This is a genomic window from Pseudoalteromonas arctica, from assembly GCF_012927645.1.
Classification (GTDB): domain Bacteria; phylum Pseudomonadota; class Gammaproteobacteria; order Enterobacterales; family Alteromonadaceae; genus Pseudoalteromonas; species Pseudoalteromonas arctica_A.
The window spans coordinates 115344-346029 of sequence record NZ_JABBMT010000001.1 but is presented as its reverse complement, the minus strand read 5'-3'; the positions used below and the strand labels follow the sequence as shown (position 1 = coordinate 346029).

The 230686-nt window shown below is 40.1% G+C and carries 206 protein-coding genes, 4 tRNA genes, 2 pseudogenes and 2 riboswitches (2 of these 214 only partly in view); of the genes and pseudogenes, 122 read left to right on the top strand and 90 right to left on the bottom strand.

Features of this window, described 5'->3' with window-relative positions; all coding sequences use genetic code 11:
* From aceK (HHO47_RS01595) to HHO47_RS01580, 4 genes are all read right to left on the bottom strand, one after another.
* Nucleotides 1-1136: the 5' portion of a bifunctional isocitrate dehydrogenase kinase/phosphatase gene (gene aceK / locus HHO47_RS01595; protein ID WP_169018222.1), read on the bottom strand. It extends 583 nt beyond the left edge of the window; only the first 1136 of its 1719 coding nucleotides appear in the window; it begins with the start codon at nucleotides 1134-1136; its stop codon lies beyond the left edge, outside the window.
* Between the two features lie 82 nt (nucleotides 1137-1218).
* Nucleotides 1219-1695, bottom strand: a complete 477-nt coding sequence (locus tag HHO47_RS01590) for a DUF4124 domain-containing protein (RefSeq protein ID WP_169018221.1) — start codon at nucleotides 1693-1695, stop codon at nucleotides 1219-1221.
* Nucleotides 1696-1770: 75 nt separating this feature from the next.
* Nucleotides 1771-3267, bottom strand: a complete 1497-nt coding sequence (locus tag HHO47_RS01585) for a DUF3413 domain-containing protein (protein ID WP_169018219.1) — start codon at nucleotides 3265-3267, stop codon at nucleotides 1771-1773.
* A gap of 5 nt (nucleotides 3268-3272) precedes the next feature.
* On the bottom strand, nucleotides 3273-3485 hold the full coding sequence (locus HHO47_RS01580; protein ID WP_016707302.1) for a DUF1414 domain-containing protein: 213 nt from the start codon (nucleotides 3483-3485) through the stop codon (nucleotides 3273-3275).
* Nucleotides 3486-3547: 62 nt separating this feature from the next.
* On the opposite strand from HHO47_RS01580, the gene yejK reads away from it, so the two are divergent.
* The 4 genes from yejK to HHO47_RS01560 all read left to right on the top strand — a co-directional run bounded on the left by yejK (nucleotide 3548) and on the right by HHO47_RS01560 (nucleotide 6458).
* Nucleotides 3548-4561 (top strand): nucleoid-associated protein YejK, encoded by a 1014-nt coding sequence (gene yejK / locus HHO47_RS01575; protein ID WP_169018217.1) that lies wholly within the window; start codon nucleotides 3548-3550, stop codon nucleotides 4559-4561.
* Between the two features lie 466 nt (nucleotides 4562-5027).
* Nucleotides 5028-5285 carry a hypothetical protein gene (locus tag HHO47_RS01570; protein ID WP_169018215.1) on the top strand — a complete coding sequence of 86 codons (258 nt, stop codon included), beginning with the start codon at nucleotides 5028-5030 and terminating at the stop codon, nucleotides 5283-5285.
* 65 nt (nucleotides 5286-5350) lie between these two features.
* Entirely contained in the window at nucleotides 5351-5692 is a 342-nt protein-coding gene (locus HHO47_RS01565; protein ID WP_169018213.1) for a hypothetical protein, read from the top strand.
* Between the two features lie 367 nt (nucleotides 5693-6059).
* Complete coding sequence (locus HHO47_RS01560) at nucleotides 6060-6458, top strand: GFA family protein (protein ID WP_169018211.1); 399 nt, start codon at nucleotides 6060-6062, stop codon at nucleotides 6456-6458.
* 127 nt (nucleotides 6459-6585) lie between these two features.
* Here the strand turns inward: HHO47_RS01560 and rne are convergent, their stop codons facing one another.
* The gene (gene rne, locus HHO47_RS01555; protein ID WP_169018209.1) at nucleotides 6586-9753 is read right to left on the bottom strand and encodes a ribonuclease E; all 3168 of its coding nucleotides are present in this window, start codon (nucleotides 9751-9753) and stop codon (nucleotides 6586-6588) included.
* A gap of 622 nt (nucleotides 9754-10375) precedes the next feature.
* Between rne and rluC the strand changes: the two genes are divergently transcribed.
* Both rluC and HHO47_RS01545 read left to right on the top strand, forming a co-directional pair.
* Nucleotides 10376-11335 (top strand): 23S rRNA pseudouridine(955/2504/2580) synthase RluC, encoded by a 960-nt coding sequence (gene rluC, locus HHO47_RS01550; RefSeq protein WP_169018207.1) that lies wholly within the window; start codon nucleotides 10376-10378, stop codon nucleotides 11333-11335.
* Nucleotides 11336-11354: 19 nt separating this feature from the next.
* A pseudogene (locus HHO47_RS01545) lies at nucleotides 11355-11534 on the top strand (HAD family hydrolase); the annotation flags it as partial.
* 17 nt (nucleotides 11535-11551) lie between these two features.
* Here the strand turns inward: HHO47_RS01545 and HHO47_RS01540 are convergent.
* Nucleotides 11552-12154, bottom strand: a complete 603-nt coding sequence (locus HHO47_RS01540) for a Maf family protein (RefSeq protein WP_169018205.1) — start codon at nucleotides 12152-12154, stop codon at nucleotides 11552-11554.
* Nucleotides 12155-12296: 142 nt separating this feature from the next.
* Here HHO47_RS01540 and yceD point away from each other — a divergent pair, with 142 nt between their 5' ends.
* The 14 genes from yceD (at nucleotide 12297) to HHO47_RS01470 (ending at nucleotide 24095) form a co-directional block, all read left to right on the top strand.
* Nucleotides 12297-12821: a 23S rRNA accumulation protein YceD gene (gene yceD, locus HHO47_RS01535; RefSeq protein WP_169018203.1), complete on the top strand. Its 525-nt coding sequence runs from the start codon at nucleotides 12297-12299 to the stop codon at nucleotides 12819-12821.
* A gap of 9 nt (nucleotides 12822-12830) precedes the next feature.
* On the top strand, nucleotides 12831-13001 hold the full coding sequence (gene rpmF, locus HHO47_RS01530; protein ID WP_002962381.1) for a 50S ribosomal protein L32: 171 nt from the start codon (nucleotides 12831-12833) through the stop codon (nucleotides 12999-13001).
* 12 nt (nucleotides 13002-13013) lie between these two features.
* Entirely contained in the window at nucleotides 13014-14057 is a 1044-nt protein-coding gene (gene plsX, locus HHO47_RS01525; RefSeq protein WP_169018201.1) for a phosphate acyltransferase PlsX, read from the top strand.
* A 59-nt stretch (nucleotides 14058-14116) separates the two neighbouring features.
* Nucleotides 14117-15043 (top strand): ACP S-malonyltransferase, encoded by a 927-nt coding sequence (fabD, locus tag HHO47_RS01520; RefSeq protein ID WP_169018199.1) that lies wholly within the window; start codon nucleotides 14117-14119, stop codon nucleotides 15041-15043.
* Between the two features lie 12 nt (nucleotides 15044-15055).
* Entirely contained in the window at nucleotides 15056-15802 is a 747-nt protein-coding gene (fabG, locus tag HHO47_RS01515) for a 3-oxoacyl-ACP reductase FabG (protein ID WP_169018197.1), read from the top strand.
* Nucleotides 15803-16042: 240 nt separating this feature from the next.
* Nucleotides 16043-16279, top strand: a complete 237-nt coding sequence (acpP, locus tag HHO47_RS01510) for an acyl carrier protein (RefSeq protein WP_016707440.1) — start codon at nucleotides 16043-16045, stop codon at nucleotides 16277-16279.
* Between the two features lie 118 nt (nucleotides 16280-16397).
* Entirely contained in the window at nucleotides 16398-17636 is a 1239-nt protein-coding gene (fabF, locus tag HHO47_RS01505; protein ID WP_169018195.1) for a beta-ketoacyl-ACP synthase II, read from the top strand.
* A 62-nt stretch (nucleotides 17637-17698) separates the two neighbouring features.
* The gene (gene pabC / locus HHO47_RS01500) at nucleotides 17699-18532 is read left to right on the top strand and encodes an aminodeoxychorismate lyase (RefSeq protein WP_169018193.1); all 834 of its coding nucleotides are present in this window, start codon (nucleotides 17699-17701) and stop codon (nucleotides 18530-18532) included.
* On the top strand, nucleotides 18526-19527 hold the full coding sequence (gene mltG, locus HHO47_RS01495) for an endolytic transglycosylase MltG (RefSeq protein WP_169018191.1): 1002 nt from the start codon (nucleotides 18526-18528) through the stop codon (nucleotides 19525-19527). Before pabC ends, mltG begins: the two co-directional genes overlap by 7 nt.
* A gap of 54 nt (nucleotides 19528-19581) precedes the next feature.
* Nucleotides 19582-20211, top strand: a complete 630-nt coding sequence (tmk, locus tag HHO47_RS01490) for a dTMP kinase (RefSeq protein ID WP_169018189.1) — start codon at nucleotides 19582-19584, stop codon at nucleotides 20209-20211.
* A 1-nt stretch (nucleotide 20212) separates the two neighbouring features.
* Complete coding sequence (locus HHO47_RS01485) at nucleotides 20213-21109, top strand: DNA polymerase III subunit (RefSeq protein WP_169018187.1); 897 nt, start codon at nucleotides 20213-20215, stop codon at nucleotides 21107-21109.
* 8 nt (nucleotides 21110-21117) lie between these two features.
* Nucleotides 21118-21444, top strand: coding sequence for a PilZ domain-containing protein (locus HHO47_RS01480; protein WP_169018185.1), 327 nt, complete (start codon nucleotides 21118-21120; stop codon nucleotides 21442-21444).
* Between the two features lie 11 nt (nucleotides 21445-21455).
* Nucleotides 21456-22235 (top strand): TatD family hydrolase, encoded by a 780-nt coding sequence (locus tag HHO47_RS01475; protein ID WP_169018183.1) that lies wholly within the window; start codon nucleotides 21456-21458, stop codon nucleotides 22233-22235.
* 6 nt (nucleotides 22236-22241) lie between these two features.
* The gene (locus tag HHO47_RS01470; protein ID WP_169018181.1) at nucleotides 22242-24095 is read left to right on the top strand and encodes a metallophosphatase; all 1854 of its coding nucleotides are present in this window, start codon (nucleotides 22242-22244) and stop codon (nucleotides 24093-24095) included.
* A 185-nt stretch (nucleotides 24096-24280) separates the two neighbouring features.
* On the opposite strand, the gene HHO47_RS01465 is transcribed toward HHO47_RS01470, so the two are convergent.
* The 4 genes from HHO47_RS01465 to HHO47_RS01450 form a co-directional block, all read right to left on the bottom strand.
* Nucleotides 24281-25606 (bottom strand): O-antigen ligase family protein, encoded by a 1326-nt coding sequence (locus tag HHO47_RS01465; RefSeq protein ID WP_211183559.1) that lies wholly within the window; start codon nucleotides 25604-25606, stop codon nucleotides 24281-24283.
* A gap of 88 nt (nucleotides 25607-25694) precedes the next feature.
* The gene (locus HHO47_RS01460) at nucleotides 25695-26309 is read right to left on the bottom strand and encodes a hypothetical protein (protein WP_169018179.1); all 615 of its coding nucleotides are present in this window, start codon (nucleotides 26307-26309) and stop codon (nucleotides 25695-25697) included.
* A 26-nt stretch (nucleotides 26310-26335) separates the two neighbouring features.
* Nucleotides 26336-28342: a bifunctional diguanylate cyclase/phosphodiesterase gene (locus HHO47_RS01455; protein WP_169018177.1), complete on the bottom strand. Its 2007-nt coding sequence runs from the start codon at nucleotides 28340-28342 to the stop codon at nucleotides 26336-26338.
* On the bottom strand, nucleotides 28326-29024 hold the full coding sequence (locus HHO47_RS01450; RefSeq protein ID WP_169018175.1) for a transglutaminase-like cysteine peptidase: 699 nt from the start codon (nucleotides 29022-29024) through the stop codon (nucleotides 28326-28328). Before HHO47_RS01450 ends, HHO47_RS01455 begins: the two co-directional genes overlap by 17 nt.
* Nucleotides 29025-29573: 549 nt before the next feature.
* On the opposite strand from HHO47_RS01450, the gene wecB reads away from it, so the two are divergent.
* The 17 genes from wecB (at nucleotide 29574) to HHO47_RS01365 (ending at nucleotide 50861) form a co-directional block, all read left to right on the top strand.
* Nucleotides 29574-30707 carry a non-hydrolyzing UDP-N-acetylglucosamine 2-epimerase gene (gene wecB / locus HHO47_RS01445; RefSeq protein WP_169018173.1) on the top strand — a complete coding sequence of 378 codons (1134 nt, stop codon included), beginning with the start codon at nucleotides 29574-29576 and terminating at the stop codon, nucleotides 30705-30707.
* A gap of 33 nt (nucleotides 30708-30740) precedes the next feature.
* The gene (wecC, locus tag HHO47_RS01440) at nucleotides 30741-31991 is read left to right on the top strand and encodes a UDP-N-acetyl-D-mannosamine dehydrogenase (protein ID WP_169018171.1); all 1251 of its coding nucleotides are present in this window, start codon (nucleotides 30741-30743) and stop codon (nucleotides 31989-31991) included.
* A gap of 53 nt (nucleotides 31992-32044) precedes the next feature.
* Nucleotides 32045-33223, top strand: a complete 1179-nt coding sequence (locus HHO47_RS01435; protein ID WP_169018169.1) for a VpsD family glycosyltransferase — start codon at nucleotides 32045-32047, stop codon at nucleotides 33221-33223.
* Nucleotides 33216-34631: a lipopolysaccharide biosynthesis protein gene (locus tag HHO47_RS01430; protein WP_169018167.1), complete on the top strand. Its 1416-nt coding sequence runs from the start codon at nucleotides 33216-33218 to the stop codon at nucleotides 34629-34631. Before HHO47_RS01435 ends, HHO47_RS01430 begins: the two co-directional genes overlap by 8 nt.
* The gene (locus HHO47_RS01425) at nucleotides 34621-35826 is read left to right on the top strand and encodes a VpsF family polysaccharide biosynthesis protein (RefSeq protein ID WP_169018165.1); all 1206 of its coding nucleotides are present in this window, start codon (nucleotides 34621-34623) and stop codon (nucleotides 35824-35826) included. Before HHO47_RS01430 ends, HHO47_RS01425 begins: the two co-directional genes overlap by 11 nt.
* An 89-nt stretch (nucleotides 35827-35915) precedes the next feature.
* Nucleotides 35916-37247 carry a phenylacetate--CoA ligase family protein gene (locus HHO47_RS01420; protein WP_169018163.1) on the top strand — a complete coding sequence of 444 codons (1332 nt, stop codon included), beginning with the start codon at nucleotides 35916-35918 and terminating at the stop codon, nucleotides 37245-37247.
* Nucleotide 37248: 1 nt separating this feature from the next.
* Nucleotides 37249-38328: a glycosyltransferase gene (locus HHO47_RS01415; protein ID WP_169018161.1), complete on the top strand. Its 1080-nt coding sequence runs from the start codon at nucleotides 37249-37251 to the stop codon at nucleotides 38326-38328.
* Nucleotides 38328-39521, top strand: coding sequence for an aspartate-semialdehyde dehydrogenase (locus tag HHO47_RS01410; protein ID WP_169018159.1), 1194 nt, complete (start codon nucleotides 38328-38330; stop codon nucleotides 39519-39521). Before HHO47_RS01415 ends, HHO47_RS01410 begins: the two co-directional genes overlap by 1 nt.
* 14 nt (nucleotides 39522-39535) lie before the next feature.
* Nucleotides 39536-40279 (top strand): WecB/TagA/CpsF family glycosyltransferase, encoded by a 744-nt coding sequence (locus HHO47_RS01405; RefSeq protein ID WP_169018157.1) that lies wholly within the window; start codon nucleotides 39536-39538, stop codon nucleotides 40277-40279.
* A gap of 2 nt (nucleotides 40280-40281) precedes the next feature.
* Nucleotides 40282-41274, top strand: a complete 993-nt coding sequence (locus tag HHO47_RS01400) for an acyltransferase family protein (RefSeq protein ID WP_282435188.1) — start codon at nucleotides 40282-40284, stop codon at nucleotides 41272-41274.
* A 378-nt stretch (nucleotides 41275-41652) separates the two neighbouring features.
* Complete coding sequence (locus tag HHO47_RS01395) at nucleotides 41653-43854, top strand: choice-of-anchor A family protein (protein WP_169018153.1); 2202 nt, start codon at nucleotides 41653-41655, stop codon at nucleotides 43852-43854.
* A gap of 211 nt (nucleotides 43855-44065) precedes the next feature.
* Nucleotides 44066-45469 carry an undecaprenyl-phosphate glucose phosphotransferase gene (locus HHO47_RS01390; protein ID WP_169018151.1) on the top strand — a complete coding sequence of 468 codons (1404 nt, stop codon included), beginning with the start codon at nucleotides 44066-44068 and terminating at the stop codon, nucleotides 45467-45469.
* Nucleotides 45459-46673: an outer membrane beta-barrel protein gene (locus tag HHO47_RS01385; protein WP_169018150.1), complete on the top strand. Its 1215-nt coding sequence runs from the start codon at nucleotides 45459-45461 to the stop codon at nucleotides 46671-46673. The genes HHO47_RS01390 and HHO47_RS01385 overlap by 11 nt, the downstream gene beginning before the upstream one ends.
* Nucleotides 46663-47184, top strand: a complete 522-nt coding sequence (locus HHO47_RS01380; RefSeq protein WP_169018265.1) for a polysaccharide biosynthesis/export family protein — start codon at nucleotides 46663-46665, stop codon at nucleotides 47182-47184. Before HHO47_RS01385 ends, HHO47_RS01380 begins: the two co-directional genes overlap by 11 nt.
* A 23-nt stretch (nucleotides 47185-47207) precedes the next feature.
* A complete protein-coding gene (locus HHO47_RS01375) occupies nucleotides 47208-49415 on the top strand; it encodes a GumC family protein (RefSeq protein WP_169018148.1) in 2208 nt (735 codons plus the stop codon).
* Between the two features lie 11 nt (nucleotides 49416-49426).
* Nucleotides 49427-50155, top strand: coding sequence for a tyrosine-protein phosphatase (locus HHO47_RS01370; RefSeq protein ID WP_169018146.1), 729 nt, complete (start codon nucleotides 49427-49429; stop codon nucleotides 50153-50155).
* Nucleotides 50148-50861: a VpsP family polysaccharide biosynthesis protein gene (locus HHO47_RS01365; protein ID WP_169018144.1), complete on the top strand. Its 714-nt coding sequence runs from the start codon at nucleotides 50148-50150 to the stop codon at nucleotides 50859-50861. The genes HHO47_RS01370 and HHO47_RS01365 overlap by 8 nt, the downstream gene beginning before the upstream one ends.
* A 77-nt stretch (nucleotides 50862-50938) precedes the next feature.
* Here HHO47_RS01365 and HHO47_RS01360 read toward each other — a convergent pair whose 3' ends face one another.
* Both HHO47_RS01360 and rsmF read right to left on the bottom strand, forming a co-directional pair.
* Nucleotides 50939-51757, bottom strand: a complete 819-nt coding sequence (locus HHO47_RS01360; RefSeq protein WP_169018142.1) for a polysaccharide deacetylase family protein — start codon at nucleotides 51755-51757, stop codon at nucleotides 50939-50941.
* Between the two features lie 367 nt (nucleotides 51758-52124).
* Nucleotides 52125-53561: a 16S rRNA (cytosine(1407)-C(5))-methyltransferase RsmF gene (gene rsmF, locus HHO47_RS01355; protein WP_169018263.1), complete on the bottom strand. Its 1437-nt coding sequence runs from the start codon at nucleotides 53559-53561 to the stop codon at nucleotides 52125-52127.
* Nucleotides 53562-53825: 264 nt separating this feature from the next.
* Here rsmF and HHO47_RS01350 point away from each other — a divergent pair, with 264 nt between their 5' ends.
* The 5 genes from HHO47_RS01350 to prpF all read left to right on the top strand — a co-directional run bounded on the left by HHO47_RS01350 (nucleotide 53826) and on the right by prpF (nucleotide 60560).
* Nucleotides 53826-54530 (top strand): GntR family transcriptional regulator, encoded by a 705-nt coding sequence (locus HHO47_RS01350; RefSeq protein ID WP_169018140.1) that lies wholly within the window; start codon nucleotides 53826-53828, stop codon nucleotides 54528-54530.
* Nucleotides 54531-54600: 70 nt separating this feature from the next.
* Nucleotides 54601-55473: a methylisocitrate lyase gene (gene prpB, locus HHO47_RS01345; protein ID WP_169018138.1), complete on the top strand. Its 873-nt coding sequence runs from the start codon at nucleotides 54601-54603 to the stop codon at nucleotides 55471-55473.
* Between the two features lie 24 nt (nucleotides 55474-55497).
* A complete protein-coding gene (prpC, locus tag HHO47_RS01340; RefSeq protein ID WP_169018136.1) occupies nucleotides 55498-56622 on the top strand; it encodes a bifunctional 2-methylcitrate synthase/citrate synthase in 1125 nt (374 codons plus the stop codon).
* A 146-nt stretch (nucleotides 56623-56768) separates the two neighbouring features.
* Nucleotides 56769-59375, top strand: a complete 2607-nt coding sequence (gene acnD / locus HHO47_RS01335; RefSeq protein ID WP_169018134.1) for a Fe/S-dependent 2-methylisocitrate dehydratase AcnD — start codon at nucleotides 56769-56771, stop codon at nucleotides 59373-59375.
* A 9-nt stretch (nucleotides 59376-59384) separates the two neighbouring features.
* The gene (prpF, locus tag HHO47_RS01330; RefSeq protein ID WP_169018132.1) at nucleotides 59385-60560 is read left to right on the top strand and encodes a 2-methylaconitate cis-trans isomerase PrpF; all 1176 of its coding nucleotides are present in this window, start codon (nucleotides 59385-59387) and stop codon (nucleotides 60558-60560) included.
* Between the two features lie 197 nt (nucleotides 60561-60757).
* Here prpF and HHO47_RS01325 read toward each other — a convergent pair whose 3' ends face one another.
* The 5 genes from HHO47_RS01325 to HHO47_RS01305 form a co-directional block, all read right to left on the bottom strand.
* On the bottom strand, nucleotides 60758-61648 hold the full coding sequence (locus tag HHO47_RS01325; RefSeq protein WP_348981623.1) for a substrate-binding periplasmic protein: 891 nt from the start codon (nucleotides 61646-61648) through the stop codon (nucleotides 60758-60760).
* A 321-nt stretch (nucleotides 61649-61969) separates the two neighbouring features.
* Nucleotides 61970-62046 (bottom strand) — tRNA-Val (locus HHO47_RS01320).
* Between the two features lie 19 nt (nucleotides 62047-62065).
* Nucleotides 62066-62142 (bottom strand) — tRNA-Val (locus HHO47_RS01315).
* Nucleotides 62143-62254: 112 nt separating this feature from the next.
* The gene (locus tag HHO47_RS01310) at nucleotides 62255-63319 is read right to left on the bottom strand and encodes a DUF3080 family protein (protein ID WP_169018130.1); all 1065 of its coding nucleotides are present in this window, start codon (nucleotides 63317-63319) and stop codon (nucleotides 62255-62257) included.
* A complete protein-coding gene (locus HHO47_RS01305; RefSeq protein ID WP_169018128.1) occupies nucleotides 63300-64652 on the bottom strand; it encodes an MATE family efflux transporter in 1353 nt (450 codons plus the stop codon). The genes HHO47_RS01310 and HHO47_RS01305 overlap by 20 nt, the downstream gene beginning before the upstream one ends.
* Nucleotides 64653-64827: 175 nt before the next feature.
* Between HHO47_RS01305 and HHO47_RS01300 the strand changes: the two genes are divergently transcribed.
* Nucleotides 64828-65457 carry a riboflavin synthase subunit alpha gene (locus HHO47_RS01300; RefSeq protein WP_169018126.1) on the top strand — a complete coding sequence of 210 codons (630 nt, stop codon included), beginning with the start codon at nucleotides 64828-64830 and terminating at the stop codon, nucleotides 65455-65457.
* Nucleotides 65458-65475: 18 nt separating this feature from the next.
* Here HHO47_RS01300 and HHO47_RS01295 read toward each other — a convergent pair whose 3' ends face one another.
* Both HHO47_RS01295 and HHO47_RS01290 read right to left on the bottom strand, forming a co-directional pair.
* Nucleotides 65476-65679 carry a CPXCG motif-containing cysteine-rich protein gene (locus HHO47_RS01295; protein WP_169018124.1) on the bottom strand — a complete coding sequence of 68 codons (204 nt, stop codon included), beginning with the start codon at nucleotides 65677-65679 and terminating at the stop codon, nucleotides 65476-65478.
* Nucleotides 65680-65862: 183 nt separating this feature from the next.
* Complete coding sequence (locus tag HHO47_RS01290) at nucleotides 65863-66723, bottom strand: fructosamine kinase family protein (protein WP_169018122.1); 861 nt, start codon at nucleotides 66721-66723, stop codon at nucleotides 65863-65865.
* Nucleotides 66724-66852: 129 nt separating this feature from the next.
* Here HHO47_RS01290 and HHO47_RS01285 point away from each other — a divergent pair, with 129 nt between their 5' ends.
* From HHO47_RS01285 to HHO47_RS01270, 4 genes are all read left to right on the top strand, one after another.
* Complete coding sequence (locus HHO47_RS01285) at nucleotides 66853-67548, top strand: DUF445 domain-containing protein (RefSeq protein WP_169018259.1); 696 nt, start codon at nucleotides 66853-66855, stop codon at nucleotides 67546-67548.
* A gap of 152 nt (nucleotides 67549-67700) precedes the next feature.
* Complete coding sequence (locus tag HHO47_RS01280; RefSeq protein ID WP_169018120.1) at nucleotides 67701-68486, top strand: hypothetical protein; 786 nt, start codon at nucleotides 67701-67703, stop codon at nucleotides 68484-68486.
* A gap of 95 nt (nucleotides 68487-68581) precedes the next feature.
* Complete coding sequence (locus HHO47_RS01275; RefSeq protein WP_169018257.1) at nucleotides 68582-69964, top strand: amidohydrolase; 1383 nt, start codon at nucleotides 68582-68584, stop codon at nucleotides 69962-69964.
* A gap of 12 nt (nucleotides 69965-69976) precedes the next feature.
* Entirely contained in the window at nucleotides 69977-71218 is a 1242-nt protein-coding gene (locus HHO47_RS01270; RefSeq protein WP_169018118.1) for an amidohydrolase family protein, read from the top strand.
* A 160-nt stretch (nucleotides 71219-71378) separates the two neighbouring features.
* Here HHO47_RS01270 and HHO47_RS01265 read toward each other — a convergent pair whose 3' ends face one another.
* Complete coding sequence (locus tag HHO47_RS01265) at nucleotides 71379-73601, bottom strand: NADP-dependent isocitrate dehydrogenase (protein WP_169018256.1); 2223 nt, start codon at nucleotides 73599-73601, stop codon at nucleotides 71379-71381.
* Nucleotides 73602-74120: 519 nt separating this feature from the next.
* Nucleotides 74121-74336 carry a cold shock domain-containing protein CspD gene (cspD, locus tag HHO47_RS01260; protein ID WP_054204685.1) on the bottom strand — a complete coding sequence of 72 codons (216 nt, stop codon included), beginning with the start codon at nucleotides 74334-74336 and terminating at the stop codon, nucleotides 74121-74123.
* Between the two features lie 209 nt (nucleotides 74337-74545).
* Here cspD and clpS point away from each other — a divergent pair, with 209 nt between their 5' ends.
* Both clpS and clpA read left to right on the top strand, forming a co-directional pair.
* A complete protein-coding gene (gene clpS, locus HHO47_RS01255; protein ID WP_248290894.1) occupies nucleotides 74546-74854 on the top strand; it encodes an ATP-dependent Clp protease adapter ClpS in 309 nt (102 codons plus the stop codon).
* Nucleotides 74855-74923: 69 nt separating this feature from the next.
* Nucleotides 74924-77188, top strand: a complete 2265-nt coding sequence (gene clpA / locus HHO47_RS01250; RefSeq protein WP_169018114.1) for an ATP-dependent Clp protease ATP-binding subunit ClpA — start codon at nucleotides 74924-74926, stop codon at nucleotides 77186-77188.
* 177 nt (nucleotides 77189-77365) lie between these two features.
* On the opposite strand, the gene infA is transcribed toward clpA, so the two are convergent.
* The 5 genes from infA to trxB all read right to left on the bottom strand — a co-directional run bounded on the left by infA (nucleotide 77366) and on the right by trxB (nucleotide 83291).
* Entirely contained in the window at nucleotides 77366-77584 is a 219-nt protein-coding gene (gene infA, locus HHO47_RS01245) for a translation initiation factor IF-1 (protein WP_002962494.1), read from the bottom strand.
* Nucleotides 77585-77674: 90 nt separating this feature from the next.
* Nucleotides 77675-78379, bottom strand: a complete 705-nt coding sequence (locus HHO47_RS01240; RefSeq protein WP_169018112.1) for an arginyltransferase — start codon at nucleotides 78377-78379, stop codon at nucleotides 77675-77677.
* Nucleotides 78372-79088 (bottom strand): leucyl/phenylalanyl-tRNA--protein transferase, encoded by a 717-nt coding sequence (gene aat / locus HHO47_RS01235; RefSeq protein ID WP_169018110.1) that lies wholly within the window; start codon nucleotides 79086-79088, stop codon nucleotides 78372-78374. The genes HHO47_RS01240 and aat overlap by 8 nt, the downstream gene beginning before the upstream one ends.
* 129 nt (nucleotides 79089-79217) lie before the next feature.
* Complete coding sequence (locus tag HHO47_RS01230; RefSeq protein WP_169018108.1) at nucleotides 79218-82031, bottom strand: bifunctional aconitate hydratase 2/2-methylisocitrate dehydratase; 2814 nt, start codon at nucleotides 82029-82031, stop codon at nucleotides 79218-79220.
* Between the two features lie 309 nt (nucleotides 82032-82340).
* Nucleotides 82341-83291 carry a thioredoxin-disulfide reductase gene (gene trxB / locus HHO47_RS01225; RefSeq protein ID WP_169018106.1) on the bottom strand — a complete coding sequence of 317 codons (951 nt, stop codon included), beginning with the start codon at nucleotides 83289-83291 and terminating at the stop codon, nucleotides 82341-82343.
* Between the two features lie 288 nt (nucleotides 83292-83579).
* On the opposite strand from trxB, the gene pssA reads away from it, so the two are divergent.
* The 3 genes from pssA to HHO47_RS01210 all read left to right on the top strand — a co-directional run bounded on the left by pssA (nucleotide 83580) and on the right by HHO47_RS01210 (nucleotide 85995).
* Nucleotides 83580-84905: a CDP-diacylglycerol--serine O-phosphatidyltransferase gene (gene pssA, locus HHO47_RS01220; protein WP_169018104.1), complete on the top strand. Its 1326-nt coding sequence runs from the start codon at nucleotides 83580-83582 to the stop codon at nucleotides 84903-84905.
* Between the two features lie 106 nt (nucleotides 84906-85011).
* Nucleotides 85012-85464 carry a GNAT family N-acetyltransferase gene (locus tag HHO47_RS01215; RefSeq protein WP_169018102.1) on the top strand — a complete coding sequence of 151 codons (453 nt, stop codon included), beginning with the start codon at nucleotides 85012-85014 and terminating at the stop codon, nucleotides 85462-85464.
* On the top strand, nucleotides 85465-85995 hold the full coding sequence (locus HHO47_RS01210; protein WP_169018100.1) for a GNAT family N-acetyltransferase: 531 nt from the start codon (nucleotides 85465-85467) through the stop codon (nucleotides 85993-85995). It begins immediately after the preceding gene.
* Between the two features lie 55 nt (nucleotides 85996-86050).
* Here the strand turns inward: HHO47_RS01210 and HHO47_RS01205 are convergent, their stop codons facing one another.
* Entirely contained in the window at nucleotides 86051-86827 is a 777-nt protein-coding gene (locus tag HHO47_RS01205) for an outer membrane protein OmpK (RefSeq protein ID WP_169018098.1), read from the bottom strand.
* Nucleotides 86828-86925: 98 nt separating this feature from the next.
* Complete coding sequence (locus HHO47_RS01200) at nucleotides 86926-88239, bottom strand: Na+/H+ antiporter NhaC family protein (protein WP_169018254.1); 1314 nt, start codon at nucleotides 88237-88239, stop codon at nucleotides 86926-86928.
* A gap of 262 nt (nucleotides 88240-88501) precedes the next feature.
* Here HHO47_RS01200 and dapB point away from each other — a divergent pair, with 262 nt between their 5' ends.
* From dapB to HHO47_RS01160, 8 genes are all read left to right on the top strand, one after another.
* Nucleotides 88502-89299 (top strand): 4-hydroxy-tetrahydrodipicolinate reductase, encoded by a 798-nt coding sequence (gene dapB, locus HHO47_RS01195; RefSeq protein WP_169018096.1) that lies wholly within the window; start codon nucleotides 88502-88504, stop codon nucleotides 89297-89299.
* A gap of 207 nt (nucleotides 89300-89506) precedes the next feature.
* The gene (carA, locus tag HHO47_RS01190; RefSeq protein ID WP_169018094.1) at nucleotides 89507-90643 is read left to right on the top strand and encodes a glutamine-hydrolyzing carbamoyl-phosphate synthase small subunit; all 1137 of its coding nucleotides are present in this window, start codon (nucleotides 89507-89509) and stop codon (nucleotides 90641-90643) included.
* Nucleotides 90644-90659: 16 nt separating this feature from the next.
* Complete coding sequence (gene carB / locus HHO47_RS01185; protein WP_169018092.1) at nucleotides 90660-93878, top strand: carbamoyl-phosphate synthase large subunit; 3219 nt, start codon at nucleotides 90660-90662, stop codon at nucleotides 93876-93878.
* A 48-nt stretch (nucleotides 93879-93926) separates the two neighbouring features.
* Complete coding sequence (gene greA / locus HHO47_RS01180) at nucleotides 93927-94403, top strand: transcription elongation factor GreA (RefSeq protein ID WP_169018090.1); 477 nt, start codon at nucleotides 93927-93929, stop codon at nucleotides 94401-94403.
* Nucleotides 94404-94531: 128 nt separating this feature from the next.
* Entirely contained in the window at nucleotides 94532-95578 is a 1047-nt protein-coding gene (locus HHO47_RS01175) for a S66 family peptidase (RefSeq protein WP_169018088.1), read from the top strand.
* Nucleotides 95579-95849: 271 nt separating this feature from the next.
* Entirely contained in the window at nucleotides 95850-96329 is a 480-nt protein-coding gene (locus tag HHO47_RS01170) for a hypothetical protein (RefSeq protein WP_169018086.1), read from the top strand.
* Nucleotides 96330-96358: 29 nt separating this feature from the next.
* Entirely contained in the window at nucleotides 96359-96694 is a 336-nt protein-coding gene (locus tag HHO47_RS01165; protein ID WP_169018084.1) for a hypothetical protein, read from the top strand.
* Between the two features lie 399 nt (nucleotides 96695-97093).
* The gene (locus tag HHO47_RS01160; protein ID WP_169018082.1) at nucleotides 97094-98134 is read left to right on the top strand and encodes an AI-2E family transporter; all 1041 of its coding nucleotides are present in this window, start codon (nucleotides 97094-97096) and stop codon (nucleotides 98132-98134) included.
* Here HHO47_RS01160 and HHO47_RS01155 read toward each other — a convergent pair.
* The 5 genes from HHO47_RS01155 to HHO47_RS01135 form a co-directional block, all read right to left on the bottom strand.
* Complete coding sequence (locus tag HHO47_RS01155) at nucleotides 98127-98534, bottom strand: hypothetical protein (protein WP_169018080.1); 408 nt, start codon at nucleotides 98532-98534, stop codon at nucleotides 98127-98129. The two genes, HHO47_RS01160 and HHO47_RS01155, sit on opposite strands and share 8 nt — an antisense overlap.
* A complete protein-coding gene (locus HHO47_RS01150) occupies nucleotides 98521-99858 on the bottom strand; it encodes an ATP-binding protein (RefSeq protein WP_169018078.1) in 1338 nt (445 codons plus the stop codon). The genes HHO47_RS01155 and HHO47_RS01150 overlap by 14 nt, the downstream gene beginning before the upstream one ends.
* Nucleotides 99852-100526 (bottom strand): response regulator transcription factor, encoded by a 675-nt coding sequence (locus HHO47_RS01145; RefSeq protein WP_016709350.1) that lies wholly within the window; start codon nucleotides 100524-100526, stop codon nucleotides 99852-99854. The genes HHO47_RS01150 and HHO47_RS01145 overlap by 7 nt, the downstream gene beginning before the upstream one ends.
* A gap of 3 nt (nucleotides 100527-100529) precedes the next feature.
* Nucleotides 100530-100793, bottom strand: coding sequence for a PepSY domain-containing protein (locus tag HHO47_RS01140; RefSeq protein WP_169018076.1), 264 nt, complete (start codon nucleotides 100791-100793; stop codon nucleotides 100530-100532).
* Between the two features lie 218 nt (nucleotides 100794-101011).
* Entirely contained in the window at nucleotides 101012-101314 is a 303-nt protein-coding gene (locus HHO47_RS01135; RefSeq protein WP_169018074.1) for a YciI family protein, read from the bottom strand.
* Between the two features lie 189 nt (nucleotides 101315-101503).
* Between HHO47_RS01135 and HHO47_RS01130 the strand changes: the two genes are divergently transcribed.
* A complete protein-coding gene (locus HHO47_RS01130) occupies nucleotides 101504-102928 on the top strand; it encodes a sodium-dependent transporter (protein WP_169018072.1) in 1425 nt (474 codons plus the stop codon).
* A 66-nt stretch (nucleotides 102929-102994) separates the two neighbouring features.
* On the opposite strand, the gene HHO47_RS01125 is transcribed toward HHO47_RS01130, so the two are convergent.
* Nucleotides 102995-103636, bottom strand: coding sequence for a CPBP family intramembrane glutamic endopeptidase (locus HHO47_RS01125; RefSeq protein WP_169018070.1), 642 nt, complete (start codon nucleotides 103634-103636; stop codon nucleotides 102995-102997).
* A 60-nt stretch (nucleotides 103637-103696) separates the two neighbouring features.
* The gene (locus HHO47_RS01120) at nucleotides 103697-104290 is read right to left on the bottom strand and encodes an inner membrane-spanning protein YciB (RefSeq protein WP_169018069.1); all 594 of its coding nucleotides are present in this window, start codon (nucleotides 104288-104290) and stop codon (nucleotides 103697-103699) included.
* A gap of 175 nt (nucleotides 104291-104465) precedes the next feature.
* Between HHO47_RS01120 and HHO47_RS01115 the strand changes: the two genes are divergently transcribed.
* On the top strand, nucleotides 104466-104735 hold the full coding sequence (locus HHO47_RS01115) for an HU family DNA-binding protein (protein WP_169018066.1): 270 nt from the start codon (nucleotides 104466-104468) through the stop codon (nucleotides 104733-104735).
* A 63-nt stretch (nucleotides 104736-104798) separates the two neighbouring features.
* On the opposite strand, the gene trpA is transcribed toward HHO47_RS01115, so the two are convergent.
* The 6 genes from trpA to HHO47_RS01085 are packed head-to-tail and all read right to left on the bottom strand — an operon-like array spanning nucleotide 104799 to nucleotide 111444.
* Nucleotides 104799-105629, bottom strand: a complete 831-nt coding sequence (gene trpA, locus HHO47_RS01110) for a tryptophan synthase subunit alpha (RefSeq protein WP_169018064.1) — start codon at nucleotides 105627-105629, stop codon at nucleotides 104799-104801.
* Nucleotides 105626-106810: a tryptophan synthase subunit beta gene (gene trpB / locus HHO47_RS01105; RefSeq protein WP_169018062.1), complete on the bottom strand. Its 1185-nt coding sequence runs from the start codon at nucleotides 106808-106810 to the stop codon at nucleotides 105626-105628. Before trpB ends, trpA begins: the two co-directional genes overlap by 4 nt.
* A 7-nt stretch (nucleotides 106811-106817) precedes the next feature.
* Nucleotides 106818-108182, bottom strand: coding sequence for a bifunctional indole-3-glycerol-phosphate synthase TrpC/phosphoribosylanthranilate isomerase TrpF (gene trpCF / locus HHO47_RS01100; protein ID WP_169018060.1), 1365 nt, complete (start codon nucleotides 108180-108182; stop codon nucleotides 106818-106820).
* Entirely contained in the window at nucleotides 108175-109203 is a 1029-nt protein-coding gene (trpD, locus tag HHO47_RS01095; protein ID WP_169018252.1) for an anthranilate phosphoribosyltransferase, read from the bottom strand. The genes trpCF and trpD overlap by 8 nt, the downstream gene beginning before the upstream one ends.
* A gap of 53 nt (nucleotides 109204-109256) precedes the next feature.
* The gene (locus HHO47_RS01090) at nucleotides 109257-109874 is read right to left on the bottom strand and encodes an aminodeoxychorismate/anthranilate synthase component II (protein WP_169018058.1); all 618 of its coding nucleotides are present in this window, start codon (nucleotides 109872-109874) and stop codon (nucleotides 109257-109259) included.
* Between the two features lies 1 nt (nucleotide 109875).
* The gene (locus HHO47_RS01085) at nucleotides 109876-111444 is read right to left on the bottom strand and encodes an anthranilate synthase component 1 (RefSeq protein ID WP_169018057.1); all 1569 of its coding nucleotides are present in this window, start codon (nucleotides 111442-111444) and stop codon (nucleotides 109876-109878) included.
* A 421-nt stretch (nucleotides 111445-111865) separates the two neighbouring features.
* Between HHO47_RS01085 and rnm the strand changes: the two genes are divergently transcribed.
* From rnm to HHO47_RS01070, 3 genes are read left to right on the top strand one after another with little or no spacing between them, the layout of a single operon-like run.
* Entirely contained in the window at nucleotides 111866-112723 is an 858-nt protein-coding gene (gene rnm, locus HHO47_RS01080) for an RNase RNM (RefSeq protein WP_169018055.1), read from the top strand.
* Entirely contained in the window at nucleotides 112716-113336 is a 621-nt protein-coding gene (locus HHO47_RS01075) for an L-threonylcarbamoyladenylate synthase (RefSeq protein WP_145233655.1), read from the top strand. The genes rnm and HHO47_RS01075 overlap by 8 nt, the downstream gene beginning before the upstream one ends.
* A gap of 15 nt (nucleotides 113337-113351) precedes the next feature.
* A complete protein-coding gene (locus HHO47_RS01070; RefSeq protein ID WP_169018053.1) occupies nucleotides 113352-114185 on the top strand; it encodes a segregation and condensation protein A in 834 nt (277 codons plus the stop codon).
* Between the two features lie 65 nt (nucleotides 114186-114250).
* On the opposite strand, the gene tnpA is transcribed toward HHO47_RS01070, so the two are convergent.
* From tnpA to nadK, 6 genes are all read right to left on the bottom strand, one after another.
* Nucleotides 114251-114550: an IS66 family insertion sequence element accessory protein TnpA gene (gene tnpA / locus HHO47_RS01065; RefSeq protein WP_169018051.1), complete on the bottom strand. Its 300-nt coding sequence runs from the start codon at nucleotides 114548-114550 to the stop codon at nucleotides 114251-114253.
* A gap of 172 nt (nucleotides 114551-114722) precedes the next feature.
* Nucleotides 114723-115046, bottom strand: coding sequence for a hypothetical protein (locus tag HHO47_RS01060; protein WP_248290893.1), 324 nt, complete (start codon nucleotides 115044-115046; stop codon nucleotides 114723-114725).
* Between the two features lie 100 nt (nucleotides 115047-115146).
* Nucleotides 115147-115572 carry a hypothetical protein gene (locus tag HHO47_RS01055; protein ID WP_169018048.1) on the bottom strand — a complete coding sequence of 142 codons (426 nt, stop codon included), beginning with the start codon at nucleotides 115570-115572 and terminating at the stop codon, nucleotides 115147-115149.
* Between the two features lie 109 nt (nucleotides 115573-115681).
* Nucleotides 115682-117355, bottom strand: a complete 1674-nt coding sequence (recN, locus tag HHO47_RS01050; RefSeq protein WP_169018046.1) for a DNA repair protein RecN — start codon at nucleotides 117353-117355, stop codon at nucleotides 115682-115684.
* A 92-nt stretch (nucleotides 117356-117447) separates the two neighbouring features.
* The gene (locus HHO47_RS01045; RefSeq protein ID WP_169018045.1) at nucleotides 117448-117987 is read right to left on the bottom strand and encodes a hypothetical protein; all 540 of its coding nucleotides are present in this window, start codon (nucleotides 117985-117987) and stop codon (nucleotides 117448-117450) included.
* A gap of 78 nt (nucleotides 117988-118065) precedes the next feature.
* Entirely contained in the window at nucleotides 118066-118950 is an 885-nt protein-coding gene (gene nadK / locus HHO47_RS01040) for an NAD(+) kinase (protein ID WP_169018248.1), read from the bottom strand.
* Nucleotides 118951-119050: 100 nt separating this feature from the next.
* On the opposite strand from nadK, the gene HHO47_RS01035 reads away from it, so the two are divergent.
* Both HHO47_RS01035 and grpE read left to right on the top strand, forming a co-directional pair.
* Complete coding sequence (locus HHO47_RS01035; protein ID WP_169018043.1) at nucleotides 119051-120016, top strand: HrcA family transcriptional regulator; 966 nt, start codon at nucleotides 119051-119053, stop codon at nucleotides 120014-120016.
* 58 nt (nucleotides 120017-120074) lie between these two features.
* On the top strand, nucleotides 120075-120683 hold the full coding sequence (gene grpE / locus HHO47_RS01030) for a nucleotide exchange factor GrpE (RefSeq protein ID WP_169018041.1): 609 nt from the start codon (nucleotides 120075-120077) through the stop codon (nucleotides 120681-120683).
* 27 nt (nucleotides 120684-120710) lie between these two features.
* Here the strand turns inward: grpE and HHO47_RS01025 are convergent, their stop codons facing one another.
* Nucleotides 120711-121910 carry a Bcr/CflA family efflux MFS transporter gene (locus tag HHO47_RS01025; RefSeq protein WP_169018039.1) on the bottom strand — a complete coding sequence of 400 codons (1200 nt, stop codon included), beginning with the start codon at nucleotides 121908-121910 and terminating at the stop codon, nucleotides 120711-120713.
* Nucleotides 121911-122100: 190 nt separating this feature from the next.
* On the opposite strand from HHO47_RS01025, the gene HHO47_RS01020 reads away from it, so the two are divergent.
* Nucleotides 122101-122898 carry a M48 family metallopeptidase gene (locus HHO47_RS01020; protein WP_169018037.1) on the top strand — a complete coding sequence of 266 codons (798 nt, stop codon included), beginning with the start codon at nucleotides 122101-122103 and terminating at the stop codon, nucleotides 122896-122898.
* 71 nt (nucleotides 122899-122969) lie between these two features.
* On the opposite strand, the gene ald is transcribed toward HHO47_RS01020, so the two are convergent.
* Complete coding sequence (ald, locus tag HHO47_RS01015; protein ID WP_169018035.1) at nucleotides 122970-124091, bottom strand: alanine dehydrogenase; 1122 nt, start codon at nucleotides 124089-124091, stop codon at nucleotides 122970-122972.
* 140 nt (nucleotides 124092-124231) lie between these two features.
* On the opposite strand from ald, the gene lrp reads away from it, so the two are divergent.
* The 6 genes from lrp (at nucleotide 124232) to serS (ending at nucleotide 131032) form a co-directional block, all read left to right on the top strand.
* Nucleotides 124232-124711, top strand: a complete 480-nt coding sequence (gene lrp, locus HHO47_RS01010; RefSeq protein ID WP_169018033.1) for a leucine-responsive transcriptional regulator Lrp — start codon at nucleotides 124232-124234, stop codon at nucleotides 124709-124711.
* Between the two features lie 187 nt (nucleotides 124712-124898).
* Entirely contained in the window at nucleotides 124899-127361 is a 2463-nt protein-coding gene (locus HHO47_RS01005) for a DNA translocase FtsK (protein WP_169018031.1), read from the top strand.
* Nucleotides 127362-128003, top strand: coding sequence for an outer membrane lipoprotein chaperone LolA (gene lolA, locus HHO47_RS01000; protein ID WP_169018029.1), 642 nt, complete (start codon nucleotides 127362-127364; stop codon nucleotides 128001-128003).
* A 5-nt stretch (nucleotides 128004-128008) separates the two neighbouring features.
* A complete protein-coding gene (locus tag HHO47_RS00995; RefSeq protein WP_169018027.1) occupies nucleotides 128009-129352 on the top strand; it encodes an AAA family ATPase in 1344 nt (447 codons plus the stop codon).
* Nucleotides 129339-129725: a fluoride efflux transporter CrcB gene (gene crcB / locus HHO47_RS00990; protein WP_169018025.1), complete on the top strand. Its 387-nt coding sequence runs from the start codon at nucleotides 129339-129341 to the stop codon at nucleotides 129723-129725. Before HHO47_RS00995 ends, crcB begins: the two co-directional genes overlap by 14 nt.
* A gap of 8 nt (nucleotides 129726-129733) precedes the next feature.
* Complete coding sequence (gene serS, locus HHO47_RS00985) at nucleotides 129734-131032, top strand: serine--tRNA ligase (RefSeq protein WP_169018023.1); 1299 nt, start codon at nucleotides 129734-129736, stop codon at nucleotides 131030-131032.
* A 94-nt stretch (nucleotides 131033-131126) separates the two neighbouring features.
* Here serS and HHO47_RS00980 read toward each other — a convergent pair.
* Both HHO47_RS00980 and HHO47_RS00975 read right to left on the bottom strand, forming a co-directional pair.
* Nucleotides 131127-131955, bottom strand: a pseudogene (locus HHO47_RS00980) (NRAMP family divalent metal transporter).
* Between the two features lie 304 nt (nucleotides 131956-132259).
* Nucleotides 132260-132916: a nitroreductase family protein gene (locus tag HHO47_RS00975; RefSeq protein ID WP_169018021.1), complete on the bottom strand. Its 657-nt coding sequence runs from the start codon at nucleotides 132914-132916 to the stop codon at nucleotides 132260-132262.
* Between the two features lie 114 nt (nucleotides 132917-133030).
* Between HHO47_RS00975 and HHO47_RS00970 the strand changes: the two genes are divergently transcribed.
* Together HHO47_RS00970 and ribB are read left to right on the top strand one after the other, a co-directional pair.
* A complete protein-coding gene (locus HHO47_RS00970) occupies nucleotides 133031-133969 on the top strand; it encodes a LysR family transcriptional regulator (protein ID WP_169018246.1) in 939 nt (312 codons plus the stop codon).
* A gap of 63 nt (nucleotides 133970-134032) precedes the next feature.
* Nucleotides 134033-134176: riboswitch (FMN riboswitch) on the top strand.
* A gap of 99 nt (nucleotides 134177-134275) precedes the next feature.
* Nucleotides 134276-134932, top strand: a complete 657-nt coding sequence (gene ribB, locus HHO47_RS00965; protein WP_169018244.1) for a 3,4-dihydroxy-2-butanone-4-phosphate synthase — start codon at nucleotides 134276-134278, stop codon at nucleotides 134930-134932.
* 44 nt (nucleotides 134933-134976) lie between these two features.
* Here the strand turns inward: ribB and HHO47_RS00960 are convergent, their stop codons facing one another.
* From HHO47_RS00960 to HHO47_RS00950, 3 genes are all read right to left on the bottom strand, one after another.
* Nucleotides 134977-136422, bottom strand: a complete 1446-nt coding sequence (locus tag HHO47_RS00960; protein ID WP_169018019.1) for a serine hydrolase domain-containing protein — start codon at nucleotides 136420-136422, stop codon at nucleotides 134977-134979.
* Between the two features lie 173 nt (nucleotides 136423-136595).
* Nucleotides 136596-139778 carry an efflux RND transporter permease subunit gene (locus HHO47_RS00955; RefSeq protein ID WP_169018017.1) on the bottom strand — a complete coding sequence of 1061 codons (3183 nt, stop codon included), beginning with the start codon at nucleotides 139776-139778 and terminating at the stop codon, nucleotides 136596-136598.
* Nucleotides 139779-139781: 3 nt separating this feature from the next.
* Nucleotides 139782-140954 carry an efflux RND transporter periplasmic adaptor subunit gene (locus tag HHO47_RS00950; RefSeq protein WP_169018015.1) on the bottom strand — a complete coding sequence of 391 codons (1173 nt, stop codon included), beginning with the start codon at nucleotides 140952-140954 and terminating at the stop codon, nucleotides 139782-139784.
* Between the two features lie 126 nt (nucleotides 140955-141080).
* On the opposite strand from HHO47_RS00950, the gene HHO47_RS00945 reads away from it, so the two are divergent.
* On the top strand, nucleotides 141081-141344 hold the full coding sequence (locus HHO47_RS00945) for a YkgJ family cysteine cluster protein (protein ID WP_169018013.1): 264 nt from the start codon (nucleotides 141081-141083) through the stop codon (nucleotides 141342-141344).
* A gap of 41 nt (nucleotides 141345-141385) precedes the next feature.
* On the opposite strand, the gene HHO47_RS00940 is transcribed toward HHO47_RS00945, so the two are convergent.
* A complete protein-coding gene (locus HHO47_RS00940) occupies nucleotides 141386-143182 on the bottom strand; it encodes a TonB-dependent receptor plug domain-containing protein (protein ID WP_211183565.1) in 1797 nt (598 codons plus the stop codon).
* Nucleotides 143183-143414: 232 nt separating this feature from the next.
* Here HHO47_RS00940 and HHO47_RS00935 point away from each other — a divergent pair, with 232 nt between their 5' ends.
* Nucleotides 143415-143915, top strand: coding sequence for a peptide-methionine (S)-S-oxide reductase (locus HHO47_RS00935; protein WP_169018009.1), 501 nt, complete (start codon nucleotides 143415-143417; stop codon nucleotides 143913-143915).
* A gap of 68 nt (nucleotides 143916-143983) precedes the next feature.
* Here HHO47_RS00935 and HHO47_RS00930 read toward each other — a convergent pair whose 3' ends face one another.
* The 4 genes from HHO47_RS00930 to HHO47_RS00915 all read right to left on the bottom strand — a co-directional run bounded on the left by HHO47_RS00930 (nucleotide 143984) and on the right by HHO47_RS00915 (nucleotide 149322).
* Entirely contained in the window at nucleotides 143984-144529 is a 546-nt protein-coding gene (locus HHO47_RS00930; protein ID WP_169018007.1) for a DUF4136 domain-containing protein, read from the bottom strand.
* 169 nt (nucleotides 144530-144698) lie between these two features.
* Complete coding sequence (locus tag HHO47_RS00925; RefSeq protein WP_169018005.1) at nucleotides 144699-147476, bottom strand: ATPase; 2778 nt, start codon at nucleotides 147474-147476, stop codon at nucleotides 144699-144701.
* Nucleotides 147476-148021, bottom strand: coding sequence for a condensin complex protein MksE (locus HHO47_RS00920; RefSeq protein ID WP_169018003.1), 546 nt, complete (start codon nucleotides 148019-148021; stop codon nucleotides 147476-147478). Before HHO47_RS00920 ends, HHO47_RS00925 begins: the two co-directional genes overlap by 1 nt.
* Nucleotides 148022-148026: 5 nt before the next feature.
* The gene (locus HHO47_RS00915) at nucleotides 148027-149322 is read right to left on the bottom strand and encodes a hypothetical protein (protein WP_169018001.1); all 1296 of its coding nucleotides are present in this window, start codon (nucleotides 149320-149322) and stop codon (nucleotides 148027-148029) included.
* A 178-nt stretch (nucleotides 149323-149500) separates the two neighbouring features.
* Here HHO47_RS00915 and nhaD point away from each other — a divergent pair, with 178 nt between their 5' ends.
* Together nhaD and lysC are read left to right on the top strand one after the other, a co-directional pair.
* On the top strand, nucleotides 149501-150748 hold the full coding sequence (gene nhaD, locus HHO47_RS00910) for a sodium:proton antiporter NhaD (protein WP_169017999.1): 1248 nt from the start codon (nucleotides 149501-149503) through the stop codon (nucleotides 150746-150748).
* A gap of 114 nt (nucleotides 150749-150862) precedes the next feature.
* A riboswitch (Lysine riboswitch) is annotated at nucleotides 150863-151034 on the top strand.
* Nucleotides 151035-151111: 77 nt separating this feature from the next.
* A complete protein-coding gene (gene lysC / locus HHO47_RS00905; protein ID WP_169017997.1) occupies nucleotides 151112-152515 on the top strand; it encodes a lysine-sensitive aspartokinase 3 in 1404 nt (467 codons plus the stop codon).
* Here the strand turns inward: lysC and HHO47_RS00900 are convergent.
* Nucleotides 152492-153226 (bottom strand): 4'-phosphopantetheinyl transferase family protein, encoded by a 735-nt coding sequence (locus HHO47_RS00900; protein WP_169017995.1) that lies wholly within the window; start codon nucleotides 153224-153226, stop codon nucleotides 152492-152494. The two genes, lysC and HHO47_RS00900, sit on opposite strands and share 24 nt — an antisense overlap.
* A 153-nt stretch (nucleotides 153227-153379) precedes the next feature.
* Here HHO47_RS00900 and HHO47_RS00895 point away from each other — a divergent pair, with 153 nt between their 5' ends.
* From HHO47_RS00895 to HHO47_RS00885, 3 genes are all read left to right on the top strand, one after another.
* Nucleotides 153380-154702, top strand: a complete 1323-nt coding sequence (locus HHO47_RS00895) for a sodium-dependent transporter (protein WP_169017993.1) — start codon at nucleotides 153380-153382, stop codon at nucleotides 154700-154702.
* 210 nt (nucleotides 154703-154912) lie between these two features.
* Nucleotides 154913-155467: a cytochrome b gene (locus HHO47_RS00890; protein ID WP_169017991.1), complete on the top strand. Its 555-nt coding sequence runs from the start codon at nucleotides 154913-154915 to the stop codon at nucleotides 155465-155467.
* Between the two features lie 3 nt (nucleotides 155468-155470).
* Nucleotides 155471-156049, top strand: coding sequence for a YceI family protein (locus tag HHO47_RS00885; RefSeq protein ID WP_169017989.1), 579 nt, complete (start codon nucleotides 155471-155473; stop codon nucleotides 156047-156049).
* Nucleotides 156050-156401: 352 nt separating this feature from the next.
* Here HHO47_RS00885 and HHO47_RS00880 read toward each other — a convergent pair whose 3' ends face one another.
* Entirely contained in the window at nucleotides 156402-156569 is a 168-nt protein-coding gene (locus HHO47_RS00880) for a hypothetical protein (RefSeq protein ID WP_211183556.1), read from the bottom strand.
* Between the two features lie 425 nt (nucleotides 156570-156994).
* On the opposite strand from HHO47_RS00880, the gene HHO47_RS00875 reads away from it, so the two are divergent.
* The 6 genes from HHO47_RS00875 to icd all read left to right on the top strand — a co-directional run bounded on the left by HHO47_RS00875 (nucleotide 156995) and on the right by icd (nucleotide 167315).
* Nucleotides 156995-157546, top strand: coding sequence for a dienelactone hydrolase family protein (locus HHO47_RS00875; protein ID WP_169017987.1), 552 nt, complete (start codon nucleotides 156995-156997; stop codon nucleotides 157544-157546).
* 68 nt (nucleotides 157547-157614) lie between these two features.
* Nucleotides 157615-158571, top strand: coding sequence for an acetoacetate decarboxylase family protein (locus HHO47_RS00870; RefSeq protein WP_169017985.1), 957 nt, complete (start codon nucleotides 157615-157617; stop codon nucleotides 158569-158571).
* A gap of 9 nt (nucleotides 158572-158580) precedes the next feature.
* Nucleotides 158581-160827, top strand: a complete 2247-nt coding sequence (locus HHO47_RS00865; RefSeq protein ID WP_169017983.1) for an NAD(P)-binding protein — start codon at nucleotides 158581-158583, stop codon at nucleotides 160825-160827.
* A 106-nt stretch (nucleotides 160828-160933) separates the two neighbouring features.
* On the top strand, nucleotides 160934-163204 hold the full coding sequence (locus HHO47_RS00860) for a TonB-dependent receptor (protein ID WP_169017981.1): 2271 nt from the start codon (nucleotides 160934-160936) through the stop codon (nucleotides 163202-163204).
* Nucleotides 163205-163234: 30 nt separating this feature from the next.
* Complete coding sequence (locus HHO47_RS00855; protein WP_169017979.1) at nucleotides 163235-165937, top strand: 7TM diverse intracellular signaling domain-containing protein; 2703 nt, start codon at nucleotides 163235-163237, stop codon at nucleotides 165935-165937.
* A 118-nt stretch (nucleotides 165938-166055) separates the two neighbouring features.
* Nucleotides 166056-167315, top strand: a complete 1260-nt coding sequence (gene icd, locus HHO47_RS00850; RefSeq protein ID WP_169017977.1) for an NADP-dependent isocitrate dehydrogenase — start codon at nucleotides 166056-166058, stop codon at nucleotides 167313-167315.
* Nucleotides 167316-167391: 76 nt separating this feature from the next.
* Here icd and HHO47_RS00845 read toward each other — a convergent pair whose 3' ends face one another.
* The gene (locus HHO47_RS00845; protein ID WP_169018242.1) at nucleotides 167392-167841 is read right to left on the bottom strand and encodes a hypothetical protein; all 450 of its coding nucleotides are present in this window, start codon (nucleotides 167839-167841) and stop codon (nucleotides 167392-167394) included.
* 147 nt (nucleotides 167842-167988) lie between these two features.
* On the bottom strand, nucleotides 167989-168936 hold the full coding sequence (locus tag HHO47_RS00840) for a LysR family transcriptional regulator (RefSeq protein WP_169017975.1): 948 nt from the start codon (nucleotides 168934-168936) through the stop codon (nucleotides 167989-167991).
* A gap of 104 nt (nucleotides 168937-169040) precedes the next feature.
* Between HHO47_RS00840 and aceK (HHO47_RS00835) the strand changes: the two genes are divergently transcribed.
* The 3 genes from aceK (HHO47_RS00835) (at nucleotide 169041) to HHO47_RS00825 (ending at nucleotide 172243) form a co-directional block, all read left to right on the top strand.
* Nucleotides 169041-170858, top strand: a complete 1818-nt coding sequence (gene aceK, locus HHO47_RS00835) for a bifunctional isocitrate dehydrogenase kinase/phosphatase (protein WP_169017973.1) — start codon at nucleotides 169041-169043, stop codon at nucleotides 170856-170858.
* A gap of 91 nt (nucleotides 170859-170949) precedes the next feature.
* A complete protein-coding gene (locus tag HHO47_RS00830; protein ID WP_169017971.1) occupies nucleotides 170950-171912 on the top strand; it encodes a zinc-binding dehydrogenase in 963 nt (320 codons plus the stop codon).
* 76 nt (nucleotides 171913-171988) lie between these two features.
* Complete coding sequence (locus HHO47_RS00825) at nucleotides 171989-172243, top strand: DUF2999 family protein (RefSeq protein WP_169017969.1); 255 nt, start codon at nucleotides 171989-171991, stop codon at nucleotides 172241-172243.
* 294 nt (nucleotides 172244-172537) lie between these two features.
* Here HHO47_RS00825 and HHO47_RS00820 read toward each other — a convergent pair whose 3' ends face one another.
* Nucleotides 172538-173236 (bottom strand): flagellar brake domain-containing protein, encoded by a 699-nt coding sequence (locus HHO47_RS00820; protein WP_169017967.1) that lies wholly within the window; start codon nucleotides 173234-173236, stop codon nucleotides 172538-172540.
* Between the two features lie 190 nt (nucleotides 173237-173426).
* Here HHO47_RS00820 and lepB point away from each other — a divergent pair, with 190 nt between their 5' ends.
* Nucleotides 173427-174077 carry a signal peptidase I gene (lepB, locus tag HHO47_RS00815; RefSeq protein WP_169017964.1) on the top strand — a complete coding sequence of 217 codons (651 nt, stop codon included), beginning with the start codon at nucleotides 173427-173429 and terminating at the stop codon, nucleotides 174075-174077.
* A 127-nt stretch (nucleotides 174078-174204) separates the two neighbouring features.
* Nucleotides 174205-174558, top strand: coding sequence for a terminase (locus HHO47_RS00810; RefSeq protein WP_169017962.1), 354 nt, complete (start codon nucleotides 174205-174207; stop codon nucleotides 174556-174558).
* A 230-nt stretch (nucleotides 174559-174788) separates the two neighbouring features.
* Here the strand turns inward: HHO47_RS00810 and metG are convergent, their stop codons facing one another.
* On the bottom strand, nucleotides 174789-176813 hold the full coding sequence (gene metG / locus HHO47_RS00805; RefSeq protein WP_169017960.1) for a methionine--tRNA ligase: 2025 nt from the start codon (nucleotides 176811-176813) through the stop codon (nucleotides 174789-174791).
* A 176-nt stretch (nucleotides 176814-176989) separates the two neighbouring features.
* Between metG and apbC the strand changes: the two genes are divergently transcribed.
* From apbC to HHO47_RS00790, 3 genes are all read left to right on the top strand, one after another.
* Nucleotides 176990-178069: an iron-sulfur cluster carrier protein ApbC gene (gene apbC, locus HHO47_RS00800; protein WP_169017958.1), complete on the top strand. Its 1080-nt coding sequence runs from the start codon at nucleotides 176990-176992 to the stop codon at nucleotides 178067-178069.
* A 3-nt stretch (nucleotides 178070-178072) separates the two neighbouring features.
* Nucleotides 178073-178660 (top strand): dCTP deaminase, encoded by a 588-nt coding sequence (gene dcd / locus HHO47_RS00795; RefSeq protein ID WP_169017956.1) that lies wholly within the window; start codon nucleotides 178073-178075, stop codon nucleotides 178658-178660.
* Between the two features lie 301 nt (nucleotides 178661-178961).
* Nucleotides 178962-181397 (top strand): putative bifunctional diguanylate cyclase/phosphodiesterase, encoded by a 2436-nt coding sequence (locus HHO47_RS00790; RefSeq protein WP_169017954.1) that lies wholly within the window; start codon nucleotides 178962-178964, stop codon nucleotides 181395-181397.
* A gap of 79 nt (nucleotides 181398-181476) precedes the next feature.
* Here HHO47_RS00790 and HHO47_RS00785 read toward each other — a convergent pair whose 3' ends face one another.
* On the bottom strand, nucleotides 181477-182082 hold the full coding sequence (locus HHO47_RS00785) for a tRNA-uridine aminocarboxypropyltransferase (protein WP_169017952.1): 606 nt from the start codon (nucleotides 182080-182082) through the stop codon (nucleotides 181477-181479).
* Nucleotides 182083-182234: 152 nt separating this feature from the next.
* Here HHO47_RS00785 and HHO47_RS00780 point away from each other — a divergent pair, with 152 nt between their 5' ends.
* Both HHO47_RS00780 and HHO47_RS00775 read left to right on the top strand, forming a co-directional pair.
* The gene (locus tag HHO47_RS00780; RefSeq protein ID WP_169017950.1) at nucleotides 182235-182579 is read left to right on the top strand and encodes an Hpt domain-containing protein; all 345 of its coding nucleotides are present in this window, start codon (nucleotides 182235-182237) and stop codon (nucleotides 182577-182579) included.
* 153 nt (nucleotides 182580-182732) lie between these two features.
* The gene (locus HHO47_RS00775; RefSeq protein ID WP_169017948.1) at nucleotides 182733-183950 is read left to right on the top strand and encodes a pyridoxal phosphate-dependent aminotransferase; all 1218 of its coding nucleotides are present in this window, start codon (nucleotides 182733-182735) and stop codon (nucleotides 183948-183950) included.
* Nucleotides 183951-184023: 73 nt separating this feature from the next.
* Here the strand turns inward: HHO47_RS00775 and HHO47_RS00770 are convergent, their stop codons facing one another.
* From HHO47_RS00770 to HHO47_RS00720, 11 genes are all read right to left on the bottom strand, one after another.
* Nucleotides 184024-184491: a glycine zipper 2TM domain-containing protein gene (locus HHO47_RS00770; protein WP_169018240.1), complete on the bottom strand. Its 468-nt coding sequence runs from the start codon at nucleotides 184489-184491 to the stop codon at nucleotides 184024-184026.
* 20 nt (nucleotides 184492-184511) lie between these two features.
* Nucleotides 184512-185147: a penicillin-binding protein activator LpoB gene (lpoB, locus tag HHO47_RS00765; RefSeq protein WP_169017946.1), complete on the bottom strand. Its 636-nt coding sequence runs from the start codon at nucleotides 185145-185147 to the stop codon at nucleotides 184512-184514.
* Between the two features lie 11 nt (nucleotides 185148-185158).
* Nucleotides 185159-185584: a YcfL family protein gene (locus HHO47_RS00760; RefSeq protein WP_169017944.1), complete on the bottom strand. Its 426-nt coding sequence runs from the start codon at nucleotides 185582-185584 to the stop codon at nucleotides 185159-185161.
* Nucleotides 185585-185592: 8 nt separating this feature from the next.
* On the bottom strand, nucleotides 185593-186957 hold the full coding sequence (locus tag HHO47_RS00755) for an adenine DNA methylase (protein ID WP_169017942.1): 1365 nt from the start codon (nucleotides 186955-186957) through the stop codon (nucleotides 185593-185595).
* Between the two features lie 170 nt (nucleotides 186958-187127).
* Nucleotides 187128-187829: a M15 family metallopeptidase gene (locus HHO47_RS00750; RefSeq protein ID WP_169017940.1), complete on the bottom strand. Its 702-nt coding sequence runs from the start codon at nucleotides 187827-187829 to the stop codon at nucleotides 187128-187130.
* On the bottom strand, nucleotides 187826-188956 hold the full coding sequence (gene dapE / locus HHO47_RS00745) for a succinyl-diaminopimelate desuccinylase (RefSeq protein WP_169017938.1): 1131 nt from the start codon (nucleotides 188954-188956) through the stop codon (nucleotides 187826-187828). The genes HHO47_RS00750 and dapE overlap by 4 nt, the downstream gene beginning before the upstream one ends.
* Nucleotides 188953-189300: an ArsC family reductase gene (locus HHO47_RS00740; protein ID WP_169017936.1), complete on the bottom strand. Its 348-nt coding sequence runs from the start codon at nucleotides 189298-189300 to the stop codon at nucleotides 188953-188955. The genes dapE and HHO47_RS00740 overlap by 4 nt, the downstream gene beginning before the upstream one ends.
* 5 nt (nucleotides 189301-189305) lie before the next feature.
* Nucleotides 189306-189800 (bottom strand): PTS glucose transporter subunit IIA, encoded by a 495-nt coding sequence (locus HHO47_RS00735; RefSeq protein ID WP_169017934.1) that lies wholly within the window; start codon nucleotides 189798-189800, stop codon nucleotides 189306-189308.
* Entirely contained in the window at nucleotides 189800-190198 is a 399-nt protein-coding gene (locus HHO47_RS00730) for an ACT domain-containing protein (RefSeq protein WP_169017932.1), read from the bottom strand. Before HHO47_RS00730 ends, HHO47_RS00735 begins: the two co-directional genes overlap by 1 nt.
* Nucleotides 190199-190424: 226 nt before the next feature.
* Nucleotides 190425-192575 carry a phosphate acetyltransferase gene (gene pta, locus HHO47_RS00725; RefSeq protein ID WP_169017930.1) on the bottom strand — a complete coding sequence of 717 codons (2151 nt, stop codon included), beginning with the start codon at nucleotides 192573-192575 and terminating at the stop codon, nucleotides 190425-190427.
* A 2-nt stretch (nucleotides 192576-192577) separates the two neighbouring features.
* Complete coding sequence (locus HHO47_RS00720) at nucleotides 192578-193789, bottom strand: acetate kinase (RefSeq protein WP_169017928.1); 1212 nt, start codon at nucleotides 193787-193789, stop codon at nucleotides 192578-192580.
* 318 nt (nucleotides 193790-194107) lie between these two features.
* Between HHO47_RS00720 and yfbV the strand changes: the two genes are divergently transcribed.
* Nucleotides 194108-194554: a terminus macrodomain insulation protein YfbV gene (gene yfbV / locus HHO47_RS00715; RefSeq protein ID WP_169018238.1), complete on the top strand. Its 447-nt coding sequence runs from the start codon at nucleotides 194108-194110 to the stop codon at nucleotides 194552-194554.
* Here the strand turns inward: yfbV and rlmA are convergent.
* Genes rlmA through xthA form a run of 3 tightly spaced genes read right to left on the bottom strand, consistent with a single transcriptional unit; the run spans nucleotide 194535 to nucleotide 196827 of the window.
* Nucleotides 194535-195347: a 23S rRNA (guanine(745)-N(1))-methyltransferase gene (gene rlmA, locus HHO47_RS00710; RefSeq protein WP_169017926.1), complete on the bottom strand. Its 813-nt coding sequence runs from the start codon at nucleotides 195345-195347 to the stop codon at nucleotides 194535-194537. The two genes, yfbV and rlmA, sit on opposite strands and share 20 nt — an antisense overlap.
* Nucleotides 195344-196015, bottom strand: coding sequence for an energy-coupling factor ABC transporter permease (locus tag HHO47_RS00705; RefSeq protein WP_211183555.1), 672 nt, complete (start codon nucleotides 196013-196015; stop codon nucleotides 195344-195346). Before HHO47_RS00705 ends, rlmA begins: the two co-directional genes overlap by 4 nt.
* A 5-nt stretch (nucleotides 196016-196020) precedes the next feature.
* Nucleotides 196021-196827 (bottom strand): exodeoxyribonuclease III, encoded by an 807-nt coding sequence (gene xthA, locus HHO47_RS00700; protein ID WP_169017924.1) that lies wholly within the window; start codon nucleotides 196825-196827, stop codon nucleotides 196021-196023.
* Between the two features lie 196 nt (nucleotides 196828-197023).
* Here xthA and scpB point away from each other — a divergent pair, with 196 nt between their 5' ends.
* Together scpB and rluB are read left to right on the top strand one after the other, a co-directional pair.
* A complete protein-coding gene (gene scpB, locus HHO47_RS00695) occupies nucleotides 197024-197626 on the top strand; it encodes an SMC-Scp complex subunit ScpB (protein WP_169017922.1) in 603 nt (200 codons plus the stop codon).
* Nucleotides 197623-198492: a 23S rRNA pseudouridine(2605) synthase RluB gene (gene rluB, locus HHO47_RS00690; protein WP_169017920.1), complete on the top strand. Its 870-nt coding sequence runs from the start codon at nucleotides 197623-197625 to the stop codon at nucleotides 198490-198492. The genes scpB and rluB overlap by 4 nt, the downstream gene beginning before the upstream one ends.
* Before the next feature lie 55 nt (nucleotides 198493-198547).
* Here rluB and HHO47_RS00685 read toward each other — a convergent pair whose 3' ends face one another.
* Nucleotides 198548-199291 (bottom strand): YciK family oxidoreductase, encoded by a 744-nt coding sequence (locus HHO47_RS00685; RefSeq protein ID WP_169017918.1) that lies wholly within the window; start codon nucleotides 199289-199291, stop codon nucleotides 198548-198550.
* Between the two features lie 249 nt (nucleotides 199292-199540).
* Here HHO47_RS00685 and HHO47_RS00680 point away from each other — a divergent pair, with 249 nt between their 5' ends.
* Both HHO47_RS00680 and sohB read left to right on the top strand, forming a co-directional pair.
* On the top strand, nucleotides 199541-202015 hold the full coding sequence (locus tag HHO47_RS00680; RefSeq protein ID WP_169017916.1) for a VolA/Pla-1 family phospholipase: 2475 nt from the start codon (nucleotides 199541-199543) through the stop codon (nucleotides 202013-202015).
* Nucleotides 202016-202112: 97 nt separating this feature from the next.
* Nucleotides 202113-203129 (top strand): protease SohB, encoded by a 1017-nt coding sequence (sohB, locus tag HHO47_RS00675; RefSeq protein WP_169017914.1) that lies wholly within the window; start codon nucleotides 202113-202115, stop codon nucleotides 203127-203129.
* 67 nt (nucleotides 203130-203196) lie between these two features.
* Here sohB and HHO47_RS00670 read toward each other — a convergent pair whose 3' ends face one another.
* Nucleotides 203197-204528: a dicarboxylate/amino acid:cation symporter gene (locus HHO47_RS00670; protein WP_169017912.1), complete on the bottom strand. Its 1332-nt coding sequence runs from the start codon at nucleotides 204526-204528 to the stop codon at nucleotides 203197-203199.
* Nucleotides 204529-204757: 229 nt separating this feature from the next.
* Between HHO47_RS00670 and HHO47_RS00665 the strand changes: the two genes are divergently transcribed.
* The 3 genes from HHO47_RS00665 to HHO47_RS00655 all read left to right on the top strand — a co-directional run bounded on the left by HHO47_RS00665 (nucleotide 204758) and on the right by HHO47_RS00655 (nucleotide 208645).
* Nucleotides 204758-204934 (top strand): hypothetical protein, encoded by a 177-nt coding sequence (locus tag HHO47_RS00665; RefSeq protein ID WP_169017910.1) that lies wholly within the window; start codon nucleotides 204758-204760, stop codon nucleotides 204932-204934.
* 287 nt (nucleotides 204935-205221) lie between these two features.
* Nucleotides 205222-207921, top strand: coding sequence for a type I DNA topoisomerase (gene topA / locus HHO47_RS00660; protein WP_169017908.1), 2700 nt, complete (start codon nucleotides 205222-205224; stop codon nucleotides 207919-207921).
* A gap of 175 nt (nucleotides 207922-208096) precedes the next feature.
* Nucleotides 208097-208645 carry a TIGR00645 family protein gene (locus HHO47_RS00655; RefSeq protein ID WP_169017906.1) on the top strand — a complete coding sequence of 183 codons (549 nt, stop codon included), beginning with the start codon at nucleotides 208097-208099 and terminating at the stop codon, nucleotides 208643-208645.
* A 205-nt stretch (nucleotides 208646-208850) separates the two neighbouring features.
* On the opposite strand, the gene HHO47_RS00650 is transcribed toward HHO47_RS00655, so the two are convergent.
* Both HHO47_RS00650 and HHO47_RS00645 read right to left on the bottom strand, forming a co-directional pair.
* Nucleotides 208851-209765 (bottom strand): M14 family metallopeptidase, encoded by a 915-nt coding sequence (locus tag HHO47_RS00650; protein WP_169017904.1) that lies wholly within the window; start codon nucleotides 209763-209765, stop codon nucleotides 208851-208853.
* Between the two features lie 95 nt (nucleotides 209766-209860).
* Nucleotides 209861-210445, bottom strand: a complete 585-nt coding sequence (locus tag HHO47_RS00645; RefSeq protein ID WP_169017902.1) for a hypothetical protein — start codon at nucleotides 210443-210445, stop codon at nucleotides 209861-209863.
* A gap of 514 nt (nucleotides 210446-210959) precedes the next feature.
* Here HHO47_RS00645 and HHO47_RS00640 point away from each other — a divergent pair.
* Complete coding sequence (locus HHO47_RS00640) at nucleotides 210960-212237, top strand: sensor domain-containing diguanylate cyclase (protein WP_169017900.1); 1278 nt, start codon at nucleotides 210960-210962, stop codon at nucleotides 212235-212237.
* A 35-nt stretch (nucleotides 212238-212272) separates the two neighbouring features.
* On the opposite strand, the gene HHO47_RS00635 is transcribed toward HHO47_RS00640, so the two are convergent.
* From HHO47_RS00635 to HHO47_RS00610, 6 genes are read right to left on the bottom strand one after another with little or no spacing between them, the layout of a single operon-like run.
* Nucleotides 212273-212932: a pseudouridine synthase gene (locus tag HHO47_RS00635; protein WP_169017898.1), complete on the bottom strand. Its 660-nt coding sequence runs from the start codon at nucleotides 212930-212932 to the stop codon at nucleotides 212273-212275.
* A gap of 2 nt (nucleotides 212933-212934) precedes the next feature.
* Nucleotides 212935-213264 (bottom strand): TusE/DsrC/DsvC family sulfur relay protein, encoded by a 330-nt coding sequence (locus HHO47_RS00630; RefSeq protein WP_169017896.1) that lies wholly within the window; start codon nucleotides 213262-213264, stop codon nucleotides 212935-212937.
* Nucleotides 213265-213267: 3 nt separating this feature from the next.
* A complete protein-coding gene (locus tag HHO47_RS00625) occupies nucleotides 213268-213534 on the bottom strand; it encodes a DsrH/TusB family sulfur metabolism protein (RefSeq protein ID WP_169017894.1) in 267 nt (88 codons plus the stop codon).
* Nucleotides 213531-213887 (bottom strand): sulfurtransferase complex subunit TusC, encoded by a 357-nt coding sequence (gene tusC / locus HHO47_RS00620; RefSeq protein WP_169017892.1) that lies wholly within the window; start codon nucleotides 213885-213887, stop codon nucleotides 213531-213533. Before tusC ends, HHO47_RS00625 begins: the two co-directional genes overlap by 4 nt.
* Nucleotides 213884-214237, bottom strand: coding sequence for a sulfurtransferase complex subunit TusD (tusD, locus tag HHO47_RS00615; RefSeq protein ID WP_169017890.1), 354 nt, complete (start codon nucleotides 214235-214237; stop codon nucleotides 213884-213886). The genes tusC and tusD overlap by 4 nt, the downstream gene beginning before the upstream one ends.
* Before the next feature lie 55 nt (nucleotides 214238-214292).
* A complete protein-coding gene (locus tag HHO47_RS00610) occupies nucleotides 214293-214958 on the bottom strand; it encodes a Bax inhibitor-1/YccA family protein (protein WP_169017888.1) in 666 nt (221 codons plus the stop codon).
* Between the two features lie 252 nt (nucleotides 214959-215210).
* Here HHO47_RS00610 and HHO47_RS00605 point away from each other — a divergent pair.
* The 14 genes from HHO47_RS00605 to HHO47_RS00540 form a co-directional block, all read left to right on the top strand.
* A tRNA-Ser gene (locus HHO47_RS00605) sits at nucleotides 215211-215301 on the top strand.
* Between the two features lie 52 nt (nucleotides 215302-215353).
* Nucleotides 215354-215444: transfer RNA gene (locus tag HHO47_RS00600), tRNA-Ser, on the top strand.
* A gap of 144 nt (nucleotides 215445-215588) precedes the next feature.
* Nucleotides 215589-215972: a hypothetical protein gene (locus HHO47_RS00595; protein WP_169017886.1), complete on the top strand. Its 384-nt coding sequence runs from the start codon at nucleotides 215589-215591 to the stop codon at nucleotides 215970-215972.
* A 137-nt stretch (nucleotides 215973-216109) separates the two neighbouring features.
* On the top strand, nucleotides 216110-216571 hold the full coding sequence (locus HHO47_RS00590) for a GAF domain-containing protein (protein WP_169017884.1): 462 nt from the start codon (nucleotides 216110-216112) through the stop codon (nucleotides 216569-216571).
* Entirely contained in the window at nucleotides 216568-216846 is a 279-nt protein-coding gene (locus HHO47_RS00585) for a hypothetical protein (RefSeq protein WP_169017882.1), read from the top strand. The genes HHO47_RS00590 and HHO47_RS00585 overlap by 4 nt, the downstream gene beginning before the upstream one ends.
* Before the next feature lie 15 nt (nucleotides 216847-216861).
* Nucleotides 216862-217512, top strand: coding sequence for an RNA chaperone ProQ (gene proQ / locus HHO47_RS00580; RefSeq protein ID WP_169017880.1), 651 nt, complete (start codon nucleotides 216862-216864; stop codon nucleotides 217510-217512).
* A 26-nt stretch (nucleotides 217513-217538) separates the two neighbouring features.
* Nucleotides 217539-219578 carry a carboxy terminal-processing peptidase gene (prc, locus tag HHO47_RS00575; RefSeq protein WP_169017878.1) on the top strand — a complete coding sequence of 680 codons (2040 nt, stop codon included), beginning with the start codon at nucleotides 217539-217541 and terminating at the stop codon, nucleotides 219576-219578.
* A 162-nt stretch (nucleotides 219579-219740) separates the two neighbouring features.
* Nucleotides 219741-221219 carry a Na+/H+ antiporter NhaC gene (nhaC, locus tag HHO47_RS00570; RefSeq protein WP_169018234.1) on the top strand — a complete coding sequence of 493 codons (1479 nt, stop codon included), beginning with the start codon at nucleotides 219741-219743 and terminating at the stop codon, nucleotides 221217-221219.
* 49 nt (nucleotides 221220-221268) lie between these two features.
* Nucleotides 221269-223863: an aminopeptidase N gene (pepN, locus tag HHO47_RS00565; RefSeq protein WP_169017876.1), complete on the top strand. Its 2595-nt coding sequence runs from the start codon at nucleotides 221269-221271 to the stop codon at nucleotides 223861-223863.
* Between the two features lie 3 nt (nucleotides 223864-223866).
* A complete protein-coding gene (locus tag HHO47_RS00560) occupies nucleotides 223867-224088 on the top strand; it encodes a DUF2835 domain-containing protein (protein WP_169017874.1) in 222 nt (73 codons plus the stop codon).
* 243 nt (nucleotides 224089-224331) lie between these two features.
* Nucleotides 224332-226431 carry a DUF1302 domain-containing protein gene (locus HHO47_RS00555; protein WP_169017872.1) on the top strand — a complete coding sequence of 700 codons (2100 nt, stop codon included), beginning with the start codon at nucleotides 224332-224334 and terminating at the stop codon, nucleotides 226429-226431.
* A gap of 10 nt (nucleotides 226432-226441) precedes the next feature.
* Nucleotides 226442-227806 carry a DUF1329 domain-containing protein gene (locus HHO47_RS00550; RefSeq protein ID WP_169018232.1) on the top strand — a complete coding sequence of 455 codons (1365 nt, stop codon included), beginning with the start codon at nucleotides 226442-226444 and terminating at the stop codon, nucleotides 227804-227806.
* A 153-nt stretch (nucleotides 227807-227959) separates the two neighbouring features.
* Nucleotides 227960-228961, top strand: coding sequence for a YCF48-related protein (locus tag HHO47_RS00545; protein ID WP_169017870.1), 1002 nt, complete (start codon nucleotides 227960-227962; stop codon nucleotides 228959-228961).
* Nucleotides 228961-230686: the 5' portion of an efflux RND transporter permease subunit gene (locus HHO47_RS00540; RefSeq protein ID WP_169017868.1), read on the top strand. Its footprint extends 599 nt past the window's final position; the window shows 1726 of its 2325 coding nt (coding positions 1-1726); its start codon is at nucleotides 228961-228963; its stop codon lies beyond the right edge, outside the window. Before HHO47_RS00545 ends, HHO47_RS00540 begins: the two co-directional genes overlap by 1 nt.

The following is a 230686-nucleotide window of genomic DNA, read 5'->3' as shown; positions in this document are numbered from 1 at the left end:
AATACGACGTTAGAATACTCTATGGTATCTGCCATACGACCAACGCGGTCATGGCTTTTAACTAATTGGTAGCGTTTGAGTACGGTATCGCGACCAAATGGTTTACTTTCACCAAATTTATCTTTAATTATTTTAAATACATAATCAAATGAAGGTAGGGTAAATACCATCATCACCATGCCCGGTGTGCCAGGGGCAATCACAAAATCATCACCTGAGCGTTGTAAATGGGTTAAAAACTCGCGATAAAACTCGGTTTTCCCTTGTTTATGAAAGCCAATAGCATTATAAAGTTCTGCTAAGGTTTTGTTGGGCATTAGTTGGTTTAAAAACCGAACTAATGCCGAAGGAGCGTGGGTTTCAACCATAAAATAAGCGCGGGCAAAGCCAAAAATAACTCGCATTTGCGATGAGTTAGTCAGTAAAGCATCAAGATACAGACCCTGCTCTTGATGATGTAACACCGCAATAATAAAAGGTTGCACACCACTTTGTGATACCACACGACCGACAATATAGGCTGCTTTGTTGCGATAAAACGGTGTTTGCAATATGTCAAAGCGCATTTGCCATGCCCGGTGATGAGTGTCAGGGGCTTGTTTATAAAATGCTTTTACTAAAAGTCGTATATCGCGCTCTAAATTAACAAAATTGGCTTTAAAATCAAATTGATTAATTATTTTTCGGATGGTTGGTTTTAATCCATCGACGACTGGAAAGTAACTACGATACTCAGCTTCAATCGGTAAAGCGGGTGCATCTGCCAAGGTGGCTTTTACAAAAATAAAATCATTATTAAAATAACGTCGGTGAAATAAGCGGCAAAATACCGAGTTATAAAATGTTTCGGCTAACTCGGCTTGCGGATGAAACGTTAAAAAGTGTTGGTAGATTTGTTTTGTTTGCAGCCAGAATGACTCATCCAGTTGATTGGCTAATTGCTGATTTTGTAGTTGTTGGGTGGTTTCGTTAACCCGATCATCGTAATAAGTGATCCGCAAGCGACTAATGTCGTGCATCTTTGTCCAGTTTTTATTGGCAAATGCCAGAGGTGCTTGTGCGGTGATCTGCTGAAATAATTTATAATGCTTTTTAAAGCCATTTAAAATTAGCTCGGCGATATTTTGTGGTTGCATGAACGGGTACTCCAAAATTACTTGTAGAGTATATGCTCTACCCTTGTTAAGAGTATGCTAAATATTGGTAAAACCCAATAGTTTATTCATAACGTTTCAGTTTTTTTTCGAGTGCGGAGAGCTGTTTGTTCGTTTTTTTGGTGTTTTTAGCAAACGTTTTATTGATCACTTTTAGCTGCTTTTTTATCTCTTTGCTAAGCTTTTTTTTATCGTCATCGCTCATTAAACGATTTAGCCGTTGCAGTTGCTGGTATTCAGCGCGATCACGGTCACGACTCAAAATGGCGAGTTTATATTTAACGCTGCGGATCTCAGCGTTGAGATTACGAATAATTTGTTCACGCTCAAGGGAGTTAAGCGTTTTAACATGATTGATATTGGCCGGGGTGACGTTAGGCGACACTGCTATTTTATGTTGCGTTGCCTGTCCGTCACAGGGAAATTGGCTAAAAATAGTGCCACTGTCGGTTACGCACTTGTAATATTGATCGGCGCAGACCGCCGGATCAGTAACGAATAGTAAACTAATAAAAATAACGAAAAGAGTACACAGTTTCATTACACTAGCCTTCCCTAGTTAGGGCATAATCAAATATAAAACTATAACCTAACTTGGGTAAATCGCCAGTGCTCGTTATTCGGTAAAGGTTTTTAACTTTTTAATACTTTGTGCTAAAAACGGAATATCCAAACCTTGCTCTATTGAAAAGCCTTGGGCAGCAGAGATATTTTTATAATTACCATCAGAATCAATTAATGTAATGCGGTCTTTCTTATAGGCAATAAATACGCCTTGTGAATAATTAACGCCCATATCGCCTTTTTTGTTATACAGATTAACGCCTAGCATACTTTGCTTTGCGATATCAGCACAATTTAAATATTGGCCAACGCTTGTGGCGATTAAATCGCTTGGCTGGATCAAGCCTTCAGTACGGGTTACTTTGCTATCCGTGCTGTATAAAGGTGAAGCACTTACAATACTGTGAGCAACCTCGGCTAAGCTAAAAGCGAACACTTGATTGACTCCCTCGCGAAGCTCGGTGCTTTCATCGGCGTTAATGATACGAATTGCTGCACCATCTGCTGCTGTACTATTGATATAGCTAAAATCGTCAAAGCCACTGACATTAATACTACGGCGATTACTTTGCCACACTGGCAATGTTTGTTCTGTCATTAAGGCTGGTTTGTAGTAAGCAGGTAAACCGTAAATCAAGCTAAATAGTGCATCTTGATGATGAACAGGTTGTAAAAGCTGCTCGGTTTTATTTAAATATTTGTGCCGTTTAGCAAAATTAGTTAACGCAGATGCAGAGCTAAATACTAAAATATCGACTGTCGCAGGTGTAAAGTCTTCACAGCGAGCAATTGGAGTTGGAGCCGTATAATCTACATTTTGTGTATTAAGCTTTACGTTATGTGCTTGTTCGTAACTTTCAATATCCAGTAAATCGTTTTTAGCCAACAAGCTTTTAGCTGTTGTTGGGTATGACAAGGGTAAAACATTGTCTTGCTTAGTAATATCAAACTTCAAATTTGCATCAGCCCAAATATGAATACTGTGGCTCATCGCAAAACACACCAATAACAATGAACTGGCGTAACGAGCAAATTTATATTGTTTTAAGCGAGCTAAATGATGCCATGTATAGTTACTTGCGAATAATTGAAATGCAAAAATAAGCATCACAATTCCGCCAGCTAGCAGGGTTGTCAGTGCTGGAGAACTAGTTAAACGATGCCATAACAAGGTGATTATTTCTGGTAACGCGGAGCTATTTAAGTGGTAGCCTAAATTAAAATACACATAGGCATCAAGCGTCAGTAGAGATGCACCACAGGTGGCAAATATTGCTGCCATACCGCGGATGTGACGCGGATAAGGAAATATCAAACTAAGCGGAAAAACCGTCAGCACAAAGGCAATAAAGGTAATAAAACTAGTGTGGCTAAGCCACGTTACTAGCATATAAAGCATACCCATAAAGCTAGTTGGAGGAGAGTCAGCAAACAAATAACTTAAACTGATAAGTAACACTAAGCCGATATTGGCAAACGTAAACAAATGCCCCCAACTTAATAATTGACTCGCTTTAGACGAAAACTGATTGTGCTGCGATAAATTCATAAAGTCTATTTAACCGATTGCGCAAGTGCTTTGGCAAAATTGTCAGCAACTGCTTGTCTTTTCCCTGTAGGTACATGCTCTTTTAAGATATGCGTGATAGAATTTCCTAAACACATAAGGCTTAAATCAACCGGCGCATTGTGCTTAGTTAACACATCAATGAGCTGATCGACGATTTGTTCTACTTCATCATTAGAATATTTTGATAAGATTGGCATCAGTTGGTTCAATAAAAGAGTTATATTCTCATATTTTAACACCAGAGGCGTGAAAAACAAAGATGGCAATAGATGTTAAAAAGTTAGTCGTTCATTATGTAGACAAAAAAGACGACGATACGCAAATTCATTTGCGCAATGATGAAATGGCAGTGAATGATAAAGTCGCTGTATTCATCGAACAACTTCATCACGCATACAACGGCAAACCCGGTAAAGGGTACTGTGCTTTTAGTGGCGATAAAAACTCAATAGTTGCATCAGCCATGCAAAGTTACCGCAATAGCGAGCTTGGCTTTTGGCGCATGACAGAGCAAGCTTCAGCAGTACTTAAAGAGGAACTTGATAAGTACGCGTTTAACGAAACTGGCTATTTAGTATTTTGTCATTATCAATATGTAGCAACTGATTATATGCTGATTGCAATGATCAACATCAAAGAGCATTACTCAATTACCTCTGAGCTTGATTTAGCCTCGTCACGCCATTTAGATATTTCCCGCATGCAACTAGCCGCACGGATTGATTTAACTGCGTGGGACACTCAAGCAGAAGACAATCGTTATATCTCCTTTATTAAAGGCCGAGCAGGGCGCAAAGTTGCCGATTTCTTCTTAGACTTTTTAGGTTGTGAAGAAGGTATCGATCCAAAACAGCAAAGCCAAGTGATGCTTAATGCTGTGGAAGATTATTTATCAGAGCAACAATTCGATAAATCTGAAAAAGACGACCTACGTAAACAAGTATTTGATTACTGTAATGATTGTGTTACCACTGGTGAAGATGCCAACGTTAGCGAATTATCGCAAACACTTACTAAGGGTGACGACAACCCGTTTGAAAGCTTTTGCAAAGAGCAAAGCTATGACCTAGAAGAGTCATTCCCAGTAGATAAAAAAACCGTCACCAGCATGGTTAAATTCTCCGGCCTTGGCGGCGGCGTGAGCATCAGCTTTGAACGTAAACACTTAGGTGAGCGCGTAACCTACAATGAAGCCACTGATACCTTGGTTATTAAAGGGATACCACCAAACCTTAAAGATCAGCTACAACGGTTTATGGAAAGTGATGACTAATACGTCAGTTTTAGCTTTAAGAAGCCATAAGCGATAAGTTTTAAGCAGATTTGAGTGAGTTGAAAGCGTGGTGTTTACACCGCGCTTTTTTGTTTTTGGTGTGTACCAGCATAGTTACAGTCGATATAAAATTAATTAAGTTGTTTAATAAAACCGCTGCGCATAAGAATATTACTCTAGCTTTCAATACAAAAAATAATTGAACCAAAATAGGAACTTGACTATGGTTCAATAATAAAAGTTAATTTTAAACCGAGTTTATCTACAGTTTCGTCACTCTTTAAGGAGAAGAAGTGAAATTTGGATTGTTGTTTTGTTGTTTTTTGCACCGGTAAGTGTTTGCTAAGCTAAGCTTTATCAAGGTTAATGGTTATGATGTTGAGTAATAAATAGCAGGTACTGGCAAGCGGTATTCAAGAATTGGTAACTTTGGCTTTAATTCAGCCAAGAAACAAAGGAGATTTAAGTGGAATTCACTTATTGGTACATCACTTTAGCAATTGTAATTTTAATAAATTTAGCTGTTTCTGTGTTCTTAGCTAAAAGGAACGATTTAGAGCGATTTCAAAAGGGAGCTCAAATAGCACTGGTTTGGTTAATACCATTAATCGCGGCAATAGGATTATGGCTATTTCACCGTACTCAAGATCCGCTTATTAGCTCATCTAAGTCCTTTGGTGGCGGTGCTAGCAAAAGTACAAATTTCACTGGAACAGGTGATTAAATGAAGTATGGCGAATTACTAAAGTTCGCAGATAATCGCTTTCTAAAAAAGTAGCAAATTTGCCTATGAAAATCTTACTACTTCCTGGCCTTGATGGAACTGGCCTTCTGTTCGAAAAAGTGACAGAAAACTTGCCTGAAAACCTCGATACAGAAGTAATTTCATATGAATTACTTAAAGGCGTAACTTATGCTGAGCAAGGTGCAGAGCTTGCGAAGCGTTTTAAAGATACTGATATTTATATTGTCGCGGAGTCTTATTCTGGGCGAGTGGCTTATGAATTTATAAGCTACTTGGCAGTCGTGTTCGAGGCATCGTATTTTTGGCCAGTTTTATCTCAGCGCCTTCTTTATTATCTAAATTGGCAGGATTTTTACCCGTTAGTTTATTGTCATCAAACTTTTTAAGTAACAAGTTACTTTATTTATTTGGGTTTAGTTTAATAGGGGGCCGAGTATTGGTTTATCCCGTATTTACTTCGTTGCAAGCAGCGAATAAACGTAAACTGAAATTAAGGTTATTAAACATAGCTGGCCTTTCAAAACAACAGTGCGAGTTAGATTGCCCAGTGACTTATATTCGCCCAAGCAGAGATTTACTGGTAAGCGCTAGTGCGGTGAAGTACTTAGCGTCAATATGTTCCAGCTTTACCCAGATTGAGATTGAAGGCGGACATTTTATAGCGCAATCAAACCCTGTAGCGTGTGCTAAGGTTATTTGTAATGGATTCAACGTAGTATGCGTTGATAAAACTGAATTTAAAGGGAGATTATAATGAAACAGCCAAAGGTTTTTGAAGGTGGGTGTTTGTGTGGCGATATCCGCTACCTTGTTACTGCTACAAAGCTGGCTTCACATACCTGCTCGTGTAAACAATGCCAACGTCATTCAGGCTCTCTAACGCAGGTGTGGGTTGAGCTTTCAAACGATCAAATAGAGTGGACAGGCCCAGGTGGCTTGCCAACTGTGTGGCGCTCATCTGAGTACTCGAGCAGGGCTTTTTGTTCTCAATGTGGAAGTACAATCGGCGCGATTGACGATAAACCGACAGTAGCAATTGCGCTTGGAACTTTTGATTCTCCAAATCGCCAAGGCTTGGCGCCACAATCTCATTCTTATATTTCGAAGTTGCCTAAGTGGTGGCGAATTGACCACTTAAAAACATGTGATTAGTTTAGGTGAAATAGCGCAAAAGCTTGGCCGCTATAATACTTAATTAAAGAAAATTTGAGAAACAAAAAGCCGCGTTAATTTTCATTAACGCGGCTTTTTACTGTGCTTTTAAGCTAAACCAAAGGTGTTAATCAACACTCATAGTTTTAGTCATTGCGGCGCTTGCGCGACCTGCTGGTTTGATAGAACCTGCACGTAGACCGCTATCAGGAATAGCTTCACGTTGGTCGTGTGCCATCGCTTTTGGTGTGTGGGTAACGTCGCTATCTGCAACGGTAGTTGGTTGTGCCATAGGTGCACTTGCTTTACCTGAAGTGATCACTGTTTTAGTGTGCGCTACAGGTTTTGCAGTAGGCTTAGTCTCTGCCATTGGTGCTTCCTCAACAACTACTTCTGGAGTTGGTTCAGCAACTGGCGCTTGTTCAACCACTTCTTCAGTTGCTTCAGCAGCAACAGGCGCTTGTTCAACCACTTCTTCAGTTGCTTCAGCAGCAACAGGCGCTTGTTCAACCACTTCTTCAGTTGCTTCAGCAGCAACAGGTGCTTGCTCAACCACTTCTTCAGTTACTTCAGCTGCAACTGGCGCTTGTTCAACCACTTCTTCAGTTAGTTCAGCAGCAGCAGGCACTTGTTCAACCACTTCTGGAGCTGATTCAGCAGCAACAGATGCTTGTTTAACCACTTCTGGAGCTGATTCAGCAACGGCAGGTTTTTCTTCAACTACTTCTGCAGCTTGCTTATCTTGCTTGGCCTTTAACTCAGCTTCATATTCAGCAGCGGCTTGATCGGCAACTGGAATAAATGCTGGCGGTTGTGTACCTTGTGTTGGCGTAGCTTCTTCACCCTCAGGGCGACGACGGCGTTGTCCAGCAGCACGTAAATGACGTGGAGAGCGGCGTGAACGTGTTCGCGTTTGGCCTTGCTCTTCATCAGTCGATGTTACTGTTTCTTGTTCGCTTGGTGCCGTCTGTTCAGCTTTTTGCTCAGATGCTTCAGTAACCGTTGTTTCAGCAGCTGTAGCTTCAACTGAAGTAGTCTCAACAGGGGCTTTCACTTCTTCCTGTTTTGCTACAACTGGCTTAGCTGGTTTTTCCTCAACAACTGGAGTCGCTTGCTGTTCAGCGTCATTATTAGTTGCAACTGCTTGTGCGTTTTCATCTTGCAAACGAACTTTTTTACGTAAGTTACGGCGTTGGCGACGTACTTTCGGCTTTTGCTCAGTTGCTTCAACGGCGACATCTTTAGCTGTTGCAGTGTTTTTAACATCAGCTTTTGCTTCTGTTTTCTCTGCTACAACCTTGCTGTCATCGTTACGAGTGTCGTTACGTTTACGAGAGTTAGGATTACGACGACGCTTATTGCGATTCTCGTTTCTTTCCTGTTGCTCGTTGTTTGTCGTAGCTGCTGGTTTTTCTTCAGCTACACGCTCGGTACGCTCGTTTTGTGGTTTAGTGCGTGAATTATTGTTACGACGACGTTGGTTATTACGACGACGTGTATCACCGTCATTGTTACGACGTTGATTATTACGAGGTTCACTCGCTGGTTTTTGTGGCTGTTCTTTACTATCTGTTTGCTCAGCAGATGTTGCAAATAAAGCCTTAAACCAATTACCAATAGCAGTGAACAAACTTACTTGCGGTTGTGCTGCAGCACTTTGTGGCGCTGGGGCTGCTTGAGCTTGTTGTGATGCTGGTGTTGATGGCATAACAACGCCTTTTAACACTGGCTCTTCACGTACTGCAACCGTTGGTGTTTTTGATGTTTCATACACTTCAGGCTCTGGCGCTGTAATTTGCTCGTAGCTTGCCGCTTCAATGGTTTCATCTTTACGTAAACGCATCACTTCGTAGTGTGGTGTGTCCATATGTTTATTAGGAATGATCACCACATCACAGCTGTGACGTTTTTCAATACGGTGTACGCTACGGCGTTGCTCATTTAACAAGTAAGAGGCCACTGCAACGGGGACTTGGGCGTTAACTTGAGAGGTATTGTCTTTAATCGCTTCTTCTTCGATTAAACGTAGGATTGACAACGCAATTGACTCGTTTGAACGAATAGTTCCTTGACCACTACAACGTGGGCATGGGCCTTGGCTCGCTTCACCAAGTGAAGGGCGTAGGCGCTGACGCGACATTTCAAGTAAACCAAAACGCGAAATTTTACCAATTTGTACACGGGCACGATCTGGGCGAACAGCATCTTTTAAGCGGTTTTCTACTTCACGTTGGTGACGCGGTGGTGTCATGTCGATGAAGTCGATAACAATTAAGCCACCTAAGTCGCGTAAGCGTAATTGGCGGGCAATTTCATCTGCTGCTTCTAAGTTGGTATTAAGCGCTGTTTCTTCGATATCGCCGCCTTTAGTAGCTTTAGATGAGTTGATATCGATAGAAGTAAGTGCTTCAGTTGGGTCAATAACAATTGAACCACCAGAAGGCAAGCGAACTTCGCGTTGAAACGCTGACTCAATTTGGCTTTCGATTTGATAATGCGTGAACAGCGGTACTTCACCTTGGTAAAGTTTTACTCGGCTCATGAAGTCAGGACGAAAACGCTCAATGTGCGCTTTTGCTTCTTCAAATACGCGAGGCTTATCAATGAGAATTTCACCGATATCACGGCGTAAATAATCGCGGATAGCGCGGAAAATCACGTTACTTTCTTGGTGAATCAAAAACGGTGCTTTACCACTGTCGGATGCTTTTTGAATGGCATCCCAGTGGACTAACAGCGCTTTTAAATCGTCGTTTAGTTCTTCAAATGACTTACCAACACCTGCGGTACGCACGATTAAACCCATACCTTTGGGCAGCTCTAAACGGCTTAATGCTTCTTTAAGTTCAGTACGCTCATCCCCTTCAATACGACGAGAGATGCCACCAGCACGAGGGTTATTAGGCATTAAAACTAGGTAGCTGCCTGCAACACTAATAAAGGTGGTGAGAGCTGCGCCTTTTTGACCGCGTTCTTCTTTGTCTACTTGGATAATAACTTCTTGACCTTCTTTGATCACGTCACGAATATTCGGACGACCATGGAAAGTATAGCCTTGCGGGAAGTAAGTACGGGCGATTTCTTTTAAAGGCAGGAATCCGTGACGATCAGCGCCGTAATCAACAAAGGCGGCTTCTAATGACGGTTCTATACGAGTGATTTTGCCTTTATAAATATTGGCTTTTTTTTGTTCGTGACCCGGGCTTTCGATATCTAAATCATACAGGCGCTGGCCATCAACCAGTGCTACGCGCATTTCTTCTTGCTGCGTCGCATTGATTAGCATACGTTTCATATTGTTACTCTACTGTGTTATGTCTCTGACATGACGAAACTTTTCGCCTGTTCAGTTGCTCCATCGCTTCTTTTTGTACAGTCTCACGACTGGATCTGTGGGGAGCTTGGTACTGTATTTATATTTTAAGTATCTTTATGGTGCTGGCTGACAATAACGTGTTGTCACGTTATTAAATTCTATTATGGTGGCAAAACTATCGGCTGTTTTTACAGTGACGTATTTGAGTTCTGTCCAGAGTCGACCATTTATTAAATTAACTTAGGTATTTTACAGTACATCTGCTGAACGGCGTATCGTACGCCGTCACGATCAGACAAATTATCTGTTCAAATTGCTTTTTTCATCAACATTTAATAACACTTCATGCTCAAACTTAACTGGCGATATATTACACGCATCGGAGTTAATTGAACGCACGTGTAAACTGGCTATATATAAAAGCTTTGGAAAACTTATCTCGGATCTGTATGATCAATTACCCAGAATGTGCATCACGAATGTTTTAATGTGTTAAAAAGCACCGTTGTTATTTGCAAATATATATTTGCGTCGGTGATTATCCCATTATTATAACTGTGTTAGCAACTAAAATTATTTTACTTAAATCAGTGATTAGGCAATGTCAGAAAAAACCGGCTTACAAGTATCTTTCGTCACGATTACCGAAGACCATTTAGGTCAACGGATTGATAACTTTCTTATTACTCATTTAAAAGGGGTGCCTAAAAGCGCTGTGTATCGAATTCTTCGTAAAGGTGAGGTGCGGGTTAATAAAAAGCGCATCAAACCTGTGTATAAATTACAACTCGATGACATCGTTCGTATTCCGCCAATACAAATAGCTGAACGTGAAGAGTTTGTGCCTAAAAACCTCGATGTAGTGACTAAACTTGAAGAGGCTATTTTATTTGAAGATAAATATCTTATCGTCATTAATAAACCATCAGGTATGGCTGTGCATGGCGGCAGTGGATTAAGCTATGGCTTAATTGAAGCATTACGCGTATTGCGCCCAGATGAGCGCAGTTTAGAGCTTGTACATCGTTTAGACCGTGATACATCAGGCTGTTTGTTAATTTCGAAACGTCGTTCAGTATTGACCAGCTTGCATGAACAGTTACGTGAGAAAACCATGGAAAAAAATTACTGGGCATTAGTTGACGGGCAATGGGATTCAAAAGATAAAAACGTTACCGAAGGGCTGTTGAAGAACACCTTGCAATCGGGTGAGCGTGTTGTTCGTGTTAATAACACCGAAGGTAAGCCATCTCATACTCGCTTTAAAGTGCTGGAACGTTTTGATGAATGCTCACTGGTGCAGGCATCCCCAGTGACAGGGCGTACTCACCAAATTCGTGTTCACACTCAGTGCCGTGGGCATGCGATTGCGTGCGATGATAAATACGGTAACCAAGCGTTTGATGCTGCGATGCGTAAAATGGGGTTAGGGCGATTATTTTTACATGCGCACGATTTGAGTTTTTATCATCCAAAAAATGAAACTACGATGCGTGTTGCAGCACCACTGGATAAAGCCTTGGTTAATTGTATTAAAACATTACGCGCTGCTAAATCGTGAAACCCTATAAATTAGCAATATTAGCCATGATGATGCGCTGATGATTGGTGATACAAAAATTGATATGGCAATGGCGAAAGCGGCCAATATTGACCGCTTAGGCGTAACTATGGGAGTGCATAACGCCCAGCAGCTCAACGAATTCACACCGATTGCGACAGTTGATTCATATCAGCAACTCGCTGCGTGTTTACTTTAAGCCGTAATAATAAATAGTTAGTCTTGATTACTTAATACATCAACACCAAACTCGGTCAATAATTGACTGAGTTTGATCAGTGGTAAACCAACCAAGCTGTTTGGGTCATCGCCGCTGAGTTTTTCAAATAAACAAATACCCAGGCCTTCACTTTTAAAACTGCCAGCGCAACTGTAAGGTTGCTCTGCGTCGCAATAGGCACTTATTTGCGCCAATGAGAGTGTTCTAAACGTTACGTTAAATGGCTCAACAAGGGTTTTTGTTTTATTATTTTGGATATCATAGACACATAAGCCGGTTAAAAATGTGACAGTATTACCGCTAAATAAACTCAGTTGCTTAATGGCATTTTCTTTATTATGCGGTTTACCTAAGATTTGTTGCTCAAATACGGCAACTTGATCAGAGCCAATAACTAAACCTTGTGTATCTTGTGTATAATGTTGCACAGCAGCACGCGCTTTTAGTTCACTTAAGCGCTTTACAAGCTGTGTAGGTGTTTCTTCAGGGAGTGCGGTTTCGTCTATATCAGGTGAAAAACTGTCAAACGGCAGATTAAATTTTTGCAATAAAGACTGACGAAAGGGTGAACTTGAGGCTAAAATAAGCGGGTGCTGCATGGATTGTTTTCCTAATGAAAATCAGATTGAGTTAGGATAAATCAGATCCGTTGGCAAAACCAAGAAATGAATCGCGAAAAACCACCTAAAAAAGGTTTTTTACTTTGACTAACCAAGTAACTATCTATATGATGCAGCCCCTATGCAAAAGGTGAAAATTCCCATCACTCTTCATCCAGGCAAGGCAGCGCAACACCGTTTAATGTATGACGGCATTGTACCGCTTGAAAAACTTACCCGTTTAAGGGAAGTTGTACAGGAAGAAGTAGGTGAAATAGCGGTAAAAATTCATTGCAAAAACGATGACCAAGGTTTCGCTGTGATTAGCGGTAATTTGTCCACACATGTTACTGTCACTTGTCAACGTTGTAATGGTGATTTAGGGTTGGATTTGGTTCAAGACTTTGTTTATTCACCAGTCGGTGAGGATACAGAGTCAGATGATCTTCCAGAAGACTACGATGAAGTAGCGCTTGATGAAAATGGTGAAGTTAACGTGTTTGATTTAATCGAAGACGAACTAATCTTAGCCGTGCCATTAGTTGCTACCCACAACGAAGCTTCATGCAGTTATTCAGCAAAGCCTGCCAGCTTTGGTGTTTTAAAAGCGGAAGATGATAAACCAAATCCATTTGATATTTTGAAACAACTTAAGAAAGATTCTTAGGAGAAGACTATGGCTGTACAAAAAAGCAAAAAGTCTCGTGCAAGACGCGGCATGCGCCGTTCACACGATGCGATCAGTGGTCCAACTTTAACTGTAGACCAAACATCTGGTGAGACTCATCGTCGTCACCATGTGACTGCAGATGGTTACTACAAAGGCGTTCAAGTAATTTCTAAATAAGAGATTGCTTTTATGCTGACCAATCTAACAATTGCGTTAGATATGATGGGGGGCGATTATGGCCCCCGTTCATCTATCCCCGCAGCCGTTAACGCGGTAAATGCAAATGCCAACCTAAGATTAATCTTATGTGGTAATGAACAAGTAATATCTAAAGAACTCGAGTCACTCGATTCTCTATCTCATCCCCGTTTAATAATTCGCCATTGTAGTCAAGTAGTTACCAATAGCTGTGAACCGTCTTCTGCTGTGCGATCTAAAAAAGATTCTTCAATGCGCGTTGCCCTTGATTTAGTTAAATCAGGTGAGGCACAAGCGTGCGTTAGTTCCGGTAATACCGGTGCATTATTATTTATGGCTCACTATGTGCTGAAAATGTTGCCAGGCGTAAAACGTCCTGCATTGATCTCGGCTGTGCCAACTGAGCGAAAAAACCCGGTTTACTTACTTGATTTAGGTGCTAACGTGCATTGTGATGCGCAAACTTTATATCAATTTGGCATTATGGGATCTGTGGTGGCCGAACAAGCACTGGGCTGTGATAACCCGAAAGTAAGCTTATTAAATATTGGCTCAGAAGACATTAAAGGCCATGAAGATATCAAACAAGCTGCACAACTGATGCAACAATGTAGCTACCTTAATTATACGGGTTACAGCGAAGGTAGTGATATTTTTACTGGAAAATCAGATGTGATCGTTTGTGAAGGTTTTGTTGGTAATGTAGCTTTGAAAACCTGTGAAGGGATTGCTAAGCTCATTATGTTTAAGTTAACAAAAGCGCTGCGTAAACATTTTTTCTATAAGTGCTTGGCTTTTATGCTGCGCCCAGTAATAAAAAAACTCTACAAAAGAGTGAACCCCGACCAGTATAACGGTGCTTCTCTGGTAGGATTGCGCGGTATTGTCGTAAAAAGTCATGGAAATGCATCTCCTAAAGCATTTTATGCTGCAATCGATGAAGCTGCCAGAGAAGTGGAACGTCAACTTCCTGAAAAAATAGCCGCTATCTTCGAGCAAACACATTCAACTAAAAAAGTCGCAACTGATGATTAATTACTTTGTCAGGTGTGTACTTAAATATTTATTTATTTGTTTAATTAAAAGAGCAAAGTATGGCACAAAAAATTGCACTTGTTTTTCCGGGTCAAGGCTCACAATCTGTGGGTATGTTAAGTGAACTTTTAGAGCAATCTGATATTGTTAAAGCGACGTTCGCGGAAGCATCAGCGGCACTTGGTTATGATTTGGCTGCATTAGTACTTAATGGCCCAGAACAAGAATTAAATCAAACTCATCGTACACAACCTGCATTATTAGCAGCATCAGTGGCGATTTACCGCCAATGGCTTGCTGCAAATCCAGATGCAAACGTAACGATGGCAGGCCACAGTTTAGGTGAATACTCAGCGCTGGTATGTGCCGATGTGTTGAGCTTAGGCGAAGCTGTAAAATTGGTTGAAAACCGTGGTTTATACATGCAAGAAGCCGTGCCTGCAGGTGTGGGTTCAATGGCTGCGATCATAGGTCTTGGTGATGACGAAATTAAAGCCGCATGTGTGGCATCAGCACAAGGTGAAGTGGTTGCGCCAGTAAACTACAATTCACCGGGTCAAGTTGTGATTGCAGGTCATAAAGCCGCAGTAGACAGAGCATCAGAAGCGTGTAAAGAAGCCGGTGCAAAACGTGCATTGCCTTTATCGGTAAGCGTACCGTCGCATTGTGAGCTAATGAAACCAGCGGCAGAAAAATTAGCAAAAGATTTAGCTGCTTTAACATTTAATACACCTAAGTGTGATGTAATTAATAATGTTGATGTAACAGCTGCAAGTTCAGCGGATGTCATTAAAGATGCATTAGTACGGCAACTATACAGTCCAGTACGATGGACAGAAACAGTACAAGCATTGGTAGCGCAGGGCATTACCCAAAGCTACGAGTTTGGCCCTGGAAAGGTGTTAACGAGTCTTGCTAAACGCATTGATAAAGCAATGGTATGTGGTTCGGTGAATAGCCAAACTGCCATTGACGAAGCAAAATAAGAGTAGGAAAAAATGGCAAATTTATTTTCGTTAGAGGGCAAAGTTGTCCTAATTACAGGCGCTAGCCGCGGTATTGGTAAAGCAATCGCTACTACATTAGTTGCACAAGGTGCTAAAGTAGCGGGTACTGCAACCAGCGAGTCTGGTGCTGCAAATATCAGCGAATACTTAGGCGAGCATGGTAAAGGTTATGCGTTAAATGTAACTGATCCTGCATCGATCGAGGCGACACTTGCTGCGATAAAAGCAGATTTAGGCGATATTGACGTATTAGTCAATAATGCAGGTATTACCCGCGATAACTTACTTATGCGCATGAAAGATGCAGAGTGGGACGATATTATTGATACTAACTTGAGCTCTATTTTTCGTTTATCTAAAGCAGTGTTACGCCCGATGATGAAAAAGAAAAACGGTCGAATTATCAATATAGGTTCAGTTGTTGGTACAATGGGTAATGCAGGCCAAGCTAACTACGCAGCGGCTAAAGCGGGTGTCATTGGTTTTTCTAAGTCGTTAGCGCGTGAAGTTGCTTCTCGTGGTATTACGGTTAACGTAATTGCACCTGGTTTTATTCAAACCGATATGACCGACAGCTTAACTGATGAGCAAAAAGCAGCTACGCTTGCTAACGTACCAGCTGGACGTTTAGGCCAACCTGACGAGATTGCAGCCGCAGTATGTTATTTAGCATCTGATGCAGCAGCGTATGTTTCAGGCGAAACTTTACACGTAAATGGTGCGATGTACATGGTGTAAGGAACTTTGTTGCTATTTTGTTTTTAGTCGGCTTGTCGAAAAATGTTGAATTTTTTGTTAACTTGCTTTAAACATACTTGAGTTCGTGCTGCAAATAAGCGATAAAAGACACAAATAACCGTCAAGAGGTTTGACCAGATAAAAAATTATCAGCAAATCCTTGAATCACAGAATTATGCGCCGTAAACTACGCCGCAATCTGAAAATAACGCATTGGCGTTTTTAATAAAGGAAAGAAGAATGAGCGACATCCAAGAACGCGTAAAGAAAATCATCATTGAGCAACTAGGTGTTAAAGAAGAAGAAGTAAAGCATGAAGCTTCTTTCGTTGATGACTTAGGCGCAGATTCACTTGATACTGTTGAATTAGTAATGGCTCTTGAAGAAGAGTTCGATACTGAGATCCCAGATGAAGAAGCTGAAAAGATCACGACAGTACAAGCTGCAATCGATTACGTAACGGCTCACGCTGAGTAATCAATCGCATATTAAGGGCAGCATTCGCTGCCCTTAATCTATCTATACCCTGTATTTCCACGCATTTGGGTATTAATACCCACCAGCAAAATAATAATTCCCATATTGGAGGCAAACCGTGGCTAAACGTCGAGTAGTCGTAACTGGCTTAGGAATGTTGACACCGCTAGGTAACGATGTTGAGTCAACGTGGCAAAACTTGTTAAATGGCAAAAGTGGTATCCAAACTATCACTCATTTTGATACATCTAGTTTTGGCACCAAGTTCGCTGGTTTGCTGAACGATTTTGATGCGTCAGCCTATATGCCGGCAAAAGATGCTAAAAAAATGGATTTGTTTATCCAATATGGCATTGCAGCGGGTGTACAAGCACTACAAGATTCGGGTCTTGAAATTACGGAGCAAAACGCAGCCCGCGTTGGTGTTGCTGTGGGTTCGGGCATTGGTGGTTTAACGCTTATTGAAGAAAACCACATAAAATTATTAAACAGTGGCCCACGTAAGCTTTCTCCTTTTTACGTGCCGTCGACCATCATCAATATGATCTCGGGTCATTTATCGATTATGCACGGTCTACGTGGTCCAAATATCTCTATCGTGACAGCCTGTACAACCGGTTTGCACAACATTGGTCACGCTGCGCGCATGATAGCTTATGGTGATGCTGATGCCATGGTTGCTGGTGGTGCAGAGAAAGCCTCAACGCCAATCGGTATGGGTGGGTTTAACGCTGCACGTGCGTTATCGACCCGTAACGATGATCCGCAAGCGGCATCGCGTCCTTGGGATAAAGACCGTGATGGTTTTGTACTTTCAGACGGCGCAGGTGTTATCGTACTTGAAGAATATGAGCACGCTAAGGCACGTGGCGCTAAAATTTACTCTGAGTTGGTTGGTTTTGGTATGAGTGGTGATGCGTACCACATGACCTCACCACCAGAAGACGGCGCGGGTGCAGCACTAGCTATGGAAAACGCATTAAACGATGCGCAAGTAAATGCAGAGCAAGTTGGCTACATTAACGCCCACGGTACGTCTACTCATGCGGGCGACAAAGCCGAAACGTCAGCGGTTAAAACCATTTTTGGTGATTCAGCTAAAGATGTAATGGTAAGTTCATCAAAATCTATGATGGGTCATTTACTCGGTGCAGCAGGGTCTGTTGAATCAATCATCACGATTTTGTCGTTACAAGATCAAAAAGTAACACCAACAATTAACCTTGATAACCCTGATGAAGGCTGTGATCTGGACTACGTTCCACACACCGCTCGTGACGCGAAACTTTATTACGCATTATGTAACTCATTTGGTTTTGGTGGTACTAATGGCTCGTTGGTATTTAAAAAGGTATAATCTTTTTAACAACGAGACAAAATAAGAGCCCAGTTGTTACTGGGCTTTTTTATATGCACAATATGCCAAAACAAAAAACTCACATAGCGCAAACAATAAAATTAGTCACGCCACAGCAAGATGTTAGCATAAGTAGCAATGATCGCGGCTTTAATTATGGCGATGGTTTTTTTACAACTGCAAAAATAGTTGATGCGCAAGTAGAGCATTGGCCTCTTCACAGTGCTCGATTAGTTGAATGCGCGCAGCGACTTAGTTTTGGTGAGCTGGATTTATCGGCACTGCAGCAAGCAATCGCTGAGTATATTAAGACGGTTTCGCTGGGCGTGTTAAAAATAGTGGTTACACGTGGTGAAGGAGGCCGTGGTTATGGCCTTCCTGAACAAAGCAATGTATTGATTGTACTGTCGCTATTACCGTTTCCTTCACACTACGCTCAATTAGCACAACAAGGTATTAAACTCGCTATTAGTCCTGTGCAACTGGCATCGCAACCACTGCTTGCTGGTTTGAAAACGTTAAATCGTTTAGAGCAAGTAATGATCAAACGCGCCATGCAAGGGCAAGATTGTGATGATGTACTGGTGTGTGATTATCACAATAATGTGATTGAAACCTCTGCGGCAAATATTTTTGCTATTAAAAATGGTCGAATTTTTAGTCCAAGTTTGCAAAACTGTGGTATTCAAGGGGTTTATCTGCAATCACTGTGTGATAAGTTAAGCATTGAATTTACAGATATTAAGCTAGAACAATTGCTGCAAATGGAGGCAGTATTTAGCTGTAATAGCTTAATGGGAATTGTGCCTGTTACCGCGATTGATGGTATGCAGTTTGAGTTAGCAAACAGTTTAGTATTATTGCATGGTTTATTTACCAAGGAGTTTGCGTGTTAAGAGTGATTATATCGATTGTGTTGCTAGCATTATTGGTAACTGGGGTTGTTTATCAACAGTTGCAAGCTACTATCAACAGTCGTTTAAAAGCGCCAGCGAATACGTTGTTTGAAGTTAAAAAAGGCACGGGGTTTAATCAACTCTGCCAACAGTGGCAAGCAAAAAAATGGTTAGATGAATGCTTACGTTATCAAATACTCGCGAAACTCGATCCGACATTGACGGATTTAAAAGCTGGTTTATATCAACTTGATAATGCCACGGTGCTTGATAACATTCGGCAAATCAATCAAGGTAAGCAAGTAAGCTTTAGTTTTACAATTATTGAAGGGCAGTCATTGCGTGACGTGTTAGCGGCAATAAGTAAAGCCCAGTATCTTCGTCAAGATTTAAGTCTTAGTGAGCTATCTCAGCAAATAGTCGGCTCTGATCAGCATTTAGAAGGGTGGTTATTTCCTGATACCTATTATTATCATGCGAATGATACGACCAGCTCAGTGCTCAAACGAGCGCATAAAATAATGCAGAATGTACTTGATGAGGCCTGGCAAAAAAGGGCTGCGGATTTACCGTTAAAAACGGCCTACGAAGCATTGATTATGGCCTCTATTATTGAAAAAGAAACAGGCCTTGCCAGTGAACGGCCATTAATAGCCTCTGTATTTACTAATCGACTGAATACCAATATGCGCTTGCAAACTGATCCAACCGTGATTTATGGCATTGGCGCTGACTTTGATGGTGATATAAAACGTAAAGATTTAATTAATCATACTCCGTATAATACATATAAAATTAATGGCTTACCGCCTACGCCTATTGCTATGCCGTCAAAAGCGGCGATACTTGCAGCGGTTAATCCACCGGAGACTGAGTACCTGTATTTTGTAGCTAAAGGCGATGGTAGTCATCAATTTTCTAAAACCTTAAAAGAACATAACAAAGCAGTACAAGATTACTTACGTTATCAAAAACAGTTAAGCAAATTAGAGTAAAGAATATAAAACGAGAAAGCCGATTAATGCTTTTTCAAACTAAAAAGAGAGATCATGACAGCAGCAAAATTTATTGTGATTGAAGGCTTAGAAGGAGCCGGTAAATCGACAGCTATAGCAATTTGCCAACAGTTTTTAGAGCAGCACAAAGTTGATTTTATTAATGTACGTGAGCCCGGCGGCACACCCATCGCTGAAGCATTGCGCACTATTGTAAAAGATAACCATGGCGAACAGATCGCCAGCGAAACAGAATTACTGCTGATGTATGCAGCCCGTTCGCAACTGCTACATAATGTTATTCGTCCAGCCCTTGCTAAAGGACAATGGGTGTTAGGCGATCGTCATAACTTATCATCGCAGGCTTATCAAGGCGGCGGACGTGAAATTGCCGCTACTACGTTAGATTCTCTTGCTAATATTGTACTAAAAGGTTTAAAACCAGATCTTACTATTTATTTGGACATTGAACCTGCGGTGGGTCTTGCCCGTGCGAAAGGACGCGGTGAGCTGGATCGTATTGAACAACAAGCATTAAGTTTTTTTGAACGTACCCGCGCACGCTATTTAGAACTTGCAGAGTATGATAACACCATTAAAACTGTTAATGCAGGCCAAAGTATGGAAGTAGTGCATCAAGATATTATTACCGTGCTTGAACAATTTATGAAAAGTAACAATTAACATGATTTATCCTTGGCTTAGCAATGTTGAGCAGCAATTAGCAGCCAGTTTTAATGCTGGGCGTTTTCACCATGGACAATTATTTAATGGTCAACAAGGTGTTGGTAAACGCGCCTTAGTGGAGCAGCTGGCTAATGCATTATTGTGCTTGTCTGCAACTAACTTAGTCCCTTGTGGGCATTGTAAGAGCTGCCATTTAAATCAAGCGGTTACTCACCCTGATAAATATGTAGTGCAAACCGATGGACAAAGCATTGGTGTGGATGATATTCGCAGTGTCAGCGATTTTATGCATCAATCAGCAGCGCAAAATGCCAATAAAGTGGTGGTGATCAATGATTGCCATAAAATGACCACAGCGGCGGCCAATGCCTTACTTAAAACGTTAGAAGAGCCCAGTCCGCAGCGATTTTTGTTGCTAACCACGAGTGCGACAACGCAATTACCGGCCACTATTTTAAGTCGTTGCGCGTTTACACAAGTAAAAGTGAATGACGACAATGTTGCTATGAATTGGATTGCGCAACTGCACGTTCCTGCATATCCATGGCTAAAGATGTTTACCCAGCAGCCATTATTGGTTGCCCGTTGGCAACAAGACGAACAGCTGGAGGTAATCGATCAACTGTATAAGTTTGCAACTGAGCTAAAACAAGGCCATAATTTCAGTGTGTTAGTTGATATTATCAGTAAAGATATAGAGCGTGTTCGCGTCTTTTGTTTATTTTTAAGCGAACAATTAAAACAACAACTCATTGCTGGAATGGATTTTGATTCATATCAGAGTGCGCAAAATGCATTGGCCGAATTTGTGCAAAACAGTACACAGATATTGGGGTTGAACTTGCCGTTGGCAGTGTCTCGTTTAGCGTATCGTTTACGTAAAAGCTATAAGTAGGATTGATTGTGCAAGAATTATTAGTCGATTTAGATGATCTAGATGAATTATACCGTTGCTATATGCCGTATTTAAAAAATGGTGGACTATTTGTGCGTACTAATATGCGTTATGAAATGGGTCATTCATTGGCATTAAAAGTGACGTTACCGGATGCCCTCGAAGATGATGTAATAACCGGAAAGGTTACATGGATCACGCCACAAGGTGCCCAAAGCTCTAACCCTCCGGGTATTGGTATCAGTTTTATTGATGATAAAACAAACTTGAATGCGAAGATCGAAAAACTACTAGGGACTATGTTAAGCTCTGGTAATCCAACTTATACCATGTAGTAAGCAGTAACATGATTGTAGATTCTCATTGCCATTTAGACCGACTCGATTTTGATAAACTTGATTTAAACTTAGACCAAGTACTTGATAATGCCAGAGCAAAGCAAGTAGAACATTTTTTATGTGTCAGTGTCACACTTGATCAATTCCCCAGTATGTTAGAAAAAATTCAAGGCTATAGTGATGTCTCTGCCTCGTGTGGTATTCATCCGCTTGATCAAAAAGACGCGCTTGATAAACAACGCTTAATTGATTTAGCAAGCCACGATAAAGTAGTAGCAATTGGTGAAACAGGGCTTGATTACTATTATTCGAAAGACACCCATGCCGTACAACAAGCAAGTTTTGTGGGTCATATTGAAGTGGCGAACGAGTTACAAAAACCACTTATAATTCATACTCGCGATGCACGCGATGACACCATAAACCTAATGCGTGAACATAACGCACAAAAGTGTGGTGGTGTATTGCATTGCTTTACTGAAGATTGGGATATGGCTAAAAAAGCCATCGACTTAGGCTTTTATATTTCTATCTCTGGCATTGTGACCTTTAAAAATGCCGTAGAGCTTAAAGATGTTGTTAAACAAATCCCTCTTGATAGATTATTAATCGAAACAGACTCACCTTATCTAGCGCCAGTACCGTATCGTGGGAAAACTAATCAGCCCGCTTATGTGCAAGATGTTGCTTATTACATTGCCGATTTAAAAGGTATTAGCTACAAAGAGTTAGCGACTGCCACTACAAATAATTTTTATTCATTATTTAATTTAGTGAACAAAGGATAATTAAGCATGAGTGATGCATCACTTCCTCTTTTATTAATGGGGCCGATGGTGCGCCGCGCAGATATAAACGAGGTTTGCATTCAATTTGCAACCTCTAGCCCAATTAACTGCCGTATCGAACTTGCTCATTATGATACCTATTGTGAACATGAGCCAGTTCGTTTAGGGGAGCAGTTATTCTTACATTTCGTTATTATAAAACCTATCGGTATTGAGTTTCCCCACGATGAGTTAATTAGTTACCGCTTGTTTAATAACAACAAAGAAATTGATCTCAGCGCTTTTTGTTACCCAAATAAAGTGACCCCAGAATTTGCAGTTCCTAAGACGTTAAATCAAATTTTGCACGGTTCGTGTAGAAACCCACATCATCCCGCAAAAGACAGTTTGGTTGCAGCTAATCACTTTGTGCAAGATAAGCGCAGTGATAATGAAATAGGGGCTGATATTTTGTTGTTGTCGGGGGATCAGGTTTACGCAGATGACGTTGCCGGCGCCATGCTAATTGCGATATATAGGCTGATTGATTTACTCGGTATTTATAAAGAACACCCCCTTGATATAACACTGCCTGAAAAATTAACCGACCAACTCTATCAGCGGCACTTATATTTACCGGCGGTCCCTTGGCAAAAACGCAATAAAATTGGGGTAGGGTATTGGCTGAAAAAAGATGTCCCACATTTTTCAAGTCTAAAAGCAGATAACCACCTCGTTTTTTTTGAAGAGTTTATTGCGCTTTACTTATTAAACTTTAGTCCGTCAGTTTGGCAGTTAATCGATTTTGAGAGCATTCACTATCAAGCTAGTACAGCGAAATGCCAGCAAATATTCGATAATGAGAAAGCGGCCTTATCAGTTTTTAAAGATGGCTTGAAAGATGCCCAAGTTTTATTTGCCAACATACCTAGCTATATGATGTTTGATGATCACGATGTAACCGATGACTGGAACCTAACCGCAGGGTGGGAGCAAGTTATCTACCAGCACCCAGTTAGTAGGCGAATCGTTAATAATGGTTTAATTAGTTATTGGCTATTTCAAGGGTTTGGCAATGATGCAGGGCATAAAACTAAAAGCCTTCTTACACTATTTCAGCAAAGCTTCACTAAAGATAAGCTCTGGCAATTTAAAGCCTTTGATAAAACCATTTTAGAGTTTAATCATTGGCATTATGAGCTAAATACTGTACCTAAAGTGGTCGTGCTGGATACCCGCACTCATCGTTGGCGCAATGAGCAAAACTTTAATGAGCCTTCCGGCTTATTGGATTGGGAGCGCTTAGTTGAGCTTGAGGGCAGTTTATTAACTCATGAGCAAGTGATTATCGTGTCGCCTGCGCCGGTGTTTGGCGTTAAATCAATTGAAGCTATTCAGTCATTGTTTAATATTTGCGGACAGCCATTATTAGTTGATGTTGAAAACTGGATGGCCCATGAAGGCTCAGCTAAAAAATTACTCGATACCTTTCGCCGTGACGACACTCCAAAAGAAACGCTGATATTATCAGGCGATGTACATTATTCGTTTTGCTTTTCAGTGCAAAAACGCTTTGGCAAACATCCGAATCGGATTTGGCAACTTACCGCCAGTGGCATTAAAAATGAATTTCCGCGTAAATTAATTAACGTGCTTGATAAGCTCGATTCAATTTTATATTCACCAAAAAGCCCGTTAAACTTTTTTACAAAGCGTTGGCAGATGGAAGTCGATAAACATCAAACTAAAAGCAAAGGGCAAAAGTATTTAGTGAGTGATTCAGCGATTAGCTTGATAACTCTTGAGGCCGGGAATTTAGCCTGTTACCAGCTGATACATGGAGACGGTCACATCACCGAATTTGATTTAGAAGAACAATAAATTAAAAACAGACTTTAGAGGGGCTGGTATCAGTTCGGTATTATTTTGCAATCGTAGCAGCGGGTTTACCCGCGTTATAAATCATTGCTGCTACTCTCACGCGATATTAAATTGCTGATACAAACTAAACCACTGCCTCTAAAAGCGCAGCGTCACTATGTCGCATTTGTTTTATATATCCATTATCAACTATATTCACTACGGCGTTTTTTAAGCCGTTTAGGAGCGGGTAATTGATTAGTTAATATAGCTAAACATAATACCACTATAAATAACATCGAATTTGCGCCAGCCTGTAATGAATAATCAACCGAGGAATGCAGCATCATTGCCACAATAGCTGTAGCACAACCAAAGGCTATCCCTTGATAAAGCGCTGTTTTACGAGTTCGCATGGTATTAATACACAACCACAAACAATAAAGTACCAGCAACCCTAATAACGCCGTAGTTGGGATACCAAGTTCAACCGCAAATTGTACGTAATCATTATGTGCATTATCGTAGTAGCCAGAATAGGGCTCAGATTGATACGTCGGAAACGCGGTATAAAAAGTGCCGCCGCCAGAGCCAAGTATAGGCTTATTTAGGATAAGCGGAATTGAGTCACGTACCACTTCATCGCGAGTTTCTGATTGTAAACTGGTTTCGCTAATACGTTGCTTTACTTTTTCTACATCAAAAATGGCACCAATGATGATCAAATCAATTATAAAAAAGCTCACGATAAGTAGTTTAAATGCTTTAGGTTTTTGCTTATAAACAAACATCGCTAGTAAGCTCACTATTATTAGGGCAATAAAAAATGCCGAGTTACCCATACGGCTGCGAGTTAATATAAGCGCCACAATAATAATTATTAATGATATTCGTAGAATTATTTTAGAGCTCAACGATACTTCAGCCCAGGCACGCAGTGTTTGTTTTAAAGTGAGTTGATGGCTATTATTCGTGCGCTTTAATTCACTAATTAATACACCTAGGCCTAAACATAAACATAAAGCTAAGTAGTTCGCTAAAAAGTTAGAGTAGGTAAAGGTGCCAATTGCGCGATCCGTGTGTTTGTAGCCAAATAAAGGGCTCACAATATCGGGTGATAAATTTAAGTAACTAGCATACAAGGCCTGAAATACACCGGCATAAATTACTACGTAAATTAATTTTTTAATTCGCTCGGCACCATTGCAGTAGTTAAATATTAACCAGCTCAGCATGAGTAAAAAGCAGCTTTTTAATAACATTTGCTTGGTTTGAAATACATCAATACTCACGCTAAACAGCTGTATACCACAAACTAAAACAACCGCACTTAAAGCAAAGAATAGAGGCCAAGAATAACGCGGCGGAAATAGCGATTGGTTGTTATTTAACACACTATGGGTAAGGTGAATAATAAAGGTAAAGCTAGTCAAAATACCAATAGCTAAAATTGCCCAAGGTCGGTAACTACCTAAAGGAAGGGGGAGTAAAAATAGGATCAAACAAATAAGAAAAAATATAAAACGATTCAAAATAAACTCAAACAAAGTAAAAACGCAGCCAATAGGCTGCATTTAAATATACTAAAAGTAAAACTTATATCAACCTGCTAGATTGGTATTAATTGCCGACTTCAGATATACCGTTATCACCGCCTGTACCACCAGAGCCTGGAGGTGTGGGTAATGTTGGTAAGCTTACTACTGGTGGCGGAGCCAGCTGACCTGTACTTGGACCTGCAGCCGTAGCTTCAGAAGCAATTGTTGCATCAACACCCGCAGTAATTGCAGCAAGTGTGATTGCATCAGAGTTTGAACATGTAGATGAAAGGCTGCTTAAAAAGTCAGAAATTAGCAGATTATCTGCACCTAATTCATTAACAACAGTATTCACCAAGATATCGATATCTGCGGTATTACAACAAACATCATTCGCGAATGATCCTTTCAACCAATTGCCTCCCTCATTATTTTCAGGTGAGTTATTGTCTAATTTATCTTCAGAGTCATTATTTAATATGTTGTTTTTGTTTGTACACGCTTGATTCAATGCAGCAACTAGCTCTTTACGTAGTTGCTCAGGTGCTGTATCTGCTGTTACATTATTAAGAATATCTATGATACCATCTGTATTTACTTCTTGAAGCACAGCATCATTATCTGGTTGTGCATAGCTTGGTAGAGCAATAAGAGCGGATACGGTAGCTATTAAGCCTGCCAGAATTAATTTTTTCATTTTTCGTCCTTGCTTGAACTTGAATACTAATTGCAAAATTTTAGCGCATCGGTGCAAAAAGTAAACTCTTTATTTACGCCATTTTCATTAGATTTAATGATTTTTGATGGTGGTAGTATCAAATTGCCTTGAACACCATCACACCCTAAAAATTCAAGTATTTCTAAAGTCTCAGATTTTTCAATTAAGCAGGCTAAAACTTTAATGCCAAAACCGTGGCAAATATTGTTAACCGTTTGAATATAAAATTGGCTTTGTGGATTAGCTACTAAATCTTGGATATAACTACCGTCAATTTTAACATATTCAATATCAAGGCCTTGTAAATACCTAAATGACGTTAAGCTAGTACCGAAGTGTTCAATACAGACATGAATACCCAGCTCTTTAATCGCATCTATATGTAACGACGCAATATGTACATTATATAACAAACTTATTTCGTGCAACTCAAACAGCAAGTTCGTTTTTATAACAGGCTTGGTATGCGAGTAAAGGGTAAGCCACTGTATAAAATCAGCTGAATACAAGGATGCCTTACTAATGTTTAATGCAAATGTCTGATTTGGATATTGCTCTTTTATAGCGATAAAGCTACGTATAATTTTTTTATCGAGTTCTACGGTTAAATTTAACTTTTCGGCCATTGCAAATAAGTGGCCATTATTTACTTTTTTACTATTATGGATAAAGTGTGCAAATACCTCAAAGTAACATAGAGAGTCAGTTTTATTGGCTTGCTTAATTGGTTGCACTGAAAAGCTGACTTCACCGGCATCTATAATCGATTTAATTAGCGTACGCCATTGGTTAACGCTAAATAGCGATTCTTTATCATGATCGCCTATAGCTGTGTCTTCGCCTAGTGTGCAGCCTATATCAAGCTGCGACAGCACCTCACCAACACTTGCGCCTTGCACAATGGCAACTAGCGCTAAATTAGCGTAACCATTTATATGCAGGCTATTTTCTTTTTGGCTTAATTTGTCACTAAGCTGAAGGCGAGCTTTATTTAAAAATAAAATGTCATACGGGGCGAGTAACAAAAATGTTCCCCCGTTAAGCCTAAATACAGTGGAGTTTGGTAACTCGTCAGCAACGCGTTTAAGTAATTCTGTCGCATCGAGTACATGCTGATCACCATCTTGATAGCTCACAACCTGGTTTATATTATTTAATGAGGGTAGGGTAAGCATCAACGCGGTAATTGGTGAATCGTCTGAAATATTATTAACGACAGAGTTAAAGTGGTTTTCAAACGACTTGCGGTTAGCAAGCCCAGTTAACGGATCAATGTAAACTTCTTCGGTGAGTGCTTGAGTTTGTTTTGTTAGTGAGTCAAAGGTACTTTGTAAGTTTATAACCATATTGTTTATAGCTTGAGTAACAGCGCGCAGTTCACGAGCAGCTGGTATTTCTTTATTTAAAGTAAAACGTTTACGAGTAACTAACGTTGCTTGATTTTCTACCGCTTTTAACGGCTTAAAGACCGCGCGTAATATTAAAAACGCAATAGCCAAAGAGGTTGCTAATAATAAAAATGAGCTATATAAACTGCGTAATGTGTGTTGCCATAAAGTCAAATATGATTGTCCTGTATGACTGGTTACATCAAGTGTACCAGCCATCATCCAACCGTTGTTTATTTCTGAGTGCATAGTGGGCGGACTAAGCTCAACAGCGCCAATAAACCACGTAGGAACCGATTCAACGCGTTTAGGGTTTTGCAACTCAAAAACCAGATTGTTTTGTTCATCGGTAAATTTAATTTCATTGTAATAACCAGAGTCAAAAATAGCCGTTGCCATTGTCTCTGCAATCATTAGGCTATCGTTTTCTAAATAAGGTGATATAGAAAGCCCTAGACTGGTAGCAGTATCTTGCGCGTGGCTGGCCATTTGCGTTTGTAGATAATTTCGGGTTGTATTTACATCGGTGATAATACGTACACCAAATGAAAGCACCGAAATTAATATGATTAAGCCATATACTTGGGTTTTTAAACTCAATCCATATTTAAAAATTCGAGACATAACTACTAGTTCCTTTATTGTTACCGTTGGCGGGTGCAAGCTCACCTTGTTCAATTCGCTCAAGCATAGTATTCCAAGCAGAAACACCACGACTATTTTTAACCTTATTACCCAAGCCTTTGGATTTTGCCAACCATAAACCTTGACCGTTAAAACTATATATAGGAGTTAAATCACTGCGGTTACTTGCAGGTACTAACTTAGTATGAAAGTTATCTAACACAAGCGGTATCTGATTAGGTTGTTCAAAGTATATTAACACCATATGTGGCTGATCAATCGTACGCTGGCGCACATACATAAACCGAATTTTATCTTCTGGAATACCTAAGGCAATTAATGTAAAGTATTTTGCAATAACATAGTCCTCGCAATCACCCATACCTACGCCTAAGCTTTCTAGTGGCGTGGCCCAGTAATCTGTTTTTTGCCAAAGCTCGTCATCGGTTTTGTACTTTATATGCTTATTAAAAAAATCATTCACTAAATGAATTTTTTGCCACTCACTTTTATCTGCTGAGTCGTCAATAAAATTTAGCCATGTTTTTATTCGTTGATGGCCAGCATCACCATAAAATTGTTTGGCACGGCTTATTATATCGCTATTACGCAAATGCAAAAGCATGTCTTGTGCACAAGCAAAAAAAGACACTAATATAATGATGCAAAATCCTACGCGCACAAAGCCCATCCATAAAAAGTTAACGCGGTAATTATATTCCCATTAAAACTAAAATGATAGGCTGTAAAAAAAGCGAAATCCATAAATGCAACAATTTATTAACATTTAGCAATAATAAAGACTGTTTTTAGCTTGAGTGGTTGTATGTCTTGTGTATAATATACACCCATATATAGTGTGTGGTATTCAAAGTTTAGTGGTTAGCTGGCGAATTTAGAAGGCTACGGAATAACTGAAAAGTTGCAAATATTAAAAGTAGTCTTGCCTGTTGTGGCACTAGATGCAGACTGTTATCAGAGTAACACCAAAGGAAATGGTACCCTTAATAGACAAACCGTTTATTCATTATGTTGTAAACGAATCAGTACAGGCCAGTATAAAAGAAACTATATTGCTTACTGATACCTCAAAAAATGTTATAAAAAAACCATTTTGATACCAGTTTTGAGCTAGGAGCTGTGTAAAGCGTAGTTTGCTAGAAGAGATATAAAATTATAGCGTAATGTATAAATTGATGCACAATCGGTTAGTAAGAAATTAAGGGAAATCATGGCTGTTAAAGTATTAAGTATTTTTGGTACGCGACCTGAAGCAATAAAAATGGCACCGCTTGTTAAAGCACTCAACGCAGCAGAAGGTATTAACGCACGAGTATGTGTTACTGCACAGCATCGTGAAATGCTTGACCAAGTTTTAGAGCTATTTGAAATTATACCAGAGTACGATTTAAATATTATGAAGCCGGGTCAAAGCTTATACGATGTCACAACAAATATCTTGTTAGATCTAAAACCTATTCTTGAAGAGTTTAAACCAGACTTAGTGCTTGTTCATGGCGATACCAGCACTACTTTATCTGCTAGTTTAGCGGCGTTTTATCAGCAAATTCCTGTAGGACACGTAGAAGCAGGGTTACGGACCGGTAATTTAAGTTCACCATGGCCTGAAGAGGGTAACCGCAAGCTTACTGGTGCTATTACAAAGCTGCATTTTGCACCAACGCAAACATCGCAGCAAAACTTACTCAATGAAGCAGTAAGTGCTGACGATATCGTAATTACTGGTAACACCGTTATTGACGCATTATTACAAGTGGTTGATAAAGTAAAAACCGACACCGCTTTAATTTCAACTCTAAAAGCTAAATTCCCAGAACTCGATGAAACTAAAAAGCTTATTTTAGTTACAGGGCACCGCCGTGAGAGCTTTGGTGGCGGTTTTGAGCGAATTTGTGAGGCATTGGTAGAAATTGCAACTGCCCACCCAGATACACAAATTTTATACCCAATGCATTTAAATCCTAATGTACGCGAACCAGTAAATCGCATATTAAAAAATGTTGATAATGTGCATTTAATCGAGCCGCAAGACTACCTACCATTTGTGTACTTAATGAATCAAGCTCACATAATCGTAACCGACTCAGGTGGTGTACAAGAAGAAGCACCAAGCTTAGGCAAGCCTGTACTTGTTATGCGTGATACCACTGAGCGTCCAGAAGCGGTAAAAGCAGGCACAGTTAAATTAGTAGGTACAGACAAAGCCCGCATTGTGAGTGAAGTGAATAACTTACTAACGAACGCTCAAGAATATCAATCAATGAGTCGTGCACATAACCCTTATGGTGATGGTAAAGCGTGTGAGCGCATTGTAGCTAGAATTAAGCAACACTTTAAAGATTAAAATAAAGTTTAAAACTTTTTTAAGGATTTAATAATGACAATTAAAACAGTTTCAGTTGTTGGTTTAGGCTACATAGGTTTACCAACTGCAGCGGTTATCGCATCGCGCGGTATGCAAGTAATAGGTTTAGATATAAGCGAAAAAGCAGTTAATACCATTAATGCCGGTGAAATACATATAGTAGAACCCGATCTCGACATAATTGTACGCGGCGTAGTGTCTACCGGAAATTTAAGAGCGACTACAACGGCAGAAAAAGCCGACGCGTTTATAGTAGCCGTACCAACACCGTTTATTCACAGTGAAAGAGGTAACCACAGTGCAGACTTAAGCTATATTGAATCGGCTGCAAAAATGATTGCCCCAGTGCTTGAAAAAGGTAACTTGGTTATTTTAGAAAGTACGTCACCAGTAGGTGCAACAGAGCAATTAGCCGCGTGGTTAAGTGAGGCTCGCCCTGACTTAATGTTCCCGCAAGATAAAGGCGATGCCGCCGACATTAATATTGCTCATTGCCCAGAGCGTGTATTACCTGGTTATGTATTACAAGAGCTAGTGTCAAATGACCGCGTTATAGGTGGTATGAGCAAAGCATGTAGCGAAAAAGCGGTTAAATTATACGAAACTTTCGTGCGCGGCGAGTGTATTATTACCAATGCGCGTACCGCTGAAATGGCAAAATTAACCGAAAACTCATTTCGCGATGTAAACATTGCCTTTGCCAATGAATTGTCGGTAATTTGTGACAAATTAAAAATTAATGTGTGGGAGCTTATTAAGCTTGCTAACCGTCATCCCCGCGTAAATATTTTAAACCCAGGCCCAGGTGTAGGCGGCCACTGTATTGCGGTAGACCCTTGGTTTATTGTTGCAAGTTGCCCAGACGAAGCAAAAATAATTAAACAAGCACGCTTAACTAATGACGCAAAACCATTCTACGTAATTGAAAAAGTAGCAAAAGCCGCTGATGAATTTAAACGTCCAGTAATTGCATGCTTAGGCCTTGCGTTTAAAGCGGATATTGACGATCTTCGTGAGAGCCCAGCATTAAATATTGTTGAAGAGTTAGCAGCAAAAAATATTGGTGAAATACTTGCGGTAGAGCCAAATATTTCAGAGCTACCAGCTAACCTAGCAGATAAAAATGTTAGCTTAGTATCACTTGAAAGCGCACTAGAGCAAGCAAATGTAGTCGTAGTATTGGTCGATCATAAGCAATTTAAAGCTGCAGATAAAACCGAGTTTGCATCAAAAGTTGTTATCGATACTCGTGGTATTCTTTAAAGCTTGAAATATGAATAAAGAGTTTTGAATGTGTATTAATAAGAATATCAATAATGCCTAAAAAACATATCGCTTTAATTATGCCCCTTTCTACCTATGACTGGGGCAGTAACAATTGTGGTGGCGTAGATAGTGTGTGCCAAATGTTTGCAGAATATTTGGCTGACCATGATGATGCTAACTTTAGGTTTACCATTATCGGGCTAGATCCACAAAGTAAAATCCCTTTTACAGGGCGAGTTATTCCTTTATCGGATAATGTTGATTTTATTTGGCTGCCTACATCGAGTAAGCAAACTAAATTTAAAATCCCCGGCATTATTTGGCAAAATTGGCATGTGCGTAAATTATTAAAAATCTTAAACCCTGATTTAGTACATACCCATTTTTGGAGTGCACTAATCGGCAGTGGTTTTAGAGGGAAGTCGGTTGTTACTGTTCATAGTTATAAAAAAATCGGGCGACATAACTTTGGATTTTTTAATAACTTTTTATATGAAAAAATAATTCCCAAGTTTACCCGGCATCTAGGAGATAAAAAGTTTGTTGTTGGTGATATTTTAAAACAAGCACTTGCTAAAAGTAATATTAAATCAAACATAATTTATAACCCGATAGATGACAGCTTTTTTAATAGCGTTAAAAAAAATCAACTAATTGAGCACCCTCCCCATGAAATCAAGTTTATAACGTGTGCCTTGATTAACCCTAAAAAGAATATTGAGCAATCTATAGACATCATACATATGCTTAATCAAAACGGTATTGTATGCCGTTTAGATATAGTAGGAGGGAAGTCGAATAAAGAATATGCACAACAACTAGAGCGTAAAATTGAAACGTTACAACTAGAAAAGTCAGTTTCCTTTTTAGGCAGAAAAAACAAATACGAATTAATTGAGCTTTATAACAATGCTAATTGTGGCATTTTCACTTCAAAAGAAGAAACCTTTGGCTTGGTCCCGCTTGAAATTTTAGCCACGGGGCTTCCTTTAGTCTGTACAGAAGTCGGTATACTTGCTGAGAAAAAAGAGTTTTTTCAATCAATAGGCATTCTTTATTTAACAGAGTCAACAACCACTGATGAAATTACCACATGTATAAATAAGTTCGATAGAGAATTATCTGTGAAAAAGTTAAAAGAGTTATTTAATACTTCACAGATAATTAAACAATATAAGGCCATTTATAATGAGCTTGTTTTAAGATTGAGCGATAACAATAATGTTTAATGCACTACTTAAATATGCTCCAGTGCAAATTTTTTCTGCAATTAGTGTTTTTGCATTAATTAGTATTCATACCAAGTTATTAACTACAGCAGAATACGGAATGTTGGCATTAATGCTATTAACGGTTGAAGTTGTAAGAGCGGTAGCTGCGCAGTGGATTAACTCTAGCATGCTGCGTTTACTTCCTAGTAAAAAAGCAGACGAACATGATAATTTTGCAGCGATTGCCAGCTCAATTATTTTTTGCTGCACATTGCCAGCTTTAGCATTAGTTAGCTTGGGGTTATATTTAACAGGTTTATTAACCTTATCTACGTTTTTAACTACATTTTTAGTTTTTTTAACTAAAGCCCTCTATCAATTCTATCTTGAATTAGCCCGTATAATGGAGCGTTTAAACCAATATAGAATTGCCGTACTTACTCAATCCATTTTGGCTATAGGAATTACAGGCAGCTTGCTAGTTTATTCTCCTAATATCCTTTCTGCGTTATCAGCCCTTGCTTTAAGCTACATAGCTGCAGGTTTAGTTGTATTTAAACCGTTTAAAATTAGTATTAATAAACTTAAAACTGCAGATGCTCAGGCTATTTTTTCCTATGGCTTACCACTTATGGCCAGTGGTTTAGTTGCAGTAATATCAAGCCGTTTAGATCGTTATTTTATTGCAGATAAATTAGATTTAGCACAAACAGGTATTTACGCCGCTATATCAAACATTTTATTAGGGATTGGCGCACTTATTTTTATGGTTGTAGCCTTGCCAAGTTATCCTGAATTGACAAAAAAAATAAACGATAAAGCTGCTTTGTACAAAGCCCATGGTGAATATTTAACTTTATTGTGTTTAATTGCAATGCCTGCTTTAGTTGGATTTTGCATTTTAGCCGAGCCGATAACGCACTTATTGCTTAGTGAAGAATATTTATCACAAGGTTCTACTGTTATTTATATTCTATGCGCAGGGGTGTTTGTTTTAAATTTGAAGGCGCATTATATAGATCACGGTTTACAGTTCTCTTTAAACACTAAATATCTGCCAAAAATAAGTGTTTTTTCATTAATATTAAACCTTTTATTATTAGTCACTTTGGTTCCTCCTTTTGGTTTGATAGGTGCGGCGAGTGCTTTTTTAATTGCTAATATTATCGCCTTAGTTATGAGCCTATGGTTATCGTTAAAAAAAGGATATAAATACGCGGTGCCGTTACAGATATATAAAATTTTCATTTCAACTTTGAGTATGGCTATATTCCTGCCTGAGTTACGTGTTTATAACTTTGTGACAATAGATATACCCATAGTTAATATTATTATTGATGTACTTATTGGCGTGAGCATCTTTTCATGCGTGCTTGCCTTACTGAATTATAAAAAATGTAAAGCATGGGTAATAAATGAAAAGTGAAAATATATATAAAGTAATGGTGTTTACGTTTTTGTTTGCTTTTATTTTTGGCGGATATTTACTAGAAAACTTAGGTGTTAAATACGTATCCGAAGGGGGGAGCCCTTTAGTAAAAATTCACATCTCCACTTATATTTTAATGTTAACAGTTGCCATTTTTACGCTTAGAAGAGGTATTGATGTACCTTTAACCAGCCTAAGAGAGCTTAGAGCATCATGGCTAATAAGTTTATTGTGTATTGTATTTGTTATATTTTACGGCTTAATTAGATTTGGTACGTCGGGGATGGCTTACTTGGTCGATACAATGGTAGCCCCGCTTTTAGCTCTATATTTATTGAGTCAGTTGAGTATCACTCATAAAAATAAACTATTAACGTTGCTTGCATACTTATTATTCATAAATTCAATTATAGCCATTTTAGAGTTTATATCTGTTAGTACATTAATGTCCGTAGAATTTTCAAAGTTTACTCACTTTAGATCAACAGCACTGTTAACTCATCCTCTTAATAATGCATTAATTACGGCAGCGCTGGCGCCGATATTAATGAGTTATACACGAATCCCCTATTTAATTTACTTTACTATGGTTACGTTAGCGCTGTTCGCTTTTGGTGGACGAGCTGCAACAGGCATATTCATACTCGGTGTATTTATTTTAGTCGCACCTAAGGTACCTGAATTTATAGCAGCAGGGGTTCGCGTGTCAAAAGTGCGCTTTGCGGTAATACAAGCGTTGGCTTTTTTTGCGTCCATTTTCACAGTATTAGTAATAACTTTGACTCCCCTCGGTACACGCATACTAAGTAAACTGCATATTGATGGCAGTGCTCAAGCCCGATTTGATGTTTTTTTAATTCTTGAACAATTAAGCCCAAGTGAATGGTTTTTTGGAGCCTCACACTCTTTATTGAACAATATCGCTTTTTATATTCAAATAGATGTAATTGAGAATTATATAATAGGCTGGATTGTTAGTTTTGGTATCATATGTACAGCTTTATTGTTTTTAAGTTGCTATAAATTACCACTTAAAATTGCATTGGGTAGAAATAGAAATTCATCCAGAGTCGCTCTGGTTGTTTTTATTTTAGTATCATTAACAAATAATGCTTTGACGACTAAAACTCCAGCCTTACTCTTTTTAATTAGCGCAATGTACTTAGTTGAATCTAGAAGGAATGCAAGATGATTTCAGTAAGTTTTAGGTTAAGTGCTCATTTAAGTTGGTCCTGTGAATAAGTGTGTTTTCCAATATTTGTCTTTTAAAGGATTACTATAATGTTTACAAGTAAAATTTATAAAAAAAGCCCAGTTTTAATTCAAAATATTTTTTTGAGTACGCGTTCATTAGTAAGAAAAAAGCTAAGAGAAAACAATAAATGTGAACAGTATACTCAAGAATTAATTGCTCATGAGTATGACTCTGAGCTTTTAAGTAAATATCATGATAAAGCATTGAATAAAACTATTAAACAAGCACGTAATACTGTTGAATATTATAAAAGTTATGACCTTGATTTAAAAACGTTCCCTTTTATTGATAAATTGGAAGTGAATAGCAATAAGAATAAATTTTTATCACCCAAAAAAGGTGCGGTAATTAAAGGTGCAACGAGTGGTACAACTGGCGCGCCTTTAGTTATTCCACAAAATTTCCAATCGGTCATAGCTGAGCACGCTTTTATTAATAGAGATTTAGCATGGGCTGGATTTAAAGAGGGTGATAAGCGAGCCTGGATCAGGGGTGATATGATTGTACCGCTCGAACAAAAACAGGCGCCATTTTGGCGTTATTCCTATTTTGAAAATATGATTATGCTTTCATCTTTTCATATGGCACCTACAAACTTACAGTCATATATAAATGCAATGGTTAATTTTGGTGTACAAGTTATTCAAGCTTACCCCTCTTCTATAGCGACGTTAGCTAAGTATTTAGAAATTAATAATGAATATTACCCAGGTGAAATAAAGTCAGTTGTTACTTCATCTGAATCACTAAAAAAGGAAGATAAACACCTAATTGAGACACGTTTTAAATGTACTGTTTTTGATTGGTATGGTTTATTTGAACGTGTAGCTGCAATTGCAAGTTGTGAGCATGGGCGATATCACATATTAACAGACTACGCTCATGTAGAATTATTGCCCGCTGGAAAAACAGAAGATGGTCGTGATAGAGCTGAGATTGTTGGGACTAATTTTAATAATTCCCTTTATCCATTAATACGTTATAAAACAGGCGATCACGTTATATTGTCAGACGAAAAAAATTGCCCCTGTGGTCGAGTATTTCCAATTGTTGATTCTATAGAAGGAAGAACAGGAGATTACCTAGTTGCTGAAGATGGACAGAAAGTGCATATACTAAATCATATCCCTAAAGGAGTTGAAGGTTTATTGGGGACCCAGTTTGTACAGAAAAAAGATCTAAGTATTGTTATTTTGGTTGTCGTTGATGAGTCGTTATTTAATAAAGACCAAAAATATAAATTAATTTTGAACACAAAAGAAAGGTTAGGTGAGTCTATTAAGGTGAATATAAAAAAAGTTGATGCAATTTCAAGGACTAAAAACGGCAAAATAAAGCAGGCTATAAGAGAGTTTTAATGTGAAGAAATCAATAAATCTAACAATTGCTACAGATAAAAACGGACAAGGCGGCATTGCAACAGTATTAAATGTTTACGAGAGTGAAGGTTTTTTTTATAACACAAATACTGATATTTTAGTAAGTCATTCAACCAATACTGGTTTTGGTATACTAGGCCAGCTGTTCAATTATTTACTTTGTATTATTAAGTTAGTTACTAAATTAATGATTTATGACGTTGGCTTAGTACACATACATATGGCTTCTAGGGGGAGCTATACGAGAAAATCGAAATTGATAAAGCTGATTAAGTATTTTAAGACAAAAGTGGTTTTACATTTACATGGATCTGAATTTAGAGAGTTTTATAAAAATGAATGCAATGAACTTAAACAAGCGCAAGTAAGGGCAACCTTTAACTCTGTAGATAAGGTTATTGTTTTATCTACTCAATGGCTGAGTTGGCTTAACACGATACTCGACGATCCTAAAAAAGGAGTTGTGGTTTATAATGCCGTTCCTAAATTAGAAATAGAAAAAGAAAAAACTAATAACTTTAATTTTATATTTTTGGGACGATTAGGTGAACGTAAAGGTGTATCTGATTTAATAAATGCTTTTAAAGGTGTTGTTAAAGCACACCCAAAAGCTAGATTGTTGCTTGGTGGTGATGGCGATATTAAAAAATATCAGGCAATGGTTAATGAGTTAGGACTCGATGAATGCGTTGAATTACTTGGCTGGGTTGCTGGGGACAAAAAGATTAATATTTTAAAGTTGGCTGATGCATATGTGTTACCAAGCTATAACGAAGGTTTTCCGATGGGAGTGCTAGAAGCTATGTCATGTAATATACCTGTTATCGCAACTACAGCTGGCGGTATCCCAGATGCTATAACACATAATGTAGATGGTTTGCTTATTAAGCCAGGTGATGTTGAGGCGCTAAAATCTGCAATGGAAAAGTTAATTGAAAAGCCTTTAGAAGCTAAACAAATGGAACTCTCTGCGAAAGAAAAATTTTTAAATAATTTCAGTCCTACAGTTATTATTCCTCAAATACAGAATATTTATAAAGAGCTGGGAGCAATTAAGTAATGTTAGATAGTAACTATTGCAAAAAGCTATTATTAAATAAGGCAAAAAATGCGAGTTACTCAGGCCAAGACCCATTTGATGGACTGAACAGTAAACTGTTTGAATTATTTCCTCGATTCAAGCGGGGTGTTGTCGGGCTTGTTTGGATACAACTTCACAAACGTTTAGCAATTAACTTGCGGCCAATATGTGCAGTGCCAAAAAAGCGCAATCCTAAGGGCATTGGTTTATTTATATTAGGTTTATTAGAAGACTATAAAACAACCAATGAGAAAATGTATTTAGATGAAGCAATAAAGCTAGCTGATTGGTTACTGACTCAGCAAAGTGATAAATCTATTTGGCAACATAGTTGCTGGGGTTATCACTTTGACTGGAATGCACGCGCTTTTTTTGTGCCCAAAGGCAAGCCGAACGTAATTACCACTATCTATGTAGCACAGGCTTTATATGCGTTAAGTGAAATCACCAATGATAAAAAATACTCAGAGCCTGCAATTGATAGCGCTCATTTTATTGTTAAAACATTATACAAAGAATGTGATGGCAGACAGTTTTTTGGCTATATACCAGGGGAAACTGCCTTTGTACATAATGCTAGCCTTTGGGGCGCTGCATGGGTTGCAAAGGTTGCCGTGTTGACTAACAACCAGCATTACAAACTGCTTGCTTTAAATGCTGCAAGGCAGTCGGTAAGTGAGCAGGGGGCTGATGGCTCTTGGGTATATGGTGCTCGCCACCATCATCAGTTTATTGATGGCTTTCATACCGGTTATAACCTAGAGGCATTGCGCTTACTGAGTGATGAATTGCAAATTGATGAGTTTGAATCGGCAATTGCAAAAGGACTTACTTATTATAAAACGCATTTGTTTGAGCAAGATGGCACTGCAAAATATTACAATAATAATCGCTACCCACTCGATATGCACAGTGTATCGCAAGCTGTTTTTACATTATTAAAAGTAGGTAAAACGCCAGGTGACTTTGCGATGGCCGAAAAAGTAATAAACCGCGCTATTCAAACCCTATATATGCCTAAAAAGCAGCGCTTTATTTATCAAAAAAATAAGTACTTTACCAATAAGGTTGACTATGTGCGTTGGACACAAGCATGGGTATATTATTCGTTTGCTTATTTTAATCGACAAAAAATGAATAGCCCCAAAAGTGCAGTTATTGAACAACTTTAAAAACGGACTCAACAATGAAACGCATTGAATTTTTAAAAGCACCAATGGATATTGCCACTATGCAAGAGACGGTGTCTTTTATTGAAAATAGAATTGAGCAAAAGCACTTTTTACAGCATGTTGTGGTTAATGTAGCCAAAATAGTTAATATGCAAAAAGATCCTGCTTTAGCTGAGTCGGTTAAAGCGTGTGAGGTAATTAATATCGATGGTATGGGTGTAGTGTTCGGTGCACGTTTTTTAGGACACGATGTGCCGGAGCGTGTAGCAGGAGTTGACCTTTTTCATGAATTGTTAGCCATGAGTGCCAAGCGAGACTTTCCTGTTTTTTTATTGGGTGCCACCGAAGAAGTTGTAAGCAAGACTGTAGATAAAGTTAAAGCACAAAATCCTAATTTAAATATAGCTGGTTATCATGATGGTTATTTCTTTGGAAATAAAGAGGGGCAGGATGAAGAAGCCGTGGTCACTAAAATACGCGAATCGGGCGCTAAGTTACTATTTGTAGCTATTACCTCGCCTAAAAAAGAAAATTTTATTAATAAATGGCAAGACAAGCTTGGTGTTGACTTTGTAATGGGGGTTGGCGGTACGTTCGATGTTGTAGCAGGTAAAGTAAAGCGTGCACCGCAGTGGATGCAAAAAGCAGGTTTAGAGTGGCTATATAGGGTAATTCAAGAACCAGGCAGAATGTGGAAGCGTTACTTAGTTACAAACACTAAGTTTGCATACCTTTTAATACGAGATAAGTTTTTTTAATTATGACGCGTATAAACTATATTGATAACATGAAGGCAATAGGAATTGCACTAGTTGTACTTGGTCATGCTGCTTGGTTAAATGAGGATATATATACCTTGATATACTCATTTCATATGCCTTTATTCTTCTTTTTGTCTGGCTTTTTAGCATCCACTGCAGATACCACTAAACAAGCATTAATTAAATTAAGCCAAAGGTTAGTACTGCCTTTTATTTTCTTTTTTCTCGTTTCCTATTTATTTTGGTTACCATTACATTTTTTTGGTGATGGTCAAGCAAGTAATATGAAGTGGTTTGATCCTTTGAGTCGTTTAATTACATCTCAGGCCGATAGCTTTCATATCAATGGGGTTCTTTGGTTCTTTCCTTGTTTAATCGTTATTTCATTAGCACAAGCTATATTTTTTTCTTCATTAAAGACGATACACAGTACTATGCTCTCTTCAGTTATGCTTGTAATAATGCTGCTAAATAGAGATTTAATTTCGGACCGATTATTTTGGTCAATAGACTCTGCAGTTATTGGGCTTTTTTTCTACCAGTTAGGGGCTTTAATCAAAAAGGTGGATTTTTTCAGTAATCCCTTATTAAATAATAAGACTAAAACTTATTTGTTATTGTTTTTTTCTGTTCTAATATTTTGTTATTTAGCGTTATTGAATGGAAATGTTGATATGAGAGAGCTGCAGTTTGGTGTTTTTCCTCTACTATATCCAGTAATTGCTTGTTTGGGGATCTTCATAGTATTTTTGATTAGTAAAAGTATAAAGTCTAGAGCAATATTTCAACTATTAGCAGTTTCATCAATAGTTATATTTCCGCTTCATTTAATTATTTTTAGATTTTTACATAAAATAGAACTGAAAATCGTATCTAGTGGTTCGCTTTTATTTGACTTACTCCCCTATTTTAATACTGTCATTGCAATTTATTTTTTGTTTTTAGTTTTTGAACTCTTAAAAAAGAAGACGCCAAGAGTTATTGGCTTATGAATATTAATAAGATAAAAACTTGAGATCAAAAATAACTTTTATCCATAGGGCTACTGTGCGCGACTGCTCATAATGGGCATAATTCAAATGTATAGACAAAAGCACCCATCACCACAATTGGTAATATCCTGTTAACATTATCTGGTCACTTGTTCTTTTTATTCGTATTTTTTATGTTCCATATTCACATAACCTATTGATTTTAAATTTCGAATCTTTATCTGCGTTATCATTCTGGTACTTTTGTAGTGTTTTTTGTTTCATTTGGTTTTATTTGTATATATAATACGCTTTATCGATTTGATGGGCTGTTGTCTTCATTAAACAAATGACAGTAGTTTAGTGCCATTAATATACTTTTCGTTCTTGAGGGAAAAAATGACTAACTCATTATTAAAATATAAGAAGTTAAGTGCGCTGATTGCACTGACTTTAGCTAGCTCAACAACATTAGCGGCAGACTTAGGTGTTGCTAATAATTTTTCTGCATTTGTTTTTGAAGATTTCAAATCAAATTTTGGGGCAGCAAAAGGTGCAATAGCTGCAGGTAAAATTGATATAAAAGGTTATAAAGTCGGTTTTTTACGCCCTTCTAACCGAGATGAGTTCTATTTAATTAGTGAATCAAGCATCGAATTTAAATATGGTCGTCAATATGTGGGTAGCATGATCGCTGGTGGTGGTACTGATATTCATTGGGGGGTTCGTTGGGGCATGGAACGGGGTTCTAAAATCCTGTCTAATCAAGATGAATCGACCATGCCATTTAACTTTGATGAGCAAGAACAAAGCTATAAAGATTTAAGCGCTGAGTTAAACCAGCTTGATGCGACCGGTACAGCTAAACATTGGTGGGGGGGGCTATACCTAGAAGGCGATCACACCTCATCAACACAGGTATTTAATGTAGATGCGCGCCAATTTGCCAAAGCACGTACTTTTAAAGTATGGGGTATACCGAGTGGTGCAACTGTGATTTTTAATATTACCGGTAATGACGAAGTCGTTGTTAGAAGCAAAAGCTTTGCATACTTACGCCATCATTCAAGTAAAACGGTATTTAACTTTGCAAATGCTGAAAAGTTAAATATTTCAGGTAACCATTGGAAAGGTGTAATTTTAGCGCCATATGCCGACATTACAGGTTTATATGGTACGGCTAAAATGCCTGTTATTGGTCAAAGTTTCTATGGTTCAATGGCGTTGTTAGGTGGTGAGTTTAAAGGCGATTTACCATCAAGCGCTCAACCAATAGCGCCATTTACAATGCAACAAAAGTGGAGCTGGGATTCAAGTGATTTTATGCCAGAGTACAATCAAGTTATCTCAACTCCCGTTGTTGCTCAACTGAATGACGATAATGGTGACGGGGTGATCGATAATAACGATGTTTCTGATGTGATTATTACTTCTTTTCGTGGTAATGGTTTTGCTAAACCTGGTTTAGTGAGAGCATTAAGTGGTATCGATGGGTCAGAGTTATGGAATTATGAAAACGGTGGGGTCTTTAGTGACTCACGTAATTCAATTGCAGCTGCTGATTTAGATGGCGATGGTATTGTCGAAATTGTTTTAAACGACTATACATCACCAGTAGTTCAAGTTGTTAACAACTTAGGACAAGTCAAGAAGGAGCTCGCAAAATCGGGTAAACCTTTAGGCGCTGTTACATTAAGTGATATTAATAACGATGGAATAGTAGAAATAGTAACAGGTAATAATGTATTAAGTTACGAAACCGGTTTGCTTTACACTACTAATTGGTCTGCCGCTTCAACAACTTTTGATGCTGATAATAACGGCACTCAAGAAGTACTCGCGGGTGGTGGCTTGTACGATTCTTATGGTGCACAATTATGGCAATATGGTGAGCCAGGAGCTATGTGGTTTAGCTCAATTATTAACTTAGATGATGATGTTTCTCCTGAAATTGTTATTAGTAATCCAACTAACAAACAAGAAGACAGTGTGTTTACTGTACTTGAGCACAATGGTAATGTTAAGTGGCAAGTAACCAACCCTGCTAATTTAGGCGGTGGTGTACAGGCTATATCTACATTCCTAGGAACTGATGATTTAGGTATTGTTTACGCAGGCTACACCGCTGTTGATATGTATAACAAATATGGCGATTTAGTTTGGTCTGTAGCTAATGATGATGAATGGAGCGGTAAAATAGGTGTTAGTGGCTATGACTTTAACGGCGATGGTATTGATGAAGTTATTGTACAAGATCACTACAAAGTTAGAGTGTTAAATGGCCTTAATGGTGAGGTATTATCGACTGTTGCTAACTCATCAGGAACGCTTTGGGAATACCCAATTGTGGTTGACCTAGAAGGTGATGATAATGCAGAGCTGATCACTGTATCTAACAATTACGATAGCCGTTACAGTATTAACAATGGTGTAACAGTGTATGGTGCTGCTGATAACAGCAAGCCTTGGAAAAATGCAACTCGTATTTGGAACCAACACTCTTACCACCAAACCAATATTAACCAAGATGGAACAGTGCCAACGGTAGAGTTACCAAGCTGGTTAAATAATAACACCTATCGCTCTAGTACGCTTAAATAAAAAGTACTTTTAGCAAATATAAAGCCAATTGAGTTTTAATTGGCTTTATATTATTAGTGGTTGTTTAAAATGATTGACAATTAATTATTGACCGCTAATTTGTGGTGCTTTTGTCTAGATCAATAATTGAACAAAACAGCTGATGCTTTATGCGCTCTTTGAATTTTTCGGGTTCTACCCATATTGGATCAGCTAAAAGGAATTAAGCAAAATGACATCTCCAAGGACTTTTAAACTCTCAGGTTCCTCTGATGCCAATTTTTACCGATTATTTGATATATTTGCGTTGTTTTTAGCTTTTCAGTGTGCAGCCTTACTTTACAGTTTTAAACTTACCTCTATTTATGCTGCCTCTGGATTGACCGTAGCACTTAGTTATTTGTACAGTGCTGAGCTATTTTCAACCTATCGTTCTTGGCGTGCAGGTAAATTTAGAACAATGCTACTCTGTGCATGGGGTAGCGTACTGATTGCCTTTGCGTTTTTACTGGTTGTTTCTTTTTTATTTAAGTTTAGCGACTCGCTTTCTCGCGTGGGAATAGCTATTTGGTTGTTACTTAGTGTTGCGTATTTATACATTTGGCGCTTGGGTGTGTATTTGTATAAACGTAATCGTCGTAAACTGGGTCTATCGCAACGTAATGTAGCCATCATCGGCGCTACTGAATCTGCCTCATATTTACATGCTGAAATTGTTAAACACGATGAGCTAGGGTTTAACTTTAAAGGCTTTTACGACGATAGAAATCCAGAACGTCTGTTCCAACAACTAGAGCAGCAAGGTGTAGAGGGGCGGATACAAAGCGCGGTAGACGCAGCACGCAATGGTGAAATAGATATACTCTATATTGCGCTCCCTATGAAAGCACAAAAGCGTATCGCGGACATATTATTACAGTTAGGTGATACCACAGTAGACGTACACATAGTGCCTGATTTTTTACTGTCGAACTTAATACATGCTCGTATTGAACATGTGGGTGATGTAGATACGTTAAGTGTGTTTGAAGCGCCTTGTATTGGCGTGCACGAATTTATAAAACGTACAGAAGATATAGTAGTTTCAACTATTGTAGTTGCTTTAATGACTCCCGTATTACTAGCGATTGCAGTTGCAATAAAGCTGACGTCTAAAGGTCCTATCATATTCAAGCAAGACCGTTATGGCTTAGATGGTCGAAAAATAAAAGTGTGGAAGTTTCGCTCGATGACAGTTACCGAAAACAGCTATGTGGTGACTCAAGCAACAAAAAACGATGCCCGAATTACTCCTTTAGGTGGTTTTTTACGCCGTACTAGCCTTGATGAACTGCCGCAATTTATAAATGTTTTAAAAGGTGATATGTCAATTGTTGGCCCAAGACCCCATGCGGTTGCCCACAACGAAGAATACAGAAAAAAAGTAGAATTTTACATGTTTAGACATAAAACCAAACCGGGTATTACGGGGTGGGCACAAATTAACGGTTGGCGCGGCGAAACCGATACACTTGATAAAATGGCTAAGCGAGTTGAATACGACTTACATTACATTAAACATTGGTCTTTATGGTTTGATGTGAAAATAATCTTTATGACAATTTTTAAGGGATTTAAAAGTAAAAATGCATACTAATACAATCATCACTTTACTTGTAGCGTTAGGGTTATCCGCACCAGCATTGGCAGTGGAATTACAGTCAGGCAGTGTAATGACCAAAGATGGCGCTGAGGTAACACCTACACTACAGCTAGGCGTTAGTAGCAACGATAACTTTTTTATGACTCCGTCTGCAACTCAGTCGCGTTTAATATGGAATATAGCCCCGAGTTTAGAAGCACTTATTGAAGACGGCCCTGATAGTTATAAGTTTGATGTTGCATCAAGCACATCGTTTCATAATAAAGATACTACCGATAATTTTACCCAAGTTAATATGGGTGCTAGTATCCACAAAGAATTTACTAGCCAACACCGTTTAGATGTAAGCGGCGACGCGGATTGGTTGTATGAACCACGTGGTGCTGGTTTAACTGAAGGTCAAGGCAGTGTTATTAATGAATTAGTTCATTACCAACAACAAAACTTAACAGCGCGTTATGAATACGGCGCACACAGCTCTAAAGCACAGGTTGCTGTAACTGCGGGCTATTATAACAAAAACTATCAAAACTTTACGGGCATATCACAATACCGCGATTACGACAAACCGATGTTAGGTATTATTGGTTATTATAATACCCAAGCTGGTACTCGTGCTTTCTTAGAAGTAAAGCAAGAAAACTACCGCTACGATGTAATTGACTCGAACGGTATTTCTCGTGATTCAGACGACGTCAAAGTATTATTAGGTATGGAGTGGGAAGCAACAGCCATTACCACTGGCTCATTTAAAGTGGGTTACCAAAATAAAGATTTTGAGTCGAACGTACGCGATAACTTTAGTGGTTTAAGCTGGGAAGCCGCAGCAGTTTGGAAGCCACTTACTTATTCATCGTTACAGCTAGTTACTAGTCGTGCCGCTAAAGACCCACTATTACAAGGTGATTACATTCGCGAAAGTGTCTACGGTGCAACGTGGCAGCATGATTGGAGCGAATACTTAAGCTCAGTAATAAGTGCTAATTATGTAGACCAACAGTATTCAGGTGATTTTAATCGAAAAGACAAAGTTAAAAATGCGCGTTTAGGCTTAAACTACTTGGCTAATAACTTTGGCATGATAACTGGTTATGTTGATTTTATAGACCGTAATTCAACCCAAGATAATATTGAATTTGATCGTGTAATTGTAGGCCTTAATTTTACATTTGCATTAAAGAGAAATGATGAAAGTTAAAATTTTAATTGGCTTAATATTATTACTAAGCTTTGGGAGTTTTGCGAACAATTCGAAAGACTACATTTTAGGCGCAGGTGACAAAATAGAAATTAAAGTTTTTGGCCAACCTGATTTAGATGTAATCTCACTGCTAGGTAATAGCGGTGATATTAACTACCCATTTTTAGGGAAGGTTAGACTTGTTGGCTTAAATATAGCGCAAGTAGAACAAATAATAAGTGAAGGACTCCAGCCAGATTACCTAGTGGATCCGAATGTGTACGCACAAGTAATTGAATACCGACCATTTTATATTCATGGCGAGGTAAAAAAACCAGGTGGTTATCCTTACCAGCCAGCTATGACGGTAAATCAAGCTATTGCATTGGCCGGTGGATTAACTGAGCGTGCCTCGGTTGATAAAATATACATTTTTAAAGAGCAAACCAAACAGCAGCAACAAAAAGGTAGTTTAAACAGCCAAATTGCAGCGGGTGACACCATAAAAATAGAACAGCGTTTGTTTTAAGCAGTTTAAGGCAGTAATAAAAAATGAATACACTATCTGAAAAGCCTAGCAACAACGAGGAAGTTATTGATTTAGCTGCTTACCTTAATGTTATTAAGCAAAGTAAATGGAAAATTTTAGGTTTTGCTAGTGTGGTTACATTACTAACTATAATGGTTACTTTAACGTTGATACCTAAGTATGTAGCCACAGCAACTTTATTGATTGAGTCTGAGCAAACTAAAGCAGTGAGTTTTGACGAAATTTATGGCTTAGACTCGACTAAAAAAGAGTATTACTTAACCCAGTTTGAAGTCATTAAGTCAAATAGTATTGCTCGTGAAGTAATTACTAAACTTAATTTAAAAGAGCATACAGACTTTGTTGCTAAGCCCTCTCTAACTGGCGAGCTAAAAGGCATGGTTAAGCAATTTTTACCCTTTTTAAATAAAAAAGAGAGCTCAGCGCTTTCGGCGGAAGAGCAAGCAGGGCACGAAATGTTAGGTTTACTTGCTGCATTTAAATCGCGTTTGAGTGTTTCTCCAATAATGAAAACGCAATTAGTACGCGTAAGTTTTGAGTCGAGCGACCCTAAGCTATCAGCTTTAGTGGCCAATACGGTAGGTGAAGTATACATAGAAAGCCAAATGCGCGCTAAAATGGGCATTACCCAGCAGGCGTCAAGCTGGTTAAATACGCGTTTATCGGAATTACGCATACAACTTGATAGCTCTGAAGTACGCTTACAAGTCTATCGAGAAGAACAAAAACTTGTTGATATAGAAGGTATTGCTGGGCTAGTTACTCAAGAGCTTGAGCAAACCTCTAAGCAGTTAGTAGATGCACGCGCGACTCAAAACAACCTTGAAAGCATTAACCGCGTTATTAACGAATATGGCAACGATAATATAGAGCTACTTGGCAGTATGCCTGAAATCACCTCGCATCGCGTAGTACAAGATGTTAAACGCGAAGTTGTATTGGTTGAGCGAAAAGTCAGTGAGCTAGCTGAAGTTTATGGTCCTAAGCACCCTAAAATGATTTCAGCTCAGGCAGAGCTAGCTACAGTTAAAACTAACCTCAATAAGCAAATAAAAGGCTTAATTACTGGTATTGAAAAAGAGCTTAATAGAACAACGCGAACAGTGAATGCACTAGAGGGCGACTTAGCTAAAATTCGTGCTGAATATCAAGATATTACCCGTAAAGAAACACAATATAACCAGTTAAAGCGTGAAGTTGAAACAAATCGTAATATTTTTAATACTTTTTTATCCCGCTCTAAAGAAACCGAAGTAACCAGTGACTTTAGCTCTGCCGCAGCTCGTTTTACTGACCGTGCTTTTCCACCACGAAACCCAAGTAAACCGAACAAAAAATTGATTGTTATTTTAGCATTTGTCGCCAGCTTTGGTTTTGCAGTAGTAATGGCTTTTATTTTTGATGCCTTAAACGATACAATTAAAAACAAAAATGATGTAGAAAATAAACTTGCTCAGCGTATGCTAGGTTTATTGCCACATGTTAAAGTTTCAAAAAAGAGCTATTTTCCAATTCATGCTTATTTAGAGGACACCTACCGCCGATTTGCAGAATCGGTACGTACTTTTCGAACGAGTTTGTTACTAACTCACCTTGATCGTGCCCATCAAATAATTGCGGTGACTTCTACTTCACCAGGGGAAGGTAAAACGACTACGTCTGCTAATTTAGCTATGTCGTTGGCACAAATGGGTAACGTATTACTGATTGATGCTGATCTACGTAAGCCAACGCTGGCTAAACGATTCGATATCCCCGTATTTCACCCTGGTTTAAGTAATTTAATGATTGGCACAGATCAATTAGCTGACTGTGTACACATTGATATTCAATCGGGTGTAACAATTATGCCTAGCGGCCAAATACCGTCTAATCCACTTGAGCTTTTATCACATCCACGCTTTTCTGAGTTACTCACGGAATTAAAAGCGCAGTATGATCACATTATTATTGATACGCCACCTACTCAAGCAGTAAGTGATGCACTGGTAATAGCGCAAAGTGTTGACTCGGTTGTTTATGTTGTAAAATCCGACATAACCCGTACTAAGCCAATCACAGCCGGCCTAGAGCGTTTATTTGAGGTGAAAGCGCATATTGCTGGTGTGGTACTTAATAAGGTCGATATGAGTAAATCTAATGATGAACACAGCTATGGTTACTATGATTATTACGGTTACTCGCAGCAGCCTGAAAAACCACAAGCGTAACTAAGTTAGTTATGATTGATATTCATACACATATTTTGCCGGGTATTGATGATGGCGCTAAAGATTTAGCTGAATCTTTAGCGCTTTTAAAGTTGGCTGAGAATGATGGTATTACTCAGATGGTGGCGACACCACATATACATGTAGGCCGATTCAATAATTTGATTTCTCATATTTATGACGATTTGGCAAACTTACAGCAGCATGCAAAAAATGAAGGGATTAAAGTTAAGTTAGCTGCTGCTGCTGAGGTGCGTTTAGACGTAGAGCTCATGGCAATGGTTATGGCTAATAAACTGCCTTTTATTGGTAAAATAGCGGATAAAAACGTTTTATTACTAGAGTTACCACATTCACATATGCCACAAGGCTACGATAAGTTTATACAGTGGCTCGCCAAAAAAAATATACGGGCTATTATTCCGCATCCAGAACGCAATCGCGATATTCAATCAAATCTCTTTTATATTCAACACTTAAAGAAATTAGGCTGTGATTTTCAATTAACAGCATCGAGTATTGAAGGCGAGTGGGGTGAAAGTGCTCAAGCAATATCTTTGCAAATGTTAAAAGATGGTTTAGTGAGCTATGTTGCCTCTGATGCCCATTCAGTAAAACGTCGACCTCCTATTTTAAGCAAAGCTAAAAATACAGTAACGCAATTAATAGGTGAAGAGCAGGCCACTGCGCTTTTTTTAACTAATCCGCAGGAACTAACAGAGTGTATATTTAATGACTAAATTAAATATGCTCAAGGTCGTTCCTGCTGTTATTTTAGGCATGATAGTGCTTGTAATTGTTTATACGAGTATGCAAAGTATGCGTGCAAATGCGTGGTACTTTAATGCGCTTAATATTGTGCAAGAATCGGATGGCGCTTTGTCTGGTTCATCGTTTAAAGCTGCAGAAAATGCAATTACTTTAGCCACTACTATGGATCCTGAGCATCCTCATTATTGGCATTTTTTAGCTCATATAAAAATGCTAGGTTTAGCCGGTATTGATACAACATCAAGTAAGCAATCAGAGTATGTACAGCAAACTTACCAACAAATTGAACAAGCATTATTAAAGTCGGTTTCGCTTAGGCAAACTTGGCCGCAAACTTGGATTGCTTTGGCCCAAGTAGTAAGTTATCAAGAAGGACCTACTGATCGCGTGTATGACTATATTCAGCAAGCAAAAAAAGTCGGTCCTTATAAGTTAGATGTTCATTTAGGTGTTATTCAAATAGCTTTAATGCATTGGAGCGATTTACCACCAGTCTATAAAGCCCTTTATGTGAATGAGCTTAAATTAGCCTCTAAATATGGTTATAAATTTAATAATGTTTTTAGTATGGCTAAGCAAATGAACCGCTTACCAATAGTGTGTTTATCACTTCAATTCGGTGCTCATTTTGAAGCGGTTAGAAACACGTACATGTTTAAAAAATATTGCGACTAATTGCTTAATCTTTATTTTGGTGTAACTATTCAGCTCGTATTGAAGCTATTTTTAGCGCTAACTGCGTTGAAGTTAATCTACTTTTCACGTTGTGCATTAACATAATCCCCCACGTTACTTACTGTATCTAACCAATAGCCGTTAGCAGGGTCTTTCAGATACATCAGCAATTGCTCGAGTACTTTTGCGTCTGTGGTATATTGATCTCCGTTACCAATTTCATGGCCTGCTAAAATCAACCAGGCATTATTTTCTCGTAATTGCTCCAGCATAGTAATGATTTCATCAAAACTCATACCGTCAATTCTAAGCCCTGTTAGCTGTGCAAAATCTGTAAAGTTAGGATTGTTAGCTGATTCATCTAACCAAGTTCGGCCGCTGTCAAAATGTTTAGCGATTAAAGGCACGTAGCTTTTGGTATTGATGCCCCGGCCAACAAATGTATTACCGCACGGATAAGCAAAGGCGCGAGGAGTTACGCCTAATTGCTGTGTTAAATAAGTTTGTGCACTGAGAATATCATTTTCAAGCCAAGCGAGGCTGGTTTCTTCTAGTGACAGATTTTTTTTACGTAACCATTCAAAGTTACCAGTACAGGCATGACTGCTAGTATGATTTGCAATTTCATGGCCCGATTTTACCGCGTCTTGCCACTGAGTTAGACGCTGCTTAACGTTAAAAGGGGAAACATAAAAAGTTGCTTTGACTTGGTACTTGTTCAAAATCGCAGTGCCAACATCGACTTGGCTGTGACGGGCATCATCAAACGTGATACTCACAGCATTTTGCGCTTTATGCGGGTAATTAAAACCAAGGTATTCTTGTGGCTCAGGATTGGCAATAATAGAAAATGACAGTACTGAAATAGTCATGATCAATGAAGATATTTTAAACATGGTAGTCCTTACATTTTCTGAGTCTATATATAAAAACAAGTTATGTGTAATAAAGCAATGAGTACATGGGTGACTGAATAAATTTCAAGACGATAGCTGATTTACAGGCAAAAAAAGCCCAGAACGAATCCGTATTGTTCTGGGCTTAGGGGATGGCTCTAATGAGCCTGCGCTAACTTTAAAAACACCTTCTAAGTTCATTAAGGGAGAAGTAGAAAGTAATATTAAGTGTAGTTAACATATGTAAAAAACCCAATAAATGATGGCTTTTTATACTGCTTATAAAACAACTGTTTGTCTTAAAATGAAGCGAAAAGTTTAAATTTTATACATTGGTTGTTGCCAACTTATCCACACCTTATTATTATCACCAGCTGATCAGTTGAGTGTTTTGTACTAAATCTCGTGGTAAGGAGTTTTTAATTTTATTTTTTTGCCATTTCCCAAGCCCGATAGGGCAGCCACACAGGGTTAAAACAACTTCGCCACGTGCGTTGCTAGGCTCGCTTAAACGAATATCTTTACCTTGAAAGTAGTCATTGGCTTGCTCGTTATTGAGTGCAATTACATTGGCCTTACATTGGCTACCAAATACGGTGGCAAATTCGTGATTAAGGCGTACGCCATTTTTGTGGATCATGCCCAAGTGGATACCAAGTCGCGCGTATTTTATTTTGTTTTCAATGGCGGTAAACTGCTCAGGAAATAGCCACAGCTCTTTATCGCGCTGCATTAGTATGCCGCTGAGTGATGTTAGCTCAAATTGTTTTTTTAACTCAGTGTAAAATGTTTGGCTGGATTTTTTGTCAAACGGTTGAAAAGGGAATGCCCCCTTTTTTACTTTTTGATCAGGGTTATCGCAGCTAGCGCGTTTTTTAAACTTAGCAATAAAAAAACCTTCGCTGTCGAATGTTTGCGGCCAGACATGCAAATAGCCTTCGCTGGTTGTGGCTTGCTCTGCACCTGCAAACAAATTATCTAATGGTTGTATTTCAAGATGCTCTGCAAACTCAGTGAGAAGATATTCGCACACTTGCTGATTTTCGAGCGGAGTTAAAGTACAGGTTGAATAGACTAATGTACCGCCTGGTTTTAATGCATAGAAAGCGCTTTTTATTAAGTTTTTTTGCACTTTGGCAATATCAATGTTTGACTCAATCGACCAATTCTTTAAGGCATCGGCATCTTTTCGAACCGTACCTTCGCCAGAGCATGGGGCATCGAGTAAAATGCTGTCAAAGCATTCATACATATAATCGCCAAAAATAGCCCCATCAAAATGTGACAATGCACAATTGCCAACTCCCATGCGCTTTAAGGTTGCGCTGAGTACTTTTAAACGAGATGACGACAATTCATTGGCAACCAATACCCCGTGATTATTCATTAATGCTGCTAATTGTGAAGTTTTAGAGCCAGGAGCGGATGCCATGTCGAGCACATGTGTTGCATTAATTAATGACTCTTTGAGTGCCATTGGTGGCAGCATCGAACTGGCTTCTTGTACATACATAGCGCCACTTAAATGTAGATCCGTGTTACCCAATGCCAGAGCTTGTTCTTCATGTTCACTGCGCTCTAACCAAAAACCTTCGCTACACCATGGGATTGGGCTTAATGTCCAGTCTTTATCAAGAGCATACCGCTGAAAATCCTCAACCGACATTTTAAGCGTATTGACACGTACAGATTTACGCAGTGGTCTGCGACAAGCATTGAGAAAGCCATCCAGTGTTAGGTGTGCTGGTAAATAGGTGTTTACGTCATCTATAAAATGCTGGGGAATATAGGTATTGGCGTCCAAGGCAGTGCTCACAGAGAATTTTAAAGTTGTATTCTAGCATTATTAGTGGCTCAGAGCAGTGCCTTAAATAATCTTTTAAAGAATGCAACCCTGTCGACACTTGGTGCCTCAATGTGTGTTTTAAGTGTTTTTAAACATTATTTATTATACTTATGTCGACAATGGCCGTTTTTAAACGCAGTTTTTACTGATTTAGGGTTGACACATTTACAGCTAAAGACCATAGTGTATTCATAAATTGTCGACAATCTTGGGGGGTGAACAATGACGCAAGATGCTTTTAGTGAAACACCTATTACTACCGCTTCAGATCAGGTATTTGTCGATATGCGTCGAGAAATTGTCGAAGGCAGTATTGTACAAGGTAGCAAGATATCCGAGCCAGAGCTGGCAAAGCGTTATGGTGTAAGCCGTGCAACGCTTCGTGAAGCGCTTAATCGCCTTGAAAGTTGTTATTTGGTTGAGCGTAAAGCAAATGTGGGTTGTCGTGTTGTGGCACTTACAGCTGAACGTTTAATCGAAGTATATCAAGTCCGCAGTGCGCTTGAAGGTTTAGCGTGTCGTTTAGCTGCCGACAATATGGCAGCCGATGAAGTACAAAGTTTAAAGCAATTACTTAATCAGCATCTGAAAACACAACGTGTAAAAGAGGGGGAGTCTTACTATCAAGAAGCCGGCGATCTGGATTTTCATTATCGCATTATTAAAGGCAGTAAAAACGACCACCTTATTCATTTATTGAGTAACGGGCTTTATCAGCTAATTCGTATGTATCGTGTGCAAATGGGTATGGTTGGGCCGCGCGTATCAAAAGCGTTTGATGAGCACTTAGCCATTATTAATGCGATTGAAAACCATGATGGGGAATTAGCTGAGTTATTGATGAAGCGCCATATCAGTGCATCGCAAGCCAATATACAAACGAAGTTTAATTTACATGCCGCGCAAAATGAGCGCGCGGAGCAGTAAAAATGTCATATTAAACCATTAAAAAATACAAGTTGTCATAAAGCAACCCGTTCAAAGTTAGGAGAATGTAATGTCAGCAGGATTAAAATTTAAACAGGCGATTGCCAATAATCATCCATTACAAGTGGTCGGCACAATCAACGCTTACACGGCGATGATGGCTGAAAAAATGGGTCATCAAGCAATTTACCTATCAGGAGCAGGTGTTGCGAATGCTTCATTTGGTATGCCAGATCTAGGTATGACCAGCCTTGATAACGTACTTGAAGATATTCGCCGTATTACCGGTGCTAGCGATTTACCATTATTAGTTGATGCTGATACAGGTTGGGGCGGGGCATTTAATATTGCTCGCACAGTGAAAGAGATGACTAAAGCCGGTGCGGCGGGGTTTCATATTGAAGACCAGGTAGCACAAAAGCGTTGTGGTCATCGCCCTAATAAAGAAATAGTTACACAAAGCGAGATGGTTGACCGAATTAAAGCCGCCGTGGATGCCAAAACTGACAGCGATTTTTATATTATGGCGCGTACTGATGCGTTTCAAAAAGAGGGTTTAAATGCCGCGATTGACCGTGCTGCGGCCTGTGTTGAAGCAGGTGCAGATGCGATATTTGCAGAAGCTGTGCATGACCTTGCTGATTATCAAGCATTTACTAAAGCGATCAACGTGCCAATTTTGGCTAACATTACTGAATTTGGCCAAACGCCAATTTATACAAAAGAGCAACTAAGTGATGTAGGCGTAGACATGGTGCTTTACCCACTTAGCGCGTTCAGAGCAATGAATAAAGCGGCACTTAACGTGTATTCAGCAATTTTAAATGAAGGGTCTCAGCAAAGCCAAATTGAGAATATGCAAACACGTGCTGAACTGTATGACTTTTTAGATTATCACTCGTATGAAAATACACTCGATAACCTTTTTTCAGCAAATAAATAATCACAACATTTAAGGAGAGCACACATGGTAGATAAAGCATTAGGCGGCGCAGGTTTACGTGGTCAAGTAGCGGGTCAAACGGCATTATGTACAGTAGGGCAAACGGGGTCAGGTTTAACGTATTGTGGTTACGACATTGCAGAGCTTGCTGAAAAAGCGCAGTTTGAAGAAGTATCTTTTTTGCTTTCGCGCGGTGAATTACCGACCTCAGCAGAGCTTAGCGAATACAAAGCTAAATTAAAAAGTCTACGTGGTTTACCAACGGCGCTGAAAACTGTACTTGAGAATATTCCAAAAGACGCGCACCCAATGGATGTAATGCGTACAGGCTGTTCTATGCTAGGTAACCTTGAAATGGAAAATGACTTTAGCGAAGCAAACGATGCTATTGACCGCATGGTTGCAGTATTCCCAAGTATTATTTGTTATTGGTATCGTTTCAGTCACGACGGAGTGCGTATTGAAACACAAACTGATGATGACTCAGTTGGCGCACATTTTTTAACGCTATTACACGATAAAGCGCCGTCAGAGCTGTTTGCACAAGTGATGAATGTATCACTTATTTTATACGCAGAGCATGAATTTAATGCTTCAACCTTTACTGGTCGCGTTTGTGCATCAACATTATCTGACATTCACTCTTGTGTAACGGGTGCTATTGGTACGTTACGTGGCCCATTACATGGCGGTGCGAATGAAGCGGCAATGGATATGATTGAAGGCTTTAAAGATGCAGACCACGCAGAGCAAGAGATCATGGGCATGCTGGAGCGTAAAGATAAAATTATGGGCTTTGGCCATGCAATTTATCGCGAATCAGATCCACGTAATGTGATCATTAAAAAGTGGTCTGAAAAATTAGCCGCAGAAGTGGGTGACGATGTGCTTTACCCAGTGTCTGTTCGTTGTGAAGAAATTATGTGGCGTGAGAAAAAGTTATTTTGTAACGCGGACTTTTTCCATGCATCGGCGTACCACTTTATGGGTATTCCAACTAAATTATTCACCCCTATCTTTGTAATGAGCCGAGTAACAGGTTGGACAGCTCACGTAAAAGAACAACGTGCTAATAACCGTATTATTCGCCCAAGTGCCGATTACACTGGGCCAGAAGCGCGTAGTTATACGCCAATCGAATCACGTTAAGGCTATTAAAGGTGGGCGAAAGTACGCTCACCTTTTATTTTTTGCACATTGCCACTAGCGCATAGTTTTTAAGGCCTCTTTTTTTATACATCCCTTAAACACACTATACGTGTGCGACCACCGTCATCAAATTAGCGAGTCTTGTAATGACTATCATAAACAATACTAAATACAGAAAACCCTTACCTAACTCTAATGTCGATTATTTTGACACCCAAGCTGCAGTTGATGAAATTAAAGCAGGTGCGTATGCAGCCTTACCTTATACATCACGTGTTTTAGCAGAGAATTTAGTACGCCGCTGTGAGCCACAAATGCTAACTGCGGCACTGTCGCAGCTAATTGAGCGCAAACAAGATTTAGATTTTCCTTGGTATCCCGCGCGGGTCGTCTGTCACGATATTTTGGGACAAACAGCGCTGGTTGATTTAGCTGGCTTGCGTGATGCCATTGCAGCCAAAGGCGGCGATCCAGCCAAAGTTAACCCAGTAGTCCCTACACAGCTAATTGTTGATCACTCATTAGCCGTTGAGCATGCAGGGTTTGATCCTGATGCTTTTGAGAAAAATCGCGCCATTGAAGACAGACGTAACGATGACCGTTTCCACTTTATTAATTGGACCAAAACGGCGTTTAAAAATATTGATGTGATCCCACCTGGTAATGGCATTATGCATCAAATCAATCTTGAAAAAATGTCGCCGGTGATCCAAAACCGCGATGGGATTGCTTTTCCTGATACCTTAGTTGGAACTGATAGCCACACACCGCATGTTGATGCGTTAGGTGTCATTGCCGTTGGTGTTGGCGGCCTTGAAGCCGAAAGCGTGATGCTTGGCCGCGCCTCTTATATGCGTTTGCCTGATATTGTAGGAGTCGAACTCATCGGTAAGCGCCAACCAGGCATTACTGCAACAGATATTGTATTAGCAATTACGGAGTTTTTACGTGAGCAACGCGTGGTATCAACGTATTTAGAGTTTTACGGTGAAGGCGCTGATGCATTGACATTAGGCGATCGCGCTACGATTTCAAACATGACACCAGAATTTGGTGCCACCGCAGCGATGTTTTATATCGACCAGATGACCATTGATTACTTGCGCCTAACAGGGCGTGACGAAGCGCAAATTGCCTTAGTTGAAAATTACGCAAAAACCACCGGTCTGTGGAGCGACAGCCTAAAAACAGCGCAGTATGATCGGGTATTAAAATTTGATTTATCAAGCGTTGGCCGCAACATTGCTGGACCGTCAAATCCGCATCGCCGTGTTTCAACCAGTGACTTGGCAGCGCAGGGGATCTCTGGGGTTGTTGAAAATGAAGAAGGTTTAATGCCAGACGGTGCCTGTATTATTGCTGCTATCACTAGTTGTACGAATACCAGCAACCCACGTAACGTCATTGCAGCTGGTCTTATTGCGCGTAATGCAAATGCCAAGGGCTTAACTCGCAAGCCATGGGTTAAAACCTCATTAGCACCGGGCTCAAAAACGGTGCAATCGTATCTTGAAGATGCCAAATTACTATCAGAATTAGAGCAACTTGGTTTTGGTATTGTTGGCTTTGCGTGCACTACGTGCAACGGTATGAGTGGGGCGCTTGATCCCGTTATTCAACAAGAAGTGATAGACCGCGACTTATACGCCACGGCTGTGCTCTCTGGTAATCGTAATTTTGATGGCCGTATTCATCCGTACGCTAAGCAAGCATTTTTAGCGTCTCCGCCATTAGTCGTTGCCTATGCCATTGCAGGCACTATTCGTTTTGATATTGAAAAAGACATACTCGGACAAGATCAACAGGGCAATGACGTAACCTTAAAAGATATTTGGCCATCAGATGAAGAGATTGATGCAGTGATTAAACAAAGCGTAAAACCTGAGCAGTATAAGAAGGTTTACGAGCCGATGTTTAATTTAACCGTTGATTACGGTGAAGATAACGATCCACTTTATGATTGGCGTCCAGAAAGTACTTATATTCGTCGCCCGCCATATTGGGAAGGTGCACTCGCTGGTGAGCGTACCATGAAAGGCATGCGCGCATTGGCGGTACTTGGCGATAACATTACCACTGATCATTTATCACCGTCTAACGCGATTATGGCAAGTAGCGCAGCAGGCGAATATTTAACCCATATGGGTGTGCCAGAAGAAGACTTTAACTCGTATGCAACCCATCGTGGCGATCATTTAACTGCGCAGCGTGCAACCTTTGCTAATCCTAAATTACTTAATGAAATGGTGCTAGAAAATGGCGAGGTGAAACAAGGCTCTTATGCCCGTATTGAGCCTGAGGGCACAGTTACTCGGATGTGGGAAGCAATCGAAACCTATATGCAGCGCAAACAACCATTAATTATTGTTGCAGGGGCTGATTATGGCCAAGGTTCGTCACGTGATTGGGCAGCCAAAGGCGTGCGTTTAGCAGGCGTTGAAGTTATTGCTGCAGAAGGTTTTGAACGCATACATCGTACTAACTTAATTGGTATGGGCGTATTACCGCTGGAATTTAAAGCGGGCACCACCCGTAAAACACTCAAGCTAGATGGCAGTGAAAGTTACGATGTTGGAGGTGAATTATCACCGGGCAGCGAGGTTAATCTAACCATTACTCGTGCAAATGGTGATGTAGTTAGCGTTGCAACAAAGTGCCGTATTGATACTCAAGAAGAGCTATCAATTTATGCTGCAGGTGGTGTATTACAACGCTTTGCTCAAGATTTTTTAGAAGCTAGCCAAAGCGCATAAGGAACAATAATGACATTTAAACCACAAATTAAAGTACCTGCCACCTATATGCGCGGTGGCACTAGCAAAGGGGTATTCTTTAATCTAAGCGATTTACCAGAGGCTGCACAAGTCGCCGGTTCTGTGCGAGATAATTTATTGCTACGAGTGATTGGTAGCCCAGATCCATATGGCAAACAAACCGATGGTATGGGGGGGGCTACTTCTAGTACCAGTAAAACCGTTATTTTAAGTAAAAGTGAGCAAGCTGATCACGATGTTGATTACTTATTTGGTCAAGTTGCTATTGATAAAGCGTTTGTTGATTGGAGCGGGAACTGCGGCAATTTAACCTCTGCGGTTGGTTCATTTGCAATTAATAATGGTCTTGTTGATGCTAGCCGTATTCCAGAAAACGGTGTGGCTATAGTGCGAATTTGGCAAGCTAATATTAAAAAAAGCATTTTAGTGCATGTGCCAATGACCAACGGTGAAGTACAAGAAACGGGTGACTTTGAACTCGACGGGGTGACATTTCCCGCCGCTGAGGTGAAATTAGAGTTTATCGATCCAGCGGATGGCGATGGTGCGCTATTTCCAACAGGCAATGTGGTAGATGAACTAGTAGTTCCTGAGTTTGGTGTACTTAGAGCCACTATGATCAACGCGGGTATCCCTACTATTTTTGTTAATGCGCATGATATTGGTTATACCGGTACTGAACTACAAGATGACATAAACGCTGATGAAGCAGCACTCACTAAGCTTGAAAGTATTCGAGCCCATGGCGCAGTAAAAATGGGCTTAATTAATAATATTAACGAAGCACAAGCACGCCAACACACACCTAAAGTGGCATTTGTGGCTGCACCACATGATTATAAATCCTCCAGTGGTAAGCAGGTTAATGCAAGTGACATAGATTTGTTAGTCCGTGCCATGTCGATGGGAAAACTACATCATGCCATGATGGGTACTGCCGCTGTAGCCATTGGTACGGCTGCGGCAGTTGAAGGAACATTAGTGAATTTAGCCGCTGGTGGGGGGGCTATTAATGAAGTTAACTTTGGCCATCCTTCAGGTACGTTAAAAGTGGGTGCAGAGGCGGTTGTGGTACATGAGCAATGGCATGTAAGTAAGGCTAGCATGAGCCGCAGTGCTCGTGTGCTAATGGAAGGAGCGGTGCACGTACCAAGTATTATTTAACTCAATAGACCTTAATCTGAGCTTATCTTTAGAGGTTGTTTTCTAGCTACGTTGGATTGGTTTGCAATAGCACCGTGCTTGGCTCATAAATTTGCTCTGTAAACCCTGAAAATATTTGACTACAGAGTTCAATAGTATTTTATAGACTTGGTGGATATTGTGAGTCACTGTTCTAAAGCTAGTTTGAACCACCTTATCTATAAGGTGGTTTTTTTATTATGACATTCACTTTTTTTTTGTTTGATAAACATTTCGAGCATTCCACTATCAGACATTTTAGTTATTTCTTCATTAATACTGTTAAGCACCTTTTGCCAGTTAGGTTTTTGTCTACTAACCGAGTAATGAAGAAATTTGTAGTCTAAGCTTGGCTCCAGAGCAACAAGTGAACTATTTATTATTTGTTTTTGCTGTTCGGGTAAGTGAGACTTTTTTATATTACCTAACAGTGAATTTAAATCTGCGACAATTAGGTCAGCACGTTTATTAATTAATAAGTTAGCTAATTGAAATTCATTATTCACTACAATAGAGGCTATTTCATTAGAGGCAATTCTTTGATCTAATTCTATAGTATTTTTGTATGATCTGATTATGCCTATGACGAGGTCTCTGATTGATTGTATAGAGCCATTATATTTGATATTGGAATCTTTTAGTGTGATAAGAGATAAGTCTCCACCCGGAATAGCCTCTGATAATGCAAGTAACTGATTGCGAGTTGTGTTTACTACGTTATCAGAAAGCTCGAAATCTGCTATAAAGTATTCAGGAAATAGTATATCGGCTTTGCCTAATTCAGCTTCACGAATAGCCCTTGCCCATGGGTAAAACTCTATTAAAACGCCATAGTCATTCTTTACTAATATAGTCACGGTTAATTGATAGACCCAGCCAAAATTACACATTGATTCATCAATATAGGGTGGCCAATTCAGGGTGACTAATCTCAATATCTTATTTGCAGATAAATTATAACCATATCCATTAGGTGTAAGTTCACCCTTAATTGTTATTAAATTAGTGTCTTCTTGATAGGTTACATCGGGTACAGCCGCGTAGCTTAGGCTGCAAAAAAATAGTAACACGAGGAGGCTTTTGATCACTTTAGCTCTCAGAGTTTAAACAATATTACTAATCTAAGCTTAGACCTATATGATTTTGAAACAAGTTTATTATTGATTAACGAAGCCTTTTTAATTTTGACTGTTATTTAGGCTAATACGAAATTCATAATCATGAACGATCTGATTAATTATAAAGTAGGGTATAAGTCTATTATTGGTTGTAAAAAATTGGTACGACCGAGTGGATTCGAACCACCGATTTCGGCGTGGGGCATAAGGAGTAGGTAGTGCGCTAATCAACTGAGCTAAGGTTTACGAATTGAGGATATTAGTGATTAAGATTGGTACGACCGAGTGGATTCGAACCACCGACCTCTACCATGTCAAGGTAGCGCTCTAACCAACTGAGCTACGGTCGTACGATAAAATTCTTAAATTTGGTACGACCGAGTGGATTCGAACCACCGACCTCTACCATGTCAAGGTAGCGCTCTAACCAACTGAGCTACGGTCGTATCATAAATTTAAGTGACTGTTAATTGTTTAACAACGGTCGCTAATATATAGCGTGCGCTTGAGTGAATCAAGCGAGAAACGCTTTTTTTAGTTCGTTTGCCGTTTTTTTATTCATATTGGGCTGATTTCACACGTTTTATAAAACTTTTGCCACCAAATAACGTGTGTTTTGGCAGATTTTTTTAAGCTGGTAAGTAAGTTGCTGGGTTGATTGGGTTGTAATAAGGGAGCCACCGCTTTATCTACAAGGCTGTTCTCCAACCAAAGTGTTTGGTAGTAGGGCATTAGTCGCTCAAGAGCGCCAGTGAGTTGCGCTTGATAGGGCTGTAACTGCTCTAGGTAGTATTTTTTAAATACATTGCTGATAATCTGTGCCTGTTTTTTATTTTTTATTGGGTTACAAAGGCTTTTTAATTCAATATCTGCAAGGTACTGGGTGGTTAAGTTATTTAGTTGTGTTTGCTTTCTAACAGCTGTGATAAGCGCTTGATTAAAGTTAAAACGATTTAACTGCTCTAAGCTTTTATAAATATGGTGTGTTTTAATTTGCTGATATTGTTTGGTGTTTATTTGTTTCTGTATAGTCGTTAAGTTCTTCAAAGCAAGCTCTGTTTCCACCAAGCCGTTAAGATTGGTATTGAGTTCATAATGAGTGAGTTGCCAACTATTTTTGATCTCAGCGCTTGCGTATAAAAATTGTGCAAAATACGCAGCTAACTGCGCTTGTTTTTGTTCTAGAGCTACCTTTATTTGTTGATAACTATTAGATTTTTTATCAAGTGTTTGCAAACAAGCAGGGGCGGCCTTTATGAACTCTATTTGATAAATTAAGTCTGTCGCGGGTGTGGCTACTTTACCTAATTGAGAGTTGTGTTCGGCGATTAAGGTACTCAATGCACATGAGTTCAGTTGTGCTAATTGCAAAATACTTACTTGTTGCTTTGTTTGAGTGACTAAAGTTTTCGGCTTGTTTAACGCTATATTTTTAAGCTCAATGTGCTTTGCTACAGGGGATTCTAACGTATTGGCTAGTCGGGCTTGGTATTCAAAATTTATATCACTAGGCTGCTCGCTACAACCAGTAGTAAGTAGTATTGAGGCAAATAGGATTAGGTAAGCAAAAAGCTGATTTTGCTTACCTAACGTTTTTGTATAGCTATTGAATAAATGGTTCACGTTTAAAGCGCTTAGCAACGGTTAACATTAATAGAATTGCAGCTACCGTTAAACCAACAATAATACCTATCCAAAAACCGTGCGGGCCCATAGCTGGAACGATTAAATCAGTGCGTGCTAAAACATAGCCTAATGCGAAGCCTATTAGCCAGTATGAAATAAACGTAATGTACGAAATCGGCGCGGTGTGTTTTAAACCTCTTAGAATGCCATTTGCGGCAACTTGCAAAGCGTCGGGTAGTTGATAAATACACGCTAGAATCATGATTGACGTTGCTAAGGTAATAACACGAGCGTCGTCAGTATAGAGTTGACTGATCACGTCGCGGCCAAAAAAGGTGATAGCAGCAAGTATAAAGGCAATGATCATAGCTAAAATATAGCTTGTTGAAATAGCTTTTTTGAGCTGCTCAAAGTGATTTTGCCCATACAAGTTACCAATACGAATACTGATGGCGATAGATAGGCTCAGTGGCATCATAAAGAGTAGGGTGGTGACACTGGCTGCGATTTGGTGCCCAGCAACCGCAACTGCACCTAAATGCGCAATAAATAAAGGAATACAGGCAAACAAAGTAACTTCAAAAAATGTCGCCAGTGAAATAGGAATACCGACTTTAGTAATGGTCCACATTGTCGCTATCTGTGGTGCTTTAAAATTAGCGAGTAGCCCTTTAGCATCTACTTTTTTACTTAACTGGCAATAAATAATTTGTGCGATGGCCATTGCAGTAAATACCAATGCTGTGCCAATCCCACAGCCTGCGCCGCCGAGTGCTGGCATACCAAACATACCGTGAATAAACACATAGTTGGCTGGGATATTGATGGCTAAACCAATCAAACTGATATAAAAAGCCGGTTTTGTCATCCCCATGCCTTCGGTAATATTTCGATAAACACTGAATACTAAAAATCCACCAATGCCCCATTTTACATAATGAATATAGTCATAAGCCATATTGGCAATAGCGGGGCTGGTATCAAGTTTTAGAATGATAACGTCAGCAAAGTAGGCGATGGATAAACCAAATACGCTTAACACGCCCGCCAGATATAAGCCTTGTTGAAAGTAATGGCTGATGCCGGTTTTATCGTTAGCGCCAGAAAATTGCGCAATAATGCCAGTCAGGGCTAATAATATACCTTGCAGGGCAAGCATGGCGGGGTTCCATACGCCGGTTGCAATTGACAATGCGGCTAAATCGGTAGGACTCACTTGCCCTGCCATGATGGTGTCGACCACTGACATTAAAACTAAGGTAACTTGTGCTAAAAAAACGGGGATTGCCAGAGAAACTAACCGTTTGGCTTCCCAACTACAAAAAGTCATATCACTTACTACGTAAACTGAAGAGGCAGATAGTGTAATCGATAAAGCACAGAATCAAAAATTATAGCGATCAGTTAATGTTATTGGTTACAGTAACAATGATGTGGTGCGAGTACACTAAAGCGTGAAATAATATAAGAGTATCCAGTTTAGGTAATAAAGGATGAATTGATTTATGTTTACAGGAATTGTGCAAACACAAGCAACGGTGATTTCAACGAACCAGCAGCAAGGTGTGATGCGTTTAGTGCTCGCTGTTGCAAAGCAATATGTTACAAAACTTGAGTTAGGTGCCAGCGTTGCCATTAATGGTTGCTGTTTAACGGTTGTTAAAGTAGAAAATATTTCTGATCAACCGCTTGCTCAGGTTCATTATGATGTAATTGACGAAACATTACAGTTAACTAATTTAGGAAAGCTTATTGCTGGCAGTTCCGTTAACTATGAGCGCTCGATGACTTTTGGTACTGAGTTAGGTGGGCATATTGTATCTGGTCACATTCACTGCACTGCCCAGATTGAAAATATTATTCATACACAAGATAATTGTAAAATACAGTTGTGCTTACCGAGTAAATGGCAAAAGTATGTGATGTATAAAGGTTTTGTAGCAGTCAATGGGGCAAGTCTCACGGTAGGTGAAACCGATGAACAGGGCTTTTGGCTACATTTGATCCCAGAGACGTTAGCTATTACCAATATTGGTAAAGCTGCAATTGGTGATGCGCTAAATATTGAAGTTGATCAACAAACTTATACCATCATCAATACGGTCGAAAATTACTTACGGCAGCAGGCGCCATAGTCAAATATAGGCACTAGACTAAAAAATTTGTTCGTCATCGCTATCAATATGTAACTCTACCTTACTGTTTGCATAGTCAATATGCATATTAAAATGGATAGGGTTGCAGCATGCTGCGCAATCTTCAAAGTAATCTTGATCGCCAGCACTGGCATCAAGAGTAATATGAATATGATGGCCACAATGTGGGCAGCAGATCCGTTGTGAGAGTTGGTTATTCATAAATGATTCAGCCTTACAAAGCAGAGCAATAAAAGATAATTATTTATCGCTGCTGATAAATGATTATGCTCCCCATAATTGAACGCTAGCGCCTGTCATGGCTGAGGTTGTTCAATATTAGGCGATACCTAAATATAGTCTGCTTTATTCATTTATGACATCTATTTGACAATAAAAACCAGCTTATTTCAGCAGTCGTTCTATTTGTTGTTTTGCTTCAGTAAGATAGTGGCCGGCAAAGATATTGGCATGATTTAAAATAGGGTAAAGCTGGTAAATTAATTTACGTTGCTCATAGCCCTGCGTTAGTGGGTAATGCTTGTTATAAGCGATGTAAAAGGCGTCCGGTAAAGGAGCAAACAGTTCGCTCATGGCAATATCAACTTCCCGATCACCATAATAGCAGCTGGGATAAAAAATACTGGGCACACTGTGAATAAAGCCCATGTTGCCGCGCCAAAAATCGCCATGCAATAACGATGGCTGTACGGTATGACTATGCAGCATATCTTTTATCAGTGCTACAAAGTCATCTTTATCGACGAGATCAATGCCTTTTTCATGCAGCAATTGCAGTTGCCAGCCAATGCGCTCTTCGGCAAAAAATATATTCCATTTTTTATGCCAGCGATTGGGCTGAGTTGTTGGGCCAATAAAGTTATCCTGATCAAAACCAAACATGGCTTGGCGATGTTTCAGATGCAGGCTTGCAAGGTGGCTACCCATAGTATGCCAGTTAGTATGAGGTTGCTGGTCAAGTTCTAGCCACTCTAAAACGATAAATGAAAACTCAATATTGGCGCCTGTAATGATACAATCTGGCACCATAAATAAGCTCTCTTTAGTGAGCAGTTGTAAATTGTGGGCTTCGCTTTCAAATCGTTCTAAATCACTACGATGAGCTACTTTAACGAAATACTGGTGTATACCATCACTGAGTTGAAATAGTTTATCGCTATTAGGGCTTTGCAGTTGGCGTTTTATAGTGTGTTTAAAGTCAAAATGCATAGCTTGGCTGATCTGTTCGTTAACCGTATTCCACATAGCATTGTTTACCTTTTATACAGATAACTAAACTATGGCAAAAAGTAGTTAAATAAACAAACTCTTGAGAGTAAAATTAATGTTTTATAAGCGCGCTTAGCTTTATGCAATAACCAAGTGGAGAGAATGATGAATAAAAGCCTTATAACCAATGTCATTGCTGGGATTTTAGTGGTGACGGGTTTTCTATTTGACCAAGCAATTGTACTGTCAATTGGCTTATTTGCACTCTCAGGCGCAGTGACTAATTTACTCGCAGTGCATATGTTATTTGAAAAAGTACCTTTTTTATATGGGTCTGGCGTGATCCAGCTGAAGTTTGCTGGGTTTAAAGTGGCGATTAAAAATCTTATTTTAACCGAGTTCTTTTCAGAGCAAAAAATATCTCAATTGTTAGGCAACAAAAATAGCAATGTTGATCTACAGCCAGTGATCAATGAAGTCGATTTAAATCCTGCTTTTGATAGCTTACTTGACGTTATTGAGCACTCCCAATTTGGTAGCATGTTAGCGATGTTTGGTGGTAGTGCCGCGGTTGAACCGATGCGCGAAGCATTTATTGATAAAATGCGTGGTTCATTACTTAATATGAGCGAAACCGATGAGTTTAAAAGCTTGGTGAATGAAAAATTAACGCAATCAGGACTCGCAAGTGATTCGCTGTTTGACACGGTTTCTGGCTTAGTTGATGGGCGTTTAGACGAGCTGACACCAAAAATGGTCAAAGATATTATACAAACTATGATCCGTGAGCATTTAGGCTGGTTAGTTGTATGGGGCGGGGTATTCGGTGGTTTGTTTGGCCTGATTGCTGCGATCATATAAATTAATTTTTAAGCAGGCCAGCGACTCGCCTGATTAAGTATGATTTTTACATTTTATTTACTTTAGAGTCGTTGTACTGTGTTATGCAGCATTACTGACATATTTTTCAACCCTGTTATGATCATCAAAATACCTGTCTATTAGGAGACTCTGTGAGTAAAACATTGGCGAGTTATTATCAGCAAGCATACGCCTGTGAACAGCATAATTTTAACCGTTGTTTTTATTGTGGCTGTGAAGCGACTGAGCGCGATCACTGCCCGCCATTACATATGCTACAAAGCATTATTGATTTAGGTGAAGAAGCTGAGTTTATAAGTATTCCAGCCTGTTATGAGTGCTATGCAATATTGCATAACGAGCGTTTAATGACGATTGATGAACGCTTTACTAAGTTAAAAAACAAACTCGGTGCCAAATATGCTAAACCACTGCGGGTTTATAATATGTGGCATGAAAATGAACTCAGCGATATGAGTGATGAGTTTGCGCATAGTATTAAAGCGGGTATGAGATTAGGTGCTGAGGCTGCTGAACGTTTAGCATTTAGTGGTTTTAGTTATGAAACCGAAGAAGCTAAGGTCACAGTGCGAGAAAAAACCGCTGAGTTTGATGTCGAAGGCATCATTTTTACTGACTTTAAAGAAGCATTAAGTTATTGTATTAGTGCATTAAAAGTGCAGAAAAGTGATTTTTATAAAATATTAGTAGAAGACTACCAAGGTGATTTTAATAAAGCCTTGAGTCAGTATCGTCATCGTCACGATAAAGTGACTGCGGCTAAAGATGGCGATTGCCTAATGAAAGACTTTTCAAAATTGCATAAACAAAATTCAGATTTTGTAACTCGCACTGTTAAGCACTTTATTAGTAAAGATCCAAGTTTGACAACAGAAGCTGCACTTGAGCAACTGTATAACAATTATATTAAGAAATAACATTCATCTTATATAAATGCAGCTCTAGCTGATTTTTTAGCTTTATGTTGTGTGTTTATATAAAGTAACAAAAAACAACAACAGAGACTAATATGATGCAAAAATTTGCTCCTTCATTGTTGGTTGTTGCACTTGGTGTGGCGATTGCCGGCTGCCAAGACAATGGCCCACAAGATGACCAAGTAACAATCAATAAAAATCCATACCCAAGTACCTACAAGGTACTTAAATCAACCTCGACGCTGATCACTAATGCGACAGTTCTTACTGGTACTGGTGAGCGTTTAGAAGAAGCCGATGTATTACTTGTTGCCGGAAAAGTGCAACAAGTCGGTAAAGATCTAACTGCGCAAGCTGATTTAACTATTGATGCGCAAGGTAAATGGGTAACCCCAGGCTTAATTGATGTGCATTCACACTTAGGAGCATACCCGAGCCCATCTGTTGAATCTCATCAGGACGGCAATGAGATGACCAGCCCTAATACTGCTGAGGTATGGGTTGAGCATTCAATTTGGCCACAAGATCCAGGTTTTAACCGCGCACGTGAAGGCGGTATTACCGCATTACAAATTTTACCCGGCTCAGCCAATTTATTTGGTGGTCGTGGGGTTACTTTAAAAAATGTTCCATCGCACACGATGCAAGGTATGAAGTTCCCTGATGCACCGTATGGCTTAAAAATGGCCTGTGGTGAAAATCCCAAGCGTGTCTATGGGCGTAAAGGCGTATTACCATCAACGCGAATGGGCAATATGGCCGGCTATCGTGAAGCTTGGATAGGTGCCGTTGAATATAAACGCGCGTGGGATAAATACGATACAGATTATGCAGCAGGCAAAAACCCAGAAATACCGCATCGTGATATTAAATACGATACATTACGTGGTGTGCTTGAAGGCGAGGTACGTATTCATAATCATTGCTACAAAGCTGAAGAAATGGCAATGATGATTGACCTTTCAAAAGAGTTTGGTTATCACGCAGGTACTTTCCATCACGGTATTGAAGCATATAAAATTGCTGATTTACTCGCTGAAAATGGCTCTTGTGCAGCACTTTGGCCAGACTGGTGGGGCTTTAAAATGGAAGCCTACGACATGGTTCAAGAAAACATTGCGATTGTTGATGCGGTTAAAAACTCTTGTGCTGTTGTTCATTCAGATTCTGACACTACTATCCAACGCTTAAATCAAGAAGCAGGGAAAGTAATGTACCGTGCTAACGATAATGGGTTTAATATTTCAGAACAGCATGCGATTAAATGGATCACTTCAAATGCTGCCAAAGCATTAGGTGTTGCTGATAAAACCGGTTCACTCGAAGCAGGTAAACAAGGCGATGTGGTCATTTGGAATCAAAGCCCATTCAGTGTTTATGCTAAAGCAGAGCAAGTTTTTGTCGATGGTGCAAAAGTGTATGATCGTTATGATGATACATTCCAAGCCCAAAGCGATTTTATGTTAGGTCAAAAATAAGGAGTAACTAGGATGACAAAATTAACACATTCATTTTCGCTCTCGCTAGTTGCTGCCGGTTTATTAGCAAGTACAGCGGTTGCTGCGCAATCAATCGCCATCATTAATGCCACGGTACATACCTCGACAGAGCAAGGTGTATTACAAGGTGCGAGTATTATTATGGATGAGGGCAAAATTACTGCCATCAACCCGGAGAAAGTTGCAGCGGACACGATTATAGACGCTAAAGGCCAAATTGTGACAGCAGGCTTTATTGGCACCATGAATCAATTAGGCTTAGTTGAAGTGGGCGCTGTTGCTGGCTCTCGCGATGGTGGTGATGATAAAGCGGGGATCGATTTTGATCCAAGCCTAGCATTTAATGCTCACTCAAGTTTGATCCCCTATGCACGTAAAGGTGGCATTACCCGTGATGTGATCACCCCACACGGCGGAGAAAGTATTTTTGCAGGCCTTGCCAGCGTAGTCGATTTAAGCGGTGAGTTTGACAGTGTAAAGCAAACGCAAGTTGCGCTGGTGGTGCACTTAGGCGAAAAGAGCAAAGGCTCGCGCGCAATGTCGCTGCAAAACTTGATTGATAAGTTAGCTGCTCATCAACTAAAAACCAGCAAAAAAGCTAAAAAAGACGATGCTGTACCAAGTACCGAAGATAAAGTTCTCAGTAAAGTATTAGCGGGTGAAATGCCATTATTGGTAACGGCTTCTCGCGCCGCAGATATTATTGAGCTAATCAAAGTAAAACAACAGTTTTCACTTAATTTAGTGATTGCAGGCGCACAAGATGCCGTGGTTGTGAAAGAGCAATTAGCGCAAGCAAATGTTCCTGTTATTGTAAGTTCTATGGAGAGTTTACCTGGCAGTTTTGATTCGTTACATGCAAGTTTAGATAATGCAGGCAAACTGGAAAAAGCAGGCGTAAAGGTGTTGTTGTCTCTCGCAGGCGATGCCAGTCACAATGTTTATCAATTGCGTTTTGATGCGGGTAATGCGGTTTCTTATGGCATGACACAAGCGGGTGCATTAAAAGCTATCACAGCGAATGTTGCTGATGTATTTGGAATTAATGCCGGCAGTGTGGCGGTAGGTAAAGCTGCTGATTTAGTGATGTGGAACGATGATCCGTTTGATTTTACTAGTCACGTAACTAAAATGTTTATTAACGGCGAAGAAGTTTCAACAGAAGCACGCCAAGATAAACTCCGTAAACGTTATACCACTGACTCAGATATGCCGCGCGCATATACTAAGTAACTACGTGCAACTTAATAAGTAGCTTAACTTTAACTTGAACAACTAAAAAGGCCGCATTCGCAGCCTTTTTGCTTTTTGCGTCAGTGAAAAATAAAACGTTATTTAAAAGACAAAAAAGGCACCCACTTTAACAGTGCGCGCCTTTAAATTTAACCGATACTTATACTAGTTTAGCTAAGATATCGTTAAATGTGGTGCTAGGGCGCATTGCTTTAAATGCTGCATCATCATTTGGTTGGAAATAACCACCGATGTTTACAGCTGGGCCTTGTGCATCGTTAAGTTCGTTAACGATTTGTTCTTTGTTGGTTTCTAAATCACTGGCGATTTGCGTGAACTGTGCTTTAAGTTCACTGTCATCGTTTTGCTTGGCAAGCTCTTGCGCCCAAAATAAAGATAGGAAGAAGTGAGAACCACGGTTATCAATTTCTTTTACTTTACGTGATGGTGATTTATTTTCAGCAAGGAAAGTACCCGTTGCTTTATCAAGTGTATCAGCAAGTACTTGTGCTTTATTGTTACCTGTAGTCACGCTAAGGTGCTCAAGTGATGCCGCAAGAGCTAAAAATTCACCTAAAGAATCCCAACGTAAGTGGTTTTCTTTTTCGAATTGTTGTACGTGCTTAGGTGCAGAGCCACCCGCGCCTGTTTCAAATAAACCACCGCCATTCATAAGAGGTACGATTGACAGCATTTTAGCACTTGTCCCAAGCTCAAGAATTGGGAATAAATCAGTTAGGTAATCACGTAATACGTTACCTGTTACTGAAATTGTGTCTTTACCTTCTTTAATGCGCACCAGTGAGAACAGAGTTGCTTCAAGCGGTGCAAGAATTTGGATATCAAGGCCCGATGTATCGTGGTCTGGTAAGTATGCGTTAACTTTTTTGATTAACTGTGCATCGTGCGCACGGTTTTCGTCAAGCCAGAAAATAGCAGGGTTGCCGGTAGCGCGAGCACGGTTTACAGCTAATTTAACCCAATCTTGGATTGGTGCATCTTTAACTTGGCACATGCGCCAAATATCACCTTGCTCAACGGTGTGTTGTAGTAATATGTTGTCAGCGCTATCAACAACACGGATCACCCCGTTTGCTGGTGCTTCAAAGGTTTTGTCGTGTGAGCCATATTCTTCTGCTTTTTGCGCCATTAGGCCAACGTTAGGAACGCTACCCATAGTGGTTGGATCAAACGCTCCGTGTTCTTTACAGAAATCAATTGTTGCTTGGTAAACGCCAGAGTAACAACGATCAGGAATGACAAAGCTAGTGTCTTGTAATTTACCTTCACTGTTCCACATTTGACCGCTAGAACGAATGGCAGCAGGCATAGACGCATCGATGATCACATCACTTGGTACGTGTAAGTTTGTGATACCACGATCAGAATCAACCATCGCAATTGCAGGGCGTGTTGCGTATACCGCGTCAATATCAGCTTCGATTTCAGCGCGTTTAGCATCGTCTAATGTTTGAATTTTAGCATAAACATCACCAAGACCATTATTAACATCAACACCTAGCTCAGCAAATAAAGCGCCGTGCTTAGCAAAAACGTCTTTATAGAATACTTTTACCGCATGACCAAAGATGATTGGATCAGAAACTTTCATCATGGTTGCTTTCATATGTAATGAAAACAGAATGCCTTTTTCTTTTGCAGCATCGATTTCAGTCGCTAAGAAAGCTTGTAATTTAGAAATACTGATTGAAGATGCATCAATCACTTCACCAGCAAGTAATGGCGTGCTTGCTTTAAGAACAGATACGTCGCCATTTTCAGCAACGTGTTCAATACGTACATCAGTGGCGGCATCAAGCGTTACTGATTGCTCAGAGCCAAAGAAATCGCCTTCACTCATGCTCGCGACATTTGAAGCAGAATCTTTGTTCCATGCACCCATTGAATGTGGGTTGTTACGTGCATATTCTTTTACAGAGCCAGGTGCACGACGGTCAGAGTTACCTTCACGTAATACTGGGTTCACAGCACTACCTTTGATTTTGTCGTAAGTAGCTTGAATTGCTTTTTCTTCGTCTGTTTTTGGTTCTGCTGGGTAATCTGGAAGTGCATAGCCTTTTTCTTGTAATTCTTTGATAACAGCACGTAATTGTGGAACTGATGCACTGATATTTGGTAATTTGATGATGTTAGCTTCAGGTGTTTTAGCAAGCTCACCTAATTCAGCAAGCGCATCACCCATACGTTGTTCTTCAGTTAAATACTCAGAAAAGTTAGCAATAACACGACCCGCTAAAGAGATGTCACGTGTTTCAACTTCAACGCCTGCGGCATTAGTGTATGCTTGGATGATCGGTAGCAAAGAGTATGTTGCTAGTGCCGGTGCTTCGTCTGTTTTAGTGTAGATAATTTTTGATGTCATCATCATTCCTAGATAGTAGGCGTAAGAGCCATATTCAACAATACAAAGAAATATCATCGCCATCATGCGTGCACGACGTGACAATGATCAGTCAGTTAGGTGTTAATACTGTTGATTAAATAATCACACCTGACTAACTGTATTTAATTTTATGCTATTTATAAACTAAGTAAATTAGCCATTAGCCTAATTAATAGTGTTAAAGAGCCTTTTGAGACTGCTTTTAAGCACCTAAGAGTGTAACAAGCTTGGCTACAAAGGGCTAATAACAAATATATATCCAAACTACCTCAAGACGCCGAACTCTGCATCTTGAGGTAGTTTGGATATAACATGGGGGTATTAAAAAAGAATTTCAAGAGGAAGCGCAGTTTTTGTTCATTCTGCACGTTTAATTTCTAATAGATTAAGATTGCCAACGTTAGCTCAGTATATGCAATTTAGTTAAGGTTAAATAAATTTAGAGGGATTAAGCGAGGATCTTTACAGGTCGCTCGCTTTAGTCGAACGTCTAAACAACTACACTAACTCTTCGTTAGGCGCTATATTAGTCGCATGCATGCCTTTTGGGCCTTGCTGCAATTCGAATGTTACATCTTGACCAGCTTTAAGTGTTTTATAACCGTCCATTACAATCGTTGAGTAATGGGCGAATATATCATTCTCGCAGCCGTCTTCTACGATGAAACCAAAACCTTTGGCGTTATTGAACCATTTGACTTTACCACAAGCCATACTTCTACATCCTTCTATAAGTTGACTAATTTAGTTATTCTAAACCGTATAGTTTGATAGACTGACTAAGGTTTAATCAATCTACAATTGACTGTAGTTTATTTCGCCGATCAGTCAAGTGTTTTAAACTGTTTTTTTAACATTTAATTTATTTTTTATTCAAGTTTGCTTGAGTTCCAAAGACAAGACTATATTTAATTATGAGTGGCATGAAAGATTCAGGTGTTTTAGATACGGTTCGCGATAGTGAAAAGCAAAAACTGCAACCACCGCGAAAATACAAAGTCATTTTAAATAATGATGATTACACGCCAATGGACTTTGTGATAGAAGTACTGACGACGTTTTTTAATATGGATAGCGATAGAGCAACAGATGTGATGCTGCAAGTTCATCAAAATGGTCGCGCAATTTGCGGGATTTATACCGCAGATGTAGCGTATACCAAAGTTGAACAAGTTAACCGTTATGCACGAGATAACGAGCATCCACTGCTATGTAGTTGTGAGCAGGAATAATACCAAGGTAGGGTGATCAAAATACCCATCACAACGGTATAAAAATATTATCTCAGTAAGGGGTTGCTAATGCTAAACAAAGATTTAGAACTAACTTTAAACGCGGCGTTTCGCGAAGCGCGCACACGTCGCCATGAATTTATGACTGTAGAGCACCTATTACTTGCCCTACTTGACAATCCATCGGCTGGAGAAGCACTACACGCCTGCGGGATTGATATGGCAGCATTAAAAGCTGAGCTATCAGAGTTTATTAATGAGACCACTCCAGTCATTCCTGATTTAGAAGAAGAACGTGAAACCCAACCAACACTTGGTTTTCAGCGGGTATTGCAACGCGCGGTATTTCATGTGCAATCATCGGGTAAAAACGAAGTAACAGGCGTCAATGTGTTGGTTGCCATTTTTTCAGAACAAGAAAGCCAAGCAGTTTACTTGCTGAAAAAAGCTGATATCTCACGACTAGATATTGTGAACTTTATATCTCACGGGATCACTAAAGCAGACGATGACATGGGTGGTGCAGATGCTGATGACATCCATGAAGAAGTACAAGCAGTACAAGGCGAAGAGCCAAGTAAATTAGAAAACTTTACGTCTAATTTGAATGCACTCGCCCGTGAAGGGAATATCGACCCATTGGTAGGCCGTGATAGTGAAGTAGAACGCACGGTGCAAGTACTGTGTCGTCGTAAAAAGAATAATCCGTTATTAGTTGGCGAAGCCGGAGTTGGTAAAACCGCTATTGCTGAAGGTCTAGCGTATCGCATAGTGCATGAACAAGTACCTGAAGTGATTGCCGATGCCGTGGTGTACTCGTTAGACATGGGAGCGTTGCTTGCAGGTACTAAATATCGAGGCGATTTTGAAAAACGCTTTAAAGCCTTGCTAAAAGAGCTTCAGGCGAAACCGGGGGCGATTTTATTTATTGATGAGATCCATACCATCATTGGTGCCGGTGCAGCCTCTGGTGGCGTTATGGACGCATCTAACTTACTTAAACCACTGCTTTCGAGCGGTAAGTTACGTTGTATGGGCTCAACGACTTATAATGAGTATAAAAATATCTTTGAAAAAGACCGTGCATTGGTGCGTCGTTTTCAAAAAATTGATGTACTTGAACCAAGTGTCGCTGATACCACTAAAATACTTAATGGTTTAAAAGAACGTTACGAAGAGCATCATGGCATTCGCTATACCCAAAAAGCGTTAAAAGCGGCAGCAGAGCTCAGTGCTAAGTACATTAATGAGCGTCACTTACCTGATAAAGCCATTGATGTAATTGATGAAGCGGGTGCTAGCCAACGATTACAACCGATCTCTAAACGCAAAAAAACCATTGGTGTGGCAGATATTGAATTGATCGTGGCGAAAATGGCGCGTATTCCGCAGCAAAGTGTGTCATCAAGTGATAAAGAGACCCTTAAAAATCTTGATCGTAATTTGAAAATTTTGGTATTTGGCCAAGATCAATCAATCGATGCACTAACCTCGGCCATTCGCTTATCACGTTCAGGCTTATCAAATGAAGATAAACCAGTCGGTTCGTTCTTGTTTGCAGGCCCAACGGGTGTAGGTAAAACTGAAGTAACTAAACAGCTTGCAAAATGTATGGGTGTTGAGTTTATCCGTTTTGATATGTCTGAGTATGTTGAGCGCCATGCGGTGAGTCGTTTAATTGGTGCGCCTCCAGGCTATGTTGGTTTTGAACAAGGTGGCTTGTTAACTGAGGCTGTGATTAAAAATCCACATTCGGTTGTCTTACTGGATGAGATTGAGAAAGCCCACTCAGATATTTACAATATCTTATTGCAAGTGATGGATCATGGTACGCTGACCGATAATAACGGCCGTAAAGCGGACTTTAGGAATGTTGTGGTGGTGATGACTACTAATGCGGGCGTACAAGAAACAGTACGTAAATCAATTGGTTTTACTGATCAAGATCATTCTCACGATGCGATGAGCGAAATCAATAAAGTATTTTCGCCAGAATTTAGAAACCGCCTAGATAACATCATTTGGTTTAACCACCTTGATCGTGATGTAACTTTACTGGTGGTTGATAAATTTATTGTTGAGCTACAAGCACAGCTGGATAAAAAGTCAGTTAACCTTGAGCTTACTAACAAAGCGAGGGAATGGTTGGCAGATAAAGGCTACGATAAAGCTATGGGGGCACGACCAATGGGACGTGTGATCCAAGAGCAATTGAAAAAACCGTTGGCAAACGAGATTTTATTCGGTGAACTTATCGACGGTGGCACAGTTAAAGTATCTATCAAAGATAAAAAATTACGTTTTGATTATGAAACGAATTTAACACCCGCATAATTGCAGCGTTAAATAGAAAACAAAAAGCCCAGCAATTGCTGGGCTTTTTGTTTATTAAATGTAATGGTCAGCAACTGCTTTCAATTACATTTAATAAACGCTTCAAGCTAGTGTAGAAAGTAACTAAGTTACTCAGACAACTTAGCTAAAAACTTGATATTTCGTTAACGCACTAACTTAGCGAGCACGGAATACGATGCGACCTTTTGATAAATCGTATGGGGTCATTTCTACGGTAACTTTATCGCCGGTTAAAATACGGATATAGTTTTTACGCATTTTACCTGAAATATGAGCCACAACTACGTGACCATTTTCAAGCTCAACTCGGAACATTGTATTTGGTAAAGTATCAAGGACCGTCCCTTGCATTTCGATTACGTCTTCTTTCGCCATGTTTAGCGTAACACCTCTTTAATAGTTAAACGATGCAGATTCTGCCGAAAATACACCAATAAGTAAAGCCACTGTAGGCATTTTTGCAAATTAAATAGCCAGCCACTGCTCTGCAACTCTATTTTGAGCAGGTAAAAATTGGGTTTTGTAACGCATTTTTGTACATTCATCAATTTGATAGCCTAAATAGAGAAACTCTTTATCGTATTGTTTGGCGAATTTGAGCTGCTCTAAAATCATAACTGTACCCACACTGAAGTGCTCATAATCAGGATCAAAAAATGTATAAATAGCAGAAACAGCGTTGTGCATACAATCAGTTACCGCCACTGCAACCAGTTTATCTTGATCCCATAACTCAATAAACATAATGGGTAACCAGTGACAAAATATAAAGCTGTCGAACTGACTTTGTTCTGGTGGGTACATGGAACCGTCTTGGTGACGCTCGGTAATGTATTTACTGTATAACGAAAAGTATTCAGGGCGCTGTTGTTCTGAGTATTTCACGCAAAAGGTATTTTTTGCTTTATTAAGTTTACGTTTTTGCGATTTTGTCGGTAAAAATACCTTAGCTAATACACGAACAGACTTACATGCGCTGCAAACAGGGCAGTGTGGTCGGTAAATTTGGTCACCACTGCGGCGAAAACCGAGGGCCAGTAACTGCTCAAATTTGCATGGGGTATAACAACTTGGATCCAAAATGACTAATAATTGCTCTTGGCGATCGGCAAGATAGCTACAATCAAATTGTTGGCTTAATCCTAAACGAGCAGGTAAGTGTTCAGTCATAAATTGCAATAAGCTCCTGAGGTTGCCACATTGTTGTTGGAATAATAAACTCTTCTGCTTGTTTTAGTTTAGTTAAAAATTCTGAGCGCGGTAGCACTTTTTCACCTAAAGTGACTAAATAAGGATTCTCAAGCTGACAGTCAATAAAATGGGCATGGTGACGTTTCAACCAATTAACCAATGCCCACATGGCTAATTTTGAACAATTAGCTTGATGATGAAACATCGATTCGCCGCAAAATACGCCATGTTGCATAATACCGTATAAGCCACCAACAAGTTTGTCATCTGACCAGATTTCTAAACTATGCGCTAAGCCTGCTTTATGTGCATCTTTATAAGCGTTAAGCATTTTTTTTGTGATCCAGGTGCCATCTGTCTCTAAGCGTTGTTGGCGACAGGCTTCAATCACCTGAGTAAATTCGGTATTAATAGTCACCTTAACCGGATTTTTTTTCAGATGCTTACGTAAGCTTCGGCTAATATGAAATTCATCTAGCTCGATAATACCTCGCTCACTGGGCGACCACCACATAATAGGTTCGTATTCACTAAACCAAGGGAAAATCCCTTGCCCGTAGGCGTTTTTTAATCGCGTTACCGATAAGCATCCACCAATGGCAAGTAAACCATCTGGATCATCTAATGCATGGCTGGGTTCAGGAAAAGCAAAGTGACTTTTAGAGAGTTGATAAAGTTGTTTAGTCATAACATCGTTTCTTGTTACTACGCGGGCATATAAATTGTAACTTGTTGCTTTAAAATCACGAACAAAAAATTTTAGGCATAAAAAAAGCGCGTTTAAAACGCGCTTAATTGAACCATTAACTCGATCGAATTAGCTAACAACTTTAACAGGTACTGCTTCACCTGCGTTGAACTTAGTTGTCATCGCTTCTTCAACAGGTGTAAACGATGTCAGATCAATACCTTCAACTGCAGACTTATACTCTTCGATAGTCGGGAAACGACCAAGTACAGTCGAAAGTACTACCAGTGGTGTTGAACCTAGTAGTGATTCACCTTTTTTCTCAGATGTATCGGCTACTACACGGCCTTGGAACAGACGTGTTGATGTAGCGATAACAGTGTCACCAGGTTCTGCTTTTTCTTGGTTACCCATACATAGGTTACAACCAGGGCGTTCTAGGTATAAGATATTTTCATACTTAGTACGTGCAGCCGTTTTTGGTTTTGCATCGTCAAATTCAAAACCTGCGTATTTAGCAAGGATATCCCAATCGCCTTCAGCTTTAAGCTCATCAACAATGTTATATGTTGGTGGCGCAACAACTAATGGTGCTTTAAATTCAATTGAACCGTTTTTCTTTTCTAGGTTACGTAGCATGTGAGCAATAATTTTCATATCACCTTTGTGAACCATGCACGAACCAACAAAGCCTAAATCAACAGGTTTGTCATTGTAAAAAGAAACAGGGCGGATCACATCGTGAGTATAACGCTTAGATACATCATCGTTATTTACGTCAGGGTCAGCAATCATTGGCTCAACAATTTGGTCTAAATCAACCACAACTTCTGCGTAGTATTTAGCATTATCATCTGGAGATAGAGCTGGCTCTTCACCAGATTGGATGCCCGCAATACGCTTGTCAGCTAAGTCGATTAGACCTTGTAGTGTTTGCGCTTCGTTATCCATACCTTTGTTGATCATGATTTGGATACGTGATTTAGCAAGTTCAATTGACTTGATCAATGTTTCATCATTTGAAATACAGATTGATGCTTTCGCTTTCATTTCTGCAGTCCAGTCAGTGAAGGTAAACGCTTGGTCAGCCATCAAGGTGCCGATGTGAACTTCAATGATACGACCTTGGAACACGTTTTCGCCACCAAATTGCTTCAGCATTTGCGCTTGCGTTGCATGTACAACGTCGCGGAAATCCATGTGCTTAGCCATTTTGCCTTTAAACGTTACTTTAACTGAATCAGGAATTGGCATCGCTGATTCACCGGTTGCAAGGGCAACCGCAACAGTTCCTGAGTCGGCACCAAAGGCAACGCCTTTTGACATACGTGTATGCGAGTCACCACCGATGATGATTGCACGGTCGTCAATGGTAATGTCGTTCAATACTTTGTGGATAACGTCAGTCATTGCATGGTAAACGCCTTTCGGGTCACGCGCAGTGATCAAGCCAAACTTATTCATAAACGCCATTAGTTTTGGAATGTTTGCTTGCGCTTTGCTATCCCATACTGATGCAGTGTGACAGCCAGATTGATATGCACCATCAACAAGTGGTGAAATCGTTGAAGCAGCCATCGCTTCTAATTCTTGTGCTGTCATTGGGCCGGTTGTATCTTGCGAACCAACGATGTTCACTTTCACGCGAACATTTGAGCCTGCGTGAAGTGGTGTATTTGATAATACACCTACTGCATTACGGTTAAAGATTTTTTCAACCGCTGTTAAGCCTTGGCCTGCATGTGAAATTTCTTTTGAAGGAGCATAAACAAGCGGAGTTTCAATGCCGAGAGTTTCAGCAGCAAACGTTTGTAGTTTTTTACCGAATACAACTGCGTAAGAACCACCAGCTCTCATGAACTCAACTTTTTGCGGTGTGAACGCTGATGAAATATCAACAAGTTCTTTATCACCGTTATAAAGCTTCTTCTCTTTAGTATTGATTGTTAACACAGTACCAGTAGCAACAGAGTAGGCTTCTTCAAGCACTGCGTCACCATTTGCATCAGTTACTGTATTGCCGTCTGCATCTACTTTTTTAACCCAGTTTTTAAGGTCAAGACCAATACCGCCAGTTACATCAACTGTTGTTAAGAAGATTGGCGCAATACCGTTAGTACCTGCAACAACAGGTGCAATATTGATGAAAGGAACGTATGGACTTGCTTGTTTGCCAGCCCAAAGTGCAACGTTATTCACACCAGACATACGTGATGAACCAACGCCCATCGTGCCTTTTTCAGCAATAAGCATTACTTTAGCGTTAGGGTGTTTCTTTTGAAGGGCAACAATTTCTTGTTGTGCTTCTTCAGTGATCATGCACTTACCGTGTAATTCACGGTCAGCACGTGAGTGTGCTTGGTTACCTGGAGACAGTAAATCAGTTGAGATGTCGCCTTCACCGGCAATGTAGGTTACTACTTCGATTTTTTCTTCGATGTCAGGTAATTTTGTGAAGAATTCAGCTTGTGCGAAACTCTCTAGTAATTCTTTAGCAATTGCATTACCTGCTTCGTAGGCCGCTTTTAAGCGTTCCATATCTGCATCGTACAAGAATACCTGAGTTTTAAGTACTTCAGCCGCTTGCGCTGCGATTTTTGCGTCATCAGCAAAGGCTAAATCAATTAGCATTTCAATTGACGGGCCGCCTTTCATGTGTGAAAGCAGTTCAAATGCAAATTCTGGAGTGATCTCTGCAACTTGCTCTTCACCTAAAATAATTTCTTTTAGAAACTGTGCTTTAACGCCCGCAGCACTGGTTGTTCCTGGTAAGGTATTAAAGATAAAGAAATGCAGTGAATCTTTACGGTGCTCGTTGTTAGTATCTTTAATTTGATTAATGATTTCTGATACTAATTCAGCGCTATCGATTGGTTGTGGGTTTAATCCAAGCTCCGTTTTACGGGTTTGGATTTCTTCCATATATTTTGTATACAAACTCATAGAAAACTCTCGGTATTTTACTTGATATGAAGTTAAGCATTTTAACTGATTTTATAGTCTCTAGTAATGCCTAAATGAATAAAGCTTTTGTGCCTGACAATAATTATAGCTAGTTTTATTTACAATACTTTGACGATACTCATTGCTCGACCTTAGATCCTATCGCACCTAAGCTATTAATTGTATAAATATGCTTTATTTCAAGTATAATTGTGGTGAATGTTGGTGTGAGTGCAATTATCTTGGGCGTAATGTTTTAGGCACAAAAAAGGGCTGAATTTTCAGCCCTTTTCTAATTTAGAATCTAAATTACAGGTTATCTAAAAAGCGCTCAGCATCAAGCGCGGCCATACAACCGGTTCCTGCAGAAGTAATTGCTTGACGGTAAATATGATCAGATACATCACCTGCGGCAAAAACGCCTGGCACGCTGGTTTGCGTGGCGTTGCCGTTTAGGCCTGACTCAACCACTAAGTAGCCGTCTTTCATTTCTAGCTGGCCTACAAACATATCAGTATTTGGCTTATGGCCAATGGCAATAAATACGCCCGCTAAATCAAGTTCTTCAGTTGCTTCTGAGTTTGCATCCTTGATACGAACACCGGTAACACCCATTTGGTCACCAAGTACTTCGTCTAATGTGCGATTATAATGCAAAACCACATTACCGTTTGCGGCTTTTTCAGCTAAACGGTCAGCCAAGATTTTTTCACTACGGAAGCTATCACGACGGTGAATTACATGTACTTCATCAGCGATATTTGATAAATAAAGCGCTTCTTCAACCGCGGTGTTACCACCACCAACAACCGCAACTTTTTGACCTTTATAGAAAAACCCATCACAGGTGGCACAGGCTGACACACCACGGCCTTGGAAGTTAGTCTCAGATTCAAGGCCTAAGTACTTAGCAGATGCACCCGTTGCAATGATCAGCGCATCACAGGTGTAAGTACCTTGGTCGCCCGTTAGTGTGAAAGGGCGCTTAGATACGTCAACTTTGTTGATGTGATCAAAGACAATTTCAGTTTCAAAGCGTTCTGCATGCTCTTTCATACGATCCATTAATGCAGGACCGGTTAAACCGTGAGCATCGCCAGGCCAGTTTTCAACTTCAGTAGTGGTTGTTAGCTGGCCACCTTGTTGAATACCTGTAATTAAAACAGGGTTTAAATTAGCACGCGCAGCGTAAACTGCGGCTGTGTAGCCTGCAGGGCCCGAGCCTAAAATTAGTAACTTACAATGTTTTGCTTCACTCATGCTTTTTATCCTAAACGTTTTGATAGCGTATTAATGTGCTCGATTTTAAGAGAAACAAGGGGGAAGTAAATAAAAGCGGCGATTATTTTTTTTTCTAAATCACAAAGCTGTCAAATATTGTGTACTAGGCTCATGATAAATGTACGATTTGGATGATATATGAGCTGTTAATTCAGTATTCACTCAGCATGCGACGTTAATTCATGACCAAGCAGTGTTTTTTTGATATGTTTTAACTAATTTTGATTTGTGACCCTGATTGAGGGTGACCTAAGTGAATAGGCAATTATGTTATTTTGGCAGGAAAAACCCGCGTACGGGTTGACTTCAAAAGACGTTAACGTCTTAACCAATGCACAAGAATATCGCACGCATTTACTCGCACTGATTGCGCAGGCAAAAACACGTATTTATATTACGACACTCTATCTGCAAGATGATGAAGCAGGCCGAGAGGTGTTAGCAGCGTTACATCAGGCTTCATTGGCAAACCCAGCATTAGATGTAAAAGTGTTGGTTGACTTTCATCGTGCCCAACGCGGTTTAATTGGTGCTGCAAAGTCAGATGGTAACGCTAGTCTATATTGTGAATACCAAGAACAATATCAATCAAATGTACAAATTTTTGGCGTACCTGTAAAAGCAAAAGAACTTTTTGGGGTGTTGCATTTAAAAGGGTTTGTAATCGATGATACGCTGCTTTATAGCGGTGCGAGTTTAAACAATGTGTATTTGCAGTATCAAGACCGTTACCGGTTAGACCGCTATTTTTTAGTCGAGCAGGCCTCACTATGTGATTCTGTGATTGACTTTATTGAGCAAGAATTATTGAGTTTTGAAGCAGTTCCCCGTCTTGATGTGCGGCCTTTAACAAAGTTTAATGATATTAAAATTGCCCAAAAACAATTGATGCGTTCATTAAAGCAAGCTAACTACGCTCACAGTGTGGAGCAAAATGAGCAAGCACTTGGCGTGCGACTATTTTTAGGATTGGGACGACGTAATAACGAGCTTAACCGGGTGATCAAATCCTTATTTGATGCCACCGAGCAAGAGTTAGTGCTGTATACCCCATACTTTAATTTTCCTGCACCGTTAATGCGTTCATTGCGCCGCTTACTAAAACAGGGCAAGCAAGTAACAATCGTCGTAGGCGATAAAACGGCGAATGATTTTTACCTGCCACCAAGTGAACCATTTAGTAAAATAGGTGCTTTGCCATACTTGTATGAAACGATTTTACATAAATTTTTAAAATCACAAAAGCGCCACATTATTAACGGTAATTTAAATGTGTATTTGTGGCAGCATGAAAGTAACTCATTTCATTTGAAAGGTATTTGTGCTGATCGTAAATATCATTTATTGAGTGGCCATAATTTAAATCCTCGTGCTTGGGGATTAGATATCGAAAATGGCATTTTATTAGAAGATCCTAAGCAAAGTCTCATGCCAGCAATCGACAATGAAAGAGCTGAGATATTACAGCACTGTCGTCGTTTAAATGGTGCAGAAGATTTAGAAACCGTGGATGACTATCCGCCAGCGGTTAAAAAACTGCTTGGGCAAGCTAAACGTGTTAAAGTTGATTTTATTATTAAGCGTTTTATTTAGCGCTAACTTAGATACTACAAAGTCTGTACTAGAAAAAGCAGCGGTTTCGCTGCTTTTTGCTTATTTTATACGTCAGCTGTAATTTCAATATTAAAAGGGACTTATAATGTATATTGCATCCGCCGAGAAAAAAGATTACCCGATACTAATCGAAATTTGGCAAGAGGCTGTTTCGCAAACCCACGATTTTTTAAGCCAACACGATATTGACGAACTTAAATCATTGATTTTTGCCCATTACTTTGATGCTGTGAGCTTATATTGCTGTAAAAGCCATGATGATAAAATTATCGGTTTTATTGGTGTTACTGACGGCAATATTGAAATGCTGTTTGTTGAACCTACTTTCTTTGCGAAGGGGGTGGGCACGTTTTTAATTAATTACGCGATTGATAATTTAGCGGCAACACATGTTGATGTTAACGAGCAAAATTCTAAAGTCCATGGTTTTTATTTAAGCAAAGGGTTTGAGCAAATAGGGCGCTCTGAATTAGATGGTCAAGGAAAGCCGTTTCCGCTGCTACATATGCGTTTAGCAAAAGTAGCTGAGGCTGACTAAATGGAACTGGTGGTTTCAGATTCAATAACTTTAAAGCCATTAGATATTAGTCACGCAGTTGAACTTTACCAAGTTATCGCTGATAGTCGGGAAAATCTGAGTCAATTTTTACCTTGGGTGGATAACGTAATAGATGTTAATTCAACTAAACGGTATATATATGAGCGACTACACAGTGGTAAAGCCGGTTCTCAGTGGTTTGCGGTATATATAAAGGATCGCTTAAGTGGTGTATTTGGTATTAAACACATTGATCCTGACAGTAAAGGTGCTGAATGCGGTTATTGGTTAGCTGATTTTGCACGCGGGCAGGGAGTTATGACTCAAGTGCTTACTAAAATAGTGCCTTATATAAAAAATAATAGTCATGCAAACGCTATCGAGTTTTATTGTTTAGAGGAAAACTTAGCCAGTATTAAAGTTGTGCAACGCGCAGGTGCACAATTTAAAGATTATCAAAAACAAACATCAATCTTCCTTGCTAATAAGTATCAGCGTTTAGGTGTTTATGAAATAAAGCTAAGGGCGTAAGTAATAAAAAAGCGCAATACAATTGATATCGCGCTTTACTATTCTCGGTAACTCACTAAAACGTCCATTCGATGTGGAATTGCGGTACAGACTCAGTGGTATCAGTACCTAGTTTGTTATGCCAGTATTGCCATTCAAGGCCAAGTAACAGCGTATTTTCTTTCATATTGATAGCGTGCCCGAGATCCCAAGTAATAATAGGTTGTGCTAAGATCCACGCTTTTACGTCTTCACCAAATTCATTTTCGCGTTCGGCAATGTATTCAGCATGACCGGTCACATTAAATTTTTGCGAACCAATCGTAAATGGGTAACCCCATGCTACATCGAGCATCCAACTGTTTGTTTCAATCGGTGCGCCACCACGTGCCACGCCATCGTTATCATCAATATAGGCGGTCACTAAAGTTGATAAAAAAGTAAAACCTGGTGCTTGCCAATTTACTTTAACACCAGGTAAATACTTCAGTACCTTAGCATCACCTGCGGCGTTAAAGCCCGCAGTTAGCCCAATATCAGCTATCGCACCATAAGACAGATCCTTGCCTGAAATTTTTGACAGGCTAAACGTTGAATACCATTCGCCGTAAAAGTCTTTATCTTGGTAACCATCATCAGTGGCGTCATTAATATAGTCAATAAAGAAGAAGTTATCGCCATAATCATAGGCTGATACATGTTGCAGTGATGCAATTGTGGTGTTTGACTCTTGTCCTGTGAATGGGTTTTTAAAATCACCATTGTTAAGGTGTAATGCTGTGTTACTCCAGTTAGCCGCTTGGCTAGAGGTGCTTGTCAAACAAATGACAGCGAAGACGACGGTTGTTTTCAATATCTTATCTCGAATTTAAAGCTTGTTAAGTGATCCAAAAACGAGATTATAGCAGATACCCCTAAAGTTGGCGTATCTGCATAACTAATATTAGCGGTTTATGCTTTATTACGACGTAAGCAGATCACCGCAATTGCAGTAAATGCTAATATAAAACAGTAGTACGATGAAGTAGATACTTGCCATGGGCTAATTTTAAATGTTGCGCCAAGTAGTAACGCTTGTGCACCATAAGGAAGAGAGCCTTGTGTAACACAGGCGAAAATATCCAGTAAGCTTGCTGAACGCTTACCGCTTATCTCACCATCATCGCCAAGCTTTTTGGCGATAGGACCGGCAACAATAATCGATACGGTATTATTCGCTATACATACATTGCTGGTCATTACTAACGCGGCAATACCAAATTGATCCGCCACTTTTCTGTGCCATTTTGCTATGACTTTAGTAATGGCTTGAATCTTTTTCGCGATATAATCAAGGCCACCGTTAATGCGAATAAACTCTGATAAGCCACCAATAAACATCGACAGCAAGAAGATTTCCTGCATATCAGTAAAGCCCTTATAAATGTCTTTTACAAAGCTGGCACCTTCATAACTACCAGTAAAGCCCATCAGTGCCGCAAATATAATACCGCTGAATAGCACTAGAAATACATTAAAGCCCATCACCGCCAGCACCAAAATAAATGCATAAGGTAGTACTAATAGAATATCGTAATCTTTGGTTTCTACAGCTTGAGCCGCAGGAGTTAAAAACAATAATAAACCAATCGTGAGGATAGCTGCTGGCAATGCGATTTTTAAATTCTCACGGAATTTATCTTTCATCTCACAGCCTTGGGTACGCGTTGCAGCAATGGTGGTATCAGAAATAATTGATAAATTATCGCCAAACATCGCACCTGATATAATCGTACCTGCCATTAATGCAGGATCAATACCGGTTTTAATCGATACAGCATACGCAATCGGGCCTATCGCCCCGATAGTACCCATTGAAGTACCCATGGCCGTCGACACTACCGCAGCAATTAAAAATAATCCTGGTAACAATAATGCAGGTGGGATAAGTGATAAACCGGCATTAACAACCGCATCAACACCGCCTGTTGCACCCGCGACGGCAGAAAAAGCCCCAGCAAGTAAATAAATTAAGCACATGGTAATTATGTTGTTGTGACCGGCACCTTTTATAAAAGTTTCTACACTGTGGTTAATGGTGTTTTTATTTAATATAAACGCCAGCATAATGGCGGGGAGTATAGCCACTGGAGCAGGAAGCTGATAAAAAGCGTAATCAACCCCTTGTGATTGCAAATATAAACCAGAGCCTAAAAACAGAGCGACAAAGGTTAAAAGAGGGAGTAAAGAAAGTATTGCTTTGTTTTTGTTAAATGATGGCTGCATCATAATCCTCGAAACCAGTTAATTTACAACAGCCAAAAATTTCTCTTTTAGCTGAATTTAGTTGTCATACCTATCACAATGATAAGTATCTCAACAGCGCCCGCAAGCCAAAGACCAAATCGGCGCAAAGAAAGAAGTTTAAATGTATAGATGGCTAAAGTCCATGGGTATCTGTTATTATTATTTCTTAAAAGGCTTACCTGACTATTACACGAGTTTTAGATAAAATCTAGCCAACTCAAAAAATGCATAGGTTATTAATATGAATCGAATCGGCGTATTTGGCGCAAACGGAAGAATGGGGCTAGCATTAATTGAAGCCGCTCACCAAAATAATCATACCGAGCTTAGTGCAGCCTATGTACGTAGCAGTTCACCCTTATTAAATATTGCCGTTAATCAATTAAATAGCGCAGCACCAGCGACAATTAACTTTAGTGACGAACGCCACGTTGACAATATCGACGTACTGATTGATTTTACGCTTGCTGCGGGTATGCGTGAGCATTTAAAAATAGCCGTTGCACAAAATATCCCGATGGTGATTGGCACCACAGGTTTAAATAACGACGATATGCAACTGTTACAGGCTGCGGCGAAGCAGATCCCAATTGTGTTTGCGCGTAATTATAGCGTCGGTGTAAATTTACTGTTGAATTTAGTACAAACCGCAGCCACTAAGTTTGGTGATGATTTAGATATCGAAATTTTTGAAGCGCATCACCGCCATAAAATCGATGCGCCATCAGGTACTGCACTTGCCATTGGAGAGGCAATTGCCGATGCAAAAGGGTGGGTGCATGATGAGGTTGCGGTATTTGATCGCAGTCGAATAGAAAAAGAAAAATCACAAAATGAAATTGGTTATTCGGTGCTTAGAGGCGGAGATATAGTTGGTGAACATACCGCATATTTCGCAACTTCTGGCGAAAGGCTTGAATTAACTCATAAAGCAAGTTCTCGAATGACCTTTGCATTAGGCGCAGTAAGAGCTGCGGCCTGGTTGAAAAATAAGCCTGCAGGACTTTATGATATGCAAGATGTGCTTGACTTGAAGTAGTTTAGTTGTATTTTTGAGTGTTTGGCAGGTTTTTTTGCTTGTAGGTCTTATTTTTACTAATTATTGAAATAGGGTTAGACCTAAAAGGCAAATTACTATAAAATAGCGCTAATTTGCCAAAAATTCATAATTGCGTGTTTCCAATCGCTATAAACGGGTAGTAAAGCAAATGACTTTACGCCCGTTTTTTACTGTTAGGAGGTTAACTTGACTAAATCCGCTCTGTTAGTTCTAGAAGACGGCACAGTGTTTCGCGGTACTGCAATCGGCGCTGACGGCATGTCTGTCGGTGAAGTAGTATTCAATACATCAATGACTGGTTATCAGGAAATTCTGACTGACCCTTCATACGCGGAACAAATCGTAACTTTGACGTACCCACACATAGGTAATACGGGTACTAACAGCGAAGACGAAGAAGCGAGTCACATTTGGGCTAAAGGCCTAGTGATCCGTGATTTGCCACTGCTAGCAAATAATTTTCGTAACGAGCAATCGTTAGATGATTACTTAAAAGAACGTAATATCTTAGGTATTGCAGACATCGACACCCGTAAGCTTACCCGTATTTTGCGCGATAAAGGCGCTCAAAACGGCTGTATTATTGCCGGTGACGAATTAGATGAAAACCAAGCGCTCGCAGCTGCGCAAGCCTTCCCTGGCTTAAAAGGTATGGATTTAGCGAAAGTAGTATCAACCAAGGAAAATTTCGAGTGGCGTGAATCAAGCTGGACATTAGGCGCAGGGTTCAAAACTCTAAACGCGGCCGATGAAAAGTTTCATGTTGTTGCTTATGATTTCGGTGTAAAGCGTAATATCTTACGCATGCTTGTTGACCGTGGTTGTAAATTAACCGTTGTTCCTGCACAAACCTCGGCAGCCGACGTGTTAGCGCTTAACCCAGATGGTATCTTTTTATCAAATGGCCCCGGCGATCCAGAACCGTGTACATACGCGATTGAAGCAATTAAAACCTTCTTAGAAACTGAAACACCAATTTTTGGTATTTGTTTAGGTCACCAATTGCTAGCACTTGCCTCAGGTGCAAAAACAGTAAAAATGAAGTTTGGTCATCACGGTGGTAACCACCCAGTAAAAGACTTAGACCGCGATGTAGTAATGATCACTGCACAAAATCACGGTTTTGCTGCTGATGAAGCAACACTACCAGATAACCTTCGTGCAACGCACAAATCGTTATTTGACGGTACATTGCAAGGCATTCATCGTACTGATAAGCCAGCGTTTAGCTTCCAAGGTCACCCTGAAGCAAGCCCAGGTCCGCACGATGCAGCGCCATTATTTGACCACTTCATCGATTTGATGCAAGCGCGTAACCACTAATTTAACCGGAGTAATAATGCCAAAACGTACCGACATAAAAAGCATTCTTATCTTAGGCGCAGGCCCGATTGTAATCGGCCAAGCCTGTGAATTTGACTACTCTGGTGCTCAAGCGTGTAAAGCACTTAGAGAAGAAGGTTATCGAGTTATTTTAGTTAACTCGAACCCTGCAACAATTATGACTGACCCTGAAATGGCTGATGCGACGTACATCGAACCAATTCATTGGGAAGTTGTTGAAAAAATTATTGAAAAAGAAAAGCCTGATGCAGTCCTTCCAACTATGGGTGGTCAAACTGCATTAAACTGTGCACTTGATTTAGACAAGCACGGTGTACTTGCTAAGCACGGTGTTGAGCTGATTGGCGCAACAGCGGATGCAATTGATAAAGCAGAAAACCGTGAACGTTTTGATGTTGCTATGCGCAACATCGGCCTTGAATGTCCACGTGCTGAAATTGCCCATTCAATGGATGAAGCAAAAGACATCATTTCGCGCATTGGCTTACCGTGTATTATTCGTCCTTCTTTCACTATGGGCGGCACCGGCGGCGGTGTGGCGTATAACTTAGAAGAGTTTGAAGAAATTTGTGAACGCGGTTTAGATCTTTCTCCAACTAGCGAATTATTGATTGATGAATCATTAATTGGCTGGAAAGAATACGAAATGGAAGTTGTGCGCGATAAAAACGACAACTGCATTATCGTGTGTGCGATTGAAAACTTTGACCCAATGGGTGTGCACACAGGTGACTCAATCACTGTTGCGCCAGCGCAAACATTGACTGACAAAGAATATCAATTAATGCGTAATGCCTCTATGGCAGTGCTACGTGAAATTGGTGTTGAAACCGGTGGTTCAAATGTACAGTTTGGTGTGAACCCAGATGACGGCCGTATGGTTATCATTGAAATGAACCCACGTGTATCACGCTCATCTGCACTTGCGTCTAAAGCAACCGGTTTTCCAATTGCTAAAATTGCAGCAAAATTGGCTGTAGGTTACACACTCGATGAGCTTCAAAACGATATCACTGGTGGTAAAACACCAGCATCATTTGAACCTTCAATCGATTACGTGGTAACAAAAATTCCTCGCTTTAACTTTGAAAAATTTGCCGGTGCAAACGACCGTTTAACCACGCAAATGAAATCTGTAGGCGAGGTAATGGCGATTGGTCGTAACCAACAAGAGTCGTTACAAAAAGCATTACGCGGTCTTGAAGTAGGCGCAACGGGCTTTAACCCAATTGTGGCTCTTGACGACCCGAAAGCAAAAGAAAAAATCATCCGTGAATTACGCGAGCCAGGCGCGGAGCGTATTTGGTACATTGCTGATGCAATGCGACACGGTATGAGTGTTGAAGACGTGTTTCAGTTAACTAAGGTTGACCGTTGGTACTTAGTACAAATTGAAGACATTTTAAAAGACGAAGCTAAGATCAGCGATGTAGGTATGGCTGGCTTAAATGCTGACTTCCTACGTAAGTTAAAGCGTAAAGGTTTTGCAGACTCACGTATCGCTGAAATAGCCGGTGTGTCTGAAGCTGAAATTCGTAAAAAGCGTCATTTATTAAACATTGTGCCAGTATACAAGCGCGTTGATACATGCGCTGCTGAATTTAGTTCTGACACTGCTTACATGTATTCAACGTACGATGAAGAATGTGAAGCGAATCCATCTGATCGTGATAAAATCATGGTTATTGGTGGCGGTCCTAACCGTATCGGCCAAGGTATTGAATTTGATTACTGTTGTGTTCACGCAGCCCTTGCACTACGTGAAGACGGTTTTGAGACTATCATGGTTAACTGTAACCCTGAAACGGTTTCTACCGACTATGACACATCAGACCGTTTATACTTTGAACCAATTACCCTTGAAGACGTACTAGAAATCGTGCGTGTTGAAAAGCCAAAAGGCGTTATCGTGCAATACGGTGGTCAAACACCACTTAAACTTGCCCGTGAACTTGAAGCTAACGGCGTGCCAGTAATTGGTACTTCACCAGATGCGATTGACCGTGCAGAAGACCGTGAGCGTTTCCAGCAGTTAGTTGAGCGTTTAGATTTACTGCAGCCGGAAAACGCGACAGTAACATCAACTGAAGAAGCGATTGCTAAATCAGCTGAAATCGGTTTCCCACTGGTTGTACGCCCGTCGTATGTACTAGGTGGTCGCGCAATGGAAATCGTGTATGACGAGCAAGATTTACGTCGTTATATGACCGAAGCAGTATCTGCATCAAATGAAGCACCAGTATTACTTGACCGTTTCTTAGATAACGCGATTGAAGTTGACGTTGACGCAATTTGCGACGGCGAGCAAGTGATCATCGGCGGTATCATGGAGCACATCGAGCAAGCTGGTGTTCACTCAGGTGACTCTGCATGTTCATTACCAGCACATTCGTTATCACAAGAAGTGCAAGACGTCATGCGTAAGCAAGTAACAGACATGGCACTGGAGCTTGGCGTGGTTGGTTTGATGAATACACAGTTTGCTGTTAAAGATGGCAAAGTGTACTTAATCGAAGTTAACCCACGTGCTGCACGTACGGTTCCGTTCGTATCAAAAGCAACTGGTGTGGCACTTGCAAAAGTAGCAGCACGTTGTATGGCAGGTCAGTCTTTAGCAAGCCAAGGCATTACTAAAGAAGTCATTCCACCATACTACAGCGTTAAAGAAGTGGTATTACCATTTGCTAAGTTCCAAGGCGTGGATCCAATCCGTGGCCCTGAAATGCGCTCAACCGGTGAAGTAATGGGGGTAGGCGATACATTCGCTGAAGCGTTCGCTAAAGCACAATTAGGTGCAAGCAATACTTTACCACGCGGCGGCCGCGCGTTACTATCTGTGCGTAATAGCGATAAGCCACGTATTGTAGAGCTAGCTAAAACCATGACAGATCTTGGTTTTGAACTAGATGCAACAGGTGGCACAGCCGCTGCACTTGAAGATGCTGGTATTGCAGTACGCCGTGTAAATAAAGTATTTGAAGGTCGCCCGCACATTCTTGATAGAATCAAAAATGGCGAGTATAGCTATATTGTTAATACCACCGAAGGTCGCCAAGCGATCGAAGATTCGAAGGTGTTACGTCGTGGTGCATTGCAACACAAAACCAACTATACCACGACCTTGAATGCGGCATTTGCTAACTGTACTGCTAACCAAGCAGACGACCGTAGCAAAGTAACGTCAGTTCAAGAACTACACCTGCGATTGAACTAAGGAAATGTGCCAAGGCCGTTATCGGCCTTGGGATTAAGTGAGAAAAGTATGCAAACAATTCCGATGACAGTTCGTGGCGCAGAGTTATTGCGCAAAGAACTTAACGAATTAAAAACAGTTACCCGTCCTAAAATCGTTGCCGATATTGCTGACGCACGTGAACACGGTGACTTAAAAGAAAACGCTGAATATCACGCTGCGCGTGAACAGCAGGGTTTTTGTGAAGGCCGTATTCAAGAAATTGAAGCTAAGCTTTCAAATGTACAAATCATTGATGTAACTAAACTACCAAATACGGGTAAAGTTATTTTTGGTACCACAGTAACCATCGTTAATGTTGAGACTGATGCTGAAGTTAAATACCAAATTGTTGGTGATGATGAAGCAAGTATTAAAGATAATCGTATTTCGGTAAATTCACCGATTGCCCGTGGTTTAATTGGTAAACAAGCAGACGATGCTGTGATCATTAAAACCCCGAAAGGCGACGTGGAATACGAAATCATTGAGGTTGAGTACATTTAATTACTTTACTTATTTTCACGTTTTTAAAAACCGATGCAGGCATCGGTTTTTTTATGCCATAAACAATATCGACATTTCGAAATAAATTGAGTACGTTAAGCTAACGTATTGATAATTTGCAGATGTTGATGACAGCAATTACTTTTCCTAATGCATTAAAAAACGGCGATAAAATTGCCATTTGTGCCTTTTCATCCGGTGTTGATAGCGCCTTCCAGCCACGACTTGAGCGCGTACTTAGCGGTTTAACACGCCGTGGTTATCAAGTAGTGGAGGGCGAATGTTTAAGGCAACAAAGCAGCCCAGCAAAGCAACGGGCTGATGAGCTGATGGCGTTTTTGCTTGATGATAGCGTAGCGGCAATTATGCCCCCTTGGGGTGGTGAGCTTGCTATGGAAATACTGCCATATCTTGATTTTAATGCAATTAAACAGGCGCGTCCGAAATGGCTCGTTGGTTTTTCTGATGTTAGTACGCTTGCTTGTGTATTAACTGCACGTTGCGGTTGGGCTACATCACATTGCGCTAACTTAATGCAGCTGCATCCAAATGAAGAAGATACGCACTGCTTACAAGTATTCAAAACGCTTGAGCTTGAAGCGGGCAGTGAGTTTACGCAAACCCCCGCGCCGTATTATCAAGCTGATGCAATTAATTATGCTACAGCACCTGATGCGCTATTTTCACTCATACAACCGAGTCAATGGCGTTGTTTAAACGTCAAAGATAATCGCGAAGTGGAACTATCTGGGCGACTATTTGGTGGCTGTTTAGATACCCTTGGTTTATTACTCGCATCACCATTTTTAGCGTTGGATGAATTTAAAAAGCAATTTGCGCCACATGGGCTGGTTTTATACTTAGAAAATGCAGAGCTTAATGCCAATGCGCTAACGCGGTTTTTAATTTCGCTTAAACTAAGTGGTATCTTAAGCGATATTAATGGCTTAATTATCGGCAGAAATGGTGCAAGTAGTAGTCCAGAGCAGCAAAGTGATTATTACCAAGCACTTGAGTTATCCCTTGGCGAATGCTTATTTCCGGTCATTATTGATGCTGATATTGGCCATATCGCCCCAAACTTATGCTTAGTTAATGGCGCAACAGTTAAAATGCTCGCAAAGCTTGAAAACACTCAGATCTGTGACGCACAAATAACAACGAGTTTAAGATAAAAATGAGCGCTCATGATCCAAACTGTTATACTGAGAGGTCAATGAATTGGATATTACACGGCTAACAGCTATAATGCAGAATATGTTATAATCATTGTAATAAAGCCATAGTAACAGTGGGTATATATACTTAGCCATTTTTTGCGCTGGGTAGTCCGTTTACATATCATGTAGTTTAAGTGTTCATTGATTTGCCTGAAAATTGCGAGGATATGACCGTATGTAAAATATGCTTCTGAAAAGAAATGAGTCTACATAGGAAATAATATTTATGAACCCAAAACTACTTCTACTGATATTTATTACTTTATCCTCAACTCCAGTTTTGGCTGAATTAAATGAGGCTGAAACCTTTGACTATATTAAGAGTAAATTACCTCTATTAGCGTACAATAATACAGAAATGACAAGTACGTTTGAACTTAATATAGTTAACGAAAATTATTGTAATTTTAATCTTTTAGAAGCTAAAGTGAGCAATGATAGCGCTATAACGTACAACAATTCATACAAGTTCAATCTTACCGATATAGCAGAAATCACTACATATGTTGGAGATGATTTAAATGCAATAACATTGGACTGCCTCAGCGGTGCAGATTGTGTTGTAGTACGCCAAAATTCAACTTCTGTTAAAGAACGTAAATCTTTCGTGGAATTTTTAGGGATACCGACTATAGGTGCTCAAAATAAATTATTAAACGCTTTAAAGCACCTGCAGAAGTTATGCATTGAAAATGACCCCTTCTAGCAAATATGAACCAAAACTAGGATCATAAAATGAAAATAATTCTAATTTTAATTACTATATTTCTGCCTTTATCAAGTGCATTTCCCGGAGAGTACTATTATGTACATATGTCTGGATCAGTTAATAAAAAGAATGCGACTCTCATCAGTCGGGTTTTTTATAGTAACGATGATGTTTACTGTTCTGCATTCATGGATTATGCAACTACTTACAATGAAGAATTCTATTATGGTTCAAGTATTTCTAAATGCTACGTCAACGAATACAAGACACGTAAAAAAGCAGTAGTGGCTAAGAGAAAAACAATACAAATATCCAAGGCAAACAACTTTAAAGTTATTGAGAATAATTTTGAAGGGTATTAGGTTTTTTAAGGTGGTGTATAGAAAACATACAATCAATGTTGATAACGATAAATGTCTAACAGGCTTTACACATTAATGAGGGAAATTATCAGAAGTCGACAGCGTGTTATCTGCTTCAATTTGCGCTTTAATATCTTCGATATTTGACTCGATATCGATGCCACTTACTTTCATTCACATCATGATCAAAATAAAGCAAAAGGATAACGCGTGGAAATGCTCAAGCAAGTCGCGCTTTTTTTATTTCTGATCGTTTTAAATAAGCAGGATTTAGTGCCGAGTAGTTACGTTATTTATTAGTTATACGACGGGTAGGCTGCTTTGATCACTTTACAAATATTTCATTCTACAGACTTTTCACATACACTAGCTGCTGTTTATATTTTAAAGGATTGTAGTTTGGCTAGTTTAACTGGGGTAAACAAAAGTTTAGTTATCTTTGCAGCATTGGTGATTGCTTTAGCCGGTATTAAAGCGGCAAGTGTGATTGTCATTCCGTTTGTACTTGCAGCATTTATTGCCATTATTTGTAGTCCTTTATTAGGTTTTTTTGGTCGTTACAAAATACCTAAAGGCATCGCGATTATGTTAGTGATGCTGATGGTGGTTGGTTTAGGAGTTAGCCTTGCTAGCTTAGTCGGCCAATCATTGACTGACTTTTCACAGCATTTACCTGAATATAAAAGTAAGTTACAGGATGAGTTTATTTGGCTGGTTGATGTTGCTGCCAAGTACAATATTTTGCTCAATAAAGAGCAAGTGATATCAATGTTTGATCCAGGGAAAGTGATTGATGTTGCCACCGGTATGCTGACAGGTTTAGGCGGCGTAATGGCAAACTTGTTCTTAATTATTTTAACAGTGGTATTTATGTTGTTTGAAGGGCCGATGCTCAGTCATAAAATTCACATGGCATTAGACGACCCTGATAAGAAAATGCAACAAATAGACCGCTTTTTAAATTCTATTAATTCTTATTTAGCGATCAAAACAGTGGTAAGTGTTGGCACTGGGGTATTAGCCGGGCTACTACTGTGGATCTTAAATGTAGATTACTTTGTGTTATGGGGAGTAATGGCATTTATGTTTAATTACATCCCTAATATTGGCTCTATTATTGCCGCGATCCCCGCTGTTTTATTAGCGTTGATCACACAAGGACCTTTGATAGCAGGGATTGTAGGTGCAGGCTATTTAACTATTAATACCGTGATGGGTAATATAGTTGAACCAAAGTACATGGGAAAAGGCTTAGGGTTGTCGACCTTAGTGGTATTTTTATCACTGATCTTTTGGGGCTGGCTGATTGGCACGGTAGGTATGTTGTTATCGGTGCCATTGACGATGATTGTTAAAATTGCTCTAGAAACCAGCGATGAAGGACGTTGGTTGGCGACTCTGTTAGGTAATGGTGAGCAGTTAGAGGAGCGGCCTAAATAGGCTGCTTCAATACCGTGATATGCTGTTCTAAAATACGTATCTCACAACGTTTATAGACAATTGCAGCTTGGGTGCCGTTGGGAACCTTTTGTAAATAACGCCACTTACAGCTATCTTCTAAATATTTAGTTTGGCTCGCCATGCTGCGTTTGAAAATCGGTAATAACTGTGTGTTACCGGTTTCTTCTTCAATATTGTTTAGATCTAAGGTGATTTTATTCACCCAGGTTTGTTGAATACGGGTTAAGGTCTCTATTTTTTTATCTAAACATTGAATATAGTTTTTTGCTTCATCAGGAGTTGCTTGTTCAACTAAACTGCATTGTTCAGTAGCTTGCGTTGCCACACTAAATAGTAAAAGTAGTGTGCAACTTATTGATAGCTGGTTATTTTTTATCATTATAATTAAACTCTAAAATAAATTTCGCGCCGCCTAAGGTATCAGCATCTAAAATAGTCAGTGTACCGTGATACGACTTTACTAAATCAGACACAATCGCCATACCGACACCATGGCCGCTTTCGTAGGTGTCTAAGCGTGTACCTCGAGTAAGTAAGGATCCGCGTTTATCAATCGGCACACCAGGACCATCATCACTAATAGCGATAGTGAGGTTGCGTTTTTGTATTACTTGGATATCGACTTGTGAGCGACAAGCTTTACAGGCGTTATCAATTAAGTTACCGAGTAGTTCGAGTAAATCAGTTTTGTCACCTAAAAAGTAATCTTTGTTTTTAACCGCATGGGTAAAAATAATATCTTTATCGCGGTAAACTTTACTCATTGCATTGAGGATTGAATCGAGTACTGGCTTAATGGCCGTTTGTTTTTTCCAAGTATCAGATGCGCCCGTTGCAGCGCGTTTTAATTGGTGTTCGATCATCACATTTATACGGTCAAGCTGCTCTTGGGCATCGGCATCGTTGGCAAGCGGGCTTGATTTTAATACTGCCAGTGGCGTTTTAAGTGCGTGAGCTAAATCACTTAAAGAGGCACGATAGCGCTCTTTTTGACGCTGCTGAGTTTCGAGCAATAAATTTAGATCAGCTTTTATGGTTTGCAGCTCAACAGGGTATAGTCCTTTAATTTCTTGAATATCACCCGACTCAATGGCTTTTATTTCTTTATCTAGGCGTTGTAATGGCCGTGCGCTCCACACAAAGCCCACAGCCATTAATGCTGCAATGGCGACACCCATGACGTACATCCAGTTTACAAGGGTTTGTTTAAAACCATCCATTAAGCGCAGCAGCGCATCGTTGCGTTTTAATAAAATAAAGTGGGCATGCTCTGATTGGTCAATGTTATTTAAAATGACGGTGAGACTAAGTTGCCAATAAACGGTATTTTTATATTCCACACGACGAAAATCGGCAGCGCCTGCTTTGCTTTCTAGTTCGTCAGGTACAAAGTTAACATTTACCGCGGATTCAGAGTACCATACAGGTTGTTCTTCACGATAGATCATCGCATAAGTATCAGAATTTAAACGATTCAATTCAGGAGCTAAAATAGTGCTGGGCATTATAATGCCGCGCTCGGTGAAATCGACTTCGGAAATTAATGAATATAAATGGGCTTCGAGGGTTTTTTCGGTGGCTTCGACTAATGAAGCGTAGTACGCCTTACCAATAGAGAAGAATAAAATAGGTAAAGCGATTAGTAAAACAAAGACAAGGATAAATCCTTGCCTTACTTTTAACGGTATTTGCGATGCTACCACTGACTTTTAAGCCTGTAACCGCGTCCGCGTAGTGTTTCTACTGGGTTTAAAGTGCCATCAGGGTCAAGCTTTTTACGTAAGCGCAGTACGAATACTTCGATTACATTTGAATCTAAATCAAAGTCTTGATCATATATGTGCTCTGTAAGCTCAGATTTAGAAATCACTTTTTGTGGATTAACCATTAAATACTCAAGCACTTTGTATTCGTATGCGGTGAGACTTAGCTCTCGGTCATCAACCCACACTTGTTGTGAGCGGGTATGAATCTTAATAGGCCCAGCAGTCATTTCAGGATTTGCTTTACCTGCGCTACGACGGATCAACGCATTACAACGCGCTATTAACTCTTCAACATGAAATGGTTTAGTTAAATAGTCATCAGCACCAGCATCAAGTCCTTCAACTTTGTCTTGCCAACGATCCCGTGCAGTTAAAATCAGAATTGGAATAGTGATCCCTTGTGCGCGGGCTTTATTGATCAGTTCAATCCCATCTATTTTTGGTAAGCCTAAATCAACTACCGCCATATCAAGAGGATACTCTGTGATGTGGAATAAACCAGCTTCGCCATCATGACAAAGATCGACACTATAGCGTTCTTTTTCTAATGCATTACGCAGATTGTCTGCTAAGTGTAAATCATCTTCAATTACTAAAATTCGCATTTCTTAATCCTTTTTCACTTCGCCGGTCTTTTTATTGACATGAACGTCGACGACATGGCCGTCCGATTTTAATATTCTTACAGTATAAATATCGTTAAGTACGGTAATTTTAAGAGTTCTACCATCTTCGATTTTTTTAGCAAGCTCAACAGCTTGTTTTTTATTGATCTCAGCTTTATTAACTTGAGATGCAGCTTGGCTACTAGTCGAAAAAACACTCGAAAATAGCACAGTGATGGCGACGCTGAGAGCTAACACAGTACGCATGATGAGAAACTCCTAAACCAGACCTGAATAGTTTAATGAACCAAGTAGCTATAATTCAAGTGAAAAATCACTAAACCTGATGATTTAATGCATCAGAGTTTAATTAACATCCGGTGAACAAACACTGAATTATGCTTATTTGACTCAAAGTCTTGTACTCATTGCATTAAAATCTGGTTCATTTAAACAGTATAATCCAGTTTGGTTGTTGACTTTACTTAGCCAGGAAAAACTTTTTTAAACGGTTTAACTTGTGAGTTTTCATATATACCAGCGTTTACGTAAGGATCTGCTGCAGCCCATTCACGAGCCGCTTCTAATGAGCTAAATTCTGCGATCACTAGCGAACCGGTAAAACCAGCGTCAGCTGGGTCGGCGTTGTCAATGGCAGGTAATGGACCTGCTGTAAGTAACCGACCTTGCTCGTTTAATTCTTGCAAGCGTGCTAAATGAGCTGGGCGGGCAGCTGTTCTTAACTCTAAGCTGTTTTCAACATCAGTTGAGTAAATCATATACAACATGGTGTGTTCTCTGGGTTTGAATATTATTGGAATTATGCTGATATTAGCACAGCAAATTTTAATCTTAAAAGAACAACAACCTATAAGGTTTACAGTATCATTATATTTTTAAGCGAAATCTGCTTGAAAAGCCCAGCACAACACTGGTAGAGTCGCTTGAATGGTACAAAATAATAATAAGGTTTTTAAATGAGCGATACTCGTGAGCATTTTAGCTCCCGCCTTGGATTTATATTAGCAGCTGCTGGCTCTGCGGTCGGTATTGGTAACTTGGTTGGTTTTCCAGTCTCAGCAACAAAAAATGGTGGTGGTGCTTTTTTGCTCGTTTACGCGCTATTTGTGGTGTTTATTTGTTTGCCAGTAATGATGGCTGAGATGGCAATGGGACGCCAAGCACAAAAAGATCCATTAGGCTCTTACAAGTTATTATCAGGTAATGATGCTAAGTGGAGTTTTGCTGGCTTTTTAGCAGTATTAACCCCGTTTATGATTGCTGTGTTTTACATGGTTATTACAGTATGGATTTTTGGTTATTTAAGCCAAGTTGCGGTTGGTAACTTAGATGTGTTGGCTGATCCAAAAAGCTTTGGGGTATTTATTAATAGCTCTAGCGTGTTTGGCTATATGGCTGCCGTGGCATTAATTGTTAATTTGATTTTAGTCGGTGGTGTTAAGCAAGGGATTGAAAAAGCAGCTAAGTTTTTAATGCCTGCATTGTTTGTGTTGCTAATCGCATTAGTGGTGTATGTACTGACACTAGACAATGCTATGGCTGGCGTTAAGTACTATATTATCCCTGACTTTTCTAAGATGAATGCAAGTGTATTGAACGGTGCATTAGCGCAAGCGTTTTTCTCATTGTCGTTAGGTATGGGTATATTAATGACTTACGCTTCATATATCTCGAAACAGGATGACATTGTTGGCAGTGCTAAAATGGTGGCACTGACTGATTCACTGGTGGCGTTTATTGCTGGCCTTATGGTGTTACCAGCGATCTTTAGTTTTAACCCAGATACTGATCCGGCTCAATTGTCTGACTCATCTGTATCGATGATTTTTGAATTTTTACCAAAGATTTTACTCGCGCTACAAACTGATATTGGCTATGTTGGTGCATCAATTGTGGCGTTTGTGTTTTTCTTGCTGGTATTTTTTGCTGCAATTACCTCGTTGGTATCCATCGTTGAGGTGCCAACAGCTACGCTAAGTGACCGTAAAGGCATTAGCCGTAAAATGGCGTTACTGATCTTAACTGGTAGCATCGGTGTACTGACAGTGTTATGTACCATGTCGTTTGGTATGGTTGAGGGGTTAACTTCATTAACTAACTATGGCGCAGCGTCTAAAAGCTTATTTGATATTGTGTATGATGTATTTTACGACACTATCTTGCCATTGAATGGTTTAATGGTGTGTTTATTCGTGATGTATCGCTGGAAAAAAGTACGTTTAAGTGAAGAGCTAAGCCAAGGTTGTCCAAACTATGCAGGTAGCTTTACTGAAAAATACGTTAATTTTTCGCTATCAACCTTTATTCCGGTAATTTTAGTAGTTATATTTATTAATACCGTAGCGACTAAGTTTTTTGCTATGAGCATTTTCGGTTTTTAATAAATACAATTAATTGAGCTTCCCATAATTAAGCCGTGTTAAGTATCATTAGCACGGCTTTTGCAGTTAAGAGATTGCCGACGAATCTAAGTACTGACCTATTCCTAATGTAAACATCCACAGTCCCCATAAACTGTGTTCGATAACGCAGACAAACGTGGAGCGGCTTTGAGCATAGGTAAATGCAAATAATAACCCGCCTATAAATGCCAGTAATACTGCTACCCAATTAGCATAAACAATATGCGCTAATGCAAATACTGTGGCGCTAACAATTATGCGCACCGTTTTTTTTGGCATGATGCGTTTATAACGATGAAAAAAATAGGTTCGAAATATCAACTCTTGCGGCAAGACTGACAATAACGGATAGAATACGAGTAACATTAACCAGTTATTAAATGAGTTGCGAGGCAGCATAAACCAATTACCTTGATTAATGATCCCGTAAAAAACTCCTGAAAACAGTGCGCCGATAAAAAAGAAACTAAACAGTCTGCGTTTCACTGCGCAAAATTGACCAAGGCTGGTAAGTCTAAAGCGTTTAAAGTGGGGATCGCCCAGTAGCAACATACCACATACACTCATTAACACGATTAACGCGGGGATCAGCCAATTAGCAAGGTAGATACGAAGGTAAAAACCCAGCAAAGGAAGGCATACAAATATAAGGGTAAATTCAAACCAACGGTATTGATTGGCGTTCAAAGTCGTCTCAGTGTCATTTTGTATATTAGGCTAGCAAGCTAAGACGACATATTTATGACATTAAGGGCGCTTTTTATCGTCTACTTTGGGCTCATCTTCATCAGGTAAATATTTATACAACATGATGATAGTGGCAAAAAGACTGACAAAGGTGATCCCCATTAAGCCAAATACTTTAAAGTTAACCCAAAAATCGAGAGAAAAGTTATAAGCTATATAAATATTTAACGCTGATATTCCCGCTGTGATCGCTATCCACAATATATTTAGCTTATCCCAAAGAGACTCAGGTACGGTAATTTCTTGCACCGAGCCTGATGCATTATTTAAAATGGCACTGAGTGCTTGTTTAACTAGGTTTTTACCAAGAAAGTAGCGACTGATCAATAAGCTTAATGAGAGCACAGCATAGATGATAGTGGCTTTGAGCTTTACAAATTGTTCATCATGAAATACCAGTGTAAGGGTGCCTAAAATGACGGCAATGGCAAAAAACAACCATTGGCGAGTAGGTACTTTGCCTATTTTAAAATAAGAATAAGCGACCTGTAGAAACGTGGTGCCCATTAGTAATGCTGTTGCCCAGTAAATATCAACTAACTTGAATACCGCAAAAAATAAAATTAGCGGAATAAACTCAATTATTGCATGCATAGAATACCCAAAAATTTAAAACCAAAAAATAGTTGCAGAGGTTGTATCAACTTATCGTGTTGTTTACAAGGTTGACTTAGTAGATACTAACCCTTAGCCTGCGTGCCTTTGTATTCAATCATTATCAAAACCTGCTGAACGATGACTGAGTAAGCGGTATTTTTAGGAGCATTTTATGAATAAAGCACAACTTATTAGTGCTATGTCTGCACACAGTGAATTAACTAAAAAAGAGTCAAAAGCGGCTTTATCAAGTATGCTAGCAGCCATTACTAAATCATTATCAGAAGGTGATCAAGTGCAAGTAAATGGCTTTGGTACGTTTGCGTTAAGTTATTATCCTGCACGTACAGGACGCAATCCACAAACAGGAGAAGTAATAAACATTGAAGGCGCTAACAAGCCTGTATTTAAAGCGGCAAAAGTGTTGAAAGAGAGTCTTTAACGCGTTGAACACCAGAAAAGGGCTGCAACTGGCCCTTTTCTTATTTATTTTAGAAGTATGAACTTAAAGCGCAGTTGCTGCTTTCATGTTCGCCACGAACTCTTGCAAACCACTTAACATTGCTTGAGGGGTATCGAGATTCGCTTCAATAATTTTCACTACCGCTGAGCCCGATATAGCACCCGCTGCACCGGCATTAAGTGCTGCTTTCACATCTTCTGGTGTAGAGATGCCAAAACCAAGTAATGCCGGGGCGCTGTGATATTCTTTTAATTTAGTGACGATTGATGATGCAGGCATTTGCGCTTTAGTTTCTGTGCCGGTTACACCCGCACGAGATAGCAAATAAGTATAACCACGGCCATAAGAGGCACATTCTCGTAAAGTGTCATCCGGTGCGTTAGGTGTGGCTATAAAAATAGGGTCAATGGCATTGCTCATTGCCGCTTTTCGGAACATTTTCGATTCATGAAGCGGCACATCTGCGACTAGAATTGAGTCAACACCGACGGCTTTGGCATCTTTATAAAAAGCCTCTAAACCGCGTTTAAACACTAAGTTTGAATACAGCAGTAAACCAATTGGAATATCGGCGTTATATTCACGTATTTGCTTAATAATATCAAAGCAATCTTGGGTATTTATATTTACTTTAAGAGCGCGAATATTGGCCGCTTGAATAACGGGGCCATCTGCTATTGGATCTGAAAATGGAATTCCCAGCTCTAAGGCATCAGCGCCGCCATCAATTAAGCTTTTGATTATTTCAACACTCAGTTCTTTATTTGGATCGCCAATTGTAACAAACGGCACAAATGCACCTTGATTTAGCTCGCTTAAACAGGCGAACATTTTACCGTAGCGGTCTGTTTTTTGAATGGTTGCTTGGCTCATAACTGCTCCTCCTTAGAAAGTACGTCCATCACGTGCGCTAAATCTTTGTCACCACGGCCACTTAAATTAACAATTAAAATTGACTCTTCAGTTTGCTGCTCTGCATACTTCAGTGCGTAAGCTAGTGCATGACTTGATTCAAGCGCAGGAATAATACCTTCGTTTTTAGCCAATAACTGAAACGCTTCTAATGCTTCGGTATCGGTAATACCGACATATTGCGCACGGCCAGTTTCATGTAAAAACGCATGTTGTGGGCCAACAGCTGGGTAATCAAGACCCGCAGATACAGAATATGACTCCTCAATCTGGCCATCATCATTTTGCATAATATACGTATAAGTACCGTGCAAAATACCTTTGCTGCCTTTACAGATTGTTGCACCGTGCTCGTGGGTATCAAGCCCTTTGCCAGCGGGCTCTACGCCAATGAGTTTCACACTTGGCTCGTCAATAAAGTCAGTAAACATACCAATGGCATTGGAGCCACCACCCACACAGGCAAGCACCGCATCAGGTAGGCGACCTTCTGCTTTTAATACTTGCTGTTTGGCTTCTTCACCAATCATTTTTTGGAACTCACGTACCATAGTTGGAAATGGATGCGGCCCTGCAGCTGTACCGAGTAGGTAATGGGCTTCTTTATAATTTGCAGACCAATCACGTAGCGCTTCGTTTACGGCATCTTTTAATGTGCCCGAGCCTGCGGTTACTGGAATCACTTCTGCACCCATTAGTTTCATTCTAAATACATTAGGTTGCTGACGTGCCACGTCTTTAGCGCCCATATAAATACGGCATTTCAAACCAAGTAATGCACACGCAAGCGCCGTTGCAACGCCGTGTTGGCCTGCGCCTGTTTCGGCAATCACTTGTTTTTTGCCCATGCGCTTTGTTAATAAAGCTTGGCCTAACACTTGGTTTGTTTTATGAGCGCCACCGTGTAGTAAATCTTCACGCTTTAAGTATAATTTTACTTTTGGATTTTTAATCAAATTACGGGTTAATGTCAGTGGCGTAGGGCGGCCAGCATATTCATTAAGTAACTTTTCAAATTCGGCTTGAAAAGCCGGATCTGTTTGCGATTTATTAAATTCGTTTTCGAGTTGTTTAAGTGCTGGTACGAGCAATTCTGGGACAAACATGCCGCCAAATTCGCCGAAATAAGCTGGATTATTCATATTAACCTCAATATTTACGGATGCTGATAAATGCATCATTTAATTTGTTTGGGCATTTTTTACCAGCGCTTTGCTCAACCCCTGAATTTAGGTCGAGCCCATGCGCACCTTGATATAATGCACTTTGAATATTTTCTGCGTTTAAGCCTCCGGCGAGCATAAATGGTTGCTTCGCTTCTTTGAGAATTGCCCAATCAAAGGTCTTACCGGTACCGCCAGCTTGGGTACCGCTGTGAGTATCGTATAAGTGGCGATCAACACCATTGACAGATGCTGGTAAGCTACCTTTCACAGCTTGCGCCTTCCAAATCTGGCAATTACTAGGTAGCAAAGGACGCAGTTCGTTTATATAGACTGCGTCTTCTTGACCATGCAATTGCACTGCGGCAAGCTTTAAGCTCTGCGCATGATTGACAACGTCTGCGATTGTTGCATTTACAAATACGCCTACATAGGCAAGCGGGGCACTTAGCATAACTTGTTTTGCATAATCTAAATCAACAAAACGAGGGGATTTAGGTGCAAAAATTAGCCCCCCATAAATGGCACCACTTTTATAAGCATTAATGGCATCTTCACTGCGAGTTAAACCACAGACTTTGTTTTCACCTAAAATGACGCTTCGACATGCGCGCTCTAAATCACGTTCAGCCATCAGCGAACTACCAATTAAAAAGCCATTGCACAATGGGGCTAAGCGTTTTACATCTTGATGAGTGTAAATACCTGATTCTGAAATAATCACTTTGTTATCAGGAATAAGCTTGCGTAGCTGTTCTGTGGTAGCTAAGTTGGTGCTTAAATCACGTAAATTACGGTTATTAATGCCGATGATTTGTGCATCAAGGGCCAGAGCACGATGAACTTCTTGCTCATTACTTACTTCGGTTAAAATGGCCATGTTTAAGCTGTGCGCGATTGCAGCTAGTTGCTGATACTGTTCATCATCAAGTACTGACAACATTAATAAAATGGCATCGCCGCCATAAATACGAGCCATATAAATTTGGTATTCATCAATAAAGAAGTCTTTACAGATCAATGGTTGCTCTACTTGACTGCGGACAAATTCGAGATAATCAAAACTGCCCTGAAAATATTTTTCATCGGTTAACACACTGATACAGCTAGCGTAGTTTTTATAAACATGGGTGATCTCGGCTAAATCAAACGGTTCACGAATAAGACCTTTTGACGGTGACGCCTTTTTGCATTCCAAAATAAACTGCGTGCCAGGCGCAGCAAGGGCTTTATAAAAATCACGATTTGTAGGGATTGCTAGATGCTTAAAGCTCTCAAGAGGGCGCTTTGATTTGCGCTCAATGAGTTCTATTTTTTTATCTGCGACTATTTTGTCTAATATATTAGTCATTACTTACCTCAGAGTTTGTGTGTTCTTTGTTACTGCTTATGATAATGGTATTTAAGGTATTCAATGCACGGCCGCTTTGTAAAACCTCTTTAACTTGTTTGGCGGCACTTTTAAAATCGTCGGCTTTATTGGTTAAATAAAGCAACGCAGCAACGTTAACAATAATGGCCGCATTGTGCGCGTCGGTGCCGTTACCAGCTAAAATAGCCATGCTAGCCTTGGCGTTATATTCTGGCCCTTCACCGGCAAGTTGTTCAAGTGAAAAGCTTACAAGATCAAAATCAGCAGGGGTCAGTGTGTACTGGCTGATTTTTCCATTATTAAGCTCTGCGACGGTGGTTGTACCATGTAAGGCAATTTCATCGGTGCCTGAGCCATGCACAACCATTGCACGTGGTGTGCCTAACGTTTTTAAGGTTTGTGCCATTGGCAGGCACAAACTTTCATCATATACCCCTAGTAATTGCACATCCGGAGCTGCTGGATTTACTAATGGCCCTAAAATATTAAAAATAGTACGGGTTTTTAAGGTCGTTCGCACACCCATAGCATGGCGTACGCCACTGTGATAATGCGGAGCAAACAAGAATGTAAAGCCGGTTTGCTCTAAACACTGCGCCGCGTGTGCTGGGTTCATGTCTATATTGATACCTAATGCTTCGAGTAAATCAGCGGAGCCTGAGTTACTCGAAACACTGCGATTACCGTGTTTGACCATGTTTATACCGCAAGCTGCAGCAACGATGGCGGCGGTGGTGCTAATATTAATAGTGTTTGAGCCATCGCCGCCAGTGCCACAACTATCGGCAAGGCTTGTTAAGTGAGTAATAAAAGGTATCGCATTAGCACGCATCGATGCGGCAGCTCCTGCTATTTCGTCGCTTACTTCACCTTTTATTTTCAGTGCCACTAAGATGGCTGCCAGTTCGATATCATTTACTTTGCCTTGCATAATGGCATCAAATAATTGTTGGCTTTGACTAAAGCTTAGTGATGTTTGCGTTAATAACACATCAATCATTGAGCTTATGCTCGCCTGACTAGCTGATTGTTGGTTTACTGACATACTAACCTCTACTGCTGTGCACTGGCTAAAAATTGCATACTTTGTTGAAGTAGCGTCGCGCCATTGGGCGTCAAAATAGACTCAGGATGAAATTGATAGCCAAGGGATTTATCACCATGATGATAAATAGCCATCGGTATTGACTCATAGTGGGCTATCACTGCAACACTGTCGGGGACTTTTGTGGCCATTAGTGAGTGGTAACGCGCCACCGGCATACGTTCACCCATACCTGCAAATACAGGGTGCTCACCAAGCTCAATGATTGATGACTTTCCATGTACAGTTTCGCCAGCATGGCCAATAATACCGCCATAGCTTTGCGCCAGTGCTTGTTGGCCGAGGCAAATTCCTAGCATTGGGAAACGGCCTTTGCATAGTTCAATTAATGCCATTAAACAGCCGGCTGCAGTGGGGGTGCCAGGACCTGGTGAAAGTATCAAAATGACCGATTTAGTTTCCGCACACATTTTGTCATAAATAACCCGCGCATCTATGTTGTTACGATATACCACTAAATCGGTACCTAGTATAGAAAGTTCATCGACTAAGTTATAACTAAATGAATCAAAATTATCTAAAAAGTAGATTTTTATATCCGTTAAATTGTTTGTAATTCCACTCATTTTAGTGTCCTTGGTATGTTGATTGAATCGCTGTGATAACTGCTTGTGCTTTAGCACGCGTCTCATTGGCTTCTGATTGAGGATCTGAGTCGAACACAACTCCAGCACCAGCTTGTACATAAGCGATATTATTTTTAACAAAGGCCGAGCGAATCACAATGCAACTGTCCATGGCGCCGTCACCGGTTAAATAACCTACTGCACCACCGTAACTGCCACGACGCTTCCCTTCAGTTTGCCTAACCAACTCTGCCGCACTGACTTTCGGCGCACCAACTAAAGTGCCCATATTCATACAGGCTTGGTAAGCGTGCAGGGCATCCAACTGTGGTTTCAATGTGCCAACAACGCGCGACACTAAATGCATTACTTGCGAATAACGATCGACCTTTAATAGCTCTTTTGCATGGCGCGTACCGGGTACGCTAATTCGAGCTACATCATTACGGGCTAAATCAACTAACATTAAGTGTTCAGCGCGTTCTTTTTGGTCATTGCGTAATTCAAGTTCAATACGACTGTCTAAATCCGGATTAATTTGGCCATTAGCAAATTTACCTCGCGGACGAGTTCCTGCAATTGGATATACTTCGACTTGTTGTGATGTAGCACAAAACTTTAAAGCTGACTCAGGAGAGGCACCAAACAGTGCAAACTCGCTATCGCGCATATAAAACATGTACGGGCTTGGATTTTGTTTTTTTAGTAGGCTGTAAGCATGTAGTGGATTTGCACACGGCAGTGAAAAAGTGCGCGATGGCACAACTTGAAAAATGTCACCATCAACAATGTGTTTTTTTAAACTTTTGACCTGTTGGCAGTAAACTTCGTCACTAATATCAACAGTTACATCACTAGCGTCCAATGTTTGTGTAGCACTAAAATTATCAGCTTGGTCGCATAATGTATTTAAACGTTCGAGCTTTTTACCCACTTCAAAACAGTTTGCATGTACATCAGGGCCGTTAAACACATTACCAATGAGCTCCGTTGTTTTAGCTTGATGATCAATAATGACAAGGGTTTCGGCTAAATAAAATACATAATCAGGGCAGCTGTTATCGCCATCAGGAACATCACTTAGTTGTTCAAAGTTGGCTACCATATCGTAGGCAAACACACCGCCTAAAAATAGTGAAAAAGGATTGTTAGTGGTGCTGTTAATATTATTTATACAGCAGCGTAGAGCACTAAATGCGTTATCGGCAATCAGTTTTGAGGCTTCATCAATATTATGATCGATACCTTGATATTCGATGCTAAGAGTTTGCTTGTTTAGTTGAGTATGGCAATTTACTAATTTAGTTTGTAAATAAGGCAATAATTGCTGACCATTATTAGATTGCGCTGTTACCGTAACTGTTTTACCCGCGCAGATTATTTTTAGTGCACAATCGACCAAAATTAAACTTTTCACACTGTCTTTAGAATCAATTTCAGCTGACTCTAAAAGTAATGAATTATCTTTATCAAGCAATCCATATAGTGCCAATGGGCTATGTATATATTCTCGCACCTCGGTGATGCTAGTAACTTCACCTGGCGTTGTTGTTATATGACTAAAAATCAAACCTCATTCCCTCAAAAAAATAAACCCCGCAAGCTAAGCTATGCGGGGTTTGAATAACGATACCTATGTTTCAGATAGACCATTACCGTCCCGCTATACAAGGCGCCACCACCAATGATGTGTAAGAGTTGCTACGTTATTCATGTTTGTTACCTTAAAATTTAAATATAAAAAAACCCGCAATAAGCGGGTTTAGAATGTGTTAGACACGACAATTCGTCACCCTTAATTTACGAGTGCCACCACCAGATAGTGTGTTGGATTGAATTGATCATTGTTTTTGTTCTTTGTGTGTCTCAAGTGGCTACAGTAAACCGTATCAACAGCGCTAGTGTCAAGTATTTATTTAAAACAATTTTTTAAAAAATTTTGTTATACTTAATAACAACTTTCGCACATTTAATATGAGCAGTGTTTCCTTTTGATAAAATACGATTTACACAGTCACACCACACATTCTGACGGTCAACTCAGTGTTGAGCAGTTATTATTGCGTGCAGTCGAAAAAAATATAGATGTGTTTGCGATCACTGATCACGACACCACCGCTGCGGTTAAACCCGCACAAGCATATATAGAAAGCGAATCTCTACCGTTAACCTTGATCTCAGGGGTTGAAATTTCCACTAAGTGGGAAAGTTTTGAGATCCACATAGTGGCATTAAACGTAGATATTAATGAGTCAACACTGACCAGCTTATTGACGATCCAACAGCAAAAACGTGCTGATAGAGCAATCGAAATTGGTCGTCGTTTAGAAAAAAATGGCTTTGCTGGTATTTTTCAACAAGCGCAAGAGCTTGCCGCAGATGCACAAATAACCCGTGCACATTATGCAAGAGCACTTATTGCTCGTGGCGTTGCTACCACAATTCCAGGGGTGTTTAAAAAATACCTTGGCCGCGCTAAAACGGGTTACGTACCAAGCGATTGGTGTGATATGCAAACCGCCATTGCCGCCATTCATGCTGCGGGAGGGGTTGCTGTGATTGCTCATCCTGGACGTTATCAAATGTCAAATAAATGGCTACGCAAATTATTAAGTCAATTTAAAGATGCCGGTGGCGATGCAATGGAAGTTGCCCAACCACAACAAGCACCGACTGAGCGACAGTTTTTAGGCGCATTGAGCCGCGAGTACGATTTACTGTGTTCGCAAGGATCTGATTTTCATTTTCCTACTAGTTGGCTAGAATTAGGAAAAAACTTATATTTGCCAAAAGATTGCCAAGGCGTTTGGCAAACTTGGGAAGGGCAAGAAGGAGACGCACATGAGTGATTTTTTTCATATCCATCCGGATAATCCACAACCACGCTTAATTAATCAAGCTGTCGATATTATCAAACAAGGTGGTGTGGTGGTATACCCAACTGATTCAGGCTATGCAATAGGCTGTAATTTAGGTAACAAGCAAGCAAAAGAGCGTATTGAGCGCATCCGTGGTATTGAAAAACACCATAACTTTACCTTAGTATGTCGTGATCTATCTGAGCTTTCTACTTATGCACGAGTAGATAACCAATTGTTTAGGTTAATTAAAAACAATACACCCGGGCCTTATACGTTTATCTTTAAAGGCACTAAAGAAGTACCAAAACGTTTGTTAAACGACAAGAAAAAAACCATTGGTATTCGTGTAATAGAACATCCAATTACCTGCGCATTGTTAGCCGAGTTAGGTGAGCCATTGATGTCGTGTTCATTAATTTTACCCGGTGAGCAGTTTACTGAATCTGATCCTGATGAGATACGTGATCGTATTGGTAATCAAGTTGATTTAATTATTCATGGCGGTTATTTAGCTGAGCAAGCAACCACAGTAATCGACCTGTCAGAAGATACTGTTGAGGTGCTGCGTGTAGGGTGTGGCGATACAGCTCCATTTGAATAGCTACGCGAATCAACCATGAACGAACTACATATTGATGATGTAGCTCAAATACGAGAGCCGGCGCAACAAAAGTTGCCGCTGGCTTTTTTGCATGGCAAAGAAGTAATGAATACCCCGGAAGATTTGTATATTCCGCCAGATGCTCTAGAAGTTATTTTAGAAACCTTTGAAGGGCCACTTGATTTATTACTATATTTAATAAAAAAACATAAGTTAGATATTCTGGAATTGTCGATTTTTAGCATTACTGAACAATACGTCCGTTATGTTGAAATGATGACCGAGTTTCAATTAGAGCTTGCGGGTGAATATCTAGTGATGGCGGCGTTACTAGCACAAATAAAGTCGCGTTTGTTATTACCGAAACACGAAGAACTTGAGGAGGAAGAAGATCCTCGCGCAGAACTTATTCGTCGTTTGCAAGAATACGAACAATTTAAAAAAGCGGCGGAAAACCTTGATGAAGTGCCCCGAGTTGGCCGCGATATTTATATTGCACAGGCTTTGGTGCCAGAGCAAAATGAACAAGCGCAGTTACTCCCTGATGTAGATCTAAAAGATTTATTATTTGCACTTAGTGACGTGATGGCGCGAGCTAAAACTTTTGAACATCATCAAATAACCGCTGAAGCCTTATCAACTCGCGAACGAATGAGTTTAATTTTACAAAAGTTATCGACAGCCGGCACACAACTTCCTTTCACTGACTTATTCACTTTTGATGAAAGCCGCAGTGGTGTAGTGGTTAGCTTTATTGCTATGCTAGAGCTCATTAAAGAAAACTTAATAACTTGCCTTCAAGTAGATCCTGCTACGCAAATATATGTAGGTCTAGTGGATAATAATTAGTATTGTAGTAGCTCATATTTGATCTGACAGGCATCTATGAGCTGTGGGTTCAACAAACATTTTCATCAGGCAAGCAGCTCGCGTAGTAATTGGCCTAGATAAGATGCAGGCGTTGTGGGTGGTAAGCTGACTTTTACTTTGTTAATCGAGAGGGTTATTGGCTGTTGCGGTTCGGTGACGTCAACGTGTTGAGTTACTTTAGCGCGAACAAAGCTGCCTGATGATTCATTAAGCTTACTTCGTGCCGCATAAAACGTTGTTTTTGATAAAGCATGTTGCTGGCAAAACTCAGTAATAGTTAAATCACTGGCTTGTTGTTCTTCGATAATGTTACGCCATTGTTCAAGGCTGCGTGTTTTTCTCATGACTATCTCCTCATTGAAATTCGGAAATAGCTTAATCATTCCTCGTTGGGTTTCGTTGCTCTCAACCCAAACTACGGTGGTGAATTAAACGCCGAGTTATTTGTTGGGGTGCCTAGCGCCTAGAATCTCCAACCTAGCAACTTGTCCCTTTAACCTTTAACCTTTAAATTTTTCAGTGACTCGCTTGTAAGCAATTAAGCCACTCATCGGGCTCAGCTAAAATAAACTCTAGATGATAATTTTCCTTGGTGGTTATTTTGATTCCAGCGGTGGTGATAGGGATTAAACCGCCAGCTTTGCCTACGCATTTTTCGACATGGGAAATGTTATTAAGTTTGATGGCATAACAACCTAAGTCTAATTGTTTGTTGAGCGCTTCAAAATGAAGTAGGTTGTCAGTGAGAGTAAGGCGTCCATCAGCTTTGGCAACACCGAGCTGTAACGTTGCAAAACAGCGTTTTAGCTGAGTCACTTTTGATTGTGTTACGTCCATCATTCACTCCATCGGTTTTATTTTTTTCTTGAGTTTATGCTGCTCAATTAAATGTGTCAATCATGTAAAATAAATGTTTTCAATTGTTGTGTTAAACAATGCTTTACAGAAAGTTTTTAGCGCGGTGGTGCATTTTTTGTTGTTTATTAACAAGTATAAAAGCAGCTACGACTAATACCATTTGAGTGGCTAGCGCGCACAGCGTTAACATCAAATCTATACGGTTATCAGCGCATTGTACTAAGCTCAATTCGATAAACCATGCTATGGCGAGCATTAAAGCAAGTGAGCCATGTAAATAACGTTGCAGAGTTATTTTAAACTGAAGGTGCTTCCATTGACTAAATATAAGCAGCGCTAAGCTAATTAACGGGATCAAAAATAGGCTAATAAATGCAATGACTAAAAGTGGTTGCCATGTGCTATTCGTCAGTTGCGTGGTATTTATAAAGTAATCATTACAACCCGTTAAAAGTGTAAAACAAAAAAGTAGGCTAATTAATTTTATTGGCAATGTTATTATCGTCATGATTTATATGTGTTCTATTGTTAGTTATTAAGCCTTGCTTTATATAAGTAAGGCTTAATGGATGGTTGTATTTAAAAATAGTTTAAACGTAGGTGTTGTTTTAGCTTATTTAAGCATGCGCCATAATTAACTCTTTTGCGTTAGCTTTGGCTGTTTTACTGATGTTATCACCACCCAATAAACGGGCAATTTCATCAATACGGCCATGTTTACTGAGTGGCAACATTTGTGTAAAGGTTTCACCATTGGCAATTTCTTTGGCTACAAAAAACTGCTGATGCCCCGAGCTGGCAACTTGCGGTAAATGGGTTACGCAGATAACTTGGGTCGATTTGCCTAATTGACGTAAAAGCTTGCCTACAGCTGCTGCGGTTGGTCCAGAAATACCTACATCCACTTCATCAAAAATAAGCGTTGGCGTAGTAACTTTTTGCGCAATAATAACTTGTATCGCTAAACTTATACGTGACAGCTCACCGCCAGAGGCGACTTTAGACAGTGGTTGTAATGGCTGCCCGGGGTTAGTTGATACTAAAAACGCTACATTATCAAAACCTAGGCTGTTTGGTGCTTTTTCAGGTTGTGGTGTAAGGGCGATTTCAAACACACCATTTTCCATTGATAAATGCGCCATGCTTGCACTGATCAATGTATTTAATGTTTGCGCTGCCTCATGACGGCTTTCACTTAGGGTTTGCGCAGCTTGCTGATAAGCTGCTAATGCTTGGTTAATTTCACCTTCAAGTTGTGTTAAACGGGCCGAGTTATTACTAATCGACTCAAGCTCTTGCGTTATATTTTGGTGAAAATCAACTAAGTCTTCTGGTTTAATATGGTGTTTACGCGCAAGGTCCATTATGCCAGCTAGGCGTGCTTCTACTTCATCTAGGCGGGCTGGATCAAGATCTGTTTGCTCGCCATAGTTGCGAATTTCACGGCTGGCTTCTTCTACTTGCACAGCCGCTTCTTCAAGTAATGCGGCAACACCCGATAAGTTTTCGTCAAAACTAGCAAGTTCAGCAAATTGCTGTGCACTGTGTTGCAGTAGTGAGCATGCATTTTGTTCTTCATTTTCATACAAGCTTTGCAATTCACGTTGGCACGCGTCGATGATGGTTTGGCTATGGCTGAGCTTATAATGTTCGGCTTCAATTTGCGTAAATTCACTTTCTTGTAAAGCAAATTCATCTAGCTCAGCCACTTGGTACTCAAGTAGTTGTTTTTGTGCAGTTTGCTGTAGTTGCGCTTGTTCAAGAATCGTAAATTCTTTTTGTAAATTATGATAATTACGATAGTGCGTACGTACAGTATCCACTAATGCATGGTGTCCTGCGTAGGCGTCAAGCAGCTGTAATTGATGTTCGCTTTTTAGTAGATGCTGATGGGCATGTTGCCCGTGAATAGAAATTAAATGCTGACCGAGCTCTTTAAGTTGTGCTGCGGTGACAGGGCTGCCATTAATGTAACTTTTGCTTCGCCCGTTTTTACATACTACACGTCGCAGTAGGCATTCTTGCTCATCATTAGAGAGTAAGTTTTGCTCTAAAAATTGTTTAGCTAACGGCAGTGAGGTCAAATCAAACGCGGCGCATATTTCAGCACGTTCAGTGTCTGGGCGAACGGCTGAGGCTTCAGCACGTTCACCCAAACATAAAGATAAGGCATCGATAGCAATAGATTTACCGGCACCTGTTTCACCGGTAATGGCTGTCATACCGCTTTGCCACTCGGTGCTTAAATTGCTTACAATTGCAAAATTTTTAATCTCTAACCCAATTAACATACTGTTCATCCATCCAGTCAATTAACTGTTAATTTATACAGTGTTTTGGGTTTTTGCAAATTAATTTTTAATGTCGCTATCTAGTTTATTACTTACTCACTGGTTGATTTCTCAAAATTAGTTTCAGGATCAAGAGGTTTGGCATAATCTTCTGGATTCGCAGATAAACTATCAGTGCGTAAAACTTTAATCATGGATGGTAAAAGTTCATGATAAAACGTTTTATTGTAAGCAACGCCGGCTATGGGTAATTCAGCCACAAAAAAATCTAAGCGTTCAGCTAGTGCATCTCGTTCACCTGTGACATAAGTTTTCGCCAACTCACTGCTAATCGTGCTGATCAATGACTCGTTTATGCGTTCAAGATACAATAAGTTTTCGTCAGTATGAGGTTGCACGACAAAGAAATTACTGGCAATAACTTGTATTCTTGGGATGTATTTAGGACGAATTATTTTTGCGTCGCAGTACTCATTTAATTTTATTTTTAACTGTTGAGTTACTTCTTTAACGCGATTATTGAATAGCTTTTTTTGCGCTTCAAGCGCTTTTCGGCGATTATTTTCAATCATTAGATAACTGCCAAGCAGTGTTATTAATAATAATAAAGCAAAGAAAACAACATACGTCATTGTGGTTTGATTTCCCTTGAAAAGGTAATAAATGAATTCAGCTCATTTTGCTCTAAAGTCTGAATGAGCGCAATAAAATTAATATAAACGACTACCCCAGTTGAGTTTAGTACGAAGTACATGATAATAAGAGTAATCTTTGGGGTGGATCAAGCGCAGTTGCTTATCTGCTTTTTTAATTATCACTTCATCGCCAGGCAATACTGCAAGCACCACATGACTATCGCAGCTGACTTGTAAGCTGTCGGTATTCTCTAAGCTGAGCTTTAAGCGTACTTCGTTATCGGCATCAACCACTAATGGTCGGCTTGATAATGTATGCGGAAACATCGGTACTAATGAGATGGCATTTAGTTCTGGGGTCAAAATGGGCCCGCCACCAGAGAGTGAATAGGCGGTAGAGCCGGTAGGAGTTGAGACAATTAAACCATCAGAGCGCTGCGAAAATACAAAATCGTTATTAATGAAGGCTTCAAATTCAATCATATGAGCGACTTTATCGGCATGTAAAACAGCTTCATTCACTGCTGAGTTAGCACTTTTTAATTCGCCATGGCGATAAACTGCTACTTCTAATAAAAAGCGTTTTTCTTCAAGGTATTGACCGCTTAGTACTTGTTCTAAACTAGCTTCAAAGCCTTCTGGGTTTAAATCTGTTAGGAAACCTAAATTGCCTCTGTTTACGCCTATAACAGCAACATCAAATCGGGCTAATACTCTTGCTGCGCCAAGCATATTACCATCACCACCGACCACAATAGCGAGATCGGCACGTTCGCCAAGCTCAACCAGCTTGACTAACTTTTCTTTGGGGACATTGGTTAATTGATAACCGGTTCGCTGCTCTAGTAACACGTTAAATCCTAACGCATTTAAAAAAGTGTATAAGCGCTGTAGAGTTGCAGCTGCATTACTGTGATTGGGTTTGCCAATTAAACCTATGGTTTTAAACGGTGATTCCATGATAAACGCATCAATAGTATTAATATCAGTAGAGTAACTCAAAAGTGACAAGTTTGAAAATAACCTTGAAATAAACTCACCGTGCCCCGATATCCCCAGTATGCAGCAAGATGTAGATACTATGAATTTAAACCCTCGAGATCAGCAAATATTTTCCGCCGTAATGAGCCTGTACTGTAATGGTGAAGGTCAACCTGTTGCGTCAAGCCGTATAGCTAAACAAAAAGGTATGGCTGTGTGCTCTGCAACAGTTAGAAATGCGATGTCGCGCCTAGAAAAAATAGGTCTGCTGTATTCACCACATACTTCTGCTGGCCGGGTCCCTACTAATGCCGGGTTTGATTACTGGCTAACTGAGTTTTTTCCTTTGCCTGAAATTGCGCAATATTGGCAGCCTGCACAAGCGCAATTAGTCGAGATGGCGCATGGTATAAGCCAGCGTTATCAAGTATGTTGTTGCGTTGGTCTGCCGCAAGTAAGTTCTCAGCACGTTTTTAGAGTTGAAGTGTTAGATTTTGACAGCAATGATTGGCTTATTTTACTGTTAGATAGAGCAGGGCAGAGCCATAACATTTGTATTCATAAGCCAGGTGATGCGTCTGACACCGTACGTTATCAATTCGCTACTTGGCTTAATACTGTATTCAGTCAGCAAACTTTAATGGAAGGCTTGTACCGTATGCAAGCAATGGCAAATACAGCACCACGAAATTGTCATGATTCGTTAAATCAATGGACCCGTGAGCTGAGCCATAAATTAGGCTCAGACAACAGTATCGTGGTCGGCGAAAATTATTTATATCGGCAAATTGATTGTGAACAAAGCTTAAACATTGGTGTCTCATTTTTGAACTTTGTAGAAGATAAGTTAGCTTTTAAAAATGGTGTGTCGGTTTTAAATACGTCACAATTGCCATTTACTGATTGTGACGAGTTGATGGTGATCAGCGTGCCGTATTTTCAAAATCAAGAATATCAAAGTCGTTTTTGTGTAATTTGTCCTAAATCGGCGCAAATTGAAGCAATCATTCAAGAATTTAAATTAATCGAGCCATCTGGCTCTTGAATCTTTTGATTCAATCCCCATAATTACCGCAATTGAAAAGTATTGGAGCACTTAAATTATGTCTGAGCAGACAAAATCACCAGAGCAAGAAGTTGAATTAAACGAAGAACTAGAGCAAATGCAAACAGACGTTGAAGCGGCTGTAGAAGCTGCGGACGCGCACGAAGGCGAGGAAGTTAGCCCTGAAGCTGAAATTGCTATGCTTTATGCTGAGCTTGAAGATGCGAAACAAACTATCGCAAACCAAAAAGATAGTGTAGTGCGTGCCGCTGCAGACGTTGATAATATTCGTCGCCGTGCTGCACAAGATGTAGAAAAAGCGCATAAATTTGCACTTGAAAAGTTCGCTAACGAATTATTACCTGTTATTGATAATTTAGAACGTGCTATTGAGTTCTCAGACAAAGAAGACGAAACCTTAAAGCCATTGCTTGAAGGGATTGATATGACAGTTAAGAGCTTCAACGATGCGGTTGCAAAATTTGGTGTTGAAATTGTCAACCCACAAGGTGAGCAGTTTAATCCTGAATTTCACCAAGCCATGTCTATTCAACCAAGTAATGATGTAACACCTAACACTGTATTAGCAGTGATGCAAAAAGGGTATACATTAAATGGTCGTTTATTACGCCCTGCAATGGTGATGGTATCTAAAGCAGCTGAATAAATAAGTCGCTTAGTAAAAAAATGCCCGTTAACTACGGGCATTTTTTTTGTTTCTAGCTCGGTGCCAAAGCTGGGCTATTAGTGTTAATACTAATGCGCTGAACATTAAGCTTGAAAAGGGCACAGCACTTTGTGCGTGCATTAAGGCTAAAATTGGGCCGACTAATGCACCGCTGCCAAAGCGCAATGTCCCAATAACCGCCGTGGCGGTGCCAGAGCGCTCTTCAAACTGCATTAACACCAATGCATCAGCATTACTAGCGGTAATCCCTAAACTCATCATCAGAGGAGCAATAGCGGCAACAATAAAATACAGCGATAGATGTAAAATACTAAATGTTAATAATGCACTGCCGGCAAGAAAGCCAAGCGCTAAACCATAATAGAGCATTTTTCGTGAGCCAATACGTGGTACTAGGCGGGTATTTAAAAAATTACCAAACATTAGTGCCATGACATTGAAAGCAAATAAAACACCAAATAATTGTTCTGATACTTTAAAGTAATCAAGGTATACAAAGGGCACTGCGGTTAAAAAGCAAAAAAAGCCGAATGAGGCAAACATTGAGCTGGCTATATCTGCTCGGGTATCTTTATTTTTAAATACGGTTTTATAGCTATCAAAAAATAGCGCAAAGCCTTTCATCGGGCTTTTAAAGATAGGGATATCGATTAAGTATATTTGTACCAAGGCTAAAATAACAAAGCTGTAACTGGCCAGTACTAAAAAGATTGTTTGCCAGTGAGATAAGCCGATGATCATTGAACCAACCGTTGGTGCGATTAAGGGCGCGACCATCATGATCATTGATACATACGACATTCCTTTAGCGGTATCTTGTTTATAAATATGACGAATTATCCCTGGCACCACAACGGTTGCAGCAGCACCTGTAAATGCTTGTACTGCCCGCAAAGCCCAAAATAGATGAATGTCATTACAAAAGGCTAACGCGATAGAGCTTAAACCAAACAATGCTAAACCGACCTTCGTTAACACGCGACGACCAATTTGATCTGCGATTGGGCCAAAAAATAACATTCCCAGCGCATAGCCAGCTAAATATATGCTTAACGATATTTGTACATTAGGCATTGTGGTATTAAGGTCGTTAGCAATGATTAACATTGCCGGAAGGTACATATCGATTGCCAGTGGCGTAATTGCAACAATACTGGCGAGTAAAGGTAATAGAATGCGTTTATTTAAAGAAATCGAGTCCTGCATGACTAACCCATTAAACAAAAAGAGGCTGCTATTGTAACAGCGACAATTAGTCTTGGGTACTTAGTTTGCATGCTAACTATCACCTTTAATAAAAAATGGACGGTTTTGTTTTTAATAAAGGTGCAATATGTTCAATCGAACATTGGTTTGCTATTCTAAGCGCAATTAAATTGTTAGATGAGGGAATACAATGAAAAGATTAGTTTTGGCTGTGCTTACCACCGCGGTATTAGCGGGTTGTAAAACATCACCAACAGGGCGCACGCAAATTGCGCTTTATTCTGATCAACAAATGAGTCAGATGGGTCAGCAAAGCTTTGCTGATATGAAAAAGAATCAAAAAATCAATAATAATCCTCAAGTAAATGCGTATGTAAAGTGTATTGCTGACGATGTGATTGCAGTATTACCGCAACAGTACGCAACTCAGGCGTGGGAAGTAGTGGTATTTGAAGACGATTCAGCTAACGCGTTTGCATTACCCGGTGGCTATATTGGTGTGCATACGGGATTGTTAAAAGTGGCTGAAAATCAAGATCAGCTAGCAACCGTTATCGGGCACGAAGTAGGGCATGTAATTGCTGAGCATTCTAATGAACGGGTATCACAAAGTTCCTTACTACAAACAGGTATGCAAGCGGGCAGTGCTGCACTTGAAATGGGTAATGTACAATATCGTAACGAAATTATGCAAGGCCTTGGTTTAGGTGCGCAGTACGGTGTTATTTTACCATTTAGTCGCTCTCATGAGTCTGAGGCCGACCAAGTAGGGTTAGATTTAATGGCAAAAGCCGGGTTTAATCCAAAAGAATCTGTAACACTTTGGCAGAATATGAGTAAAGCAGGTAGTGGTAATACACCCGAATTTATGTCTACTCACCCAGCACCTGCTAACCGTATTAAAGAGCTACAAGCAAGATTGCCACAAGCATTAAATAAGCAACAAGCTGCGAGGGCAACGGGTAAAAATCCACAATGTAAGCTGTAATACACTTTTTCAGTGATATAAAAAAGCCTGTGAACTTATGTGCACAGGCTGTTTATTATTCTAAACGCTAGTTATGCGTTTTCAACTGCAGTGCGTGGGTCAACATATTCCATGTTGAACGCTTCAGCAACTTCTTTGTAAGTTACTTGGCCTTTGATCACGTTAAGACCTTTAAGGAAGTTAGCGTCATCAAGTAGTGCCTTTTTGTAACCTTTGTTTGCAAGGTTAATGATGAACGGCAATGTTGCATTGTTAAGTGCGAAAGTAGATGTACGTGGTACAGCACCTGGCATGTTAGCAACACAGTAGTGAACTACGTCATCAACGATGAAAGTCGGATCAGCGTGAGTTGTTGCTTTAGACGTTGCGATACAACCACCTTGGTCAATTGCAACATCTACAATCGCAGAGCCTGGCTTCATCGCTTTAATGTGTTCAGCAGTCACTAGTTTAGGTGCGGCTGCACCAGGGATAAGTACGCCACCAATTACTAGGTCAGCTTCAAGTACATGTTTTTCAAGCGCATCAGCAGTTGAGTAAATCGCTTTAACTTTATTACCAAATTGTGCGTCAAGTGCGCGTAGTACGTCGATGTTACGATCAAGTACCACAACATCAGCACCAAGGCCTACAGCCATTTGTGCTGCGCTGCGACCAACCATACCACCGCCAATAACAACAACTTTAGCAGCTTCAACACCGGGTACACCACCAAGTAACATGCCACGGCCATGGTTTGATTTTTCAAGCGCTTGTGCACCAGCTTGAATTGACATACGACCAGCCACTTCACTCATCGGCGCAAGTAGTGGTAAACCACCGCGTGGATCAGTGACTGTTTCATACGCGATACAAATTGCTTTGCTTTTGATTAGGTCTTCAGTTTGTGGAAGATCTGGTGCAAGGTGTAAATAAGTGAACAGAATTTGGTCTTCACGTAGCATTGCACGTTCAACGGCTTGTGGCTCTTTTACTTTTATAATCATCTCTGCTGTGGCGAAAACCTCAGCAGCAGTTGCTAGAATTTCTGCACCTGCCAGCGTGTAATCTTCGTTAGTGAAGCCAATGCCCATACCTGCATCAGTTTCAACTAAAACTTGGTGGCCGTGGTTTACTAATTCACGAACACTCGCAGGAACCATACCAACGCGGTATTCATGGTTTTTTATTTCTTTAGGTACACCGATAATCATAATATTGCCTTAATAGAACGGGATAAAATTTTTCACTATTATATTCATGTAATGACAGTGTGTCTCACCTTTTTTAATTGGTATTCTAGTGATATAATCCAAAAATACAGTTTAAACAGTACAAACAACTGGTCGTTATTATGCATGAGTTATTAGACCGTATTGACCGTAAGATTTTAATAGAGCTACAGCATGATGGCCGAGTGTCAAATGTTGAATTAGCTCGACGTGTGGGGCTCAGTGCAACGCCCTGTTTAGAGCGTGTAAAAAAGCTCGAACGTGAAGGTTACATCGTCGGTTATAAAGCAGTGGTTGACCCTGCTAAACTTGGTCAGGGTTTATCTGTGTACGTCGAAGTGACAATCACTAAAACATCACCTGATGTGTTTGATGAATTCAGTGCCGCAGTTAAAAAGCATGATGAAATTATCGAATGCCATTTAGTATCGGGTAATTTTGACTTTTTACTAAAAACCCGCGTAAATGATATGTCTGAGTATCGTGGTGTATTAGGGGATATTCTACTCAATCTACCGAACGTGAGTGAAAGCCGTACCTATGTTGTAATGGAGGAAGTAAAAGGCGAGCAAGGGGTGATTATTCGCCCATATATTAGCTGAACTATGCGCCATTTTTTAGTAACTACATAAGTTGTATTAATGATACATGCGCGATTAATAAAAACCTGTTCATAATCAGGCCATCATGGTTAAGATAAAGTGCAACAAAAAGTATTTCCTGCTAAGGTATTCCATTGCTAAGAATGAGTACAAAGAAGTACAAAGAAAAAATGAGGAATAGCGAGTTATGCGCCTAAACGGTGTACAAAGACTATTAGAAACCGGCTTAATAATTAGCACCTTTGCTGCAATATTTATATTGTGTGCGCTGGTCAGTTTTGATCCTGCAGATCCGAGTTGGTCGCAAACAGGTTATGACCATGTAAGAAACATCACTGGAGCTGCTGGTGCGTGGATTGCCGATATTTTATTGCTGACATTTGGCTGGTTGGCTTATTTTGTGCCAGCAGCACTGCAAATATTTGGCTACTTATTATTTAAGCAACCTCATAAAATATTTCAACTCGACTATACAACGTTATCACTTAGAGTGATTGGTTTTGCGTTATTTATCACCTCAGCAACGGCTATTAGTAGCATTAATTTTGATGATATTTATAACTTTTCATCCGGTGGGGTAGTCGGTGATGTGATAGCCTCAGCGATGATGCCTGCATTTAATTTTACCGGTACCTCGATTTTATTATTATGTTTCTTTTTTGCGGGATTAACGTTATTAACGGGCGTGTCTTGGGTGCAATGTGTCGATTTTATTGGCGATTTGATCATGCGTGGTTATCGTTTTATTGCCTATCACTTAAAAGCATGGTTACAACGCGAACGCATAGCAAATACTGAAGTTGCAATTGAACAAGCCCCCATAGATGAACAACAAACACGTAAAGAGACACCCGCTATTCGCTTTTCAGAACCAAAAGTGGATACTGCGCAGCTTAATCAAGACTCTCATCCTGCATTTGATGATTTAGATGACATTCTGGATCAAGAAATTAATTTTAGCGCCATTGATGATGAACCAATGGACACTGCGGCTGCCTTAAATGCGCTTGATCAAAGCCATGTTACTGAGCCTGAAAAACCAGTTACTACAGTGGTTTCGCCAGCAAGACCAATGCCAAAACCAAAGAGTACCTATCAGCCACCACTAACCGCAAAAGAAAAGTTTGAGCAGCTACTCGAAGAAAAGCCGCCAAGTACGCCATTGCCTACGCTTGATTTGTTAGATAGACCTGATAAAGCCAAAAACCCAATTTCACCAGAAGAGCTTGAAGCAGTATCGAGATTAGTTGAAGCTAAACTCCTTGACTTTAACGTTCAAGCTACAGTTGTTGCGGTATACCCAGGACCTGTTGTAACCCGTTTTGAGCTTGATTTAGCGCCGGGTATTAAAGTTTCTAAAATTACTGGTCTTGCTAAAGATTTAGCCCGCTCGCTATCAGCGGTCAGTGTACGAGTGGTTGAGGTAATACCAGGTAAAACCTATGTAGGGATAGAATTGCCGAACAAACACCGTGAAATAGTGCGGTTATCAGAAGTAATCGATGCACCAAAATTTGAGCAAAATCCATCGCCATTAACCATGGTGCTTGGTAAAGACATTGCTGGTGAACCAATTTGTGCAGACTTGGGTAAAATGCCACATTTACTGGTGGCAGGTACTACCGGTTCTGGTAAGTCTGTGGGCGTTAATGTGATGATATTAAGCTTACTGTACAAATCAGGCCCTGATGATGTACGTATGATCATGATTGATCCGAAAATGTTGGAACTTTCTGTTTACGAAGGGATCCCACATTTACTGTGTGAAGTGGTCACCGATATGAAAGAAGCTGCCAACGCGTTGCGTTGGTGTGTAGGTGAGATGGAACGCCGTTATAAGTTAATGTCGGCGTTAGGTGTTCGTAACTTAAAAGGTTACAACCAAAAGGTATTGGATGCGAAAGAGGCGGGTTATCCAATTCTCGATCCATTATTTAAAGATACTGATGGTATGAAAGAAGGACCAGACGAGTTAGGTAAGTTACCGAGTATCGTGGTGGTGATTGACGAATTTGCTGACATGATGATGATTGTTGGTAAAAAAGTTGAAGAGCTAATTGCCCGTATTGCACAAAAAGCCCGAGCGGCAGGTATTCATTTAATACTAGCAACACAGCGCCCATCGGTTGATGTAATTACTGGTTTAATTAAAGCCAATATCCCAACACGAATGGCGTTTCAGGTATCAAGTAAAATTGACTCGCGTACCATCTTAGATCAACAAGGCGCAGAAAACCTGCTAGGTATGGGGGATATGTTGTATTTACCGCCAGGTACTAGTGTGCCGGTGCGTGTACATGGCGCGTTTGTTGATGACCATGAGGTACATGCGGTGGTGAATGACTGGAAAGCACGTGCAAAACCAAACTACATAGATGAAATTTTAAATGGTGACGCCACTGAGGATATTTTATTGCCGGGCGAAGCCAGTGAAAACGCGGATGAAGAATCAGATCCACTTTATGATGAAGCCGTGTCATTTGTTGTTGAAACAGGCAAAGTATCAGTTTCAAGTGTGCAGCGAAAATTACGTGTTGGTTACAACCGTGCCGCACGTTTAGTTGAACAAATGGAAACATCGGGTATTGTAAGCGCACCAGGTCATAACGGTGCCCGAGATGTATTAGTGCCCAATGGTGGAGCAAATTAAATGAAACAAATTAAATATTTAGCCTTAGCAATTAGCTGTTTTTTATCAGCATCAGTATTTGCAAGCGAGAGTGCAACAGATGACAGCCAAGCATTACAAGATAAACTGGCCGGTTTAAAGAGTTTTCACGCGCAGTTTGTGCAGCAGGTTAATGATGACCAAGGCCAATCAATTATGCAAGGTGAAGGTACTATCGCCTTGCAACAGCCAATGATGATCCGTTGGCAACAAGCGAGCCCTGATGACACGTTATTTGTATCAAATGGCGATAAAACCTATTACTTCGACAGCTTTGCTGAGCAAGTAACGATTATGAATACTCACAGTTTGATTGATTCAACACCGTTTGTATTACTCACCTCAAAAGATCCGGCGCAATGGCAAAAGTACCAAGTACACGCCACGGATACTGGGTTCAGTGTTACACCTAATAAAGGCGTTGAAAGCCAAGTTGAACAGCTGGATATTGTGTTTGCAGCAGATAAAGTAGGTTTAGCATCATTATTGGTTAAAGACAGTTCAGGGCAATCATCTACGTTTACCTTTAGTGACACTAAAGTAAATCAAAGCCTTGCTACTTCAACCTTTGAGTTTAGTATTCCAGAAGGCGTTGAAATAGACGACCAAAGCCAAGGTGATTAATTCCGGTGAGTAATTTAGGCTTTAATTTTGGGCCCGATGTGCGCCCACTTGCGGCGCGCATGCGACCAACCAGTTTAGATGAATATATTGGCCAGCAACATTTATTAAGCCAAGATAAACCACTCTACCAAGCTATTTTAGCAGGGCGCTGTCATAGTCTTATTTTATGGGGGCCGCCGGGCGTGGGTAAAACCACTCTTGCGCAAATTGTAGCGAATCACGCCGATGCAGCGCTGATTCAAATGTCAGCGGTAACCGCAGGTATTAAAGATATTCGTGATGCGGTGAGTGAAGCGCGTAATAACCTTGAAGGGCGTGGACAACGTACTTTATTGTTTGTAGACGAAGTACATCGTTTTAATAAATCCCAGCAAGATGCCTTTTTACCGCATATTGAAGATGGCACCTTTATATTTGTCGGTGCCACCACCGAGAATCCCTCATTTGCACTAAACAATGCAATTTTATCGCGAGCACGAGTATATGTCCTAAAATCGCTGCAAGACACTGATTTACAGCTTGTTATTGAGCGAGCGCTTGCAAACGATGATGAACTGAAAAATAAAACGGTAGTACTTGCACAAAATGCTAAACAAGCATTGTGCCAAGCCAGTGATGGCGATGCTCGTAAAGTGCTTAATTTACTTGAGCAGGCGATTGATTTAACCACAGAGCAAAACGGCCAATACTTAGTTGATGAGCACGTACTAAGCCAAGTATTGCCAACGCATTTAGCCAAGTATGACAAAGGTGGCGATGAATTTTACGATTTGATCTCAGCCTTTCATAAGTCAGTACGAGGCAGCTCTCCAGATGGTGCTTTGTATTGGTATTGTCGTATTTTAGCCGGTGGCGGTGATCCGCTGTATGTTGCAAGGCGGTTACTCGCCATTGCCACAGAAGACATCGGTAATGCTGATCCGCGTGCTATGGAAGTCGCCCTCAATGCATGGGATATATTTCAGCGAGTTGGACCAAGTGAAGGCGAGCGTGCCATTGCACAAGCTACAATTTACCTAGCGAGCGCACCAAAAAGTAATGCGGTGTACGCGGCGTTTAATCAAGCCAAAGCGGATGCGCAGAACGAGCCAAGCTACCCGGTGCCAGAGCATTTACGTAATGCACCAACTAACTTAATGAAAGACTTAGGCTATGGTGCGCAGTATCGCTATGCGCACAATGAAGAAGGCGCCTTTGCAGCGGGCGAAAAGTACTTTCCAGAGCCGATAGCCGATAAGCAATATTACTTTCCAACGGATCGTGGCTTAGAACAAAAAATAAAGCAAAAGCTCGACTATTTAAAAGAGTGCGATCATCACAGTGACCAAAAACGCTATGACAAGCCTTAAAATATATCTCATGATTGCCGCAGGAGGAGCCTCTGGTGCCTGTTTACGGTTTTTTATTAGTGAAACCATGCTAAAACTACTTGGTAGGGGATTCCCTTTTGGTACGTTGACGGTTAATATTCTTGGTTCATTGTTGATGGGCGTATTATACGGCTTGATAGAGCGCGGAATTATCACCGTTAGCCCCGCTAAAACCCTTATAGGGATTGGCTTTCTAGGTGCTTTGACCACCTTCTCGACATTTTCAATGGATTCGTTGTTGTTATTACAACAAGGTCACTTTTTTAAAATGGCTCTCAATATCACCTTAAATGTGGTGGTGTGTATTTTTATGGCTTGGCTGGGCCTTCAGCTGGTAATGCAAAAAGGTTAAAAACTAACATGTTAGATTCTAAATTATTACGTCAAGATCTCGAGCAAACAGCTGCACGCCTAGCAGCACGTGGTTACGAGCTAGATACTGCGACTGTCAGCGTACTTGAAGAAAAACGCAAAACACTACAAGTAAAAACACAAGAATTACAAAGTGAGCGTAACAGCAGCTCCAAAGCGATTGGCCAAGCTAAAGCTAAAGGCGAAGATGCACAACCATTGTTAGATGCAGTAAGTAACTTAGGCGCGCAACTTGATAGTGTTAAAGCTGAGCAAGATGCTATTTTAGAAGAGCTTAAGCAAATTTCTTTAGCTATCCCAAATTTACCTGATGGATCAGTACCAGCGGGCGCTGACGAATCTGACAACGTTGAGATTTCAACCTGGGGCGAGCCTAAAAAGTATGATTTTGCAGTAAAAGATCATGTTGACTTAGGACAAGATTTAAACGGCCTTGATTTTGAAATGGGCGTTAAAATTACCGGTTCACGCTTTACTGTAATGCGCGGCGCAATGGCCCGCATGCACCGTGCACTCGTGCAATTTATGCTCGACACACATACAGATAAAAACGGTTATACAGAAATGTACGTGCCGTATTTAGTAAACCGCGACAGTTTATACGGTACAGGCCAATTACCTAAGTTTGCAGAAGACTTATTCCACACCAAAGGTCTAGTAAACGATGACGGTGAAGAGCAAGAAGGCTTTAGCTTAATTCCAACAGCAGAAGTACCACTTACTAATAGTGCCCGTGACGAAATCTATGACGAAAAAGATTTACCAATTCGTTTAACTGCGCACACGCCGTGCTTTAGAAGTGAAGCGGGCAGTTACGGCCGTGATACCCGAGGCCTTATCCGTCAGCACCAGTTTGATAAAGTAGAGCTTGTACAACTTGTAAAACCAGAAGATTCAATGCAAGCACTCGAAGAGCTAACAGGTCACGCAGAGCAAATCTTACAAGCGCTAGAGCTACCATACCGTAAAGTAATTTTATGTATGGGTGACATGGGCTTTGGCTCAGCAAAAACCTACGATTTAGAAGTATGGTTACCAGCGCAAGATACTTACCGTGAAATCTCATCATGTTCAAACATGGTTGACTTCCAAGCGCGTCGTATGCAAGCACGTTTTCGTCGCGCGGGTGAGAAAAAGCCAGAGTTACTGCATACCTTAAATGGTTCAGGTTTAGCCGTTGGTCGTACCCTAGTCGCTATTCTGGAAAACTATCAACAAGCCGATGGTTCAGTGGTCGTGCCAGAAGTGCTACGCCCGTATATGAACGGCCTTGAAGTAATTAAATAAGCTTTAGAGAGCTGTAAGTTTTAAACTGTAAGCTCTAAGAAGAGAAGCCGCTGTTTGTAATGAACAGCGGCTTTTTTATTTTTAAAGTGGCTAGCTAAAAAATCAAGCTAATCAGCTTATAGCTACTTAGGCCGAAAATGAGTAATAGCACGGGTAGGATCAGCAGGTTGACAAGCATTGAATTGGTGTAATCGCCCATTACATATTTTTGATTGACCAACCATACAAGGTAAGTGGTCACAATCGGCAGTAATATGCCATTGGCGGCTTGGGCAAAGATGATCACAGCAACAGGATCTAAGCCAAGTGAGGCCACAGCAGCACCAAAAGTCAAAACAACGATGGCAACTAGTTTGAAACGGCTATTGTTCATATCATTTGACCAGCCAAGCATGCCACATACGGCGTATACACCAGCAAGTGGCGCAGTGATAGCGCTGGTTAGTCCTGCGGCAAATAAGCCAATTGCAAAAAAGTAATGTGCAGCATTGCCCAGTAATGGCTCTAACTGAATTGCCATGTTTGCCGCTATAAAGTAATAGGGCGCTGAAAATAGCGATTAATGGCGTCCAAACTTGTGTTTGTACTTGAGGGAATATTTCGATTAACCCCATTGTGGCGCCACTGAGGTTGCCAGCTTCATAAGCGGCACTGCCAACGCCAATGGCACTGATCACTAAAAAGGCGGCGATAGGTTTAAATAACGGATGCTGTATATGTGTGCGTAGTGCTTGGGCAAGATCTTGGCCAGTAACTACACCGAGGCGGGCAGCCATTGATTGTAATAATATGGTCGCTATTACTGAAAATAATAATGTCCAGATCAGCGCAAAGCCAAAGTTGGCACCCGCTATGCTGGCGGTGGTTATAGTTCCCTGGCCAATAAAGGCAGCAGTCACAAGTAGGCCTGATCCTAATCGCATAAGTAATCTTCGAGTTTGTGTAACGTTTGTAACTGTATTTAGTCACTTGGTTTGATATTAATTTATCAGTAAGAGCATACAAGTTAATTAATGCTGTTAAAAGCACTATAACAATTAAGCTCTGTTGATCACGTAGTAAAGGTATTGGTTGTTTGTAGATAATTAAGAAATGTTAGTCACGAGTATTCATCATATTTAGTATTGATATAACGCAAAACGTACTTTTGACTATTTGTATAATAGCGGATGGGTTGTTAAATTTAACTAATTCAACAATGGGCTCAATGAAGAGCCCTGCAATTTTTTAAACCACTTGAATAATTTGATCTTGACTCAAACGTGATTTTGGCAGTTTAGCATTATAGTCGGTTTGTGTTTCGTGATAACCGATCACCAGTGCTACTTCACAAATATAGCCATCTAACTCATCCGCAAAAAGTTCACTAATTAGCTCGCTATCTACGCCTTCCATGGGTGTCGAATCAATACCTAAACGGGCTACTGTATGCATAGTATTGCCAAGTGCGATGTAAGTTTGAGCTTTGGTCCATGTTGCATTGTTGCCAGATTCATCGGTATTTAAATCAACGAATGCATACGCGCCAAAGGCTTGCTCACGATTTTCTGCTGGCGTACGGCCATTAGCGATATCAGTGTCAATCACTTTTGCATAATCTTCTCTGGTATATTTCGGGTTGTAAGTAAATAAAATAATGTGTGATGCAGTTTTAATATGCGGCTGATTAAATTGAAACTTGTTAGCAAAAGTATCATGCATTCGTTGTTTTGCTTGATCAGACTCAATTACAATGAATTTCCATGGCTGCGAATTAATTGATGACGGAGATAAACGCATAGCTTGGCAGATAACAGCTAAATCTTCTGCCGATACACGTTTAGTTGCATCATATTTTTTTGCTGTGTAACGAGCTTCTAAGTCAGTAATAATTGGGTGTGTCATAATTGGTTCCTGTAGCGAATAATCAAAGCTGTTGAATGAAGCGGATGATAGCGCTTGCATTACTTTTGATAAACAGCATAATTATTGAATCATTATCAAATATATTTAGATAATATGCAGATTGACGATTTAAAACTTATTTTAAAAGTTGCGGAATTTAAAAGTATTACCCTTGCAGCAGTAAAATTGGATATGCGTACCGCAACCGCCAGTGCTGCTATCAAACGTGTAGAAGCGACTTTAGGTGTTGACTTATTTGTACGAACAACACGTCATCTTAGGCTATCTGCAGCTGGCGAGCGTTACATTCCTCAGTGCGAGCAAGCAATAGCAATACTTGAGCAAGCTCGGCAAAACCTGAAAGGTGAACATGATGAGATTGAAGGGGAGCTAAGAGTGGCTTTATCTTCTGATCTTGGCCGTAATTTAGTGATCCCTTGGATTGATGAAATTATGGATAATTACCCTAAAGTGAGCCTACGCACACATATTAGTGACAGCAACGTAGATTTTTACCGCGATTCTGTAGATATAGCGCTGCGTTATGGTTCGCCAAATGATGCCAATGTTTACGGGTTTAAAATTTGTAATATCCCACGATTGTTATGCGCCACCCCGTCGTATCTAAAATGCCATGGTGAGCCTGCACATCCAGATGAATTAGACCAGCACCAAGGTTTGTTTTATCAATTACAAGATATTATCAATAATGTGTGGGAATTCACCGACGGGCAAAATAACTACAAAGTAAAAATGCAGGGTAAACGCGCCTCTAATGATGGTGATCTAGTCAGGCGTTGGTGTGTTGCTGGTAAAGGGCTTGCTGTAAAGTCGGCATTAGATATTGCTGATGACCTACTTAACGATAGAGTCGTTACCGTGATGAATGACTATCAGCATACCAGTGGTGAGCTGTGGTTAATTTGCCCTAGTCGTCAATCAATTACTCCAGCCGTTCGATTGCTCAGAGATGCATGTAGGCAAAAATCACGTGCAATAATCAACCAATTAATTGATAAAGGTATACTAGAAAACAGTATTCTTGATGATTAATTACTCGTATTTAATACATATTTAGGTATAAAATAACCCCGCTATTACAGGCAAGTTGTATTAGCAAATTCTCAGGGCGGGGTGAAATTCCCCACCGGCGGTATACTTAGCAAAGTGAGCCCGCGAGCGCTTTAATGCAATTAAAGGTCAGCAGATCTGGTGAGAGGCCAGAGCCGACGGTCATAGTCCGGATGAAAGAGAATATAGTTAATCTATAAACAGTATTGACTACCTGCGGGTGGTCTTTTTGCTGTGCCTTTCAATGTCCTGAATCTTTTCATATTTAAATAGGTATTAAAAATGATGATTCAGTCTTCTTTACTTAGCCAATTTGGCGAACCACTCGAGCGCGTTGAACGTGCTATTGTTGCATTGCAGCAAGGTGAAGGTGTGCTTGTGGTAGATGATGAAAACCGTGAAAATGAAGGTGACTTTGTGTTTTCAGCACAGCACTTAACCACTGAGCAAATGGCGATGATGATCCGTGAAGGCAGTGGTATTGTGTGTTTATGCATGGGTGATGAGCGAGTTAAACAACTCGACTTACCGCAAATGGTTGTGCACAACAACACCAGCCAAAATCAAACTGCTTATACGGTTACGATTGAGGCTCGAAAAGGTGTTACAACGGGTGTTTCAGCAGCTGATCGAGTCACGACAATCAAAGCTGCAACGGCAGATAATGCCAAGCCGGAGGATTTATCTCGACCGGGTCATGTCTTTGGCCTGCGCGCACAAACTGGTGGTGTACTTGTACGTCGTGGTCACACCGAAGCATCGGTAGATTTGATGCAATTAGCAGGCTTAAAACCTTTTGGCGTTATTTGCGAATTAAATAATGTTGATGGCTCTATGGCTCGTTTACCGCAGGTGAGTGAATTTGCTTTAAAGCATGGCATGGTGGTGGTTTCAATTGAAGATTTAGTGCAGTATATACATATAAATCAACAACACGCTTGTTAGAAAGGTTTTAGTAAAAAGCCACGATCGTGGCTTTTTACTTAGGATTATTGTAGTTTTATAATAGCTTGCTTTGCACTTTCATTGTCGGGGTTTAATTCAAGGGCGCGCTGGTAACTTTTTAATGCAAGAACGGGTTTATTAGCAGTTAAATACGCTTCACCCAGACTATCGTGAGTATTAGCAGAATCGGGGTATTTAGCAGTATTTAGTTCAAATACTGTGATTGCGGCATCGAGTTTTTTCATTGCTATTAATTCATAACCAAAGTAATTGATGCTTCTTTCTCGCAGCGGAACTTTTTTCTCATCCAATTGATTATATTTGCTTTTAAGCTGTGCAATACCGCCATTTTGCAAGGCATGATAGAGCTGGCTATCCACATTTTCAGTTGCACCGTCATAGGGCTTACCATAAAAAATATTGGTTAATCCTTTAGTCATAGGTGTCATTGGTGCACCGCCCGTGTTATTTAAAATTATCACCAGTAGCTGATCTTCAATAATACGGCTAATAAATGCATTAAACCCTTCGATACCACCGCCATGTTGTACTTGTGTCAGTGGTTTACCATATTTATCAGCATCTAGCTGATTAACTTCCCAGCCAAGTGCGTAATTACGCTGTTCAGATACGGTGTACATTTGTTTTTTTAGTTCTTTATTTATTAGCTTATTTGTATGCAGCGCTTGGTCCCACTTAACGAGATCGCGTGCGGTTGAGTATATTGACCCCGCAGCATAAGGGATCGACATATCTAGATAATCGGCATTAGTGTAACCGTCTAAGTTATTGTTATAACCAGATGCACGTTGGTTGATTATTTTTGCATGTGAATCATAACCAGTGTTATGCATATTAAGTGGTTTAAAAATATTTTCTTGCAGTACATCTTGATAACGACGTTGAGTGACTTTTTCAATCACGGCGCCCAAAATAAAGTAGCCTGAATTGCTGTAGCGAAATTGTGTGCCAGGTTCAAAGAGTAAATCGTCACTGCATAATAATTTTATAAACTCATCCACACTGTAAGGGTTGCGACTGTAATCACTTTTAAAAGCTTTTGCTCGCGTATAATTACTTAGCCCTGATGTATGATTAAGTATTTGGCGTATAGTAATTTTATTTGCTAAGTCTTTACGATAATCAGGCAGGTAAGTAGCAAGGGGAGCATCAAGCTGTATTTTATTCTGCTGCGCTAACTGTAAAATAAGCATGGCAGTAAATTGTTTAGTAATAGAGCCAATGCGAAACTTAGTATCGGCTGTATTTTTGATGTCCCATTCAAAATTGGCGTAGCCATAGCTTTTTTCAAAAATAATTTTACCTTGCTTGGCGACCAGTACGTTGCCATTGAATTGTTTAAAATCATGAAATTGTTCAATAAATACATCCATTTCTTTCGCGTGTTCGCCTGCAATTGCAGTGTGTGAGAGCAGTAGTAGAGCTGTGATAAAAATAGTGTGGTAAAACATATTCGAGGTGAGTTTCATGAGCTTCCTTAGTTTTTTAGTTTGTTTTATGTACTACTTTTACCGTGGATAAAATACAAAGTAAATTATTATCGTGTTGATTTTATGTGAATAAATTATATGTCCTTGTTGTTATAAGCATAAAAAAGCCCGTATTGTAAACATCGCGGGCTAGTTGGTTGGGATTTCAAATTTTACGAGTGAGTAGGGGATACCTTTTGATCTATAGCTTTATCATCAAGCGGTTTACCATCTACCAGCGCTTCTTTGCCACGCCATTTACGAATTAATCGTTTAGCATCTTCTAGTGCGACATATTGACATGGGATCAGGATCAGCGTGATCACTGTGGCAAATAACACCCCAAAGGCCAGTGACACAGCCATCGGAATTACAATTTGTGCCTGTAAGCTGGTTTCCATAATAATGGGGAGTACACCGATAAAGGTGGTTACTGAGGTCAGTAATATTGCTCTAAAGCGACGAGCACCTGCTTGCATAACCGCTTCTTTTATTGCTACGCCTTCAGCGCGCGCTTTATTTACAAAATCAACCATGACTAGTGAGTCATTAACAACAATACCGGCTACGGCAATGATGCCAAACATTGATAGGCCGCTCATTGTCATACCTAATACCATGTGCCCATACATTGCACCTACAACACCAAATGGGATCACCGACATAATAATCAGTGGTTGCGAGTATGAGCGCAGCGGTATGGCTAACAGCGCAAAAATAATCATCAGTGAAATAGCAAAATCACGCAATTGCTCATCAGCACTTTCCATCTCTTCTTGTACTCGACCAGCAACGTTACTTTTAACACCTGGGTAATTTTTTAGCAGTGACGGCAAATATTCATCACGAATTTCTTGTGCGATAGCAAACGGCTCAACTTTGTCGGTATTAATAGCGGCCCATACATTGACCGTTCTGTTTGAGTTTTCACGGCGGATGCTGTTAACACCATCGACCAAGTTTATTTCTGCGACTTCGCTAAGCGGAACTTCAGCGCCAGAGGGCGTAATAATTCGCGTACTATGTATATTACTGATAGAGTTTCGCTCGTCTTCTGGATAGCGGATCATCACTTTGATCTCTTCGCCTTCACGTAAAATACGTTGAGCTTCCAACCCGTAGTAGCTAAAACTAACCTGTGATGCCACATCAGCAAGTGTTAAGCCCATGCTGTAGGCAAGTGGTTTTAAATTAAGTTGCACTTCGTCAGTGGCACTTTGCATTGAATCGTTCACATCGCCCACACCTTCCATGCTTTGTAGTTTCGCTTTTAGTTTGGTTGCCACTTCTTTAAGTTCATCGGCATTTTTACCTTCAAGCCTAAAGCTGATATCGCCATCGTCTCGACCACCGCCAAATAGGTTATCTTGAATAGTCAGTGTTTTAACACCAGGAAGCGGTGGCATTTTTTCACGCCATAATGCACTGAGTGTAAACGTATCAATTGGGCGTTTGTCAGGCTCAATAAGAACGGCCATTAATTGCGCCCCTGTACGGCCTCGAAGGCTTACCGAAAGGTCACGAATCATTTTTTGTCCGTACTGCGCTTCAAGCTCTTCATCGACACTAAGTAATACCGCTTCGATTTTTTTGGCGGTTTCGAGTGTTGCTTGCTCAGACGATTCTAGATTCATTTCTACAACAATACGGGGGAAGTCGTGTGGTATTTTAGGGTTTGGTACAAACTTAACCAAGCCCCCAGAAAACATACCAGCGCTGACGATTAAAATACATAAGAAGCCAATAATCACAGTGTAACGGTAATGAATACAGTGTCCTACAAATGGCGTGTAATAATTTTCGACAAATGACTTTAAGCCAGTATCAACAACCATGCGTACTTTGTGCAATGGATTTTTAGGATTCGGTTTACGGGGATCCATTGCTGCGATGTGGGCAGGCAAAATGAGTTTTGATTCAATTAACGAGAAAATCAAACATAATATAATAACGACCCCAATGGCTTTCGAAAATGCTGCGCCGGGACCTGAGGCCATCGCTTGTGGTAAGAATGCGGCAATCGTCGTTAATACACCAAATGTCGCAGGCATTGCAACGCGTTTTACACCGCGTATAACATTTTCGAGAGAATGGCCGTGCTTTTCAATTTCTGCACTGGCTGATTCGCCCACTACAATGGCATCGTCCACCACAATACCCAGCACAATAATAAAGGCAAATAACGACACCATATTAATGGTGATGTCTAAAAAGCCAATTGGCATAAACAAAAATGCGCCTAAAAATGATACAGGCAAGCCCATCATTACCCAAAATGCTAATCTCAGTGGTAAAAATAATGCCAATACAATCATGACTAAAATGCCACCCCAGATCATATTGTCGACCATCATATCAAGTCGACCTTGTAGGTAGTAAGTTAGATCAATCATAGGTGTTAGTTTTACACCCTGTGGTAATTGTGACGCTTTCTCTGCCATATAGTGTTTAAGCACTTTGGCAACGTCTGTTATATCCTGATCTTTAGATGCGTTAATTTCATAAATTAGCGAGTTTTTACCATTATATTTAGAATAAAGTAGACCTTCTTCAAAACCATCATTAATGGTGGCTACATCGCCTAAATATATTTGTGCGCCGTCAGCAAGGGTAATTAAAGGAAGTTTCTCAAACTCATTACCGCGGTAGGCTTGCTTTTCAACACGCATCGAAATATAGCCATTTTCTGAACGAATTTGGCCTGCTGACATATTGGTCGAAAAGCTTTTCACCGCGTTAGAAACATCTCTAAAAGTAAGGCCGTATTCACGCAGTTTATCTGGGCTAATCTCAATGCCTATTTCGTAATTTAAGCCGCTGAAAAAATCAACTAAATTAACGCTAGGTAAAGCCAGTAATTCATCCTCTAAATTAGTGCCTAGTTCCTTCAATTGTGCATAAGTCATGTCGCCATAAAGCGCAAGTACCATCACTTCTTGTTGAAACTTTTCGCGCTGAATAATTGGCCGCTCCATACCCGCAGGGAACGAATTAATAGCATCTACTTGTGCTTTTATTTCGTCGAGGGCTTCTTGAAGGTCGTACTTTTCTTCGATTTCGATCCAAGCCTGAGAATAACCACGGTTTGAATAGGTAATTAGGCGTTTGATACCTTCAGTACCTTCGAGGTTTTCTTCAATTTTAATGGTTATGCCTTCTTCAACCTCTTGCGGAGCCGCACCAGGATAGATAGCTTGAACACTTACCCAATTACTTTCAAACTGTGGAAATGCTTGCTTGCGGATGGTTAAGGCGGTTAGTAGGCCACCCACCAGGATAAAAATCATGATCAAGTTTGCCGCAACTGGATTACGCGCAAACCAAGCAATTAAGCCTTTTTCATTCTCAATGCTCATGATTTATTCCTCTTTTAGCGCAAGTTGCGTTACACCAGCAGATTTATCAGTGTCATTTAGTTTGACTTGCATGCCTTCAGTTGGAAAATCTAAAGCTGATGTGATCAATTGCTCACCATCATTTAAGCCTTGCGATGCGATGACCATACCATTTTGTTCTCTAATGATATTAAGAGACTTAAATGAAAGCGTTAAATCGTCATTCATTACTGCTATTTTGCCGTTTTTCACTAAGTGATGAGGAACGATAATCGCATTATCCAGTTCACGGCCAGAAATAGTGGCATTGATATAAGAGCCATAACGCAGTGGTTGTTCACTAGCATAAGGGGTATTAACTTGCGCAACTAGATAGCTCATACGACTTTTTTGATCAATAACACCTTCACTGCGGACAACCTTAGCCTGCCATGTCGTTGGCTTACCTGCATAGTCAGCAGTGAGCGTAACATTAGCGCCGATACCACGGTTAGTCAGGTATTGTAATTCTTTATCAGCCACAGGCAGGCGAATTTCAGCAACCAAGATTGAACTAAGAGCACCAAATTGGCTTCCAGGATTGACTACACTGCCTAAACTAATTGCACGTTCAGAAATAATCGCATCATAAGGCGCTTTTATGTATGTGCGCTCTAAATTACGTTTTGCGCGTTTTTCAGAAGCTTGCGCGGCACGATAACGCGCTAGTTTTTCGGCTAATTGTGGTTTGCGTAAATATAATTGAGATGGGATCATTTGATTTGAATCGTCTTTTATGCGATCCCACTCAGCTTGTGCTACATGAGCTTGCGCTCGCTCAATCTCTAGATCAGAGCTGGCTTGCGCCATGCCTGCTTGGGCTTCAATTAACGCTGCTTCATAATCATTTGGATCTATTCGTGCTAGAATATCACCTTGCTTAACAAAACCACCTTGCACAAATTGCTCAGATACAAACACCACTTGACCGCTTACTTGCGCAACCAGTGGGGTGTGATCTTTTGCTTTTACTACACCATACGATTTTACGTCTAGAGTAATTGTATCAAGGTGAATAGGATTAACAGAGACCAATGGGCGTGTATCTTGTGCTGGTTTTTCTTCTGGCGGTTGTTTCATCGCTGAAAACGCAACCGCTAGACCTACACCTGCGACTAACACGGCAATAGGTAGAATGATTTGTTTTTTAGTAGCCACAGGGCTTTCCTCATAATTAGGTGACATTGTCATTATAATGAAGAAAGTGTTTATAAGGCGCTTAAAGATGTAACAAGTCATTACACAATTAACAAATTAGCGAAATAGATTACAAAAGGGGCAAAGATGAATACATCAGCAATGGCATGTCGACTTGGCTGTGGCGCATGTTGTATCGCACCAAGTATTAGTTCATCAATTCCGGGGATGCCTAATGGAAAAAAAGCAGGGGAGCGCTGCATTCAGTTAGATAACAATAACTTATGCAAGTTGTTTGGTGATGAAAGCCGCCCGAAAGTATGCAGTGATTTTAGTGCGACGATTGATGTGTGTGGAACAACGAATGCGCAAGCGCTGCAATTAATTACCGAATTAGAGCAAATGACATAAAAAAAACCGCATCTTAAAAATGCGGTTTCTATACATATTTTTTACCAGCTATAAGTTGCACTTAGTGTGTATTGCTCACCGCGCCCAGATGTGCCTGGAATTTCCTCAAACGATTCGCCCCATAAGTTATCGGCCGCTAATGTAATAAATAAGTTATCAAGTGTCGATGGAGTTATTTTTAACGTTAAATGGGTAAATAACGCCTCATCATTGTCATTTCTTAATGCATTTTCATGTTGCTTACGCCATTCGTTATCAATTCTAAATTCCAGCAAATCCATGGGTTGCCAAATAGCGCCGAGCGTGACGCGATGATCAGGAAAATTTAACGCATAAAAACTGGCATCTATATCCTCTGCGCCATAAGTTTCTGACTTATGCAAATAGGTATAACTGCTAATAAGTTCAACAGTATCAAAATGCTTAGTTGCTAAAAACTCTATACCTGCGGTGTCTATATCAACAGGATTAGCTGCACGGGCAGAAGTAGAACTGTAGCTGTAAGTCCAATCGGTCAGGTTTTCATCTTGGCGGTAAAAAATCGCTGAATCTAAACGCCAAGTGTGTTCTTCAAGTAATAAACCAAGCTCTATGTTTTGGGTGCTTTCACGTTCAAGATCATAATTACTTCTAAATAATCCCCCCGATTCACTGCCGCCGATGGCAGTGTATCCGGCGACCTGACTTGCTTGTGCAAACGACAAGTACATTGTGCGCTCTGTGCCATCATTGTGCTGCGTATTCCATGCAAGGTCGCCAAGTAGTGAGAGCTGCGAATCATCTCTGTTAGTGTTATCATAGGCAGCACCTAAGCGAATGGTCAGCAATTGGTTAGTATCAATTGCTGTTTTGTATTCTGGCAACACGCTAAGTTTATAATAATTGCGTGAGGTAAAGTTATTCTCAAGGGTGGTAGATTCAATTGCATCTTCCATGTATTGCGCTGAGTAATTAATAGCAAGCGATTCATTATTACTATGACGGCCAGACAGCGCGAGAGATTTAACGTCTGTTTCATGAAAAGCTTCAAATGCGCTGGGGTTTTCACGCGAGTAAATATAATGGTCGTTATTTTTACGATAATACGCAGATACTTCAAAAGAGCTTTGTTTTGCATAGCCTTGTTTATGATTAAGCATGAATAATTGTGTATCAAGATCTTCGGTTTCGTTGACCCCAAATGGCGTGTACAAGTTTGGCCAACCAAAGAACTTTTGTTGCGAGCCATAAAATAAATCTGTTTGAGAGTGCGGGCCAGTTAACTGTACGCGGCCAGAGGCACGGGTAAAATCGTGATCGCCATGCTTTATGGTGCCGTCACTTTGCGAGTGCGCGTAGTCACCTTGAAAACCCAGTTGCCAATCAGGCTGGCCTGCAAGTGGCAGCCTGACTCCAGCATTGATACTTTGTAAATTAAAGTCGTTATTACCAGTACCTAATGAAACACTGCCGCCAGTATTAATGGGCGTCCAACCAAACGACACCGTACCAACAGAGCTATTAACCCCATACAAGGCATTATCAACGCCAGTAAAAATATCGGCGGTATCAAGCATCTGCGGTGCAATTGGAATTTCAGCAAAGTAATGACCTGACTGTGGATCGAATAAGGTGGCACTACCTACCCGAAAACCGGTGTTTTCAAAAATACCACCGCGAATAGTGACATCCGCTTGTGCTTCGGCCATATTACGCGATTGCAGATCAACACGTGGATCGTATTCTAAATTTGAGATGGGTGCGGCAAAGGTGCCAACAGGTTCATTATTTGCAGTTGCTGACACTTTTACTGTTATTTGTTCTATGTAGTCAGTGTTATTTATTACATCAGTGGCCATTGCTGTGGTCGATAAACTGCAAAAAATAACAGGTAGGACTAGGTATACTGTTTTTATCACTTTAAAATCTCTTTACGCTTTTATGTATACTGTGCGATAGCTATCGCTTTTTATATATTGCTGCATGAGCAAACACGTTATTAGTACGCGTTTTAAATAGAGCGCTATTGTATCTTAATGAGAGAAAATTGCATTTGATAATCATTCATGTCTATTCACATAGGTTTAATATATGAACACATTACATAACACCAATTTAGAAACTGTTTATTTTGCTGGTGGCTGCTTGTGGGGAGTACAGGAGTTTATCAAGCATTTACCAGGCGTGGACAGCACAGAAGCAGGGCGTGCCAATGGTATCAGCAGCAATACCACGGGTGAATATGATGGTTATGCAGAATGTGTGAAGGTGATTTTTGATACCGATAAAGTTGAGTTGAACACCTTGATCTGTAATTTCTTTGAAATTATTGACCCTTACAGTATTAACAAGCAAGGCGATGATATTGGGCCGAAATACCGCACAGCCATTTATAGTAAACAGCCAACACACCTCACCATAGCGCGGGATTATATCAGCCAACGTGATGATGCCGCTAAAGTCGTAGTAGAAGTGCTGCCATTAACAAATTATGTAGCAAGCGATCCTGAGCATCAAGACCGCTTAACCAACTTCCCCGACGATTACTGCCATATACCGCATGCTCTTTTGTATAAGTATAAAATAGATTAAATTTAAATTCGTTCAGAAACTAAAAAGCTCACTAAATAGTGAGCTTTTTTGAATGCTAATTTAAAGTATTATTTTAGTTTTTCTGGTGGAAAACCACTTAAAATTGTTGCAACTGCTTCTTGTACTGCTTTGTTACGCTCTTCAGGTGTTTGTTTCTTTTGTAGGCGACCTTCACGAGCACCACGCCAAACAAGCTGGTTAGAGGCACGATCAACAACATCGATGACTAAAGTTCCCACATCATATTCATGGGTTGTTGCTTGCGTGTTATAACCCATGCCCCAGTAATTCCAGCGTGCGCCGTAACCTACATTAAATGTATCAACGTCAACCTTAGTATCAACAGAAGCATGATAGTTAATCAATACATCGGCTGAGGCTTCGTCGGCAGGTGTCATACCGTTTGCTTGTAATTGTGTATTTACCGCTTCACGCACACGTTTTTCCATCAATGGGCTGATTTGATAGTTACCAGCGTCAGCCAAGGTCGCTTGTGGAAACCAAGCAAACGTTTTGTAGTTACCAAAGTCCACAGATTTGTCGTAATCAATATCAGGGGTTTTTGCACAGGCTGCAAGTAGTAATACAGCAGCTGCAATTAGTATATTTTTCATGGAGTTTGCTCCTTGGCAAATTTAATTACTATTCGTTTGATAACATAACATAGAATTAATTCAAGGAAATGTTATTTTTTACCTGTAATTTGTATACATGATAAGTACTGGTTAGTTTAGTCGTCCTTGACTGAATGATGTATTAATTTACACAAACGTGGCTATTGTCTTATTCATGCTCTACTTCTATCCAATCTTTTTCATCTACCCAGTTTTGGGCGCCGTCTTTAACGGAGCGAATTGGCACAATATAATCACAGCTAATTTGTGGTTTCACCGAGGCAAAAATAGGCACAAAGCCAAAGCTGAGCGCAGTTTCTATAATTGCTTTTTGATTTTGTGGATCGATATCGGCCGCTTCATCAATATAAATTGGGATGCGGTATAAGTTTTGCTCTTGATCGCTTAATAAGTAGCGAATAAACAGCATGCCGCATAATAATTTTATGGTGATACGCGTACCGTTTGAGCCAGCCGAATCAATCTTTTCAAAATGCTCGGTTTCGCCTGCGCGGTTTACAACTTCAAAACGAATATCAAATAAGTCAGTAAGGGTTAAACCTGCTTTATCAGAGGCAAGTTTAATTAAGTGATCTTTTGCTTCGTTGACAGCACTTTCACTGTAGGGTTCTTGGCTGAGTAGATCCAGCGTATCACCTTGTTCAAATTGATTTGAGGTACTGATGAGGGTATCAATACTATCAACCAACATTTTGCGTGGTATCACGTTAATTTTAAATGCTTGTAAATTTGAAATACGATGCTGACTAATGCCTTTATTGAAGCTGTTCATTTCACGGCGCAGTCTGTCTAAATCTTCACGTAGTCCCTTAATCGTTGCAGCGACTTCTGTTAGTGCAACCCGAGCTTGGCGTTCAACTGCATCACGTTCGTTATCAATATTATGGAACGCGCCAATCAATTTCTGGTATTTACTAAACTCGTCGTTTTCGTTATCAAATTTGGTAATACCGGCATTGTAAATATGCAAATAGGTATTACGAACGTTGATATCAAAATTACGCAGCTCTTGGCAATCTTTATTAAAGTGATGAACTAAATCACTGAGATTATCAAAGTCAATTTGCACATCAATCATATAAGGGGTGACTTTACCACTATATAAATCCAATGTGTGGTCAATTCGTTCAGATTTGACTTGACGTAGGCGCTCGGCTTGGCGTGAAATTAAATCTTTTTTCGATTTAATAATCGAGCGTCGATCACTAATTGAACCACTGTTATTTTGAATATCTTGTAAGTAGCTATCAACTTGCTCGCGTTCAGCCAATAATTGCTCTTTTAACAGCGCCTGTGCATCTATTGATTGCAGCATAACCTGAAATTGTTCAAAGCGTTTAAGCGCGCTTTCTGCTGCCATGAGTTCATCGTATAAGGCATCTTTTTCTTTTTGTTTGTCGGCCACATTGGCGGTCACATCACGCTGTTGCTTAAATTCATTGAGTGACTGTTCAAGGGCGCTGAGTTGCGCAGTAAGTTGCTCTTTATTTTCACCGCTTTGCATCTGCACCGGTGAGAGTTTTTTCAGCTTAATGGTCGCGCCGGGCAGGGTAAGCACGCCGCCTTTCACGTTATCTGATAATTGCTCTAAAAATACACCAAAGGCATCTTCATCAGTGATATCTATATCACCATTACTGGTGGTGGCAAATGACAGAATATCAGGGTTTAGAATGCGCGAGATCTCTTCCACTTCTTTAAGTGATAAATCCTCGCGCATACGGGTGAATAAATTAAACTCAAGGTTTTTAAGCTGTAGCTTTAAGCTGTTGATCTGCTTTTGTGTTTCATTAATACGGTAATCAAGAGTATGCAGGCTTTGCCCTTGCGCACTGTTGATAGAATGCGATAGTGACTCGTAATCTTGCTTTAATTGACCAAGGCTTACTTTTAAGGTTGCCATGTTAACTAATTCAAATTCAGATTTTAGAGCACCAAAGTCTAAAAACCATTGCTCTATTTGTGTTTGTCTGCGTTCAATATCGCGCGATTGTTGTAGATAAAGTTGTTGTTTTTGTTCAAACTCGTGTTTTTCGTGTTCAATGTCTTCAAGGGCAGTATTAAGCTCGCTCAATTGCGCTTCTTGGTAGCTATCAAAATCGATTAATGCTTGGTCAATTTTAGGCGCGTATGCGGCCAATTTACCTTTGAGTACGGTTTGGTTTTCAAGCATAGATTCAAGGGCGCTAATAGGCTCTTGCATCGACTCGAGTGCTTTTAGCTCACGTTTTGCGCGGTTTACTTTATCAAATGAGCGACGCCATACTTCATAAAAATCGACCTTTGAGTTTGACATATGGCGTTCAAATACGCGTAACATAAAGCGTTTTACGTCGGCAGCGCCTAATTTATGCAGGTTCAAAATACGGCGGAAAATTTCTTTATAAATTGCCGAATCTTGCACGTTGTTAAGCGGGATCATCTTTAAGTTAATGTCGCCATCAAATGGCGTGGCACCACCCGTTAATAGTGCGTTGAGCTCTTGCGCTTTAAGCTCAATCGGGTTAAAGCCTTGCTCTTTTAAATGATTAAACAGCTTAGTGAATTTAATAATGGTTTTACCTTGAGTGTACTGCTCAAGGTTGAGTTTGCCTTGGTAACAAAAAAACTGATGCGCGTAACCGGCTATTTTACCAAGTCCAGCTACACCAATCACCACAGGGCCATGGGGCAGGTCGGCTTCGAGTAATATATAGGATTGATCTGACGAAAAATAAAATTTACGGGTTTCGTCTAAATCATGGCCGTCCCATTCTGTTAAGCGTAAATCATTAATAAGCGGAAATTGCAGAGCATTGATCACCGAGCTTTTACCAGTATTATTTGGTGCACAAATTGAGCTGCTTTTATCAAGTGGGATCACACATTTGGCATAACCTGCGGTGTTTAATAGTGCCAGCTTACTGAGGCCGTATAGGTTTTTCATTATTCGTCCTCTTCAACATAGGTTTCTTCGTTTACTTCCATTAAGGCATCAATATAACGGTAGATAGGCGCTTGTAGCATAAAGCCGCCTTCTACTTCTCGGGCAAGGCCTAGTCGTATCATGCGTAAGTACACGTCTTTACGCAGGTCTGATCCTGAAAATATTTCCAGCTGATCAAATAAGTGCTTGTTCATTTGCACTAAAGTTTGCATCAGTTCTAAATCATTTACTTCATCAAATAAGGCACGCATTGGGTCTTTACCTGAGTTTGCATAGTGCTCAATTAAGATGTAAATGGTTAAGGCAATCGCACGAGAAATTTTCCCCATATTGGGTGTGCTTTCATCACTAGCAAAGTAATAAAAACCACGGCTGTCGTGTTGTAAATCGTGGCCAAGGGCGCTGAATAATGCGCGGTAATGATCAATTTGTTGATCAAGCTCTTGCCACATCACGGTGTCTTGTTCGCTAATGTGATAGCCGGTAACGAGTTTTTTATTAATTGCTTGTAGGTGGCTCAATTCATCTAAATTTATTTGTGTCATATTGGTTACTCATTCCCTGTTTTAATTTGCTCAGATGCAACAGGTTTAGAATTAAATGGTTTGGTATTAAAAGGGAAAAGTGAGAAATGTTGTCCTGCGATGTTTACGCGCACTTTTTCATTGCTTTGATTGATTTCAATATCGGTGTCGCTGACCAGTTTTTGATATAAAAATAGCATTTCGTCGGCTTCAAGGTCGGGGTAGCTTTCTCCTAAAAAAGTCAATAATGGCTGTGACTTTTTACGTTTAGCATTGCAGTGTTTTTTAAAGTTTGCTTTAACATTGTTGTAATCTGGAATATTTGGCGTAACAAAAGCAGGCACATCGTTTTGGTCAGGTAGTTCATATTCACTGTGTTCGAATTCAACCAACGTCGCCATATAAGCAACCATATGGCGTTGTTGCCCCAACGAGAACCGCTGTGTGTCAGAGACAAAATGTGGTTGTACACTGCTGAGCATATTATCAACGCCATTTTTACGTACTAAACCAAGTACTTTAGCTGCTTGACGAGTGATCATATTATTACGGCGCAGCTCTTCGCGCAGTGGCATTAGCATGTCGGCACTTTTACGCAGACTTTCGCGACCAACTAAATGCATTTCTAAAATTCGGGTACGTAAACGTTCAAGCATGCGTTTATCTTGATAAGCTTTACCGCTGCGCTCAATATATTCAATTTGCGTGCTGATTTGTGTTTCGATGGTATTAAAACAAGCATGAAAATCGCCACGAATATCGATCATCTCAAGCATTGGTTCAATGTATTCATCAAATGCTTCAATCACCGCTTGATAACGCTTTTGCAAGGATTGCACCGCATTATTGGCTTTTGCTTGTTCTACAATATTTAAAATGGCATTTTCGTTGTGGGCAAATAGCTTCATGATTTTACGCACCCGATCATCCATAATGCGGCTAAAACGGCGCATCTCGTCGTAGTCTTCAATACTACCTGCATTGTCTAAACGGTTACCCAAACGGGCTAAATCTTCAACCAGCACGCTAATTTCTTGCGCCAACCCCAAATGTTCTTCCTGCAATAAGAAAGTGGCAAAATCTGCAATTGCCCGGTTAATTTCTAGTTGTGACGATTTAGCCAAGGGAATAATAATATCTTGGTTTAAAAGGCGGTTGGTTTCTTTGTAAATGCGCTCATTTGACCACGTTGGCTGTTTTTTTTTGATCGCATTTTGCACGTCTTTTAGGCTGAAATCAGCCATCTTAAAACGTTTAAATAGCAGTTCTAACATTCCCCAGTGTTCTGTCAGGGTATTTAGTAACTTTTTAGCTGGGATCATAAAGCTCCAGTAACTCTAGTTGATACTGTATAGCCTAGGTACAGACTATCAGCGATTTGTCTTATAAAGATGAATTTGCAATAGTTTTACACAGTCTTTGGTGCTAGACTGCGCGCCGTGTCGTCCTACGGCTCGTAACATACAATTTTTACATTTTTATAAAGGTTGTTCAAACACCATGGTAACTGCAATTATCCTAACCCTGATAACGCTAGCATTCGTGCTCATCGTTATAGAGGATATTATCCATGTAAACAAGGCCAAAACCACGCTTTTCTTTGGTACTTTATGCTGGATTATCTTATTTATCTCGCCGCTTCACGGGCAAAACCCCGAAAACGTACAATATCAACTTGACCACAATATTTTAGAGATTGCCACACTCTGGTTGTTTTTAATGGCTGCAATGACCTTTGTAGCCTATTTGAACTCCAAAGGTTTTATCCAAAATATTGTGCATAAGATAATGCCCAGTGCTATTAGCGAACGCAAACTGATGTTTTTGATTGGCGGGTTCTCCTTCTTGTTTTCGTCGATTTCAGACAATATCACAGCCACATTAATTTCTCTTGCGGTGGTGATGTCGTTAAAACTCGATCCGAAAAAGCTTATTAAATATGCCACATTAATTATTTTTAGCGTTAACTCTGGTGGAGTGTCACTCATAACTGGTGATGTAACTACGCTGATGATTTTCCTTGATGGCAAAGTAAGTATTGCACATTTGCTGTTGTTAGTTATTCCAGCACTGGCAAGTGTTGCGCTGTTGGCAATTATGTTGTCGTTTGGCTTAAATGGTGCAGTCGAGTTTACTAAACAAGAAGAGCGCCGCATTGAAAAAACCGATATCACCATCGCGGTTATTTTCTTATCAACCATTATGGCCACATTAACGCTTAGCGTACTTTACCATGTGCCGCCGTTGTTGACCTTTTTGTTTGGTTTATCACTGATGTTTTTAACCGCACAGTTTTTAATGCGCAAAAAAGACGTTAATAAAAAAATCATCGATTATATTCGGGAAATCGAATACGACACCTTGCTGTTTTTCGTTGGCGTATTATTACTTGTAGGCGCCCTGAAAGAAGTGGGCATGCTCAGTAAGTTCACTCATCTTTACGAGTTAATGCCAGCACAATATGCAAATTATTTAATGGGCATATTGTCAGCTGCGGTTGACAACGTACCGCTAACGGCTGCGTTACTTAAAGCTGAAATAGTTATGAGTCCACAACAATGGTTGTCGTTTACGTATGCAACTGGGGTGGGTGGTTCCATGCTTATTATTGGCTCAGCTGCCGGTATTATCGCTATGAGTAAAGTAAAAGCACTTACCTTTATGAGTTATTTACGTATGTCGGTGTATTTATTAATCGCGTATACAATTGGTTATATGGGATCGTATTTAGCAGGTAGCTTTATTTAGTTGTTTTTATTATTTAAAACAACTTGACAGCTAGACGTCTAAACGATAACTTTCAAAACCCGCTTAATAGCGGGTTTTGTTATTTAATTGCTAATAATTTACGTAATTAATCTAACATTCAGAAGAGGTGCGGTACTTAGGTACTTAATGTTAGGCGACGCATGCCTGTGATCATTAAGGAGGGAAGTACTCGCCGAGGAAAGCAACTGGACGTCACAGTGGTTTTTCGGTTTATGGGGCTGAATCCTCAAAACTGTCACCAATTAGGTGGAGAGCTTCTGGCAGTGGACTTTTCTTATCGACCCCCCCCTTGCCAAGTTCTTCTTGTATTATCGTGGTATGAATGCCACAACAGGAGATGACATGAATACCCAATTAGCTGTAACTAACTTGCAACAGTCAGCACAAAATCAAAAATCAGACTACGTAGTCGCAAAGTTCGGTGGCACCAGTGTGGCTAACTTTGAAGCGATGAGCCGTTGCAGTGAAATTATTGTAGCCGATAACAACGTGCGCGTGGTGGCCGTCAGTGCCAGCGCAGGAGTGACTAATCACCTTGTGACTTTATGTAAAAAAGATTTATCAGCAGATGAGCGCAGTGAGAACATTGCTGGCGTTATTGCTATTCAAGATGCTATTTTAAATGAACTGTCATTGGATGCTGATTTAGCTCATGGCTTTGATGAAACCATTAAAGCTTTTAAGTCACTTGCCAGTGAACCACTAAAATCAAAGCAACAACATGATGAGTTATTGAGCTTTGGTGAGCGTTTATCATCCTATTTATTTACTCAGGTACTGCGTTTAAATGGCTTAAATGCGGTGCGTTTTGATGTGCGACAGGTATTAAAAACCGACAGCCAATTCTCAAAAGCAACCCCAGATGTAGCTGCAACCGCGGTGGCGGCAAAAGAGCATTTAATACCACTTTTAAAAGAACACGTTGTAGTCACTCAAGGCTTTATTGGCAGTGACGCGCATGGGCAAACTACCACACTTGGCCGTGGTGGTTCAGATTACAGTGCTGCATTATTAGCAGAGGCGATTAATGCTAAAAGCGTGCACATATGGACTGATGTAGTGGGAATTTTTAGCACCGATCCACGCTTGTGTGCTAAAGCTACGCCGATTGCGCGTTTAAGTTTTGATGAAGCGGCAGAAATGGCGACCTTTGGCGCAAAGGTATTACACCCTGCAACAATTTTACCTGCGAGCCGCAGTCACATTAGCGTATTCGTAGGTTCTAGCCGTGAGCCTGAGCGTGGTGGTACATGGATTGAGCGTGAAAAATCACAAGTGCCAGGTATTCGCGCGGTAACGCAACGTAAAAATCAAATATTGTTAACCTTAAAAAGCCCAGAAATGCTTCTGGCTAGTGGCTTTTTAGCTCGCGTGTTTGCAATTTTAAGCGAATTTAATATCTCGGTTGATTTGGTTACGACCTCAGAGATAAGTGTTGCTATTACTTTAGATAACGCGCCAAATGCGTCGCGTCCTGAGCTTGATCAAGAATGCCTTGATCAGTTGGCGGAATTTTGTCATGTATCAGTTGAGAACAACTTAACGTTAGTGGCATTAATTGGTTCGCAAATTCAATTACAGCAGCAAGAAGTAAATCTAATGAACGTATTAAGTGATTTTAATATTCGTTTGATTTGCCATGGTGCCAGTAAACATAATTTGTGTTTTTTGGTCGAGCAAAGCGAGTCAGACTTTGTTGTACAAGCAATACATAGCCGCTTATTAGAAGTGCAAAACGCTGCGTAATTGGTCGATAGAATTTACCACCGAGCATTGCCAGTCAGTGCTCTGGTTACTTACAACACTCACATCAAACTCTTTATATTGGCAGCTCACTGCTGTTAACTTACTCAGCATTAATTGATTAAATACATTGGGGCTAAGTAATTTAGCAATCGGCTGACTGGTGGCTTTAGCGAGTGCTTCTTTTAAGGTCCAAATTCTAAAAAAACGTTCGGGGTTTTGGCGGATTAAATTCACTTCATCAAGATGATAAAAATGCTTCGCAAGTTTTATAAATGGGCGCTTTGTGGATATTTTTTCAATATCAAAGCCAAACTGAATGCATTCATGATTTAGTGCCGCACCGACAAAACCATTAGAGTGAGATAGGCAACTGCTAAGTACTGTATTACTACCCGTTATATGTAGCAGTAATTTACTGCTTTGCTCGTCAAATTCTGAGCTAATATGATTACTTGCTAGCTCACGAAATTGTGGCATCGTTTGTTTTACCAAATATTTAAGCAGTAGCCGAGTCGCTAAATATTCTTGCTTGGCTTTATTACTCTTACGGCGAGTGAACACAGTAAGCTCAAAAGGGCTTAATAATGCGTCTAAATTGAATTCATCAACATTTAAAAACTGGGCGTCAAATAATAAAATAGTTTTCGCATTGAACGGCTGCACGCTGTGTTTGGTGATAACGAGTTGCTGTTGAAAAAATAACGCAGGCATAAAATCCACAATTAAAGTGATAAAAGAATAAATATGTTTATATTTTGTGCGGTTGTGCGCAGGTTAACTAAGCCAAGGCAAATTTATTACTTTGTGAGAGTTAAATATGGTTTAATTCACACTAATGAAAAATAATAACAGATTTGTAGGTGTATGGCACAATTGCGTGATGGTTTTAAAAGTCGTCTTGGCTTTGTTTTAGCAGCGTCTGGCGCTGCAGTAGGATTAGGTAATATTTGGGGGTTTCCCACGCAAGCGGCAAATCATGGCGGCGGCGCGTTTTTGCTAGTTTACTTTATAGTAATATTTTTTTTAGCCTTGCCAGCTTTATACACTGAGCTGTACTTAGGCCATAAAGCGCAAGCTAATCCGGTTAAAGCACTTAGACAAGCATGGCAAGAGCAAGCACCGCAAGTAGGTGCTGCTGCAGGTTATTTAGGTTTAGCCGGTGCGGTTGTGATGCTGAGCTTTTACTCAATTGTAGCAGGTTGGATGCTTGCTTATACCTTTGAACCCATTGCTACCTTTTTTGGATTTACCACCGTCAGTACATTTTTACACACGGACTCGATGGCGCGTAATTTTGTATTTACACCACTGATGCTGATCCTCACTGCGAGTATTATTCTCAAAGGTGTTAAATCTGGCATTGAAACATGGTCGCGACGGTTAATGCCGATGCTATTGGTGTTACTCGTTGTGCTAATTGCTTATATCGCCACGCTTGATGGCGCAAGTGAAGGCTTTGCAGCATATTTAGTGCCAGACTTTAGCCAAATACTCAACCCAAGTTTAATTATTGCGGCAATGGGACAGGCGTTCTTTTCACTCTCACTGGGTGTTGGTTGCATGATGATTTATGGCTCGTACTTGCAACCCGATGCTAACCTCCCACGTTTAACAGCCTCTGTTGCCTTGCTTGATACCGGGGTGGCATTTTTAGCCGGCTTATTAATTATTCCAGCCATTTATGTAGCGCAGCATAATGGTGTGCAAGTGTTTAGCGACGGTAAGTTGATTGGGGAAGGGCAACTGATATTTGCTATTTTACCGCAGTTATTTAATACCATGGGTGAAATTGGCTTAGTGGTTGGTTTATTGTTTTTTGTATTAATGTCGATAGCCTCTTTAACGTCAACAATATCGTCTACCGAAATACCGGTGGCTTTTTTAGTTGAAAACCATCAAGTAGAGCGTAAAACAGCGACCTTTATTGTTAGCCTAACCGTGCTTGCTGCCTCTTCATTAATCATCTTTAATTTTGATTGGTTATTTGGTTTAGTGATTATGGTGCTAACGCAATACCAACTGCCGCTAATGGGCTTGTTTTATTTTGTGACGGTAGGCTGGTTGTGGCGCCGTGGTAACCAGCTGCACCAAGCAAGCAGTGGCTTTAAGTTTTGGTTTGCCCAGTATATCCGCTTTGTGTGCCCAATTTTAATGACCGCCGTATTTGCCAATGTGGCGTTTGGGTAATAGTTTAGCCATCACCGTCAGTTTTAGCGGTATTACATCCAAGGAGGGATTATGAACAGAGGAGTTAAAATACCGACTCACACACCCCAGACAAATACAAACGTGTAATTTTATCTGTGCATATACGCACATAACTTGTTTGTTATTCGCTATTTTCTTTTCTTTCTAAGCGGGCTATTCTTGCTTTATTAAATCAAGGAGCTGTTCAGCATGTTTAAAAATACTCAGTCAAGTTATGGCTTAGTCGCAATTTTCCTTCACTGGCTCATGGCATTGATGGTCATCGGGTTATTTGGTTTAGGGCTATATATGGTTGAATTAACCTACTATGATAGCTGGTATAAAGGTTCTTTGGATTTACATAAAAGCGTAGGGATCACCTTAGTTGCTTTATTAATTTTTAGATTTGCTTGGCGTGCATTGGGTGCGCAGCCTGAGCCTGTAGTGGGCAGTAGTAAAGCGTTAAATAGTGTAGCGCATACAGTACATATATTTTTATATCTACTGCTTAGCGTTATTGTGATTTCAGGGTATTTGATTTCTACTGCGGATGGTCGCGCGATTGAGGTGTTTACCTTGTTTAGTATTCCCGCAATTGATTTTTCAGTAGCTAATCAAGCAGATATTGCAGGTAAAGTTCACTACTATGTGGCGTGTAGCCTAATAGGGTTAGTGATTTTACATGCTTTTGGGGCGTTAAAACATCATTTTATCGATAAAGATAAAACCTTAATTAGAATGATTAAACCACAAAAGGATGATTAATAAATGAAAAAATTACTTTTATCAGCTGCAGTAGCGGCAACGTTATTTGGTGCTAATACTGCACACGCTGCAGATTATGTTATTGACACTCAAGGTGCCCATGCATTCGTAAACTTTAAAATTAAACATTTAGGGTATAGCTGGTTACACGGTCGTTTTAATACTTTTGATGGCAGCTTTAGCTATGATGCAGCTAACCCAGATACATCACAGATCATGGTTAATATTGATACTAAAAGTATCGATTCGAACCATGCTGAACGTGATAAGCATTTGCGTGGTAAAGAGTTTTTAAATGTTGATAAATTTCCAACAGCGACCTTCAAAAGTACATCAATTAAGTTTGATGAAGAAGGTGATGAAGCTGATGTAACAGGTGAGTTTACCCTTCATGGTGTAACAAAAACGATTACCTTTGAAATCGATAAAATTGGTGAAGGTAAAGATCCATGGGGTGGTTATCGAGTTGGTTTTGAAGGTGAAACTAGCTTAAAGCTTGCTGATTTTGGTATTGATTACAATCTTGGTCCTGCATCTACACATGTTGATATTGGTTTATATATTGAAGGTGTGCGTAAGTAAAACCTAACCGGAACTCAGGTTAAATAAATATGCTAATATCGATAAACGCCTCACTCAGCTGAGGCGTTTTTGTATTTCTGTAAACGTTGCTCTAATAACACGGTTTTAAATTATCTGGTAACCAACGTAATAATACTTCATGGTAGGCTGGTTGCTGTTTTATTTCTTTTAGTGCGGCATTTTGCACTTCAACCTGCGTATTGTTCGTTAAAAATATAATAAGGGGCAAAAGCAGTGACTATCCAATCAATTTTTTTAGCATGTAAAGGAGTGTTAATTAATAATGATAATAAAGCAAAACGCCAGTATTAGCTGGCGTCATTTAAGTTGCGAGGAAGTAAATCAGTATTGATTAATTGGCTTTTAACCATTTGACAAATTGACGTGCGTCACTTGCTTTTATAAATAAGGTATTTTTTAAACCTTGCGTATCAGAAAAAATAACACGTTGTTTATTTACTGAAATTGATTGCACTGGGTGTGCGATTTGGATCATAGATCCGTTGTAACTATAAGACATAATAAAACTCACTTTTTTCTTGTTATCTTTAATGTGCGCTAATTTCTTTATTAGCTTTAAAAGCACAATTAGATAGACTATGTTGTGTTTAGCTTCATTACAGTGTTGACGATCTTTATGACATTTATGCGACTATTTAAAAATATGTCGTAGTCTGAATTGGGGTTCTCGCCGTACAATAACTTAGCTCTATAATATACGTTTTGCGGGGATTACTGGATCAGGGTAAAGAGGTTAACCGCGAGGCTTTTTTAGGACCAAGAAGACAATTTACCCCAGTAAATTTATTTACGCAAGCATTATTTTAACTTTATTCTAGCCATTATATTTTAACTGCTGTATTTTAATTAGCTAATCTGAAAAAGGCGTTTAGCGGTATTTTAACTGTTGTGCGGTAATTCAACTGTGAATAATAAGATTTGGCTATGGAATACATTATCGTTAGTGATATTTTTGGTAAAACAGCTCATTTGAGTCACTTTGCACGGCAATTTACCGCTAAAAGCATAATTGTTGATCCGTACGATGGGCAATTGCAGCCAGTGATTGCTGAGCAATTACAGTATGATTTATTTATTACTGAGTGTGGTCACGATAACTATTTCAACAAGCTTAATACTATTCTTAGTAGAGTAACTAAACCAACTACGGTAATCGGTTTTAGTGCTGGTGGAGCTGCTGCATGGCGAAGCCAAGCAAGTGTGAAAAATTCACAGATAAAAAGATTAGTGGCGTTTTATCCAAATCAAGTTCGTCATTATTTAGATTTGTCAGCCAGCGTGGCGTGCGAGTTTATTTTTGCAAAACAAGAAGAGCACTTTGATATTCATCCTGTGATCGCTTGTTTAGAGCAGCAAACTAAAGTGCAATGCCAGCAAGCGGACTACGGTCATGGGTTTATGAATCCCTTGTCAAAAGGCTTCAATAGCTTTGGTTATCAGCAATATAGCCAATATCTGCTCACTGAAAATAATTAACTGAAATTACTACCTTGTAATAAATTTTGGCTATACTTATTTATTATCCAATAAAATAATTATAAATCATGACCGTACAACGATCTCCTTATAGTCACTTTTTATCAAACCCTGTTGCAAAGCCACCATGTCGAATGACTAATGCAAACATGTATGGTTTTTTTGCAAAAATAGATCAGGATAAAGTTCAAGAGTATATCGATACAACACTTAATATTGTTGCAACGAATGAGTTATATTTTAAAGGCATAGGCGAATATGCATTATTGACCTTTACCGACATAGAAAAAATTGCCTCATTAACGCCGCCTTTTAGTGAGCACGGTTGGATGCAAGAGACCGATATTATTATTTGGTTACCAGTTGCTAAGGTAGAAAAGCAAGGCAATGATGAAGATATTACCCACCTTTATTGGTATCCGGCGTTTATTTGCGTAAATAATGTTTATGCATTAATAAACGGTAGAGAAACATGGGGTTACAATAAGTACTTATGTGATCACCAGATGCCCAGTTCGGTAAGTAATATAACTGAGTTTTCAGTTTCACTGGATTGTTTTAAGCATTTTTTGCCAACGTCAAAATTACAATCACAGCATTTATTTTCAGTCACCAAAAACGTCAATACGCAAAGTGATGGCCTATTATCTGTATTAGAGGACTTTGGCGAGCATGTCGCGAATTTGTTTGATGGGGATCATATCGGTATTGATCTTTCGCTGTTAAAACAGCTGTTGCAGGGATTTGTGAATCCACAGATGGATCAAATACTATTTAAGCAATTTCCTGATGGGCAAGGCGATAAGGCTGTCTATCAAGCGGTTATGCACTCTCCTTCAGCAATAAAAAAAATCCATCAATTTAAACTACTCAGTGGTGCTTATCAGCTACATTTACAGCAATTAGATAGTTTTCCTTTGGCGCAAATGTTTGGTTTACAGCTAGGATCGCAAGCTGTGTACTTACCGTTTTATATCAAGATGGATTTTGACCAACTTCTAGCTACACAAATACTCCCTAAGTAAGGATCCATTATGGAGCAAGAAAAAATAGCTATTATAGGGGGAGGCGTTGCCGCAATGACGGCTGCTTTATACCTGACTGAACAACCTAATTGGCAACAAAAACGACATATTACAGTGTACCAACAAGGTTGGCGTTTAGGAGGAAAGGGAGCCAGTGGCCGTAATGCTGCTATGGGGCAGCGCATAGAAGAGCATGGTTTACATGTCTGGTTTGGTGCCTATGTTAATAGTTTTAAAACCATTGAAACTGTATACGACAAGCTACAGCGACCGCCAACGAGTGCACTAAGTACTTGGCAACAAGCACTTAAACCGCATAGTTTTATAGCCCTTGAAGAGCACATTGATGAGCAGTGGCAAACATGGCCTATAGAGTTTCCAGTTTTACCTGGTAACCCTGCGAATGGGAGTTTAGATATTACGGTATGGGACTTTGTGAAAATGACCCTTGCATGGCTGAAAGAATGGATACCACAATTTGAACTAGCCGCCAGAGTCAAAGCTAAAAGTACACAATTAACGACAAAAAAACTACGAGATAGATACCTACTACGCTATTTCCATCAACAAATTCAGACGTTAGTTTCTGATGGCAGTGAGGCATGGCAAACGTTTACCAGCGATATACACAATCTCAATCAAGAAATCACTTCAACACCTAGCTTACTTGTTGATAAATTAAATAGCTTTGTACAAAGTAACAACACACTTCAACCACAAATTTCTGAGAAGAAAGATAGTTTAGTGGTTTGGTATATCGTCAGAAAACTAAAGCGCTGGATTAACCAAGAGTTAACCGAGTTACTGGATGAGAATGCAGCGTTGAGGCGTATTTATATTTGTGCCGATTTAGCGATAGCGATGCTGGTTGGATTGATAAAAGATAAAGTTTATCGCGATGGTTTTGGGGTCATTAACAAGTATGATTTTCGTCAATGGTTACTAAAAAATGGTGCAAATAAACAATACAGTATCGATTCTGCCCCCGTGCGCGGTTTTTATGACTTAGTGTTTGCTTATCCACAAGGTGATTTTAAAAAACCAAATGTAGAAGCTGGAGTGGCTGCACTTGCGATGCTTAGAATCGGATTATGTTATCGTGGTGGGGTAATGTGGAAAATGCAGGCAGGAATGGGCGATGTTATTTTTGCGCCATTGTATGAACTATTAAAACAAAGAGGCGTCAACTTTGAATTCTTCCATCAACTACAGCAACTTACGCCTGGGGTTGATGCAAGTGGCCAAAACTGTGTCGCTTCTGTGTTACTACAACAGCAAGTGAGTTTAAATAGCTCATCAGAGTATCAGCCATTAGTTGATGTGAAAAACCTAGCTTGCTGGCCAAGTGAGCCTCTTTATCAGCAGATAAACCCCGCACAGGCCCTGTTACTAAAGCAGAATAATATTAATTTAGAATCATTTTGGAGTGATTGGCCCAGCTGTTATCAAGCACATTTTGGCGCACAACTACCAACTAAAACACTGCAGTTTAAAGATGATTTTGACCAGCTGATCCTTGGGGTCTCGGTTGCTTCATTAGAGCATGTTTGCCCGCAATTATTAGCAATAGACGACAATTTTGCTGCACAGGCTAAAAATGTTCTTTCGGTAGCAACACAAGCCAGCCAACTTTGGTTAAATAAAACAGATCAACAATTAGGTTGGCAGTATGTGCCCTTTAGTGAAGAAGGGCCTATTTTGAGTGGTTTTAGTGAACCATTTGATACGTGGGCTGCAATGCAAAACTTAATTGATAAAGAGCAGTGGCCTGCAAGCAATAGTCCGCAGAATATTGCTTATTTTTGTAGTGCATTTCCTTGTCAGGAATATCCTCCACAGAGTGATCATGGTTTCCCTGCACAGGCAAAAGCACAAGTAAAAACTAACTTAACACAATTATTAACAACTAACATGCAGCCGTTATGGCCTTTAGCTTACAACGATAATGATTTTGATTGGTCAATTTTATATGTAAAAGATGATGTGACAGGTTCAGCGAGATTAGCACAACAATATTGGCGAGTGAATGTTGATCCAAGTGAGCGTTATGTGTTGTCGGTTGCAGGATCCAGTCAATACCGCTTAGCAACGGATGGCACGCAATTTAGTAATTTATTTATTACCGGAGATTGGATCAAAACAGGTGTGAATGCAGGCTGTGTTGAAGCGGCGGTTATGGCTGGAATGCAAACAGCACGGGCACTGTGTGGGTATCCACAGCAGATCAGTGGTGAATATGCCTTTGAAGCGCTGTAAAACGAGCTAATTAATGGATAACTTGGCGACTTTAATCAATAAATTAGTCTATAATCGTAAATAATCACAATATATTTACATTGTCGGTATTAAGGTTCACCATCTAATGAGAAGCCAATGTTATCCTTTTTCAAACCATGTATTACTGCTGTGCTCGTCGAGCCTCGTTTTATCTGTTGCTGCACAGGCTGGAAATGAGGATCCGATTGTCTTTAGCCAAAGCCTCGAGGTCATTGAGGTGTATGCTCAAAAACGCGCGCAGGCAATAGAAGAGGTTAGCATTGCTATTAGTCAGGTCAAAGGTAACAACCTTAAAAACCAGCATTATAAGGATTCTACAGAGTTATCGGTATTCGCGCCTAATTTAAAAATCAGCCAAAATGCGGGTGAAGGCACGCCACCGGCGGTAAATATCCGGGGTGTTGGTTTAGTTGATTACAATACGGCGAACACCTCGCCTGTGGCTATTTATGTAGACGATGTTGCTGTAGGATCTGCAAGTAATCAGATCGTTAACTTTTTTGATATTGAGCAAGTGGATATTTTGCGTGGTCCGCAGGGGACTTTATTTGGCCGTAATTCAACTGGCGGAGCAGTTTTAATTCGTACTAAACGCCCTGAATTTAATGAGTCGGGGTATTTAACAGGCGGTATAGCAAATAATAATGCGTTTAGTATTGATGCGATGTATAACAATCAATTAAGTGATAACAGTGCGTTTCGTGTTGCTTTAAATCATCAGGACTATGAGTATTCAACCAGCAATACTTTTGCACAATCCCCTACCGCTGGAATGCAACAAACTAATGCGCGGCTATCACTATTAAGTGATTTTGATACTGTACAAGTATTGTTACAAGCGCATCTCGAAGATTGGCAGGGTATCGTACAGCCTGTCGGTAATATCGGTGTGGTTGCGGATCCATTAACTGGTGAGTTATGTAGTCCTAGCGAAGCTGGTTCAACAAATTGCTATGATAATTTTGGCTTTAATGATGCCAGTGACGACTTTTACACGGTTAAAGTTAATAACGACTCTGCGCATAAAACGGATGGTAAAGGGTTTAGTGCGCATATTGATTGGCAATTAAACGAGCATAACGAAATTATTTCGATTAGCAGTTATAATCAATTAGAGCGCTACCATGCATTTAATTGTGATGGCTCACCAGCGCGATTATGCGAAGGAAATCTTGGTTTAGATACTCACTTATTTAGCCAAGAGTTACGCCTACAAACGCAATGGCACAAGCATACTTTAACCAGTGGTCTTTACTACGCAGATGAATCAATTAAACAAAATAATGTTAACGATATATTAAGAGATTATCGCGGTATATTAGACACCGACTTAACCGCAACCTTCTTTTATGATAACCAAATTGACACGCAAAATATTGCCGCCTTTAGCCAGTTAGACTATCAACTTAATTCAGATTGGTTGCTAAGTGTCGGACTACGATATTCTTATGAATCACTTGATTATAACTCAGTGGCACAATTAAATATGGTAGTTGATCCGAGTGATTTAGCGGGGGTCTTAGTGCCATTTTATCATGTACAAGGCGAGCAATCCGATAATGGCTTTTCTGGCCAGCTTGCTATGAACTACCTTATTAACGACGTAACTCATGGCTATTACCGTTTTTCAAATGGGATTAAAAGCGGTGGCTATAATGGCGGGTTTTTATCTTCCCCAGAGCAAGCCGAATTAGCTGACTATGGCAAAGAGCGTCTCAATGCACATGAACTTGGTACTAAATCATGGTGGCCTGAGCAAGGTGTGCGGTTTAATTGGGCTGTTTTTTATTATGATTATAATGATCAGCAAGTGTTTATGAACCAACCATCAGATTCACCACAAAAACCCCCCGTGCAATTATTAGAAAACGTTGGTGATTCAGTGATCTATGGTCTTGAAGCGGAACTTGATTATCAAGCCACAGAGGCATTTTCAATGCGTTTTGCGATGGGCTATATTCTCCATGCAGAATTTGAAGAATTTGTTGATCCTTTAGGTAACAGTTTGACTCATAATCGGCTGCCATTTACATCAAAATGGAATGTGAGTGCTGGCCTAGAATATCGCTTAGAGCTTGCTGGTAACCCCTTGACAACACAATTGCTAGTGGATTATCAATCAGACTATTATTTTGATCAAAACCAAAACCCGTATGCCATGCAAGATGGCTACAGTATAATCAATGGTAATATTCGCTATCAATTCGATAAGCTAGGTTTTGTACTGTGGGGCAAAAATGTATTTGCTAGTGAGTACAGTAATTTAAAGTTTGATTTAAGCTCTTTCCTTGGCATGTTGGAAGATTTTAAAGGGGAAGGTCGCCGCTATGGTTTGGATATCAGTTATCAGTTCTAATATTGTAGTTATTAAACTGAGGTGTATTGTATGCTGTTAAAAGCAATACAAGTTTTTTGCTATGTAGTGTTTTTAGGCTTGCTAACAACATATGCCTGCGACGTGCGTGCAACAACGCCAGCAGATGCGTTTATTTATACAGAGCAACAACAAGATATCAATTTGTTCCAAGTTGGTACATTGTTAGCAGCAAGTTATGATGGCTTTCCTGACAACAGCAGTCAGGTTGCGACTTGGGTTGATAATCAACAGTTGCAAACGAGTACCACATATTATAGCGGAAGTTATTGGTTAGTCGTTGAACTTGAAAATCAGACTCAGCTAGCTGAGTTGGTGTTGTTTCCTTACAATACCTTAGTATCGCGTATTGAAACGCGCGTATATGATATGACAGATCCAACATCTGAGGCAGCGCGTTATGTAACGGGGGGAGTTGAAAAAAACGAATTTGCCTTTCATTACGGCAATCAAATATCACTTACACCAGGTAAACGTTACTTTTTGATCACCAAGTATGAAAGTGACTACTTTTACACTCCTCCTAAACTGGTATTAAAACCCTATACAGACTTTTTTGCCCAGATCACCATCGAAAATATGGTGATGATGTTGTGCTTTGGGGTAGGTATTGCGCTGGGTTTGTATAACCTATTAATTTATTTTGGTGCTCGGGATGTAACTCACCTTTATTACGCCTTATTTACAGCATGCTGGGTATTTGCGTGGAGCCAGTTTTTTCATATTCCAGATCAATTATTTGGTTTTTATAATGCCCATTTTCATTGGTTAGGCTTTGTTTTAATACCATTAATCAATGTTTTATTTTTCAATAATTTACTTAAGCTAAAAGACAGTTTTCCACAATTGTCAAAAGCATCAATTATATTAGCTGTGGTGGCAACCGCAGGTTTGCCGTTCGCTGCGATCTGGCCAGGTTTTGGGTTTATTTGGGCGACAATAGTAACAGGGGGTACGCTGTGCTTAGGCCTGTACATTGGGGTTCGTAGTTGGATGAGTGGCTTTAAGCCCGCGCGTTACTTTGTCTTTGCTTATCTTGCAATGGCAATTCCTAATATGGTGGGAAATTTAACTAATTTAGGTGTTCTGACGCCGATTGCAATTGATTTGTACCTGTTAGGCTTAATTGGCACTGCCTTAGATGCGATATTACTGGCGTTTGCAGTAGCAAATAAATTTAGTCTTTTACATGATGAGAATGTTGAGCTTAATAAAAACCTCGAGCAAAAAGTACAACTGCGTACGCAAGAGTTACAACAATTGGCGTCAGAGCTCACCGACGCCAGTGAAGCTAAGAGCCGTTTTTTAGCGAATATGAGCCATGAGATACGTACACCAATGACCTCTATTATAGGCTACGCAGATGGGATTATTTTAGGCGATATCAAACCTCACGAACGAAACCACGGTATTCAGGTTATTTTACAAAACAGCCGTCATGTTTTAGGACTCATAAACGACATACTTGATATGTCAAAAATAGAGGCAAATCGGCTTGAAATTGATTTAGTCGAGACTGACTTATTTGCAACCATCGCACACATTGAATCGCTATTAGGAAAACAAATTCGTGATAAAGGTCTTAAATTTAAAGTTGATTACCAATTTCCACTGCCTGATTGGATTATTTCAGATCCAACTCGATTACGGCAAATATTGTTAAATTTAACAGCCAATGCATTAAAATTTACCACTGTAGGGCATATTCAATTAGTGGTGAGTTGCACTAAAGAGCAGCTCGTTATTAAAGTCAAAGATAGCGGCATTGGGATGACAGAGGCTGAGCAACAAGATTTGTTTACGCCGTTTTATCAGGCCGACTCATCGATCTCACGTAAGTATGGTGGCACCGGACTCGGTTTAAATATTTCAAAAAGTTTAGCCGAAAAGTTAGATGGGAATATCACTGTTCATTCCCATGTTGGCAGTGGCAGTGAGTTTAGCCTTACTATTGCGCTCTACATGCCTGAGCGAATGAGTTGGATCAATAGCTTTGATGAGATCTCTACAAGTAAAGAAAAAGAGCTGTCAAGCCAATCCCAGCGAAACCTCGTAGGTGAAGTGCTAATAGCAGAAGATCACCCTGAAAACCGTGAGCTGATAAAGCGTATTTTAGAGCGTATGGGGTTAACTGTTACTGCGGTCGAAAATGGCAAAGATGCTGTGCAAGCGACGCTAGATCATCAATTTGATTTGATTTTATTAGACATTCAAATGCCAGTGATGGATGGCGAACAAGCGATTCACATTATGCAGGCAACAGGATTAACGACCCCCATTGTTGCTCTTACTGCAAATACCATGAAACATGAGGTTGATCGTTATCTAAAACAAGGGTTTATTGATCATATAGGCAAACCAATTGAACGCAGTGAATTTAGCTATAAAATTGCTAGTTACTTAGATATTGAAATACTTGAAGATGTAAAATTACCAGAGCGTGAATTTGAGATACTTAAACAGGTTTACATTGAGGGGCTTAAAAAGCAGCAAGAAACAATAACTAAGCAATATGCTGATGGTGATATGGCTGGTTTTGCACAAAGTGTCCATATGTTGAAAGGGACAGCAGGAATGTTTGAGTGCGAAACATTATACCAACATGCAATCAAGTTAGACAAAGCCCTTAAAACTAATAGCGTGATGTTAGATAGCCATTTAGTTTATCAAGTGTTTGATGAAATTGATGATATATTATGTCACTCACCTCAGTAAAATAAGCCCTTACTATTTTGTTGTTGAATGATAAGTATAGATGCTAAAACCACGACACTCACTGCCAACCATGGTTTAATGTTTATATGAATATTTTATAATAAAAATATGGCAGGTTATGAGTTATCAACACATTGAAATTCCACCAAATGGTGAACAAATTAGCATTGATAATAAAGGCGTGTGGCGTATTCCGGCGCAGCCGATCATTGCTTACATTGATGGTGATGGAGTAGGCCAAGATATTTCCCCATGTATGCGTGACGTTGTGAATCATGCTGTGCAATTATGTTATCAAGGAGTTCGACAAATTCATTGGATGGAAGTCTTTAACGGTGAAAAAGCCGCTCAACTGTATGATGGTGATTGGTTCCCACAAGAGACTATTCATGCCGTTCGGCAGTTTAAAATAGCGATTAAAGGCCCTTTAACCACGCCGATTGGCGGAGGTTTTCGTTCCCTCAATGTGGCGCTTCGTCATGAAATGGATTTATTTGTAAATATGCGGCCAATCAAAGGCTATTGCGCATTACCGTCACCGCTAAAAAAACCTGAAAATACCAATATTGTGGTGATCCGCGATAGCTCTGAAGATGTCTACTCGGGCATTGAATGGCAAGCGGGCAGTGTTGAAGCGGAAAAAATGCTGGACTTTTTATGTCAAGAAATGGGCGTCACTCGACTACGCTTTGACCAACAATGTGGTATTGGTATTAAAAATATTTCTAAAGAAGGGTCAGAGCGACTAGTGCGCTATGCAATAGCGTATGCGCTTGAACAAAATAGTGACTCGGTAACGGTAGTGCATAAAGGCAACGTACTTAAATTTACCGATGGGGCATTCAAACGCTGGGGTTTTGCAGTGGCACAAACTGAGTTTTCAGCAATACCACACAGTAATGGTCGTTGGCTGGAAATTCCACGCACAGATCGTCCGCCGCTGATCATTAAAGAAGTCATTGCAGATAATATGCTGCAACAAGCACTAATGGATCCTGAACAATTTGATGTGGTAGTGACAACCAACCAAAACGGTGATTATTTAGCTGATATGTTAACGGCACAAGTGGGTGGCATTGGTATTATGCCAGCGGCTAATTTAAATAATGAAGTGGCATTTTTTGAACCGACTCACGGCACATTTGCACGTATTGCTGGCCAAAATAGTGCAAATCCTACCAGTAGTATTTTAAGTGCGGTGATGATGCTACGGTTTATGAACTGGCACGAAGCGGCCAACAGTATAGAGCAGGCTTTACAGCACACATTTAGCGCTGGTGAAGTGACCTTTGATCTACAGGCAGAGCAGCAAAACTCGACTATCCTCAGTTGCAGTGATTTTACACAAAAGATAATCGAGCGTTTAAAAGTTTCATGAGTTACGCTGCATTAGCGTTGTAGGGCGTTGCGCGATTTTACACAAAAGATAATCGAGCGTTTAAAAGTTTCATGAGTTACGCTGCATTAGCGTTGTAGGGCGTTGCGCGATACATGCAAGGGCGATTAGTCAGTGTTGCAGCACGTTGATAAATTGCTTTTGCATCATGCTCATCGCTTGGTGTTCCGCTTAATGTATCCATTAAAGCAACTACAATAATAGCAGGCACCTGACAGCAATATTCATCTAATACCGCAGTTGTTGTTTGTGCATCAACATGACAATGTGGGTGATTATGCTCAACTTGATACGCATGCAATAACGTTTGTACATCTAAACTATCATCGTCAAGATGTTTGTTTTTACGGCATTGACAGCCAAATTCATCAACCAGAGTCGCCAATGCTTGGTAAGCATCATTACACTCAAGGGTATTTTGCTTGCAAAGTTGTTGCTCGATGAACGCATGTAAATGGCCGTCGATATATAATCCGTCTTGTTGGGTAAAGCTTGCTGTAGTTTGCATCATAATGTTGTCTCTTAGTGTTAGTGGTTAACTTATTTGGTATGACTTCACTCTAGCCCTAAGAACACTATTTATGAAATTGTTGTTTTCAATAACTGATATTGATTTAATCAATAACAACTAGAAAGCTCCATTTAAATTAAGGCTTTATCGATCTGCAATGGTATTTGCAAACGCTAGCAGTTCGCGGCGTAACCATTGATGTGGGCTGGCATGGTGCAATAATGGGCTCCAAAGCATTTTTACTTCAATGGGCACAACTTGAAAAGGCACAGGGCTTATCACTAAATCAGTGTGCTTGGTTAATAACATAGCTTGTCGTCGCGGTAATGTGGCGATAAGTCGCGGTGATTGGCATAATAAACTCGCCACCATATAGTGGCGGGTAAACACCCTAATATGGCGGGTTTGTTCTAATTGCCACAATGCTTCATCAACCCAACCGAGTTTTTGACTTCCTGATTTATTGGTGACCGCAGCTTCTGCTCCCCAACCAGCTCTATTAACCCATATATGCTCAGACGCTAAATACTGGTCTAAATCTGGCTGTTTTAAATAAGGGTTTGCGGGGTGCATTAAACAACAATAATTATCTCGCCATACACTGGCTTGATGGAATGAACGTGGCAGGCCGTTAAAACGATTAATGGCTAAATCTATGCTGCCTTTTTCCATATCTTGTAAGCTGACATCACTTGGGCTGAGTACATCAAAGTTTAGGCTCGGATGTTTATTGAGTTGCTCGGTAATAAACGGTGCGACGAGAGTCGATTCTAAATAATCATTCGCCATAATTCTAAAGGTAAGCTCGGCAGTGGTTGGGTCAAATACATCACTTGGCTGAGTGATCGCTTCTGCCATTTTTAACAGAGCTTCTATTTCAGGCTTTAAACTCAGTGCTTTAGCTGTGGGTGTCATTGAGCCTGCAGCACGGACCAGCAGGGGATCATCAAATAAATCACGTAAACGCTTCAGTGCATTACTCATTGCAGGTTGTGTTAACGCTAATTTATTTGCCGCTTTAGAGACATTTTGCTCATCTATCAGTACATTTAAGTACACGAGCAAGTTGAGATCGACATTTCTGATATTCATTTGATCAATCTTATTCATTCGTTTTATTAATTATCTAAATTAAAGCGTGCTTGCTAAGGTGTGTAAACCACTAAATATAAATAGTCGTCATAAGTGATAAGAATATGCCTAAAGAAGCGTTGCAAAATAGTGTTGCAAGCCATAAAAATAACGCGATAGAGCAGGTGGTCGCTACAAAGCTAGCGCGTGCAGTATTTGCAGGCTTTAAAGCAATGTTCGCCGAGTTTTTAAATATTACTCTGAGTGCGCAAAGTCGATTTGAACAACGCCAATGGCTTGATGTGCAATCAGCAATGCGTGAACGCTTAAAGGTGTATGAAAGGCAAGTTAAAAACGTCAGTGATGCGGTGCGTATAATTGCTTACCAAGAACTTAATGATCCGCGATTGTGGCAACAGGCAAAGCATATTTATGGCCAAATGGTGCAAAATCACGAAAACCAACCCATCGCGCATACATTTTTTAATTCAACTTTTGGCTCGATTTGGGATGATAAAAAAATTCGCACCGTGCATCTCTTCGTTTTAAAAGCCAAGTACCGTGCTCAACCGCGGCCATTTGATAATTTAGTGAGCCGTATTTCATTGCAAAACGGGTTTGCAAGTGCAGTGTCTGAGCTTATTCATCGACAAGCATTTCGTGTTAAGTTTACTGATCTGACTAGCGATATTAATACTTTACAAGCGACTTTAACGCTAGGCGCTAAGCAGCAATGTAGCCAAGTGTATGAGTTAATGAATTTAAATGATGGCTATATTGAATATGCCAATTCTTTGTTTTTCAGAAATAAAGCCTGCTATTTAATTGGCCGCTGTATTGCAAAAAATGGCGATAATATGCCATTTGCTATCGCCATTTTACATACGCAAAGTGGTTTAAAGTTAGATGCGGTAATGATGGGGGCTGATCAACTTAGTTTACTATTTGGCTTTGCCCGTACCTATTTTATGGTGGATACTGACCAACCTGCACGTTATGTAGACTATTTATCGGTGTTAATGCCGCATAAGCAACGGTTTGAATTATTTAATGCCATTGGTTTTATTAAGCACGCTAAAACCGAATTTTACCGTTATAAAGTAGACACCACCAACAATAGTCCCATAGATGATAAGTACATTATTGCCCCCGGCACGCCAGGCATGGTGATGCTAGTATTTACCACTGCTGGCTCAGATTATGTTTATAAGGTAATAAAAGATAAATTTAGCGCACCTAAAACATCAACCAAAGCGCAGGTGATGGCGAAATACGATTTTGTAAAACAAGCAGATAGAGTAGGGCGTTTGGTCGACACTCATGAGTTTCGCTATTTAGCATTTGATTTAAATCGTTTTAGTGATGAACTGCTTAAGCAAATGCGCGCGAGTATTGGCAACAGTATGGCAATTTCAAATAAAGCGCTCGTGCTAAAACATGTATACGTTGAGCGCAAAATGACCCCACTTAACTTATATATTAATCAGTGTGACAATAAACAGCTTAGTAACGTGATGCACGATTACGGCAAGGCGATTAAAGAGTTAGCTGGGGCTAATATTTTCCCCGGTGATATGTTGATGAAAAACTTTGGTGTGACCCGCTGGAGCCGTGTGGTATTTTATGATTATGATGAAATTTGCCCATTAACGGATTGCAACTTTAGAGACTTACCTAGCAGTGAAAATAGTTTTGATGAACTAAGCAGCGAAAGCTATTTTGATGTTGCCGAAAACGACGTATTCCCGAGTCAGTTTAAAGTGTTTTTTAGTGCTGATCAGCAAGCATTTAGTCATTTTTGTAAGCTGCATCAAGATTTATTTAGTCCTGATTTTTGGCTGCAATGCCAAGCAGATATTAATGCCGGGCAATTGGCTGATGTGTATCCATACAAACAAAGTTGGCGGTTTCAGGCGAGGGTTATTACTCATAATTCAGGTTAATTTTGGGCATCATTCTTTGACAGGAAATGCTAAGTTAGTCGAAGCCGAAGTATGGCGCAAAATCGATTAACTCATCAATTCAGGAGTTGCAATGCAATTTATTTCTCATCAAGATCAGCATTTAACATTAAGCGACACCGCTAAACCGCAATTAAAAACTAATGAAGTGTTAATTAAAGTAGCTGCTATCGGCGTGAACCGCGCTGATTGTATGCAACGTCAAGGTAAGTATCCAGCGCCACAGGGCGATAGCCCCATTCTAGGGCTTGAATGCGCAGGCACTGTGATTGAGCTTGGCACCGAGGTTGATCAAAGTTGGCTTAATAGAGCGGTATTTACTTTGTGTGCAGACGGTGCATATAGCGAATATGTGGCGGTCGATGCAGCACAATTAATGGCTTTACCACGTGATTTAACTATGGCGCAAGGTGCAGCGATCAGCGAAGTATACTTAACCGCGTTTGGTGCGTTATTTCAACTTGGTAAGTTACAAGCAGGCCAAACAGCACTGATCCATGCCGGTGCCAGCGGTGTAGGTGGGGCAGCTATTCAAATGGCTAAACGTATTGGGGCAACGGTTGTTATTACCGCAGGTAGCGATGAAAAGTGCGAACACGCCAGAGCGCTTGGTGCTGATCACGTGATTAACTATAAAACCACCGATTTTGTTGAATACATGCAACACCATCAGTTAACGGCTAACGTTATTGTTGATCCTGTCTCTGGGCGCTATTTAAATAAAAATGCTGAGATTGCCGCAATGGATTGCCAAATCATTATGTTAGCGTTTTTAGATGGCCGCTTTGCAGAAGTAGACTTTGCTCGTTTATTGCAAAAACGTATTTCGTTTCATGCATCAACACTGCGCAATCGCAGCCAAGCATTTAAACGTCAACTTCGCGATGAATTTGTTGCAATGTTTTATGATGATATTGCTAATCAACGCTTTGATTTTAATATATATGAAACGCTGCCGTGGCAACAGGCTATGCAGGCGCATGAAATATTAGAGCGCAATGAAAATGCTGGAAAGGTAATATTAACAGTTCAGTAATTTAATTATGCAGGTTTAAAATTGATTTATATGCCCATATAACTGAAGTAACTAAAAAGCGATGCAAGGCAAGAATATGAATCCAATTATAGCAACATTGAAAGAACATAACGTAAGCGACGAAAAAGTGCATGAGCTTTTTCAAGCCTTTACTCAAAACCCAATGATGGCAATGGCCCTAGTACAGCAGCTTGGTATTCCACCAGAGAAACTCCAAGCGTTAATGGCTTTGGTAATGACTCAGCCACAGTTAATTAAAGAAGCAGCAGCCTCTTTAGGTATAACCGATGGCGAGCTTGAAAAAGCCAAAGATCAGTATAAAAATCAATAAGTGTTGATTTGTAAGCTGTCAGCTCTGGTTTGTTAATTAGAGCTGACAGCTGAACCGTGTCATTTAAAGCGTTGATAAAACTGCCCAAACGCTAAAAACTCTGACTTATTTGATATAAGTACAAATGAATTCAGTGAACTCATGTTGAGATCTTCAGTAAACGAATATAAATTAAGGGGAAACCTGAAATTTGGACCTGACCAATTGGTTAGTTCTTGTTCATTAGAAAACCAACCTTTCATTGTTATTAGATGATTCACTGTAGGTTTAATTAACTTCATATTGAAAGGGTACTCATTGGCCAATATCAATTGCGTATGCGGCTAGTAAATTATGCATTTTTTGCTGCTCTGATCCTGCAAATTCAATCCCAACATTTAAGCGGTTGCCTTGCATTTGGTTATTTCGTACATGAGCGCTTATCACTACAGCTTCATTGTCTATGGGGGATAGTAAGTGCACGAAGACTTGGCGTTTTTTAAGAGCCAAGAACCCAGAGTTAACATGTACGGTAAAGCGACAACCGGTGGTGGAAATATCAATGATGATCCCTTGCAGTAGATTTTCGCTGTCAAAGCTTTGATCTTTGTTGATACTAATTTTGGCTGGAATATGGGTTTGTAATCGGTTGACTTCACGTAGTTGTCGGCTTTCAATTTGTTTAGGGTAACTAAGATAGATTAATTTTTCTGGTCGAACGGCAATGGCTAAAATTGTCGTTGAAAATGCTACACACTCACCTCGTTCACCTTCAACAATGTAACGTACTATTGCGCCATTACCTTCTTTTAACACATCGCTATACTGACTGTTTTTTGCTTGGGGAGGGTACTTTAAAATTAAGTACTTACCTGCCTCATAGCCAATTAAGGTCAATTTAAATCTGACAGTTAATGGGTTAGTAAATTGAATATCAATTATTTTGCCAGGTAAGAGGTCTAAACAAAATTTGGCTTTGCTATCGAGAGTTGCTTTGGCTTGAGTAATTTCCATATATTTTGTAGTAATTATTATTTGTTTCCAAATAGTATCCTTTAAATGAGCTAAAAAATCACTACGACAAACGAGTGGTATTAAAAGCTTATTTTAAGTAGCACAAAGACATACTTTGTTACAAAGTTAACTGAACGGATAAGTACAGAATGTGTCTATCTAAGACCAGTAAATTGAATGGATCAATATAATGAAATACCTTCATAAAATATGGAAGAATAACCGCTCTCTAATCGTATTTATTTCGCTTATGTGTGTGTTTAGAAGTGCAGTGGCTGACTGGTACGAAGTACCCACAGGCTCAATGAAGCCAACCATTGTTGAGGGCGACCGTATATTGACAGATAAAATGGCCTATGATTTACGAGTGCCATTTTCGAAAATTTCATTGTTGAAACTAGCAGAGCCACAGGCCGGAGATATTATTGTATTTGATTCTGTTGCAGCGCAAAATCGGTTGATAAAACGGGTTATAGGTGTACCCGGTGACAGGGTAGCTTTGGTCGATAATCAGTTAGTGATAAATGGTAAACATTTAAATTACGACCCTGTGAGTGAAACCGCAATAAATCGCGTAGCAATAGAGAACCTAAATGGTATAAAGCATGCAGTTAAATTGTCTAAACAGCGCTCTGCAATACAAAATTTTGCACCCGTTATCATCCCTCAAGATATGTACTTAGCAATGGGTGATAACCGTGATAATAGTGCTGACTCCAGAGTGATAGGTTTAGTTCCCAGAGCCGAATTGCTTGGTAGAGCTAAGCGAGTGATCGTATCTCTTGATTACGATTACTATTATTTACCACGTAAAAATAGGCTTCTAAAAGAATTACAGTAATAGCGTACCTATATATTTTACGTGAAATCGAAGTAACCGATTGAATCAAAATAGGAACTCGGCTATGGTTCATACATATATTAAAAACGTGTTGCTCTACAGGTTTGTTATAATTCAAGGAGGAAATATGCGATTTAGTGAAATAATCAAATGGCAATGGGAAGGATATTCTAAGTTCCATCAATCACGAAAAAATCTGCTAATTCATATCGTATTTGTACCATTATTTGTTATAGGCTTTGCGTCTTTTTTGCTATCCTTACTTTGGTGCGATTTGAGCTCTGCACTTAGCTCTTTGTTTATCATGGCCTTGTCATTTGGTCTACAAGGTATGGGACACAGCAAGGAAATACATCCGGCGGAACCGTTTACAAGTTTCAAAAATGCGGTCATACGTATTGTGCTCGAGCAGTTTTACACGTTTCCAAAATTTGTGTTTACGGGGAGATGGTACAGAGCATTTCAGGATCCAGAACTCTAACCGGTAATTGGAGATCTCCAACCTTCACACTATCAAAGAGCTATGCGCTTTCATTTATTTGTGATAGTGCTTCATTGTCATACGTAAGGTATGAGCAAGTGCAGAGTAACAATTAACCGGTTTCCACTTCTCACATTTTATTGTCTCTAGATTGGAAGGTTATTGGTTGTGGTAATTAAAAAAGCCGTTGTTTTAAAGCAACGGCTGTATTATTCGTATGTGTAAGCTAATTACATTACACGCATACCAGGCTCTGAACCATCATCTGGGTTGAGAATGTAAATTTCTTTACCGCCAGGGCCTGCTGCTAGTACCATACCTTCTGACATGCCAAAGCGCATTTTACGTGGCTTTAAGTTGGCAACCATCACCGTTAGTTTGCCTTCAATATCTTCTGGCGCGTAAGCTGATTTAATACCAGCAAACACTTGGCGTGTTTCGCCGCCTAAGTCGAGGGTTAGTTTAAGTAGCTTGTCAGCACCTTCAACGTGCTCTGCTTTGGCTATTTTCGCTACACGTAAATCGACTTTTGCAAAATCGTCAAATTCGATTTCATCAGCAATTGGCTCTTTTGCCAGTGGGCTGTTTGGATCGATTTTGTCTTTTGCTGCTAATAAGCTTTCTTTTGATTCTTCGACCATTTTGTTCACTTTATCCATTTCGACGCGTTGCATTAACGGCTTAAATTTATTGATAGGGTGGCTAACAAGCGCAGTTTGCGCGCCTTGCCAAGATAAATCATCATTTAAGAAATCTTCTACATTGGCTGCCATACCCGGTAGGACTGGCTTTAAATAAGTCATTAATACGCGGAATAAGTTAAGTCCAAGCGAACACACTTGATGCGCTTGTTCTTGTTTTGTCTCGTCCTTAATTAATACCCATGGTGCGGCGGTATCAATGAATTGGTTTGCTTTATCAGCAAGCACCATTATTTCACGAATTGCACGGCTATAATCACGGTTTTCATAGTGTTGCGCTACGGTATCGGTAGCTGCTTGGAATTCAGCTAATAATTTAGGGTCCATTACCGTGTCGCTTAACTTGCCGTCAAACTTTTTAGTAATAAAACCAGCGCAACGGCTAGCAATATTAACTACTTTACCAACTAAGTCTGAATTAACGCGCAGTGCAAAGTCTTCAAGGTTTAAATCAAGATCGGTAATACCACTGTTAAGTTTTGCTGCGTAGTAATAACGTAAAAACTCAGGGTCGAGGTTGTCTAAATAAGTACGCGCTTTAATAAACGTGCCTTTTGATTTAGACATCTTCGCGCCATTAACCGTTACAAAACCATGCGCGAATACATTGGTTGGTTTTCTGAATTTTGCGCCTTCAAGCATTGCTGGCCAAAATAAGCTGTGGAAATAGATGATATCTTTACCGATAAAGTGATAAAGCTCAGCGTCAGAACCTTCTTGCCAAAATGCATCAAAGTCGATGCCTTGTTTGTCGCATAAGTTTTTAAAGCTGGCCATGTAACCAATTGGCGCATCAAGCCATACATAAAAGTATTTACCTGGTGCATCTGGGATTTCAAAGCCAAAGTAGGGCGCATCGCGGCTGATATCCCACTGCTGGAGGCCATCGGCAAACCATTCGTCTAACTTGTTGGCCATTTCTTGCTGAATAGTGCCTGAGTGAAGCCATTCTTTTAACATGCCTTCAAATGCTGGCAGGTCAAAAAAGTAATGCTCAGAGTCTTTAAGTACTGGCTCAGCACCTGACATCACAGAGCGCGGGTTGATAAGCTCTGTTGGGCTATATGTTGCACCACATGCGTCGCAGCTGTCGCCATTTTGGTCTTCAGACTTACAGGTTGGGCAAGTGCCTGTTACAAAACGATCGGGTAAGAAAATGCCTTTTTCAGGGTCGAACAACTGTGAAATAGTATGCTTTTTAATATGACCGGCATCGTTTAAGCGATTATAAATCAGTTCGCTTAATTCTTTATTTTCTTGGCTGTGGGTGCTGTGGTAGTTATCAAATTTGATATTAAAATCAGCAAAGTCGCGTTGACGTTCAATGCTGACATTTTTTACCATTTCTTCCGGCGTGATCCCTTGCTTCTGCGCATTTAGCATTATTGGTGTGCCATGGGCATCGTCGGCGCAAACATAATAAGCTTCGTGGCCTTGTAGTTTTTGAAAACGTGACCAGATATCTGTTTGAATATATTCCAATAAATGGCCTAAATGGGTTGGGCCGTTGGCATAAGGTAATGCACTGGTAATGAGGATCTTTCGCTGTGCCATAATCATTCCGAATTGACGGTTCCTGTTAAGGAACGGATGAAAATCATAATATTATCAGCAAACCTAAAGGAAACACCTTGGTGGTTGGCCGATTTTCATTAATTGACTGGTGTTAATGCCCTGAATGTTACATAATTCCGAGGCAATTTTCATCAAAGAAACACTATTTTATTGTTATGTTTGGATTGTCGAAACTATTCTCCTCTAAATCGGTGCAAAAACAACCGATTATTACTGCCTTAGCAGGGTATCGCAGTGCCGCTTTTGCTGTCGGCATTGATGAAAAATTCATTAAAAGCATTGAATCAAAAAGTGATAAATCAATATTGCTTTATTTAACACTGCCATTTGCTGCGTTATCTGAAATGCCAAAGGTAGCAGCGTTTGTAAGCCAACAACTTAATCAAGCAGTGACAATTACCGCAAGCATTGAGCTGACTGAAGTATGTAAGTTCAAAGCAATAAAACATATTGTGTTGATTGCATCAGGTAAAGGTGGTGTGGGTAAATCAACCACCGCGGTAAATTTAGCAGGCGCACTCCAAGCTGAAGGCGCGAAAGTGGGGATTTTAGATGCGGATATTTATGGCCCATCTATTCCAATGTTGTTAGGCCTTGAAGGAGTAACGCCCACAGCTAAAAATGATAAACAACTGCTACCATTTGACGCCAATGGCATCAAAGCACAATCCATTGGCTTTTTAGTGCCTAGTGGTGATGCCACAGTTTGGCGCGGACCGATGGCGTCGGGCGCATTAACGCAACTGTTAAATGAAACTGCGTGGGGTGAGCTTGATTACCTGATTGTAGATATGCCACCAGGAACTGGGGATATCCAACTTACTATGAGTCAGAAAGTGCCTGCCAGTGGCACGGTAATTGTGACGACTCCGCAAGATTTAGCACTTGCTGATGCGCAAAAAGGTATTGCCATGTTTAATAAAGTGAATGTGCCAGTATTGGGCTTGATTGAAAATATGAGTCATTTTTTATGCTCACACTGCGGCGAACCAAACCATGTATTTGGCAAGGATGGCGCAATAAAATTAGCTCAACGTCATGGCGTGCCGGTGTTGTCGCAAATTCCTTTGGCGATTGATATTCGCGAATACTCAGAGCAAGGCAAATTAATTGCCATGGATAACCAAGCTGCGGTGAGTAAAACTTATGCGGATACTGCGCGTTTAATTGCCAGTACGCTTTACTATCAACAACCCCATCATAATTCAGTCGAAATTGTGATTACGGATGATTAACTAATGAGATTATCAGATACCCATATTAAAGAGTATATTGCCCAACAGCGTATTATTATTGAGCCAAGTCCGGCCGATGAAATGATTTCTGGGGTAACGGCAGATTTACGTTTAGGTAATAAGTTTCGTGTATTTCAAGATCATACTGCAGCGTATGTTGATTTAAGTGGTCCAAAAGATCAGCTAAATAAAGCCATGGAATCAATAATGAGCGATGAAATTGTGCTAAAAGAGGGCGATGCATTCTTTTTACACCCCGGTGAATTAGCCCTGGCGATGACTTATGAAAAAGTTACGTTACCGGCAGATATTGTCGGCTGGCTTGACGGCCGTTCATCTTTGGCACGTCTTGGCTTAATGGTGCATGTGACGGCTCATCGGATTGATCCCGGTTGGTCTGGTAATATCGTGTTAGAGTTTTATAACTCCGGTAAATTGCCGTTGGCATTGCGACCAATGATGAAAATCGGTGCTATGAGCTTTGAGACTATGTCTGGTCCTGCTGAAAATCCGTACAATACGCGTAAAGATGCCAAATATAAAGATCAAACCAGCGCAGTCGCAAGTCGTATTAGTGATGATAGTAACTAATTAAAATATATTTTTAAAATAAAGGCTTATCACTTGATAGGCCTTTTTTATTACTTGGAAATACAATCATTAGATTTTATTACCACAAAAACTGATTAAGCATTTTATTGATATATTATCCACAGTTCAGGTTATTTACTGGCTATTTCATTTAATACCTCCATACTTTAATTATCTTTTTATAATTTACTATTTGTTCAATGCACACGGAGTGATAGTGGAACAGGCAAGCATATTTGCGCGAGCATATTGTATAAAGATTTTTTTAATACTGTTTAGCATTATTGCTACAGCGTCTGTGATGGCTGATGAAGTGTCTGCCAGCGGTTGGTTAGTGCCAGCAAATACGCCTTTTCAAACTACTAAACCCCTACTAGAGCAAGTTGTAACTACAGATTCAAAAACAGATTTATCACATGTTCGTATCAAGGCAGAGCAAGGCTATTGGTTTATTGTTGATTTAAATAAATGGTCACAATCAAAGGTTGAAGTGATTTATGCAGACAATTCCCATTTAGCACAGCTTAATTTTTATATTCTTGATGAGAGTTTCAACCCGTTAGTTGAAGTAAAAAATGATGCATATCGTTATGTTGATAAAGTACTGCCTCACGCACTGTTAGTTAAAGGCGAGGCTCGTTGGGCTGTAATTTACACTCGCCATAGTGAAGATGACAGGGTGGGCATTGGCCTTGCAACGGGTGATGAATTTGCCAATTTGATAAACACGAAGCTGCGAAATTTCTTTTTAATTACGGGGCTATTACTGCTGTGTCTTGCCGTGGTTGGCACTGTATATGGTTTATCTCATCAAGCAAAATCGCTTTATTTACTTGCTTACCTGGTGTGTGTGTTAAGCGAGTTTTTAATAGCAAAAGGGGTGTTGAATTACTTTAATATTGAATTTGCATCTTTATGGTATACAAAGTTACAGTTTGCATTTCAAGTTATAGCCTTAGGGGTGGTGAACTTTTACTTTATTTATTATTTACAATCGCAAAATCTTTTAAATACGCGACAAGGTAAATTAACAGTTTATCTAAGTTTATTTTGTGTTGCAGCACTCTTTAGCTGTTTTATGAAGCAATCAGTGCAGTTTGCTGTAGTAACTGTGTGTTTGGGTTCTATGTTAGTGGTGCTGAGTTATTTATTCTTTTATTGGCTTAGTAATACTAAAAAGGTGATGCAATTTAAGTTTGTACTGATCTGGTTTGCAGTGACTTTGCAAACTTTATGCTGGCAAGCAACGCTGGTGGCAGGTGCACAGATACAGCAACTTAATGATATGTTACTGGTGCTAAATGTAATTACTTTTGTGATGCTGTTATTAAACCATGAGCGTAAACGTGTTAAGCAATATAGTTATAGTCTCACTCATGATGAAGACACCAAACTACCTAATAAACAGTTATTAATAAAGTGTCTTGGTAGTCAGGTGAAAGTAGCAACAGATCATTCTTTACTGTTATTTAGGCCTGCGGTATTGATTAATGCTCGGGCAAATTTTGGCTATGAGCATGTAAATGAGCAGATACAAGTGACCATGGGCAAATTAGCTCAGCAATTAGCATCAATGAATGTGTTGTGTATTGAAGCTAATCTTCAACGTAGTCGTTGTATTGCTAGGTTAGATGACAGCACCTATGGGGTCGTGATAGTTGGCAAGTTAGAATTAAGCCAAGTAGAGCAGTTTGTATGTGTGATCAATAGCGTCTTTGCTGAGGGACTCACTCATAAACGCATTCACTTAATTGATAAAGTGGAAATTGGTGTGGCGAATTACCCACTACATGCAAGTACCTCATTACAACTAGTTCAACGAGGTCTGCAGGCACTGGCGGTTAAACCACTCTATGGTGAACGCTGGCATATGTTCGATATAGAGAATGTGGCGTTATCGCAACGGCGTATTGCAATTGCATCTGCTCTAAAAAAAGCCATTGAATTCGACCAGCTTAGTTTGTTTTTTCAACCGCAGATATATCTAAATACCGGTAAAGTACACGGTGCGGAAGCTTTATTACGTTGGGAGCATCCACAGTTGGGTAATGTTCCCCCTGATTTATTTATCCCAATTGCTGAATCATCAGGAATAATTTCAGATTTAACTGAATGGGTTATTACACAAGCACTGCAATATCAAAAGAAAATGACGGTATTATTACCTCAGCATATAGTATCAATTAATATTTCGGCTAAAGATTTGCTGCGCAAAGATTTACCGGTGTTATTTATAACTTTGTTGAATGAGTATGAGCTCAATCCGGCTAATATAATGTTAGAACTAACGGAGTCGGCAACCCTCTTTGAGGGTGTTGATATAAAAAATGCGCTGAATGATTACCGTTTAATTGGCGTTAAAATAGCAATTGATGACTTTGGCACAGGGTATTCGTCACTCGCCTATTTGAGCAAAATGGGTTTTGATGAGATAAAAATAGATAAGCAATTTGTAATGAATATTGAATACTCTAAAAATGACCAAACAATTTGTCGTGCCACCTGTGATATTGCTAAATCACTGGGTTCATACGTAGTTGCCGAAGGAGTTGAAGATAGCCAAAGTATGGCTAAATTACAAAGCTATGGCTGTGAAGTTGGCCAGGGATATTTCTTTTCACGACCATTACCGTTTGAAAATTACATGCAGTGGCTTGGAGCAAATCTTGAAAATACCACCGTATTTGTTAATGATCTTGGAAAAGTAGTTGACCTAATTGGGAAAAATAATTATTGAGCGCGTTATTACAAATTTTAAGCTATTCGATAGTCCGGCCCTTGGCGGTAAAACCCGCGCTTTAAGCGATTGCTGGCATTCATTTGGCTTGATAACGTGCTCTAACATGCTCAGGCATAAACTGGGTTTGTTTGCTGTTGAGCGCTTCCAGTGCGTGATACAGAGGTTCCGGATTTATATGTTCAATCAAGGCTAAACTATGTGCGACTGCTTCTAATGTAGAGAGACTATCTGCTCGAGGAGCTTTGCGAATGCGATAGCGATTTTGTGGGATCGTCGTAAAGCTGACCTTTTTAAAAGTTGTAAGGGTAGGGGTAAGTTGCATGATTTTAAATGCTTTTTTCCAGGTGCCATCGAGTACAATTAGATGACTTAACTGGCTTTTAAATTGCTGTGTTGCGGTACTTTCATTATCCAGCCTGAGGGCATTATCATCAGGGTAGAGTAAAGCGGTTGTGGCAACGGGTAGTGCGTTTAATTGTGTAAAATCAGCCTGCGTTTCTCCTATCATGATATCGTATTGCGCCAAACATAGAGTGAGTAAACGGGCGGTGTTTTTAGTGATTTTTACTTCACTAGGATGCTGCAAAATTATAACTTTGAGCTTATTGTCCAGTATCGACAAATCTTCACAAAGACACGTTTGTAGACTAAATTTACAATTAACACATAAAGAACGGGACATAAAAGAATCTTTATTAATAGCAATTAGTTGAAAAACTAGCTTATTATACGCTTAATGAGACTATTAGTTGGTTTTTTTTCTATAGGGGGATAAAGTATATAAATAAGTATAAGTTACTGGTTTAGTGTTGCTAAACACCAAAAGGATAAATAATGAACACGATAGTCATTGATGAAAGCGCATTGGAAAGTATGGAATCATTATTAGGTGAGCAATTTAGTGATACACTGACTTTTTGTTGTACTGAGTTTGAACGATTAGGCTCTGAAGTATTAACGACAATTCATAGTGATATCCAAGTCGCAAGCCGCCATGCTCATAGTTTAAAATCAAATGCCGCGCAGTTTGGTGCTAGTAGTCTATCTCAGGTGGCCAGAGAAATTGAACAAAGTTTAAATAATAATGATGTTTCCCAGGCACTTGAGGCAGCACAACAACTTGACAGCCAAGTTGCTGGCTCAAAAGCCAAGTTAACCGATTGGTTAAAAAAGCGTTAGTTATATACCTAAACGACCAACTGAAACTCACCTCTTGAGGTGGTTTGGGTATATTGCTCAGACGTGAATTTATTTCAGTTTTATGGTATTAAATCCACTGGTATTTAGCCCCTTTACTAGGTTAATCTAGTTGTTCCACTAGTAGAGGTAAAAATGTCAGAAATTAAAAAGAGTCATAAATTACAAGGCGTTTGTTATGACATTCGTGGGCCGGTGTTAATTCAGGCTCGCAAAATGGAAGATGAAGGCCAAAAAGTTTTAAAATTGAATATTGGTAATCCTGCGGCATTTGGCTTTGATATGCCAGAAGATATGCACCGCGATATTATTCGTAACTTGTATTCAGCCCAAGGCTACTGTGACTCGAAAGGCCTCTATTCAGCCCGGGTGGCTATTTACCAGCACTACCAACAGCGCGGTTTATATAACCTTGACGTCGATAATATTTATATAGGTAATGGGGTCAGTGAATTAATTCAAATGACGACCCAAGCTTTGCTTAATAATGATGATGAGGTGTTGATCCCTGCACCTGATTATCCATTGTGGACCGCTTCAGTCAAACTCGCGGGTGGCAATCCAGTCCATTATTTATGTGATGAAGAGCAAGATTGGTTCCCTGATATTGCAGATATTCGTAGTAAAATCACCTCAAAAACAAAAGCATTAGTGTTGATCAACCCTAATAATCCGACTGGTGCAGTATATGATGACGCACTTTTACAGCAGTTAATAGATATAGCACGTGAACATAAATTACTGCTGTTGAGTGATGAAATCTATGAGAAGATTTTATACGATGGGATCACGCACAGCTCCATTGGTGCGCTGTGTGATGATGTGCCGATCATTACTTTTAATGGCCTAGCCAAAACCTATCGCGCAGCAGGTTTACGCATGGGGTGGATGGTGTTAAGTGGCCGTACTGCATTGATGGATGATTTACGTAAAGGACTAGATATTTTAGCCTCTATGCGTTTATGTGCCAATGTACCGGCACAATATGCGATTCAGCAAGCATTAGGTGGCGTACAGTCTATTGATGATTTAATAAATCCCGGTGGACGTTTATATGAACAACGTGATATTGCATGGCGTGGTTTAAATGCGATAGAGGGGATTTCGTGTGCCAAACCAAAAGGGGCGTTATACGCATTTGCCAAAGTAGATACTGAGCGTTTTAATATCAAAAATGATGAGAAAATGATTTTAGATTTACTTAAAGCAGAAAAGATCTTACTGGTTCACGGAAGAGCATTTAACTGGCCAGATCCAGATCATTTCAGATTGGTGTTTTTACCTAACAAAGATGATTTAACGACCGCGATGAGTAAGATGCAACGCTTTTTCAGCGATTACAGACAAACTTAACGCATCACAATCCAGTTATAAATACTAAAAAGCGAGCATCAAGACGGCTCGCTTTTTAGCTTAATTGAATGGCTTAATAGGCTTTATCAACGCGGACGGTATTATCTGATAAATACACTAAGCGGACGCTGTCGCCAGTTCTAAATATCATTTGATTGTCTTTGTCTTGTACCACCATAAATTGCTCACCGTTTTCAACTTTGATCATTAACTCGACTAAGTGGTATTGATTATAATGGCTGCTTTGTTGCCTGTTATGCACCACGCTGCCACCAATGACTGAGCCTAAAATAGTTGCTGCAGTGCGGCCACTGCCGCCGCCAAATTGGTTACCAATCACGCCACCAAGTAATGCACCGCCAAAGGTTTTCCAGCCACTATTTTTGTCTTGAACAAGTTCTTGCTCAGTAATATTACGTACAGATTGAACATTGCCAAACAGCACTTGCTGTACAGGCACGGCTTTATTGCGTTCGTATGCAGCAAAGCTTGGGTTACTGATGATCAGGGCTGTACACAGCCCAAGTATAAGTTTATTCATCATTTACCTCCTCAGCTGAATTACCAGCCAAAGGTTGATTTTTCACGGGTTTTACGAATTTCTGTTTCATCAGCCCATTCGACTAAGCCACTTTTTAAATCCATTAAGCGCATAGTGAATTTATAGTATACATCGGCTTTATCGGCATTCGATTTGACGATGCTCGACAGGTTGCCATAAAGCATATACTGCGCGCCAACTTGTTGGCCAAATGCAATTGCTTTAGTTGGGTCTACTAGGGCATCATTATTTTGAAAGTTCAGCTGTTTTCGAGCAGCTTCTACACGACCCATATCAACAAAACGAAACTTACCACTGCGTAATAGTTGTGTTGAAATTGAATCGGTAATGGATTCAGTATCAATGTGCTCACTGGTTTTGTTTTTTATACGTTCAACAAATACGATTGGTCGGGTATTTGCTGTTAATGTGCCGACCACGGGTGATGCCAGTAGTGAGTCCGTCATTTGGCTGGCGACTTTTTGTAAGTCGGTTGAACCAAAGTTAATATCGGTTGTTTCTACGGCTTGTGCGTCACCGTAGCTAACCACTGCTTTATTGGCACAGCCACTGAGAGCAAGCGCACTCAAACCTAGCAGCGCAAAACCCGAGAGTGTTTTAAGCGTTGACTTTTTAGTTGTGTTTACTGTATTCATTTTAGTGTCCTTTAATCTTTAAATTCTTGTGCTTGCGTCGATACTTCACGTACCGCTAATGAAAATGTGACCGCATCAGATGTAGGTGCAAGGCCAGATAGTTGTACATTTGCAAAGCCAAATAAAGTCAATGATTGCCAAGGGGAATGATTGCCTTTGATCACAAAGCCATCGCCGTCATACCAGGTAAATTGATATTGTAAATATTGTGATTTTTTATATTGACTCGAAAGTGTGACAACGACATCAGATAATTGATTCGTTTGCCGTGTCTTTACATCACTAATGGCCAGTTTTTTACCTAGCGCAGGGTTATCGACTTTTAACTGTTGTTGGTATTGCGCTGAAGCTTGTTCAACACTTATACCCGATGTGGTCGGTCTATTGGTACAGGCAGCAAGTAGACAGACAGTTAATAATACCACTAAATATTTCATGATAGCTCCTAAAGTTGCACTACATGGGAATTAAAATAGTTGTTAATAGAGGTTAGATAAATCAAGGTTAACCCTTGCTTACTAACTGTAAATTTTATGTCGTTGTGATTGGCAAGTGTTAAAACATGATCTCCTGCTGTTAACTGTGCGCGCGCAACACTTATCTGATTCGGTAAGGTTAACCAACTGCGAGTATCGGCTTGTTCAGAGGCTAGATTGTAAAGATTCGCAAGTATATTACCGACATCTCCACCACTTCGAGCCAGCTCTGCCCGTACTTTTTCTTTTGCGACTAGCCGCAGTATCTGCCTAGATACTCTTGCAGGCGTTTGCTCTTCAAGTGTCTTAGCTGCTAACGCTTCTATTCTTACCAATGGGCTCAAAGGTAAAATCTGTGATCCTATACTAATTTTATTAACTGTTGGCATATAGGCTCTATCTTTATAAACGGGCATTGCTAAGCTATAAAAACGGGCATCACCACCGGATGTATAAATAGGCAGACGCAACACAAATTCATCTTTTTCAGGCACTAAACCTTGTTCAATCAAGACCACAACATCACCGCTGTTGGCGATTTTTTTTGGTGGTTCAGCAAAGCGTTTTTTATACTCGGCAAAATCTTGATCAAATCCTTGCTGTTTTGCTAATTGCAGTACAATCTGCTGCAAATAGGTATTTTCAGGGTTGATCTCTAATGCTTTTGTATAATCTATATATGCATCATCGTATTGCTTATTACTTTGATAGAGCAAACCTGATAGATAAAATGTAAACGCATTTTGATAGCCATTTTTTACGTTGTTGATCACCTCATTCATACTTGGGTAATGTTTTTGTGCTGCTTTTACGCTGGCATCTATGTTGTCTTGATTAGCCGTTAACGCATCTGTTTGTACTTTATTTGCACGGCGAACTTCGACTAATGCGCCTTCGAGATTATGCTGATATATATAATTAAGTGCTTGGTAACTGTGCAGCATACTCATTTCATAAGCCGCTGGCGTATAACCAATGACAGAATCATTGGTTAAAAGGGCGTTACTTTGTTCAAGTCCTGCGCTTACTTGTATTTTTGCAGCTTGGCGTTTTATTTCCATTTGCTGATATACCACTTCGTACTGTGGTTTTGCAGCCTCATTTTGGTTATTTAAATTGCTTAAACGGGCCTGCTCTAATTGATTTAGCAAGTAGTTACTATGTGACGGCCCATTAGTTGGTAATAGCTGTTGGGCTTGGTCAATATTGTTGGTCTTAATAGCTTGGCGTACAGGCATCATTTGAGTAGCGTAATCCGAAAATAGATCACTAAACCCAATAGTGCTGCATCCACTTAGCATGACACAAAAGCCAAAAATAACACTGCGTTGCACATGGCACTCCTTTTATAAGTGTTAATATAGGTTAGCATAATCTAATCCATAGGAGATGTTAAACAATGTAAAAAATCGTAGTGATCACGGTATTTACACCCAACAATGATGAGAGGAAGTTCTTGTGAAACTCCCAGAGGGTTGGTTTATACGCTATGTTTTTCAACTGCCTAAACAGCCGCAGGGCTGACATTCAGCACGTAACGCTGATATAGTTGCGGCAAATTCGCCAAAATAGCAGCTTTGCCGGCAAGCTGACTGTTATTAATAGTATTAGCTAATACCGTTAAACTCATATGTTGCAGTAAAATGGCAGATTGCGCTATGTGGCTAATATGCCAAGGTTCAGGTGCAACGCCGCCTAAATCATGTTGATAAGGGCGATAAAAGCCATATTTTTCTAAATGACTATCAAGCCACTTTGTCAGCGCTGAAAAAGGGCCATTGTCTTGGTATTCGTGTGGCTCTAACTGCAACTGGTAGTTATCAGCGACACAGGCTTGGTCAAAAATATCCAGATCAGTACCAAAGTGATGGCGACTGGTTCCCGGTAGGGCTGAATAAAGCATAATGGCATGGCATTTTTCAATGTCTGTCATGGAGGCTAAATCAACGGGCTGTTGCTGCTTATTGAGCACAGGTCGATGACCATTAAATTTAGCATTCCAAATCAATGCTTGACGTTCAAAGTTACGAAAGCTTGATGCAATCGTCAGTGTAAAGCCTGCATCGCGAGCTGCATTTTGCAACTGCATAAAGTCATCAATAATGTCTTTATGCAGTTTATGAGCTTGATAATCAACCAGCAGCAGCTCGTCTTTACCACAGGCACACTCTGCCAACTGCTGCGATGTGAGCTTGGTAGGGATCATGTTAAAAGTTGCTCTAAAATTTGCTCGTAAATAGCAGCAAGTGCAATGAGATCATTACTACTTACGCACTCATTGACTTTATGAATGGTGTCGTTACGTGGGCCTAGTTCAATAACCTTAGCGCCGGTTTGTGCTATAAAACGTCCATCTGACGTACCGCCAGTGGTTTCAAGTGCGGTGTCTAAGCCGGTTACTGCTTTTATCGCAGCAACCGTGGCATCAATAAGCGGACCGCCTTCGGTGATAAATGGCTGACCGTTTACAATCCAATGAAGCTCGTATGCAAAATCGTATTCAGCCAAAATGTCGTTAACGCGTTGCTGGAGTTGCTGATGAGTTACTTCGGTACTAAAGCGAAAATTAAATTGCACTTCAAGCTCGCCTGGGATCACATTACCAGCTCCCGTGCCGCCATTAATATTTGAGATCTGAAAACTAGTCGCAGGGAAAAACTGATTGCCATTATCCCATACTGTTTGACTCAACTGGGTAAGCATTGGCGCTGCACTATGGATCGGGTTTAGGGCAAGTTGCGGATAAGCTACATGACCTTGTATGCCTTTAACAGTTAACAAGCCAGTCAGTGAGCCTCGGCGGCCATTTTTAACGACATCACCCAGTACATCTCGTGATGAAGGTTCACCGACCAAACACATATCTATTTTTTCACCTCGAGCCTCTAATGTATCGATTACTCGCGTGGTGCCGTTGATAAACGGGCCTTCTTCATCAGAGGTAATTAAAAAAGAAATTGAGCCTTTATGATCGGGGTGTTTAGTTACAAATCGCTCGGTTGCTACCACCATGGCCGCTAAAGAGCCTTTCATATCAGCGGCACCACGGCCATGCAACATGCCACCGGCTAGTAAGCCAGAGAAAGGCGGGTGCTGCCAGTTTTTTTCTGGTCCTGTTGGTACTACATCCGTGTGACCTGCAAAGCAAAAGTGTGGAGAGCTATCGCCTTTACGTGCCCATGTATTTTGGGTGTCGGTAAAAAACAGTGATTCAATATTAAAACCAAGCTGTGCCAATCGCTCATTCATTATAGTTTGGCACCCTGCATCTTCAGGGGTGACTGAGCGACGCTGTATCAAGGCTTGGGCAAGTTCAATGACGGGATGATTCATGATGCAAAAATCTCATCGTATTGCGCTGGTTTAAAACCTAAATGATAGCTGTTGTTGTAAATAAGTACTGGGCGCTTGATCATTGCCGGTTGTGCTACCAAAATTGCCAAGGCAGTGTCTTTATCAAGATGCTGTTTTTGCTCAGCTGATAATTGACGATAGGTTGTGCCACGTTTATTGAGCAGATCTTGCCAGTCGAGGTGCGCTGCAAACTCAGTGAGCATATCAAGGCTTATGCCGTCTTTACGGTAATCATGAAAATTAAAGTCAATGTTGTTATTGGTTAAATATTTTTTGGCTTTTTTTATAGTGTCGCAGTTACTAATGCCGTAAAGAGTCGTCATATTAATTACTTCTTAGTTAGTGTTAAAAGAGTATCTACCCCAGCTGTAACCTGAGATAAAGAATAATGCATTGGTTTAAGTTGATGCCCGTTGAGTAAAATAAGGCTAGCAAGTAAGGGGCTAGTGAGATCTCTAAGATCAAAATAAGCGAGCCGTTGCCCTTTGGTTATTTTACTGCCGTTGAGTTGGGCTATATGAGTGTGTTTAATGTGTTGCTGTTGGTCTAAATATAAATTTAGAAGCACTTTCAAGCCATTGTCGGCTTGTAAAATAAATTCAGTACCGGCATTTTTTACTTGCATTAATATACCATCAAAGGGCGCTAATATTTTATGATTGCTCAGGGCAACTATAATCCCTGGGCCAAGTGTGCCGTAGCTAAAGAAGGGCTCTGGGTGCTCGCTTAATGGGGCAACTTTACCACTAAAAGGGCTACAAATTGCAATGCTGTTAGCCGCTAACTGACGTTGTGGTAAATAACTAATATCCGTGTATTTCATTATGTTAATTTGGGCTCATTGAGAAACTGATAGCCATCTTTTTTTAACGCGCTGATGGCATCTTTAATACGCTGTTGTTTTACTAAAACATAATCGGTGTCGTAGGTTGAAATAGCAAAAATAGAGATATTTGCTCTGGCTAAAACCCCAGAAATATTTGCCATTATTCCGGTTAATGAAAAACCAAGTGGGCCGAGTACTTCCAACGCGCGCCAATCGTGCTCAGCATCGAGGCTGTCAATAGCGAGCTGGCTAGGACAAACAATAGATAACTCATCGTTGGTTTTGGCGATAATAAACATTGATTGTTTGAATAAAGTTGCGGGGATCTCGCTATCAACATCAAGGCTATGAATGGTCAAGGTCGTACTATGCAGCTGTAACGTTTGCTTAGACATTGCTACCCCCTTTTATAATTGTGAAACTTCCGATCTGTGTAGACTGATCAATAGTATAGATTATCTTGCTTAAATAAAAGAGCAATGTTGTCCACAATTTCTGTGGATAAAGTTGGGAATAGGGAGGTATAACAACGCTAAGTTATTTATTTTTATTTATAATTTTTATTAGCTAAAAAAATGCTCAGGGTAAAGTGATCATAATGCAATCACTTTACCCATGGTGTTAAATATTTTCGGCTTGTGCCGCCTGAATAGCAGTAAGCGCAATGGTATAGACAATATCATCAACCAAAGCACCGCGACTTAAATCATTGACGGGTTTGCGCATACCTTGCAACATTGGGCCGATACTGATCAAATCAGCACTTCGTTGTACCGCTTTATAAGTGGTATTACCGGTATTTAAGTCTGGAAATATAAACACCGTCGCTTTACCAGCCACTGGGCTATTTGGTGCTTTTTTAAGTGCGACATTTTCCATAATCGCGGCATCATATTGCAGGGGACCATCGATGTTCAGATCAGGACGCTTTTGTTGCGCTAACTTTGTTGCCAGACGGACTTTTTCTACATCAGCCCCAGTGCCTGATGTGCCGGTGCTGTAGCTTATCATCGCTACCCGTGGCTCAATACCAAATGCGGCGGCTGAGTCTGCAGATTGAATGGCAATATCGGCTAATTGCTCAGCGGTTGGATCCGGGTTAATGGCACAATCACCGTATACCAGTACTTGATCAGGTAGCAACATAAAAAACACCGATGAGACTAATGATGACCCTGGTGCTGTTTTTATTAATTGCAGCGGCGGACGAATGGTGTTGGCGGTTGTATTTACTGCACCCGACACCAGACCATCGACTTGACCACACTCTAACATCATAGTGCCAAGCACAACGTTGTCTTGGAGCTGTTCAAGGGCAACCACTTCAGTCAGGCCTTTGCTTTTACGAATTTCAACCATAGGCGCCACATAGTCGTTGATCACATCATGAGGTTCAATAATGGTTACATTTTCGTTTAGCTCAACACCTTGTTGTATAGCGATACGTTCAATTTCTCCTCGATCGCCCAATAGAATGGTCTTTGCAATACCACGTTGACCACAAATAGCGGCGGCTTTTATTGTGCGAGGTTCATTCCCTTCAGGTAGCACCACCGTTTTTGCCGCTTGGCGGGCTTTATCCGTGAGTAAATAACGAAATGCTGGAGGCGACATTTTACGGGTTTTGCCGACACTTTTAGCGAGCGTATCCAACCAGTCAGAATCAATATAGCTGGCATTATGATGCTTTACTTTATCAATTCGTTGTACGTCATCGCACGGTACTTCCATATTAAAGTTATGCAGTAACAATGAAGTACGCCAGGTATCTGCATCTGTACTGAGGATTGGCAGGCCGGTGGCCATCGCTTGTTCGCATAAGGTCATGATCCTCGGCTCAGGTTTAAAACCACCCGTTAATAAAATAGCCCCTAATTTAGTGCCATTCATGGCTGATAAACAGGCTGCAACTAACACATCTGAACGATCGCCTGGGGTTACCAGCAGTGCGCCGGGGGTAAAATGATTTAAGATATTTGACACGGTTCTGGCGCAAAATGTTACGCGGCGTAGCCGACGGTGAGCCATATCACCTTCGTTGATCACGTCAGCTTTTAAGTAGGCGCATAAGTCTTTAACGCGCGGCGCAACCAGCTCAAAATCCCATGGGATCGAGCCAAGTAACATAAACGGGTGTTTTCTAAATATAGGTAAAGATGCTAAGCGATTGAGCTCATTGTCAAGTTCGTCAGGTTTATGTGCTTCCACGAGATCGGCGCGTGCTCTGCCTTCATCATCCAGTGGTGCATTCACTTTATTAAAAATGCAGCCTAATACGCGGGCATGGTCAACACTACCATAGTACCCAGCTGCAATTTCTAAGCGGTCTTCTATTTGCTCATTACTGTCATTACCAGCAGTGAGCACAAACACAATGTCTGCGCCAAGAGTTTGTGCTATTTCACGGTTTACTCTACCTGCGTAAGGCTGGCGGCGAGTGGGGACCATACCTTCGATAATTGCGACCACATCGTTGCCGATGGCATTTTCAACGCGCTCAACAATTTCTTCGAGTAAATCATCACCTTTACCATCCCCGATCATTTGCTCTGCATAGTCTAGTGCAAATGGCGTTGGTGGTGTGATAGAAGAGCCTTGGATGACAATTTGAGTTGATTTTTCAGGCCCAGTTTCACCTGAACGAGGCTGGGCTATGGGCTTGAAAAAATTAACTTTGACCGCTTTTTGTTCTAACGCACGAACTAAACCGACCGAGACCGATGTTAAACCAACCCCAGTAGAGATAGGTACTAGCATAATTCGACGTGCCATAATTATAGCTCCTGTGCTATTGAGGCGGCATCAAGAGCAATGACCCACTCTTCATTTGTTGGCATTACGACTGCTTTTGTTTTTGCATTATGACTGCTAATAATACCTTGTGTGCCAAATCGGGCTGCAAGGTTGGCTGTACTGTCGCAATCAAGGCCAAGATAGCTCAGCTGTGTAATTACTTTATCACGAATAATATCGGAGTTTTCACCAATGCCACCGGTAAAAATTAATGCATCAAGGCGTTGTAATGGCACCATAAATGCGGCTATTTGTTTTGCTAAACGATAACAAAACATCTCCAGCGCTAAAATGGCTTTTTCATTTCCTGCTACAGCAGCTTCTTCTATCGTGCGACAGTCATTAGAAAGTTCGCTGATACCGAGTAAGCCGCTTTGTTGGTTTAATAAGTCATCAATTTGTTGCGCATCGTAGTTAAGTTGGGTGGTTAAAAAGTTAAATAAACCCGGATCAATATCTCCGCTGCGGGTGCCCATCATTAAGCCTTCTAGCGGGGTTAAGCCCATACTGGTATCAACACTTTTACCATTTTTAATCGCACACACAGAGCAGCCGTTACCTAAGTGAGCACTAATAAAATTACTTTGCTTAATAGGTTGGTTTAACAGGGCTGCTGTTTGACCTGTAACATAATAATGGCTGGTGCCATGAAAACCGTAACGCCTCACACCGTAATCAGTATAAAGTTTATAAGGAAGGGCATATAAATAGGCAACATTGCCCATGGTTTGATGAAACGCGGTATCAAACACAGCAACTTGCGGTAGTCCCTTGAATGAGGCTTGTGCCGCAGCAATGCCTAATAAATTAGCGTGCCCATGTAATGGCGCAAGAGTAGCGGCTTGGGTAATACCTTTAATTACATCGTCGTCAATTAGGACCGATTTAGTAAAGTGCTCGCCGCCGTGAACCACACGATGACCCACTGCAATAAGGTTTTCAGCTAAATGGTGTTCGTTAATAAGGCTAACTAAGGTGTTGATTGCTGCACTGTGAGCTTGATCAGGCGCAAGTTCAATTAGTTGTTTTTTGCCAAGGTATTTGTATTTCACTGATGGCGACGATGAGCCTAGGCGTTCAGCAAGACCTGAAATGACTTCTTCAGATGTGGTGGCATCTAAAATAGCGAATTTTAAACTCGAACTTCCACAGTTCAGTACAAGAACATGATGAGGTGATGATTGCAAAGACATAACAGGATCCCATTTTTTGACAATTGCGCATTAATCTTAGTTGTTATATAACCAAGTACTCGAGCATAGTGATTAAAGTAAAAGAGTCATTGGTCGATAAATTGCTATGGATATCTGTAATGACTATACTAAAGTCTAGTTGACTTAACGTGCGCTTATTTTAACTCATTAATTGTTTTAAGGTAAGTTTAAACCATGATCAAAAACACGTTTTGGACGAAAAAGGTGGAAGGGATTTTACACAGGAATGTTACCGTGAATATGATACACTCATTGAGGTAACATTAATAAATATACCAGCGACACTTAGGAGTCATGATGCAAAAAAGTGTGATGTCACAAGTCCAAACTGGTCGTGAATATGCAAAAAAATGGCCTATGCGTAAAGAATTAGCGCCTCTGTTCACGGAGTTTAGAGTGATCAAAGCCACCGAGCTGGCAATTACAGTAATGCCGATTTTGGCAATGCTCACTTTATTTATGCAAATTAATTATTTAGGCAGTAGTTTTTTACCTCAAGCAGTCGCTATTGCGTTGTTTTTTTTATCTCTACCGCTACAGGGATTGCTGTGGTTAGGTAAGCGTGCAGATACCGTACTTGAGCCTGCTATGAAGCATTGGTATAAAGAGCTCCATACGAAAATGGTCGCCAATGGCTACCAAGGACATGTTTCTAAAGATAAACCACGTTATGCAGAGTTGGCCCATTTACTCAATGATATGTTTGATAAAATGGACCGCGCGTTTACCCGAGAGAATCTGTAACACGTTTAAATTGACTAACATAAAATGACAGGGTGACAACTTGCTCACCTTGTTGTTCTAATTGTTGCCAATGTTCAGGGCGAAACTTCCAAGCAAAGGGAGTCATAGTGATCAAATTCTTCACATCTTTAAATGGCAAGCTTACCTGTTGTTCTAATAATGTTTGCTCTATCAGCTCAAACCCTACAGGCGCAGCAATTGCTGTATGCGCATTGACGTCTCGGTAAATATAGTGCTTGAGTTCTTTTAAATGCCAAGGGCCTGGGCTTGCAACTACCAAAGTAGCGTTTGCTTTTGCTAATCGAGCCAATTCAGTATCAAATAATGGGGAAAAAATGCTCACTAATACATCTGCTGAGCCATCATTAAATGGCGCTTGGCTGATTGATGCAACGCTAAAATGACAATTACTGTATCGCTTTGCAGCATATTTAACCGCTGATTTTGATATATCAACGCCATAAACGTGTGCTGTACATGCATTGGCAATCGCATGAGTATAAAAACCTTCCCCGCACCCTAAATCAATTACCTGTTGTGGTGCTTGCAGAGCAACTCGCTGTGCAACGGCTTGTTGTAAAAACTGGTAGTGTCCAGTGGTTAAAAAAGCACGTCTTGCTTGTACCATGTCAAGATTATCGCCAGGTTGCTTAGAGTTCTTTTGTTGCACAGGTAATAAATTCACATAGCCTTCTTTAGCAGTGTCAAAGCTATGGTTGTTAATACATTTTAGCACTTTGGCATGTAACTCAAGGGATTGTTGACAGAGCGGGCATTGGTAATCGAGACTCATGAGTCTAGGTAATCCTTATCATAAAATGTTTTTACCCAATGTGGGCGATAGGTGATCAATAGGGTAATAGCCATGCCGTTTAACATCGCTTCAGGAAAGCAAATAATGACACATAAATAGAGGTAATTTTCACTTAATTCAAACCAATTGTAATTACCGGTTAAATAATAAAATAAGCTAATGGTGATAATCTTAAAGCAGGCGATGAAAGCGGCGCAAATAAAAGTACATACAAAAATGTAAATGAAAAAATGCCGTGGTAATAGGTTATAACACAGTATAAATACCCCATAACTGACTAAAATGGGTAAGTAAGCGGTTAACAATAAGTGGATAGGTAATTGCGCAATGCTTATTTGATTAAAAGCCGTTAACAGCAGGCTTGCTAGGGTGGCGCTCAATAATGCAAAGCGCCAGCCTAAAATAAGCGTTATGGCAGTTACACCTAAAATATGCAGTTCAAGACCGGGTAATATGCCGGCTTTAATTCGCCACAATAAGGCAAATGCTAACGCACAGACAAATAGGCCTGTTTGACGGGCTGGCGTGGTTATTAAACGTTGATAGTGTGACTTATTGACACTCGACCAAAAAATACAGCCGATAACAAGCCAGGCAATGGCCAGAAGTTCAATGCTTATTATCGGAGTTGTCGTTAGCTTATCCATTAGCGTTAACTAAAGGTTGACCATATTGGCGCATGATCTGATGGCTTTTCAATACCACGCAGTTCATAGTCAATACCTGCCTCAATACAACGAGCAGCCAAAGCTGGAGTTGCTAGGATAACATCAATGCGTAGACCACGATTATCATCAAAGCCTCGAGAGCGATAATCAAACCAAGAGTACTGTTCGCTTGTCTCTGGGTGAAGTTCACGGAAGGTGTCTGTAAAACCCCAATCTAGCAAGGTTGCAAGCCATTGACGCTCTTCAGGCTGGAATGAACATTTGCCAGTTTTTAACCAACGCTTGCGGTTAACCTCACCAATGCCAATATCAAGATCAGTAGGAGAAATATTGATGTCGCCCATGACAATGACATCCTCGTCGTTACTGTGGTGGCTTTGTAAGTGAGTCATTAGATCGCGGTAGAACTGTCGCTTGTACGGAAATTTTGTTTCATGAGTAATGTTATCGCCTTGTGGAAAATAGCCATTCATTACGGTTAGATCACGGCCATTTTCTTGGCTAACAGTGACGCTGATCATGCGCTTTTGTGATTCATCAGTATCGGTTGCGAATCCTTTAACCACAGATTTAGGTTCAGTTTTACATAACATAGCTACGCCATAATGCGCTTTTTGACCATGAAAATAAACGTGGTAACCCATACTTTGAACATCGTCGAGTGGGAAAGCTTCATCATGTACTTTTATTTCTTGTAAGCCGATAATATCAGGCTGATGTTTATCTATGATTGCTTGTAATTGGTGCAGGCGAGCTCGCAGCCCATTAATGTTAAATGAAATTACCTTCATGGCTTGACCTTTAATTAGGGTTGTTTTTTGCAGATTATGGCAAATTCTATCATTAATTAGCATGTGGTACATGCGCTTATCTACAATAGCAGCGCTTTAATCGCTACTGCTGTAGATTTTTATAGAATAACTTTTCCAACCTTTGCATTGATCTGGCATAATAGCGTGCTGAATATACCGCAACGTCTTGGTGCTTATGGTGACAAAATCTGCTACGAAACGGATCAGTGATGAGCAACTTGTTGAGATCATAGAAGCGGCGATTTTTGTTGCGGGAAAACCAGTCAGTAAACGGCATTTAAAAGACACTGTATTAACTGAGTTAAGTGTGTCTATGGCACGTATTAATCTCGCGATTGAACAGATCCAAATTCATTATCAAACTCGTGGTATTCGGTTAGTTGAAGTGGGTAGTGGATTTAGATTTCAGGCGTGTGCCAGCTTAGCCCCTTGGTTAAATAACCTTTGGCAAGAACGGGCGCCTAAATATTCCCGTGCACTATTAGAAACTCTTTCGCTTATTGCTTATCGTCAACCGATAACTCGGGGCGAGATAGAGCAAGTACGTGGAGTGACTGTAGGTTCAGCTATTATTAAAAGTCTGCTTGAGCGTGAGTGGATACATGTTGTTGGTCATAAAGAGGTGCCAGGTAGGCCCGCTTTATATGCCACAACCAAACAATTTTTAGATTATTTTTCGTTAACAGGTTTAGATAACTTACCGCCACTGCCAAAACAGCAGCAAAGTAAAATTGACCAGTTATTGAGTGATCCTTCTGTGAGAGAACTATCCGAATGAGTATACAAGGTGAAAAGTTACAAAAAGTCTTAGCAAGAGCGGGCGTAGGTTCGCGACGTGAGATGGAAAAATACATTGATGCAAATCGTGTCAGTGTAAATGGTAAAGTAGCAAAGCTGGGTGATCGTGTTGAAGAAAACGACCAGATCCGTGTTGATGGCCATACGGTAAAAATTGAAGAAAAAGCTGAACGTATCTGCCGTGTTGTTATGTATAACAAACCTGAAGGTGAGTTATGTACACGTAAAGATCCTGAAGGACGTAGAACAGTATTTGATCGTTTGCCGCGCGTTGATGGTGAACGCTGGATTGCTGTTGGTCGTTTAGATATAAATACCGCGGGTTTAATGTTGTTCACCAATGATGGTGAGCTTGCTAACCGCTTAATGCACCCAAGTTACGAGGTAGAGCGTGAATATTCAGCGCGTGTATTTGGTGAAGTAACAGCAGAAACTATCAAAAACTTAACCAAAGGGGTTGAGCTTGAAGATGGGATGGCAAAATTTCTTACTATTAAACCACTGGGCGGTGAAGGTATTAACCGCTGGTATAATGTAACACTAACTGAAGGGCGTAACCGTGAAGTACGTCGTTTATGGCAATCCCAAGATGTTGAAGTTTCTCGTCTTATTCGTATTCGTTATGGCAAGTTAGAGCTCGATAAACGTCTGCCACAAGGTGGCTGGGCTGAGCTAGATTTAGAGACTGTAAATTACTTACGTAAAACAGTTAAGCTTGGCCGTGAAACGCAAACAAAATTATCTGTTATGCCTGAAAAACGCAAAGATAAACGCGCTAAAATTAATCAAATTCGTAAAGCAGTCAAGAAACATAATAATCGCGTTAAACAAACTAAACGCCGTTAATATCTGCCTTGTATTAAAAAGCCGCTAATTAGCGGCTTTTTTAGTTTTCAGTTTATTACTTTGTTTGCGCGTCTAATGATTGACCATTTACGTCTTTTGAATCATCACTCATTAAGTATAAATAAGTTGGCATTAAGTCTTCAGGGCAGGCTAGTTTATCGCGATCTTCGCCGGGATAGACACTGGCACGCATCGCTGTGTTGGTGGCGCCGGGATTAATACAATTTATCCGGATATTAGTTTTAGCTACTTCGCAGGCCCATGTTTGCATCATTCCTTCAACGGCAAATTTTGAAATGGCATACGCGCCCCAAAACTCACGGCCTTGGCGACCAACTCCTGAAGAGGTGAAAATAATTGCAGCACTTGGAGATTTACGTAAAACTGGAAACATATATTTTGTGATCATCGCTTGAGCGGTAACATTCACTTTCATGATGTTATCAAACGTTGATGAACAAAAATGCTCAAGTGGACCCAGTGAGCCAATTATTCCTGCATTATTGAGCAAGCCATCTAGTTTACCAAATTGCTGTTCAATGGTAGCGCCTAAATCACGAAAGTTTTGTTTGCTTGCCCCTTTTAAATCCATCGGGACAATCGCAGGTTTTGGGCCGCCAACTGCAATGATTTCATCGTATACGGCTTCCAGTTTGTTGGTGGTTTTACCCAATAATATAACTGTTGCGCCATGCTTGGCATAAGTTATTGCAGCTACTCGACCAATGCCGTCACCTGCACCAGTTACTAAGATCACTTTGTCTTGTAGGGCATTATCAGCCGCTTTATAGGTTTGCATAAAAAGGTCCAAAAAATCAATTTTTCTGATTTTAACATAGCAAAACACCAAGTTATCGAATTTATTGCAAAATAAGGTGGCGAAATTTGAAACTTTACGTTAACTTTAACTGGTCTAATGTCTTATTAATAACCTAATTACATTATTTTAACTAACTATTACGCGAAAACTTAAAAGAATTAGTAACAAAATTAGCTACACTTATTTATCAACACACATAAAAAAAAGATTACGTGCGGAGCAAACAATATGAAAAAAATGCTACTCTCACTTGCAATTACAGCTGCTTTAGCTGGTTGCGGCGGCGGTGAAACGTTAGAAGATGTTAAAAATGATACACCACCAGTTATTCCATCAGCTACAGTGAAGTTTGACCCCGCAAATGGGGTTATTTCAGTACCAAATGATTTATTAATGAGTGGCACAAAAGATGGCACTATTAATATCCCCGGTGAGTTGAGTGTTAATGGTGTATCAGTGCCAAGGAGCGCCTATGCTAACCCGTCACTGGCACTAGGAGCACTTGATGGCTGGTCTAGCCAAGTTCCTTATAAAGTAGATCTTACCTTTCCTGCGAATGTTAGCCTTGATGAAAGTTCGGCTGGTGCGCCGGGAGCTGTGCGTATTTTTGAAGTTGTTATGGGCGCTAGTTTAACTGATGCAGATTGCGCAGCGGTGCCCGCTGGAGCCGGATGTAAATTATTAGGTGAATTAACCTTTGGCGTTGATTTCATCACTAAAGCAAGTGGTAATGCGGTTGCTATTATTCCATTAAAACCGTTTAAAGCTGGCAGCTCGTATATTAATGTGCTGACGACTGAGCTTAAAGACTCATTAGGGCGTTCAATCCAGCCGTCATCAACGTACGGATTAGTAAAACAGGAAGCCCCATTAGTAACTGAATCGCAACTCGCGCTGCAGGGCGTGGTAAATAGTTATGAAAATGTGGTTACCTCAGGTGGCACTATTAGTAAAGATGAGATTATATATTCAGCAGCGATGACCATTCAGTCTGTCGGTCCCGCACTGGGTACTATTAAGGCAATGCTTGCTGCTAGCTTAGAAAACCCTGCATTGACAACGCCAATGGTTCAAATTCCAGAACAACCAATGTTAACTGTTGAGCAAGTCTTTGCTTCACAGGGGGTTACGGGGCTTTCGCCAGCATTTGCAGGTGTTCTATACCAAAAAGGTAGTGTGACACTGCCTATGTATTTATCTCAACCTAAAGGGAAAGAAATTGCAAATTTGGCTGACACATATTGGCAAGCCATGTGTTCAAGCCCTGTTGCCGTACTGAATCAGCAAGCAGCTGATCAAGCGCTACGCAAAGCAGGAAAAGAAGATGAAATTGATCCAACAATGTTTGATGTTGGTCCATATGAGCCGCTCTGCCAAGGTTTAAGTGACGGGAAACTACATGATTACCCAAAAATTGATATTACTCGTCACTTAACGAAATACAATCCGATCCCTAAAGCGCAAAGCCCGCAAGAAGTGCCTGTACAAATTACTAAGCCGATTTTACCAGTGATTAATGCCGTTAGAGCTGACTTAAATATGCCGGCACTTGAAATGCCTGTAGGAGGATGGCCTGTGGTGATTATGCAACATGGTATAACTTCCAAAAAAGAACACATGTTGGCATTAACAGCGAGTTTAGCTATTCAAGGCTTTGCGACGGTTGCAATTGATCACCCTGTGCATGGTGAGCGTGGCATTGATGTTGACGACGATGGCACGGACGATTTTAATGCGACTAAGGGTGAGGGCTCTGTACTTGCGTACATGAACTTGCAATCATTACTAGTAGCACGTGACAATTTAAGACAGTCTGCAGCTGATTTACTTGCATTACGTCTTGGTCTCAATTTTGTTAAAGATACATCACTCAACTCCTCTGATGTAATGTTTATTGGCCATTCACTTGGCTCAGTAGTTGCTCCTGCTTTTGTTGCTCAAGCAAACACACCTTTAGATAGCCAAGTTGATGGCTTGTTTAAAATCAATAGTGTCGCACTCGCTAGCGGTGGTGGTGGGATAGCCAGTTTCTTATTAGAATCAGCGAGTTTTGGCCCATTTGTGCAAGGCTCTGTATTACTATCAGCGGGGACGTCTGAATCAGCTGAGTTTCAAACGTATAGAGAGGGCCCTGCTGTATCAAACTGTGGTGAAGCAGCGCCAACGAACGAGAGTATTTCATGTGGTTATGGCGAATATTACACTTCTTTAAATGCAGCTGGTGAAGCGACTAAGCTAGCTAACATACAAGGTGTAATGAGTCAGTTCTCATTTGCAGCACAGACGGTCCTTGATAGCGGCGACCCAACAAACTATGCATCAGCTATAAAAGCGCTCGGCACACCTGTTTATATGAATGTGGTTGTAGGTGATGGTGAAGCTAATGGCAATAAACCAGATCAAGTGATCCCACCAATGACTGTAAATAACCCAATTGCAGGTTCACTGCCACTTGCTAACTTAATGGGTTTAACGACAGTAACTCAGTCGCAAGCGCCTACCGAGGTTGGCATGAGCTATTTAGTTAAATTTACCAAAGGTCACCATAGTTCTGTGCTCGATCCAAAACCAGATCAAGATGCTGGATCGACAGCTGAAGGAAGCGCTGCCGCGACAGCTGAAATGCAATTACAGATTGCAACTTACTTAGTAACCCGAGGTCATGCATTATCAATTAAGAAGACAGAGATTGTCACTGATTAACTTTCTAGAGTATTAAAATAAATGAAAAGCCACTGAAAAGTGGCTTTTTTTAGCCTGAATGGTAAATTAAGGCAAATTTAAGTATTGGAGAATACGATTGGAATTTCTATATGAGTACGGGCTGTTTCTCGCTAAAACGGCGACGTTTGTGATTGCCGTTGCTGCAGTAATATTAATTAGTGTCGGCGCAGCGATAAAACCAAAAAGTAAAAAAGGTGAGATTGAGATTGATGATATCTCTGAGCAACTCGATGATTTAAAAAATGATTTTATTGAAAGCACCTTATCTAAAAAAGCATTAAAAGCGCACCATAAAGCACAAAAGAATGAAGTTAAAAAAGCCAATGATGAGGACATCAAACCACGATTATACGTCATTGATTTTAATGGCAGCATGGATGCCCATGAAGTCGATAGTTTACGTGAAGAAATTACCGCAATTGTTGCAATTGCCGATCCTAAGCAAGATAAAGTGTTGGTTAGGCTAGAAAGTGGTGGCGGGGTGGTTCATGGCTATGGACTTGCTGCTTCTCAGCTACAACGCATTAGAAATAGAGGTATCCACCTTACAGTTGCGATTGATAAAGTGGCAGCCAGTGGTGGTTACATGATGGCCTGTGTCGCTGATGAAATAGTTGCCGCCCCGTTTGCTATCGTTGGTTCTATTGGTGTAATCGCACAAATTCCAAACTTTAATAAGATCCTGAAGAAAAATGATGTTGATTTTGAACAGATCACAGCAGGTGAATTTAAACGTACTCTAACGCTATTTGGCGAAAATACAGATAAAGCACGGGAAAAGTTTAAAGAAGAAATAGAGCAAACCCATGACTTATTTAAACAGTTTGTCAGCAGCCAACGACCTAGTTTAGATATTAATGCTGTGGCAACAGGCGAGCATTGGTTTGCGACTCAAGCGCTTGATAAAGGTTTAGTTGATAAGATTCAAACCAGTGATGACACATTACTTAATCTTCAAGCTGAACGACAAATATATAAAATTAAATACAAAATTAAAAAGAGCCTAAGCGACAAGCTTGCTATCGGGTTGAGTAACACTGTTAACAAAACCGGAATATCATTATTGTCTCGTTTTAAAGGGTTAAATCCATAAAGGTTAAAGTTATTAAATGCTAAAAAACCCGCAAATTTGCGGGTTTTTTTCATTTATACGCACAACTTTAGTCAGTTGATTTGTGATAATCCTCTAAGTCTTTGGCTGCATTTGGGTCATTAAATACAGCCTCATCTAATTCACCTTCAGATTTAGCAACCACACATGTCACCATACAATCGCCCGTGACATTGACCGCCGTGCGAGTCATATCAAGTAACCTATCAACACCAATAATGATGGCAATGCCCTCAACAGGTAAACCAACTTGATTCAGAACCATGGCAAGCATGATCAAGCCTACACCAGGGACACCTGCGGTGCCTACAGACGCTAAAGTGGCGGTTAAAATTACCATTAAGTAATCAGAAATCGTTAAATCAACACTGAATACTTGTGCAATAAATACCGTCGCTACACCTTGCATGATTGCTGTGCCGTCCATGTTAATAGTGGCACCGAGTGGAATTGTAAATGACGCAACTGAATTTTTTGCCCCTAATTTTTTAGTGGCTGTTTCAAGTGTAATAGGCATTGTTGCACTTGAGCTTGAAGTACTAAATGCAAATAAACAGGCATGTTTCATTTTTTTCAAAAAGATAATGGGGTTTAATCCAGTTAAAAACTTCAGTAGCAAAGTATAATTAACGAAAGCATGGAAAAATAATGCAGCAACAACAACACCAAAATATTTTGCTAAGCTGAAAATTAAGCTTAACTCTATGGTGGTAAATAGCTTTGCCATTAAGCAGAACACCCCATAAGGAGCCACGTTCATTAATAAGGTAACTAACTTTAAGATCACGGTGTTTAAATCTTCAAAAACAGCCGCAACTCGGTTACCCGCCGAACCGCTAAGCGCCATTGCAATACCAAATAGCAATGCGAATACAATTACTTGTAACATATTGCCACTTGCCATGGCATCAATTGGATTAGTTGGGAACATGCCAATGATTACTTGTGCAAGAGTTGGTGCTTCTTTTGCGCTATAAGTCGCTTCAGAAGGTAAGTTAATCCCTTCCCCTGGATTAACTAATAACGCCAAGGTAATCGCAACCGTGATTGCAATTGCAGTGGTCAGTAGATAAAGGCCGATAGATTTTCCGCCTAAACGGCCTAATTTTTTCGGGTCACTTAAGCTGCATGTTCCGCAAACAAGTGATACAAATACCAGTGGTACAACTAACATTTTCAAACTGGCGATAAATATTTGTCCACCAATATGAAATAAACCATCAATAAAAAAGCCCTTGATTGGCAAAGATAATAATCCAAGTGGGATTAGATAATCGTCTTCGCCAGCTAATATTGCTTGGAAAATAAAGCCTACAGCAACCCCCAAAAACATACCAATCATGATACGGGTGGTTAAACTCATTGAACGGATTTTCGACATAGTAACAATCTATTTTTTATAAATTTGCCATAGCCTACCAGCATGCAAATTTTTATACAGAAAAAATCGATAAATATGAAAAAAAAGTGTGGATCAAAAAAATAACAAAAGTTGTGATTTTAAAGCTTGATATAATCTAGCCATAAGTGGAACATCAGCAAGGATAGGTATAGGTGAAGCCGCTAATGAGGTTTCCTCAGATCAATGTTTACAGCTAACAGCAAAATTGTTGAAAGATGGCGTTGCAGTTTTAACCAGTAGCTTAACAAAAGCATTCCAAATTGCAGCTGTTGATGTAGAAATAGATGTTTCTTCTAATTTAGCTGACTCAGGTGTGTTATCTGCGGCTTATATCAGAGAGATTAATAAAGAGGGAACTTTGTTCACCTCACCATTGCTAATTTAGTTATTTTAGATGAACGAGATGATCTTGCACCATAATTTTATTTTGTATTGTAAAAATGCCAACCATTAAGGTTGGCATTTTTGTTGCTATTCTATATATTCCACTGCAAATACCTTAAAACACCGTTTTGTTTAAATTAACGACAATAATTGTTTAATTATTCATTAAAAACAGAAAAGTTTGTATTAAAAGCTTGTAACAATTGGTGTTTGTGGATATACCTATAAATATTCGCGCCTGTAAAAGGGCAAAACACATTTAAAATACTTGGTTAGAAATAGGCAACTATGGGCAAATCGCTAGTAATTGTAGAGTCTCCTGCTAAGGCTAAAACAATTAATAAATATTTAGGAAACGATTTTATCGTCAAGTCTTCTATTGGGCATGTACGAGATCTTCCTACCTCAGGTTCTGGCAAAACCAAAACTGCAGCTACAAAAACACCTGCGGAAGTGCGCAAAATGGCGCCTGAAGAAAAGGCCGCGTATAAAAAACAGCGTGATTATACTAACTTAGTTGCTCGAATGGGGATTGACCCTGACAAAGGCTGGCAGCCACATTACGAAGTATTACCTGGTAAAGAAAAAGTTGTTCAAGAATTACAAAAGCTCGCTGAAAACGCCGACCAAATCTATCTCGCAACGGATTTGGATAGAGAAGGGGAAGCAATTGCTTGGCACCTTCAAGAGATTATTGGCGGCGAGCCTGAAAAGTATAAACGTGTAGTATTCAATGAAATAACCAAAAATGCCATTCAGGCAGCCTTTGAAGCGCCAGGTGAGCTCAATACTGATATGGTCTATGCCCAGCAGACTCGTCGCTTTTTAGACCGTGTGGTTGGTTTTATGGTGTCTCCATTGTTGTGGCAGAAAGTTGCTAGAGGTTTATCAGCAGGGCGCGTCCAGTCTGTTGCGGTACGTTTATTGGTTGAGCGTGAGCGCGAAATTAAAGCATTTATTCCGGAAGAGTTCTGGGATATTCATGCGGATGTTAAAAATAGCGAATCAGCATTGCGTTTAGAAATATTTAAACAAGGTGATAAAGCGTTTAAGCCAGTGAGCGAAGCACAGGCGATGGCTGCGACTGCATCGCTAGAAAATGCTGAATATAAAGTTGTCAGTGTTGAAGAGAAGCCAAGTAAAAGCCGCCCGAGTGCACCACTTATTACCTCAACAATGCAACAAGCTGCGAGTACTCGCTTAGGTTATGGCGTTAAAAAGACCATGATGTTAGCGCAGCGCTTGTATGAAGCCGGTTACATAACCTATATGCGTACCGACTCAACAAATTTGTCAAAAGATGCTGTCGCTATGTGTCGTGATTACGTAAGCGAGCAATACGGCGATAAGTATTTACCCAAAGAGGCTGTTAATTACAGCTCTAAAGGAAATGCACAAGAGGCGCATGAAGCGATCCGCCCTTCAAGTGTTACTGTGTTATCTGGTCATCTGGATGGTGTAGACCCAGATGCCAAAAAACTTTATGAGCTGATTTGGCGTCAATTTGTTGCGTGTCAAATGGTTCCTGCTGAATATGACTTAACAACATTAACTGTTACTGCCGCCGATTTCCAATTAAGAGCCAAAGGACGGGTGTTACGTTTTGATGGGTGGACTAAAGTGCAACCTGCTATTCGTAAAAAGAATGAAGAAGATCAATCATTACCTGCGATTAAGGAAGGTGAAGTACTAAGCCTTGTTGGGCTTGATCCTAAGCAACACTTTACTAAGCCGCCAGCGCGTTTTAGTGAAGCGAGTCTAGTTAAAGAGCTTGAAAAGCGTGGCATTGGTCGTCCATCTACTTACGCGTCAATTATTTCAACGATCCAAGATCGTGGATATGTACGTGTTGAGAATCGCCGTTTCTTTGCAGAAAAAATGGGTGAAATTGTCACCGATCGGTTAGTTGAGAATTTTACTGATCTGATGAACTTTGACTTCACTGCAAAAATGGAAGGTCGGCTAGATGATATCGCTGAAGGTGAGCGTGTATGGACTCAAGTTCTCGATAAGTTTTACGCTGATTTTTCTACCCAGCTAACTTTAGCCAGCGGCGAAGAAGATGAAGGGGGGATGCGTAAAAATGAAATGGTCGAAACTGATATTGACTGTCCAACATGTGGCAGAAAAATGGGTATTCGAACAGCCTCTACGGGTGTTTTCTTAGGTTGTACGGGTTATAATTTACCACCGAAAGAACGTTGTACTACCACTATGAACTTAGTCTCAGGTGATGAAGCGGTTGCCGCTGACGTTGAAGATGTTGAAACCGAAACATTAATGCAAATGAAGCGTTGCCCAATTTGTGAAACGGCAATGGATCCATACTTGATAGACGAAACGCGTAAATTACATGTTTGTGGTAATAACCCCGCGTGTAAGGGCTATGTTGTCGAGCAGGGCACATTTAAAATTAAAGGCTATGATGGCCCAATCATTGAGTGTGATAAATGCTCATCAGATATGCAGCTTAAATCAGGGCGCTTTGGTAAATACTTTGGCTGTAGTAATGATGAGTGTAAAAACACCCGTAAATTATTACGTAACGGTGAAGCAGCGCCACCAAAAGAAGACCCTGTACAGTTACCTGAATTAGAGTGTGAAAAATCTGATGCGTACTTTGTACTACGTGATGGTGCTGCCGGTATTTTCTTAGCAGCGAATACTTTCCCTAAATCACGCGAAACGCGTGCTCCAAAAGTAGAAGAGTTACAACGTTTTAGAGATCGTATCTCACCTAAATTCTATTATCTTGCGGATGCACCAGCCAAAGATCCTGATGGTAACTTAGCGATTGTTCGCTATAGTCGCAAAAATAAAGAACAATATGTCATGACTGAGGTTGACGGTAAAGCCACTGGCTGGACTGCACATTTCAATGCAGGAAAGTGGATTGAAGAGGCAAAGAAGAAAGCCGCACCTAAGAAGAAACCAGCCGCTAAAAAGGCAACTGTCAAAAAAGCGGCACCTAAAAAAGCTGCTGAGTAGAATACTAAACTCTGAAAACAAAAAAACCGGAATGCACACCCTTGTGTCAATTCCGGTTTTTATATCAAAATATTTTTATTGTAAAGACAAATATAATGTAATAAAAAATGGCAAAATAATGAGGCACTTATATTAATTAATGCTATCTTACGCCAGTTATCAATTAGGAATAATAATGTCTCAAAGCCAACTACCGGATACCACACCTCGTGTTGCATCTAAACTAGAACAGTTTGTTGAAAGCTTTATTTTTCGAGCCCGCTGGCTACTTGCTCCTTTTTTTATAGGGTTACTCGTTGCAATTGTACTGTTACTTTTGAAGTTCTTTAAATACCTGTATCAAATGGCGATAAATACATTTAGCGCTACCAATGAGCAACTACTGGTGAGTATTTTGACCTTGGTTGATACTGCATTACTGGCAGGATTATTACTAATAATTATTTTTAGTGGCTATGAAAATTTTGTTTCTAAATTAAATATCGGTGATCATGAAGATCGCCCAGCATGGATGGGTAAAGTAGGCTTCTCTGGTCTTAAAATGAAATTGATCAGCGCAATTGTTGCCATCTCCGCAGTCGAATTGTTAAAGGTGTTCATAAGCTCTACTAGTCACTCAAGTGATGAATTGATGTGGAAAGTAATAATTCATGTTACTTTTGTTATATCAGGTGTGCTATTTGCTCTAACTGATTTTATAAATAGCAAAACTCACAATCACTAAATAGCAGATATTAAATAGCAGATAACGCATCGCTATCTGTCGTTTAAAGATACTCAACCACATAGGGGTCTATGGTTAAAATCAGTCCCTTATAAAAGTCACGCAGTATAAATCGCGGAATTCTGCATCTTGAGGTGGCTTGGGTATAATCAGATTGAAAGTGTCAGAGTAGGGCCTAAATATAATTAATAGGCCCTCGCGATAATTACTTCGTAAGTAGGTGATCCAATGCACCTTTAATCGCGGCAACTTGAGCTGTAATACATAGCTCCTCTGTTGCCGTCGGACTATCTGGGTAGACCTCTGTCGTCGTGACGTACTGTGCATCTGTAAAGCCCATGCATAAACCGAGGTTTCGTGCTGCGTAATTGATCACCCCATGTTGTTCTAATGGCACACCAATGAGCTGATTGTTTTCATCACTGGGAGCTATTTGAGTCACTTTAACGACAGTGTCAATAATCGCTTTTTGGAATTGTGGTTCAGGTTTATTGCTATCAGCGACAAGATAAAAACCATCAGGAATATTCCAGTTACTGTTCACCTTGCCATCACGAGCCGCAAGTGCAGGGCGAAACTCACTGTTGTCAGTGTCAGTTGTTTCATGCAGATCAATATGCGCTAATAAAGGTATATTGTGTGCTTTAATATAATTTATTAGTGCTGCTGACTCTGGTGCCGGGCTTGGTGAATAAAATGAACGGTTTGGATCTATGGCTGCTGGGTTCCAACGATTAATGGTTTCATATCCCCATGGGCTAATACAAGGAGCAACTAGTAAGTTAAACTCTTTTTCATATTTTATACCTAGCGTTTTCATAAAATGTAATGCGCCATGTACACCACTTGTTTCATAGCCATGCACGCCACCGGTGATCAATATGTTTGGTTTATTTGATGACCACTCTTTTGATTTAATAATAAAGAGAGGATAACGAGTAGGATCAAAACTAAGCGCTCCATATTTCACAACCTCGAAATCATTATCCAGTTCGTTGATTAAAGTTACGACTTGTGATTGATAACTACGTTTAATAGTTTGTTGGTTAAACCAGCACTGTTTATCTTTATCATTCCAAGGCGTACCTTGAGTACCTATTGGATAGTTATTTTCGCTCATAGAACCTTCATTTATTACAATAAAGGTTTAGCTTATCGCCGTACTAACCTCACTGCAACTAGCTGCGACTAAAACACAACTGTAAATTATCAAGGTTAAGATTTATTAGTTGTGTTTGTGGATTCATATAGATTGGCATTTTGGCGCTTGTGGGCTTCGAATAAATAGGCTCTTAGATGTTCTTTCCCTTGATGAATATGAGTAATTTTGGCAGCCATGCCTCGCTTACTAAAACGCACTGGCTCGATGTTGATAGTAATATTTTTCTTGTTTGGAAGGGTTAATTTTATTTGTTGCTCAGTCGTAAAAGGAGCTTCTTTAGTTGTTAACTTTAGAAAAACTCCAGTACTTGAAATTGATTCAACTTTAAAGCCTTGGCTCTGAATGTTGAGATTTTCACTACGCCAGCAGCGTTTTATTCCTTGAGTGTCGATGACTTCAGGTGCACTTAATATTGGGATCATAACACCTGTTTTATCAATTCTTATTTTAAGTGGAAACCATAATTGATAATCGCCAACTTCAGCCAATAGTGTTAATTTTGTATTATGGAGTAATTCAGCAATATTGGCAGGGATAGCGCTTTGTAATGTCAGAGTATGATTGTTGTTCAATTTGTCAGGAGCTGTCACTTGGAAAAGATCCGATATAAAATTTAGTTCTTCATTGGTTATATCCATAAAGCAGCTGATCCCATGCACGCGATAATGTAGTTAACACCGTATTTTCAAATCGAGAATTGATTCATACAATTATGATAGCGGCAGTGGAGTAACATACTTGAGTTATTTAAGAAAATAAGTATATTCTGCGCCAGAAAACCGCCTTTTTGGACTGTTAAAATGTATAAGACTTAACGCTTTTATACAGTGTCAGACGGTAAATATACCCTTATTTATTCTTACATGATAGTTTTTGTTGGTTTAATAAACAGCAGCTAAATCTTATTGCTAGAATTGACGTAAATTATTGCAGCTGCTAAGATTATTAAGGGTATTTTAGAGTTGTGACTTTGCTAGCTGCAATGATCGAAATAGCTTGATAATTACAATTTTACTTTTATCTCGTTTATATTAAACACCTGCTCTTTATGAATATTTACACGCCGAATATTTTCACTTGCTTACATTTTTTTAATTATTTTGGTGTACTTTTAAGTGCATTTTTTACGTGCACGTAATTACTGGGCAATATATGAACTATATTCTCTATCAACAACCGATAATTAACTTCATTACACAATATGCTTGCAATTCTAAATCAGAATTATTAGCGATGGTTGATGACACGCACAGTACTTTAAGGGTTGATGCATACAGAGTATTTGAAAATACTCTTTCAAATTTTCAAAAGTTGGGTGTTATTGAATACAGTAGCTTAGATCGTCTGCTTAAAAGCGTTGCGGTGAATTTGAAAACGACAAGTAAGTCTGAGTCTTTTCTCGTTTCACAGTTAGCAACTTGGTGGAAAGAGTGGCACTTTGCGCTATCGATGCATGCAACAAGTCAGAATGTTTTTTTTCCGGTACAAAATATTGAACATTTAACACAAGATGATAAACAACTAACTCGCCAGCATGATTTGAGTGAGTACATTAATTTATTTACGCAAGTACCAATCCCTTTATTTAATGTCAGTATGCTCACCGATAACATAATCCGTATAAACCAACGTTTTGTAGATGTGTTTGGCTATACTATTGGCGATATTCCAACACTTAATGATTGGTGGCGTAATGCTTACCCAGATCCACACTATCTGATGTGGGTACGACAAACCTGGCAACAAGCGATTAGTTCTGCGTTAGAAAATGATACTGATATTGTACCACAAGTTTATTGTGTTACTTGTAAAGATGGCTCTCATATAATGATGGAAATTTCGGGGAGATATTTTAAAAACGAACTTTTAGCTATTTTTAAGGATGTAACAGAACATTTAGCTGCTGAAGATACTCTTCGGGACATGGCGTTTTTAGACTCATTAACACAAATTGCTAATCGACGTTGTTTTGATGACAAGTTGGCCAGTGAACTTGAATTAATGCATAGAAAAATAAAACCGTTATCAATGATCTTAATGGACATCGATTATTTCAAACAATATAACGATAATTACGGTCATATTAAAGGTGATGAATGTTTGTATCAAATTGCACAATGTATTGCGGCGACGATAAGTCACGAAAAGGACTTTGTTGCACGTTTTGGCGGTGAAGAATTTGTGGTGTTACTGCCAGACGCTGATCCGAAAAAAGTTTTGCACTGTGCGTTACAAATTCAGCAAGCAATTGATCAGTTAGCTATTAAGCATGAATATACTGATATTGGTTATATAACGCTAAGCATGGGTATTAAAACCTTGCATAATCCTCAATGTGGCGATTATATCCATTTTGTTGATGCGGCAGATAAAGCTTTATATCAAGCAAAGGGACGAGGCCGTAATTGTATTGTGGTTAGTGAAGATTGATATAAATAGCAGCCAGCGCTTAAGATCAGCTTAATTTATTGTTCATCAGCGATTACGTTAAAATGGCCATTCTCAATTCCTTTTAACGTATAGTCACCAATACGATAGCGAATCAAACGTAAAGTAGGGTGACCAATATGTGCTGTCATCCTTCTTACCTGGCGATTACGTCCTTCGGTAAGAGTAATACTAAGCCAACTAGTTGGTATATTTTTTCGTTCTCTAACTGGAGGGTTACGTGGCCATAGAGTTGGCTCAGTAATACGTTTAACAATAGCGGGCAATGTTAAGCCATCTTTGAGAACGACACCTTGGCACAGTTGTTTAATTGCTGCATCAGTTGGTTCACCTTCAACTTGTGCCCAGTAAGTTTTACTGGTTTTTTTGTTTGGCGCTGTTAAGGTGTTTTGTAATTTCCCACAATTAGTGAGTAATAGCAGGCCTTCACTGTCTCTATCTAATCGCCCAGCAGCATACACATCTTTAATGGTAATAAAGTTAGCTAAGGTTTGTCTGTTTGCTTCATCAGTAAACTGGCACAATACATCAAATGGTTTATTAAATAAGACTATTTTTCGCTCACTTGCGGCAATGGCTGGTTTTATCTCGCGCTTTATTGAATTATTCATTTTTTTTGTTGTAATAGCACCGCGATTATAACTACGGCCGCTATTTCGGCGTTTAGCTGTTGTCATTGTTAGATGCACCGTGCGGGTTTTGGTAAGCCAGCAATTTTAGTTGCTTGCTTAGCAGGGCCTTTGGGAAAAAGAGTGTACAGATAAATACTATTGCCTTTATCTTCACCCAGTGCTTTTGCCATTGCTTTAACTAACATTCTTATTGCTGGGCTAGTGTTGTACTCCAAATAGAAATTACGCACAAAATGGATCACTTCCCAGTGTTGGGGGGTTAATTCAATGTTTTCTTGCTCGGCAATAACGCAGGCTAATTGTTCACTCCATAACAAGTGATCAAGCAAGTAACCTTGTTTATCCGTGTCGATAATTTGATTATTAAATTCAAGCATGTATTACCACGTAATTGAGTGAGATGTTACTAATGTTAGCGCAACAAAGTCGTCATAACTAAGCGAGTGATCGGGTTGATTGATAGTGATATCTCGTACCTTGGCGTCATCAGCAAGTATTAATAAGTGTGTTGCAAGCTGTCTAAATTGGGCAATAGCAAAGCATGCGTCACTTAATAATAATACTTTGTCTGTTGGCTGGATCAGGTTAACCAATTGATCAGTGCTGTAATAGCCAAATGGCTTGGAAAATATATGTAAAGTGCTCATAAGTTCACTATGTGTCGTTGTTGGGTAATAAGTTGAGTTTGCTGCTGATAATTAAGCGCTTTTACTGCAATTAATAGGTTGTTTTTATCAAGGCCATACTCGAGCAGAGACTTTTCGCACACGTAAATGTTTTCAACATCGTAAATTTCTAACGTTCTGATGGCCTTAAAGTAGTTCTTTAAACCTATATGCTCAGGGTATTGATGTTTTTTTAAAGCAAGTACCGCAGAGCCGCTAAATAACCAACTAATATTTTGCTCAACCGCGGCAAATATAAGCGTCATATCTAGCGCATCGCGAATATGCAGATCATCAAAAGGGCTGTGGTGGCTTAATACAAGTACATTTATCATTTAAATTGCACCCATTTATCCGCATCACTGGCAAGCATTGCAAACTCAGCTAGCCCTGCGACTGCAAAAACACCGGTATTATTTATATCAAGGCCACGCTTTTCAGCAGCAGTAACGCATAATATTAGCTGAATCCCTTGCTCATGTAATTGTTGCCATAGAGTGTTAATCGGTAATTCATCAGCGGCTAAACCTAGTTGCTCGCTGGCATGATAAACGCCGTTTTGATATAAAAAAATGGCATCGATATTATGCCCTTGTGTTAAACATGCTTGAGCAAATTTAACCAAACGTTGCGTGGTATCATGATCCGATGGTGCGCTGTGCAGAGAAAGTACAAATCGTGCCAAAATTATTCCAATAAAAAAGCCCCTAAAGAGGGGCTATTTTAACAGAACTATTTAATTAGTCATTATTTGCGCCAAGTAGTGCAAGTAACGAAGTAAATAAGTTATATACACTTAAATATAAAGAGACTGTAGCGCGAATATAGTTTGTTTCGCCACCGTTGATGATGCGGCTGGTATCAAACAAGATTAAGCCAGACATGATCAACACAACCGCTGCATTTAAGACCATAAACATTAGCGAGCTGCCGATGAATATATTAACAATGCTGGCCACAATCACAACAATAAGGCCTACTGTTAAAAAACCACCCATAAAAGAGAAGTCTTTTTTAGTGTTTAGTGCATACGCAGACAAACCTAAGAAAATCAGCGCAGTTGAGCCTAACGCTTGCATAATAAGCATTGGCCCATTTGGCATCGCTGCATAATGGTTAAGTAACGGACCAAGGCCTGCGCCCATTAAACCCGTAAAAGCGAATACCCATGCAACGCCTGACGCGCTTTCGGCTTTTTTATTTACAACAAATAAAAGGCCAAATGAAATAAGAGTAAAAACTAACCCCATAAAATAAGGTAGTTGTAATGCCATTGAGATACCAGCCGTCACAGCACTAAATGCTAATGTCATGGCCAATAAGAAATAGGTGTTTTTAAGTACCTTGTTTGTTTCAATGGTCGACATAACCGGTTTAGCGGTATTGTACGATTGATTAAATGCCATTTTAGAGCTCCTTTAGAAACCTATTAAAAGTTGTGATAATTAAACTGAAGTTAGATTACCAAGACTTCTATATTTGGGCAAACCTTTGTAGTTCAATAGACCGATAATTAAAAAGAAAAGTTCAATTTAGTGTTATTTTTACTCAGTTCTGAGTTAAGAATATACAAATCAATGGTTTTTTAAGCACTTAAATACTTTTTTAAAAAAAAAGCTTCACAAAGACCACGGCCTTCTCTATTATGCAGGCCGTGCGGAGAGATGGCAGAGTGGTCGAATGCACCGGTCTTGAAAACCGGCAGGGGTTTATAGCCCCTCTAGGGTTCAAATCCCTATCTCTCCACCACCTAATTAAAATAATTGCGAGTACACTCTTACTCATGATTTAAAGTAGTTTCGGAGAGATGGCAGAGTGGCCGAATGCACCGGTCTTGAAAACCGGCAGGGGTTTATAGCCCCTCTAGGGTTCAAATCCCTATCTCTCCACCATATAAAATAGCCTGCTAAATTAGCGGGCTTTTTTGTGTCTAAAATTTATATAGTTGGCTAAGTACGACCATAGTCTCTATTTCGAAGTGGTACAACATCATGCATCCTTAGTATTTATTCCGGTATGATTTTTAAGGACGCATTATGAAACATCGGCTTGCAAAAAGTGTAGGGTTATCATTACTTTCACCTGTGATCATTGGTAGTGTGGTAGGTGTTTATTATGCATTAACGCTCAATACCGATCCGTTGACTACTTTTTTACAGTTACTTATGAGTGCGATAGCTAACGCGCATATTGTTGGTTTAACCATGGCAGCGTTTGTAGTACCTGGGTATTTGTTAATGTACAAGTACGCGAAAGTTAATTATTCGGGGGTACTGACATTAGGTTTACTCGGTGGTGCTATTTTTAGTTATTTACTCAGTGCAACAGGTGGTATGGTCTTTTTAATTAATACTGCGATGTCAGCTTTAGCGGCGGGACTGTTTTTATATGGGTTAAGGCTAGGCGCGGTAAAACAATAATCTCCTTAATAGCAGATTTATTAACCAAGCTTGCTGAAAGTTAGGGCAAATTGTTTTTTTTTGCCCTGAAAAGGTTTCAATTATTGGCGACAAAGAGTACCTTTAGCTACTGTATGTTTGATAAGAAGTAGTTTGGTATGCAAAAGCAAGAATTTTACCAGTCATTAGTTAAACAAGCTGAATCGCTAGTTACTGGTGAACCTAACATTATTGCCAATATGGCGAATATTAGCGCGCTGTTATTTACGTCACTCGATGATGTAAATTGGGCTGGTTTTTATTTGCTGGATTCAGCAACTGAATTAGTGCTTGGCCCGTTTCAAGGTAACCCTGCATGTATCCGAATTCCTGTCGGGAAAGGCGTTTGTGGAACTGCCGCTGCAACTGCACAAACTCAACTTGTTGAAGATGTACATGCATTTGCAGGCCACATTGCCTGTGATGCAGCGTCTAATTCTGAAATAGTAATACCTATCCACAGAAATGGTGAGGTATTTGCTGTATTAGATATCGACAGCCCAAGTATTGCCCGGTTTGATGCTGATGATAAGCAAGGTTTAGAAGCACTCATCGCGTGCTTTGAGGCAACTATTGCATGAAAGACTTAGTAAATGTACAGGATTATCTGTTTGCCATCACTGATGTAGGTGATTGGGAAGGGGATGAAGAGCATGTAGCGGAAACGCTCAATGATTTAATCCACATTGCATGGGAGCGTCTTCCTGATGACACTGAATGTGAATTAATTGATGAAATTATAAATGGTATTTGGGAACACCTTCGAGGTGATATGGCTGTAATTGAAGCCGACTTTGAAGAGCTGGTCGACTGGGTAACACACTACGTCGATTCGTCCCTTGATGAAAAGATGTGAAAAATAGGTTCTAAAATGGAAACCACAAACAAGCTAAAAGATATTAATGAAGTATTGGAATTTTTATATCAAGAATTTCCGCAATGTTTTAAACAAAAAGACGGCATCAAGCCGCTGAAAGTAGGTATCTTTAAAGATATCTCTGAGCGAATTGAAGGTTCTGAAAAAGTAAGTAAGACGCAAGTACGTCAAGCGCTTAGAAAATATACGTCAAATTGGCGTTATTTAGAAGCGGTGACTAAGTCTGAATTTCGTATTGATCTTGATGGCAATCAAGATGCAAAAGTGGAACAAGAGCACATTGATCATGCTCAAAAAGCACTTGAAGAAAGTCGTGCGAAAATGGCTAAACGTAAAAAATCTCAGCGTCCACGTAATGACTCAGACACAAAATCTTATAAAAAGAAACCAGGCCAATTCGTTAAACCAGGTGATAAAAACGCTAAAGCTAATGACGCACCAGCAAAAGCTGCACCCGTTAAACGTTCAGGTAAAATTGAACCTTTACCAGCAAGTGAGGTCAAGGTTAATAACAAAGTTAAAGTTAAACTTGGCCAAGCCCTTGTGAATGCAGTAATCACTGAAGTGAACAAAGAAGACGTTCATGTAGAATTGGTAACTGGTATGCAAGTTAAAACTAAAGCAGACAGCCTGTACATTATCTAAGCTGTATATAAATTAAGGAGTTGTGTATGAGTCAGAAGTTTACGCTCATTCCGTTAGTTGCGGCCCTGTATTCGGGGTTATTATTTGCATCAGAGATTGCTGATATTACAGATGTAGTTACAGCAAAAGACTTGCCAGTACTTACGCAAGAGAGTCAGCATAGTACGGCTAGCAAACGGGTGACAAACTTATTTACTCGTGCACATTACAAACCAATTCGTTTTGATAACGCACTTTCAAGTAAAGTGTTTGACCGTTATATCGAATCCCTTGATTTTAATAAAAGCGTCTTTTTGGCTGCGGATATTGCCTCATTTGAGCAATACCGCAACCAATTTGATAATGCATTGACGACCGGTAAACTTGATTTTACCTTTGATATTTTCAACCTAAGCATACAACGTCGTTTTGAGCGTTATGAGTATTCTTTAAAGTTACTTGAAACACCAATGACCTTTGATAAGGCTGATGAGTATTATTTTGATCGTGAAGATGCTGATTGGGCACAAACACAAGCAGAGTTAGATGAACTTTGGCGTGAACGTGTAAAATATGATGCACTACGATTAAAAATGACCGGCAAAGATTGGGCTGGCATAAAAGAATTATTAACTAAGCGTTATCACAATGCACAAAAACGTTTAGTGCAAACCAATAGTGAAGATGTATTTCAGATCGTAATGAACTCTTTTGCGCGAAGTATTGAAGCACATACCTCTTATTTATCGCCGCGCAGAGCTGAACAGTTCAAAATGGACATGGATCTTGAGCTTGAAGGTATTGGTGCAGTATTAAGTTATGACGAAGACTATACGGTTATTCGCAGCTTAGTTCCTGGCGGACCTGCTGATAAATCGCAGCAAATTAAAGCGGACGACCGTATTATAGGGGTCGCTCAAGACAAAGAAGAGTTTGTTGATGTAATTGGCTGGCGTTTAGATGACGTAGTTGATTTAATTAAAGGACCAAAAGGCACTAAAGTGCGGTTACAATACTTAAAAGGTGCTGATGATCATGGTGCGCCGAAAGTAGTTGAAATTATTCGCGATAAAATTCGCCTCGAAGACAGAGCTGCAAAATCAGAAGTATTCAAAGCAAAATATTCTGATTTAACCAGCAAAATAGGTGTTATCGAGATCCCTGGTTTCTACAACAACTTGTCTAAAGACGTTAAAGTTGAACTGGCGAAATTAAAAGAAGCCAAAGTCGACGGTATTATAATTGACCTACGTCAAAATGGTGGTGGTTCATTATATGAAGCAACACAACTATCAGGTTTGTTTTTTGACCAAGGTCCAGTAGTACAAATACATACCTCAAATAACCGCATTGAAGAGCAGAAAGACCGTGATGGTATTACGTTTTACGATGGCCCACTTACAGTACTCGTTGATCGTTACAGCGCATCTGCCTCTGAGATTTTTGCCGCAGCAATGCAAGACTATGGTCGAGCAGTGATCATTGGTGAGCAAACGTTTGGTAAAGGCACTGTGCAGCAGCATAAGGGCTTAGGCCGTGCTTACGATTTATACGATAATCCACTTGGCAGTGTGCAGTACACGATTGCAAAGTTTTATCGTATCAATGGTGGTAGTACACAGCATAAAGGTGTGATCCCAGATATTTCATTCCCATCAGCAATTGATCCAGCGGAGTGGGGGGAAAGCCAAGAGGATAATGCATTGCCATGGGATAGTATCGTACGCGCCAAATATAACTCGGTTGATGACTTACACCCAGCGATTGCTTACTTGAGTAAAGCGCATGCTGAACGCATTAAATCAGAACCAGAGTTTAACTATGTTTTTCAAGATATTACGCGTTATAAAAAAGAGAAAGATCGGAAAACGATTTCTCTAGTAGAAGCGCAGCGTATTAAAGAAAAAGACGATGGTGAAGCCCGTGCACTAGTTCGTATGAATGAAAGGCTTGCTCGTTTAGGTGAAAACCCGATTGAAAGCTTGGATGATGCGCCTGATGTTTTAGACGACTTAGATCCATTCTTAGAAGAAGCGGCGTTAATTACCCAAGATTATATTAAGTTTGGTCGTGTAGCTAAGAAATAACTCGTTTTACCGGTTAATAAAAAAGGCGCTTTAGCGCCTTTTTTGCTGCCTAAGACTCTTGATATTGCTATAATTACTGATTAAACGCTGACAAAAGTAAGTAACTTAGTTAGGCTAAGTGCCGCGTCTGTGCTAAAAAATAATAATTAAACGTGTATATAAATACGCGTAGGAGTCTTAATTTTGAATTCACAAAAAGAAAAATTCATCCAACAGGCCAGTTTTTTCGATGCCCTGATCCCTATTTCTGTACTGATCTGTTTATTAGGTGCGGCGGTCTATTTATTTGGCGATAGTTCCTCATCAGGACCGAATCAAATTGCGCTACTGTTTGCTACATTTACAGCTGCATTTATTGGCCTTAAAAATGGCTATACTTGGAAAAAACTTGAACAAGCGATGATAGAGGGGATCACTTTATCTTTGGGCGCAATATTAATTTTGTTAATGGTTGGCGCGCTGATCGGCACTTGGCTGCTGTCAGGCACTGTACCTACGCTTATTTATTATGGTTTACAGGTAATTAATCCAAGTTGGTTTTACGCAGCAAGCTGTTTAATTTGTGGCATTGTAGCAATGAGTATTGGCAGTTCTTGGACCACCGCGGCGACGATAGGTGTTGCGCTACTCGGTGTTGCTACTGGCCTTGGATTAGAGCAAACAGTGACGGCCGGTGCCGTAATATCTGGGGCTTACTTTGGCGATAAGCTCAGTCCATTGTCTGAAACAACAAATTTAGCTCCTGCGGTTGTGGGAGCTGATTTATTCGAGCATATTCATCATATGCTATGGACGACTGTACCAAGTTTTGTGATTGCATTAATCATCTTTATTTTTATGGGCTTTAATGCCACAGCGTCAAGTGAGGCTGGGCGTATTGATGAAATAACCGCTATTCTACAGCAAAACTTTAATATAGGTTTAGAGATGCTGGTGCCACTGATTGTTTTACTGGTGTTAGCAATTAAAAAAATGCCAGCATTTCCGGCGATTTCAATCGGTGCGGTACTTGGTGCCATATGGGCAATGATTTTTCAATCAGACCTAATTGCAACGCAAATTGATGGCTCTCAGGGGCAAATTGTCGGTTATTTTAAATTAGTTTGGAGTACATTTTTTGATGGCTTTAGTATCCTGACAGGCGATGAAAAAATGGATTCATTACTCAGTGGTGGCGGGATGTCTGGCATGTTAACCACAACGTGGTTGATCATGACGGCATTGATGTTTGGCGCTATTATGGAAAAAACAGGTTTATTAGATATTTTTGTAAAAAGCATTCTTAAAATTGCGAAAAGCACCGGTTCTTTAATTACTGCTACCATTGCGACCTGTATTGGTACCAATGTAATTGCTGCAGATCAGTATATCGCGATTGTGGTTCCAGGTCGGATGTTTAAAGAAGAATATGAAAAACGTGGTTTAAAACCAGTTAACTTATCAAGAACATTAGAAGATGGCGGGACGATCACCAGTCCTCTGATCCCATGGAACACCTGTGGTGCTTACATGCAAAGTGTCTTGCTGATCAACCCTTTTGATTATGCGCTGTATGCATTTTTTAACCTTATTAATCCATTTTTAGCTGTTATTTATGCTTACCTAGGCATTAAGATTTTACGTATTCAGCCAAAACAATAGCCATAAATTATACGCTCCTCTGTCAAGAGGAGCCACTTTGGAGTTTCACATGACTGCATTAAAAAAACCTCAAGCACAGTATCTTAAAGATTACCAAGCTCCACCATTTTTAATTGATCACATTGATTTGACCTTCGATTTATTGCCGTTAAATACCCGTGTTACGAGTGTAATGACGATCACGAAAAAAATAGCTGGTGTGGCAGATTTAGTACTTGATGGCATAGACTTGACGCTGATCTCAATTACGGTAGATAACAACGCCTATACAGATTATGACCAACGTGATGAGCAGCTTGTGATCCATAATTTACCCGAGCAATGTCAGCTTACAATCGTTAATGAAATAGCGCCAAAAACTAATACATCTTTAGAGGGTTTATATCTATCTGGCGGTGCGTATTGTACACAATGTGAAGCGCAAGGTTTTAGAAAAATAACCTATTACCTTGACCGCCCAGACGTACTAGCAAGCTTTGACGTAACGATTATTGCTGATGAGCAATTTACTCATTTATTATCAAATGGTAATAAATTAGTGGAAGGCAAATTAGACAATGGCCGTCACTTTGCAAAATGGCAAGACCCATTCAAAAAGCCAAGTTACTTGTTCGCACTTGTAGCAGGGGACTTTGATGTACTTGAAGATACCTTTATTACGCAAAGTGGTCGTACAATTGATTTAGCCTTGTTTGTTGATAAAGGGAATTTGCCGAAAACCCCTCACGCTATGGCATCACTTAAAAAATCAATGCAGTGGGATGAGCAGCGTTTTAATCTTGAGTATGATTTAGATATTTATATGATCGTTGCTGTGGATTTTTTCAATATGGGCGCGATGGAAAATAAAGGTCTGAATATTTTCAACTCTAAATGTGTGTTGGCTAATCAACAAACCGCTACTGATAAAGATTATCACACTATAGAGTCAATCGTTGGCCATGAGTATTTTCATAACTGGACGGGAAACCGAGTGACCTGTCGTGATTGGTTTCAACTGTCGCTAAAAGAAGGCTTAACAGTTTTTCGCGATCAAGAGTTTAGTAGTGATTTAGGCTCGCGAGCACTGAATCGTATTGATGCGGTAAAAGTAATGCGGACTCATCAATTTAGTGAAGATGCAGGTCCTATGGCACATCCGATCCGTCCTGAACAAGTGATTGAGATGAATAACTTCTATACAGTGACTGTGTACGACAAAGGCGCTGAGGTTATCCGTATGATGCATACTTTATTGGGGGAAGAGAAATTCCAGCAGGGCATGGCAATGTATTTTCAGCGTCATGATGGGCAAGCCGTTACCTGTGATGATTTTGTTGCAGCTATGAGTGATGCCTCAGGTATCGATTTGGCTCAGTTTAAACGTTGGTATAGCCAAGCTGGCACACCACGGCTAATCGTCAAACAAGAGTATGATAAGCTCAGTGGTACTTTTTCACTGCATATAGAGCAGCTCGCCCCCCTTAATCAGCCAGATAATGCACCATTACATATCCCATTTGCTATCGAGCTACTTGATCAACAGGGCGAGTCTGTCCCTTTACAGTTTGAAGGGCAGCCAGTTGATCATGTCTTAAATGTCACAACCGCACAGCAAACATTTAACTTTGATGGTTTAACCACGAAGCCAGTCGCGGTTCTGTTAGAAGACTTCTCAGCGCCGTGTATTGTAGAGCAACAAAATACAGCCACTGAATTATTGCATATTATGCGCTTTGCGCGCAGTGACTTTTCGCGTTGGGATGCTCAACAACAATTGTTCATAGAGGCAGTTAAAGGGGCTATTGCAACACCTGTAAACAATCAATTGGATCCGGCAATTATTACTGCATTACGTGGTTTATTAGTTGCTCAGGAGGGGGATTTAGCTTTAATTGCTGAACTATTAAAGCTGCCTAGTTTTGATACCCTTGCAGCTGAGTTTAATGTCATTCCTGTGGATCAATTGGTTGCGGTGACAAATCAGTTTGAGTTACAAATTGCTCAGCAATTGCGTAGTGAGTTCTTAGGCTGTTATCAAAGTCTAATTGATGACGGATCGGTGAGTGCAACAGCTGTCGCTATACGTGCATTAAAAGGTATGTGCTTACATTATTTGGCAAAAATCAATGCGCTTGATATTAATCAACTCCTTGTTAGTACTGCTAATTCACATAATATGACCAATGTACTCGCCGCACTCAGTGCAGTGGTAAAAGCTGACAACCCCTTAGCAAAAGAGTTGTTAAACCAATTTGACAGTCAGTGGCGCCATGATGTGTTAGTGATGGATAAGTGGTTTGCATTGCAAGCAATGCAAGGTGGCGATGACGCCATAGCTAATATCAAAAAATTATATGATCACCCTTGTTTTAATTTTTCAAACCCAAACCGTGTCAGGGCATTAGTGGGCAGTTTTAGCCATTTTAATACCGCACAATTTCACCGTGAAGATGGCGCAGGTTATCAATTGTTAGGCGACTTATTGGTCAAGCTTAATGCCATCAACCCCCAAAATGCATCACGTATGCTCACGCCATTTATGTCATGGCGCAGATACGATGAAGTACGTTCGGTTGCTATCAAAGCTCAGTTGCAACGTCTTGCTTTACTTGATAATTTAAGTGACGACTTGTATGAAAAAGTTGATAAAGCACTACAATAAATTATGGTCGAATATTATTTTTTACTGAACCTAACTTACAAACAATGTATGGATTACTATGAAGGTAAGTATACCTCGGTTCAAGTAACTGAAGATAGCGGAAAAAAAGTTCGTTTTGCCGCCAGCCATTTACGTCCTTTTATTTCTTCTTTAGGAGTAAGAGGGCGCTTTCGACTTTTACTTACCCCAGAGCATAAATTTTTACGTTTGGAACGCGTTGCTTAAAATAATTTTTAAAATAAACACTTATATTATTATTTTTTTGTTAATTCGATTTGTCCTATTGTTAATTTACGTGTATAAATTATCTGGTAGGACGTCTTACCATTAGATGAACGTCAACTAAACAGAAAAATCATGACGATTGAATGCGTTCTATTTGAAATTTCTTTATTTCGCTTCTATCGTTACGACTATACCAAAAACAATAACTTGATCACAAAATTACCCGCGACAGGGGGACACACAATGATAAGAAGATCGCTTTTTGTTAAAAATAAACTAGTACTAGGCATCGCAGCTGCTACTTTAGGATTATCAGCAGCACCAACTCAAGCTGCAACATTTGAGGCCGGAGGCTTTGATATAACCTTTGATTCTACTTTTTCCTATGGGCAAAGCATTCGTGTTGAAGACCGCGACTTTGGATTAATAGGTAAAAGTAATAATCCGGCATTCAATTGGGACGGTTACAATCCTGCACTCGGGAATACGGTTTATTCATCGCAAGACGTATGGATGCAACCAGGCTCTTACTCGAATAATAGTGATGCAGGTGATTTGAACTTTGATAGTGGAGACTCATTCTCAAAACTATTAAAAGGCACCCATGACTTATCCATTAGTAAAGATAACTATGGCTTGTTCACTCGGTTTATGTATTTTTATGATTTTGAGTTAATGGATGGTAGCCGTGCTTACACAAATCCTACATCAGGAAAGCAAGTAGACGCGTGTGATGACAAAGATACTAAAAAGCAAAGCTGCGCGGATATCCGTCTATTAGATGCTTATGTGTGGGCCAACTTTGATTTGAATGAGGGTAATAACCCACTTTCTATCCGCTTAGGACAACAAGTAATAAACTGGGGGGAAAGTACATTAATTTCTCACGGTATTAATGTAAATCCGGTCGATATTGACCGATTAAAAGCGCCGGGTGCCGAGTTAAAAGAGGCCTTTATCCCAGTTGGTATGTTATGGGCATCTTTAGGGATCACTGAAAATGTGACTTTGGAAGGCTTTTACCAGTACCAATGGCATGAAACACGTTTGCCTGCAGCCGGAACGTACTTTTCAACCAATGACTTTGCCGCTGAAAATGGTTATCAGCAAAATGTACAGCTTGGTTTTACCTCCAACCCTGATATCGATTTAGACTTTTTAACTACAAGTTTAAATAATTTAGCAACTGATTTTGCATTAGCGGCAGCCAGTAAAGGGATTGATCCATCAAGCGATGAAGGCAAGGAGCTACTTGCTGAAATGTATTTGTCTTATCCTACTAAGGTGGCTTTAAAAGGCAAAGGTGATATTGGTAAAGTTGAACCTGATAATGGTGGTCAATATGGTTTACGATTAGGAATGTTTTTACCTGAATTAAACGATTCTGAAGTGGCGCTTTATCATGTTAATTATCATAGCCGACGTCCACTTGTATCTGGACGAGTATCTAACTTTACAGACTCTGCTATTCAACACGATTTAGGGATGATCTTAAACACAGAGATCACAGAAGATAATATTTCTAACTTAAAAGCGTTTTCGCTCGCTAAAAATGAATACCCAGAGGATATTAAACTGTATGGTTTGAGTTTTAATACTTCACTTGGTGAAACAGCTTTTGCTGGTGAATTTACCTTCCGTGAAGATGAACCATTACAAATTGATGATGTTGAATTACTCTACGCAGCAATGCCAGAGCAACTAGCCCTGGCTGGTTTACGTCCTGAATTTGCCGGTATTTCGCAAATGAGTAAAGGAAATGACATCAGTACAACTGCAGCCGGTGAATTAGCAAAAGGCTATATTGAACGCAATACAAGTCAGCTACAGTTTACTGCAACACATTTATTTGGCCCATCGCTGGGTGCAGATAGTTGGGCTGTAGTGGGTGAAGTAGGCGGTGTGCACATTAATAACATGCCTGAATATGATGAAATGCGTTTAAATGTATCAGGTACTGGTCGAAGCGGTATTATGACCGGACCTGGTACCGATGATTACTCAACACTTCATATGGCTTTATCAAATGGGCCAGAGCAAAAAGAGTTTGCATCAGCATCATCGTGGGGATATCGCTTAATTGCCAAGGGCGATTATTATAACTTCTTTAAGGGAGTTAACTTTTCACCTCGTTTTGTATTTTCGCACGATGTAAATGGTAACACACCCGATCCGATGTTCTTATTTATAGAGGATCGTAAGTCACTTGGTGTTACAGCGAACTTTAATTATCAAAATGCATGGTCATTTGACTTTAGTTACAACTCTTTCTGGGGTGGCGGTGATATTAATACTTTCTCAGACCGTGATTTTGTTTCTTTCAATATTAAATATTCAATTTAGGGGTATCATGATGATAAAAAAACCTACCCTCATCGCATTAACGTTATGTAGCTTGTTTTCTACAACAGCGGCCGTTGCCAAAATGACGAATGAAGAAGTAGCACGTTTAGGTGCAGATCTAACTCCTTTAGGCGCAGAAAAAGCAGGTAATGCAGATGGCTCGATCCCTGCGTGGACAGGTGGTATTACTAAAGCACCGGCAGGTTATACGCCGGGAATGCATCACCCAGATCCGTATGCTGACGACAAAGTACTTTTCACTATTGATAAATCAAATGTTGATAAATACCAAGCAAATTTAAGTCCTGGTCAAGTAGCGCTTTTTGAAGCGTATCCGGATACGTTTAAAATGAATATCTATACTACTCATCGCAGTGCTTCAAACCCTCAGTTTGTCTATGATGCGACAAAACAATACGCACCAACTGCAGAGTTGATTGAAGAGGGGAATGGGATAAAAAATACCGCAATTGGTATTCCTTTCCCTATTCCAAAAACTGGCTTAGAGGCAATCTGGAACCATTTATTACGTTATCGCGGGCTGTCAATTGAGCGCTTTGGTGGTCAAGCAGCTCCTACAGCATCAGGTTCGTATAATATGGTTGGTTTTGATGAGCAACTGTTAGTTAAGTACTCCGATCCAAAAGCAACGCCTGCAGAGCTACAAGAATCTAATATTTTATTTAAGTTTAAACAAAAAGTCACCGAACCTGCACGGTTAGCTGGTACGGCGCTATTAGTTCATGAAACCATGGATCAAATTTTAACTCCGCGACAAGCGTGGACTTACAATTCTGGCCAACGTCGTGTTCGCCGTGCGCCTAATGTTGCTTACGATGCACCAGGCACCGCAGCTGATAGCTTACGCACAACAGATGACTTTGATATGTTTAATGGTTCGCCAAATCGCTACACATGGACGCTCAAAGGTAAGCAAGAGCTTTATGTCCCATACAATAGTTATAAGCTACATAGTGATAAGCTACAGTATGATGATATTCTGATGGCCGGTCACATCAAACCAGAACACGTGCGTTATGAAAAGCACCGTGTTTGGGTTGTCGAAGCGGATCTCAAAAGTGATACACGCCATATTTATAAAAAGCGGGTATTTTATATAGATGAAGATAGTTGGCAAGTTCAAGTGACGGATATCTATGATAACCGTGATCAAATGTATCGTGTAGCCATGGCTCATACAATTAACTATTACGATGCACTTACTAACTGGAGTACGTTAGACGTTTACTACGATTTGAATTCACGCCGTTACCTAGCGATTGGTTTAGATAACCAAGAGAAAATGTATGATTTCTCAAAATCGTTTAATGATAATGAATTTACCTCAAGTGCACTGCGCCGCGAAGGTCGTTAAAACACTCTAAGCACCTAGCATTATCTAGGTGCTTTTTTATTATTTCAAATCGCGTTTGTCACTCTGACACGCACTGGGTCATGACACTTACCGAGTCCCCGGACTGCACGTTATATACCGACAAACACATTCTTTTCAAGGCGATTTTAATTTATGAAGTACATGCTTTATGCAGGCCTTGCCGCTGTGGCGAGCCTTTCAACTCATTCTATTGCTGCTGAACCACTTGCTGCGATTGTCGCAACTAAAGCAGATAAAACCCTGTTGACCGATATTGAATACACAGGAAAACAACTGGTCGCTGTTGGAAAACATGGCACTATAATTACAAGCAGTAATGCAAAAAATTGGCAACAAGCGAGCGTGCCAACGCAAGTGTTATTAACGGCGGTTACCTTCAGTGGCAGTGAACTTGGTTGGGCTTGCGGGCATGATGCGACTATTATTCATACTAATGACGGTGGTGCAAACTGGCAGTTGCAACAGGTGGACACGCAATTAGATAAACCTTGCTTAGATATTTTATTTACCAGTGAATTACACGGCTTTGCTGTGGGTGCCTATGGTATGTTTTATGAAACCAGTGATGGTGGCAAATATTGGCAAAAACGTTTTCTGGATTCTTTATTATTTGCTGATGATAGAGATTACTTAAATGATTTAAAAAGATCAGATCCACAAGGCTATGAAGCCGAAACTGCATCAATATTGCCGCACTTTAATCGTATTGTTGCAACAAAAGATAAGCTCATGTTGGTGGGCGAAATGGGTTTGTTAGCGCATAGTACCGACAACGGAAAAACTTGGCAGCGCGATGAAGAAATTTACCAAGGTTCTTTTTTTGCTTACGCCAACGATGAACAAGGGCAAGAAATAGTTGCGGGTTTAAGAGGCAATATTTTTAGCCGTCAGCTAGGTGAGCAATGGCAACCAATAAGCAATAATAAAACAGCCACAATTAATAGTATTATCGCAAGCGGTAACAATCAATGGTTGTTACTTGCCAACAGCGGTGTGATTTTCCACTATAAAAATAATCAGCTTACTATTGAGCAGTTAGCCGATGGTAAAGCAGTTCTTGATGCCGTTATATTTGAAAATAAACTGGTTATGGCATCAGAAAATGGCATTAAAGTGAAGGGGATGGCTCCATAATGCATACAATTGTCAATTTTTTAGAGAAAGCAGTTTTTCGTCATCGATTAATAATGGTGATTAGTTTTATTTTAATAACATGTTTTTTAGGTTTTAAAGCCACACAAATCCAACTTGATGCTTCATTTAATAAAAATATTCCACTCAATCATGATTATATGAAAGTGTATTTAAAACATGAAAAGCAATTTGGTGGTGCAAATAGTATTTTGATCTCAGTGTGTGATGATAGCGGTGATATTTTTAATCCTGAGTTTTTCACCCAATTAAGAGCTGTTCATGATCAGTTGTATTTCATTCCTGGGGTGAATCGTCCGTTAGTGAATTCAATTTTTTCACCCAGTGCACGTTTTGTTGAAGTTGTTGAGGACGGCTTTGCGGGGGGGCCAATTATTCCCGCTAATTTTACTGCCGATCAACGAGGTTTAGCCGTTGTTAAAGAGAATATCGAAAAAGCGAAAGTAGTTGGCAGGATGATTGCCTCTGATTACTCGTGTGCGATGGTGACCGCACAGTTGATGGAAACCGATCCGCAAACACAAGAAAAGCTTGATACGTTAGCGTTCGCACAAAAACTAGAAAGCGAAATTCGCGAGCCATTAAGCACGGATAAAATAAGTATCCATATCATTGGTTTTGCCAAAATGGCTGGTGATATTGCCGAAGGTGCGAAAGGGGTTGTGTTATTTTTTGCCATTGCTATCGCGTTTACTTTCATCATGGTGTGGTTATTTTGCGGCAGTATCAAACTCACTATTTTACCTATAGCCTGTTCAATTATTGCTGTGATTTGGCAGTTAGGGATATTGTCGAGCTTAGGCTTTGGTCTGGATCCAATGTCGATTTTAGTACCCTTTTTGATATTCGCTATTGGCGTAAGTCATGGCGTACAGATGATCAATGCAATTGGTAAAAAAGTCACCGAAGGAAGCAGTAATACGCGTCTTTGCTGTCAGGCTAGTTTTAGAGCGCTGTTAATACCCGGTGGTATTGCATTGCTGTCGGACACGGTCGGCTTTTTGACGTTACTGACCATAGATATAGGCATAATTCGTGAACTGGCTATCACAGCAAGTTTAGGTGTGGCTGTTATTATTTTTACTAATTTAATTTTATTGCCAGTATGGGCATCGTATATGCGCTTTGAAAATACAGTTCATATTCAATCAAGCAGCAGCGAAACAGCAAACTTACTTGATTCAACTCGTGATCTGCTAGTTAAAGCCACTGATCCAAAATGCGCGAAAATTATTATCGGCTGCACTTTAGTATTATTTGCTATAGGTTATTGGCAAGCAGGTAAAATGCATATTGGCGATTTACATGCAGGCGCACCGTCATTGCATCAAGATGCTCGTTATAACCAAGATACTTTTTTAATATCGGACAAATATACAATTTCATCCGATATTCTAAAAGTAATTGTCGAGGCTTACCCTGCAGCATGTACAGAGCACGACGTAATGGAGCGCATTAGTCGTTTTCAATATAAAGTTGAAAACTTAGCAGGTGTGCAATCAGCAGTATCTCTAAGCTCAGTAGCGCAGTCGGTTAATGCTGGATATAACGAAGGTAATTTAAAGTGGCAAAGTTTGCCTCGTAATACGGCAAGTTTGGTGCAATCTACCTCACGAGTCGAAACCAGTACCGGTTTACTTAATGGTGATTGTTCAGTTATGCCTGTGATTATCTTTTTAGATAATCATAAAGCGCAGACCATTGAAC

Excerpts from the sequence above, each read along its gene's own strand:
- HHO47_RS01590 (WP_169018221.1), bottom strand. The coding sequence starts at position 1,695 with ATGAAACTGTGTACTCTTTTCGTTATTTTTATTAGTTTACTATTCGTT.
- HHO47_RS01585 (WP_169018219.1), bottom strand. The coding sequence starts at position 3,267 with ATGAATTTATCGCAGCACAATCAGTTTTCGTCTAAAGCGAGTCAATTA.
- HHO47_RS01580 (WP_016707302.1), bottom strand. The coding sequence starts at position 3,485 with ATGCCAATCTTATCAAAATATTCTAATGATGAAGTAGAACAAATCGTC.
- yejK (WP_169018217.1), top strand. The coding sequence starts at position 3,548 with ATGGCAATAGATGTTAAAAAGTTAGTCGTTCATTATGTAGACAAAAAA.
- HHO47_RS01565 (WP_169018213.1), top strand. The coding sequence starts at position 5,351 with ATGAAAATCTTACTACTTCCTGGCCTTGATGGAACTGGCCTTCTGTTC.
- HHO47_RS01560 (WP_169018211.1), top strand. The coding sequence starts at position 6,060 with ATGAAACAGCCAAAGGTTTTTGAAGGTGGGTGTTTGTGTGGCGATATC.
- rne (WP_169018209.1), bottom strand. The coding sequence starts at position 9,753 with ATGAAACGTATGCTAATCAATGCGACGCAGCAAGAAGAAATGCGCGTA.
- rluC (WP_169018207.1), top strand. The coding sequence starts at position 10,376 with ATGTCAGAAAAAACCGGCTTACAAGTATCTTTCGTCACGATTACCGAA.
- HHO47_RS01540 (WP_169018205.1), bottom strand. The coding sequence starts at position 12,154 with ATGCAGCACCCGCTTATTTTAGCCTCAAGTTCACCCTTTCGTCAGTCT.
- yceD (WP_169018203.1), top strand. The coding sequence starts at position 12,297 with ATGCAAAAGGTGAAAATTCCCATCACTCTTCATCCAGGCAAGGCAGCG.
- rpmF (WP_002962381.1), top strand. The coding sequence starts at position 12,831 with ATGGCTGTACAAAAAAGCAAAAAGTCTCGTGCAAGACGCGGCATGCGC.
- plsX (WP_169018201.1), top strand. The coding sequence starts at position 13,014 with ATGCTGACCAATCTAACAATTGCGTTAGATATGATGGGGGGCGATTAT.
- fabD (WP_169018199.1), top strand. The coding sequence starts at position 14,117 with ATGGCACAAAAAATTGCACTTGTTTTTCCGGGTCAAGGCTCACAATCT.
- fabG (WP_169018197.1), top strand. The coding sequence starts at position 15,056 with ATGGCAAATTTATTTTCGTTAGAGGGCAAAGTTGTCCTAATTACAGGC.
- acpP (WP_016707440.1), top strand. The coding sequence starts at position 16,043 with ATGAGCGACATCCAAGAACGCGTAAAGAAAATCATCATTGAGCAACTA.
- pabC (WP_169018193.1), top strand. The coding sequence starts at position 17,699 with ATGCCAAAACAAAAAACTCACATAGCGCAAACAATAAAATTAGTCACG.
- tmk (WP_169018189.1), top strand. The coding sequence starts at position 19,582 with ATGACAGCAGCAAAATTTATTGTGATTGAAGGCTTAGAAGGAGCCGGT.
- HHO47_RS01485 (WP_169018187.1), top strand. The coding sequence starts at position 20,213 with ATGATTTATCCTTGGCTTAGCAATGTTGAGCAGCAATTAGCAGCCAGT.
- HHO47_RS01475 (WP_169018183.1), top strand. The coding sequence starts at position 21,456 with ATGATTGTAGATTCTCATTGCCATTTAGACCGACTCGATTTTGATAAA.
- HHO47_RS01470 (WP_169018181.1), top strand. The coding sequence starts at position 22,242 with ATGAGTGATGCATCACTTCCTCTTTTATTAATGGGGCCGATGGTGCGC.
- HHO47_RS01460 (WP_169018179.1), bottom strand. The coding sequence starts at position 26,309 with ATGAAAAAATTAATTCTGGCAGGCTTAATAGCTACCGTATCCGCTCTT.
- HHO47_RS01455 (WP_169018177.1), bottom strand. The coding sequence starts at position 28,342 with ATGTCTCGAATTTTTAAATATGGATTGAGTTTAAAAACCCAAGTATAT.
- wecB (WP_169018173.1), top strand. The coding sequence starts at position 29,574 with ATGGCTGTTAAAGTATTAAGTATTTTTGGTACGCGACCTGAAGCAATA.
- wecC (WP_169018171.1), top strand. The coding sequence starts at position 30,741 with ATGACAATTAAAACAGTTTCAGTTGTTGGTTTAGGCTACATAGGTTTA.
- HHO47_RS01435 (WP_169018169.1), top strand. The coding sequence starts at position 32,045 with ATGCCTAAAAAACATATCGCTTTAATTATGCCCCTTTCTACCTATGAC.
- HHO47_RS01430 (WP_169018167.1), top strand. The coding sequence starts at position 33,216 with ATGTTTAATGCACTACTTAAATATGCTCCAGTGCAAATTTTTTCTGCA.
- HHO47_RS01425 (WP_169018165.1), top strand. The coding sequence starts at position 34,621 with ATGAAAAGTGAAAATATATATAAAGTAATGGTGTTTACGTTTTTGTTT.
- HHO47_RS01420 (WP_169018163.1), top strand. The coding sequence starts at position 35,916 with ATGTTTACAAGTAAAATTTATAAAAAAAGCCCAGTTTTAATTCAAAAT.
- HHO47_RS01410 (WP_169018159.1), top strand. The coding sequence starts at position 38,328 with ATGTTAGATAGTAACTATTGCAAAAAGCTATTATTAAATAAGGCAAAA.
- HHO47_RS01405 (WP_169018157.1), top strand. The coding sequence starts at position 39,536 with ATGAAACGCATTGAATTTTTAAAAGCACCAATGGATATTGCCACTATG.
- HHO47_RS01400 (WP_282435188.1), top strand. The coding sequence starts at position 40,282 with ATGACGCGTATAAACTATATTGATAACATGAAGGCAATAGGAATTGCA.
- HHO47_RS01395 (WP_169018153.1), top strand. The coding sequence starts at position 41,653 with ATGACTAACTCATTATTAAAATATAAGAAGTTAAGTGCGCTGATTGCA.
- HHO47_RS01390 (WP_169018151.1), top strand. The coding sequence starts at position 44,066 with ATGACATCTCCAAGGACTTTTAAACTCTCAGGTTCCTCTGATGCCAAT.
- HHO47_RS01385 (WP_169018150.1), top strand. The coding sequence starts at position 45,459 with ATGCATACTAATACAATCATCACTTTACTTGTAGCGTTAGGGTTATCC.
- HHO47_RS01380 (WP_169018265.1), top strand. The coding sequence starts at position 46,663 with ATGAAAGTTAAAATTTTAATTGGCTTAATATTATTACTAAGCTTTGGG.
- HHO47_RS01375 (WP_169018148.1), top strand. The coding sequence starts at position 47,208 with ATGAATACACTATCTGAAAAGCCTAGCAACAACGAGGAAGTTATTGAT.
- HHO47_RS01370 (WP_169018146.1), top strand. The coding sequence starts at position 49,427 with ATGATTGATATTCATACACATATTTTGCCGGGTATTGATGATGGCGCT.
- HHO47_RS01365 (WP_169018144.1), top strand. The coding sequence starts at position 50,148 with ATGACTAAATTAAATATGCTCAAGGTCGTTCCTGCTGTTATTTTAGGC.
- HHO47_RS01360 (WP_169018142.1), bottom strand. The coding sequence starts at position 51,757 with ATGTTTAAAATATCTTCATTGATCATGACTATTTCAGTACTGTCATTT.
- HHO47_RS01350 (WP_169018140.1), top strand. The coding sequence starts at position 53,826 with ATGACGCAAGATGCTTTTAGTGAAACACCTATTACTACCGCTTCAGAT.
- prpB (WP_169018138.1), top strand. The coding sequence starts at position 54,601 with ATGTCAGCAGGATTAAAATTTAAACAGGCGATTGCCAATAATCATCCA.
- prpC (WP_169018136.1), top strand. The coding sequence starts at position 55,498 with ATGGTAGATAAAGCATTAGGCGGCGCAGGTTTACGTGGTCAAGTAGCG.
- acnD (WP_169018134.1), top strand. The coding sequence starts at position 56,769 with ATGACTATCATAAACAATACTAAATACAGAAAACCCTTACCTAACTCT.
- prpF (WP_169018132.1), top strand. The coding sequence starts at position 59,385 with ATGACATTTAAACCACAAATTAAAGTACCTGCCACCTATATGCGCGGT.
- HHO47_RS01305 (WP_169018128.1), bottom strand. The coding sequence starts at position 64,652 with ATGACTTTTTGTAGTTGGGAAGCCAAACGGTTAGTTTCTCTGGCAATC.
- HHO47_RS01300 (WP_169018126.1), top strand. The coding sequence starts at position 64,828 with ATGTTTACAGGAATTGTGCAAACACAAGCAACGGTGATTTCAACGAAC.
- HHO47_RS01295 (WP_169018124.1), bottom strand. The coding sequence starts at position 65,679 with ATGAATAACCAACTCTCACAACGGATCTGCTGCCCACATTGTGGCCAT.
- HHO47_RS01290 (WP_169018122.1), bottom strand. The coding sequence starts at position 66,723 with ATGTGGAATACGGTTAACGAACAGATCAGCCAAGCTATGCATTTTGAC.
- HHO47_RS01285 (WP_169018259.1), top strand. The coding sequence starts at position 66,853 with ATGAATAAAAGCCTTATAACCAATGTCATTGCTGGGATTTTAGTGGTG.
- HHO47_RS01275 (WP_169018257.1), top strand. The coding sequence starts at position 68,582 with ATGCAAAAATTTGCTCCTTCATTGTTGGTTGTTGCACTTGGTGTGGCG.
- HHO47_RS01270 (WP_169018118.1), top strand. The coding sequence starts at position 69,977 with ATGACAAAATTAACACATTCATTTTCGCTCTCGCTAGTTGCTGCCGGT.
- HHO47_RS01265 (WP_169018256.1), bottom strand. The coding sequence starts at position 73,601 with ATGACATCAAAAATTATCTACACTAAAACAGACGAAGCACCGGCACTA.
- cspD (WP_054204685.1), bottom strand. The coding sequence starts at position 74,336 with ATGGCTTGTGGTAAAGTCAAATGGTTCAATAACGCCAAAGGTTTTGGT.
- clpS (WP_248290894.1), top strand. The coding sequence starts at position 74,546 with ATGAAAGATTCAGGTGTTTTAGATACGGTTCGCGATAGTGAAAAGCAA.
- clpA (WP_169018114.1), top strand. The coding sequence starts at position 74,924 with ATGCTAAACAAAGATTTAGAACTAACTTTAAACGCGGCGTTTCGCGAA.
- infA (WP_002962494.1), bottom strand. The coding sequence starts at position 77,584 with ATGGCGAAAGAAGACGTAATCGAAATGCAAGGGACGGTCCTTGATACT.
- HHO47_RS01240 (WP_169018112.1), bottom strand. The coding sequence starts at position 78,379 with ATGACTGAACACTTACCTGCTCGTTTAGGATTAAGCCAACAATTTGAT.
- aat (WP_169018110.1), bottom strand. The coding sequence starts at position 79,088 with ATGACTAAACAACTTTATCAACTCTCTAAAAGTCACTTTGCTTTTCCT.
- HHO47_RS01230 (WP_169018108.1), bottom strand. The coding sequence starts at position 82,031 with ATGAGTTTGTATACAAAATATATGGAAGAAATCCAAACCCGTAAAACG.
- trxB (WP_169018106.1), bottom strand. The coding sequence starts at position 83,291 with ATGAGTGAAGCAAAACATTGTAAGTTACTAATTTTAGGCTCGGGCCCT.
- pssA (WP_169018104.1), top strand. The coding sequence starts at position 83,580 with ATGTTATTTTGGCAGGAAAAACCCGCGTACGGGTTGACTTCAAAAGAC.
- HHO47_RS01215 (WP_169018102.1), top strand. The coding sequence starts at position 85,012 with ATGTATATTGCATCCGCCGAGAAAAAAGATTACCCGATACTAATCGAA.
- HHO47_RS01210 (WP_169018100.1), top strand. The coding sequence starts at position 85,465 with ATGGAACTGGTGGTTTCAGATTCAATAACTTTAAAGCCATTAGATATT.
- HHO47_RS01200 (WP_169018254.1), bottom strand. The coding sequence starts at position 88,239 with ATGCAGCCATCATTTAACAAAAACAAAGCAATACTTTCTTTACTCCCT.
- dapB (WP_169018096.1), top strand. The coding sequence starts at position 88,502 with ATGAATCGAATCGGCGTATTTGGCGCAAACGGAAGAATGGGGCTAGCA.
- carB (WP_169018092.1), top strand. The coding sequence starts at position 90,660 with ATGCCAAAACGTACCGACATAAAAAGCATTCTTATCTTAGGCGCAGGC.
- greA (WP_169018090.1), top strand. The coding sequence starts at position 93,927 with ATGCAAACAATTCCGATGACAGTTCGTGGCGCAGAGTTATTGCGCAAA.
- HHO47_RS01175 (WP_169018088.1), top strand. The coding sequence starts at position 94,532 with ATGACAGCAATTACTTTTCCTAATGCATTAAAAAACGGCGATAAAATT.
- HHO47_RS01170 (WP_169018086.1), top strand. The coding sequence starts at position 95,850 with ATGAACCCAAAACTACTTCTACTGATATTTATTACTTTATCCTCAACT.
- HHO47_RS01165 (WP_169018084.1), top strand. The coding sequence starts at position 96,359 with ATGAAAATAATTCTAATTTTAATTACTATATTTCTGCCTTTATCAAGT.
- HHO47_RS01155 (WP_169018080.1), bottom strand. The coding sequence starts at position 98,534 with ATGATAAAAAATAACCAGCTATCAATAAGTTGCACACTACTTTTACTA.
- HHO47_RS01145 (WP_016709350.1), bottom strand. The coding sequence starts at position 100,526 with ATGCGAATTTTAGTAATTGAAGATGATTTACACTTAGCAGACAATCTG.
- HHO47_RS01140 (WP_169018076.1), bottom strand. The coding sequence starts at position 100,793 with ATGCGTACTGTGTTAGCTCTCAGCGTCGCCATCACTGTGCTATTTTCG.
- HHO47_RS01135 (WP_169018074.1), bottom strand. The coding sequence starts at position 101,314 with ATGTTGTATATGATTTACTCAACTGATGTTGAAAACAGCTTAGAGTTA.
- HHO47_RS01130 (WP_169018072.1), top strand. The coding sequence starts at position 101,504 with ATGAGCGATACTCGTGAGCATTTTAGCTCCCGCCTTGGATTTATATTA.
- HHO47_RS01120 (WP_169018069.1), bottom strand. The coding sequence starts at position 104,290 with ATGCATGCAATAATTGAGTTTATTCCGCTAATTTTATTTTTTGCGGTA.
- HHO47_RS01115 (WP_169018066.1), top strand. The coding sequence starts at position 104,466 with ATGAATAAAGCACAACTTATTAGTGCTATGTCTGCACACAGTGAATTA.
- trpA (WP_169018064.1), bottom strand. The coding sequence starts at position 105,629 with ATGAGCCAAGCAACCATTCAAAAAACAGACCGCTACGGTAAAATGTTC.
- trpB (WP_169018062.1), bottom strand. The coding sequence starts at position 106,810 with ATGAATAATCCAGCTTATTTCGGCGAATTTGGCGGCATGTTTGTCCCA.
- trpCF (WP_169018060.1), bottom strand. The coding sequence starts at position 108,182 with ATGACTAATATATTAGACAAAATAGTCGCAGATAAAAAAATAGAACTC.
- trpD (WP_169018252.1), bottom strand. The coding sequence starts at position 109,203 with ATGATTGATGTGTTATTAACGCAAACATCACTAAGCTTTAGTCAAAGC.
- HHO47_RS01090 (WP_169018058.1), bottom strand. The coding sequence starts at position 109,874 with ATGAGTGGAATTACAAACAATTTAACGGATATAAAAATCTACTTTTTA.
- HHO47_RS01075 (WP_145233655.1), top strand. The coding sequence starts at position 112,716 with ATGAGTGATTTTTTTCATATCCATCCGGATAATCCACAACCACGCTTA.
- HHO47_RS01070 (WP_169018053.1), top strand. The coding sequence starts at position 113,352 with ATGAACGAACTACATATTGATGATGTAGCTCAAATACGAGAGCCGGCG.
- tnpA (WP_169018051.1), bottom strand. The coding sequence starts at position 114,550 with ATGAGAAAAACACGCAGCCTTGAACAATGGCGTAACATTATCGAAGAA.
- HHO47_RS01060 (WP_248290893.1), bottom strand. The coding sequence starts at position 115,046 with ATGATGGACGTAACACAATCAAAAGTGACTCAGCTAAAACGCTGTTTT.
- HHO47_RS01055 (WP_169018048.1), bottom strand. The coding sequence starts at position 115,572 with ATGACGATAATAACATTGCCAATAAAATTAATTAGCCTACTTTTTTGT.
- recN (WP_169018046.1), bottom strand. The coding sequence starts at position 117,355 with ATGTTAATTGGGTTAGAGATTAAAAATTTTGCAATTGTAAGCAATTTA.
- HHO47_RS01045 (WP_169018045.1), bottom strand. The coding sequence starts at position 117,987 with ATGACGTATGTTGTTTTCTTTGCTTTATTATTATTAATAACACTGCTT.
- nadK (WP_169018248.1), bottom strand. The coding sequence starts at position 118,950 with ATGGAATCACCGTTTAAAACCATAGGTTTAATTGGCAAACCCAATCAC.
- HHO47_RS01035 (WP_169018043.1), top strand. The coding sequence starts at position 119,051 with ATGCAGCAAGATGTAGATACTATGAATTTAAACCCTCGAGATCAGCAA.
- grpE (WP_169018041.1), top strand. The coding sequence starts at position 120,075 with ATGTCTGAGCAGACAAAATCACCAGAGCAAGAAGTTGAATTAAACGAA.
- HHO47_RS01025 (WP_169018039.1), bottom strand. The coding sequence starts at position 121,910 with ATGCAGGACTCGATTTCTTTAAATAAACGCATTCTATTACCTTTACTC.
- HHO47_RS01020 (WP_169018037.1), top strand. The coding sequence starts at position 122,101 with ATGAAAAGATTAGTTTTGGCTGTGCTTACCACCGCGGTATTAGCGGGT.
- ald (WP_169018035.1), bottom strand. The coding sequence starts at position 124,091 with ATGATTATCGGTGTACCTAAAGAAATAAAAAACCATGAATACCGCGTT.
- lrp (WP_169018033.1), top strand. The coding sequence starts at position 124,232 with ATGCATGAGTTATTAGACCGTATTGACCGTAAGATTTTAATAGAGCTA.
- HHO47_RS01005 (WP_169018031.1), top strand. The coding sequence starts at position 124,899 with ATGCGCCTAAACGGTGTACAAAGACTATTAGAAACCGGCTTAATAATT.
- lolA (WP_169018029.1), top strand. The coding sequence starts at position 127,362 with ATGAAACAAATTAAATATTTAGCCTTAGCAATTAGCTGTTTTTTATCA.
- crcB (WP_169018025.1), top strand. The coding sequence starts at position 129,339 with ATGACAAGCCTTAAAATATATCTCATGATTGCCGCAGGAGGAGCCTCT.
- serS (WP_169018023.1), top strand. The coding sequence starts at position 129,734 with ATGTTAGATTCTAAATTATTACGTCAAGATCTCGAGCAAACAGCTGCA.
- HHO47_RS00975 (WP_169018021.1), bottom strand. The coding sequence starts at position 132,916 with ATGACACACCCAATTATTACTGACTTAGAAGCTCGTTACACAGCAAAA.
- HHO47_RS00970 (WP_169018246.1), top strand. The coding sequence starts at position 133,031 with ATGCAGATTGACGATTTAAAACTTATTTTAAAAGTTGCGGAATTTAAA.
- HHO47_RS00960 (WP_169018019.1), bottom strand. The coding sequence starts at position 136,422 with ATGAAACTCACCTCGAATATGTTTTACCACACTATTTTTATCACAGCT.
- HHO47_RS00955 (WP_169018017.1), bottom strand. The coding sequence starts at position 139,778 with ATGAGCATTGAGAATGAAAAAGGCTTAATTGCTTGGTTTGCGCGTAAT.
- HHO47_RS00945 (WP_169018013.1), top strand. The coding sequence starts at position 141,081 with ATGAATACATCAGCAATGGCATGTCGACTTGGCTGTGGCGCATGTTGT.
- HHO47_RS00940 (WP_211183565.1), bottom strand. The coding sequence starts at position 143,182 with ATGGCCACTGATGTAATAAATAACACTGACTACATAGAACAAATAACA.
- HHO47_RS00935 (WP_169018009.1), top strand. The coding sequence starts at position 143,415 with ATGAACACATTACATAACACCAATTTAGAAACTGTTTATTTTGCTGGT.
- HHO47_RS00930 (WP_169018007.1), bottom strand. The coding sequence starts at position 144,529 with ATGAAAAATATACTAATTGCAGCTGCTGTATTACTACTTGCAGCCTGT.
- HHO47_RS00925 (WP_169018005.1), bottom strand. The coding sequence starts at position 147,476 with ATGAAAAACCTATACGGCCTCAGTAAGCTGGCACTATTAAACACCGCA.
- HHO47_RS00920 (WP_169018003.1), bottom strand. The coding sequence starts at position 148,021 with ATGACACAAATAAATTTAGATGAATTGAGCCACCTACAAGCAATTAAT.
- HHO47_RS00915 (WP_169018001.1), bottom strand. The coding sequence starts at position 149,322 with ATGATCCCAGCTAAAAAGTTACTAAATACCCTGACAGAACACTGGGGA.
- nhaD (WP_169017999.1), top strand. The coding sequence starts at position 149,501 with ATGGTAACTGCAATTATCCTAACCCTGATAACGCTAGCATTCGTGCTC.
- lysC (WP_169017997.1), top strand. The coding sequence starts at position 151,112 with ATGAATACCCAATTAGCTGTAACTAACTTGCAACAGTCAGCACAAAAT.
- HHO47_RS00900 (WP_169017995.1), bottom strand. The coding sequence starts at position 153,226 with ATGCCTGCGTTATTTTTTCAACAGCAACTCGTTATCACCAAACACAGC.
- HHO47_RS00895 (WP_169017993.1), top strand. The coding sequence starts at position 153,380 with ATGGCACAATTGCGTGATGGTTTTAAAAGTCGTCTTGGCTTTGTTTTA.
- HHO47_RS00890 (WP_169017991.1), top strand. The coding sequence starts at position 154,913 with ATGTTTAAAAATACTCAGTCAAGTTATGGCTTAGTCGCAATTTTCCTT.
- HHO47_RS00885 (WP_169017989.1), top strand. The coding sequence starts at position 155,471 with ATGAAAAAATTACTTTTATCAGCTGCAGTAGCGGCAACGTTATTTGGT.
- HHO47_RS00880 (WP_211183556.1), bottom strand. The coding sequence starts at position 156,569 with ATGTCTTATAGTTACAACGGATCTATGATCCAAATCGCACACCCAGTG.
- HHO47_RS00875 (WP_169017987.1), top strand. The coding sequence starts at position 156,995 with ATGGAATACATTATCGTTAGTGATATTTTTGGTAAAACAGCTCATTTG.
- HHO47_RS00870 (WP_169017985.1), top strand. The coding sequence starts at position 157,615 with ATGACCGTACAACGATCTCCTTATAGTCACTTTTTATCAAACCCTGTT.
- HHO47_RS00865 (WP_169017983.1), top strand. The coding sequence starts at position 158,581 with ATGGAGCAAGAAAAAATAGCTATTATAGGGGGAGGCGTTGCCGCAATG.
- HHO47_RS00860 (WP_169017981.1), top strand. The coding sequence starts at position 160,934 with ATGAGAAGCCAATGTTATCCTTTTTCAAACCATGTATTACTGCTGTGC.
- HHO47_RS00855 (WP_169017979.1), top strand. The coding sequence starts at position 163,235 with ATGCTGTTAAAAGCAATACAAGTTTTTTGCTATGTAGTGTTTTTAGGC.
- icd (WP_169017977.1), top strand. The coding sequence starts at position 166,056 with ATGAGTTATCAACACATTGAAATTCCACCAAATGGTGAACAAATTAGC.
- HHO47_RS00845 (WP_169018242.1), bottom strand. The coding sequence starts at position 167,841 with ATGCAAACTACAGCAAGCTTTACCCAACAAGACGGATTATATATCGAC.
- HHO47_RS00840 (WP_169017975.1), bottom strand. The coding sequence starts at position 168,936 with ATGAATATCAGAAATGTCGATCTCAACTTGCTCGTGTACTTAAATGTA.
- aceK (WP_169017973.1), top strand. The coding sequence starts at position 169,041 with ATGCCTAAAGAAGCGTTGCAAAATAGTGTTGCAAGCCATAAAAATAAC.
- HHO47_RS00830 (WP_169017971.1), top strand. The coding sequence starts at position 170,950 with ATGCAATTTATTTCTCATCAAGATCAGCATTTAACATTAAGCGACACC.
- HHO47_RS00825 (WP_169017969.1), top strand. The coding sequence starts at position 171,989 with ATGAATCCAATTATAGCAACATTGAAAGAACATAACGTAAGCGACGAA.
- HHO47_RS00820 (WP_169017967.1), bottom strand. The coding sequence starts at position 173,236 with ATGGAAATTACTCAAGCCAAAGCAACTCTCGATAGCAAAGCCAAATTT.
- lepB (WP_169017964.1), top strand. The coding sequence starts at position 173,427 with ATGAAATACCTTCATAAAATATGGAAGAATAACCGCTCTCTAATCGTA.
- HHO47_RS00810 (WP_169017962.1), top strand. The coding sequence starts at position 174,205 with ATGCGATTTAGTGAAATAATCAAATGGCAATGGGAAGGATATTCTAAG.
- metG (WP_169017960.1), bottom strand. The coding sequence starts at position 176,813 with ATGGCACAGCGAAAGATCCTCATTACCAGTGCATTACCTTATGCCAAC.
- apbC (WP_169017958.1), top strand. The coding sequence starts at position 176,990 with ATGTTTGGATTGTCGAAACTATTCTCCTCTAAATCGGTGCAAAAACAA.
- dcd (WP_169017956.1), top strand. The coding sequence starts at position 178,073 with ATGAGATTATCAGATACCCATATTAAAGAGTATATTGCCCAACAGCGT.
- HHO47_RS00790 (WP_169017954.1), top strand. The coding sequence starts at position 178,962 with ATGGCTGATGAAGTGTCTGCCAGCGGTTGGTTAGTGCCAGCAAATACG.
- HHO47_RS00785 (WP_169017952.1), bottom strand. The coding sequence starts at position 182,082 with ATGTCCCGTTCTTTATGTGTTAATTGTAAATTTAGTCTACAAACGTGT.
- HHO47_RS00780 (WP_169017950.1), top strand. The coding sequence starts at position 182,235 with ATGAACACGATAGTCATTGATGAAAGCGCATTGGAAAGTATGGAATCA.
- HHO47_RS00775 (WP_169017948.1), top strand. The coding sequence starts at position 182,733 with ATGTCAGAAATTAAAAAGAGTCATAAATTACAAGGCGTTTGTTATGAC.
- HHO47_RS00770 (WP_169018240.1), bottom strand. The coding sequence starts at position 184,491 with ATGAATAAACTTATACTTGGGCTGTGTACAGCCCTGATCATCAGTAAC.
- lpoB (WP_169017946.1), bottom strand. The coding sequence starts at position 185,147 with ATGAATACAGTAAACACAACTAAAAAGTCAACGCTTAAAACACTCTCG.
- HHO47_RS00760 (WP_169017944.1), bottom strand. The coding sequence starts at position 185,584 with ATGAAATATTTAGTGGTATTATTAACTGTCTGTCTACTTGCTGCCTGT.
- HHO47_RS00750 (WP_169017940.1), bottom strand. The coding sequence starts at position 187,829 with ATGATCCCTACCAAGCTCACATCGCAGCAGTTGGCAGAGTGTGCCTGT.
- dapE (WP_169017938.1), bottom strand. The coding sequence starts at position 188,956 with ATGAATCATCCCGTCATTGAACTTGCCCAAGCCTTGATACAGCGTCGC.
- HHO47_RS00740 (WP_169017936.1), bottom strand. The coding sequence starts at position 189,300 with ATGACGACTCTTTACGGCATTAGTAACTGCGACACTATAAAAAAAGCC.
- HHO47_RS00735 (WP_169017934.1), bottom strand. The coding sequence starts at position 189,800 with ATGAAATACACGGATATTAGTTATTTACCACAACGTCAGTTAGCGGCT.
- HHO47_RS00730 (WP_169017932.1), bottom strand. The coding sequence starts at position 190,198 with ATGTCTAAGCAAACGTTACAGCTGCATAGTACGACCTTGACCATTCAT.
- pta (WP_169017930.1), bottom strand. The coding sequence starts at position 192,575 with ATGGCACGTCGAATTATGCTAGTACCTATCTCTACTGGGGTTGGTTTA.
- HHO47_RS00720 (WP_169017928.1), bottom strand. The coding sequence starts at position 193,789 with ATGTCTTTGCAATCATCACCTCATCATGTTCTTGTACTGAACTGTGGA.
- yfbV (WP_169018238.1), top strand. The coding sequence starts at position 194,108 with ATGCAAAAAAGTGTGATGTCACAAGTCCAAACTGGTCGTGAATATGCA.
- rlmA (WP_169017926.1), bottom strand. The coding sequence starts at position 195,347 with ATGAGTCTCGATTACCAATGCCCGCTCTGTCAACAATCCCTTGAGTTA.
- HHO47_RS00705 (WP_211183555.1), bottom strand. The coding sequence starts at position 196,015 with ATGGATAAGCTAACGACAACTCCGATAATAAGCATTGAACTTCTGGCC.
- xthA (WP_169017924.1), bottom strand. The coding sequence starts at position 196,827 with ATGAAGGTAATTTCATTTAACATTAATGGGCTGCGAGCTCGCCTGCAC.
- scpB (WP_169017922.1), top strand. The coding sequence starts at position 197,024 with ATGGTGACAAAATCTGCTACGAAACGGATCAGTGATGAGCAACTTGTT.
- rluB (WP_169017920.1), top strand. The coding sequence starts at position 197,623 with ATGAGTATACAAGGTGAAAAGTTACAAAAAGTCTTAGCAAGAGCGGGC.
- HHO47_RS00685 (WP_169017918.1), bottom strand. The coding sequence starts at position 199,291 with ATGCAAACCTATAAAGCGGCTGATAATGCCCTACAAGACAAAGTGATC.
- HHO47_RS00680 (WP_169017916.1), top strand. The coding sequence starts at position 199,541 with ATGAAAAAAATGCTACTCTCACTTGCAATTACAGCTGCTTTAGCTGGT.
- HHO47_RS00670 (WP_169017912.1), bottom strand. The coding sequence starts at position 204,528 with ATGTCGAAAATCCGTTCAATGAGTTTAACCACCCGTATCATGATTGGT.
- topA (WP_169017908.1), top strand. The coding sequence starts at position 205,222 with ATGGGCAAATCGCTAGTAATTGTAGAGTCTCCTGCTAAGGCTAAAACA.
- HHO47_RS00655 (WP_169017906.1), top strand. The coding sequence starts at position 208,097 with ATGTCTCAAAGCCAACTACCGGATACCACACCTCGTGTTGCATCTAAA.
- HHO47_RS00650 (WP_169017904.1), bottom strand. The coding sequence starts at position 209,765 with ATGAGCGAAAATAACTATCCAATAGGTACTCAAGGTACGCCTTGGAAT.
- HHO47_RS00645 (WP_169017902.1), bottom strand. The coding sequence starts at position 210,445 with ATGGATATAACCAATGAAGAACTAAATTTTATATCGGATCTTTTCCAA.
- HHO47_RS00640 (WP_169017900.1), top strand. The coding sequence starts at position 210,960 with ATGAACTATATTCTCTATCAACAACCGATAATTAACTTCATTACACAA.
- HHO47_RS00635 (WP_169017898.1), bottom strand. The coding sequence starts at position 212,932 with ATGACAACAGCTAAACGCCGAAATAGCGGCCGTAGTTATAATCGCGGT.
- HHO47_RS00630 (WP_169017896.1), bottom strand. The coding sequence starts at position 213,264 with ATGCTTGAATTTAATAATCAAATTATCGACACGGATAAACAAGGTTAC.
- HHO47_RS00625 (WP_169017894.1), bottom strand. The coding sequence starts at position 213,534 with ATGAGCACTTTACATATATTTTCCAAGCCATTTGGCTATTACAGCACT.
- tusC (WP_169017892.1), bottom strand. The coding sequence starts at position 213,887 with ATGATAAATGTACTTGTATTAAGCCACCACAGCCCTTTTGATGATCTG.
- HHO47_RS00610 (WP_169017888.1), bottom strand. The coding sequence starts at position 214,958 with ATGGCATTTAATCAATCGTACAATACCGCTAAACCGGTTATGTCGACC.
- HHO47_RS00595 (WP_169017886.1), top strand. The coding sequence starts at position 215,589 with ATGAAACATCGGCTTGCAAAAAGTGTAGGGTTATCATTACTTTCACCT.
- HHO47_RS00590 (WP_169017884.1), top strand. The coding sequence starts at position 216,110 with ATGCAAAAGCAAGAATTTTACCAGTCATTAGTTAAACAAGCTGAATCG.
- HHO47_RS00585 (WP_169017882.1), top strand. The coding sequence starts at position 216,568 with ATGAAAGACTTAGTAAATGTACAGGATTATCTGTTTGCCATCACTGAT.
- proQ (WP_169017880.1), top strand. The coding sequence starts at position 216,862 with ATGGAAACCACAAACAAGCTAAAAGATATTAATGAAGTATTGGAATTT.
- prc (WP_169017878.1), top strand. The coding sequence starts at position 217,539 with ATGAGTCAGAAGTTTACGCTCATTCCGTTAGTTGCGGCCCTGTATTCG.
- pepN (WP_169017876.1), top strand. The coding sequence starts at position 221,269 with ATGACTGCATTAAAAAAACCTCAAGCACAGTATCTTAAAGATTACCAA.
- HHO47_RS00560 (WP_169017874.1), top strand. The coding sequence starts at position 223,867 with ATGGTCGAATATTATTTTTTACTGAACCTAACTTACAAACAATGTATG.
- HHO47_RS00555 (WP_169017872.1), top strand. The coding sequence starts at position 224,332 with ATGATAAGAAGATCGCTTTTTGTTAAAAATAAACTAGTACTAGGCATC.
- HHO47_RS00550 (WP_169018232.1), top strand. The coding sequence starts at position 226,442 with ATGATAAAAAAACCTACCCTCATCGCATTAACGTTATGTAGCTTGTTT.
- HHO47_RS00545 (WP_169017870.1), top strand. The coding sequence starts at position 227,960 with ATGAAGTACATGCTTTATGCAGGCCTTGCCGCTGTGGCGAGCCTTTCA.